The sequence below is a fragment of the Microbacterium galbinum genome, assembly GCF_023091225.1.
Lineage (GTDB): Bacteria > Actinomycetota > Actinomycetes > Actinomycetales > Microbacteriaceae > Microbacterium > Microbacterium galbinum.
Window position 1 is genome coordinate 1 of record NZ_JAHWXM010000002.1, and the last position, 226,936, is coordinate 226,936.

Genomic DNA, 226,936 nt, shown 5'->3' on the forward strand with positions numbered 1-226,936 from the left:
CCCGGCGCCCGCGGCACCCGCTCCGGCAGCGCCCGCCGCGCCTGCCCAGCCAGCCCCGGCCGCTCCCGCGCCTGCGGCCCCGGCCGCCCCCGCGGCGCCCGCAGCACCGGCCCCCGTTCAGTTCCGCGGCGACCCCGACGAGTACGTGCGCGAACTGCGAGGCGAGGCACGCACCCACCGCGAGGCGAAGGAAGCCGCGGAGACGCTCGCCGCCGAGCGCGCGCAGGAGAACACCACCCTCGCCGCTGAGCGCGACCAGCTCCGCCGCGAGAACACGGTCATCCTCCGCTCGCAGGAGCTCGGAGCGAAGGCCGCCGCTCTCCTGGACTCGAAGGAGTTCACCACAGCTTTCGCCGCCGTCGACCTCGCGGATGCCGCGGCCGTCGACAAGGCGATCACCGACGCGCTCGAGAGGAACTCGGCGTTCAAGGCAGGACCGACACTCCCCGGCGCAAGCGGCGGCGGGCATCAGGGCGGTTCCGCGACCACACCCACCCCGACCCTGGATAGCGCCATCGCGGCGCGCATGCAGGGCTAACTCCCCGGAAGGGAGATGAACCATGCCCGTTACCCTCGCTGAGAGCAAGAAGAACGCCACCGAGGACCTGGACGTCGCGGCGATCGACGAGTTCCGCAAGGAGACCGCGATCTTCGACAGCCTCGTCTTCGAGGACGTCGTCAACCCGGCTGGCGGCGGCGCGACGCTCGACTACGGCTACCGCCGCGTCGAGACGCAGCGCGGCGCCGCGTTCCGTGCCTACAACACGGAGTACACGCCCGAGCACGTCACGACCACGAAGCACTCCGTCACCCTGGCTCCCCTCGGTGGCTCGTTCGAGGTCGACCGTGTCCTCGCCAAGATCGGCCCCGCCGCATCGGGCAGCATCGCGCTGAACATGCAGCAGACCGTGAAGGCAACGACCACGAAGTTCCAGGACGCCGTGATTAACGGCGACACCGCTGTCGAGGCCAACGGCTTCGACGGCCTGGACAAGGCCCTCACCGGCACGTCGACCGAGGTCGGCACCGGCAAGGTCACCGACTGGCGTGACTTCGACTCGGACACCCGCGCCGAGCACAAGGCGCTCGACGCCATCGACGACTTCCTGTCGTACCTCGACGGCGTCCCGTCCGTCATCCTCGGCAACGCCCGCGCCCTCGCGCGCGTGCGCGCCGCGGCCCGCCGCGCCGGCATGTACACCCGGAACCCCGTCGAGGGCCTGTTCGCAGACCTCGAGCAGAAGGTCCCGGTCACGCGTGAGATGTACGGGAACATCGCGTTCCTCGACCCGGGCACGAAGCCCGGCTCGAACAACCCGATCATCCCGATCGTCACCCGCACCGTCGCGACCGTCTCCACCAGCGGCCTCACCGACCTCTACGCCTACCGCGTGGGGATCGACGGCTTCCACGGCCTCTCCACGGTCGGCGGCCAGATCATCCAGACCTGGCTCCCCGACTTCTCCACGGCCGGCGCCGTGAAGAAGGGCGAGGTCGAGATGGGCCCCGTCGCCGTCGCCCTCAAGAAGACCAAGGCCGCTGCGGTCCTCCGCAACGTCCGCGTCCAGTAAGGAGAGTCGGATCATGGCGAAGACCAGCGTGAAGACGATCAAGACCCCCGTCGATGGGTTCACGGGCCTCGTCGCAGGCGTGCACTTCGTGGAAGGCGTCGGCAAGACCGACGACGAGTCCGCGATCGCCTACTTCGAGCGCCAGGGGTACGGGGTCGGCGACGATCCGGCCGACGACCCCACCGATCCCGACCGGAAGTACCCGGCCGGAGACCCGTCCGACAAGTGGACCAAGGACGAGCTCCTCGCGTACGCCGCCGATCGCAAGATCGACATCGGCGAGGCGAAGAACAAGCCCGAGATCTGGGGAGCGATCAAGCCGGGTGGCACACCCTACAAGGGCGTCACCACTCCTGAGGGAAAGGGGCTCGTCAACGACAGCACCGACCCGAAGGACGACGAGATCAAGGACCAGGAAGACCTCCCGGTCAAGTGACGTCGCAGCTCCCCGCACGGCCACGGTCGTGCGGGGAGCACCACCGACACGTAGCTCAGCGGATAGAGCCACGGTGCGCAGGTTCGAGTCCTGCCGTGTCGACCAGTACCCATCGGACAGCCTGAGGAGGCCGCCATGCGCATCACCCACCCCCGCCCGCAGCTCGGCCGCCAGCGCGACCTCGGCATCGAGTTCCGCGACGGCGTCGCGACCGTCGAGTCGCTGCACCCCGAACGCGAACTCGCTCTCCGCCAGCACGACTACACGATCGAAGCCGACCCCGAGGTCGAGGCCCCGTTCCAGGAAGCGCTCGGCGAGCCGATCATCGACCTCGAGCAGCTGACCCGCGCGCAGCTGCGCCGCATGCTCCCGAAGGACACCGACGTCTCCTCGAAGGCAACGCACGGCGAACTCGTCGCGGCCGTGGCAGCACTCCCCGCCTCGCCGATTCCCGGCAGCGTCGACAACGGCGACGGCACGTCCGATCACCCCGGCTACGGGACCGTCGAGATGGCAGACGGCACGGCGATCGGCGACGGCGAGACCCTCACCACGATCCCGACCGAGGACTGAGCATGGCCTCTCGCACCTACGCCACGCCGCAGGACTACGCGCGGCTTGCAGAGGAGGACTGGGACGGCGAAGCGACCGTGCTCCCGAAGCGGCTCCGGTCCGCCTCGATCGAGGTCGAGAAGCTCACCCGCCGAGCCGTCTACGACGTGGACGACGACGGCTACGCGACCGACTCGGACATATCCGAGGCGCTCACCGAAGCGACGTGCGCGATCGCCGAGTACTGGGTGCTCACCGACGATCCGACCGGCGCCGATTCGAACGCGGGTGCCGTGAAGATCGGCTCAGTTTCGCTCGGCACGACGTCGTCGAACAACGACAACCTCACCGAACGCCAGAAGCTCGAGCGGCGCATCGGCACCCGCGGTATCGACATCCTGACGACGGCCGGGCTCATCGGCGCGGCCGTCGCGCACACGTAGGAGGTCGCCGTGGTCCGCCTCCGTGCGAAGCATCTCCCCCACCGTGTCGACGTCGTCCCGCACGAGGGCGACGGCGCGGAGGGCGACATCTGGGGCGATCTGCGCGAGGACCGTCCCGCGTACGTCGAGCAGAAGACTCGCCTTGTCGTTGACCGCCGTGCGACGTCGCCCACGCGCGGGCAGGAGATCGAGTCGACTGCGTTCGTCGTCCTGCTCCTCGAAGACGACACCCCGCCGACCTCTCGCGTCACCGTCTGGAAGGGCACACCGCGCGAGCGCACCTCGGCGGTGATCGACTCCCAACGATTCGAATACCCGGGCACCCCGTCGCACATCGAGATCTACCTCGAATAGGAGGCCGCCATGCCTGTCGAGCGGACGAACAACTTCGGCGCGATCACCCAGCAGATCCTCGCGAACGCACGCATGGGCGTCGGCCTCGCCGGCGAACGCCTCCTCGCGCTCTCCGCTGCCGAGGTCCCCCTCGACCAGGGAACGCTCATGGGGTCCGGTGCCGTGTCGACGCCGCTCGGCGGTGAGGGGATCGAGGCGCAGGTCACCTACGACACCCCGTACGCGGCGCGCCTGCACGAGCACCCCGAGTACAACTTCCAGGACGGCCGCAAGGGCAAGTACCTCGAAGACCCGGCGCTGGAGCACAAGGACGAGCTGCTCGCGATCATCGCGAAGGAGGCTGGCCGTGGCTGACGCACCCGAGATCGTGCTGAACCGGGCGCTCGCGCTGCTGCTCGACGAGCATGAGCTGGCCGTGTACCACCCGGAAGGCGCGATCCCCGAACGTGGCATCCGACTCGACGGCGTCATGCCGACGACGGTCGACGAGTTCACCCTCCTCACCCCGCTCCGCCCGATCCCGGACGGCCGCGCCGACATGACGTACCGGACCCAGATCTACACGCGCCGGAAGGGCTCGATCCTCGTCGCCCGCGCCTGGGCCTCTGACCTCCGCGCCGTGCTCGATCAGACCGAGTACACGCCCGCCGCGCTCGGCATCTCGTGGGCGTGGGAGTTCTCCGGCGACGACTACGAACCCGACTCGCAGGGCCGCTCTGCAGCGGTCGCGACCTACTACTTCCGCGGGCGCCGCCCGTAGAACCGCCAGGACCTCCCTGGCATCCACCCACCGAAGGAGACGGCATGTCCGATCACACCCTCTACGACACGACGGCCCCTTCGGCGGGGTCGCTCGCGCTCGCCCACCAGAAGATCCTCCGCGTCAAGCAGAACGGCGTCTTCATCAACATCACCGGCGACATCAACAACCTCGCCGGGAACCCGACGCCGATCACCGTCCAGCGCGAGGTGTACGGCACGAAGGGTCGCACCTCCGGCGACATCATCGGCTACAACTTCGCGCCGTCGTTCTCGGCCGAGGGCGTCCGCGACCCCGCGACCAAGCAGCTCGTCGCCTCGCAGGCCTGGCTCGTCGACCTCCTCGACGCCGCGTTCTCCGAGGGCGAGGACAACAAGCGCGAGTTCCAGTGGGGCGACGCGCTCGACGAGCGCCTTCCCTGGTTCCAGGGCAAGTTCTCCGTCGCCGTTGCCGACCTGAACACCGGCTTCGCCGACAAGGGCGGCTGGACGTTCACGCTCACCAACGATGGCGTGGTCGACCGCATCGAGTCCCCCATCGCGGGCGACGGATCCCCGACGATCGAGTCCGCGGCTCCCGCGGGCCAGGGCGTCGGCGACCTCATCGTCCTCCGCGGCTACGGCCTCGACACCGTCACGGCCGTCACCATCGACGGCGCCGCAGTGTCGAAGCTCATCCCGGTCGACAACGGCATCGCCGTGCTCATCCCGACCGGCGTCGCCGGCACCGCCGCGATCATCGCGACGAACCCCGCCGGAGCGTCCGAGCCGTTCGATTACACCGCCGCCTGACCGGCAGGAAGCAGGGTTCCTCGTGGTCACCGCATCTGAGGTCGGTCGCGACCTGCATCTGACCGTGGAGGGCGTCGCACCGTACGTGGTGCGGCCCCTCCCCGGTCGGATCGGCGAGCAGATCACCTCCACCTACCTCCAGATCTCCGTTGGTCTCGCCACCACCGAGGACATGACGGACGCGTTCCGCATGGCCCTCGACGGCGGCGTGCTCGACGGCGACCGCTACGTGCCGCTCCCCGTCGAGGAGCAGCACAACTACAACCGCCTCCAGGACGAGCTCCGCACCGCGGAGGCCGAGTCGATCCTCATGCCTGCGTTCCTCTGGCAGACCGTGCTCGGCCTGTCCGGCGTCACCGCGTTCATCGAGGGCGGTGAAGGCGTCGCCGGAGGGGTAAAAGCCCTCTGGGCGCTGACCGCGCGTTTGGGGATCTCTCCCTCGCGGACATCGCCCAGTTCGGCGTTGGACGACCTGATCCAGCTACAGGCCGTTTCCCCGAGTACGCCTTCCCCCCAGGGTGGCGTGAAGCCCGGGAAGCAGCCGCGCGACAGGCAGCCCAAGCAGAGCAGCAGCTGACCTCGGCGACGTCCCGCGACATCTGGAAGACCGCGCTCCCGCAGCTCTACGGCGAGGTCGAACTCGACCTCGCACAGCATCACCTGATCTCTGACCTCGACCGCGCCCTCGACACGAGGACGTGGCACTTCGTCCGCTCCGCCGTGACCCGGCTGATGGACATCGACGCCTCGTGGCTGCGAAGGACGGTGATCGCCGATGTTCGACGCCGGAGCGATCGTATTCCACATCAAGGCAGCGGGAGCGGCGCTGTTCCGCCAGGAGATGTCGGAGGCCGACAAGGCAGCTGAGCGCCTCGGCCGCACCTCGGAGACCGCGTCGTCGAAGACGGAGCAGCTCGGGTCGAAGCAGGAGACCGCGGCTCAGAAGGCTCGGCGTCTCGCTCAGGAGCAGGCCGCCGCCGAGAAGGCCGCGCGCGAGTACGCCGACGCGCAGGAGCACGTCGGGAAGATGCTCGTCGGCGCGGGCGCCGCGATCGTCGGCACCACCGGTCTCGTCGTGAAGTCCGCGATGGACTGGGAGTCCGCGTGGGCGGGCGTCACGAAGACCGTCGAGGGCACCCCGCAGGAACTCGACGCCGTCGAGCAGGGGCTCCGCGACCTCACGGGCGTCCTCCCGGCGTCGCACGACGAGATCGCGGCTGTCGCTGAGGCCGCCGGTCAGCTCGGCGTGAAAACGAAGGACGTCGTCGGCTTCACCCGCACAATGATCGACCTCGGCGAGACGACGAACCTCACCTCGGACCAGGCGGCGACCTCGCTCGCGCAGCTCATGAATATCATGGGCACCGCGGGCGAGGACGTCGACCGGCTCGGCTCCACGATCGTCGCGCTCGGCAACGACGGGGCCTCGACCGAGGCCGAGATCGTGTCCATGGCGCAGCGCATCGCTGGCTCCGGCAAGCTCGTCGGCGCGACCGAGGGTGAAGTGCTCGCCCTCGCGAACGCCCTCGCCTCGATGGGTGTCACCGCCGAGCTCGGCGGTGGCGTCGCGTCCCGCATCCTCCAGGACCTCTACTCCGCAGTGCAGACCGGCGGGCAGAAGCTCGAGGGCTTCGCTGCCGTCGCTGGCGTCTCCGCGAAGGACTTCGCCACCGCGTTCAAGAACGACCCCGTCCGCGCGATGGGCTCGTTCGCGACTGGCCTCAACGGTGTCGAGGCCGCCGGCGGGAACGTCGTGCAGACGCTCAACGACCTCGGATTCAAGTCGACTGAGGAGCAGCGCGTCCTCCTACAGCTCAAGTCCTCCGGCGACCTCCTCACGGACTCGCTCGAGCTCCAGAACACGGCGTGGCAGGAGAACTCTGCCCTCACGAACGAGGCCGCGAAGCGTTACGACACCGTCGAATCGCAGCTCGGCATCATGCGCAACCGCATCAACGACGCCGCGATCGACCTCGGCTCCGTGTTCCTGCCCGTCGTCTCCGACGTCGCGGCCGGCATCGGAGACTTCGCTGACGGCGTCGCATCGCTCCCCGCGCCACTGCAGGAAGCGATCGCTGTCGGCGGGCTGCTCGTCGGCGTCGTTGCGCTCGTCGGCGGCACCGCCATGATCGCGGTCCCGAAGGTCATCACGCTCTGGCAGCAGATCCAGATGCTCAGTGCCAGCGGTACCCGTGCGGGCTCCGCGCTTCGCGGCATGGCCGGATTCCTCGGCGGCCCCTGGGGTGTCGCCCTCGTCGCCGCGACCGCGCTGATGGTCGGCCTATCGAAGGCGAACGAGCAGGGTCGCGCGTCCGTCGAGGACCTGCAGAACTCCCTCGTCACAGGCGCATCGTCCGCGGACCTGTTCGCACAGTCCACCAGCGGCCGGAGCGTCGAGAAGTTCTTCTGGGGCGACTACGCCGAGAGTTTGAAGGACCTCCCGAACCTGCTCGATCGCGCCGCGAGCGCATCGAACGATTGGCTTGACCTCACCTTCCAGGAGCAGGGCGCGCTCGGAAGCATCGAGGAGATCGGCCAGGCCCTCGCGAAGCTCGCGACCACCGACCTCCCAGCGGCGTCGCGGTCGTTCCAGCAGCTCGTACAGGATCAGAACCTCACTGACGAGCAGGCGCAGGAGCTTCTCCGGCGGATGCCGGATCTCCGCAACGAGCTCGTGCGCCTCGCAACCGAGAACGAGGAGGCCGGCGACGACGTCGCGCTGCTGAACAAGCTCCTCAAGGAGAGCGCGAAGGAGTCGCAGACCGCATCCGAGGCGTACATGGAGCAGTCAGACTCCGTGCAGAGCCTGACTGACGAGCTGATCGAACTGATCGAGACGATCAACACGGCGAACGGCCTCAACCAGGACGCGATCAGCGCGAATGCCGACTACCAGGCGGCTCTCGAAGGCATCACGACCGAGGTCGAACGGCAGAAGGAAGCGTACAAGGGCGCGCACGACACGCTCGACGGCTTCAACCTCTCCCTCGATGAGAACACCGCTGCTGGCTCCGCCAACGCGGAGGCGCTCGCTGGTGTTGCGGATGCTGCGCAGAACGCTGCGAGTAAGCAGTTCGAGCTCGATCAGCAAACGATGTCCGGGAAGGACGCCGCCGAGAAGTACGCGTCGACACTCGCCAATCAGCGGCAGAAATTCATCGAGTCCGCGATCGCCGCCGGCTACAACGCCGATGAAGTGAAAGCACTCGCGGATCGCGTGTTCCAGCTGCCGACCGAGCGCGAAGTGAAGATCCTCGCCGATACCGCGAAGGCTCAGACCGACGTCGATTCGTACATCAGCCGGAACACCGGGCGCGAGATCATCCTCAAGATCGGCACGTCGCGGGTTGCGCAGGGTGAGGGCGGCGGCGGTGGCATCACCCAGGCGGACGGCGGAGTGGTCTCGTATCACGCCAACGGCTCGGTGTCTGAGAACCACGTCGCGCAGATCGCTCGCGCTGGCGAGTGGCGGGTGTGGGCTGAGGACGAGACCGGCGGCGAGACGTATGTCCCGCACGCGCCGTCGAAGCGTGCACGGTCAGAGGCGATCATGGCCGAGACCGCGCGCCTCTTCGGTGGCACTTACATCCCGGCCGGCGCACAGCGGCTCGCCGAGGGTAGCGCCCTCACCGGGGCGCGCACCGCACCCGTCGCGACGTTCCCGGAGCGACTGAAGCTCGTCGTCGGCGAGCGGGAGTTCGACGCGTACGTGCGCGAGCACGGCGACGCTGCGGCGGCAGCCCGCGGCGACAAGGTGACCCGCGCGATCAAGAGCAGGAAGTGGGATGACGCATGAGCACTCTGACGCCGTTCCCGGACATGGCGCCGGTCCCGCGGATCCTCGTCGACGTTCCTGTCGCCGAGTTCCCCGCGGGGTCGGTGACCGTGTCGCTCACTCGCACGAGCGAGGGGCGCACGATGCAGGTCCGCGGCGGTCAGCGACTTCCTGCGACTTCCCCGGCGATCGTGATCGATGCCGAGGCGGGCTTCGGCATCGAGTCCGCGTACACGGTACTCGGCCACGATGCTTCCGGTGCGATCATCGGCTCGTGGCCGATCGGCTCCGCCGTGCTGAGCTTTGACCAGGTCGTCATTCAGCAACCGCTCGACCCGCGTCTCGCGGTCGTCGTGGCGAAGCTCTCGGGCACCGGCGCGGAACTCGTGCGGGAGACGCCTGGTGAACCGGCCTGGCCCCAGGGCAGCGCTCTCCCCGGAGTGATCGCGCTTGGCCCCCGCCGTGGCCTCGACGGTGTCGAGCTCGAGCTGATGGTCGACTCCCATGAGGCAGCCGACATTCTCCAGGCGTCGCTCGGCACCTACGAGCGTCGCCAGCTTCCGATCTGGCTGATCCGCACCCCGCCGGGGCGCCGCCTGCCGGCCGTCTTCTTCTGCCACGTCCCACGCCTGCGCGAGAAGGACGAGCTGATCCAGCTCGGCCTGACTCGCGTCCTCTACTCGGCGGTCGTCACCGAGACCAAGCCCCCGGCCGCTGGCATCACCGCGGCCGTGCTCACCCACTCGGACATGAAGGTGTTCTTCGCCACACACACCCAGGTGAAGGCCCTCTACGCGACCCACTCCGACGTGAAGCGCGACATGTCCCTGATCGGAGCAGCCAGTGCGTAACGTGTCCCAGACGTGCCGGGAGGTCATCGCGAGCGGTGTCTTCCAGGCGCACTGGACCGCCGATCTGTTCTACGACGGCGTGCCGCGCGCACAGAACCTGCTACTGCTGGATCCACAGTTCGCCTGGGACGCCTCCGCGCAGATTCAGGGCTCGGGGAAGTGCGAAATCCTCTGGGACGACATGTTCGGGCAGTCGATCGTGCCGCGCGAGATCGGGGACCTGTTCTCGCCCTACGGTGCCGAGCTGCAGGCAGACATCATCATCTCGGCTGGCGACTTCGTCGAGCGGGTCCCGATGGGACGGTTCGTGCTGGACTCGGTCCCGGACAGCGTCGAGCAGGCGATCGAGAACGCGCATGGCGGGCTTCCCGTCGTCGTCGAGTCGCGGGTGTCGCTCGATCTCGCCGACTACTTCCTCCGCATCGCGCGCGACGAGTTCCCGTTCCCGACCTCGCCGCGGTCGACGTCGATGTGGGACGAGGCGCAACGCCTCACCAGCCTCGCGGTCGTGCGCTCGATCCCCGACCGTACCCTGCCCAGAAACATCACGTACGACGAAGACCGCCTCGAAGCGCTCGGCAAGGTGTTCGGCCCATCGAACGCCTGGCCGACACTCACCCCTGCCGGCGGCCTCACCGCACGCCCGAAGGACTGGCCCGCCCCCGTGGCCCGTCTCGAGAACGTCCTCGCCTCGCCCCTGGTCATGCGCTCGGAGAACGTCTACAACCGTGTCGTCGTCGAGGGGAAGAATCCGACCCCTGACGGCCCGGTACTACGAGCGGTCCGGGAGATACGCCAGGGCTGGCTGCGAACCCGCAACCCGAATGGCACCCGGTCCCCGTTCGGCGGCGCGACATACCGGTATAAGTCCGAGTTCCTCACGACGCAGGACCAGGTCGATCGCACGGCCGACAGTCTGCTCCCCCGCGTCTCCCGCATCCGCTCGGTGACCCGGCGCATCACTGAGCCGTTCAACCCGCTCCGCGAGCTCGGCGACGTTCTCACGTTCGTCGACACTCAGCGCGGCGGCGACGAATCCCTCGTGCGCATCCGGTCCATCGAGCACAGCGGCGCAGAAACCGTGCTCGACGTGGAGGTGAAGCAGCGGTGATCTCCGAAGCAGATGTCATTCTCGCGGGCCTCGATGGTCGGACGAAGGTCGCCTCCCGAAAGGCGACCTTCGTCGGGATCGATACCGGCATGGCGCTCGTCGACATGGGCGACTCCCGTTTCGTATGCGATTTCGGGAACGGGTACATCCCGGGGCCTGGCGAGACCGTGCGCATCCTCTCCATCGGAGATCAGCACCTCTTGTTCCCCGCAGCGGGCCGCCCCACGGTCGGAACCGTTCTCACTGTGTCGTCGACCTCCGCGAGCGTCGCGACGAGCACGGGCACGTTCTCGATGCCCTTCGCTGGCACCGCTCCGACGTCCGGGGACCGCGTTGGCGTCGTCTGGGCCGAGGGCGAGCCCTGGTGCACCTCCAAGCTGTCATCGTCGCCGCCTGCGCCTCTCCCGCCGCCGCCTGACCCTGGGACGGTCGAACCGTCCGTGCGGTCGGCAGAGTTCCGCGCGATTGATGCCGGCTCCACCGACCGCAACCAGGTCCGCTGGTGGACCGGGCAGCCCCGCGCCGGGAACTCCACCTACGGCGCGTGGTTCTACGGCGGCCAGATCAAGGACACCATCCCGGCCGGCGCTCAGTTCGTCTCGATGGAGTTCTACGCCGCCTGGTGGCAGCGCCGCTACGCCGCCCCGAACTTCGGGCTCCACTCCGACCCGTTCAAGGCCGGCGTCCCCGCAGTCGTCGGTGCCGCGCCGTGGGCGCCGAACGAGGGATGGAACGCCATGCCCTACGGAGCCGACTGGTTCCCGAACCTCATCGCCGGTGGACCGCACTACGGCATCGGCCTCAACCAAGGCGGCGACAACATCTTCGCCAACCTCGCCCAGAACGCCATGTCTGGTGCGCTTCGAATCACATGGAGGTCCTGATGGGCAACAGCAAGAACCCCACCACGGGGAAGCGCGTCTTCAACGACGTCTACTCGTTCCCGCAGGACTCGCAGGACCTCGCTGACGACATCCACGACGCATGGAACGTGCGCCGCGGACCAGCCTCGGCGCGCACGACGTTCCCCGAGGGGCAGCTGCGCGAGGGCCTGATCTGGGTAGAGACCGACACTCGCATCTCGTACCGATGGTTCAGCGCGACAGGGTGGCAGCCAACCGACGCGCTGGTGCTCCTCGCTCGGCAGTCCGTCACCGGGGCCGGGACGATGAACTTCGACAACGTGTTCTCGAGCCGGTTCGAGAACTACCTCGTGCGCGTGAACATCCGAAGCATGTCAGCTGGTGGTGTCCCGGCGATGCAGCTGCGCTCTGGCGGAAACCCCGCCGCAGGTGCGTCGGACTACCGGTCGGTGAGCCGCACGAACTCGTCGACCGCGATCGCTGGGGCGACGACCGGTGAGGATCGTGCACCGTTGACGAAGGCGAGCGTTGCCGCCCTCTATGCGGAGGTGCGCATCTTCGATCCGGGGATCGCGTCGCGCACCGTATTTCTCGTGAACTCGCACGGCGTGGGATCGACGACCGCGGCGGAGAACGGCGACCTCAGCGTGCAGCACAACCCGGCCGTGGCCTACGACGGCTTCCGCATGCTGACCTCCGGCCCGCTGATCACGGGCGCCGTGTCCGTCTTCGGGATCGGCTGATCATGGGCGGCGCACTCATGATCGTCGACCTCGGGCATGGTCGCGGTTGGCTCGAGGTCGAGGCGGCGAAGAGCCAGGCGCGCATCGACAGGGCTCTCGGGCATCCGCAGCAGATCACCGAGGCGGGGCGGTCGTGGGAGCAGCAGAACGCGCACTGGCTCACCTTCCAGAAGTACGGGAAGCCGATCGCGTTGCACCCCGACACCCCGAGCGTGCACCAGAAGGGGCGCGCGAAGGACACCGACGAGCGCCCCGTCGCGCTGCTGAACGATCACGGGTGGTTCCAGACCGTCTTCCGGTGGATCAACGGTGTGTGGACGCTCGTGGAGCCGTGGCACTTCGAGTACTTCCCCGAGCGCGACAACCACCGGCACGAGGTGGTCGAGCTCGTCAACGACAACGGAACGTGGCGCATCGCGCCGGAAAAGGAGTGGGACGAAATGGCTACGGAAGCCCAGATCCGCGCAGTCGTGGCGGATGAAGTGCAGAAGGCGCTGGTGACGAGCAAGGCGATCACCGAGAAGGCGGTGAAGCAGTACTCGCGCGCAGGGGCGTACAAGATCGTCGGAGTGCAGGGGACGAAGAACGCTCCCGGACCGCACATGTACCTCACCGGCCCGGGCGGAAGTGTGCATCTCCCGACGCAGCCCGACGTCGATCTGATGCGCCGCTACATCCAGGCAACAGCCCACGTGCTCGACGCGCCTTACAACCCGAAGAGCGCGTCGGTGAACGGTGAAGAGTTGCTCACGCCTGCGCAGTTCAAGACCGCGATGCTGTGGATCGCTCGCATGAAGCCCGAGCCGGAGCCGGTGAAGTCCGCGGCGGCGAGCAGCTAGTGCCAGAGCTGGGGGCGATCGGTGGATGGGCGGTCGCCATCCTGACGGTCGTCATCACGTCGATCGTCTCCCTCTTCCCGAAGAAGGGCTCGATCGAGAACGCTCGGATCGACCAGCTACAGGAAGACCTCGCCGCCGAGCGCGAAGAGCGCAAGTCGCTCGCCACAGAGGTCAAGGACATTCGCGCCGAGCAGGACCGTCTCGCCCGGCGGGATCTCGCCTGGATCCTGCACTACGACCTCGTGAAGCAGGGCGTCGAGGCCGGAACGATCCCGCCCTGGCCCGCACTGCCCGAGATTCTTGGAGGTCCTCATGTCTGAGCCCGACGATCTGCTCAACGCATCCATCCGCGAACGTCGCCGTCTGGTCATCGTCTTCACCGCCCTCATCGCGGTCGTCGCGATCGCGCTCGGCGTGGGATGGCTCAGCGCATGGGGTGGCCGCGAAGCATGGCACGAGCAGGCGATGACGTGGCAGGACCGCTACGTCGAGCTGTACGACGAGTTCACCGTCGCGACGGGCGAGGAGCCGGACGCCCCAGAGCCGGGAGTCGTCGCCGAGCAAGGGCCGCAGGGCGAGCCCGGATCGCCCGGCGCCCCTGGCCCTGTCGGCCCAGCGGGGCCCTCCGGCACTCCCGGCCCGCAGGGAGCGCGCGGAGTCCCCGGTGATCCCGGTGATGACGGCGAACCCGGCGAACCCGGAGCCGCCGGACAGCAGGGCCAGACCGGCCAGTCCGGCGGGCAGGGTCCCGCCGGCGCAACCGGGCCGCAGGGCCCGAAGGGTGACGCCGGGGCACCCGGCCCCGCCGGCCCGCAAGGCCCCGCAGGAACACCCGGGCCGACATGCCCTGACGGGTACGCCGCCGAGACGCGGTGGATATCCGTCTCCGATTCCGACATCGGAATCTTCTACCCACAGCAGGCGATCGTCTGCATCCCAACTCCCACCGGAGGTACACCATGAGCAAGATCTGGTTCCCGATGCAGCGTGCTATCCGCACCGCGGCACAGGTCCTCGTCGGCGGCGCAGCCGTCCTCGCGACGATCGTCCTCGTCGCCCCGCAGATCGTCGACGCGGTCGCCGACGTCGTCCCCGGCCCGGTGATCGCCTGGGCCACTGCGGCCCTCGCGACGCTCGCCGCGATCAGCGCCGCGCTCTCTCGCGTGATGGCGATCCCCGCCGTCGACGAGTGGCTCCGACACATCGGCGCAGGATCCGCGCCCGCGCAGTTCGTCGTCGCGCAGATCGAAGGCAACGCGACCCCGCTGACCCGCCGCCAGTACCGCGCCATGCTCGACGGCGCGGACACCGGCACCGACGACACGTCGAAGCTCCGCGCGGCGATCTCTGAACACAACGATCGCATCGGACTCTGAACGCAGAAGACCCCCACCTAGCCTCCGGGCCGGGTGGGGGTCTTTCGTCGTTCCGAGGGGACGCCTGCGCCTGATGACGGGTGCTCTAGTATCGCGGGCATGGACCGAACGGTGCTCTCGACCTTCCAGCGACAGGTGGCCGATCAAGCCGCGCTCGGGCTTCGCGGCCTGGCGATCATGCATGCGGGGCTCACGGAACTCGATGCCGCGTGGGACGGAATCCCTGATCGTTCGGCGCTCGAGGCTGCCGGCAACGAGGTATGGGCCGGGGTGCAGATCTTCGTGACCGCATCGGGCAACGTGAGCAAGGCACTCTGGGGCAGCGGGGGCGAACGGGCGGGTCGCCGCGCGGACCTGCGGTCATCGCTCGGAGTGCTCGACGAGTCACCGCTGAGGGGGTTCACCTTCCGCAACCACTTCGAGCACTTCGACGAGCGGATCGACAGGTGGGCGAGTGCGTCCGACCGGCGAGTGCTACTCGATCGGCACATCGGCCCGGCAGACTCGGTATCAGGACCTGAGGGTCGGGAGAGGCTCCGCGTCCTCGACCCAGAAGCCGGGATCCTCTACTTCTGGGGAGACCAGTTCGACATCGCTCCGATCGCCGACGAGCTCACGCGATTACTCGGTCGAGCGGGCGCAGCGGCGGACTAGCGAATCCAGGGCTCTGATGCCGGAATGCTCTGGGTTAGACGCTGCGGACGCTGAGCATCTGCCATCCCTCAGGGACCTGCGCGACAAGGGCATCCATGCCCTCGGCTTCGATCTCGCGCAGGCCGTCGCGGCGGTCGAACCGCGCCGTCGTCTCGATGCCCTGAGCGCCCTTTAGCATGCGCGCCGGCGCCGAGACGAGGTCGAACCCAGACGGGGCGTGCTCGGCGAGCTGCGCGTGCACGTCCTCGAGCGAGTCGCCCACGAGTTCGACGGTGTGGGATTCGACGGGGCGGATGAGAGCGACGAGCATCAGTCCAGCCTAGGCACTCTGGGGGCGTCCAAGAGCGTAGGGTCGGTGGTCACGTAGAGCGGCAGGTCCACCGCATTCCCGTGGCCGAGGATCTCGGGCGTGCTCGGATCAGGAAGCGAGCGTCGGAACTGGCCGAGCGCGATCCACGGGGCGACGTCGGGGAGCGTGCGCAGCGCGGTGCACAGCGTCGCCGTGTACTCGTCTTCAAAGAACCCGAGCCACGTTCCGACGGCCTCGGCGAGCACGTCGACGCGGTCGCCCGCAGTCGCGCGCAGCTCGTCGAGAACGGGCCCGGGGTCGGACGTGTATCGGTTGCGGGAGCAGATCGCGTCGAGCGTGACGCTGAGCTTCACGGTGGGGGAGAGCCCTGCGGAGGGCATGACCGGATGTCCTTCCTCCGGCCGAGAGGACTCGATTCTACGTCGCGGCTCCGACGCTTAGCTGGCGTGCTCGATCAGAACGGTTGCGCCGTCGTCCGGGTGATAGCGCCACTCGATCTCGTACCCAGGCCAGTCATCAGTCTGCGCGCCGTCAAGCGCACGCGTCGCTCCGATCTTCGACTCGAGAGCAGCTGGCGCCCCGAGCTCGCGAAGGATGCAGAGCATGTCGTCGTAGGCGGGGCCGTTGTACTTGCCGACTCGGTGGAGGCTGAGGGTCTCGTCGTCGTCGAGGATCTCGACGTTCACGCTGGGGCGGGTGTTGCACTCGCCGAGCGCGAGGCCGAATGCAGCGAGTCGGTCGCGCTCAGCCTTCGCCGCTGCTTGCTCTGCCGCGGCCTTCTCTGCAGCCTCGGCGTTCGCGATCGACACCGGGATCGCGATGGCCGCACCGACCACGATGACAGCGGCGACGGCGATTGAGATCCACAGCCCGCGTCGGCGCTTTGGTGCTTCAACGGAGGATGGCGCGTCGGTTTCATCGGGCCGTGCTGCATCGGGAACGTCGGTCATGGTCGAGAGCATAGCGACCGGGAGTACCGCGCTGAAAGTCTCGATGACAGCGCTGATGGCCCTGTGTGGGTCTAGTTATGGTGCGTGTTGACCGCCCACCCGCCGCGCACCACATCGGCGATCGCGACGTGCAGACGGGAGCCGTCGGGCAGCGAGGCGTCGACGAACGGTTGGCTGATGTCGACGCGACGACCGGTGGATTGCAGCATCCGCTCGACGAGGTCGCGCACGACCGTCTCGCCGAGCCGTAGATCGACGCGCTCGGCCACTCCGCCCCGGGCGATGTGCACCTGGTCTCCCCCATTCACCCAGATCTCCTCGATCCCCGGATCGTCGAGCAAGGGCTGCAACGCCCCGTACCCGCTGACCGCCGCGAGCACATCGCGGACCGAGCGCGCCTCGTCGTCGATGAGTTCCTGCCCTCGGGCGAGTGCCAGGTCGTTGTGCCTGCGGACCTCGGCCTCGGTGATCCGACGGACGGCATCGGGATCGATCGAGGGGTCGGTGCCGTCGCTGCGCAGACGAAGGCGCACACGATCGGCCACGGCGAGAGAGGGAGGATTCACGCCGAGCATCCTCGCAAGAATCGCGAGAACGGCGCGGAAGTTATCCACAGCGAAGACGGAACGACCTCGGAACGGCCCTCGTGCTGCACTGAAGACGTAGCCTCCGACCCCTCGGAGCCCCCGGTGCCCGGATCGCCGCGGGGATGGTCACGCGGCCGTCGATCGGACGGTCGAGTCACCCGACGGATCGAGCGATCCCCGCCCTCTCCTTGTACCGGATTCTCCCGGGAAAGCGGAGGCCTCCGCTCGGTAGACTGTGAGCACCGCGCGGGAGTGGTGGAATTGGCAGACACGCAGGATTTAGGTTCCTGTGCCCCAGGGCGTGTGGGTTCAAGTCCCACCTTCCGCACAGGACGAGCGCATTCGCGCGTTCGGCTGCTCGACCGCCGCACCATCGCACCACGACGGGACACTCATGCATCACGCCGCGCTCATCCCCTGGCTCGACCCGGCCACGATCATCGGCACGGCGGGTCCGTGGGCTCTGCTCGTGGTGTGCTTCATCGTCTTCGCCGAGACCGGACTGCTCGTCGGCTTCCTGCTCCCGGGTGACACGCTGCTCGTGATCGCCGGTCTGCTGTCGCACCCGATCGCGGGTTCCGAGCACGGCGTCTTCGGCATCAACGTGTGGTTCGTGGCGCTGTTGATCGGTCTATCGGCGTTCGTCGGCGGCGAGGTCGGCTACGTGATCGGCCACAAGGGCGGTCCGGCCGTCTTCGAGCGCAAGGAATCGGGCCTCTTCAGCAAGAAGAACGTCGAGCGCACGAACGCGTTCTTCGAGCGCTTCGGCGGCATCACCGTGATCCTCGCCCGCTTCGTGCCGATCGTGCGCACGTTCGCCCCGGTCGCCGCGGGCGTCGGACACATGCCGTGGCGCAAGTACACGCTCTACAACCTCATCGGTGCCATCCTCTGGGGCTTCGGTCTCACGATGTTCGGCTACGCCATCGGGTTCATCCCGCCCGTGGCGGACTTCGTCGAGAGCTACATCGACCTGATCCTGCTCGCCGCCGTCGGCGGCACTGCTCTGGTCACGCTCTGGCACTACCTCCGCGAGCGGTACAAGGCCAAGAAGGAAGCCGAGGCCGGCCACGACGTCGTCACCGACGCGGCCGAGGCGGAGGCCCTCACGCTCGATCCCGAGGTCTTCGACCGCGCGCCCGACCTGGACGGCGACGGCAAGCACTGACGACGCGGGCTGAAAGCGGGCGCGGCCGTCAGCCCGCTTTCTTCTTCGCCGGCGCCTTCTTCGCGGCGGGCTTCTTCGCGGCCGACTTCCCGGCGTCGGCATCCTTCCCGTCACCGCCGGACTTCTCCGCGGAGCCCTTCGCCCGCTGTTCCTTGGACTTCGCGACGCTGGCGCGCAGGGCCTCCATGAGGTCGATGACCTCGCCGCCCTTCTCCGCTCCCTCCGTCTCGCCGAAGGTGTCGGCGACGTCGAAGCCCTCGCCCGCGTCGATCTTGGCGTCGATGAGCGTGCGCAGCTCCTTCTGGTACTCGTCGACGAACTCCTCGGGGTCGAAGTCGCTCGAGTAACTCTCGACCAGCGATGCCGACAGTTCGAGTTCCTTCTTCGAGATCGACACGTCTTCGTGCAGCGAAGGGAAGTCGACCTCGCGCACCTCGTCGGCCCAGAGCAGCGTTTGCAGCACGAGCACGTCCCCGCGCACCCGCAGCGCGGCGAGACGGGTCTTCTGCCGGAGCGTGAAGCGCACGATCGCGGTGCGCTCGCTCTGCTCGAGCGTCTTGCGCAACAGCACGTAGGCCTTGGGGGATTTCGAATCCGGCTCGAGGTAGTACGGCTTGTCGAGGGTGAGCAGATCGACCTGGTCGCTGGGCACGAACTCCACGACATCGATCTCGCGGCTCTTCTCGGACGGGAGAGCGGCGAGATCGTCCTTGGTGAGCACGACGGTGTGCCCCTCGTCGACGTAGGCACGATCGATGTCGGAGTACGCGACCGTCTCACCACAGACCTCGCACGTGCGCTGGTAGCGGATGCGCCCCCCGTCCGCGTCGTGCACCTGGTGCAGCGGAACGTCGTGGTCCTCGGTGGCGGAGTACACCTTCACCGGCACGTTGACGAGCCCGAACGTGACCGCGCCCTTCCAGATCGTTCTCATGACCCCAGTGAACACCAGCGGCACCGGCCGAGACCAGCCCTTGACTACGCTGGCTCCATGGTCGTCGACGGTCGGATCGTGCAGGTCGAAGGACGCCGCCTGCGCGTGACCAACCTCGACAAGGTCGTGTATCCCGAAACCGGTACGACGAAGGGCGAGATCTTCGCCTACTACTCGGCCATCGCACCGCAGCTGCTGCCTCTGCTCGCCGGTCGCCCCGTGACCCGCAAGCGCTGGGTCGAGGGTGTGGGGACGGCGGATGCCCCGGCCGATGCCTTCTTCACGAAGCAGCTCGAACGCGGGGCGCCCGAGTGGATTCCCCGCCGGGCGATCGTGCACTCCGACGGCCCGAAGGAGTATCCGCTGGTCGACGAGGTGCCGACCCTGGTGTGGCTGGCCCAGGTCGCGGCGATCGAGCTGCACGTACCGCAGTGGCGGTTCGGATCCGACGGACTGCCCGGGCGACCCGACCGCCTGGTGCTCGACCTCGACCCGGGCCCCGGCGTGGGACTCGCGCAGTGCGCGGCCGTCGCCCGTCTCGCCCGCGGCATCCTGACCGGGATGGGGCTCGATCCGGTGCCGGTGACCAGCGGCAGCAAGGGCATCCACCTGTACGCGGCGCTCCCCGGCGAGCAGACGAGCGCCGAGATCTCGATGGTCGTGAAGGAACTCGCCCGCCTCATCGAGAACGAGCACCCCGACCTCGCGACCGCCACCATGTCGAAGGCCGTGCGGGGCGGCCGAGTGTTCCTCGACTGGAGTCAGAACAACGGCAAGAAGACGACGATCTCGCCCTACTCGCTGCGCGGCCGCGCCCGGCCATGGGTGGCGGCTCCCCGCACCTGGGACGAGCTCGACGACCCCGATCTCGCACAGCTCGACCTCGACGAGGTGCTGGAGCGCGCGGCAGCCGGCATCGACCCGATGGCGGCGCTGCATCCGTCGGATGCCCCGGCCCCGACTTCCCCGCCGGCCGCCCAGTCGAAGGCGGAGCGACACCGGCCGAGCAGCCGCGGCGCCTCGCCCGTCGCGCTCGATCCGGAGGCGACGCTCCCGACTTTCGAGCCGATGCTCGCCGAGCACGGCACCCCCGCACTCGCGCGCCGCCTGAGCGATCCCGCCTGGGCCGAAGTGAAATGGGACGGCATCCGCGCGATGGGCACCTGGTCGAACGGACGGATGCGTCTGCACGCCCGCCGAGGCACCGACATCACGGCGCGCTACCCGGAACTCACGAGCGACGGCGCCCCGTTCCTGCCGGCGGCGGACGCGGTCGTCGACGGAGAGATCGTCGCCTTCGACCATGACGGCCGCCCGAGCTTCTCGCGGCTGCAGAACCGCATGCACCTCACCCGCGCGCGCGAGATCGAACGGGAGGTCGTGCGCACGCCCATCGTGTACATGCTCTTCGACCTGCTGCGCCTCGACGGCCACGATCTCACCGGCCTCCCCCTGCACCAGCGGCGCACACTGCTCGATGACCTCATCGCCGACCTCGACGCGCCGGTGCAGGTGCCGCCCGTGTTCGACGACGTCGATGACGCTCTCGCCGCGAGCGACGACTCCGGTCTCGAAGGCGTCGTCGTCAAGGACCGCGACTCGCGTTACCGCCCCGGCACGCGCTCGCCCTCCTGGCTCAAGCTCAAGCACACCCGCATGCAGGAGACGGTCATCGTCGGCATCCGTCCGGGCAAGGGCGATCGCGAGCGCACGCTCGGTTCCCTCCTGCTCGCGGTGCACGACTCCCCCGGCTCGCCCCTGCGCTACGTCGGCCGGGTCGGAACCGGGTTCACCGAGCGCATCCTGCGCGATCTGCTCGACCTGCTCGAGCCGCTGCGCACGAAGACCGCACCCCTCGACGGGGTTCCCGCGCCCGACGCCTCCGACGCGCTCTGGGTGCGCCCGGAAGTGGTCGGCGAGGTGGAATTCGCGAACTGGACGCCGGACGGGGTGCTGCGGCACGCGCGCTGGCGGGGACTGCGCCCCGACAAATCGCCCGATGAGGTCGTACGCGAGAGCTGACCCTCAGGCGTGGTGCGGCTCGCAGTCCGACTGCTCCGCCGGTTCGATCTGGAACGTCGAGTGCTCGACGTCGAAGTGCTCGGCGAGACATCCCTGCATCTCCGAGAGGAGCCTGGTCGATCGTCCGTCGGCGAGGATCGCCGGGTCGACGAGCACGTGCGCGCTGAACACCGGCGCGCCACGGGTCAGTTGCCAGACGTGCACGTCGTGCACCCCGACCACACCGTCGTAGCCGAGCAGGTGCGAGCGGATGTCGGCCACCGCCATCCCCTTCGGCGCCGACTCGGAGAGCATCGAGAAGACCTCCCGCAGCAGAGAGATCGCCCGCGGGATGATGAGGATCGCGATGAACATCGAGGCGATGGCATCCGCCGGCATCCAGCCCGTCGCCACGATCACGATCGCCGCGACGATCACGGCCGCCGAGCCGATCAGGTCTCCCATCACCTCGAGGTACGCCCCGCGCACGTTGATGCTGGTGCGCTGCGCGCGGCTGAGCAACCACATCGAGACCGCGTTCGCCAGCAGACCGACCACCGCGACGGCGAGCATTAACGGACCCGCCACCTCGACCTCGCCCGGGTCGATCAGGCGGCCGACGGCCTCAAACCCCACCCACCCCGCGAGCAGGATCAAGATGATCGCGTTGATCAGCGCGCCGAAGACCTCGGCCCGCTGATATCCGAACGTGCGACGGTCGTCGGCGGGGCGCGCGGCCACCGCCGCGGCGATGAGCGCGATCACGAGTGCCGAGGCGTCCGTGAACATGTGCGCGGCATCGGCCAGGAGCGCCAACGAACCGGTCAGCAGAGCGCCGACCACCTGCACCACCATGATCGTCGCGGTGAGGCACAGCGAGATCGTCAGAAGACGCCGGTGACCGGCCGAGCGGATGCCGCCGGCAGCGGGAGCGTGATCGTGCATGCCTCCAGGCTAAGCGCGGAATCAGCCGTTCAGCCGCGATTTCGCTAGTCGGGAAGGGTAACGAGAACCAGTCTCATCACGCGCTGCGCCGGACGGTGGCTCAGAGGTCGGCGAGCAGCGGCGCCAACTCCTCGAACGCGCGGGCGCGATGGGACTGCGCCTGCTTCTCCTCGTCAGTGAAGTCCCCGACCGAGCGCTCCTCCCCCGCCGGCTGACCGTCGGGGATGAAGATGGGGTCGTACCCGAACCCGCCCCCGCCGGAGGCGGCGTGCGCGAGCCGCCCGGGCCAGATACCGGTGACGACCTTCTCGGCACCGTCGGGTGAGACGAGCGCGATCGTCGAGGTGAAGTGCGCGGCGCGATGCGGGTCGGCGATGTCGCGCAGCTGATCGAGCAGCAGCTCGAGGTTGGCGACGGCATCCTTCTTCTGCCCCGCCCAGTAGGCGGAGAACACGCCCGGCGAGCCGCCGAGCACGTCGACGCAGATTCCCGAATCGTCGGCGAGCGCCGGAAGTCCGGTGTGCGCAGCCGCGGCTCGAGCCTTGATCAGCGCGTTGTCGGCGAAGGTCACTCCGTCCTCGACCGGTTCGGGTCCGTCGTAGCCGACGACCTCGAGGTCGGGGCGCACCCGGGCGACGATCTGCTGGAACTCGGCGACCTTGTGCGGGTTGTGCGTGGCCAGGACGACCTTCATCGTCACTCGGCCGCCAGCGCGGCGATCTGCCGCTCGGTGAGGGTCGCGCAGCCGTCGACGCCGAGCTGCAGCAGCGCGTCGAGTTCGCGCTTGTCGAAGGGCGCACCCTCGGCGGTGCCCTGCACCTCGACGAACAGACCGCGGCCGGTGACGACGACGTTCATGTCGGTCTCCGCGCGCACGTCCTCGACGTATGCCAGATCGAGCATGGGCTCTCCATCGATGATCCCGACCGACACCGCGGCGACCGAGTCGAGCAGCGGGGTGGAATTGCGACCGATGAACTTCTTCTCACGGCCCCACTCGATCGCGTCGGCGAGGGCGACGTACGCGCCCGTGATCGCCGCAGTGCGCGTTCCGCCGTCGGCCTGCAGCACGTCGCAGTCGATCACGATCGTGTTCTCGCCGAGCGCCTTGGTGTCGACGACCGCACGCAGCGCGCGCCCGATCAGGCGGGAGATCTCGTGGGTGCGCCCGCCGATGCGGCCCTTCACGCTCTCGCGGTCGTTGCGGCTGTTCGTGGCGCGAGGGAGCATGGCGTACTCGGCGGTGACCCACCCCTTGCCCTTGCCGGTGAGCCAGCGCGGAACGCCGTTCGTGAAGGATGCCGTGCACAGCACCTTCGTCCCGCCGAAGCTGATCAGCGCGGACCCCTCGGCCTGAGAGCTCCATCCGCGCTCGATCGTGACCTCGCGGAGCTGGTCGGTGGAGCGGCCGTCGGCACGCACGATGTCAGACATGGGCTTCCTTCGTTTCGGGGAGAGGGGTACCGCTCAGCGCGGCTCGGAGAGGGAGTCGGGAAGGGGGATGACGCCGGTCTGGACGAGCTGCACGTCGCGCACCTCGCGACCCATCAGGCGGTTCGCGAGCGCGGTGAAGTCCGAGGCGGAGTCGCCCGTGGCCTCGTACACGTACCGCGCGGTCGCGTCGGGCGGGGCGAGCAGATCGCCGCGGACGAGCTGACGGTAGACGTCGCCGGCCGTCTCGTCATCGCTCGACACGAGCGTCACGCCCTCGCCCATCACGTAGCTGATGGCGCCGCGCAGGAACGGGTAGTGGGTGCAGCCGAGCACGAGCGTGTCGACCTCCGCTTCGCGCAGCGGCGCGAGGTACTCCTCGGCGACGGCGAGCACCTCCGGGGTGCCGGTGATGCCCGCCTCGACGAACTCGACGAAGCGCGGGCAGGCCGCGGTGAACACCTGCAGCCGCTCGTTGACCTCGAGCATGTCCTGGTACGCGCGCGAGCCGATCGTGCCGACCGTGCCGATCACGCCGATGCGTCCGTTGCGCGTCGTCGAGACGGCCCGCCGAACCGCGGGCCCGATGACCTCGACCACCGGCACGTCGTAGCGCTCGCGCGCATCGCGGAGCATGGCCGAGGATGCCGTGTTGCAGGCGATCACGAGCATCTTCACGCCCTGGTCGACGAGCGTGTCGAGCACCTCGAGCGAGTAGCGGCGCACATCGGCGATGGGCTTCGGCCCGTAGGGCGAGTGGGCGGTGTCGCCGATGTAGACGAACGACTCGCGGGGCAGCTGGGCGCGGATGGCCCGCGCCACCGTGAGCCCGCCGACACCGGAGTCGAAGATACCGATCGGCGCGTCGTTCATGACTACCCAGCCTAGTCGCGACGACACGGCCGCAGGTGAGCCGCGCTCACTAAACTGAGCGCATGACCTCGTCGACGGCGCTGCTCACCGACCGCTACGAACTCACGATGCTCGCCGCATCGCTGCGCGACGGGACCGCATCGCGCCCGAGCGTGTTCGAGCTCTTCTCACGCCGCCTCTCGGGCGGACGCCGGTTCGGGGTCGTCGCCGGCACCGGGCGCCTGCTCAGCCTGGTGCGCGACTTCCGCTTCGGTGACGACGAGCTTCGTTTCCTCCGCGACAACGACGTGGTCGATGCGGCATCCCTGCGCTACCTCGAGGACTACCGGTTCACCGGGTCCATTCGCGGATACCGCGAGGGCGAGCTGTACTTCCCCGGCTCCCCCATCCTCACCGTCGAGGGCAGCTTCGCCGACGCGGTCGTGCTCGAGACGCTGGCGCTGAGCGTGCTCAACCACGACTCGGCCGTCGCCACGGCCGCCTCGCGCATGAGCATCGCGGCGGGCGAGCGCCCCCTCGCGGAGATGGGATCGCGACGCGCCGCCGAGCGGTCGGCCGTCGCGGCCGCCCGTGCCGCCTACATCGCCGGGTTCCGGTCGACGAGCAATCTCGAGGCCGGCCGCACGTGGGGCATCCCGACGATGGGCACCGCCGCGCACTCCTGGACCCTGCTCCACGACAGCGAGGAAGAGGCCTTCCGGTCGCAGATCGAGAGCCTCGGAACCGACACCACGCTGCTCGTCGACACCTACGACATCCCGACGGGCGTGGAGACGGCGATCCGCGTCGCCGGCACGGGCCTCGGCGGGGTGCGCATCGACTCCGGAGACCTGCCCACCGTGGCGGCCGCCGTGCGCGAGCAGCTCGACGCCCTCGGGGCCACCGAGACCCGCATCACGGTCACGAGCGACCTCGACGAGTACGCCATCGCGGCCCTCGCCGCGTCGCCCGTCGACGCCTACGGCGTCGGTACGTCGGTGGTCACGGGATCGGGATATCCGACGGCCAGCATGGTCTACAAGCTCGTCGCCCGACAGGATGCCACGGGTTCGTGGATCGGCGTCGCCAAGGCTTCCGCGGACAAGGCGTCGCACGGCGGCCGCAAAGCCGCGTTCCGTCGCCTCGAGGACGGCGTCGCCACCGCGGAGGAGGTTCTCGTCGCCGACGGCTTCGAGAAGCTGGACGGGCCGGCATCCTCCGTCGGGGGGCGCCCGCTCCAGGTGACGTTCATCGACAACGGCGAGATCGACTCCGCGCACGAGGGCGCCGCGGGAACGGCATCCGCCCGCGAGCATCACCTCCGCGTCCGCGAGGAACTGCCGGTGCGCGCGCTCGCGCTGAGCAAGTCCGACCCGGCCATCCCCACCGTCTACATCGACGTGGAGTGAGATCGCGCCCGCGCGGTCAGCGCGTCATCGACTCGTAGATCTCCTTGCACGTCGGGCAGATCGGGAACTTCTCGGGGTCGCGCCCCGGCGTCCACTTCTTGCCGCAGAGTGCGCGGACCGGCTTGCCGGTGATCGCCGACTCGAGGATCTTGTCCTTCTTCACGTAATGCGAGAAACGCTCGTGGTCACCCGGCTCGAGATTCTCCTCTCGGAGGAGCTCTTCCAGTTCGCGATCAAGCGTTGCCACGCCGCCCTGATCGGGGCTGTCCAGCGGAGTACTCATCCCGTGAGTCTAGCCGCGTCCACGCGTGCGCGGGGCGGCGTCACGCGGTCTCGACGAACTCCATGAGGCGTTCTCCGCTGCGTTCGAAGATGAGGCCGCCGACGACCGCTCCGATGACGAAGACACCGACGCCGGTGCCGAGGCCGGCCCAGAACGTCGCCATCGCCTGCTGCTCCCCCGAGAGGAGGTTCGAGGCGAAGAGCCAGATGACCGGACCGCTGACGAGGATCGCCCCGAGGAACGCGACGGCCGGCCCGTAGGCGCCGCGCGACGTCGGACGCTGCGGTTGTTGGAACGGACTGTCGCCCGGGCGCGACACCGCGTACGGCGCGACGACCGACACGATGCTCGACAGACCGAGGGCCGAGAGCAGCAGGCTGGATCCGAGGCCGATCAGCGGCAGCAGCAGATGCCAGTCGTCGATGACGAGGAGCGTGAGCGGAACGGCGATCGCCAGGACCGGAATCGACACCAGGAGAACGGGGACCAGGCGCCCGAGCCGATCGGGCAGCCCGCGCACGCCGCTGGCGACGTGCGTCCACAGGGCCGTCGAGTCGTAGGCGACGTCGTTGTGCGGCAGCCATCCGAAGAAGAGCGCCATCACGGGAACCGGCACGAGGGCGGCGATCTCGAGCGGTACCCCGGCGACCAGGAGCGGGAGCACCGTGAGGACGCCCGCGACCGGGACGACGATCACGTTGACGATGTAGCGGCGGTCGCGCAGCCAGTACACGAGGCTGCGCGAGGCGATGGCTCCGAAGGCCGTCGACGGCAGGAGGGCGAACCACCCGAGACCGGTGCGTTCGCGCGCGGCCACGGGGCGCTCGGTCGTCGTGAGCAGGCGGCGGACCAGCCATTCCCACACCACCCAGAGCCCCGCGAGGGTCACGACGGCGATGAGGCCGATGAGCCACGCCGTCGAGCTCTCGGGCGCCTGGAACAGCGCGCCGGGTGCCGCTCCGAGCGGGGTGAGGGAGATCACTCCCGTCAGCGAGATCAGGGATGCCGGCACCTCCCCGTCCCACCGGAACGACGCGAGGAACACGGCGACCGGGAACGCGACGACGAGCAGCGCGAGCACGAACAGTGCCGTGAGCTCGCGCGAGCGCCGTTCGGGCAGCAGCAGCGCATTGACCGCCATGCCGATGCGCGCGACCAGGATGGTGCTGACGATGCCCACCACCGTCATCCCGACCGCGAGCGGCCACGCGACGCCGAGCTGCACCGCCACGATGCCGACGCTGAGGTACACGGCCAGGAGAGCCAGGCTCGGGACGCTGATCAGCGACGCGACGACGAGGATCCACGGCATCTGACGCTCGTCGACGCCGAAGACGGCGAAGCGGCGAGGATCGAGCTGGTCCACGGCTCCCACGAGGATCGGGCCGATGAGGAAGCCGAGGAGGATCGCGGCGCCGCCGAGGACGGTGACCGTGCGGGCGACCCCGAGCGGTGCGCCGGAGAGGCTGAGCACCGAGGTGCAGACGACGACCGTGATCGCCACGACGACGAGGAAGGACAGGATCGACCGCGTCCTGCGCTCGCCGCGCAGCGATCCGAGCAGAAGGGCGAGCCTCAGTCGGAGAACGTGTGCAGCCACTCGAGCCCCTCCACCTCTCCGATACCGCCGGAGAGCTCGACGAAGCGCGCTTCGAGCGTCTGGCCCGCCCGCACCTCGTCGATCGTCCCCTCGGCGAGCACTTCGCCGTCGACGATGATCGCGACGCGCGAGCACACCCGCTCCACGAGATCCATCCCGTGGCTCGACAGGATGACGGTGCCGCCGTGCGCGACGTACGCCCGCAGGATGTCGAGGATCACCGCCGAGGAGACGGGGTCGACCGATTCGAACGGCTCGTCGAGCACGAGCACGCGCGGCGAGTGGATCATCGCACCCGCGAGCATGACCTTCTTGGTCATACCCGCCGAGTAGTCCGAGACGACGCGACCGAGCGCATCCCCCAGATCGAAGGCGCGCGCGAGATCGGCGACGCGCTTCTCGATCACGTCGGAGGCCAGGCCCCGCAGGAGCCCGTAGTAGTAGAGGAGCTGACGGCCGGTCAGACGGTCGAACGTGCGCAGGCGATCGGGGAGGACGCCCATCACTCGCTTCGCCGCCTGGGAGTTCGTCGCCTGGTCGATGCCGCAGATCACGACGCTCCCGGCGTCGGCGCGCAGCAGCCCCGCGATGATCGACAGCGTCGTCGTCTTACCGGCTCCGTTGGGTCCGACGATGCCGTAGAAGGAGCCTGCCGGCACAGACAGGTCTATGCCGTGCACGGCACGATTGTCACCGAAATGCTTGACGAGCCCGCGGATGTGCAGAGCCTCGACGTCCGACGCAGCGGGGGCGGCCGATTCCGCGGCGACGGCGGATGCCTCGGACCCGACGTCCGTGGCCTCGGCATCGGGCCCGGCTTCGGTGGTCTCCGGCTCGACAACCTCCGCCTCAGCGATCTCGAGCTCGACGACCTCGGGCTCGACGACCTCCGTCTCAGCGATCTCCGCCTCAGCGATCTCAGGCTCGACGATCACCTCGTCGAGGCCGGCAGTCGCTCCGGCACCGGCCGTCCCGTCGACCTCGACCACCGCCTCAGGCGGGTCGATCCGGGTCGACTCGATCGTGACGGGAGCCTGCGGCTTCGGCTCGGCGACCTCCGCGGACTCAGCCGCAGCCGCATTCGCCGCGGCCGCCTTCGCCGCAGCGGTCTTCGCGGCGGCAGTCTTCGCCGCGGTCGTGCGAGTGGAAGCGGCGCGTGATGCGGCGGTGCGTGCCGTCGACTTCGCCGCCTGAGCCTTCGTCGCCGCGGTCTTCGCCGCAGCGGTCTTCGCCGCCGTCGACTTCGCCGCAGTAGTCTTCGCTGCAGCCGATTTCGCGGCCGCTGTCTTCGCTGCCGTGGTCTTCGCCGCAGCGGTCGTGCTCGCGGCGGTCGTCTTCTTCGCCGCCGCCGACTTGGCTGCGGCCGTTTTCGCCGCAGCGGACTTCGCGGGTGTACGCGTCGTCGTGGCACGCGCTCCGGCAGCCGGCCGCGCGGGAACCTTCTTCTCGATCGGGCCCGCCGCCGAGACGGGCTCGATGACGACGTCGGTGCCCGCAGCGGCCTTCTCCGCCGCAGCCTTCGCCGTGCTCGGGCGCTTCGCGGGCGTGCGGGCTGCGGGAGTCTTCTTCGCGGCGTTCGTGCGGGCCGCGGAGGCCTTCTTCGCCGTCGGGGAGGACGCTGATGCCCGCTTCGACGTCGCCGTCCGCTTCTCCGGGGTCGCCTTCGATTCGGTCGTGGGGTCTTCCGCCTTTTCGGGGCGGGCGTCGGGGGAAGCAGTCACGGGTTCTACGGTATCAACGCGAGCCGACTTCCCCGGGGTCGGTCGCAACATTCACCCTGACAATCACCCGGGCGCCTTCCCCGACGTCGACCCTGGGTATACGGTGTGGACTGGGTCACGAAACGGCAACGGGCGCCGTGAGACCCGGTGTTTCCCAGGGTCCATCGCTAGCATGAACGCGGCACGACGAAGTGTCCGGCTGGTTAACCGGCCATGAACACACCTTCCAAAGGAGCACTCGTGACTCTTCAGACCGTCATCCTCGCAGCCGGCATGGGCTCGCGCCTGGGCCGTTCGCTGCCCAAGCCGCTCACCGAACTCGGCGACGGCCGCACGATCATGCGCCAGCAGCATGACAACATCCGCGCCGCGTTCGGCACCGACGCGCGCATCACCACTGTGGTCGGCTACCGCGCCGAGACCATCATCGAGGCCTTCCCCTCCGCCAACTACGTGCACAACGAGCGCTACGACGAGACCAACACGTCGAAGAGCCTCCTGCGCGCCCTCGGCGCGACCGGACGCGGCGGCGTGCTGTGGATGAACGGCGACGTCGTCTTCGACCCGATGATCCTCGGCCGCGCGGCCGCCTTCATCGAGCGCGATCAGTCGTTCGTGACGGTCAACACCTCCAAGGTCAGCGACGAAGAGGTGAAGTACACGGTCACGGCCGAGGGCTTCATCAAGGAGCTGTCGAAGACCGTCACCGGCGGCCTCGGCGAGGCCGTGGGCATCAACTACATCTCGTCGGCGCAGAAGAAGGCGTTCATGCGCCAGCTGCAGCGCGTCGACGACCAGGACTACTTCGAGCGCGGCCTCGAGCTCGCGATCGCCGAGGACGGCCTGCTGCTCGAGCCGATGGACGTCTCCGACCTGTACGCGGTCGAGGTCGACTTCGCCGAAGACCTCGAGCGGGCGAATCTCTTCGTCTGAGTCGCTGTCGAAAGCCTCCAGCAAAAACGCCGGGAGCCGCACCCTCAGGGGTGCGGCTCCCGGCGTTTTCGCGGGCGGGGTTCCTAGGATCGTGACATGGCCCCGAAGGTGCACAAGATCCACTCCCTCCCGGACGACGCCCCGTGGGACAAGGGCATCCCTCCGACGGGATCGCCCGAGCATCCGTTCGTCGTCCGTGGCCTCGATCGCGTGCTCTCGATCCAGCGCCCGCTCGTGCTCGCGCACATCCGCAGCATCCGTCTGCGCAATCCCCATGCGTCACCCGCCGAGATCGTGCGGATCCTCGAACGTCGCTACCTCGCCGCCGTCACCACCGGTGGGGCAGCGGTCGGGGCCACAGCCGTCGTACCGGGGATCGGCACCGGTGTGACGCTCGCGCTCTCCGGCGTCGAGACGGTCGGCTTCGTCGAGTCGACCGCCCTGTTCGCGCAGTCGGTCGCCGAGGTGCACGGCATCGCGGTCGCCAATCCCGATCGCGCCCGGGCGCTGGTGATGACCCTGATGCTCGGTAAGGAGGGCGTCGACCTGGTCGGGCAGCTCGCCGGTCAGGTCGCCGGCCGCGGCGGCACCCGCAACGCCTACTGGGGCGAGCTCGTGACGAAATCCCTCCCCCGTGCCGCCGTCGGACCGCTCGTCGATCAGCTCAAGAGCATGTTCGTGAAGCAGTTCGCCGCGCGCGGCGGTGCCTCGTTCCTGGGCAAGGCGCTGCCGTTCGGAGTGGGCGCGGCGATCGGCGGCGCGGGCAACCACATCCTCGGCCGACGCGTGCTGACGACCTCGCACCGCGCGTTCGGCGCCGCTCCCCTCGACCTCCCGCCCGAGCTCGAACCCGTCGCCGGTGCCGAGAAGGTCGAACTCCGCGTGCTCCGCGGCGCGCGCTACGCGGGTTCAGCGGCCGCGGGCGCGGCCGGCACGGCGGTGCGCGGGGTGGGCTGGGCGGGTCGCAAGGTCGGGGAACTGACCACCCGTCGCGGACGCGGCGCGAGCGGAGAGCTGGAGTCCGATTCCGCCCCGCGCGGCGACCACGAACTCCCCGAGAATCCGGGCGCCGACGGTCCGCTGCGCTGATCGGACAGAGAGCACCTCACCAAAGGATCACGCCACCCGTTGTGGCGAGCATCCAACAGGCCGAGCCGCGGCGACGATAGTGTGGAATCCGTGACGGACAAGCCCGACCTCTTTACCACCGCCGGCAAGATCGCGGATCTGCGCGCTCGCTACACCGAAGCCGTCGTCGACGCAGAAGCGAAGGCGAAGGAGAAGCAGCACGCCAAGGGCAAGATGACCGCCCGCGAGCGCATCGAGCTGCTCGTCGATCCCGGGAGCTTCGTCGAGTTCGACGAGTACGTGCGCCACCGCACGACCGCGTTCGGCATGGATCGCTCCCGGCCCTACGGCGACTCGGTCGTCACCGGTGTCGGCACGATCAACGGGCGCACGGTCGCGGTCTACTCGCAGGACTTCTCGACGTTCGGCGGGTCGCTCGGCGAGGTCGCCGGCGAGAAGATCATCAAGGTCATGGAGTTCGCCCTCGCGGGCGGCATGCCCTGCATCGGCATCCTCGACTCGGGAGGGGCGCGCATCCAGGAGGGTGTCGTCGCGCTCGGCAAGTACGGCGAGATCTTCCGCCTGAACACCCGCGCCTCCGGTGTCATCCCGCAGATCTCGATCATCATGGGCCCGGCGGCCGGCGGCGCGGTGTACTCCCCCGCCCTCACCGACTTCGTGATCATGGTCGACAAGACGAGCCAGATGTTCGTCACCGGCCCCGACGTCATCAAGACGGTCACCGGCGAAGACGTCGGCATGGAGGAGCTGGGCGGTGCGTACACGCACAACACCCGCTCCGGTGTCGCCCACTACCTCGCGGAGGACGAGGACGACGCGCTCGACTACGCGCGCACTCTGCTCAGCTTCCTGCCGGACAACAACATGGCAGAACTCCCCTCGTACGAGGGTGTCTTCGAGTTCGAGACGACGGATGCCGACCGCACGCTGAACACGATCATCCCGGACTCGGCCAACCAGCCGTACGACATCCACACGGTGATCGAGCACGTCGTCGACGAGGGCGACTTCCTCGAGGTTCAGCCGCTCTTCGCGCCGAACATCGTCATCGGCTTCGGCCGCATCGAGGGCCGCTCGGTCGGCATCATCGCCAACCAGCCCTCGCAGATGGCGGGAACGCTGAACATCGAGGCCGGCGAGAAGGCGAGCCGCTTCGTCCGCTTCTGCGATGCGTTCTCTATCCCGATCGTGACGCTCGTCGACGTTCCGGGCTACCTGCCGGGAACCGACCAGGAGTGGACCGGCGTGATCCGACGCGGAGCCAAGCTGCTCTACGCGTACGCCGAGGCCACCGTGCCGCTGGTGACCGTCATCCTGCGCAAGGCCTACGGCGGCGCCTACATCGTGATGGGCTCGAAGCAGCTCGGTGCCGACGTCAACCTCGCGTGGCCGACCGCCGAGATCGCGGTCATGGGCGGCCAGGGCGCCGTGAACATCCTCTACCGCGGTGAGATCAAGAAGGCCGAGGAAGCCGGCGAAGACGTCGCCGCCGTGCGCACCCGCCTCGCGAACGAGTACACCTACAACGTCGCCTCGCCGTTCCTCGCCGCCGAGCGCGGCGAACTCGACGGCATCATCGAACCCGCGAACACGCGCGTCTCGATCGCCAAGGCACTCCGCGCCCTGCGCGGCAAGCGCGCTGAACTGCCGCCGAAGAAGCACGGGAACATCCCGCTGTGATCGACGAGAGGGACGAACGCCCGGCGCTCGAGATCACCCGCGGTACGGCGACCGAGGAAGAACTGGCCGCGCTCATCGCGGTGGTCAGCGATGCATACGCCGCCGAGGAATCGGATGCCGTCGCCGAGGAGCCGGTCGTCTCGGCGTGGACGCGCACGCAGCGCTCCCTGCGCAAGCCGCTGCGCAGGGACATCCCCTGGGGACGCTTCGCCCGCTGAGCACCGCAGGGCTCTCCCGGAACCGTGGATCAGCGCGCGAAGCGCAGCGTGACCAGCTGGAACGGCCGCAGCGACAGCTCGACGCCCGTCGCGACGCCGGTGACCGCCGCCCGCGGTGTCTCCCGCTCGAGGAGGTCGGTCTCCACGACCGACCCGAAGTCGAACGACGGCGTGACCTCCCCCACCGCCCGTCCGCCGTGCGCTTCGTACAGCCGGACGATCACATCTCCGCTGCGGTCCTCCGCGAGCTTGACCGCCTCGATCACGATCGCGTCCGACGACACCGCGAATAGCGGCGCGACGGGGCCAGAGCCGCGCAGCGAGCGTGCGGGCAGATTCAGGCGGTACCCCTCGCGCACGGCATCCGCGATCCCCGCATCCGGACGGATGCCGACGCGGAAGGCGTGTCGTCCTTGATCCGCCTCCGGATCGGGGAACAGCGGCGCCCGCAGGAGGGAGAGCCGCACCGTCGACGCCGTTCCGCCGCCCTCACGGGGCGCTCGCGTGATGTCGTGGCCGTAGGTCGAGTCGTTCGCGATCGCGACCCCGAAGCCCGGTTCTCCGAGGTGCACCCAGCGGTGTGCGACCGTCTCGAAACGGGCGACGTCCCACGACGTGTTGGTGTGGGTGGGCCGGTGCACGTGACCGAACTGGATCTCGGATGCCGCACGATCGCTGTGCACGTCGAGCGGGAAGCCGAGCTTGAGCAGCTTCTGGCGCTCGTGCCAGTCGACGATCGTCTCGATGTCGAGGCTCGGGGACCCCGCCGCGAGCGTGAGGACCTGAGTGATGCGGGACCCACCGAACTCCCGGTCGATCCGCACGACGGCGGCGGTCGGGTGCGCGACGACCTCGATCGCCACGGCATCCCTCAGCTCCACGGCGTGCCGGCGGTAGTGCTCGTCGATGTCCCAGGCATCCCACGCCGTGGGGGTGTCGCGGTGCAGCGTCAGCAGGTTCCCGCGCTCCCCCGTCGGGATCGTCTCGCGCCCGGTCGCACGCACGCTCAGCGAGGAGATGAGCCCATCGGCATCCACCACGACCCGCAGATGCTCGTTCTCGAGCACGATCTCCTCGCCATGCTTTCCGGCATGGGCCGCCGTATTCGCGGACTCCGCGACCCCGATCGCCAGGCCGGCCACACCACCCGCCGGGTAGGGGCTCGCGTTGGCGACCAGTTCCACCTCCCCGCGGCCTGCGACGACCTCGAGAGCGGTGTCGATGAGACCGTCGAGCGTCTCGAGGACCTCCGCGTAGCGGCGCTCGGCCTCGCGGTGCACCCAACCGATCGAACTGCCGGGCAGGATGTCGTGGAACTGCTGCAGGAGCACGGTCTCCCACGCCTCCTCCAGCGCGTCGTACGGGTACTCGGCACCCGCCAGCGCTGCGCTCGTCGCCCACAGCTCGGCCTCGCGCAGGGCGTGCTCGCTGCGCCGGTTGCCGCGTTTCGTGCGCGCCTGCGAGGTGTAGGTACCGCGGTGGAACTCGAGGTACATCTCCCCCGACCACACCGGCGGATCGGGGTACTCGGCCTCGGCCGTCTCGAAGAAGCGCCGCGGATCGGAGAGGGTCACGGTCGGTGATCCCTCCAGCGATCGCAGTCGTGCGGCGGCGGCGAGCATCTCGCGGGTCGGCCCGCCTCCGCCGTCGCCGTATCCGAAGGGCACGAGCGAGGCGGTCGCCGCGCCCTTCTCGGCGAACTGGCGCTCGGCACGGGCGAGATCCGCACCGGAGAGCTGCGAGTTGTACGTGTCTACCGGTGGGAAGTGCGTGAAGATGCGGGTGCCGTCCAGACCTTCCCATGTGAAGGTGTGATGGGGCATCGTGTTCGTCTCGTTCCACGACATCTTCTGCGTCAGCATCCACCGCGACCCGGCGGCCCGCGCGATCTGCGGGAGCGCAGCCGAGTATCCGAACGAATCGGGCAGCCAGACGTCGAGGGGCTCGACCCCGAACTCCTCGAGGAAGAAACGCTTTCCCCGCACGAACTGGCGCGCGAGGGCCTCGCCTCCCGGCATGTTCGTGTCGGACTCGACCCACATGCCGCCCGCGGGGTGGAACCGACCGGCCGCGACGGCGGCGCGCAACCGCTCGAAGAGCTCGGGCTGGAACCGCTTCATCCAGGAGTACTGCTGCGCCGACGACGCCGCGAACGAGAACTCGGAGTCCTCTCCGACCAGCGAGAGGACGTTCGAGAACGTGCGCGCCACCTTGCGCTGCGTCTCGCGCACCGGCCACAGCCACGCGGAGTCGATATGGGCGTGCCCGACCGCGTGGGCGGAGTGCGCGGACGCGGATGCCGGGCGGCCGAGAACCTCCGAGAGTGCGGCGCGCGCATCGGCGACGGTGCCGGCGACGTCGTCCGGGTCCGTCGCGTCGACCGCGTGCTCGAGGGCGCGCAGGATCTCGGCGCGGCGGGAGGAGCTCTCGGGGAGCTCGGCGCGCAGACCGTCGAGCACCGCGATGTCCTGCAGAAGCTCCCAGACCGTGAGGTCGAGCATGGCGACGTCGGCGCGACGCAGCTCGTACAGCGGTTCGTCGCCGGCGGAGTCCCACTCCCCGAGCGGCGTGGGGCCGAAGGTGCGGAACCCGTCGCCCACGTCCGGGTTCGCCGCCGCCTCGAGGTAGAGCTCGATCGCATCGCCCGGAGCACCGTCGAGCGGCACATAGGCGTTGCGCGGCTCGACCGCCTTCACGATGGATCCGTCCGGCCGGTACACCGTGCCCTCGGCCTGGAACCCCGGCTGCGCGACGTGGAAGCCGAGGTCGAAGACGAGTTCGGCCCGCTGCCCGGCATCCGTCGTCGGGATCGTCCCGGTCACCCGCAGCCACATCGTGCTCCAGGCACGCCCCCACGGCGAGCCGACGGCGAAGGGGGCGTACGTCTGCCCGGCCGCCTCGGCGAACGGCACGGGTTCACCCGGGACCTGCCAGGCCTCGAGAGTGAGCTCGTGCGAGTGTGCGTACAGCGCGGGCTCGAGGCGCTCCCGCACGAACCGGCGGATGCGTGCTTCGACCAGTGAGGAGTTGTCGTGCATGACGGGTTTCCGATCGACGATGACGGAGGAACACCCGAATACTACATCGATTGGATTTAAGGAGCCACAGGCACGTCCGAGCGCTCCGACAGCATCAGCGTCGAGCTCCGCGGGGTGAGCGCCCGATCGAGCACCACGCAGGCCGCCCCCACGGCTCCCACGTCGGCACCCACGACCGTGCCGTCGATCGGGATCTCCCGCAGCGCTCGCGTCGCGCTCAGCCGCTGCACGTGCTCCGAGATCTCGGCGAGGTAGACCTCCGAGACGTACCCCCAGAAGGGTCCCCCGAGCACGATGCGCTCCACGTCGAGGACGTCGGTGAGCACCACCAGGAGGGCGGCGGTGCAGCGCGCGGCACGGCCGAGGATTCCCGCGGCGGCCACCTCCCCCTGTTCCGCCCGCGCACATACGTGCGCGAATCGCGCCTCGAGCGCACCGGGCTCGTCATCGTCGCCCTCCGCAGACAGCACCCCCGCACGCACCGCTTCCGCCACGATCGACTGCGGCGTGCACGTGACGGCGACGCATCCCCGGGATCCACAGGCGCACGGCGGCCCCTCAGGATCGACCACGATGTGCCCGATCTCGCCGAGGTTGCCCGTGCGTCCGCGCGTGACATCGCCGTCGCGCGCGAGCGCCGCACCGAGGCCCGTGCCGAGGTAGAGGAAGACGAACGAGTCGTCCACGGGACCTCGGCGCGTCCAGAGCTCACCCACGGCCGCCGCAGCGGTGTCCTTCTCCAACGCCACCGCGAACCCGGTCGCCGCCGACAGCAGCTCACGCAGGGGCACCCGGCGCCATCCGCGCAGCATGGGCGGGTCGACCACGGTCCCGTTCGCCTCGTCGAGGGGTCCGGGAGCGGCGAGTCCGATACCGAAGATCCGCGAGCGATCGACACCGACCTCGGTGATGAGGGCATCGATCGCGCGAGCCATCTCGTCGATGATTCGCCCGGGTTCGGGTGATCCCACCGGGATCAGGCGCCGCGCGACCACCGCGCCGGCGAGGTCGAGGAGCACCACCGTCACCACGGCGGGATCGAGATGGACACCCACCGAGTACCGGCTCTCCGCGACCAGACGGAGCAGGACGCGGGGCTTTCCCGGGCCGTTGATGGCGCGCCCGGCCTCGGCGATCAGTCCCTCGTCGAGGAGGCGGCGGGTGATGTTCGTGAGCGTCTGCGCGGAGAGTCCGGTGGTCGCGGCGAGCTCCGTACGGCTCAGCGCATCACCCGCGCGGCGGATCGCCTCGATCACGACCGCCTGATTGAAGTCGCCCATTCGGGGCAGGTTCGTTCCGCGCCGCGTGCTCATCCGGCCATCCTCCCGCATCCGCGCACCTATGTCCCCCAAAATACCTACAGACACGGGGGTTGCGAGCCGCGAAACTAATGGAGACGCTTCGCGTTCGATCGGTCTCTCTGTCCCAGGGTAGACAGACGGTGATCGATCATCCGCGGCTGGTTTTCGGGTAACTGAGCCGCATGGCGAGGGGCTGGCGATATCGCCGCCCCTCGCCCATTCTCACTTCCTCTTCGACTCCGGCACCCTCCCCCAGCCGGAGCCGAAGAGAAGCGCCATCGCCGATGGTTCAGCCGCGGGCGGCACTGCGCGGGATCTCGTGCCACACGTCGACGGAGTCGTCGTCGCGCGATGATCCCGACCCCACACGCCCGACCACCGTCACCGCTGTGCGATCGTCCTTGGCGGAACGGATGATGAGGCGTCCCGCGTGGGCCCCCGCCAGGACGCCGGCGAGCTCGTCCCGGATCTCGATGCGACGCTCCTCGTCGACCCCCTCGAGACCGCCCTCGTCGAACACCGTGACGACCGCGCCGCGCCGACGCGCCGCTTCGATCGCATCGCGGACCGCATCGTTGAGCAGGTCGGCTCCGCGCAGCTCATCACGCAGGCGCCCCTCGGCGAGCCGGGCATCGAGACGCTCCTCCTCGGTCAGAGAGCCACGCGTCGCCACCGCGCGGCTGAGCACGGGGCCGGCGACCGCGAGCGCGAACTGTGTGCGCACGCGACGCTCCCGCTGACGCACGAGCTGCGTGGCGTGCCAGGCCGACACGGCCTGCTGGATCTCGGCGAGGCGCTCGGTGTCGCGCACCGCCCGGTCCCAGAACCACACCAGGAGATTCGCGACGACCACCCACATGATCGATCCGACCAGGCCGAAGTTGAGAAGGGACTCGAGGAAGCCCAGGAAGACCGACGACGTTGCCACCAGGAGAAGGAGGATCAGCCAGCCCGTCAGGAACCGCCGCCGGACGATGAGGATCACGCTGAGCAAGCCCACGCCGCCGATGTACCAGGTGGCGAAGGGGGCGGTCCGCCCTGCCTCGTTCAGCGAGAACGTCACCGCGATCGGGATGATCACGCTGACGATCACCGCCAGCGTCGCCGTCCACAACGGCAGCTTCACCGTTTCCGGAGAGCCGAGGATCGCGAGGTTGACGACCAGGAGGTAGAGCGCGATCGCGAGCACCATGAGCAGCGGTGCCGTGGGCTGCACGATCCACCACACGGCGCGCGCAGCGAAGTACAAGGCGAAGCCGACCGCGAGAGACGTCGCGACGCTGCGGACGGTCCGGTTCATGAGGCGCTCCAGCCCAGGGTCACGGTCGTGCCACGCACATCCGAATCGATCCGAGCCGTTCCGGCCACGCCGGCCATGCGCGCGAGGATCGACGCGCGGATCCCCAGGCGGTCCTCGCCGATCGCCGTGAGGTCGAACCCCGCTCCGGTATCGCTCACGATCACGCGGATGCCGACGTCACCCTGCGAGTCGGCGAGGATGTGGAGTCCCCGCCCGCCCGCGTGCGTGACCGCGTTGCCGATCGCCTGACGCGCGGCGAGCACGAGCGCGCGCGCCACGCGGCCGGGAATCGCCCCGGGTGTACCGGTCTCCTCGACGATCGCGTCCACGCCCATCTCCGACAGGGCCCGACGCAGCTCGGACACGATCTGGCCGACGGCGACCGGCTCGTCGCTGCCCTCCTGGGCGACCGCCGCCTCGGTGTTGGCGAGGCGGGTGAGCGCCTCACGCGCCATCGCCACCGCGAGTTCCTTCGCCCTCTCGCTCTCGGCCCGCTCGGCGGCGATCAGCGCCGCGAGCACGCTGTCGTGCATGAGCGCCGACATCGCGATGCGCTCCTCCTCCGCGGCCGCCGCCGCTGCTGCTGCCGCGTAGGAGGCGACTGCGTGCCCTCGCGCGTCGTCGACGCCCGCGGCGACCGAGCGGAACATCCATCCCAGCGAGATGATGACGATGCCGAGGATCAGCGTGAACGAGACATCGAACGCCGTCGTGGTCCAGAACTCGCGGGAGAACTCCCCCTGCACGAGCCGCACGTAGCCGTAGACGAACGGCACGGCCACCGCCCAGGCGTACTGCACGCGCACCGGGAAGGCGAGCATCGCGGCCACGACGCCGACGTTGACGAAGAAGAAGATCCACGGCTGTTTGGCCGCGAGCCCGTCGCCGATCGTCACGACGTTGGGCCAGGCGGCGAGCACGAGCACGTACGTGACGGCGAAGACGCCGGACGCGACACGGACTCCCCGGCCGATCAGGCAGCAGACCAGCATCACCGCGAACGGCACGTAGACGAGGAAGACGATGACGGCGTGGCCGACGTTCGCATCCGCGAGGGAAGGGATCGCGACGAACAGCGCCTGCACGCCGAGCGCCGTCGACCCGATCGCGACGACCGTGGCGAGGATGCGCTCCATGCGCTTGCCGGTGAACCGTTCGAATTCGGTCTCGGCCGCTCCGGGAGACGGGATCTGGTTCCACGCCTCGCGGATGCTGAGGGACTCAGCGGCCACTCGACGCCCCGTCTGGTTCGACGATGCCGTCTTCCATCGCGCGGCGGAGCAGGTCGACCTTCGTCGGCGCCGGGCGCCCGACCTCGACGTACTTCACGCGGATGCGGGTGATGTTCTCCTTGGCCGTCGAGTAGGCGACACCGAGACGCTCGGCGACCGCCTTGAGCGGCAGCCCGGCGGCGTACAGGCGGAGCACCTCGCGCTCGCGGGTCGAGAGCTGCGCGTCGGCGAAATCGCGGTCGCCGTCGACCGCGCTCGCCCACTCGACGTTGTTGAGCGCCTCGCCGTGGGCGACGGTGCGGATCGCATCGAGCACGTCGTCGAGCGCGGAGGACTTGCTCACCACGCCCGCGGCTCCGGCGGCGAGCGCCTCTCGGACCGCGGCCGGACGATCGGCGACGCTGTGGATGACGACGCTCGCGCCGTCGGTGACCAGCGAGGTCACGTTCTCGGTGACCGTCGTCCCGTCGCCGAGGGTGAGATCGAGCACCACGACCTCGGCGGGTGCCGCGCCGGATGCGGCGCGCCAGTCGAGGTACGACACGACCGTGCTGCCCGAGAAGACGATGGTCTGCCCGTCGCGTGCGCATGCCGCTTCGAGTCCCAGGCGGACGGACTCGTGATCATCGATGAGGGCGACCGTGCTCATCCCCACAGCCTAGTCAGCGGGTGAGCAGCGCGACGACCTCGAAGTGATGCGAGTGCGGGAACAGATCGAACCCGCGCAGCCGGTCGACATTCCAGCCGAGCCCCCGGAACGTGCCGAGGTCGCGTGCCAGGGCGACCGGATCGCAGGCGACGTAGGCGATCGCCTCCGGAGCGAGGGCGTGCACCGCCTCGACGACCTGGCGGCCGGCGCCCGCGCGCGGCGGGTCGAGGATGACGGCTCCGCTGCGTCCGCCCCCGGTGCGCGTGGCGAGGAACCGGTCGACCCGCGCCGTCACGGCGTTCACCGCGAGCGGGGCGAGGTTCTCGGCGGCATGCTGGGTCGCCCGGGCGCTCGATTCGACGGTCACGATGTCGGTGCCGCCGAGATCGGCGAGCGTCGCGGCGAACAGGCCGACCCCGCCGTAGAGGTCGAAGTGCGTCGCCCGCTCGTCGACGTGCCCGTCGAGAAGGCCGTAGACCGCCGCATCCAGAACGGATGCCGCACGCGGATGCACCTGCCAGAACCCGGTGGAGTCGACCGCGAACCGCCGGTCGTTCACGACCTCGTGGATCACCTCGGGAGCCGGGCGGCGTCGGAACCCGCGGGCGACCTTCGCCGGACGCTCGGTGGCGTCGCGGCGGATGACCCGCACCGTGCCGTCGGCCGGTTCGACGAGTTCGATGCGCCCCGGGGCCTCTCCGTGCAGGGAGAGTGCGGCCTCGGCGATCGCCGGCCGCGCGAGCGGGTGGGAGGTCACGGGGATCACGCGGTGGCTGCGGGCCGCGTACGGACCGACCCGCCCCGCGTCGTCGACGTGCAGCGTGACACGCGTGCGCCAGCCGCTCCCGTCGCCCGATTCGACGGCCTCGATCTCGGGGGCCTCGAGACCCGCGCCGGCGAAGCGGTCGAGCGCTTCGGTCAGCACCTGCCGCTTGAGGACGCGCTGGTGGTCGAGATCGATGTGCCCCAGATCGGCTCCACCCGGACGATCGGCGGGATCACGGGTCACGTCGGCCTCTGCCCAGAGGTGCGGACGACGGTGCTCGGACGCGTCGAGCACCTCGACGGTCTCGGCGCGCCAGAAGCTGCGGGTCGAGGCATCCGCTCCCTCGCCGGGTGCGATCAGCCGGGCACGGACGCGCTCGCCCGGGATGGCGTCGGAGACGAAGACGACGCGTCCTTCGTGGCGGGCGACGAAGGTGCCGCCGTGCGCGATCCCCGTGATGTCGAGGTCGAGCAGGTCCGCATCGGGGGAAGTCATCCTTCGAGGATACGGCGGTCCACGGATACGGTGGACCACATGCGCGTCTGCCTCGCCTCCACCTCTCCCGCCCGTCTGATGCTGCTGCGGCAGGCGGGGATCGAGCCGCTCACCCTCTCCCCCGACGTTGACGAGGACGCAGTGGCCGCGGCCGCCGCGGCCGAACGGGGCGCGGAGCTGCGACCCGCGGAGCTCGTGCTGCTGCTGGGACGGGCCAAGGCCGCCGATGTCGCCCGTCGCCTCTCGTCCGAGGACCCCTCCTTCGATGGCATCGTGATCGGGGGCGATTCGATGTTCGAGCTCGACGGACGCGTCTACGGCAAGCCCTACACGGCGGAGGAGGCGACGCGCCGCTGGCGCGAGATGCGCGGCGCCACCGGCGTGCTGCACTCCGGACATTCGGTGTTCCGCGTCTCGCCCGGCGCGGAACCGGTCGAGGCCACCGCGACGGCCGCGGCATCCGTCACCTTCGCCGACGACATCTCCGACGCGGAGATCGCGGCGTACGTCGCCTCGGGCGAGCCGTTGCTGGTCGCGGGCGCCTTCACCGTCGACAGCCTGGGCGGGGCGTTCATCACCCGGGTCGACGGCGATCCATCGACCGTGGTGGGGATGTCCCTCTCGACCGTGCGGCGCCTCGCCGCCGACCTCGGCGTCGTCTGGACGGACCTCTGGAACACCCCGACCCCGTCGTAGACTCCCCTCCACGTTCTCGGCTCTTTCTTGTGGGGAGTCGTCAAATGGATCCCCCTGCTTCTCGCTAGGCTGGCAACCATGCCTGCTATCGCCAAGGTGCTCATCGCCAACCGCGGCGAGATCGCCGTCCGCATCATCCGCGCCGCCCGGGATTCCGGAATCGCCTCGGTCGCCGTCTACGCCGACCAGGACCGTGACGCGCTGCACACGCGACTCGCCGACGAGGCCTACGCACTCGGAGGCGCGACGAGCGCCGAGACGTACCTCCAGATCGAGAAGATCCTCTCCGTCGCCCGGCGCGCCGGTGCCGACGCCGTGCACCCCGGCTACGGCTTCCTCGCCGAGAACGCCGAGTTCGCCCGCGCCGTGACCGGTGCCGGACTCATCTGGATCGGCCCGTCGCCCGAGGCCATCGAGGCCCTCGGAGACAAGGTCACCGCGCGCCACGTGGCGGAGAAGGTGGGCGCCCCGCTCGCCCCCGGCACGCCCGGTCCGGTCGAGACCGCCGACGAGGTCGTGGCCTTCGCGAAGGAGTTCGGCCTGCCGATCGCCATCAAGGCGGCCTACGGCGGCGGCGGGCGCGGCCTCAAGGTTGCCCGCGAGCTCGACGAGGTCGCCGAGCTGTTCGAGTCGGCCACGCGCGAGGCCGTCGCGGCCTTCGGTCGCGGCGAGTGCTTCGTCGAAAAGTACCTCGACAAGCCTCGCCACGTCGAGACCCAGTGCCTGGCGGACGCCGAGGGCAACGTGGTCGTCATCTCGACCCGCGACTGCTCGCTGCAGCGTCGCCACCAGAAGCTCGTCGAGGAGGCGCCCGCGCCGTTCCTGACCGACGAGCAGAACGCCCAGCTCTACGCCGCGTCGAAGGCCATCCTCAAGGAGGTCGGCTACGTGGGCGCCGGAACCTGCGAGTTCCTCATCGGCGCCGACGGCACGGTCTCGTTCCTCGAGGTCAACACGCGCCTCCAGGTCGAGCACCCGGTCTCCGAAGAGGTCACCGGCATCGACCTCGTGCGCGAGCAGTTCCGCATCGCCGCCGGCGGCACGATCGACTACGCCGACCCCGAGCCCCAGGGTCACTCCTTCGAGTTCCGCATCAACGGCGAGGACCCGGGTCGCGGCTTCCTCCCCCAGCCGGGCCCCGTCCACGTCTTCAAGACCTTCGGCGGTCCCGGCATCCGTCTCGACTCCGGTGTGACCGCCGGCGACGCGGTCTCGGGCGCCTTCGACTCGCTGCTGGCGAAGATCATCGTCACCGGCAAGGACCGCGAGGAGGCGCTGGAGCGCTCGCGCCGCGCGCTCGACGAGTTCGAGGTCGCGGGTCTCCCCACCGTGCTCCCCTTCCACCGCAAGGTCGTGCGCGACCCCGCCTTCACCGCCGAGAACGGCGATTTCGGCATCTTCACGCGCTGGATCGAGACCGAGTTCGTCAACGACATCCCCGCGTGGGACGGCGAGCTCGAGGCCCCGGCACCGGGTGCCGGTCGCCACACGGTGGTCGTCGAGGTCGCCGGCAAGCGCCTCGAGGTCAGCCTGCCCGACCGCGTGGCCGTCGCCGCCGGCAGCGCCGGGCGCCCCGCCGCCGTGCCGCCGGCGCGTCGCAGCCACGCCACGACCGCCAACGCGGGCGCCTCGGGCGATGCGGTCAAGTCGCCCATGCAGGCGACCGTCGTCAAGATCGCCGTCGAGGAGGGGCAGCAGGTCGTCAAGGGCGACCTCGTCGTCGTGCTCGAGGCCATGAAGATGGAACAGCCTCTGCAGGCCCACAAGGACGGCGTGGTCGGCAACATCAATGCGGATGCCGGTGCCACCGTCTCCGCCGGGCACCAGCTGCTCACGATCAGCTGACCATCCCCCGAACACGCGAAAGGCGCCCCACCGAGGTGGGGCGCCTTTCGCGTCGTCCGCTCAGGAGATGTTGAACAGGTGCATCGCCCGGCTCGCGTCCGTGATGCTGCTGGACAGCGAGGGGTACGCCGCGAAGACGCGCGAGACCTGATCGACCGTGAGGCGCCGCTCGACGGCGATCGCGATCGGGTAGATCAGCTCGGAGGCCTTCGGGGCGACGATCACGCCGCCGATGACGGTTCCCGACCCCTTGCGGGCGATGAGCTTCACGAAGCCGTCCTTGATGCCCATCATCTTCGCGCGCGGGTTCGCCGCCAGCGGGAGCTTGTAGACCATGCCGTCGGCCACGCCGTCCTCGACGTCCTTCTCGGAGTACCCGACGGTCGCGATCTCGGGCGCGGTGAAGATGTTCGAGGTGATCTTGATCTGCTCCAGCGGGATCACGATGTCGCCGAGAGCGTGGAACACGGCCGTACGGCCCTGCATCGACGCGACGGAGGCCAGCGGGAAGAAGTTGGTGCAGTCGCCCACCGCGTAGATGTTGGGGACCGAGGTGCGCGCCACGCGGTTCACACGGACGTGCCCCTGCTCGGTGAGCTCCACGCCCGCCTCGGCCAGACCGATGTCGGCGGTGTTGGGGATGGATCCGACCGCCATGAGGCAGTGGCTGCCGTCGACCGTGCGGCCGTCGGAGAGCGTGACGGTGACGCCGTCCTTCGTGGTCTCGACCTTATCGGCGCGGGCCTTCGAGAGCACGGTCATGCCACCGCGCTTGAAGACCTTCTCGAGCACGCGGGCGGCATCCTGGTCCTCACCGGGAAGCACCTGGTCGCGACTGGAGACGAGCGTCACCTTCGCACCGAGGTTCATGTACGCGGAGGCGAACTCGGCACCGGTGACACCCGAGCCGACCACGATCAGGTGCTCCGGGAGGGACTTCATGTCGTACAGCTGCGTCCACGTGAGGATGCGTCGGCCATCGGGCTTGGCGGATTCCAGTTCGCGGGGAGCCGCGCCGACCGCCACCACGATGGTGTCGGCCTCCACGCGGTCGAAGTCGGTGCCGCCCTGACCGGTCGAGACGACGATCGCGTCGGAACCCTCCAGCCGCCCGTGACCGGAGAGGATGCGCACACCCGCCTCGAGGAGGGTCGCCCGCATGTCCTCCGACTGCTGCCCGGCGAGCGCCATCAGGCGCTTGTTGACGGCAGCGAGGTTGATCGCGATCTCGGGCTTGAGCGGCTTGCCCTTCTCGCCCTTCGCGTAGAACTGCACACCGAGGTCGCTCGCCTCGGAGATCGCGACCGCGGCATCGGCCGTCGCGATCAGGCTCTTCGACGGCACGACGTCGGTGAGGACTGCCGCACCGCCCACGCCGACGCGCTCGACCAGGGTCACCTCGGCTCCGAGCTGAGCGGCAGCCAGGGCCGCCTCGTAACCGCCGGGACCGCCGCCGAGGACGGCGACGCGCTGAGTGCGCTCGAAAGGGGTGGAAGACATGAAAGCCATTCTTCCGCAATCTTGGCAGCCGAGCCGTCACCTTCCTAGAGTGGAGCCTATGTCCGAGACTCACAGCAACCCCCTGGACGACCCGAACGCCAACCCGTTCGAGGTCGCCGCCACCGCCGCCGCCGACATCGCCCGGCTGACCGGCGTCGAGAAGCACGACATCGCGCTCACGCTCGGCAGCGGTTGGGGCAAGGCCGCCGACATCATCGGCGAGACCGTCGCGACCATCCCCGCGACCGAGGTGACCGGCTTCTCGAAGCCCGCGCTCGAGGGCCACGTCGGCACCCTGCGCAGCATCCGCACCCCCGACGGCAAGAACGTCCTCGTCATCGGCGCGCGCACCCACTACTACGAGGACCACGGCGTCCGTCGTGTCGTGCACAGCGTGCGCACGGCGGCGGCGACCGGCGCGAAGATCATGGTGCTCACGAACGGCGCCGGCGGCATCCGCGAGACCTGGACGCCCGGCCAGCCGGTGCTCATCAGCGACCACATCAACCTCACCGCCGACTCCCCGCTCGAGGGCGCCACCTTCATCGACCTCACCGATCTGTACGCGAAGCGCCTGCGCGACATCGCCCGCAGCGTCGACCCGAGCCTCGACGAGGGCGTCTACACGCAGTTCCGCGGCCCGCACTACGAGACGCCGGCCGAGGTGCAGATGGCGAAGGTCATCGGCGGGCACATCGTCGGGATGTCGACCGCTCTCGAGGCGATCGCCGCTCGCGAGGCGGGCATGGAGGTGCTCGGCTTCTCGCTGATCACGAACCTCGCCGCCGGCATCCAGAAGACGCCCCTCAGCCACGCCGAGGTGATCGAAGCCGGCCGCGAGGCGGAGCCGGTGATCTCGGCCCTCCTCGCCCGAGTGGTCGAGGCGCTGTGAGCGAGGAGCGGCTCGCCCAGGCACGCGCCTGGATGCGCCAGGACCCCGACCACGAGACCCGCGACCAGCTCGCCGGGATCATCACGCGCGCGGCGAGCGGCGAGGAGGCCGCGCTGGCCGACCTCGACGACCGCTTCGGCGCCCGCCTGGCCTTCGGGACGGCGGGTCTGCGCGGCGAACTCGGGGCCGGGAGCAACCGCATGAACCGGGTGCTCGTGACGCAGGCCGCCGCGGGCTTCGCCGCGTATCTGCGCGAGCGCTCGGGAGGCGCGACCCCGACCGTGGTGATCGGCTACGACGGACGCCGCAACTCGCGGGTGTTCGCCACGGACTCCGCCGAGATCTTCGCCGGCGCGGGACTGCGTGCCGTGCTGCTCCCCCGTCTGCTGCCCACACCGGTGCTCGCGTTCGCGGTGCGCCACCTCGGTGCGGATGCCGGGGTCATGGTGACCGCGAGCCACAACCCGCCGAACGACAACGGCTACAAGGTCTACCTCGGCGGCGCCGACGAGGGCTCGCAGATCGTCGCTCCGGCGGACGCCGAGATCGCGGCATCCATCCAGCGCATCGCGGATGCCGGCAGCATCGCCGCTCTCCCCCGCTCGACCTCCTACGAGGTCGCGGGCGAAGACGTCGTCGATGCGTACGTGGCCGCCACCGCCGCGGTCGCCCCCGCTCCCGCGAGCGCATCGGGCCTGCGCTGGGTGTACACGGCGATGCATGGCGTCGGGTGGGAGACCTTCGCGCGCATCGTGACCGCCGCGGGGTACCCGCGGCCCGCCGTCGTCGGCGAACAGCTCGCGCCGGACGCGACCTTCCGCACGGTCTCCTTCCCGAATCCGGAGGAGCCGGGAGCGATGGACCTCGCGTTCGCGCGTGCCCGTCGTACGAACGCGGACTTCATCCTCGCCAACGACCCGGACGCCGACCGCCTCGCCGTCGCCATCCCCGACGACTCTGCCCCCGAGGGCTGGCGTCGCCTGACCGGCAACGAGGTCGGCCTGCTCCTGGGCGCCCGCGCCGCGCGCGCCGCCGCCGGTACGCCCGGCGCAGCGCTCGCGTGCTCACTGGTGTCGTCGCCGGGCCTCGGCGCGATCGCCGCGCACCACGGCCTCGACTTCCACGAGACGCTCACGGGGTTCAAATGGATCTCCCGTGCGCCCGGCATCGTCTTCGGTTTCGAGGAGGCCCTCGGCTATCTCGTGAACCCCGAGACGGTGCGCGACAAGGACGGCATCTCCGCAGCCGTCGCGATCCTCGGCCTCGCCGCCGAGGCCCGCGACCGCGGCGCATCGATCGCGGATCTGCTCGCGGAACTCGGCGACACCTACGGGCATTTCTCGAGCGGTCAGGTCTCGATCCGCGTCGACGATCTCTCGATCATCGGGCGCGTCATGCTGGCCCTGCGCACGCTGCCCCCGGTCCAGATCGCCGGCCGCCCGGTCGCCTCGGCCGAGGATCTTCTGCACGCAGCCGCGGGTCAGCCCTCGGGCGATGTGCTGCGCTACCGGCTCGACGACGGCTCACGGGTGATCGTGCGCCCGAGCGGTACCGAGCCCAAGCTCAAGGTGTACATCGACGCCGCGGGTGCCTCGGCCGACGAAGCCCGCGCAGCGGTCGCCGAGATCGAGACCGGTGTGCGGGAACTCCTCGACGAGCGCTCCTGATCCCTCACGACGGCGCGTGGCCCCTCGGGGCCGCGCGCCGTCGGCATACCCGGATACGATCGGATCATGCCGACCCGCCACGTCATCGTCAGCGCGCACAACGGAGTGCATGCCCGACCCGTCGCCGAGATCGTCCGTCTCGTGCAGGCGCACGGGGCACCGGTCACCCTGCGCACCTCGGACGGGACGACCGTCGATCTGCGCAGCGTGCTGGCCGTGATGGACCTCGCGCTCGGCACGGGCGATGCCGTCGAGCTGCAGACCGCGGCGGGTCCGGGTGCCGATGAGCTGCTCGACGAGCTGGCGGCCGTCCTCGCGCCGGCGAGCTGACCCCGCTCCGCTGTCTGCGGTGATGACGGCGAGGCCGTTCAGCCGTCGATGACGGCGACGAGCTCGTCGAGGAAGGCCTCGAAGGTCGTTCCGCGGCGCACGATCCGCTGCACGCTCTCGCGCTCGCTGAAGACCTCGACGAGCTGCTCGAACACGGTCTGGAACGCCGCGCGATCGCCCTCGCTGAAGGCGGCGAGCGCGACCACCTGCACACGCCCGTCCGCCCAGGCGGCCGATCCGTCGGCCACCCCGATCGCGATGGCCGTGCGCGTCGCGGTCATCTGCAGCGCATGCGGCACGGCGAGTGCATCGGTGAACGCGGTCGACGACATCCGCTCGCGCACGATGGTGTTCTCGACGTAGTCCTCCCCGATGACGCCGGTGTCCACGAGCAGTCCTCCGAGGCGTCGGATGATCGCCTCCTCGCCCTCGTCGGGCAGCGGGTGCACGAAGGCATCGGCATCGAAGTACTGGGCGAGCTCCTCGCGCAGGTGCGTGAGCCGGCGACCGCGGCGGATGCGACCGGCGGCCTGCTGCACGCGCTCGACGTCGGAGTCGGTGAAGAACGGATGGATGCGCACGAAGCGGTCGCCGGTGAGGGCGGGCTCGATCGTGCTGAGCACGAGGTCGGTGTCGAACGACGACCAGTCCGGGTCGACGCTGGTCACCACGCTCGTCACCTCGATCGCCGAACCGAGTGAGCGGTCGACGCTCGATCGCAGCAGCTCGTGCAGCTCGTAATACCCCGGGCAGACGATGGTGGCGGTGAGGATTGACGCGGCCTTGCGGCTGCGTTCGAGCCGTCCGCCGACGTGCATGGCGATGTAGGCGATCTCGTCGTCGTGGATCGGGGTGCCGAGGCGGTCGTGCAACCCCGAGGCGATCGACACCGCGACCTCGAAGATCATGGGGTACGAAGTCTTCAACGAGCGCGTGAGCGGGTTGCGGGCGAAGGCCTGGCCCTGCGCACGCCGGAGCAGGTTCTGCACGTGCAGCGAGAGGCGGAGCACGAACGAGTCCTCGACGAGGTCGACGTCGTACTCGGCCGCAGCCCGGGCGAGCTCGGCGCGCACCGCGTCTTCGACCCCGGCCTCCACGCCGCTGCGGGCGACCTCCCGCGTCGCCTCCTCGCCGGGAGCGACGACCCGGGTGAGCACGAGCGAGGCGAGGTGCCGGCTGTCGCCTTCCCCCAGCTCGACGCCGAAGTGCTCGGTCGCCAGGCGTGAGATCGTCTCCCCCACCCGCGGGATCTCGTCGTGCGCTCCGGTCGGGACGCCCGCGATCGCGTAGCCCGCGGCGACGCGGTCCGTCGCGATCGCGATGTGCAGGAGCACGTCCGAGATCGCGAGCTCGTTGACGAAGTAGCCGAGCCTTCCGAGTTCGCGCACGAGCGCCGACTTGAACGGGCCGACCGCCTCGGCCGACATGCCCGTGCCGGCGAGCGCACGACGGAACGTCTCGGGGTGGAACGACGCGGCATCCATCTCGTCGTGGGCGAGGCGCGAGATCAGCCGGCGCTGCTCCTCCTCGGTGCCCTGCAGGCGCACGATCTCGCGATCGCGCTCGAGCACGAGGTCCGTGCCGTCGAGGAGGCTGCGGACACGGGCGAGATCGGACTCGAGGGTCGCCTCGCTCACGTGCAACCGCTCGGCGGTCGCGTAGATGTCGATGCCGTCGGGCTCGTCGAGGAGCATCCGCACCACGGCGTGCAGGCGATCGCGAGGAGCGGACTCGCCACCCGACCGCGCGCGCAGCGCATCGCGCGCGGCGGGGCCCGCGCGATAACCCGCGGGACCGGACTCGACGGCGTCGCCGCCGACGCGGGCGTTGAGGGCGGCGACGTACGAGCGGATGCTGCGGGGCGTCACCCCGACCAGATCGGCGAGGCTGGCAGCGGTCGCCCACGATCCCCGACGCAGCAGAGCGGTGAGGATCTGGTCCTGGCGCTGGCGCGACATGATCCTCCCTCTGCTCGTCGTACGTGCGCGACTTCTCTGTGCGCCGCCCTCCCATGATGTCAGGCCGCGGCCGGAGCAGGGGCCGGAAGCGGGGTTCCGCAGGGGCGGAAAGGATCCTGTTGGCACGCCACCCCGGTCTTTCACAGACTGTTCTCAGGAAGGTGGAATCGATGAGGATCCTCATTGTGTGCGGCGCGGGTGCGTCGAGCACGTTCGTCGCACAGCGACTGCGGCGCGCCGCATCCGACGCGGGTCTCGAATGGGATGCCGTCGCCGGAGTGGAGTCCTCCGTCTTCCCCGGCGCACAGGATGCGCTCCTCGTCGGCCCGCACCTCGCGGACCGGGTGGACGCCCTGCGCGCGAGCGCCGGGGTTCCCGTCGCCCTCCTGCCCGCCGACATCTTCGCCGACCGCGACGGGGAACGGACGCTCGCCCTGGTGCGCGCGCTGCTCGCCGCGGAGACCACCCCGAAAGGAACACCATGACCGTTTCACGCACCGTTCGGATCGGCTCCTCCCACGGACTGCACGCGCGCCCCGCGAAGCTCTTCGCGCAGGCCGCCAAGGAGGCGGGCATCCCCGTCACGATCGCCAAGGACTCCGGCAAGGCCGTCAACGCGGCCAGCATCCTCGGGGTCATCGCCCTCGCGATCGAGCACGGCGACTACGTCACCCTCACGGCCGACGGCGACAGCGCGGAGGGTGTGCTCGACACGCTCACCGAACTGCTGACCACCGACCACGACCAGGAATCCTGATGAGCGAGCTGCGCGGAGTCGGCATCGGGCTCGGCGTCGCGCAGGGCCCGGTCGTGCGCATGACCGAGGCGCTGCCCGCGCCCGACCAGACGCCCAGCACCGTCGGCGCCGAGGCGGAGCGCACCCGCGTGCGCGAGGCCGTAGCGGTCGTCGCCCAGGAACTCACCGCCCGCGGCGAGGCGGCGGGCGGGTCGGCCCAGGAGGTGCTCGAAGCCCAGGCGATGATCGCCGAGGACCCGACGCTCCAGGACGAGGTCGACGAGCGCATCGACGCCGGCGCCACCGCCGAGTGGGCCGTGCACGACGCCTTCGCGGGATTCAAGGCCACGCTCGAGGCCGTCGGCGGCTATCTCGGCGAACGCGCCGCCGACCTCGACGACATCGCCCAGCGGGTGCTCGCTCGCCTGCGCGGTGTCGAGGCGCCCGGTGTACCGAACCCGGGGCATCCGTTCGTCCTCGTGGCGCGCGATCTCGCGCCCGCCGACACCGCCCTGCTCGATCTCGACCAGGTGCTCGCGCTCATCACGAGCGATGGCGGCCCCACCTCGCACACCGCGATCCTCGCGCGTGAGAAGGGCATCGTCGCGATCGTCGGAGCGACCGAGGCAGCGGCTCTCGCGACCGGCACGACGGTCATCGTCGACGCCGCGGCAGGGATCGTCACCGCTGACCCCGCACAGGACGCCCTCGACCGCGCCGCCCAGCGCGCCGCGGAGCGCGCCTCCGCCGACGCTGCACCCGCGACGCCGGGAGCGCTGGCCGACGGCACCGCGATCCCACTCCTGGCGAACCTCGGCAAGCCCGCGGATGCCGCGGACGCCGTCGAGCGCGGCGCCGAGGGCGTGGGGCTCTTCCGCACCGAGTTCCTGTTCCTCTCGGCCACGCAGGCGCCCACGATCGCTCAGCAGCGCGAGTCGTACCGCGAGCTGCTCGCCGCGTTCCCGGGCAAGAAGGTCGTCGTGCGCATGCTCGACGCGGGCGCCGACAAGCCCCTCGCCTTCCTCAACGACGCCCACGAGGAGAACCCGGCACTCGGGCTCCGGGGCCTGCGTTCCCTGCGCGCGAGCGAGGACATCCTGCGCGAGCAGCTCACGGCCCTCGCCGAGGCGGATGCCGCCACCTCCGCCGACCTGTGGGTCATGGCGCCGATGGTCACGACCGTCGAGGAGACCGCGTACTTCACCGGCCTCGCCCGCGAATACGGGCTGAAGACCGCCGGCGTCATGGTCGAGGTTCCGGCGAGCGCGCTGCTCGCCGACCGGGTGCTCGCGCACGCGGACTTCGCCTCGATCGGCACCAACGACCTGACGCAGTACACGATGGCGGCCGATCGCCTGCTCGGATCGGTCGCGAGCTTCCAGGACCCCTGGCACCCCGCGGTCCTGCGCCTCGTGCGCGAGGTCGGGGCCGCAGGTTCTCGTCTCGGCAAGCCCGTCGGCATCTGCGGCGAGGCCGCCGCCGATCCCCTCCTCGCCATCGTGCTCGTGGGCCTCGGCGCCACGAGCCTCTCGATGGCTCCCGCAGCGCTGGCGGACGTCCGCCACGCGCTCTCCGAACGCACGCTCGACGAGGCCCGTAACCTCGCCGAGCTCGCACTGGCGGCGGACGACGCCGCCGGTGCACGCCTGGCCGTGGTGGAAGCATCCACGGCCCTCCCTCCTCACCAGAAAGAGACGACATCATGACGACGACGTCACCAGCCCCCGCGAAGGCGAACGGGCTCCGAACGGGCGTGCAGCGTTTCGGCACGTTCCTCTCCGGCATGATCATGCCCAATATCGCGGCGTTCATCGCGTGGGGCTTCATCACCATGCTGTTCATCCCGGCCGGGTTCTTCGGCGCCAAGAGCCCCTTCGGCTGGCACTGGGCTCCGGTGGCCGAGATCATCGGCGGCGGCGGAGACTCCGCCGTCATCGGATGGCAGGGGGCCATGACGGCGGTCGCCGAGGGCGCCGACGGCAACATCTTCGCCTACGTCGGTCTGGTCGGACCGATGGTCACGTACCTTCTGCCGCTCCTCATCGCTAACACCGCGGGCCGCATGGTCTACGGCGAGCGCGGTGGCGTCGTGGCGACCATCGCCACCATGGGTGTCATCGTCGGAACCAACATCCCGATGTTCCTCGGCGCGATGATCATGGGCCCGATCGCGGCCTGGATCACGAAGCAGATGGACAAGCTGTGGGACGGCAAGATCCGCCCCGGCTTCGAGATGCTCGTCAACAACTTCTCGGCCGGAATCCTCGGCATGATCCTCGCGATCGTCGGCTTCTTCGCCTTCGGCCCGGTCATGCTCGGCATCAGCGCCGTGCTCGGCGCGGCGGTCGACTGGCTCGTCTCGCTCAACCTGCTGCCCCTGGTCTCGATCATCGTCGAGCCGGCGAAGGTGCTGTTCCTCAACAACGCCATCAACCACGGCGTCTTCACCCCGCTCGGCATCGAGCAGGCCGCCGAAACGGGCAAGTCGATCCTCTTCCTCATCGAGGCGAACCCCGGCCCCGGCCTCGGTCTGCTGCTCGCCTTCACCTTCTTCGGTGTCGGCGCGGCGAAGGCCTCGGCTCCGGGCGCGGCCGTCATCCAGTTCTTCGGTGGTATCCACGAGATCTACTTCCCGTACGCGCTCAGCAAGCCGACCACCATCCTCGCCCTCATCGCGGGTGGCGCGGCCGGTGTCACGACGAACATGCTCCTCGGCGGCGGTCTCGGCTTCCCGGCCGCACCGGGAAGCATCATCGCCGTCACCGCCGGAGCGATCGGCTCGGGCGTCGGCAACCTCGTCGTCGTCTACCTGTCGGTGCTCATCGCCGCGGCCGTGACCTTCCTCATCACGGCCGTCATCCTGCGGGCCTCCCGCAGGCGCGACCTCGAGGCAGAGGGCGACACCTTCGGCGCCGCGATCGCACAGACCGAGGCCAACAAGGGCAAGTCCTCCGCCGCGATGGACGCACTGCGCACCTCGAGCGGCGCAGCCGACGGTGGCACGGCCGTCGCGACCGATCGCCGCATCGAGAACGTCGTGTTCGCGTGCGACGCCGGTATGGGCTCCTCCGCCATGGGCGCGAGCGTCCTGCGCAACAAGTTCAAGAAGGCGGGCGTCGAGGGCGTCACGGTCACCAACCAGGCGATCGCGAACCTCGACGGAACGGCCGATCTCGTGATCACGCAGCAGCAGCTGACCGATCGCGCGAAGGCCCAGTCGCCGAACTCCCTGCACGTATCGGTCGACAACTTCATGAATTCCCCGAAGTATGAAGAGGTCGTCGAGATGGTGCGCGCCCAGCGCGACACCGACGCGTGACACACCCCGGTGGGCGGATGCTGCGGCATCCGCCCACCGGACCATTCTCAGAAAGGAAACATCATGAGCGTTCTCACCCTCGACCAGATCCGGATCCACCCGGGATCGGCGACGCAGGAGGAGGCCCTGCAGGAGGCGACCGACATCCTGGTCTCGGTGGGCGCCGTGACCCCGGCCTACGTCGACGCGATGCGTCAGCGCGAGGAGACGGTCTCGACCTTCATGGGCAACGGTCTCGCGATCCCGCACGGCACCAACGAGACCAAGGACGCGATCCTCGCCTCGGCCCTCTCCGTCGTGCGCTACGACGGCGGCGTGGACTGGGCGGGCGAGCCGGCGACGTTCGTGATCGGCATCGCCGGACGCGGGGACGAGCACCTCGAGATCCTCTCGCAGATCGCGATCCTGTTCTCCGACGAGGACGACGTCGCGAAGCTGACGGCGGCGCAGACCCCCGACGAGCTCTTCGCCCTGCTCTCGGCGGTGAACGAGGGATGAAGGCCGTCCAGTTCGGCGCCGGCAACATCGGCCGCGGGTTCGTGGGCCTCCTGCTCCACGAGGGCGGCTACGAGGTCGTCTTCTCCGATGTGGCGGATGCGCTCGTCGATGCGATCAACGCCGTCGACGCGTACACGGTGCACGAGGTCGGGCCGGGGGGCGTCGACCGCACCGTGACCGGGTTCCGGGCCGTCAACAGCAAGACCGATCCGGATGCCGCGGCCGACGAGGTCGCCACGGCCGACGTCGTGACCTGCGCGGTCGGCCCGACCGTCCTGCGCTTCATCGCGCCGACGATCGTCGCGGGTCTCACCCGCCGCTCCCCCGACGCCGCGCCGCTGGTGATCATGGCGTGCGAGAACGCGATCGGCGCGACCGATCTGCTCCGCGCCGAGATCGAGAGCGCCGCGGGCGCCGACGCGCGCGAGCTGCTCGCGAAGGCCGTGTTCGCGAACACGGCCGTCGACCGCATCGTGCCGGCCCAGCCCGAGGGTGCGGGAGTCGACGTCACGGTCGAGCCGTACTTCGAGTGGACGATCGAGCAGGGCCCGTTCGGCGGCTCGCTGCCGAGCATCCCCGGCGCGCACTTCGTCGACGACCTCGACCCATACATCGAGCGCAAGCTGTTCACCGTCAACACCGGTCACGCGGCCACCGCGTACTTCGGCGCCCGCGCCGGCATCGACCGGATCTCCGACGCCCTCGCCGATCCGCAGATCGCCGCGGCGGTCGGCGCGGCCCTCGAGGAGACCTCGGCGGTGCTCGCCGCGACCCACGGGCTCGACCCGGCCGATCTGGCCGAGTACCGCGCGACCATCCTCGAGCGCTTCCGCAATCCGGCGCTCGTCGACACCGTGCAGCGCGTCGGACGCCAGCCGCTGCGCAAGATCTCGCGGCACGAGCGGTTCATCGGACCTGCCGCCGCCGCCGCCGAGCACGGCCTGTCGACGGACGCGCTCGTGGCGGCCATCGCCGCGACCCTCGAGTTCGAGGATGCCGAGGACACCCAGGCCGTCGAGCTGCGCCAGCTGCTCGGCACGCTGGACGCGCAGACGTTCACGACGCGCACGACGGGGCTGGAGCCGCAGCATCCGCTCTTCGTCGCCGTCGAGGCGGTCGTGGCCGCCCGACAGGACGCTCTCCGCGCCGCCTGATCCATCGATCGCGGACGCCCCCGCACCCCGATACGATCGGGGTGCGGGGGCGTTTTCGGTACACGGACGTGCGGGGGCAACATGGACACCTATGCCGTGATCGGCGCGGGACCGTCGGGCCTGGCCGCCGTCCGCGCTCTGCGGAAGCGCGGCATCCCCGTCGTTGGCTACGAGGCCTCGCACGGCGTCGGCGGCCTCTGGGACATCTCCAATCCGCGCAGCACGATGTACGAGTCGGCGCACCTCATCTCGTCGCGCACGACGACCGAGTTCCGCGAGTTCCCGATGCGATCGACGATCGACTATCCGGGCCACGCGGCGCTGCTCGAGTACTTCCGGGAGTACGCCGATCACTTCGGTCTGACCGAGCTCTTCCGCTTCGACACGCGCGTCACCCGGCTCGACCCCCGCGACGACGGTGGTTGGGACCTGACGAGCGTCGGCCCGGACGGCGAGCACATGCACCGATACGCCGGCATCGTGCTCGCGAACGGCACGCTCGCCGAGCCGAACGTCCCCGCCTTCCCGGGCGACTTCACCGGCGAGATGCTGCACACGAGCGCCTACTCCTCCCCCGCGCAGCTCGCGGGACGCCGGGTGCTCATCATCGGCGCCGGCAATTCGGGCTGCGACATCGCAGTGGATGCCGTGCACCACGCCGACGCGATCGACATGAGCGTGCGTCGCGGCTACTACTTCGTTCCGCGCTACCTCTTCGGTCGCCCGAGCGACACCCTGAACCAGGGCCGTCCGCTGCCCGCCCGGCTCAAGCAGGCCCTCGACTCCCGCGTGCTGCGCGCCTTCACCGGCGACCCCGTGCGGTTCGGCTTCCCGAAGCCCGACCACCGCATCTACGAGTCGCATCCGATCGTGAACACCATGGTGCTCAATCACCTCGGCCAGGGCGATCTGCGCGTCCGGCCCGACGTCGACCGCTTCGACGGCTCGACCGTGCACTTCCGCGACGGATCGTCCGGCGAGTACGACCTGGTGCTCCTCGCGACCGGCTACCGACTCGATTATCCGTTCGTCGATCCCGCGCACCTGAACTGGCGCGGCGCCTCCCCCCGGCTCTTCCTGCACGTGTTCCCGTCGTCGTTCAACGGGCTGTTCGTGATGGGCATGATCGAGGCATCCGGGATCGGCTGGCAGGGCCGCTACGAGCAGGCGGAGCTCCTCGCCACGTATCTCGACGCGGCGGAGCGGGACCCGGCCCGCGCGGCGCGGTTCCGCGCGAGGGTGACCGATTCCGCCTGGCCCGACCTCACCGGCGGGTATCACTACCTGGGCCTCGACCGCATGGCCTACTACGTCAACAAGGACGCCTACCGCGGCGCTGTCCGGCGGGAGCAGCAGGCTCTCGCGCAACCCGCGTGAGCGGTGCTCTCCCAGGCATCGCGCGTACCCTGGAGAGGTGCAGAAGAAGCGTGGCCGGCGCGTCCTGAAGTGGACGCTGTGGAGCATCCTGATCCTCGTCCTCCTCGGCGCCGGCGGCATCGTCGCCTGGAGCCAGATCGGTGTGATGGGGGCGGAGAAGGCCCCCCTCGCCGCCGTGCGCGAGAACCCCGCGATCACGGTCGACGACGCGGAGCAGGGCATCGTCCTGGCGCCCGCCGACGGGGATTCCGAGATCGGTCTCGTCTTCGTGCCCGGCGCGAAGGTCGACCCCTGGGCGTACGCCGCGATCCTGCAGGGCGTCGCCGAGGAGGGGGTCACGGTCGTGATCACGCGCCCCTGGCTGAACCTCGCCTTCTTCGACCCGCGCCCCCTCGACTCCTTCACCTCCGCCGCGCCCGACGTCGACGTGTGGGCCGTGGGCGGCCACTCGCTGGGCGGCGTGCGCGCCTGCCAGCTCGCGGCGGATGCCGATGCGCTCGTGCTCTTCGGCTCGTACTGCGCCAACGATCTATCCGGCACCGATCTCGCGGTGCTCAGCCTCGCCGGCTCCGAGGACGGCCTCTCGACGCCGGCGAAGATCTCGGATGCGCGCGGAAACCTGCCCGCCGATGCCGACCTCGTCGAGATCGACGGCGCCTCGCACGCCTCGTTCGGGGACTACGGCCCGCAGGCCGGCGACGGCACGCCGTCGATCTCGGACGAAGAGATGCACGCCACGGTCACCGAACTCCTCGGTGCGTTCCTCTCCGAGGACGCGCTGGCGGCCGCGGGCTGAGCGCGGAGTTCAGCCGATCCGCGAGATCAGCGACTCGAGGCCCATGCCGTAGTCGATGCGCACGACCGGCAGCGCCAGCTTGTCGGTGCCGATCTCGACGTAACCCGGCTCGATGGTGCGCGCCATCTCGAAGCCGGCCTGCGTCACGCCCTGCTTCGCCGTGTCGTTGTAGTGCCCGAACGGGTAGGCGATGACCTCGCGCACGCCCAGCACGTCGCCGGAGGTGTTGAGGTCGGCGGCGATCTCGTCGGCGGTCCAGTTCTCCATCCGGCCCCGACCGTTGGCACCGGCCTGGTGCATGTCGTGCGTGTGCGAGCGGCGCAGCACGTACGGCGACGGCGGCGGGTCCTGCCGGTAGGCGGTGATCATGAACGACGTCGAGAGCAGCTTGTACTTGTCGACGACCGGCACGGCGAGGTCGAACCACGTCTGGTCGGCGTCGTCATCGGTGATGATGACGGAGCGCGCGGGTAGCGACAGCCGGCCATCGATGAACGCGCTCAGCTCGTCCCACGTGGGCAGGTAGAACCCGGTCGTCGCGATGTGGTTCATCTGCGCGTCGAAGTCGCCGATGTAGGCGTAGTTGCCGCGCAGCCACCCGGACTCCCCCTCGGGGTTCGGGGTGAACTGGTGGTACATGAGGATCGGCACCTGCACATCGGCCGCCGTGTTCGCCTCGGGCGTCGTCCACGCGCCGAACAGCTCGACCTCGGCATCCGTGCAGACGACCGCGTCCGCCCCGTTGACGCGCGCCGCGACGTTCTGGGCCGCCGCGTCGTCGGCCGTGGCGTACCACCCGGCGAACACGCGACCATCCTGCGCCGGGATCGGCAGGTACTGGTAGAGCGCGCCCTGCGACTGCACCTGCATGTCGAGCGCGATGCCCTCGCCCGTGAACGACACGGCGCACCCGTTCGGATCACCGGAGTCGGCGACGAGCTGCTGCGCCGCGGTCAACGGGCGCTCGATCGGCGTCGCCTCGACGCGCGGGACAGGCTCCGGCTCGCGATTCATCCACGTGAAGGCGGCAGCGGCGCCACCCGCCACGACCGCCACGGCGACGACCGCGCCGATCCAGATCCCCCGGCGTCTGCGCCGTGCCCGCGAACGGCTCCCCCGAGTCGTCATGGTCAGGCGTCGAAGCCTTCGGCGATCATCTCCACGAGCTCTTCGCGCTCCTCGACCGGGAGGAACGTCGCGGCCGCGGCGTTGAACTGGAAGGTCTCGAGATCGTCGAGGTCGTACTCGAACGCCTCGACGAGAAGGGCGAGCTCACGGGTGAGCGAGGTCGCGCTCATGGTGCGGTTGTCGACGTTCACGGTGACGGCGAAGCCGAGCTGGTAGAGCAGATCGAACGGGTGATCGGCGAGCTCCGAGCCCCAGGCGGCGACCGCCCCGGTCTGCAGGTTCGACGACGGCGACAGTTCGAGCGGGATCTCGCGGTCGCGCACCCAGCGCGCCACCTCGCCGAACTGCACCTGCACCTCATCGCCCTCGCGCGTGATGACCTCGAGATCCTCGGCGATGCGCACGCCGTGCCCGAGCCGCAGAGCACGTCCGTCGAGCAGGGCGGAGCGGATCGAGTCGAGTCCGGCCGCCTCGCCGGCGTGCACCGTCACGGGGAAGAAGTTGTCGGCGAGGTAGTCGAAGGCCTCGCGATAGTTCGACGACGGGAAGCCGTCCTCGGGGCCCGCGGTGTCGAAGCCCACGACGCCGCGGCCGCGGAAGTCGACCGCGAGTTCCGCGATCTCGCGGGCGCGATCGTGCTGGCGCATCGCCGACAGCAGCTGGCCGACGCGGATGCTGTGCCCCGCGGCGTCCGCGGCGTCCTCGCCCTCCTCGATCCCCTGCTGCACGGCCTCTACGACCTGCTCGAGGCTGAGGCCGCCCGCCAGGTGCTGCTCGGGCGCCCAGCGCACCTCGCCGTAGATCACGCCGTCCTTCGCCAGGTCCTGCACGAACTCCCGGGCCACCCGGGTCAACGCCTCCGGCGTCTGCATGACCGCGATCGTGAGGTCGAACGTCTTCAGGTACTCGACCAGCGAGCCCGAATCGCTCTGCTTCGCGAACCAGCGCCCGAGCGAGCGTGCATCGCTCTGCGGCAGCTCGATGCCCGCGGCATCCGCCAGCTCGACGATCGTCGCCGGACGCAGCGCGCCGTCGAGATGGTCGTGCAGCGACACCTTCGGCAGACTCCGCAGGGAGATCCCCTGGATCTTGACGTCGCCGTTCGCATCGATCGCCATGGGGATCCTCCAGTCGCAGAAAAGTGTGGCGGTGGTGACCGCCGTGTTCAGGGTAGCGGGCCGGAGGTCAGGCCGTGATGCGTTCGCGCACGATCGGTCCGCGCGCGGGCGCATCCGCTCCGATCTCCCACGCTCCCTCGAGCGCCTCGATCGCGCGCGGGAAGCGCGCCTCGTTGGCCGCCGAGAGCGTGAACAGCGGCTGTCCGGCGACGACGCGGTCGCCCGGCTTCGCGTGCAGGTCGATCCCCGCCTCGAAGATCACGGGGTCCTCGGCGCGCGCACGGCCGGCGCCGAGACGCCAGGCCGCGATGCCGAACGGCAGGGCGTCCATGCGGCTGATGACGCCGTCGGCGGGCGCCGTGACGACGTGGGTCTCGCGGGCGACCGGAAGCGCGGCATCCGGGTCGCCGTCCTGCGCGCGGATCATCGCCTTCCATTGATCCATCGCGCGCCCGTCGTCGAGAGCCGCCTCCACATCGGCATCCGGCTGACCTGCCAGCGCGAGCATCTCGCGGGCGAGCGCGATCGTGAGCTCGCGGACGTCGGCGGGACCTGCGCCGGCCAGGATCTCGACCGACTCGCGCACTTCGTTGGCATTGCCGATCGCGAAGCCGAGGGGCACGTTCATGTCGGTGAGCAGAGCCGTCGTCGCGACGCCCGAATCGGTGCCGAGCGCGACCATCGTGCGAGCGAGCTCGCGCGCACGATCGATGTCCTGCATGAAGGCGCCCGAGCCGAACTTGACGTCGAGCACGAGGGCGTCCGTGCCCTCCGCGATCTTCTTCGACATGATGCTCGACGCGATCAGCGGGATCGCCTCGACCGTGCCGGTCACGTCGCGCAGCGCGTAGAGCTTCTTGTCGGCGGGGGCGAGACCGGAACCCGCCGCGCAGATCACCGCACCGACGTCGCCCTGCATCTGGGCGAACATCTCCTCGTTGCTGAGCGCCGCGCGCCAGCCGGGGATCGACTCGAGCTTGTCGAGCGTGCCGCCCGTGTGGCCCAGGCCGCGGCCGCTGAGCTGCGGCACCGCCACCCCGAACGCCGCGACCAGCGGAGCGAGCGGCAGCGTGATCTTGTCGCCCACGCCGCCCGTGGAGTGCTTGTCGACCGTCTTCTTGCCGAGGGCGGCGAAGCTCATCCGCTCCCCCGACGCGATCATCGCGTCGGTGAGCACACGGATCTCGTCGCGCTCCATGCCGCGCTGGAAGATCGCCATCGCGAACGAGGCCATCTGCGCGTCCGAGACGTAGCCACGCGTGTACGCGTCGACCATCCATCGCAGGGCGGGTTCCGGAACGGCGCCGCCATCGCGCTTCGCGCGGATGACGTCGACCGCGTCGTAGGGCTCCACCGTGCTCATCGTGCGTCCTCCAGGTCGCGGGGGCCGAACGCGTCCGGCAGTACTTCGTCGATCGTGCGGATGCCGGAGACGGTCTCGAGCAGCATTCCGGGCATCGCGTGCTCGAACAGCAGTTGACGGCAGCGGCCGCACGGCATGATCGTCTGCCCGTCGTTGTTCACGCACACGAAGGCGACGAGCTGGCCGCCGCCGGACATGTGCAGATCGCCGACGAGAGCGCACTCGGCGCACAGGGTGACGCCGTACGACGCGTTCTCGACGTTGCAGCCGGCGACGATGCGCCCGTCTCCCACCAGTGCCGCAGCCCCCACGCGGTAGCGCGAGTAGGGGGCGTAGGCCTTCTCCATGGCGGACGTGGCGACCTGGCGCAGCTCGTCCCAGTCGATGTCTGTCATGTCTCTCCTAGGACTTGATGTACGGTTCGCCGTCAGCCGCGGGGGCCCGCGACTTCCCGACGAGGCCGGCGACCGCGAAGATCGTCACGACGTACGGCAGCATGAGCATGAACTGGCTCGGCACCGGGGATCCGATGACGCTGAGCACGCCCTGCAGGTTGGTGGCGAAGCCGAACAGCAGCGCCGCGAGGGTGGCCTTGATCGGGTCCCACTTACCGAAGATCACCGCGGCGAGGGCGATGAAGCCCGCCCCCGCCGTCATCTCCTGGTTGAAGCGCGGCACCGAGACGAGCGTGTAGAACGCGCCGCCCATGCCGGCGACGGCACCGGCGAGCAGGATCGCCCGGTAGCGGGTCGCCAGAACCTTGATGCCGACCGTGTCGGCCGCCTGCGGGTGCTCGCCGACCGCGCGCAGGCGCAGACCCCACCGGGTGCGGTACAGACCGAACCAGACGAGCGCGACCACGAAGAACATCAGGTAGACGATGAACGACTGGCGGAACAGGATCGGGCCGATGACCGGGATCTCGCTCAGCACGGGGATCGACACGGTGTCGAACGTGGCCGGGCTGTTGAGGGTCTCGGTGTTCGGGGCGAGCACCACGCGGAAGAGGAAGGTCGTCAGACCGATCACCAGCACGTTGAGCACGACACCGACGATGACCTGGTCGACGTAGTACGTGATCGTGAAGACGCCGAGCACGAGCGAGACGAGCATGCCCGCACCCATCGCGGCGACCAGACCCGCCCACGGCGAACCGGTGATCGACGAGGCGATCGCTGCCGAGAAGGCGCCCGCCAGCAGCTGCGCCTCGATCGCGATGTTCACGACACCGGCGCGCTCACCGATCACGCCGCCCAGGGCGCCGAAGATCAGGGGCGTGGCCAGGGCCAGCGCTCCCCCGAGCAGGCTGATCATGCGCAGCGTCTCACCGGCGGCGGCCCAGGCGAGGAAGCCCAGCAGGAGGGCTGCGACGTAGACGATCACCAACCAGAGCGGGATGCTGCGACGCGCGGATGCCCGCACGAACGCGAAGACGGTGACCGCGGCGAGCACCACGACGGCGACCCAGGCGGTCGCGTTCGCGGGCAGGATCACGTCCGGGATCGCGAAGAACGCGTCGGCCGAGGCCAGCCGGAAGGTCGTCTCCCCGTCGCGCGGGGCGAGCAACGGCAGGAGGGCGAACAGGACCGTGACGATCCCGAAGATGATCGGCGCCTTCCACGAGGCGACGGCGACGGCGCGCGGCTCCTCGATCGCGACGGCGGCATTCGTGACGGCGCTCATGCCGACACCTCCTGCTTCTGCGACTTCTTGGCCGCTCGGGTCTTCTTGCGTGAGGGACGCCCGGGCTGCGGGAGACCGAACATCGCGCGCACCAGCGGGGGCGCGGCGATGAAGAGCACGATCAGCGACTGCACGACGAGCACGATCTCGATCGGGATGCCCTGCGAGGACTGCATCGTGAAACCACCGGTCTTGAACGCCCCGAAGAGGAGTCCGGCGCCGAGGATGCCGATCGGCGAGGAGCGCCCGAGCAGAGCGACCGTGATGGCGTCGAAGCCGATGCCCGCGTCGATCGAACCGCCGAAACCGCTGGTCTCGGTGCCGAGGATCTGGCTGATGCCGGCGATACCCACCAGCGCACCGGCGATCAGCATGACGACGAAGTACATCTTGCCGACGTCGATACCCGCGACTCGGGCCGCCGCGGGGTTCTCCCCCACCGCGCGGAAGCGGAAACCGAGCGACGAACGCTCGAGCAGCCACCACGTGAAGGCGACGGCGGCCAGAGCCACCAGGAAGCCCCAGTGCAGTTTGTAGGTGTCACCGAGCAGCAGCGGGAGCACGGCCGAGTCGGGCATCGGAGCCGTCTTCGGGTTGCTCGATCCCGCCGCCTGCAGGATGCCCTGCGTCGCCAGCATCCAGGCCAGCAGGTAGAAGGCGATGTGGTTGAGCATGATCGTCGTGATCACCTCGTGCGCGCCCGTGCGCGCCTTGAGGATCCCGGCGATACCGGCCCACAGGGCTGCGGCGACCATACCGGCGATGACGGCGGCGATCAGGTGCAGCGGGAACGGCATGTCGATCTGCGTCGCGACGTATCCGCCGGCCGCGGCCGCCATGAGCATCTGCCCCTGACCACCGATGTTGAACAGCCCGGCGCGGAACGCGAGGCCGACACCGAGTCCGGCCGCGATCAGCGGCGTCGCGAACTTGAGCGTCTCGGTCAGCGGACGGATGCCGGTGGCGAAGTCGTCGGCGTTGAAGTTGTAGATCGCGCCGCGGAACAGCGCGGCGTACGCACCGCTGACGGCCTGCCAGACGGCGGCGATCATGTCACCGGGACGGGCGAAGAAGTACCCCGCCGTCTCCTGCACCTCTTCGTTCGTCGCCGCGATCATGATCGAGCCGACGACGACCGCGATCAGGACGGCGAGCACCGAGATGATCGCGTTGCCCGAGACGATCTGCTGGAACGCGACGCGCCACCGCGAGGGGGCCACGACGGTCTCCGGCTCGGCGAGCGGTCCCTTGGTCTCTACGACGCTCATGCGCTCTCTCCGTTCATGCCCGCCATCATCAGACCGAGCTGATCGCGGGGGGTGTTGCCGGGCACGATGCCGACGACGCGGCCGCGGTACATCACGAGGATCCGGTCGGCGAGGGCGGCGACCTCGTCGAGCTCGGTCGAGATCACGATCACCGGAACACCCGCATCGCGCGTGTCGATGATGCGCTTGTGGATGAACTCGATCGATCCGACATCGACTCCACGGGTCGGCTGCGCGGCGACGAACAGCGCGAGGTCGCGGCTGAGCTCGCGGGCGAGGACGACCTTCTGCTGGTTACCGCCCGACAGACGGCCGGCGGCCTGCGCCGGTCCCTGCGTACGGATGTCGAACTCGGCGATCTTGGCGCGGGCGAATTCGTCGAGAGCGCCACGGCGCACCGTTCCGGCGGAGACGAACTCCCCGCCGAACGACCGGTCGAGCATGAGGTTCTCCGAGATCGAGAACTCCTTGACGAGACCGTCGACGCTGCGGTCCTCGGGCACGAAGCCCACACCCGCGTCGAGGATCTGCCGCACGGTGCGTCCGACGAGTTCTTCGCCGTCGAGGCGGATGCTTCCGCGCACGTGGTCCTGCAGGCCGAGGATCGCCTCGGTGAGCTCGGTCTGACCGTTGCCCTGCACACCGGCGATCGCGAGGACCTCTCCCCCGTGCACCTCGAAGCTCGCGTCGTCGACGAGGACGATGCCGGAGCGGTCGGTGACGGTGAGGCCCTGCACGCTGAGACCGTTCTCGCGCAGCGTCGGTGCGTCCTTGTGGACGGTGAGCTCGACCGCGCGGCCGACCATGAGCGAGGCGAGTTCCTCGTTCGAGGCCGTGGGCGATGCCTCGCCGACGACCTTGCCGAGACGGATCACGGTGATGCGATCGGCGACCTCACGGACCTCGCGGAGCTTGTGGGTGATGAAGACGATCGACGTGCCCTGCGACTTGAGCTGGCGCATCGTCGCCATCAGCTCGTCGGTCTCCTGCGGGGTGAGCACGGCGGTCGGCTCGTCGAACACGAGCACCTTCGCCTCGCGCGACAGCGCCTTGATGATCTCGACGCGCTGCTGCACGCCGACCGGGAGGTCTTCGACGAGGGCGTCGGGGTCGACGGCGAATCCGAAGCGGTCCGAGATCTCGCGCACCTTCGCGCGAGCGGCCGCGAGGTCGAGACGACCTCCGAATCGGGTCTGCTCATGGCCGAGCATGACGTTCTCGGCGACGGTGAAGACGGGGATCAGCATGAAGTGCTGGTGCACCATGCCGATGCCGGCTGCCATGGCGTCGCCGGGTCCGTCGAAGTGCTGGACGACGTCGTCCAGCAGGATGTCTCCCTCGTCGGCCTGGTAGAGGCCGTAGAGAACGTTCATCAGCGTCGACTTGCCGGCGCCGTTCTCTCCGAGAAGACAGTGGATCTCACCCTCTTCGACGGTGAGATCGATGTGGTCGTTGGCTGTCAGCGCCCCGAATCTCTTCGTGATGCCGCGCAGTTCAAGCTTCATGTATTCGATCCTATTCAGCAGACCGGAGCGTCGGGAATGCCTCCCGACAGGACGGAACGGGGAGGCCGACGAGCGTCGGCCTCCCCGTTCTCAGTGAATCACTCGCTCAGGTAGGAGTTGACGGTGACGGTGCCGTCGATGATGTCCTGCTGCAGCTGGGTGACCTCGTCCTGCAGGCCGGCGTCGACCTTGTCGGCGAAGTTGTGGAGGTCGGCGATGCCGACGCCCTCGTTCTCCAGCGTGCCGATGTAGGTCTCCGGGTCGAACTCGCCCTTGCCGCTGGCGAGGACGGCCTCGTAGGTCGAGAGGTCCATGGCCTTGAGGACCGAGGTGAGCACGACGTCCTCCGTGCTCGGGTCGGTCTCGAACAGGTCGGCGTCGGCGCCGATCAGCGCGACATCCTTACCGGACTCCTTGATGGCCTGCTGCGCCGACTGGTAGATCGGGCCGCCGACGGGGAAGATGACGTCGACGTCCTGGTCGAGAACGTTGACGGCGACCTGCTTGGCGTCCTGGTTGGCCTCGAAGCCACCCGTGAACGAGCCGGTCTTGCCGTCCCAACCGACGACCTGGACGTCGGTGCCCTTGACCTCGTTGTAGTGGTCGACGCCCTGCTTGAAGCCGTCCATGAAGATGGTGACGGTCGGGAACTCCATGCCACCGAAGGTGCCGACCTTGCCGGTCTTCGAGTAGCCGGCCGACAGGTAGCCCGCGAGGAAGGCGGCCTGGGCGGTGTCGTAGAGGAGCGGCTTGATGTTGTCCGCGTCCTTGGTTCCGTCGAAGTCGTTGTCGGCGGCGTCGTCGACGAGGATGAAGTCGACGTCCTCGTTGGCGGTGGCGGCCTCGACCGTGGCGGCCGAGAGGGCGAAGCCCACGGCGACGATCGCGTTGCAGCCCTCGTCGACGAGGTTCGTGATGTTGGGACCGTACTCGGTCTCGGCGTTGGACTGGACGTCCTTCAGCTTGACGCCGAGCTCATCGGCGGCCTTCGTGGCGCCCTCGAACGAGAGCTGGTTGAACGACTTGTCGTCGAAGCCGCCCATGTCGGAGACGATGCAGGGCAGGAAGTCGGGGGTGTCGCCGCCCGCGTCGCCGCCCGATTCGGCCGGTGCCTGGCCACAGCCGGCGAGAGCGAAGATGACGCTCGCGGCGACGGTCGCGCCGAGAAGCTTCTTGGTGGTGGAGATGGTCAACTCAGTGCCTCCCTGAACGGAACCGCGTCCCTCGCGGATCGATCAAAGTTACCTACTGTTTCACCCTTTTCGTATACCGGCGGCCCTCGCTCCGGTGAATCTTTACAAACTCGAAACCTGGAGCGCCGATGAGCACGATGCGCTGCTCATCAGAGCACATCGCCCCGTCCCGTGAGTTTGAGCGACTCCACGACGCCCTTCACCCGCTGCGCGTGCTCGACCGTCGTGACCAGCAGCGCATCGGGCGTATCGACCACCACGATGTCCTGAACGCCCACCAGGCTGATCACCCGTGAGGTCTGACTCACGAGGATTCCGGTCGCGGCATCCGAGAGCACTCGGGCGTGCGGCCCGAGGACCGCGAGATCGTTCTTGCGTCCGTTCGTGATGAGCTTCGTGAGCGAGGCGAAGTCCCCCACGTCGTCCCAGTCGAAGTGGCCCGGGACCACGGCGAGGCGCCCGCGTCGCGCGGCCGGCTCGGCCACGGCGTAGTCGATGGCGATCTTCTTCAGACGCGGCCAGATCCGATCGACCGCGGGACCGCGGGCCTCGCGGTCGTCCCAGGCCTCGGCCAACTCCTGCAGTCCCGCGTGCAGCTCGGGCTCGTTCGCTGCGAGCTCGTCGAGCAGCACGCTCGCCTTCGCGATGAACATCCCCGCGTTCCACAGATAACCGCGGTCGGCGAGATATCCCTTCGCCGTCTCGAGGTCCGGCTTCTCGACGAAGGTGTCGACGAGCGCCGCTTCGCGCGCGCCGTCGACCACGAGCTCGGCGCCCATCTTGATGTAGCCGAAGCCGACGGCCGGCTCCGTGGGCGAGATGCCGATGGTGCAGATGTAGCCCTCGCGAGCGACCTCCACGGCATCCCGCACCGCGAACTCGAACACGCGCGTACCGCGGATGACGTGATCGGCGCTGAACGACCCGATGATCACGTCGGGGTCGCGGCGGTGGAGGATGGCGGCGGCGAGGCCGATCGCGGCAGCGGACTCGCGCGGCTCGGATTCGAGGAAGACGTTGAGATCGGCGATGCCGGGCAGCTGCTCCTCGACCGCGGCGCGGTGGGCGCGACCGGTGACGACGGCGATGCGATCGGGGCCCGCGAGGGGGACGAGCCGATCCCAGGTGTCGCGCAGCAGCGAGTGACCCGATCCGGTGAGGTCGTGCAGGAACTTCGGCGCATCCGCCCGAGACAGCGGCCACAACCGGCTGCCGATTCCGCCCGCGGGGATCACGGCGTAGAAGTCTTCGATCGGTTGCGTCATGCCGCCAGGGTATCCCGGGGCGATCGCAGACTCCCGGTGCTGCTCAAGAACGCCTCAAGACCGGCCGGAGTTAGGTTCCCCTTCGTCGCCCCCCGCTGGAAGACGGGAATAGGATGGACACCGATCGGGCGTGCCTGGCGGCATGCGACCGACGCACATCGATCCAGGGAGGACGACCGTGTCCACGAGCGCTCGCTTGACACCGTCGATTTCGGAAACCACGTCCAAGACCCCCCGCGGCACCCTCTACCGGGGTCGCGAAGGCATGTGGTCGTGGGTGCTTCACCGCATCACCGGAGTCGCCATCTTCTTCTTCCTGTTGGTGCACGTGCTCGACACGGCGCTGATCAGGGTCTCACCCGAGGCGTACAACGCCGTCATCGGCACCTACAAGAACCCGATCATGGCGATCGGCGAGGTCGTCCTGGTCGCGGGCATCGTGTTCCACGCGATGAACGGACTGCGCATCATCGCCGTCGACTTCTGGTCGAAGGGCGCGAAGTACCAGCGACAGCTCTTCTGGGGCGTGCTGCTGGTGTGGGGCATCATCATGGCCGGTTTCGTGCCGCGACACCTCATGCTCGCGTTCGCCGGATTCACGGGGGGTGGACACTGATGTCCTCGCAGACCATCGCACCGCCGGCCCGTCGCCGCCGCGGATTCAACCTCGAGAAGTGGGGCTGGATCTTCATGCGCGCCTCGGGCATCGTGCTCGTCGTGCTGATCTTCGGCCACCTCTTCATCAACCTCATGGTCGGCGAGGGCATCCACGCCCTGGACTTCGCGTTCATCGCCGGCAAGTTCGCGACCCCGTTCTGGCAGTGGTGGGACGTGCTGATGCTGTGGCTCGCGCTGATCCACGGCGCGAACGGCATGCGCACGATCGTGAACGACTACGTCACGAACAACACCGCCCGCAAGGCGCTCATCTGGGCACTCGGCCTCGCCGCCGGACTGCTGATCCTGCTCGGCACGCTCGTCGTGTTCACGTTCGACCCCTGCTTGGGCGTGACCGAGTCGAGCACGCTGTGGGATTCGTGCCAGTCGCTGGGCAACTAAAGAAGAAGGCATACGAGAAGTGACTACCGAGACGCAGGATTCCGTCGTCCGTGACGGCGTGCACTACCACCAGTTCGACATCGTCATCGTGGGCGCCGGCGGCGCCGGCATGCGCGCGGCGATCGAGGCGGGCCCCGGTGCGAAGACCGCGGTGATCTCGAAGCTGTACCCGACCCGCTCGCACACGGGCGCGGCGCAGGGCGGCATGGCCGCGGCGCTCGCCAACGTCGAGGAGGACTCCTGGGAGTGGCACACCTTCGACACGGTCAAGGGCGGCGACTACCTCGTCGACCAGGACGCGGCGGAGATCCTCGCGAAGGAGGCCATCGACGCGGTCATCGACCTCGAGAACATGGGCCTCCCCTTCAACCGCACGCCCGAGGGCAAGATCGACCAGCGGCGCTTCGGCGGTCACACGGCCGAGCACGGCAAGACGCCGGTGCGCCGCGCCTGCTACGCGGCCGACCGTACCGGCCACATGATCCTGCAGACGCTGTTCCAGAACTGCGTCAAGCTCGGCATCAACTTCTTCAACGAGTTCTACGTGCTCGACCTGCTGACGGTGAAGGATGCCGCCGGCAAGACGCAGGTCTCCGGCGTCGTCGCCTACGACCTCTCCACCGGTGAGCTCCACGTCTTCCAGGCGAAGGCCGTGATCTTCGCCACCGGCGGATTCGGCAAGATCTTCAAGACCACCTCCAACGCGCACACCCTCACGGGTGACGGCGTCGGGATCGTCTGGCGCAAGGGCCTCCCGCTCGAGGACCTCGAGTTCTTCCAGTTCCACCCGACCGGTCTCGCCGGCCTCGGCATCCTGCTCACCGAGGGTGCCCGCGGTGAGGGAGCGATCCTGCGCAACGCCTCGGGCGAGCGTTTCATGGAGCGCTACGCGCCGACCATCAAGGACCTCGCTCCCCGCGACATCGTCGCGCGCTGCATGGTGCAGGAGGTCGCGGAGGGCCGCGGCGCCGGTCCCCATAAGGACTACGTGCTGCTGGACTGCACGCACCTGGGTGCCGAGGTCCTCGAGACCAAGCTCCCCGACATCACCGAGTTCGCCCGCACGTACCTGGGTGTCGACCCGGTCGTCGAGCCGGTGCCCGTGATGCCGACCGCGCACTACGCGATGGGCGGCATCCCCACGAACAACAACGGCGAGGTGCTCGCCGACAACGACACGATCGTCCCGGGTCTCTACGCGGCCGGCGAGTGCGCGTGCGTCTCGGTGCACGGCGCCAACCGTCTCGGCACCAACTCGCTGCTCGACATCAACGTGTTCGGCAAGCGCTCCGGCCGCAACGCGGTCGAGTACGTCAAGACGGCCGAGTTCGTGCCGCTCCCGGAGAACCCGGCCGGATTCGTCTCCGACATGCTCGAGGGTCTGCGCAACAACCAGGGCACCGAGCGCATCGCCGTGCTGCGCAAGACGCTGCAGGACGAGATGGACAAGGGTGCACAGGTCTTCCGTACGCACGAGTCGCTCCAGCACGTGCTGGGCGTCATCGCCGAGCTGCGCGAGCGCTACAAGAACGTGCACGTCGACGACAAGGGCCACCGCTTCAACACCGACCTCCTCGAGGCCGTCGAATTGGGCTTCCTGCTCGACATCGCCGAGGTCGTCGTCTACGCCGCGCAGAACCGCGAGGAGAGCCGCGGCGGCCACATGCGCGACGACTTCCCCAAGCGCGACGACGAGAACTACATGCAGCACACGATGGCGTACCTCACCGGAGACGCGCACTCGTCCGACCCGGGCGACCACATCAAGCTCGACTGGAAGCCCGTCGTCTTCACCAAGAACGAGCAGGGCGAGTTGAACTACCCGCCGATGGAGAGGAAGTACTGAGCATGTCGAACGCCATCGCCGAGGCCCCCGCAGACACGACCGAAGAGACCGGGATCCAGTCCTTCATCGTCACCTTCAACATCCGCCGCTTCGACCCCGAGGTCGACTCAGAGCCGCACTGGGTCGACTACGACGTGGAGCTCTACTCCACCGACCGCGTGCTCGACGCGCTCCACAAGATCAAGTGGGAGGTCGACGGCTCGCTGACCTTCCGTCGCTCCTGCGCGCACGGCATCTGCGGATCGGATGCCATGCGCATCAACGGTCGCAACCGCCTCGCCTGCAAGACGCTGATCAAGGACCTCGACATCTCGAAGCCGATCTACGTCGAGGCCATCAAGGGACTTCCCCTCGAGAAGGACCTCGTGGTCGACATGGAGCCGTTCTTCGCCTCCTACCGCGAGGTGCAGCCGTTCCTCGTCGCGAGTTCCGTTCCCGAGAAGGGCAAGGAGCGCACCCAGTCGATCGCCGACCGCGAGATCTTCGACGACACCACCAAGTGCATCCTGTGCGCGGCGTGCACCTCGTCGTGCCCCGTCTTCTGGACCGACGGTCAGTACTTCGGCCCGGCGGCGATCGTCAACGCGCACCGCTTCATCTTCGACTCGCGCGACGACAACGCCGCCGTGCGTCTCGACATCCTCAACGACAAGGAGGGCGTCTGGCGCTGCCGCACGACCTTCAACTGCTCCGAGGCCTGCCCCCGTGGCATCGAGGTCACGAAGGCGATCGCCGAGGTCAAGCAGGCCGTTCTGCGCGGACGCCCCTGACCTGCATCCGGCATTCGTTCGAGAACGGGCGGCTCCCTCGGGAGCCGCCCGTTCCCGCGTTTCGGCCCGTTGTCACCGATCGATAATGTGGAGGGCATGTCCGCTCCCCGTCCCCTCCGCGCGCGGCTCGAGGCACCCATCGAGCGTGTGACGGAGCTGAAGGACCGCACCCTCGCCGCCTTCCCGGTGCGGGTCTGGCGCAACTTCGCGTTCAGCAACGGCTTCCTGCTGTCGGCGGGGATGAGCTACTACGTGCTCTTCGCCCTCTTCGCGCTGCTGTACGTCGGCTTCGCGGGCGCGGGTCTCTGGCTCGGAGCGAGCAGCCTCGCGATCGAAGCCCTCGTGCGCCTGGTCAACACGTACATCCCGGGGCTGATCGCCCCGGAGGGCGGCCTGTTCTCGGTCGAGGACGTCACCCAGATCGCTCAGGACTCCACGGGCATTCTGGGTGTCACCGGAGCGATCGCCGTCGGCGTGGCGCTGTGGACGGCGGTGAGCGCGGTGACCTTCACCCGGCGCGCGGTGCGCGACCTCTTCGGGCTGCCGTTCGATGCGCGCCCGTACTGGTTGCTCAAGGTGCGCGACTTCTTCGCGGCGATCGTCTTCGGCGGGGCCATGCTCGTCGGCGCGGTGCTCATCTCCCTGAGCGTCTGGGCGCTGGAGCAGATCTTCCTGCTCTTCGATTGGAGCACCGGCACCTGGTTCTTCTCGTTCGGCGCGCAGACCGTCTCGGTCGTCGTGGCCTTCGCGCTCGATGCGACCGCGCTGGCGATGCTGGTGCGCTTCCTGACGGGTACGCATCTGCACTGGCGATTCATCTGGCCCGGTGCGATGCTCGGCGGAGGCGCGATGGTCGTGCTGCAGCTCGGTGCCGGATTGCTGCTCTCGCACGTGCCCAGCAATCCACTGCTCGCCTCCTTCACCGTGATCATCGGTCTGCTGCTGTGGTGCCGCTGGCTGGCGATCGTGGTGCTGATGGCGGCCTCCTGGATCGCGGTGGCGGCCGAGGACAAGGATCAGCCGCTCGAGCGCGAGGACGAGGAGACGGCGCGTCGGGCCGAGAAGCAGGCTCTCCTGCTTGCCGCCCGCGTGCAGGTGCGCCGAGCGCAGGAGGCCGTCGACACGGCGCCCTGGTACCGGCGCCCGGCCGCACGACGCGCGCTGAAGGCCGCGCAGCAGAGGCTGACGGATGCGCGGGCGGACGCCGAGGCGGACGCCGTGACGACAGGCAATGTCCGACCCCGCCCGTAGGCTGGTTCACATGCCTCATCTGCGTATCGCCTCGGTCAATGTCAACGGGATCCGGGCGGCCGCCCGCAACGGCATGAGCGGATGGCTCGACGCCGCCGACGTCGACGTCCTGACGCTCCAGGAGGTCCGCGGTCAGGACGAGCATCTCGCAGCCGCCCTGCCCGGCTGGTCGTTCGTGCACGACGAGGCGACCGCCAAGGGTCGCGCGGGCGTCGCGATCGCCAGTCGCGTTCCGGCGCTCGCTTCCCGCACGGCGTTCGGCGCCGAGGACTTCGACTCGAAGGGCCGGTGGATCGAGGCCGACTTCCTGCTCGGCGACCGCCCCCTCACCGTGGTCAGCGCCTACGTGCACTCCGGCGAGGCAGACACCCCGAAGCAGGACGAGAAGTGGAAGTTCCTCGATGCCTTCGGCCCGCGCCTGAGCGAACTCGGCGCCGACGATGCGCTTGCCCTGGTGACCGGCGACCTCAACGTCGGACACCGTGAACTCGACATCAAGAACTGGCGCGGCAACCGCAAGAAGGCCGGGTTCCTCCCCCGTGAACGCGCCTACTTCGATCGCTTCCTCGGCGCAGCGGGCACCGAGGTGACGGGTGTCGACGGCACGGTCGGCACCGGGCTCGGCTGGGTCGATGTCGGCCGCCGCTTCCACGGAGAGGTTGAGGGGCCCTACACCTGGTGGTCGATGCGCGGACAGGCGTTCGACAACGACTCCGGGTGGCGCATCGACTACCACCTCGCGACGCCTGCACTCGCCGAGCGCGCCACCGGCTACCACGTCTCCCGCGCCGCCGCGTACGACCAGCGCTGGAGCGACCACGCTCCGGTCGTCGTCGACTACACCTACTGACCCGGCACCGGCGGCTTCCCCCGCCCCATAGGATTGAACGCGTGACCAAGCCTCGCCTCTACTCAGGAATGCAGCCCTCCGCCGACTCCCTCCAGATCGGCAACTACATCGGGGCGCTCCTCCAGTGGCGTGATCTGCAGAGTTCGTACGACGCATACTTCTCGGTCGTCGACCTGCATGCCCTCACCGTCGCTCAGGACCCCGCAGTGCTGCGCGAGAAGACGCGCCGCACCGCCGCGCAGTACATCGCCGCCGGCATCGAGCCCTCGCAGTCGACCCTGTATGTGCAGTCGCACGTGCGGGCGCACGCCGAACTCGCCTGGATCCTCAGCACCATCACCGGCTTCGGCGAGGCCGGGCGCATGACGCAGTTCAAGGACAAGTCGGCGCGGTACGGACAGGACGCCACGAGCGTCGGGCTGTTCACGTATCCGGTGCTGATGGCCGCCGACATCCTGCTGTACCAGACCGATGTGGTGCCCGTGGGCGACGACCAGAAGCAGCATGTCGAGCTCACCCGCGACCTCGCGGAGCGCTTCAACTCGCGCTTCGGCGAGACGTTCACGGTGCCGATGCCGGTGATCCAGAAGGACACCGCGCGCATCTACGACCTGCAGAACCCGACGTCGAAGATGTCGAAGTCGGCCGAGAGCGACGCCGGCGTGCTGTGGATGCTCGACGATCCGGCCAAGTCCGCGAAGAAGATCATGCGCGCGGTGACCGACAACGAGGGCTCCGTGCGCTTCGACCGTGAGAGCAAGCCCGGCGTCTCGAACCTGCTCACGATCTACGCGGCCCTCTCCGGCCGCCAGGTCGCGTCGATCGAAGACGAATACGCCGGACGCGGCTACGGCGACTTCAAGAAGGGTCTCGCGGAGGTCGTCGTGTCGGAGTTCGAACCGGTGCGCGCCCGCGCGCTCGAGCTCCTCGACGATCCGGCCGAGCTCGACCGCATCCTGGCGGACAACGCCGGACGCGCGGATGCCGTGGCCGACGCGACCCTCGCGCAGGTCTACGACCGCGTCGGCCTGCTCCGCCGGGTCTGACCCTTCACCCTAGGATGACCTCGTGACCGATCCCCAGCTTCCTCCGCCGTCCGGTTCCGTGCCCTCAGGCTTCGTTCCCCCGGCTCCGCCGGCCGCACCGCCCGTCGCACCCGCACCGCCCGCTGCCGCTCCGGCTCTCGCACCTGCGGCCTACGGGGCGTCCGTTCCGCCCGTTCCGCCGGCGCCCGGCTACGCTGCGCCTCCCGGGGCCTATCAGGTGCCGGTCGGCGGATACGCGGCTCCCACCGGGGCGTACACCGTCCCCGACCCGGCACCCCGGCCGTCGAAGTTGACCGGTACGCTGTCGCTGGTCTTCGCTCTCGTCGCCGCCGTCGTCACGCCGATCGTGGCGGCGTTCGCCTCGTACGAGATCGGCCGACGGGTGCCCGAGGCGATCGTGCGCCTCAACAGCGACGACCTCTCGTCGCTCGCCGTCCTCTCCCCCGCCCGCGACCAGGTGCTGTGGGCGGAGATCTCGTTCTGGGCCGGCACGATCCTCGGCATCGCCGCGATCGTGCTGGGCATCATGGCCATCGCACGCAAGCGCGGTCGCGGCCAGGGAATCGGCGCGCTCATCGTCGCGGTCGTCGGCCCCGCGATCTTCTTCCTCATCGCCGGGGTCGCGCTCGGCGCCGGAGCGGCAGCCGGAGGGATCGGCCTCTACAGCTGAGGCGCCCTCCGCAGCCCGACTCCGCACCCTGCGCAGCCCGACTCCGCACCCTGCGCAGTACGACGCCGCGCCCTGCGCCTCAGCGCGGTGCGTGGTGCTTCTGCTGAGCGGCGAGGAGTCCCTCGCCGATGAGGAGCTCGACGGCGTCCGCGGCATCCGAGACGAGGATCGGCAGGTTCGGCTTCTCGTCCTTGCCGAACGGCGAGAGCACCCAGTCCGCCGGATCCTGGCGTCCGACGGGGCGCCCGATCCCGACCCGTACACGCGGGAACTCGGGAGTGGTGATCGCGCGCGCGATGTCGCGCACGCCGTTGTGACCGCCATGCCCTCCCCCGGTCTTCAGCTTGACGGTGTCGAAGGGGATGTCGAGCTCGTCGTGCACGACGATGATCTGCTCCGCCGGCACCGAGTAGAAGCGCGCGAGCGCCGCCACGGGCGTGCCCGACACGTTCATGAAGGTGTTCGGCTTGGCGAGCACGAGCTTGTCGCCGCCGGGTCGGAGCCAGGTCTCGACGACGCGCGCTCCGCCCTTGTGCTCGCGGAAGATCTCGTTGCGGCGCGCGGCGAGCTCGTCGACCACCATCTGCCCGATGTTGTGACGGGTCGCTTCGTAGCGCGGACCCGGATTGCCGAGCCCCACCACCAGCCAGGGGGAAGTCATGTCCTCATCCTCTCGCACGGGCGCAGCGGCCGCCCGGTCGGGGTACGACAGAGGGGACGCGATCGGATCGCGCCCCCTCTGTCGGTGATTCAGCCGGAGATCACTCCGCGGCGGGCTCCTCGGCGGCAGCCTCTTCGCCCTCGGCGGGCGCCTCGTCCTCTTCGACCTCGAGGGCCGGGATGGAGATGGCGACGACGAGCACCTCGGCGTCGGTCAGCAGCGTCGAGCCCTTCGGGAGCTTCACGTCGGCAGCCGTGATGTGCGTGCCGTCCTCGAGGCCCTCGACCGAGACCTCGACGTTCTGCGGGATGTGCGTGGCCTCGGCCTCGATCGACAGCGTGGTCGCGTCGAGGTTGGCGATCGTGCCGGGAGCCGATTCGCCGGTGACGACGATCGGCACGTCGATGGCGACCTTCTCGCCCTTCTTCACGACCAGGAGGTCGATGTGCTCGATGATCTGGTGCACGGGGTCCTTCTGGACGTCCTTGACCAGGGCGAGCTGCGGCGTGCCCTCGATGTCGAGCTCGAGCAGCGCGTTGGCACGACGGATGATGAGCGAGACCTGGTGGCCGGGCAGTGCGACGTGCACGGGCTCGGTGCCGTGGCCGTAGATGACGGCCGGGATCTTGCCGGCGGCGCGCAGACGGCGGGCGAAGCCCTTGCCGAAGCTGTTGCGCAGCTCGGCCTGGACCTTGGTGTCTTCAGACATGAGGTTCTCCTTCGGGGCACGCAGCGATTGCGCCGCGCGGTGGTCTGTGTGTTGTCGTGTTCTCGACATGGACACGTGAGGAAAGCCACCGGGGACTCGCATCGCCGCGTCGATAACGGACGCTCGCGCACGCGCGCGATCATCCCTCGCCGAGGTACTCGATCAATGGTACCGGATCACCCGATAGGCTGGGGACACCGTTCGCCTTCTCGCAGATCACGGAGACCCCTCATGCTCGACGGAGCCTTCTTCTCGCACGTCATCCTCTGGGTCATCGGCGCGATGACCGTCGGCGCCACGATCGCCAGCTTCGCCGCACTGTTCTCGCTCGGCCGCTCCGGCTACCGCAAGGACTGACGCCTCAGGCGGCCGGGTCCCCGATCGCCGCCCGGATCAACGAGACGCTGCGTTCGACGTCCGCCGGTTCGACGCGGATGCCGTTCTCGTCGCTCTCGAGCGACTCGAGGGTGGCCAGTTGCGAGTCCAGCAGCGCCGCCGGCATGAAGTGATCGGTCCGAGCACGCATCCGCTCCTCCAGCGCCGCCCTGTCGACGGTCAGCTCCGCGAAGAACGCATCGGACGACTCCGCCCTGATCGCATCGCGGTAGATGCGACGCAGCGCCGAGCACGCGATGACGATCTGATCGTCGGCCTGGAGCGCCCGTCCCACGACGCCGAGCCACGGCATCCGATCGTCGTCGTCGAGCGGGATGCCGGCGGCCATCTTGTCGACGTTCGTGATCGGGTGCAGGTCGTCGGCGTCGATGAACCGGGCCCCGATGCTCTCGGCGAGCGCGAGGCCCACCGTCGACTTGCCGCAGCCACTCGGCCCCATCACGATGATTCGCACGGTCATCGAACTCCTCCTCCGTCGAACGCGCTCAAGAGAGTTCCGCTCAGTAGAACTCGACGGTGTCGACGACCGCACGCAGCGGTCGACCGTCGAGCAGCCGGGAGGCGTTGTCGGCGAAGCGGCGCGCGATGCGCTCCTCCTCGTTCGCGTTGATCGCCGCCGTGTGCGGGCTCACGAGGACCCGGGGATGACTCCACAGCGGTGACTGATCGGCGAGCGGCTCCTGCTCGAACACGTCGAGGCCGGCGAACGCCACGCGCCCGTCGTCGAGAGCCGTCAGGAGCGCGGCCTCGTCGACGACCGTGCCGCGACCGACGTTGGTGAGGATCAGTCCCGGCTTCACGGCGGCGAGCACGTCGGCGCCGATCAGGTGGTGGGTCTGCTCGGTGCCCGGCAGGGTCACGACGATCGCGTCGACCTGGGCCACGGCATCCGTGAGCTCGGAGAGCGGGATCAGACGGTCGACGCCATCCACCGGCTCGCCCGAACGGGTGGTGCCCCACACGGTCGCGCCGAGCGCGTGGAAGCGGCGCGCGCACTCCGTTCCGATGCCGCCGAGGCCGACGACCAGCACGGTCATCTCGTCGAGCTGACGCATCTGCCAGCGATCCGGCCAGGTGCGGCTGCGCTGGTCGGCGAGGAGCCGGGGAAGTCCCTTCGCCCCGGCGAGCACCGCGAAGACCGAGAACTCGGCGAGCGTGCCGCCGTGCACGCCCGCGCTCGTGGTGAAGACGACGCGATCGAGTTCGGCGCGGTCGAGACCCGCGGCCTTGACCGAAGCCCCTCCGCCCGCCGCCGTCGTCATCACCCAGCGCAGGGCGGGGTTCGCACGCACGGTGCGGGCGAGCGCCGCCGCGTCCACATCGGGGATGCCGAAGAGAACATCGGCGGAGTCGACCATCGCGTCGAACGCCGTCTGCTGCTCAGCGGTGCGGACGTGGTCGGGATCCCCCGACCAGTCGGCGGGCCAGCGCGCGGGATGCACGAGCGAGTGGTCGCGCACGACCTTCAGCCGGGGCTCGAGTTCTTCGATCAGTCGGCACTGCTCCTCGGGCAACGGCACCGTTACCACCGCTCGCAGTCTGGGTCCGCTGTTGACCACGCTGATTCCTCCTCGAAGACGCCGTCTGCATCCAGCGTAGAGGCCCCCGGAGCGGCGCCCTGCCGGTCGCTGACGCAAACCGAGACACACGCGCACGGGTCCCCGGTGACAGCGATACGCTGAGAACAACCCTTCTTCACGATCGAGGAGCCTTCTGTGCCCGAAGCATCAGCCAACATCGGAGTCGTCGGACTCGCCGTCATGGGGTCGAACCTCGCCCGCAACCTCGCCAGCCGCGAGGGCAACACGGTGGCGATCTTCAACCGCAGCTACGAGAAGACCCAGAGCCTTCTCGATGCGCACCCCGAGGCCGGTTTCATCCCGGCGCAGTCCTACCGGGAGTTCGCCGACTCGCTGCAGAAGCCGCGCACGGCGATCATCATGGTCAAGGCCGGCGGCCCGACGGATGCCGTGATCGACTCGCTCGTCGAGGTGTTCGAGCCCGGCGACATCATCGTCGACGGCGGCAACGCGTACTTCCCCGACACGATCCGCCGCGAGAAGGCCGTGCGCGAGACCGGTATCAACTTCGTCGGCGCCGGCATCTCCGGTGGCGAGGAGGGCGCCCTCACGGGCCCCTCGATCATGCCCGGCGGCTCGGACGAGTCGTGGGTCACCCTCGGCCCGATCCTGAAGTCCATCGCGGCGATCGCCGAGGGCGAGCCCTGCGTGACGCACGTCGGCCACGACGGTGCCGGTCACTTCGTGAAGATGGTGCACAACGGCATCGAGTACGCCGACATGCAGCTCATCGCCGAGGCCTACGACCTCATCCGTCGCGGCACGGGCAAGAGCCCCTCCGAGATCGCCGACATCTTCGCCGAGTGGAACAAGGGCGAGCTCGAGTCGTACCTGATCGAGATCACCGCCGAGGTGCTCCGCCAGGTCGACGCCGAGACCGGTAAGCCGCTCGTCGACGTCATCCTCGACCAGGCAGGCGCCAAGGGCACCGGGGCATGGACCGTGCAGACGGCCCTCTCGCTCGGCGTTCCCGTCTCGGGCATCGCCGAGGCGACCTTCGCCCGTTCGCTCTCGTCGCACCCCGAGCAGCGCGCGGTCGCCGGCGCCCTCCCGGGCCCCGACGAGGAGTTCACCGTCTCGGCCGAGAACACCGAGCAGTTCATCGAGGACGTGCGCCTCGCGCTGTACGCGTCGAAGATCGTCGCCTACTCGCAGGGCTTCGACGAGATCCGTGCCGGCGCCGCCGAGTACGACTGGAACATCGACCTCGGGGCGATCTCGAAGATCTGGCGCGGCGGCTGCATCATCCGCGCACAGTTCCTGAACCGCATCGCCGACGCCTACGCCGAGACCCCCGAGCTGCCGGTGCTCATGACCGCACCGTACTTCGCCGAGGCGCTCACGCGCGGCCAGTCCGCCTGGCGCCGCGTCGTCGTGACCGCCGCGCAGGCCGGCATCCCGGCTCCGGCGTTCTCGTCGTCGCTGTCGTACTACGACGGCATCCGCGCCGACCGCCTGCCCGCCGCCCTGGTGCAGGGTCAGCGCGACTTCTTCGGCGCCCACACCTACAAGCGCATCGACAAGGAAGGCACCTTCCACACGCAGTGGTCGGGCGACCGCACCGAGATCGAGGCCGAGGACACCCACTGACCTCGCGCTGACGCGCACGAAGGGCCCCGGCATCACGCCGGGGCCCTTCGTTCGTTCGCCTACTTCGTGCGTCCGCCTACTTCGTGATGTCCTGCACGGTCCCCTTCGAGAGCCGCAACCGGCGGGTGGCGCGGCGGGCGACGGCCGAGTCGTGCGTCACGACGATCATCGTGATGCCCTCGGCGCAGAGCCCTTCGAGAAGCGCGAGGATCTCATCGCGCATGCTCTCGTCGAGGTTTCCCGTCGGCTCATCGGCCAGCAGCACGCGCGGGCGCTTGACGATCGCCCGCGCGATCGCGACCCGCTGCTGCTGACCGCCCGAGAGCTCGGTGGGCAGGTGATCACCGCGGTCGGCGAGGCCCACGTGCGCGAGCGCCTCGGTCACGCGACGGCGCCGCTCGGCCCGGTCGAGAGAGGTCGGTTCGAGCGCCATGTCGACGTTCTCGGCGGCCGTGAGCGTGGGGATCAGGTTGAACCCCTGGAACACGAACCCGATCTCCTCGGCCCGGATGCGGCTGAGCTCCTTCGGCGAGGCCGAGGCGAGCTCGGTGCCTCCGAGGGTCAGGGAGCCGGACGACGGGCGGTCGAGCGCGCCGAGCAGCTGGAGCAGCGTGGACTTCCCTCCGCCGGTCGGCCCCTGGATCGTGACGAACTCGCCGGTGCCGATCTCGAGATCGACGCCGGTCAGCGCCTTCACCGTCCGCCCCTTCTGGGCGTAGGTGCGCGTGACGCCGGTGGCGCGGTACAGCGGCGCCGCGGCATCCGTCTCCGAAGCGGTGGCGGTGGTGTCGGTGATGGTCATCTTCTTCTCCTGGTCTGTCGTGGGTGTCGTGGACGGCGCGATCACGCGACCGACCGCAGAGCCTCGGCCGGGCTGAGGCGGGCGGCGCGCCAGCCGCCGAAGGCACCGGCGACGAGGCCGCCGAGCACCGCGAGACCGACCGCGGCGACGAGCACCCACGGGGTGAAGGGGGCCTGCAGCACGATGTCGGCCGCCTGCGTGGTCTGGAACATCCCTCCCCCGCCCGTCGGCCCGCCCATACCGCCGGGGCCGCCCTGCGCACCCTCGGTGGCCGCGGCGCCCGCCGCGACCGTCGGCCGGATGACGTTGATCACGATGATTCCGGCGATGCCGATCACGAGGCCGACCGCTCCCCCGATGAGGCCCTGCACCATGGATTCCCCGGCCACCTGGCGCACGACGCGCCCGTTCGACCATCCGATCGCCTTCAGGGTGCCGAACTCCCGGGTGCGGCGCCCGACGCCCGAGAGGGTCAGCAGGACCGACAGCAGCACGGCGACCGCCAGCACGATGATCGAGAGCCACGTGCCGAGGTTGGTGATGAGCGACGTCGCGCTCGACAACGAGCCCGAAATGCTCGACGCGAGCTCGGCCTGCGAGGTGACGGTCGCATCGGGCAGCTCGTCGGTGAGCGCCGCCTGCACCGCGTCGATCGACGACGCCGAGTCGGCCTGCACGTAGACGGTGGAGATCACGTCGCCGGCGCCCGAGAGCTCCTGCGCGGTGTCGAGGGGCAGGTAGACGTTCGCCGCGGTGTCGGCCGCATCCGACGTGGAGGTGAGGATGCCGACCACCTCGACGTCGGACCCCGCGACGTCGATCGTGTCGCCGACGGCGATGTCGTTCGTGGTCGCGTACGTGCTGTCGACGAGGGCGACGAGCGCGCCGCTGTCGTCGGCGTCGAGCGCGCGCCCGTCGCCGACCTCGACCGAGGCGAGCGGTCCGATCGCCGTCGCCGCCGGGTCGATGCCGAGGACGGTGAAGGAATCGACGCCGAACGCGCCGCCGCCCGCCCCATCGGTTCCACCCTGCGGAGGAGCCTGGCCCTCTGCGGGCATCTGTCCCTGCTCACCCTGCGTCGCGCCGTCCTGCTGCCCGAACCCGCCGCTCGGGAGTTCGCCCGAGAAGGTGGAGTTGGTGAGGCTCAGTGCGCCGGTCGCGGCCGAGACGCCCTCGGTCGAGGCGACGGTGTCGAGCACCGAGGCCTCCAGCGTGCCGCGCATGAAATCGGTGCTCAGCGTGGACTGGTTGAGGGTGGTCGTATCGCCCTCGGTCTCGCCGGAGTCGGCGTCGAACTCGAAGCGCGGGCCACCGCCCTCCCCGGGTTCCGCCGCAGCTCCGGTGACGGTCAGATCGGTGCCGACGCCGTACACGGACTCGAGGGCCTGCGCCTGCGCGTCGCGCACGCCCGCCGTGAGGGCGTTCACGATGATCACGAGGCCGATCGCGATCGCGAGGCCGATCGCGACGATCGTCGTCTGCTTCTTGCGGCCCGCGAGTTCGCGCCGCAGATATGTTCCGTACATCTCTCTCCTTCTGCCGCGGAGGTCGCGGTGCCAGAGACGACGTTAGGAACGCGGTCTATGCGGATTCGAAGGCACGGTGATGAAGAGGCTATGGATGACGGGGCCGGGGATGACGGCATCCGATCTTCACAGGCTATGCATAGCGTGCTCCATAGAAACCCCATAGGAGGTTCCGCAGAATGAGTGCATGACCAGTGATCTCCCCGACCTGCGCCGCCCCGACGGAACCCCGCTGCGCATCCTCGCGGTCGACGACGAGCAGATGCTCACCGACCTGCTCGCGATGGCCCTGCGCATGGAGGGCTGGGAGGTGCGCACCGCGTCATCCGGCATGGAGGCGCTCCAGGTCGCCCGCGAGTTCGAGCCGGACGCCCTCGTGCTCGACATCATGATGCCCGACCTCGACGGGATGGCCGTGCTGCGGCGCCTGCGCGAATCCGGGAGCCTGGTACCCGTGCTCTTCCTCACCGCGAAGGATGCCGTCGGCGACCGCGTCGCGGGCCTCACCGCCGGCGGTGACGACTACGTGACGAAGCCCTTCAGCCTCGAAGAGGTGATCGCCCGCCTGCGTGCGATCATCCGCCGCACCGGCCACGCGATGGCCGACGACGGACAGTCGATCCTGCGGGTCGCCGATCTCACCCTCAACGAGGACAGCCACGAGGTCGTGCGCGACGGCACCGAGATCGAGCTCACCGCGACCGAGTTCGAGCTGCTGCGGTACCTCATGCGGAACGAGCGTCGCGTGCTCTCGAAGGCCCAGATCCTCGACCGCGTGTGGAGTTACGACTTCGGCGGCAAGTCGTCGGTGGTCGAGCTCTACATCTCGTACCTGCGCAAGAAGATCGACGCCGGACGCACTCCCCTGCTGCACACCGTGCGCGGCGTCGGCTACATGATCAAGGCCCCGCAGTGACCCAGACGAGGATGACGCGTCGGCCGATGAGCCTGCAGACGCGGCTGATGACCGCCGTCATCGGGTTCGTCTCGCTCATCCTCGTGATCGTGGCCGTGATCACCAGTGCGACGCTGGGGAAGACGCTCGAAGACCAGCTGAGCGAGCGGATCTACGGCTATGCGGATTCGGTGTCGCGGATCATCAAGCAGGTCTCTCCCGACCTCGTCACCGCCCAGAACATCATCGGACGCGGTGGCGGCGAACCCGGGCTCCTGGTGGCGATCCAGAACCCGGCGACCGGAATCGACGGTGTCGTGGTGCCGAGCTCGACGGACGATTTCGAGGGCGGGACGGATGCCCTCACCTCGGCGCAGCTCGTGCAGATCGCCGATGCTCTCAACGGCCAGCACGTCGCCAACGTCACGATCGAGGGTCTCGGCTCGTACCGGGTGACCGCGTCGACGGCACCCTCCGGCGTCGTGGTCGTGACCGGCCTCCCCCGCGAGGCGATCCAGAATCAGCTCACCGCGCTGCTCACGGTGATCGCGCTCGCGACCATCGGCGGGCTCATCCTGCTCGCCCTCACCACGGCGATCACGATCCGGGTGGGACTGCGACCGCTCCGGGCGGTCGCCGCGACCGCCACCCGCGTGGCCAACCAGCCCCTCGATCGCGGGGAGGTGTCGATCACCGAGCGGATCCCCGCGTCTCAGGCCGATCCGCGCACCGAGGCGGGGCTCGTCGGCGCATCGCTGAACAAGCTGCTCGATCATGTCGACACGTCGCTCGCCGCTCGCCAGAAGAACGAGGAGCGGATGCGGCGCTTCGTCGCCGACGCCAGCCACGAGTTGCGGACGCCCCTCGCCTCGATCCGGGGCTACTCCGAGCTGTCGCTGCGCGCTCTCGGGCAGGCGCACGGACCGGAGGCGATCGAGGGCACGACCACGTCTCTGGAGCGCATCCAGGCCCAGTCGCTGCGGATGACGCGTCTGGTCGAGGACCTGCTGCTGCTGGCACGTCTCGACGAGGGGCGCGAGTTGGTCTACGGCACCGTGGACCTCACGCAGCTCGCACTCGAGAGTCTGGCCGATGCCCGGCCGACGGCCGTCGATCACCACTGGAACATCGAGGTGCCCGATGAGCCCGTCGTCGTCGTCGGCGACAGCGGGCGCATGCACCAGGTCGTCGCGAATCTGCTCGCCAACGCGCGGACGCACACCCCCGCCGGCACGACGATCACCCTGTCGGTCGCGCAGGAGGACGATGAGGCCGTGCTGCGCGTGCACGACGACGGTCCCGGCATCGATCCGGTCGTGCGCGACGAGCTCTTCGCCCGCTTCGCGCGGGGCGACAGCTCGCGGGCCCGCCAGACGGGAGGCACGGGTCTGGGGCTCGCGATCGCCAAGGCCATCGTCGAGGGGCACGGCGGCTTCATCTCCGTCGCCAGCGAGCCCGGAGACACGACGTTCACGGTGCGTCTGCCCCGGAGCCCCGCGGTTGCGGCGGCCGAGGGTGAGACGTCGGAGGCGAACGAGGCGTAGGGGCGGGCGGTGAGGTCGCTCGGCGTCGGGGCCGCACGGCGTCGGGGTCGCACGGCGTCGGGGTCGCACGTCTGCACGGAGAAGTCACGTCTGCACGGAACATCCGCCGTGTGCTCTGTGCAGACGTGCGTCGGCCGTGCAGATGAGCGAGGCCACTCAACGTCAGGACGCCCGGGTGAGTGCGGCGATGATCGCCGCCTCGACCACGGGCCAGTCGTGCACGACCTGGGCGTAGTCGAAACGAAGCGTCTCGAATCCTCGCGCGGATGCGGCGGCATCGCGCTGCAGATCGCGATGCCGCTGCGCGGGGTCGCCGTGATGCTCAGCCCCGTCGGCTTCGAGGATGAGTCGCCCGCCGACGACGAAGTCGACCCGCCCCACACCCTCGATCTTCACCTGGCAATCCAGGCGCATGCCGAGGTGGTGCAGCCGCAACCGGAGGAGCGACTCGAGGCCGCTGCCTGCGTCGTACCGAGCGAGGTCGATGAGCCATCGCGCGGACGCCGGCAGCCGCGCTCGCAACAGTCTGGCCGACCCGATCTTGCGCTGACGCATCGCCGATTCGAGAGCGACGAAGAACGCCTCCGCCCCGCGACAGGCGTAAACATGCACCAGCGCGTCTTCGAGCGGCGCCAGTCCAAGAACCGTCGCCCCCTCGAACCAATGGCTGACACAGTCGCATCCGGTGTGATGGACGCGTCCGTTCTCTCCGAGCCACACATGCAGGCCCGGATCATCATCGAGCACCCAGATCCCGTGCATCCGCAGCGCCGCCGTGCAGGTGAGCGCTCCTCCGTGAGCAGCAGCGGCGACGAGTTCCGGGGCGGTGCGATCAGTCGCGAACACCCCTCGCCGCACGCGCACGACAGTCCCGTCGCGAACGGCTCGCGCAACGTGGAACCGTGTCAGACCGAAACGATGCAGGAAGGTGCCGCGGGCGATTCCGCCGCTGTGGTTGATCACATGTGCAGGCGAGAGCATCCGACCATCGTCACCGATCTCGACGAGCAGCCAAGTGCTCTCCCGCCGCGTGCGCGAAGAACTCTCGTAGCTGCTCCGTAGTGCAGAAAGAGTGCACGCATCACACCTGCACGGAGTGCGCACGTCTGCACGGTGAAAACCGGCATCCGCCCGTGCGGACGTGTTTCCTCCGTGCAGGTGCGCACGTGCGGCGGGCTGCAGTCGGCTGAGACGGCGCGCACCGCGCGCGGGTCAGTACCCGGCGAAGGCGTCGGTGGTCAGGGCGCGGGCGCGCTGGAGGGCGGGCGCGAGGTCGGCGATCAGGCGAGGCGGACCCGAGATGAACGCATGACGATCGGCGATGTCGGGCACGAAGCGGTCGAGACCGTCGGCGTCGAGGCGGATGCCGTGCGCCCAGGTCCAGTGCGGCGGGAGGTCGTGCGGCTGGTCTCGGGTGAACACGACCACGTGCGCTCCGGTCGAGGCGAGCTCGTCGCGGAACGCGAGCTCGGCGGCCTCCGCCGCGACGTACACGAGCACGACGTCGCGCTCGACGCCCTGGGCCTGCAGCTGCCGGAGCTGCGAGACGAACGGCGTGACGCCGATGCCGGCGGCCACCATCAGCACGGGGCTCTCGCCGCGCGGGAGCAGGAAGTCGCCCCAGGTGCCGGTGACCGCGAGCGTCGTGCCCGGTTCGGCGGCGGCGAGGGCGCGCTTGTACGACGACGGATGCTGCTGGTCGCCGTTCTTGTACGCGATGCGCAGCGTCGGAAGGTCGGCCGGAGCGGAGACGATGCTGAACTCGCGGCGGGTTCCCCGTGCGTCCGGGCGGTGATGCGGCACGTCGAGTTCGAGGTACTGCCCGGGGAGGAACGACACCTTCCCCTTCGCGTGGAACGTCAGCTCCTGCGCGGTGGGTGTGACGAACCGGCGCTTCTCGAGCACCAGGCGCACCGAGCCGCGCACCGCGAACGCGAAGGCCACGAGGTTGCCGATGAGGAGCGCCCGTTCCTGGCCGAGCGTGAACAGGCCGGCGATCGAGATCGGCCAGCCGGCCAGCACGCCCACGACCGCGGCGACCGAGAACTGCTGCCAACGCCGCGGCGGCAGCGTCAGCGGCTCGGAGAGCATGAATGCCCCGAGGAAGAGGAACGGCGACTGCAGCAGTGCGAACGAGAACGCGGTGCCGAGATCGGCGTCGAGGCCGGCCTGCTGGGCCTGCACGAACTGGCGCAGCACCGACGTGGCGAGAGCGATCACGAGGAACAGCAGCACGATCCGCACCTTCTCGGTGCGCCACAGCACGGCGAGACCGAGCAGCACGACCGGGATCGTGAGCGACGGGGTGCCGACCCACCACGATGCCGAGGTGCCGAGCCACGAGAACGCCCCGAACGACCCCACGATCGAGACGACGGCGGCGCCGAACGCGGCGGGGTTGAGGATGTGGCGTCCGCGCCAGGCGATCAGGTACTTCGACAGGCTCGCCACGGCGCCCGCGATCGCGAGACCGAGGATCGCCTGCACCTCGACGCCCGGGCGCAGGACGAAGAGCAGGATCAGCGCGGTCACGAGCGACGACTCGATACGCCACGGCAGGCGGAGCAGACGCTGCACCAGCGCATCCACGCCCGAGATCACGACGGCGAGCACCAGGAACGACACCACGATCTCGATCGGCGTGGGCGAGACGATGACCCCGAGCGCCGACAGGCCGAGGGCGATGACGGCGAGGGCGATGAGCGCGAACAGCACCAGCCGGTACATCGACAGGGCCCCGAGGAGGGCGAGCACGCGCTGCCGTGCGGCGGTGAAGGAACGGTTCATGAGCTCGACTCTTCCCTATCGGGGCGAACGGGTGGGGGTGAAGACCTCGACGGGGCACCCGGGTGAGCGCTGCGCTCGGCCGTCGGTGCTCATGCGCACCCACTCGACGCCCCAGCGGGCGGCGAGTTCGGGGCCGCCGTCGAAGAAGAGCGCGGTGGCGACGGCATCCGCGGTCATGGCGTCGGGTGCGATCGCCCAGGTCGCCGCCCAGGTGCGCACCGGCAGTCCAGTACGGGCGTCGAGCACGTGGTGCAGTCCGTCGCCCCAGGCCCGGCGGTTGATGGCCGAGGCGCACAGGGCCTGGTCGCGGATCGTGGCGATGCCGATCGCCCGCGACGGATCGAACGGATGCTCCAGGCCGATGCGCACACCGGCGCCGTCGGCACCAGCGCCGCGCACGGCGAGGTCTCCGCCGGCATCGACGATCAGGTCACCCGCGACAGAGCTCAGCGCATCGCGCACGAGGTCGACGAGACGCCCCTTGCCGAGCGCACCGACGTCGATCAGTGCGGGATGCGCGACCGCCGCCGTGCCCGTCGTCCACCGCACCCGCTCGGTCCAATCGGCCGGCGCGATCACCGGATCTGCGGCGGTGAGCGAGTAGTCGGCGTCGTAACCGAGGGCTTCGAGGCTCTCCCCCACGAGCGGATTGACCGCCCCGGCGGTCGCATCCGACAGCTCGCGGTACGCGTCGAGCATCGCCCCCGCGTCGGGAGAGGCGAGCATGCCGCCCTCGCGCGCGAGGCGCGTGACATCGGAGTCGGGGCGGAACCGCGACCACTCCCGGTCGAAGCGCTCGATCACGGCATCGACGGCGCCGCGGGAGTCCGCCGGCAGCTCGTCGGCCGACTCGATCTCCCAGCGCGTGCCGATCGCCTCGAATCGCCAGATCACCATCGCCAGATCACCATCGCCGGATCACCACGACCACGTCACCACCGCCAGATCATCCGTCGGGGATCAGGCTGCGGCCTGCTCCTTGATGTCGTCGACGGCGGCGTTGAAACCACCGCTGGTCAGCGAGGATCCGGCCACGCGGCTGACGTTCAGGTCGTCGAGCGCCTTGCCCTCGACCTCTTCGGAGATGCCGTCGATGAACGCGCCCTGGTACTGCTCGGTCTCGCGCGCCTGCGGGTCACCGGCCACCTCGACGTCGGTGACGACGCCGTCGGCGAGGGTGAGGGTCACCGAGATCGTCTCGACCGATTCGGGGGTCTGGTACGAGCCCTCCGCCGTGTAGGTGCCGTCGGCGTACGACGACGACGCATCGGCGCCCGAGGAGGACTCCGAGCCGGTCGTGCTGTCGGTGCCGGAGGTGCTGTCGGTCGTCCCGCCGGCGTCGGTCGGCGTGGTCGCGCATCCGGCAAGGACGAGGAGTCCGGCGATGCCCACGAGGGCGGATCCCTTGCGGACGGAAGTCGGTACGGTCGTGCGGATCATGGTGGTCCTCCCGGCTCGGTGTCGTCGACGCGGTGTCGATGATCCGAGCGTAGGAAGGGTGGCTATGTGCCCGCTGTGCCGTGTCGAGGCGAAGGCTATGGGCCTACGCGTCGCCGCCGAACATGCTCGTGACCGAGCCGTCCTCGAAGACCTCGTGGATCGCGCGGGCGAGCAGCGGAGCGATCGGGAGGATCGTGAGCTTGTCCCAGCGACGCGACTCGGTGAGCGGGATCGTGTCGGTGATGACGACCTCGTCGATCGAGGAGTCCTGCAGACGATCGGATGCCGGGTCGCTGAAGATCGCGTGCGTCGCCGCGACGATGACGCGGTGCGCGCCGGCCGCCTTCAGCGCCTGCGCGGCCTTGACGATCGTGCCGCCGGTGTCGATCATGTCGTCGACGAGGAGGCAGGTGCGGCCCTCGACCGTCCCGACGATCTCGTGCACGGAGACCTGGTTCGCGACCTTCGGATCGCGGCGCTTGTGGATGATCGCGAGCGGGGCGCCGAGGCTGTCGGACCACGTGTCGGCGACGCGCACGCGCCCCATGTCGGGCGAGACGACCGTGAGGATCTCGCGGTCAGCGGCCGAGAGCGTGCGCTCGAAGTAGTCGAGCAGCACCGGCTTGGCGAAGAGGTGATCGACGGGACCGTCGAAGAAGCCCTGGATCTGGGCGGCGTGCAGGTCGACGCTCATCACGCGGTCGGCGCCGGCGGTCTTGAGCAGGTCGGCGACGAGACGGGCGCTGATCGGCTCGCGACCGCGGCCCTTCTTGTCCTGACGCGAGTACGGATAGTACGGGGCGACGACCGTGATGCGCTTGGCCGAGGCGCGCTTGGCGGCGTCGATCATGATGAGCGTCTCCATGAGCCACTCGTTGACCGGCTCGCCGAAGGTCTGCACGAGGAAGAGATCGACGCCGCGGATCGACACCTCGAAGCGCGCGTAGATCTCGCCGGAGGCGAAGGTGCGGTGCTCGACCGGAGCGATCTCCGTGCCGAGGGCCTCGGCGACGGCCGCCGTGAGCTCGGGGTGCGAGCGCCCACCCGCGACGACGAGCCGCTTCTTGGTCTTCGCGATGATGCCGGGGGCTACCCCGTTGTCGCGATCCAGATCGACCGTCTTCTTCTTCCGGGCCATGGCCTGCCTATTCCGCCGCTCGCTCTCGGGCCACGGCATCCGCCGCGCCCGTCCCTGCTCTGTTCTTCTCGACCCAGCCCTCGATGTTGCGCTGGGGTGCGACGGTCATGGCCAGTGCACCGGCCGGAACATCCTTGCGGACGACCGCGCCGGCGCCGGTCTTCGCGCCTGCTCCCAGCCTAACGGGCGCGACGAGCACCGTGTGCGACCCGGTGTGCACCTCGTCGCCGATCTCCGTTCGGTGCTTGTTCACGTCGTCGTAGTTCGCCGTGATCGTGCTCGCGCCGAGGTTCACGCCGCGGCCGATCGTGGCGTCTCCCACGTACGACAGATGCGGCACCTTGCTGCCCTCACCGATCTCGGCGTTCTTGGTCTCGACGTACGCGCCGATCTTTCCCTTCGCGCCCAGGATCGTGCCGGGGCGCAGGAAGGAGAACGGCCCGACCGTCGCCTCGGCTCCGATCACCGCGAACGTCGCGTCGGTACGGCGCACGGTCGCGCCCTCGCCGACCTCGCAGCCGACGAGCGACGTGTCGGGACCGATGATCGCGCCCTCCGCGATCGTCGTGGCGCGCAGGATGTGCGTGTTCGGGAGGATCGTGACGTCGGGGGCGAGCACGGCGTCGTCGTCGATCCACGTCGTGGCCGGGTCGACGACCGTGACGCCCTCGAGCTGCCAGCGGCGGACGATGCGCTCGTTGAGAAGGCGGCCGACGAGCGCGAGCTGCGCGCGGTCGTTGACCCCGTAGGTCACGGTGACGTCGGAGACGACGGATGCCGCGACACGGTCGCCGTCGCGACGGAGCAGGCCAGGAACGTCGGTGAGGTACATCTCACCCTGAGCGTTGTCGACGCCGATCTCCGGCAGGTACTGGCGCAGCGTCGCGGCGCGGAACACGTACATGCCCGCGTTGATCTCGCGGACGGCGGCCTCGTCGGCGCTCGCGTCCTTCTGCTCGACGATGCGGTCGACGCTCCCGTCCGCATCGCGGATGACGCGGCCGTACCCGGTCGGATCGTCGACGACGGCGGTCATGAGCGTCGCCGGCGTACCCGCGGCACGGTGGGCAGCGAGGAAGCCGTTCAGGGTGTCGGCATCCGCGAGCGGGCAATCACCCGACAGCACGAGCACGTCGCCCGTGAAGTCGTCGGGGAGGGCATCGATCGCGACCTGCACGGCGCGACCGGTGCCCGGCACGTCGTCCTGATCGATGAACACGGCGTCCGGGTAGTCCTCGGCGAGGGCCGCGACGACCTGGTCGCGCTCGTGCCGCACGACGACCTCGACGTGCGCGGCGCCGAGCCGGGCGGCGGTCGTGAGCACGTGTCCGACGAGCGGACGACCGCCGATCGGGTGCAGCACCTTCGGCAGCCGGGACTTCATGCGCGTGCCCTGCCCTGCGGCGAGGACGACGATCGCGAGGTTGTTCTCCGTCATGCTCCGCCGCCAGGACTCGAACCTAGACCTCACAGCTCCAAAGGCTGTCGTGCTGCCATTACACCACGGCGGACCGCGGCCTCCGCGAGGAAAGCCGCCCGCTCATTCTGCCACGCCGACATCGGCGCGAAACACGGCTCTGGGATGCTTCGACCATGAGCATCCTGATCGACCGCGTCGCGGGCCCGACCCCCGGCCTCGCCGCGTTCCTCCTCGCGCACCACGACGACATGGCCGGCACCGCGCCGCCCGAGAGCCAGCACGCGCTGTCGCTCGATCGGCTCCTCGCCCCGGGCGTGCGGCTGTTCGTGGCGCGCGACGGTGACGATCTCGTCGCCACGGGAGCACTCGCCCCTCTCGCCGAGGGTCACGAGGAGCTCAAGTCGATGCGCACCGAGCCCGCCCGCCGGGGACAGGGTCTGGGGCGGGCGATGCTCGACGCCCTGCTCGCCGACGCCCGCAGCCGCGGCATCCGCCGAATCTCGCTCGAGACCGGCAGCGCGGAGTTCTTCCGCCCGGCGCACGCGCTGTATGCGCGAGCCGGGTTCGTGGAGTGCGCCCCGTTCGGCTCCTACCTGCCCGACCCGCACAGCACGTTCATGACCGTCGAGCTCGGCGACGAAGCGCAGTCGGGGCCCTCGGGCGCGATAATGGAGGGATGAGCGCAACGGACGAGGTCGATCGGATCGTCGGCGCCTGGAACACCCAGCGCCCCGACCTCGACTTCTCGCCCCTCGAGGTGCTTTCCCGCATGGACCGGCTCTCGCGCCACCTCGACCGCGCGCGACGCGACGTCTTCCGCCGCAGCGACCTCGAACCCTGGGAGTGGGACGTGCTCTCGGCGCTGCGCCGCGCGGGGGCGCCGTTCCAGCTCTCCCCCAAGCAGCTGCTGCAGCAGACGCTCGTCTCGAGCGGCACGATGACCAATCGCATCGACCGCCTCGTCGGGCGTCGTCTGGTGCGACGCGAGGCCGATCCCGGCGACGGCCGGAGCATCCTGGTCACGCTGACCGACGACGGTCGCACGCGAGTGGATGCCGCGATCACCCGCCTCGTCGACGTCGAGGCCGACCTGCTGCAGGCACTGTCGCGGGGCGACCGCGATCGGCTGGCCGGGTTGTTGCGCAAGCTCAGCCTGAGCTTCGACGCGTGAGCGGGGTGCGCTGATGGGCATGCCCTCGCCCCTTCCCGTGCGCGACGGCGTCGGCGCGACGCGCCTGCACGTGCCGCTCACCGGGCCATGGCCGACGATCGCCGACTACATGGTGGAGCGCTTCTTCCACCTCGAGCCGGAACTGCTGCGGGTGCGCTTCGACCGCGGTGAGATCGTCGACATCGACGCCCGCGCAGTGCCGCGCGATGCGCCCCTGGGGAGCGTGGAGTTCGTCTGGTACTACCGCGAGCCCCCGGTCGAGAGCGTCATCCCCTTCGAGATCGAGGTCCTCCACCGCGACGACGACCTCGTCGTGGTCGACAAGCCGCACTTCCTCCCGACGACGCCGGGAGGCAAGTTCCTGCAGAACTCCGCCCTGGTGCGGCTGCGCAACCTCCTCGACAACCCCGACCTCGCTCCGATCCACCGCCTCGATCGAGCGACCGCCGGCCTGCTGATGTTCTCCGCGCGCCCCGCGACGCGCGGCGCCTACCAGCTTCTCTTCGAGACCCGCCGGGTGCAGAAGACCTACGAGGCGGTGTCGGCCCGACCCGAGGGCTGGGATCCCGAGCGTCCGGCCCTGGCGGGGCATCCGCTCCCCCTCGTGTACCGCACCCACATCGACAAGCATCGCGGCGAGCTGCGCGTGCGGGTCGACGACGAGCGCGAGCCGAACTCGGAGACGCTGATCGAGCTCATCCGTGCCGATGACCGGGTCGTGCACACGCTGCTGCGCCCGCACAGCGGCAAGATGCACCAGTTGCGCGTGCACCTCTCGGCTCTGGGCGTCGGCATCCTGAACGATCCGTTCTATCCCGAGCTGCGTCCGGAGGCGCCGGACGACTTCGCCCGGCCCATGCAGCTGCTCGCGCGCGAGCTGAGCTTCACCGACCCGCTGTCGGGCGAGGATCGCGTGTTCACGACGCGTCGTCGCCTGCAGGACGCTCCCGCCGGCGACGCGGCAGAAGCCCCCGCAGGCGACTGACGGGCGCGCTCAGCGGCGCATGATCTTGCGCGCCAGGCGCGTACCCAGCATCTGCACGAGATGCACGAACACGACGATGAGGGCGATCGCCGCCCACATCACGACCGGTTCGAACTGACGGAAACCGTAGATCTGCGCGAACGCTCCGAGGCCGCCGCCACCGATCAGACCGGCCATCGCGGTCATGTCGATGAGCGCGACCACGATGAACGTGTAGCCGAGGATGAGCGGGCCCAACGACTCGGGGATCGCGACGGTGAAGAGGATGCGGAGAGGGCCCGCGCCCATCGCGCGCGCCGCCTCGATGACACCGGGCGACACAGAGACGAGATGCTGCTCGACGATGCGTCCGATCGCGAAGGAGGCGGCGAGGGCGATGATGAAGGCTCCGGCCGTGGTGCCGATACCGACGCCCACCACGACGCGGGCGAACGGTTGCGCGACGGCCATGAAGATGACGAACGGGATCGGGCGGAAGATGTTCACCGCGAGGTTCGCGAGCATCGACACGGCGCGGTTCGGCAGCAGACCACCGGGGCGGGTCACGTAGAGGATGACGCCGATGAGAAGCCCGAGCACGCCGCCGAGGACGAGCGCGAACGACGTCATGTACAGCGTCTCGAGCGCGGCGGCCCAGAACTCGGGCATCAGTTCCTGCAGACGATCCATCAGCGGGCCTCCTCTCGTGCGATCTCGGTGACTTCGACGCGTTCGGCGATGGCCGCGAGGGTGCGGTCGATGGCGGCGCTCTCGCCGCGGATCGCCAGGGTCAGGTGGCCGAAGGCGCGCCCGCGGATGTCGTTGATGCCGCCGTAGACGAGTTCGAAGTCGAGGCCGGCCGCAGCGAGATCGAGGAAGACCTGCGCCTGCGAGGAATCGCCGTCGCGGAACGAGAACGTGACCAGGCGTCCGCGGTGGCGCTCACGCAGCACCGACAGCTCGGCCGGCGACGGAACGCCCTTGACCACCGTGCCGACGAAGCGCTGCGACGCCGGATTCTGCGGGGCGGAGAAGACGTCGAACACGTCGCCCTGCTCGATCACGCGGCCGTTCTCCATGACCGCGACCTTCGTGGCGATCGTCTGGATCACGTCCATCTCGTGGGTGATGACGACGATGGTGACGCCCTGCTCCTGGTTGACCCGCTTGAGCAGATCGAGCACCTCATGGGTCGTCTGCGGGTCGAGCGCGCTGGTCGCCTCGTCGGCGAGCAGGATCGCGGGGCCCGTGGCGAGGGCGCGGGCGATGCCCACGCGCTGCTTCTGACCTCCGGAGAGCTGCTCGGGGTAGGCCTTGGCCTTGTCGGACAGACCGACGAACGAGAGCAGCTCGGTCACGCGGGCCTCGATGTCGGCCTTCGACCAGCCCGCGAGCTTGAGCGGATAGGCGACGTTCGCACGCACCGTGCGCGAGGAGAACAGGTTGAACTGCTGGAAGATCATGCCGATGCCGCCGCGCACCTTGCGCAGCGCGCTCTCGGAGAGCGAGGTGATGTCGACGCCGTCCACCAGGATCGTGCCGCCGGTGGCGGGCTCGAGGGCGTTGATCAGGCGCACCAGTGTCGACTTGCCGGCCCCCGAGTATCCGATGATGCCGAACACGTCGCCCTTCTCGATCGACAGGGTGACGTCGTCGACGGCGATGATCTCGGTGTCTCCCGGTACGCGGGAGGGATAGGCCTTCGACACGTTGGTCAGGCTCACGATCGGCATGGAAGCTCCGGTGGGTGGGATGTCGGGAAACGACGAATCGGGTGACGCACGAGGCGCCACCCGATTCTCTCGCATCAGGCGGGGTGTCCCCGCCGTGATCACTTGTTCGCTGCGGTGTCCTTCTGGACCTTCTCGAGCGAGGCGACGAGGTCGGCGACCGGCGTCTGCAGCGGCACCGCGGTGTCACCCGACGACTCGAGGAGTCCGGCCTGGACGGCCTCGTCGGTCTGGAAGATCTCGACGAGCTTGAGGTAGGTCTCGTTGTCGGCGTCTTCGGCGCGAGCGGCGAAGATGTTCACGTACGGCAGCGCGTTGGGGTCTTCCGGGTCGTCCTGGGCGATCGCGTCGCTGAAGGTGAGACCGGCATCCTCGACGAAGTCGTTGTTGATGATCGCGGCTGCGACATCCGGCAGCGAGGTCGGGATGAGGGCGGCCTCGAGCGCGGTGACCTTGACCTTGCTCTTGTCGGTGTCGACGTCGGCGAGGTCGGAGAAGATGGTTCCGCCGCTCTTGAGCTCGACGAGGCCGGCCGACTGGAGCACGAGCAGGGCGCGCGCCTGGTTCGAGGCGTCGTCCGGAACGGCGACGGTCTCGCCCTCGGGGATGCTGTCGACGTCGTCGTACTTCTTCGAGTACAGGCCCAGCGGGTAGATCGCGGTGGAACCGATCGGCGCGAGATCCGAGCCCGAGTCCTCGTTGTAGCCGGCGAGGTACACGATGTGCTGGAACTGGTTGAGGTCGATCTCGCCCTCGGTCAGCGCGGGGTTCGGCTGCTCGTAGGAACCGAAGTCGACGAGCTCGACCGTGATGCCCTCTTCCGCAGCGGCCTCGACGAAGGCGGGCCACTGCGGGTCGCCCTTGCCGACGACGCCGACCTTGACGACCTCGTTCTCGGACGAACCCGAGTCGGAGCCGGCATCGGTGGACGTGGCGCACCCGGCGAGCGCGACGAAGAGCGGGACCGCGGCGAGCGCGGCGATGATGGACGTGGTACGACGGGACATGATGTGTGCGAGTTCCTCTCTCAGGGACTCCCATACGTTAGGCAGGTGCGGCCCCGGGCACGGAATCGACTGTCACACAGCGTCACCGGGCCCGACGGCCGCGCGTGTCGGGCCCGTACGGAGCGCGTCGTCTCCTTCGACGCCGGTCAGTCGAACTCCTCGATCCCCTGCAGGCGCACCTGCTCGAGGTCGAGGCGGGCGGCGATGCGCCGCACCACGATGTCATCGACGGTGCCGGAGCGGCGCAGGCCGATCAGCACCTCGCGCTTGCGGTCGAGGAGGGCGAGCTTGAGTCGGGTGTGCTCCTCGTGGCGCACGAGGGGCGAGCGCTGCAGCACGTCGACGTCGGTGGAGGTCGCGATCATCTGCAGGGTGGTGCCGTCGACGGCATCCGTCACTCCCCCGACGCCCAGTGCATCGTCGAGGGCATCGGATGCCGGGGCGCCGGGCACCGTCGTGTCGGGGGCGTCGAGCAGGGCGTCGAGTTCGCGCGCCTCGGCGTCGACGAGTGCCTGCTCGCGGGCGAGCGCCTTCGCGTTGGCGAGCTCGAGCATCTGGTATCCCTCGGAGCGCACGCGATCGCGCACCTCCTGACCGATGCCGTGCTCGGCGGCGAGGTCGTCGAGCGCCGAGAGCGCGGCCCCCGAGATCGCCCGTTCGGCGAGCTCGTACTCCTCCTGCTCGGCGTGGTCGACCGGCATCCGCGCCCAGCGCACGACCGCCGGCAGCAGCGGGCCCTGCACGAGCAGGCTGAGGAGGATGACGCCGGCGGTCACGAACACGACCTCGTCACGACCCGACGACCCCTCGGCGAGACTCGTCGGCACCGACAGCGCGATCGCCAGCGAGACCGCGCCGCGCATACCGGCGACGGTCGAGACCACGCGCGACCGGGCGCGCAGACCGCGCGGCGGTCGGGTGGCGGGCCGTTGGAAGAACCCGGTGAAGAACTGGAAGAGGTAGCGCACGACCACGAGCGTCGCCCAGACGGCGATCGAGGTGAGCACGAGCCAGCCGATCATCGCGGCCGAGATCTCGTGCACGACGTACTGCACCTCGAGACCGATGAGGATGAACAGCGCGCCGTTGAGCAGGAACACCCCGAACGGCCAGACCGCGTCGGACTGGCGGCGGGAGGATGCCGTCGTGACGCGCGGCGAGACGTACGAGGCGATGAGCCCCGCCACGACCACGGCGAGCACGCCCGAGGCGTGGATCAGCTCGGCGACGAGGAACGCGGAGAACGGGATGAGCAGCATCGTGACGTTGATGACCGCCGTACGATTCGACTGGCGCAGCACCAGCACGCCGAGCATCGCGATCACGACACCTGCGGCGATGCCGCCCACGTACGACACGAGCACCGTCCAGGTGACCGACCACGGGGTGACCTGGCCGCCGACGGCGAGCGAGACGGCGATGGCGTAGAGCACCAGCGCGGTGCCGTCGTTGGTGAGGCTCTCGGCCTTCAGCTTCATGAACATGCGCCGCGGCAGCAGGCGGCCGAGGGCCGCGACCGCGGTGGCGTCCGGCGGGGCGACCGCGGCACCGAGGATGAGGGCGATCTCCCACGGCATCCCGAACAGCACGCCGACGCCGGCGACCGCGAAGGCCGAGGCGACGACCAGGAGCGTGCTCATCGGGAGGATGTACCGGAAGTCGCGGCGGATCGACCGCAGCGACGTCGTCAGGCTCTCCCAGAACAGCATCACCGGCAGGAACAGCAGCAGCACGGTCTCGGGCGGCAGCTGCACCTCGCGCAACGCCGGCACGAAGCCGAGCAGAAGCCCGAAGACGACGAGCACCAGCGGCAGCGCCAGCCGCACCCGCGGTGCGATCAGAGTGCCGACGAGAATCGTGAGTCCGAGCAGGACCGTGACCTCGAGTCCTTCCATGTGTACCTCCCGGTGCCGCAGAATCGTGCTGTGCGACACCGGCCGGCGTCAGACCCCGCCCAGAGCACAGCGCGTCGCAAGGCAAAGGTATTCCCGCAGCACAGAGATCGCCAGGTACTGACTGTCCCTGGTTCGCACGCCCGGTTCCGATGCGGGTCGGGCGGGCGTCAGCCGATCTGCTCGGTGAGCTCGAACCAGCGCAGCTCGAGCTCTTCGATCTCGGCCTCCTGCGCGCTGATCTTCGACATCTTCTCGCCGAGACCCGCGTAGTCGGCCTGGTCGTGCTCCGCGAGTGCGTGCTTGGCGGCATCCACCTGCTGGGTCAGCTTCTGGATGCGGCGCTCGAGGGAGGAGACCTCCTTCTGCGCCGTGCGCAGGGCGGCACCGTCGAGAGCGGATGCCGTCGACGCGGCCGTGCTCGTCGCGGCCTTCACCGCCTGCCCCTTCTCGGCGTTCGAGGTCTGGAGGTGGCGCAGACGCAGGTACTCGTCGACGCCGCCGGGCAAATGACGCAGGTGCCCGTCGAGGATCGCGAACTGCTGGTCGGTGACGCGCTCGAGGAAGTAGCGGTCGTGGCTGACCACGAGGAGGGTGCCCGACCAGGAATCGAGGAGGTCTTCGATCGCGGCGAGCATGTCGGTGTCGAGGTCGTTGGTGGGCTCGTCGAGGATCAGCACGTTGGGCTGGTCGAGGAGCACGAGCAGGAGCTGCAGGCGGCGCTGCTGGCCACCCGAGAGGTCCTTGACCGGCGTCGAGAGCTGGGCGGACGAGAAGCCGAGGCGCTCGAGGAGCTGTCCGGGCGTGAGGTCCTGCGCCTTCGAGCCGGCACCCAGCGTGTACGAGGTGCGCAGGCCCGAGATGATCACGCGCACCGGGTCGTTCCAGTACTGGTCGAGCTCGTCGAGGCGCTGCGTCAGCGTCTGCACCTTCACGGTCGTGCCGCGCTTGACGCGGCCGACCGTCGGCTCGACGGTTCCCGAGATGAGGCCCAGCAGCGTGGACTTGCCCGCGCCGTTCACGCCCAGGATGCCGGTGCGCTCGCCCGGAGCGATGCGCCATTCGACATCGCGCAGCACCGTCTTCTCGCCGCCGTCGACGGTCGGGTACGTCACGCCCACGTCGAGGAGGTCGACGACGTCCTTGCCGAGCCGCGACACGGCGAGCGACTGCAGCGACACCTTGTCGCGGATCTCCGGCACGTCGGCGATGAGCTCGTTGGCCGCGTCGATGCGGAACTTGGGCTTGCTCGTGCGCGCGGGGGCGCCGCGGCGGAGCCACGCGAGCTCCTTGCGGGCGAGGTTCTGGCGCTTCGCCTCGGTGGCGGCGGCCATGCGGTCGCGCTCGACGCGCTGCAGGATGTACGCCGCGTACCCGCCCTCGAAAGGCTCGACGATGCGGTCATGCACCTCCCAGGTCTCGGTGCAGATCTCATCGAGGAACCACCGGTCGTGGGTCACGACCATCAGGGCGCCCGAGTTGGTGGCCCAGCGCTTCTTGAGGTGCCCGGCGAGCCACGTGATCGCCTCGACGTCGAGGTGGTTGGTCGGCTCGTCGAGGGCGATGACGTCCCAGTCGCCGGCGAGGAGGCGGGCGAGCGAGACGCGGCGGCGCTGACCACCGCTGAGGGAGCCGATCTCGGCATCCCACGGGAGGTCGGTCAGCAGCCCCTCGATCACGTCGCGGGTGCGAGCGTCGCCCGCCCACTCGTACTCGGGGGTGTCGCCCACCACGGCCTGACTGATCGTGAGGTCGTCGGGGAGCGTGTCCGCCTGATCGAGCACGCCGATCGTCGTTCCGCCGCGCACCGTGACGCGACCCGAGTTCGGTTCCTTGATGCCCGCGAGCATGCCGAGCAGGCTCGACTTGCCGTCGCCGTTGCGGCCAACGATGCCGATGCGATCCCCCTCCTCGATGCCGAGCGTCACGGAGTCGAAGACGACCCTCGTCGGATATTCGAGGTGCAGGGCCTCGGCCCCCAGAAGATGTGCCATGTCACTGTCCAGGGTAACCGGGTGCGCGGGGCTGGAAGACCTCGGGGAGCGCGGAGACGAACTCGTCGAGGTGGCCGTACCAGGGCGTGTGGGCGGCACCGCGGATCCGGCGGACATCGATGCCGGCCTCTTCCCATCGGCTCGCGGCATCATCGGAGACGAAGCGGCTGGGGTCGGCGACGACGGCGATCGATCCGGGTGGCGGCTGCTCGTCGACGTTCGCGCCGCACGAGATCGACGCCGACGTCGCGGGGTCGAAGAGCTGGGCGGCGCGTGCTTCCCGCTGCGCAGCGGCGACCGAGTACCCGGGGCGCTCACGTAGCGCCTCGACGGTGCGCGACGCGGCGTCCGCAGCGTACTGCGCCGTGAGGGCCGCGTGGTCGGCGCCCCCGGCGAAGCCGAGAGCGGCGTCGACGAACACGGCGAGACCGGACTCGAGCGCAGGAGCCGCAGCGGCGAGTACGGTGCCACCGTACGAGTGTCCGAGCGCCACGGCGGGTGGACGACGCAGGTGCGTCTGCACGGTGCGCACGACGGATGCCGCGGCGCGCGCGACCGTGAGACCCGGGTCGCGCGGCGAGCGGCCGTGGCCCGGGAGGTCGATCGCGACGACGCGCCAGCCGTTCGCGGCGAGGAGCGGAACGAGATCGTGCCAGCTCTCGGTCGATCCCATGAGTCCGTGCAGCAGGACGATGCTCCCGACATCGTGCTCGCGTGTGCTGTCAGCGGCCTGGTGCGTCGGCAGCGTGATCTCGGCGTGCAGAAGCATCCGTCGAGTCAATCACGGTGTCGGGTCGATCCCGCTGCGTCGCCGGCGGGCGAGCAGCGCGGCCCCTCCCCCGAGGAGCACTGCGGCGCTCGCGGCGAGGGCGATCGGGGCGATGGTCCCGGCGTCCGCTCCCGTGTCGGCCAGGCGGTCGCCCGGAGCGGTCGCCCCGCCGGACGGGGCCGCGACGATCTCGACCGGCACCCAACCGATGAGGGCGCCGTCGGTGGCGTAGACGGCGACGCGGTGCGCCCCGAGCGCGGCATCCGTCGGAACGATCGCCTGCACGATGCCGGCAGACGAGGCCGCGAGCGTGCCGAGGTGGGTGGGGTCGGAGAAGAGGTAGACGTCGACGGTTGCGCCGGCGAGGTCGGTCCCGAGCGAGAGATCGAAGGGCGCCCCCTGCGCGACGGTGGCCGGTGCGGTGACGGGGCCGCGGTTGTCGTCGGTGAGGTCGTCGGCCGACGGGGAGGCGGGCACCTCCGGGGCGACCGTCACGGTGAGCGTGGCGGGCTCGGTCGCGGACTCGCCCACGGCGTTGGTGAAGACCGCGCGATAGCGGGTGCCGGAGGCGGATGCCGGGACGGCGTCGATCGAGAGGGTGGGGGCGGCGGCATCCGGGATCGTCACCCAGTCACCGGCATCCGGCAGCTGCGTCTGCCAGATCACCGTGGGTTCGGGGGTTCCCGTCGCTGTGGCGGTGAAGGTCGCGGTCGCGCCCTCGGGGATCTCGGCATCCGACGGCTGCGTGACGATCTGCGGGGCGACGTCCTGCTGCTCCGGCAGGGAGGTTCCCGGAATGTCGGTGCCAGGCGCTGCGTAGATGAACCGCAGGCCGCGGCTGAACGCCGCTCCGATCACCGAGAGGTGGGTCTCGTCGTCGAAGATCGTGGCGCCCAGTTCGAGTCCGTCGTAAGCGCGGGCGGCGAGCGTGTGGGCGAAGCTCGTCATGTCGCTGGTCATCGGGAACCCGGAGGTCGTCTCCTCGAGCTCTCCGACCGAGAGGAAGACGCGCGCGTCGAGCGCGTCGTGCGTCTCGGCGTAGTCGGCCTCCATGTCGAGGATCGTGCGGTCGTCCCACCAGATCGAGGGGCTCGCGATGACGAACCGGTGGAAGAGTCCGTCGTTGTGGAGCAGCGCATAGGTGGCGAAGAGACCGCCGAAGGAATGGCCCATGAGTGCGCGGTCAGCGGGGTCGGCGCGGAACTCGCTCTCGATCTGCGGGACGAGTTCGGATCTCAGGAAGTCGAGGAACTCGGGAGCACCGCCGGTCGGCACGTCGGCCGTGATCTCGGTCGGGGTGAGATCGAGGGTGCGGCGCACTCCGGAGGCCGCGAAGCCCTGGCCGGGGTCGTCGTACCCGATGCCGACGACCATCGTGCCCGGCGCGTTCAATCGGGCGGTCTCGACCGCCATCCCGAACTCGGCGTTCGCATCGGTGACGTAAAGGACGCGGTGCGGATCGCCGTTCTCGTCGTAGTTCGCCGGGAGGGCGACCGAGATCTTGTAGTCGCGGCCGGCGGCGGAGGTGGTCGTCCACGTCTGGACGTCGCGGATGAAGTCGTCGGGGCTTTCGGCCGAGGCTGCGGCGGTGTAGGTGATGGGTGGGGAGGACGACGCGGGCGTGTCGGTCGCGGCGGCGAGCGCCAGGGTCGCGCCCGCCGTGAGTGCGATCGCGGTCGGGATGCCGAGCAGTCGGCGGAGGTCGAATCTCATGTCGTTTTCCCCTTCATCGGATGCCGCCGGATACCGCTGGATACCGCCGGTGGGAAGCCACGGTAGAGGTGGCTGCACTCGTCGGACATGTGAGGTCGGCCCAGAGCTGCGGTGCGGCGCTGTGGGGAACCTCCGGTCCGATTGGCGAAGATTCTTCGTCTATATGTTCGAATGTCGGTGGTCTGTGGTGGGCTGTTCGCATGACGGAACTGCTCGACGCAACGAACTCCCAGACGGCGATGATCGCCGATCTGGTGGGCTCGGTGCGGGCGGTCGAGGAGACGATCGCTCGGCTGTCAGCCGTGCGCGACGGGATGCTCGCCGTCGCCGCTCGCGTCGCGGTCGACATCGCACGGCAGGCGGCGCATCCCGATCACGGCGACATGGCCCTGCGGGCGGTGGCGGCGGAGATCGGGGCGGCAGTGCGGGCGAGCGACCGTACGATCGAGCGGCGGATGGACGAGGCATCGTGGGCGGTCGAGCGATTCGCCGAGGTGTGGGCGGCGCAGGGCGCGGGGCGGATCAGCGCCGCCCACGCCCGGGTCATCGTCGACGCGGGCGCACATCTGGACGACCCGGCCGATCGAGCGCGGTATGCGGCGCGAGCGGTGGAGGCGGCGGTGGTCGAGTCGCCGAACAGGCTGCGGCGGGTGGCGCGGCGGATCGCGGAGCAGTACCAGACCCGCACCGTCACCGAGCGTCACCGCGACGCGCGGGAGTTGCGGCGGGTGTGGGTGAAGGACCTCGACGACGGGATGGCCGAACTCGGGATGCTCGGGCCCGCCGTCCTCGTCCACGGAATCCACGACCGGCTGACGCGCATGGCGCGGACGATCACCGTGGAGAACGGGCGGGCACGGAAGGCGGCGAAGGGGACCGACACGGACCTCGGCTCCCCCACCGACACGGACCGCGACTCCGACACCCGCACGACCGATCAGCTGCGCGCCGACCTGCTCGCCGACATCGCACTCACCGGCGCTCCGACCGGGCACGACACGGAGGCGGGACTGCTCGGCGAGATCCGCGCGCGGGTCGAGGTCACCGTCCCCGTCTTCACCCTCATGGACGACGACACCGGCGGCCACAACGGCGGTAGCGCCTCCGGCGCACCCCCGGCAGAGCTCGACGGCCGCTCCCCCATCGACACCCGCACCGCACGCCTCCTCGCAGGCGACGCGACCGGATGGGAACGGGTGCTCACACACCCGATCACCGGCGCACTCCTCGCCGTCGACCGCTACCGCCCGTCGGATCAGCTCACCCGACACCTCCGGGCTCGCGATCAACGCTGCCGCTTCCCCGGCTGCAACATCGCCGCACGACGATGCGACATCGACCACACCCACGCCGCGTCCGACGGCGGTGAGACCTGCGCCACCAACCTCGCGCACCTCTGCCGACGACACCACACGCTCAAACACCACTCGCTCTGGCGCGTCCAACACCGACGCCCCAGGGAGGACGACGTCGGGCTCCATCTCGAAGGCGGACGAGCAGATCAGACCATCAGAACCACCGGCGATCTCGTCTGGACCAGCCCGACCGGAACGACCTACATCGACCGCCCGCCCGAGCAGAACACGGTCAGGTTCACCGACAGCCGGTGAATCGCCCTCCGGCGCGATGCCGTCAGATGCGCTGCCCTCCGGCGCGATGCCGTCAGCCACGACGCCGTCAGGCCCGATCCCGTCAGGCGCGACGCCATCAGGCACGACGCCGTCAGGCGCGACGCCATCAGGCGCGCTGCGCGACCTCGACGACGGTGTCGATTCCGCGGGCGGCGAGGGCGGCGGCATCCTGAGCGGTACGCGAGGTGACAACGGTCACGGGCTCGCCCTGCTCCCGCAGCTCGTGCCAGCGCTCGAACACCCGCCCGCCGGGGGCGAGGTCGGTGCGCGAGAGCGGAAGGTCATCGGCATCCACGTCGATCACGACGCCCACGGTGCGCGGCATGACCGGAGAGTCACCGGCACCCGCAGCATCCGCCCGCGCCTGAGCGACCAGCTCCGCGAACCGCCGACCCAGCGGCTTGACGACGTTCTCGGTGTCGAGCAGTCCGAGCGAGTACTCGAGATCCTTGTAGTCCCCGAGCGAGCGCGACACGTCATGCGAGCACCACCACGTGATGCCGTAGAGGCCCTCGGTGGTCAGCGCCGCCTCGACCGTGCGCGAGGCGAACTCGGGCATCTCGTCGTCGGCGAGATTCATCGACGGTGCACCCACCTCCTGCAGCCACACCTTGCGCTGCGGATCGGTCGCGAACGCCTTCGAGAGCTCGATCATCCACTCGGCGTGGCGAACCGACGGCGACGAGAGGCCGCCGTAGCGCGCCGCGGTGCCGTTGAAGATCCACGAATGCACCGTCGTGACATCACCGAGACGGGACGCGTGCTCGGGCAGGAACGGATGCCCGTCGCGGTACCAGAGGTGGTCGTTCTCGCTGTGCGCGATGAGGTGGCGCGGATCACGATCGCGCGGCGCCCCCAGCAGGCTCTCGAGCCAGTGCGTGATCTGCGCGCTCTCGGCGGGCATCGCGGCGGGGTTGGGCAGCTGGAACTGATTGAGCTCGTTGCCGAGCGTCAGACCGATGAGGTTCGGCTTGTCGCGCACTGCATCGTAGACCGCGGCGACGAGCGCCGCCTGCGCCTGGATCGCCTTCTCGTCGGTGAACATGTTGCCGTCGTGCCAGTTGACCAGCCACGCCGGCACGAAGTCGAAGCCCGACATGTGGCCCTGGATGACGTCGACAGCGATGTCGAGCTCGAACTCGGCCGCGATGTCGGCCACGAGAGCGATGTCGTCGAGCGCCTTGCGGCGGATGAGCGTCCGGTTCGGCTGCAGCACGGGCCACAGCGGGAACACCCGCACATGATCGAGCCCCAGCCCGGCGAGCGCCTCGAAGTCCGCGCGCACGACATCGGCGTCGATCCCCATCCACTGGAACATCCAGTCCTGGGAGGGCGTGTAGTTCGCCCCGAAACGCGGTGCATCGAAACGCGGAGCATCGGAGCGCGGAGTGTTGTCAGTCACTGATCTGTGGTCCTTCTCGATCGTGGGCAGGAAGTCTCGGGGATCGGGGATCATGCATCCGTCGGCGCGGGGCCGCTCGATTCGCGCACGATCAGGCGCCGCGCCGACACGCTCTGCGACACGACGTCCTCGCCGCTCACGAGCTGTGCGAGCAGCGCCACGGCGGTGCGAGCGCTCTCCTCGACCGGGGCGTCGAGCGCGGTGAGCCGCGGGCGCACCAGGCTCGAGACCCAGGAGTCCTCCCACGCGATCACCGACAGCTGCTCGGGCACGCGCACACCGATCTCGGGCGCATGCGCGACGATCTCGGCCGCGAGGGCCTCGCTGTCGACGAGCAGGGCCGTCGTCGCTTCGGCGCGCGCCAGCAGATCGGCCACCGGATCGGATGCCGCGCGCTCCCAGCGCAGCACGAGCGAGGTCATGCCGCGCTTCTCTGCGGCATCCACGAATCGACGATCACGATCGCGGGCGTGCACGAGACCGGGCGAATCGCTCACGCGCGCGACGGCGCGGTGGCCGAGACCGTGAAGGTGCTCGAGCACCTCCTCGTACGCGGCATCATCGTGCACGGTCACGGCCGGCACGGCGTCGTCGACCGGCGCTCCGAGCAGCACGGCGGGTGCGCCGAGCTCGCGAACGAAGCCGATGCGGGGGTCGTCGTCGCGGAGGTCGACGAGCAGGAACGCATCCACTCGCTGCTCGCTCCACCACTCGCGGTACACGCGCTCCTCGTCGTCGGCGCGCACGAGGGTGAGCGAGAGCGACCATCCGATCTCGGCGAGCGGTTCGGTCAGGCCCGCGATCAGCCGCATGAAGAAGGGATCGCGCTCGAACGTGTCGCCCGAGCGGGCGATCACGAGGCCGAGGCTGCGTCCACCCTGACCGCTGACCTTGCGGCTCGCGTAGTTCGGACGCCAGTGCAACTCGTCGGCCGCCTGACGGATGCGCGCGGCCGTCGCCGCAGACACGTTGGGCCGGCCGTTGAACACGTGCGACACGGCGGAGGGCGACACCCCGGCGCGCGCGGCGACCGCTGCGATCGTCGCGCGGGCGGGCTTCTTCTCGTTCGTCACCTTCTCGCTCACACCACCGAGATTAGGGTGTTGACCCTCCGTTGTAAAGCGGTATACATTAATCGCACGTTGACGTGTACCGCTTTACAAAGCGCGCCGCGACACATCCATCCGTAGCACTGCAGCTCTCAGGAGGGCTCATGACCGAAGGCATCAGCAGGCGCACCTTTCTCGGGGCGGTGATCGGAGGGGGCGTGATGATCCCCCTGCTCACCGGGTGCGGCCCCCTCATGCCGACGTCCAGCGCGGCCGGCTCGATCTCCGTGCACACCCAGCTCAGCGGCGCCGTCTCGGGCGCCCAGGTGTTCTCGGACGTCGTCGCCGCCTACTCGCGGGCGAACGATCGGCCCGTCGCCCTCCTCAAGAACGGCTCCGACCTGCCGATCGTCTTCGAGACCAGCTCGCTGGCCGGCAAGGAGGCCGACATCGCGATGGTCAACCTGCAGGGACGCACGCTCTCGTGGACCCGCCTCGGTGCCACCATCCCGGTGCAGGATCTGCTCGACGAGTGGGGCCTGCGCGACAAGATCATCCCTGAGGCGCTCGAGGAATGGACGGATGCCGAGGGCAACCTGCGGGCCTTCCCGTTCACTCGCACCAACTGGCCGGTCTCCTTCAACACGGGGCTCCTCGACGAGGCCGGCGTCGGCATGCCGACGAACTCGGACGAGCTGATCGCCGTGGCCGACGCGCTGCGCTCGAAGGGCATCGGCCCGGTGACCGTCGGGGGCTCCGACTGGAGCGGCCAGAAGATGTTCCTGCAGATCCTGCAGGGCTTCCTCACCCGCGACGAGGCGAAGAAGGCGTTCTCCTCCGGCAAGCTCTCGGAGTTCCCGGGCGCCGTGGCCGGCGTCGAGCACTTCGTCGAGCTGCGCGACGCGGGCGTGTTCGTCGACAACGTGCAGGGCTACACGTCCGACTCCGAACTCACCCAGTTCAACACCCGCAAAGCGGCGATCGTCCCGGCGATGTCGTCGGCGCTCGCCCTCGTGCCCGCCGAACGCGCGGCCGAGGTCACGGTCGGCGGCTGGCCCGCCCCGTCGCGCGGCGGCGTCGTCGCCCATCCCACCGTGATCCAGAGCTTCAACGGCCACGGCATCTGGATCAGCGCGAACGGCGCCGAGAAGCTCGACCTGCTGAAGCCTTTCATCCAGAACCTCTACACGCCCGAGGTCACGAGCGAGTTCATCCTCGGTTCCGGCCGCGACATGAGCCGGATCACCGATGTGGTCAGCCGCGACTTCCCCCTCGTCGCACAGGCCTCCCAGCTCACGACCGATCAGGTCACCCCGGTGATGCTGCCCGACCTGCTCATCCCCGACGCCGTCTTCGAGCCGATGATCCGCGCGACCGCGATGGCCTACGGCCGCGCCTCCGCCGACCAGATCATCGACACGTTCGAGAAGGCCTACGCCGCGGCCTGAGGGCCCGAGAGGACACCATGACCGCGCTCGCCCCCGCCCCCACGACCGAACAGCTCGTCACCGCCCTGCCCCCGAACCGACGCCCCCGTCGCTCGTCGTTGCGCGAGCGGTTCCCCGGCCTCGCCCTGCCGGCGCTCATCTGGTACGCCGTGTTCATGATCGGCCCCGTGGTCGCGATCTTCGTGATCTCGTTCCTGCGCTGGCCCGGCATGCTCGAGACACCGACCTTCGCGGGCTGGGACAACTTCCGCGCGGTGTTCGCCGATGCGACCTTCTGGGCCGCGCTCGGCAACTCCGCCATCCAGATCGTCGTCGGCCTGCCGATCATGATCATCCTCGCGTTCCTGCTCGCGTTCTACGTCGTGCAGAAGCCGCGCGGTCACCGCGTGCTCCGCTACCTGCTCTTCATCCCGGCCCTCATCTCCGCCCCGGCGACGGCGATGGTCTTCTACGCCATGCTCAACCCCGACGGCCTGATCAACGGCATCCTCGCTCCCCTGGGCCTGGGAGGGAACGCCTGGCTGGCCGACCCGAGCACGGCGCTCGGCGCGATCATCGCCGTCGAGCTCTGGAGCGGCATCGGCTACTCGGCGGTGCTGATCGCCGCGCGCCTCGACGGCGTCGACACCGAGATCGTGCAGGCCGCCCGTGTCGACGGCGCCGGAGACTGGCGGGTGGCGTGGCGCATGTACTGGCCGATCGCCCAGGACTTCATCGGCGTCGTGACGATGCTGCAGTTCCTGTCGCTGCTGTTCAACTCGGCCCAGACCGTGCTGCTGCTCACCCAGGGCGGCCCCGGTACCTCGACCATGACGCTGTCGTACCTCATCTACAGCAAGGCGTTCGTCGAGACGAACCTCGGCTACAGCCAGGCCGTCGGCGTCATCCTGTTCATCCTCGGACTGCTCGGCATGTGGCTGATCCGCCGCACGCTGCGCGCGACCCACTGACCGGACGAAGGAGCATCCCATGGCATCACGCACCGTCCTCCCCCTCCGCGACCGGGTCGGATCGATCACGAGCGGCACGCTGGCCTGGCTGTACGCGGCCATCCTGATCATCCCCTTCTACTACTTCATCGCGTCGTCGTTCAAGACGAACGAGGAGATCTTCGAGTCGCCCCTCGCGCTCCCCACGAGCTGGGACTTCTCGAACTTCACCACGGCGCTGCGCCAGGCCGATCTGGGCCTCGCGGTCGCCAACTCCGCCCTCACGACCGTGGCCGCGCTGATCCTGACGCTGCTCCTCGCGCTCCCCGCCGCGTTCGCGCTGGCCCGTGCCACCGGCAGGATCGGCCGCATCATCGAGACCGTCTTCAGCCTGGGCTTCCTGATCCCCTCGTTCGCCGCGCTGTTCCCGACCTTCCTGCTGGCGGCATCGCTCGGCCTGTTCCACACGCGCACCTTCGTGGTGCTGCTGCTCCCGGCGACCGCCCTGCCGCTGTCGATCGTCATCCTCACCGCCTTCATGCGCACCATCCCGCGCGAGCTCGAAGAGGCGGCGTCGATGGACGGCGCGACGACGCTGCAGGTGCTCCGCCAGGTCTACCTGCCGATCTGCATCCCCGGTATCGCGACCGTGCTGCTGCTGAACTTCCTCTCGTTCTGGAACGCGTACCTGTACCCGCTCATCCTCATCGGGCCCGACACCGCCCAGCGCACGATCCAGGTGGCGCTGCCGACCCTCAAGGTCGACGCGGGAACCGACTACGGTGTGCTGATGGCCGGAACCCTCCTGACCCTGCTCCCCGTCTACCTCGTCTACACCGTGCTGCAGAAGCAGATGCAGAAGGCGCTGGTCTCCGGGGCGATCAAGGGATGACGGGCTCTGCACATCTCCCCCTGCGCGAGCGCGTCGGGCAGATCAATCAGCGTCTCAAGGGCTGGGAAGCGGTGCGCTGGGTCGACGGCGCACCCCGCATCACCGACGTCCTGCGCCGCGAGGTCGACCGCTGGGGTGGGATCGGCGCGATCTACGGCGTGCTGCGCGCCGACCCGTGGTCACAGGTGCGGTGGAGCAACGGCATCCCGCCCGAGCGCAGCGCCGAGGCCTATCGGGCCGTGCAGGAGTACATCGTCACGCACGGCGCGGGCCTGCCGACGCTGTTCGTCGAGGAGGTGCCGCGCGGGCTCATGGCCCTCGGTGGCACGACCCTCCCCGTCAACCTGGCCCTGGGCGCGGGTATGGATCCCGCCCTCACCGAAGAGCTCGCGGCGCACGTCGCCGCCGAGACGCGCCTGCGCGGCACGCACGTCGCGCTGGTGTCGGGACTCGACGTGCTGCGCGACCCGCGCTGGGGCCGCGCCGAAGAGTGCTTCGGCGAGGATCCGGCGCTCGCCGCCCTGCTCGTCGAGGCGACGGTGCGCGGGATGCAGGGCACGGATGCCGCGGCTGCAGCATCAGCGATCGCCCCCGACCGCGTCGCCGTCGTCGCCAAGCACCTGGCGGCGCAGGGCGCGGGCATCGGAGGCCGCAACGGCTCCGGCGCACCGATCGGGCGCCGGGAGCTGGGCGAGATCCATCTGCGTCCGGCATACGCCGCCGCCCGGGCCGGGGTCGCCGGCTTCATGGCCGCGTACAACGACATCGACGGCATCCCCTGCAGTGCGAATCGTGAGCTCTTGACCGGCACGCTGCGCGAGGGGTGGGGCTGGGACGGCCTCGTGATGGCCGACGGCACCGCGATCGATCGTCTTCGCGACAGCGCCCCCGATCCGGCGACGGCCGCGGCGATCGCTCTCGCCGCGGGTGTCGACCTCAGCCTGTGGGACGAGGCCTTCACGCACGTCGAGGAGGCCGTCGATCGCGGCATCCTCGACGAAGGGGTCGTCACGCGGGCCGCCGACCGCGTGCTCGCACTCAAGCGCCGCCTCGGTCTGCTCGGGGAAGCCGACGTGCCGGCCGCGATTCCTGCCGACCCCGAGCGCGAGCGCGCGTTCCTCTCCCTCGCCGCGCGTGCCGCCGCCCAGTCCGTCGTCGTCGTGCACGACGCGGGGGCGCTCCCGCTTCCGGCTGCCGAAGATCGCGCGGATGCCGGCCCCGTGATCGCCCTCCTCGGACCGAACGCCTCGGACCTCGACGCCCAGCTCGGCGACTACACGCCCCCGCGTCCGGTCCCCGACCCGACCTCCTCCACCGTGCACTCCGCACTCGTCACCCGATACGGCGCGGAGCGGGTGCGCGTCGCGCAGGGCTCCACGCATCGCGGCGAACTCTCCGATCCCGCCGGCGCCCGGGATGCCGTGAGCGCAGCCCTCGACGGCGCCGACGTCGCCCTCGTGGTGCTCGGCGGTACGAGCCGCCGCAGCTACGACGACGAGTTCGCCGACAACGGCGCGATCGATGCGCCGGCACCCGACACCACCAACGGCGAGGGCGTGGATCTCGCGCACCTCGGGTTGCCGGACGCACAGCTCGCCCTGCTCCGCGCCGCACGCGCCTCGGGGGCACCTCGGGTGATCGCGGTCGTGATCGACGGGCGCCCGCGCCCGCTCGACGACGTCATCGCACTCTCGGATGCCGTGATCCTCGCGCCCTTCCCCGGTCCCGGCGGTGGAGAGGCGATCGTCACCGCCCTGACCACCGGTGTCGGCGGAGGCCTGCTGCCGGCGACGCTCCCCTCCGCCGACGGAGTGCTGCCGGTCGCGCACGACGAGCGCCGCGAGACGGCGCGCGGCTACCTCGATGCACGCCACCCCGCCGGAGTGCTCTTCGGCACCGGCACATCGTCGACGGTCGAGGTCCGTCTGCGCCCCGCTGCTCCCGGCGAGTCCCCCACCGTCTCGACCGCCGACCTGCGCAGGGGCGAGCGTGTCACGGTCCTGATCGACGTCGCGAACGCCTCGGCATCCGAGATCTCCCTCGCCGTTCCTCTCTACGGGCGGCGGCACGAGCGCGGCATCCGTCCCCGACGTCGGACGCTGCTGGCGGTGACCCGGGTGACCGTCGCAGCGGGCGGCCGCACCACGGCCCCGGTCGACCTCGGACTCGACGCGCTGGGCTCCTGGGCGAGCGGGCGGCCCGAGGCTCTGCCCGCTGAGATCCTCGCGTGGACGGCATCCGCGCACGATCCCACCCACGACGCGATCACGATCCGCATCACCGACGACGAGGGCCGCACCGGATGGACGAGCTGACGGCGTTCACGCCCGATGTCCGCACGCGGAATCTGATCGCGGACGCCGCCGACGGCGTGCGGCGCACCAGTGGTGAGCGCATCGGCGACCTCGTGGAGGCCGCCCTGCTGCGCACCCTCACCGAGACGGTGGGTATCGACCAGGAGGGGCGGGTGTTCATCATCACCGGCGACATCCCGGCGATGTGGCTGCGCGATTCCACGACGCAGCTCACCCCGTACCTGCGCTTCCTCGACCGGAGTCCGCAGCTCGCCGACCTGGTCGAGGGTGTGGTGCGTCGGCAGTTCGGATTCCTCGCGCACGACTCCTACGCCAACGCGTTCAACGACGGCCCCACCGGCGCCCACTACGACGCGGACGACGTCTGCGACGACCCCGAGGTCTGGGAGCAGAAGTACGAGGTCGACAGCGTCTGCTACCCGGTCTCGCTCGCCCACACGCTCTGGCGGCGCACCGGACGCACGTCGGTGTTCGACGACGGCACACATGCGGTCCTCCGTGTGATCGTCGATCAGCTCCGCGCCGAGCAGCACCACGAGGAGTCCGCGTACCGGTTCGAGCGCGACACCGCGATCCCCACCGAGACGCTCCCCCGCGGCGGTCGCGGCTCCGCCGTCGCGCACACGGGGATGACGTGGAGCGGATTCCGCCCCTCGGACGACGCGTGCACCTTCGGGTACAACGTCCCCGCGAACCTCTTCGCCGCCCAGGCGCTGCGCGCCCTCGCCGAGATCGCCCGCGAGGTGCTCCACGACGAGGTGCTCGCCGCCGACGCGCTCGCCCTCTCCGACGAGTTGCGAGCCGGTGTGAGTGCGCACGGCATCATCGACGGGCCCGACGGCGAGCCGATCTACGCGTACGAGGTCGACGGCCTGGGCGGCGCGCTCGTCATGGACGACGCGAACACCCCGTCGCTGCTGTCGCTCCCGCTGATCGCCCCCGAGGTGATCGACCGCGAGATCTGGGAGGCGACGCGTCACGTCGTACTGAGCCCCGCGAACCCGTACTGGTTCGCGGGCACCGCCCTCCGCGGCATCGGCAGCCCCCACACCCGCGAGAGGCGCGTCTGGCCGATCGCCCTCGCCGTCGAAGGGCTCGTCGGCACTGCCGACGACCGCACCCGCCTGCTGCGCATGATCGCCGAGACGGATGCCGGCACCGGGCACGTGCACGAGAGCATCGACGTCGACGATCCCGCCGTTTTCAGCCGCCCGTGGTTCTCGTGGGCGGAGTCGATGTTCTGCGAGCTCGCGCTGCAGGTCGCCGAGGACTGAGCACCCGACGCACTCGCACACCCGCGAACGCACGAACCGCCCGGGTCGGATGACCCGGGCGGTTGTGTACGTCTCGATAACGCTAATGTGTCATCGATGAATCATATGATCAGGCGGTGCAATTGGGGGCCCCCAGAGCAACCTTGGACAAGAAACCGGCCAGCGTGAATGGCCCAGCCCCCATGACAACGATGCCGAGCACCATTCCACCTGCAGTCTTTCCGAGCCAGATAACACACTGAACTTTATCTGCAGGCACGCTTGCCACCTCACCATTTCCGGAAAGGCTGATGCTATCTACCTGCTGTCCATTGATGTATTTCTGGAGGTAGGACCCCTTGCAATCGCTGAGCGGCGCCCCACTCGCCATGGAATACGACGACCCGTCAGTGCCGAGACAGATGTACTCGTATTCACCCGTTGACGCGGGCTGAACGGCAGCGGATGTAGGGGACTGAACAGCGGTCGGTTCACTCTGCGCGCTGGCGGCGCTCGGCGCGACCAAGGTCGACAATGCGACGACGACGGCGGCCCCCCAGCCAATCAATGATTTCTTCTTCATGATTCCTCCGATCTCACCTCTTTGTGCGGATCACCGTCTTCGCGGCGGTTCACCCTCGGTAGATTTCCAACCCGTACACCCTTTGTCAACCCATCGAATTTGTGGATAAATTCATCGGCGGAAAATATCACCTTGTACACCGACACCGCACCCACGCATGAGGACACAGCTCCTCCGGCGGTGAGTTTCCTCCATATTCGCAGCGCGGTCCTCACGCCAACGAGCCGCCCACCCGAGGGGTGGACGGCTCGTTGGCGAATTCGGAGAACGCTTACTGGTACGACTTCACGATCTCGAGCAGGCTCGGAACGTTGGCGTAGGCCTCGGCGGCGTTGTCCTTGGTGACGATCACCGGGTCAAGCAGGTACGAGTCGACGATCTTGGCGCCGTTGTCGTAGGACTCGGTGTCGTTGACGTCGACCTCCTCGCCCTTCTGGAGCTGCTCGACCATCTTGATGGCCTGCGCCACCAGGAGAGTCGTGTCCTTGTTGATCGTGGAGTACTGCACACCCTCCATGATCGACTTGACGGACTCGACCTCGGAGTCCTGACCCGTGACGACCGGAACCGGCTTGCCGGCCTGCTGCACCGAGGTGATGATGGCGCGTGCGAGCGTGTCGTTGGGCGAGAGGACGCCGTCGATGACGGTGTCACCGCTGTACGAACCGGTCAGGATCGTGTCCATGCGGTTCTGGGCGTTCTCCGGGAGCCATCCCTCCGTCGCCGTCTGGGCGATTTCCGTCTGACCGGAGACGACCTTCAGCGTGCCGTCGTCGATCTTCGGCTGAAGCACATCCATCGCGCCGTCGAAGAAGACGGACGAGTTGGCGTCCGTCGCCGCGCCGGAGAAGAGCTCGATGTTGTACGGAGCTTCGTGGCCCGCGTTCGCCTCGAGACCGTCCAGGAGCGCCTGCCCCTGCAGCTGGCCGACCTTGAAGTTGTCGAAAGCGACGTAGTAGTCGACAGCCTCGGTGTTCTCGATGAGACGGTCGTACGCGATCACGTACGCACCGGCATCCTTGGCCGCCTGCACCTGGGTGGCCAGCTGCTTGCCATCGTTCGCGCCGATGATGACGACCTTGGCACCGTTCTGCACCATGGCCTGGATCTGGTTCTGCTGTTCTGCGACCGTGTTGCTCGACGGCGCGTACTGCACGTCGGCCTTGAAACCCGCGGCTTCGAGTCCGTCGGTGAACAGCTTGCCGGCGAGCACCCAGTTCTCCGACGTCTTGTCGGGGAGTGCGACACCGATCGTCGAACCCGCTTCGAAGCCGCTGGTGGCCTCTTCGCCGCTGCCGGATCCGGTGTCACCGCCGCGCTCCGATGAGCAGCCGGTGAGGGCGAAGGCGCCCGCGACGACAAGCGCTGTCGCCGAAACAAGGATCTTCTTCATGTGATCTCTTTCTCTGGTGTGTGAAGGTCTGAACGCGCGTGGGCCACGCGATCGGACCCCTACTTTCCGCTCGTCTTGTCGACGGGTGGGGCTTGGTAGGTCTTGTTGGGCTCGAAGGTCTCTGTGGCGGGATCCACCTGACGGCCGAAGCGGCGCGTCATGAAACCGATGAGCGACGGGCGTCCCTGCTGCTTGTTCCAGACGTCGATGCCGACGGCGAGGAGCAGCACGATTCCCTTGACCATGGCGACGACGTCCGACCCCTGTCCGAGGAGGGCGAGGCCGTTGTTGAGGAACGCCATCACGAGTCCACCGATGATCGATCCGATCACGGTACCGATACCACCGGCGACGGCCGCGCCACCGATGAAGACCGAGGCGATCGCGTCGAGCTCCCAGCCGGTGCCGTCGTTCGGGCCGGAGGCCTGCGAACGGGCGACGAAGATCATTCCGGCGAGTGCCGCGAGCATCGACATGTTCATCATGACGAAGAAGTCGACCCAGCGGTCCTTGACGCCCGACAGGCGCGCGGCCTGGCGGTTGCCACCGACGGCGTAGATGTGACGACCGAAGACCGTCTTGCTCGTGATGAAGGTGTAGAGGATGACGAGGGCGAGGAGGATCAGACCCGGAACCGGGAAGCTCGTGCCCGGACGACCGGTCGCGAACATCCAGGCCGCGACGAGCACGACGAGCGAAAGGAGCACGACCTTGGTGATGCTCACCCAGAGGGGGGCGCTCTCCGATCCCATCTTGTGCTGCACGCGACGGGTGCGGATCTCGAAGAAGACCAGCCAGGCCACTGCCACGAGAGCGAGGAGCATCGTCGGGATGTTGAACGGCAGAGGCAATCCGATCTCCGGCAGATAGCCGGTACCGATGACCTGGAACCCCTTGGGGACGGGGATCGTCTGTGAGTCGCCGATGACCTGCTGCCAGCCGCGGAAGAGCAGCATGCCCGCGAGCGTCACGATGAACGCGGGAACTCCGACGTACGCCACCCACAAACCCTGCCAGGCGCCGACCGCGGCACCCACGGCCAGGCCGAGCAGGATCGCGAGCGGCCAGGGAAGGCTCCAGTCCTGCATGGCCTTCGCCACGATGATCCCGGTGAAGGCCGCCACGGATCCGACCGAGAGGTCGATGTGTCCCATGATGATGACCATCACCATGCCGATCGCCAGGATCAGGATGAACGAGTACTGGTTGATGACGTTGATCAGGTTGCCCGAGGTCAGCGTCGCGCCGTTGGGCCCGTTGCGGATGAGCGTCAGGATCTCGAACAGCACGATGATGACGATCAGGCTGCCGAGGATTCCGAACTGGCGCAGCGTCGAGGTGCCGCCGCCGCCGAACATCTTGGTGATGTCCTTGAAGTGGAACCCGCGCTTCGCGGTCGTGGTCTCGGTGGTCATGCGGATGCTTTCTGGGTAGCGGAGGTCATGCTGCGCATGAGGGCCTCGGGTGTCGCCTGGTCGGCCGGGATGCAGTCGGTGACCCGACCTTCGAAGACGGTGTAGATGCGGTCGGAGATGCCGAGCAGCTCGGGCAACTCGCTGGAGATCACGATCACGCCCTTGCCCTGCGCCGCGAGCTCGTTGATGATCGCGTAGATCTCGTACTTCGCGCCGACGTCGATGCCGCGGGTGGGCTCGTCGAGGATCAGCAGGTCGGGGTCGGTGAACATCCACTTCGCGAGGACGACCTTCTGCTGGTTGCCGCCCGACAGCTTGCCGACGCCCTCCTCGACCGAGGGGGTCTTGATGCGCAGCGCCTTGCGGTACTGGTCGGCGACCGCGAACTCCGCACGGTCGTCGACGACGCCGCGCTTGGTGATCTTCGAGAGCTTGGCGGCGACGACCGATCGCTTGATCGTGTCGAGCAGGTTGAGGCCCAGCACCTTGCGGTCCTCGCTCACGTAGGCGAGGCCGTGCTTGATCGCCGAGGCGACGTCGGGCAGGGAGATCTCCTGCCCGTCCTTGACCATGGTGCCGCCGAGGAACGTGCCGTAGGAGCGTCCGAACATGCTCATCGCGAACTCGGTGCGTCCGGCGCCCATGAGTCCGGCGATGCCGACGACCTCACCACGGCGCACGTTGAGGCTGGAACCCTTGACGACCATGCGCTCGGAGACGGTCGGATGCTGCACCCACCAGTCCTTGACCTCGAAGAACACCTCGCCGATCTCGGGGGTGCGGTCGGGGTAGCGGCTCTCGAGCGAGCGACCGACCATGCCGCGGATGATGCGATCCTCGTTGATCTCGCCGCGCGAGATGTCGAGGGTCTCGACCGTGCGGCCGTCGCGGATGATCGTGATCTCGTCGGCGATCTGCTCGATCTCGTTGAGCTTGTGGCTGATCATGATCGACGCGATGCCCTTGGCCTTGAGGCCGAGGATCAGGTCGAGCAGGTGCTGCGAGTCGTTCTCATTGAGCGCGGCGGTCGGCTCGTCGAGGATGAGCAGCTTGACGTCCTTGTTGAGCGCCTTGGCGATCTCGATGAGCTGCTGCTTGCCGACGCCGAGGGTCTTGATCTGCACGTCGGGGTCTTCATTGAGACCCACGCGGGCGAGCAGCTCGGTGGCGCGCTTCGTCTGCGCCTGCCAGTCGATCGTGCCGAAGCGGCGGATCTCGTTGCCGAGGAAGATGTTCTCGGTGACCGAGAGCTCGGGGATGAGCGCGAGCTCCTGGTGGATGATGGCGATGCCGGCGGCTTCGCTCGCCGCGATGTCCTTGTAGCGCTGCTCTTCGCCGTAGAGCAGGATCTCTCCGTCGTAGGTGCCGTACGGGTACACCCCCGACAGCACCTTCATGAGCGTCGACTTCCCGGCACCGTTCTCGCCGCAGATCGCATGGATCTCGCCGGCGCGGACAGTGATCGAGACGTCGGCGAGAGCCTTGACCCCCGGGAACTCCTTGGTGATGTTCTTCATCTCCAGGATCGGGCCAGACACGGTAGGCAACGTTGCTGTGGTGCTCACGGATCTTCCTCGCGACGTGCGGTCACCTTCGATGTGACCGTTCACATTGGTACATACAACTCCGGCGCACCGGGCCTGTCAAGTCCGGCGCGGATTTTCGTGTCGCTACCGTGACCTGCGCGGCGCGTGGGGCCCCGCGGACTCGCGATCGCGCACCGTGGTCTGGATCGGACCGAACTCCGGAGCCTGCTCCCCGCGGATCTGCGCGAGCAGGATCTTCACCGCGCGACGGCCCAGTTCGGGGAAGTCCTGGTGCACCGTGGTGAGGGTCGGTGCCACGTGCGCGGCCACCGGTACGTCGTCGAATCCGACGACGCTGATGTCGTCGGGTACGCGCACCCCGGCATCGCGGAACCCGTGCATGAGCCCGATCGCCATGAGGTCGTTCGCCGCGAACACCGCCGTGAAGTCGCGCCGGCGCGACAGTTCCTGCCCGGCGAAGTAGCCGAAGTCCGCGGTCCAGTCGCCGCGGATCGGCGGGAAGGTCGGCAGATCGGCCTCGCGCAGGCCGTCGAGGTATCCGCGCATACGCGACTCCGCCTCGATCCAGTCCTGCGGGCCGGCCAGATGCAGGATGTCGCTGTGCCCGAGGCGGATGAGATGCTCGGTCGCGGCTCGCGCCCCAGCGACCTGATCCGCCGACAGACTCACCCCGTCCGACCCCGACGCGGTCTGCAGCGTCACGAACGGGAAGTCGACCGCCATCCCCCGCAGCACGTGGAACACGCGCACCTGAGGAGCGAGCACCACGATTCCGTCGACCTGTTCGCGTGCGAGCTGGCGCACGGCGCTGCCGATCGCCTCCGGCGTGGTCGCCGCGAGGTTGAGCGTCGAGACCGAGTACCCCTCCTCGCGAGCGGCATCCTCGATGCTCGCGATCGACGAGGTCGGCCCGAACTCCCCGATCGTGGCCGAGAGCACGCCGAGCATGTTCGATCTGCTCGTGACGAGCGCACGGGCGGCGAGATTCGGGCGGTAGTCGAGCACCGAGATCGCGTCGAGCACCTTCGCCTTCGTCTCGGGGCGGATGCTCGGATGATCGTTGAGCACGCGGGAGACGGTCTGATGCGAGACCCCGGCGAGACGGGCGACATCGCGGATGCTGGGCATCCGGGCGCGCTCGGAGGCAGTGGACATCACGGCCTCCTTGCATGTGCACCCTTATGTGCACGGTCACATCGTACGTACATTATGACCCTGAGCGCACGAAAGCGCCTAGCGCGGGAACGGAGCGCGGGTCGGGAATCGGGTCAGACCAGGATGCGCGCGCCCGGCACGGGGCCGTGCACGTGGAGCGCTTCCCGACCCGCCTGCTGCAGCGCGGTCTGCACCGCCTGCGCGGACTCCGGATCACCGCACAGGAGGGCGACCGTGGGTCCGGAGCCCGACACGATGCCGTGGAGCGCACCCGCGCGGATGCCGCGCCGGATCGTCTCCTCGAGGTCGGGACGCCGGTGCACCGCGGCCGCCTGCAGATCGTTGTGCAGGCTCGCCGCCAGCTGCACCGCATCGCCCGACCGGAGCGCCTGCAGCACGGGGATCGGCACGTCGAGGCTCGACGGCGGATCGTCGGCGAGCGCCCCCTCCTCCTCGCGGAGCAGGTCGAGCTGCTCGTACACGGCGGGGGTCGAGAGGCCTTCGTCGCTGGTGACCAGCACCCAGTCGAACCGGCCGCGGGCGAGCGCGGGGTTGAGCTGATCGCCGCGCCCCGTGCCGACGGCGGTGCCCCCGTGCAGGGCGAAGGGCACGTCGGCCCCGAGCCGCGCAGCCAACTCGTGCAGCCGCGCGGGCGAGAACCCGGTGCCCCACAGTGCATCGCACGCCACGAGGGCGGCTGCGGCATCCGCCGATCCCCCGCCCATGCCGCCGGCGACGGGCACGCTCTTGCGGATCTCGAGCGCCACTCCCCCGTGGTAGTCGGCGGCGGCGGCGAGCAGCTTCGCCGCACGCATCGCGAGGTTGCGGTCGTCGAGCGGAACGGCATCCGCGTCCACCGCTCCTCGAACCGTCACCGAAAAGTCGTCCGCCGCCCGTGCGATCACGTCCTCGTACAGCGACACCGCCTGGAAGACGGTCGCGAGGGCGTGATACCCGTCGTCGTGGCGCCCGCCGACCCCGAGGAAGACGTTGATCTTCCCCGGGGCGCGGACGTGCACCCGATCGACGGACGCGGCAGAGCTCATCGGCTCACAGCTCCGAGGACTTCGCCCACAGGTTGACGTCGACCTTGCCCGAGAGGGAGTCGATGCGGGCGAGCTGCTCGGAGGTGAACTCCGGACCGTTCACCGCGGCGATGTTCTCGTCGAGCTGCGAGACGCGCGAGGCGCCGATCAGCGCCGAGGCGACGACCGGGTTGCGCAGCGTCCACTGCAGGGCGAGCTGGGCGAGCGACTGTCCGCGTTCCTTCGCCACCTCGTTCAGGTCGCGCAGGGTCTGCACGGCCTCGTCGCTCAGACGCCCCTCGGGCAGCGAGCCGCGCTTCTGCGCGCGATCGGCCGTGCCGTCGCCGAGGTACTTGTCGGTGAGCAGGCCCTGGGCGAGTGGGGTGAACGCGATCGCACCGAGGCCGTTCTGCGTGAGGGTGTCGTCGAGGCCGTCCTCGACCCAGCGGTTGAGGATCGAGTACGCGGGCTGGTGGATGACGAGCGGGGTGCCCAGTTCCTTCGCGACGGCGACGGCCTCGGCCGTGCGCTCGGCGCTGTACGAGGAGATGCCCACGTAGAGCGCCTTGCCCTGGCGGACAAGGGTGTCCAGCGCTGCGACGGTCTCGGTGATCGGGGTGACCGGGTCGACGCGGTGCGAGTAGAAGATGTCGACGTAGTCGAGGCCCATGCGCGTGAGCGACTGCTCGGCGCTCGCGAGGATGTACTTGCGGCTCGCGAAGTCTCCGTAGGGCCCGGGCCACATGTCCCACCCGGCCTTCGACGAGATGATGAGCTCGTCGCGGTACGGGCGGAAGTCCTCGGCGAAGATGCGACCGAAGTTCTTCTCGGCCGAGCCGTAGGGCGGGCCGTAGTTGTTGGCGAGGTCGAAGTGCGTGATGCCGCGGTCGAACGCGTGGCGCAGCAGTGCGCGCTGGTTGTCGAGCGGGATGTTGTCGCCGAAGTTCCACCACAGGCCGAGCGAGATCGGCGGAAGGTACAGGCCGGACGAGCCGACCTGGCGATAAGCGAACTCGCTGTAGCGGCCGTCGGCGGCGGCGTACGGGCGGTGCAGTTCGGGGACGTTCGGGCTGAAGCGGGGCGAGTCGGTCACGGTGCCAGATTAGTCGTTGCGGCCTGCGCGGCGATCCTCTGGTAGTCATCGACCGTAAGATCCTCGCCCCGGGCGGTCGGCGCGACACCGGCGGCGGTCAGGACCTCGGATGCCGCGGCCGAGCTGCCGAAGATCCCCGACAGCGCCTGGCGCAGCATCTTGCGGCGCTGGTTGAACGCGGCATCCACGATCTGGAACGTGCGGCGGCGCTCGTCCTCGCTCCCCCGCTCGCCCTCGGACCGGTCGAAGCCGACCAGCAGGCTGTCGACGTTGGGCACCGGCCAGAAGACCTGGCGCGAGACGTTTCCGCTGAGCTTCCACTCGCCGTACCAGGCGGCCTTCACGCTCGGAGAACCGTAGATCTTCGACCCCGGCTTCGCGGCGAGACGCTCGGCGACCTCGGCCTGCACCATCACGACGCCGCGCTGCAGGTAGGCGAAGTTCTCGAGGAAGTGCAGCAGCACCGGCACCGAGACGTTGTACGGGAGGTTGGCGACGAGCACCGTCGGCTCTCCCGGCAGCTCGGTGATGCGCAGGGCATCGGCATCCACGACGGTCAGCATGCCCTCGGGAACGCCGCGCTCCGCGGCGGTCTGCGGCAGGCGGGCGGCGAGCCGGTGATCGATCTCGACGGCGGTGACCTTCGCCCCCGCTTCGAGGATCGCGAGCGTCAACGACCCGAGGCCGGGTCCGACCTCGACGACCCGCTCCCCCGGCTGCACGCGCGCGGCGTGCACGATCTTGCGCACCGTGTTGGCGTCGACCACGAAGTTCTGGCCGAGCTTCTTGGTGGGGGTGACGTCGAGCTCGGCGGCGAGGCGGCGGATCTCGGTGGCGCCGAGCAGGGTGACGGTCATTGCTCCATTCTCCCCTACGGCGGACGATGTCCCCGGCTCCCAGTACTCTCGGGTGGTGCCCACCCTCGGAGAACTCATCGCCCCGCGCCGCATGGGGCGCGATTTCCGGTGGCTGCTGGCATCGTCGTGGACCAGCAACGTCGGCGACGGCGTCGCTCTCGCGGCCGCTCCCCTGCTGATCGCCTCGATGACCTCGTCGCCGATCCTCGTCGCGGCCGGCGCCATCCTGCAGTTCCTCCCGTGGCTGCTCTTCGGCCTGCACGCGGGAGCGATCGCCGACCGCTTCGACCGGCGGCGACTGGTGATGCTCGCCAACGCCGCCCGCGCCGTCGTCCTCGCCGCGTTGTGCGTCTTCCTCGTGACCGGTACCGCCAACATCTGGATCGTGCTGGCGGTGGCCTTCCTCTACGGCACGGCCGAGGTCTTCGTCGACACCGCGGGCAGCACGCTGCTGCCGATGCTGGTGCAGCCCGCCGATCTCGGCATCGGCAACGCACGGCTGCAGGCGGGCTATCTCGTGGCCAACCAGTTCGCCGGCCCGCCGCTCGGCGCCTTCCTCTTCGCGGCAGGCAGCGCCTGGCCGTTCCTCGTCGAGATCGTCTGCGTGCTCGCAGCCGTCGTGCTGATCTCGCGCCTGGCCCGAACCCCGGTGCCCCCGCGTGAGAGCGCCGACGGCGGCGGCTCCGCGCACCCTCCCGTGCACACCGACATTGCCGAGGGTCTGCGGTGGCTGTGGCGCAACCCTCCGGTGCGGATGCTGGTGCTCATCATCCTGCTCTTCAACGTCACCTGGGCCGCGCCCTGGGGTGTGCTCGTGCTCTACGCGACCGAGCACCTGCACATGGGAGCGGTGGGCTACGGAGCGCTCACCACGGCCTCGGCCGTCGGCGGCATTCTCGCGACGCTGAGCTTCGGGTGGCTGGAGCGGCACATCTCGTTCGCGAGCCTCATGCGCATCGTGCTGACCCTCGAGGTGCTCATGCACCTGGCCTTCGCACTCACCACCGTGGGGTGGGTGGCGCTCGTGATCATGTTCTTCTTCGGCGCCTACGCCTTCGTCTGGGGCACGATCTCGACCACCGTGCGCCAGCGGCTCGTGCCCGCCGAACTGCAGGGCCGCGTCGCCTCGGTGAACATGGTCGGCGTGTTCGGGGGCATGGTGATCGGCCAGGCCCTCGGCGGCGTGATCGCCGAGATCTGGGGCCTCACGGCTCCGTGGTGGTTCGCCTTCGCCGGAGCGGCGCTGACCCTGCTGTTCGTTTGGAAACCGATCAGCGCGATCGTTCAGGCAAGGCCAGTCTCACAGGACGACCCGGCTCAGCCCTCGAACGAGCCGTAGACCCGCTGCGTGTTCGCGGCGATCCGCGCACAGAGCTCGTCGACCTCGAGATCGAGTTCGGCGGCCATGAAGCGCACCGTGATCGGCACGAGGTACGGCGCGTTCGGCCGTCCGCGCAGCGGCACGGGAGTGAGGAAGGGGGCATCCGTCTCGACCAGGATGCGGTCGAGGGGCGTGACCTTCAACGCATCGCGCAGGTTCTGTGCGTTCTTGAACGTCACGTTGCCGGCGAACGACAGGTAGTACCCGGCGTCGGCGCAGACGCGGGCCATCGCGTCATCGCCCGAGAAGCAGTGGAACACCGTCGTCTCGGGCGCGCCGACCCGCGTCAGCGTCTCGAGCACCGCATCGTGCGCATCGCGATCGTGGATCTGCATCGCGATGCCGTGCTTCTTCGCGATCGCGATGTGCGCCTCGAACGAGGCGTGCTGCGGGCCCCGGCGTTCGGGCTCGGTGCGGAAGAAGTCGAGGCCGGTCTCGCCGACGGCCCGCGTGCGCGGGTGCGCGGCGAGCTCGTCGATCACCGCGATGGCCTCGTCGAGGCGCCCCTCGTCGGCGTAGGTGGGCGCGTCGTTCGGGTGGATCGCGACCGCGGCGAGCACACGGGGATCGGATGCCGCGGCATCGACCGCCCAGCGCGACGACTCGATATCTCCCGAGGACTGCACGACGCCGGCGATCCCGACCGCCTGCGCGCGATCGAGCTGCTCGCCGAGCGTCAGCGGCTCATCGCCGTCGACGATGTCGAGGTGCGCGTGGTTGTCGTACACGGGCACCGCGAGCGGCTCGGGAGCCGCCGGATACCGCAGATCCTTGCGCCCGTCGTTGCTTCGCTGCTGCACGTACGTCATGCTCGCGCGCCCCTCCTGTTCAGGCGGTCGTCGATTCTCAGGCGGTCGTCTCCACGCGCGGAAACAGCGGCGCGAGACCGTTGACGCTCGTGCCCGGCTTCAGCGCACCCCAGGCGCCCGCCTCGCGGATCGGCTGATCCTGCAGGCGGCCCAGGTCGTCTCCGGCGCCGAGCGCCTCCCAGAGCTTCTCGGTGGACTGCGGCATCACCGGCGACAGCAGCACGGCGAGCGCGCGCAGTCCCTCGGCGCACGTGTACAGCACGGTGCCGAGCCGCTCGCGCTGCGCCTCGTCACGGGCCAGCGCCCACGGCTCGCTCTCGGTGATGTAGCCGTTGAGCGCGTCGACGATCTTCCAGATCGACGAGATCGCCTCGTCGATGCGGAACTGCTCGATCGCGGCATCCGCCTTCGTCGCGGCATCCGCCACGATCTGCTGGATCGCGAGGTCCTTCTCGGTGTACTCGCCCGCGGGCGGCACGATCCCCTCGAAGTACTTCTCGATCATCGCGGTCGTGCGCGAGGCGAGGTTGCCGAAGCCGTTCGCGAGCTCGGCCTGGTAGCGCGCCGCGAGGTCCTCCCACGAGAACGAGCCGTCCTGACCGAAGGCGATCGCCGACAGGAAGTAGAAGCGGTACGCGTCGGAGCCGAAGACATCGGTGATCTCGGTCGGCGCGATGCCGGTGAGCTTCGACTTCGACATCTTCTCGCCGCCGACCAGCAGCCAGCCGTGCGCGAACACGCCCTTGGGCACATCGACGCCCGCGGCCATCAGCATCGCCGGCCAGATGACCGCGTGGAAGCGCAGGATGTCCTTGCCGACCACGTGGTAGGCCGGCCAGCGCCGATCGAAGTTCGCGTCGTCGTCGCCGTAGCCGACCGCGGTCGCGTAGTTGAGCAGTGCGTCGACCCACACGTAGATGACGTGCGCGTCGTCCCACGGCACCTCGATGCCCCAGTCGAACGCCGACCGCGAGATCGAGAGGTCCTTGAGACCCTGGCGCACGAACGAGACGACCTCGTTGCGCGCCGACTCTGGGCGGATGAAGTCGGTCTGCTCCTTGTAGAGCTCGAGCAGACGGTCCTGGAACTCGCTGAGCTTGAAGAAGTAGTTCTTCTCCTGCAGCAGCTCGAGGGGCTTGGAGTGGATCGCACAGACCTTCAGTCCCTCGAAGGGACCGGTGCCGTCGAGGATCTCGGACTCGGGCTTGAACTCCTCGCAGCCCACGCAGTAGAGCGCCTCGTACTCGCCGGCGTAGATGTAGCCGCGGTCGTAGATCGCCTGCACGAACTTCTTCACGCGCTCCTCATGACGCTCCTGCGTCGTGCGGATGAAGTCGTCGTTGGCGACATCGAGGGTCTTCAGCAACGGGAACCACGCCTCGGTGACGAGCTTGTCGACCCACTCCTGCGGGGTGACGTTGTTCGCCGCCGCCGCGCGCAGCATCTTCTGGCCGTGCTCATCGGTGCCCGTCAGCATCCAGGTGTCGTCGCCCGCCTGGCGGTGCCAGCGCGCGAGCGTGTCGACCGCCACCGAGGTGTACCCGTGGCCGATGTGGGGCACGTCGGAGGGGTAGTAGATGGGCGTGGTGATGTAGAACGATTCGCCTGCGGGCATGGAGCAATTCTAGGTGCCCGCAGGGCGACGTTACGCCGGTCCGACCGTCACGTCGATGCGGTGCCAGCCCTGGGCGCCGTCGGGTGCGGGGGCCGCGCGCTGCTCGGTCTGCGTGTCGCCGTCGGCACCGATCGCCCGGCACTCGATGCTGTGCTCACCGACCTGCGCCGACCATGGCATGCTCCACTGCACCCAGGTGTCGTCGGAGATCCCGGTCGCGAGGTCGGCAGCCTGCCACGACCCGCCGTCGACGCGCACCTCGACGCCCGCGACGCCCGTGTGCGGAAACCAGGCCATGCCCGCGATCATCGTCTCCCCCGCAACGACCGTCCGTCCGCCGCGCGGCACGTCGATGCGCGACTGCAGCTTGATCGGGCCGTGGTCGGACCATCCGCGCGGGGTCCAGTACCCCATCGCCCGGTCGAAGCGCGTGACCTCGAGCTCGGTGACCCACTTCGTCGCCGAGACGTATCCGTAGAGCCCCGGCACCACCATCCGCGCGGGGAAGCCGTGCTCCAGGGTCAAGGGGGCACCGTTCATCCCGATCGCCAGGAGCGCATCGCGATCGTCGGTGAGCGCCTCGATCGGGGACGAGGCGGTGAACCCGTCCGCCGAGGTCGAGAGCACCATGTCGGCGTCGGACTGCACCCCGGCGCGGGCGAGCAGTTCGCGCAACGGATAGCCGAGCCAGCGGGCGTTGCCGATCAACGAGCCGCCCACCTCGTTCGACACGCACGAGAGTGTGACGTAGGACTCGGTCATCGGCAGCGACAGCAACTCGTCCCAGGTGACCACCACCTCGCGATCGACCATGCCGTGGATGCGGAGCGACCAGTCGGCGGGGTCCACGCGCGGGACCACGAGGGCCGTGTCGATCCGGTAGAACTGCTCGGTCGGCGTGACGACGGGGGCGAGGCCCGGCAGATCGAGCTCGGCGCCGCTCGGCACCGCCCCCGCCGCGGTCGTCGGCTTCGGCAGCGTCAGCGCCTTCCGCACCGCCTCGAGAGATCGTGAGGCGCCGCGGGCCGCATTCCCGATGAGCAGGGAGATCACGCCTGCGGCCGCGACGCCGCCCGTCCACAGCAGGAAGCGGCGGCGATCGTCGGGGTCGGGCGCGACGCCCACGATCGGGCGGAGTCGGCGGATCAGCAGCCGCAGGACGAACGCCGAGATCCCGCCCGCGACGATCCCGGGCACCCACGCGTACGGGCCCGGGTTCGCCCGCGTCAACGCCACCAGCACCGCCACCGCGCCCAGAACACCGAACATCGTCGCCCCGAGGCCGGAGATGCGCCGTTCGACCACGCCGGCCAGAGCTGCGACCGCGGCGAGGACCACCCCGATGCCCACCAGCAGGGCGACCTTGTCGGCAGTTCCGAAGAGCGCGATCGCCGTGTCCTTCGCCCAGGCCGGTGCGAGATCGATGAGCCCGCCGCCGATGACCGCGAACGGACTCGCCTCCGGGGCGATGAGGGCGGCGACGAGTTCTGCGACGCCCACGCCGAGAGTGGCGGCGGCGAGCCCGGCGGCCGCCGCCCGGACGCGCTCCGCCGAGCCCCGATCGCTCGGAGCCCCGAGCGCCTGCGGCGGCGTCTGCGGCGTCTGCATCATCTCCTGATCGTACGCCGCCGCGCATGCCCGGCGACCGGACGGCCTCTCGTGCGCCGGCTCTCAGAGAGCGTTCCGCCGCGCGACCTCTCCGAGCCACGCGAGCGAGGGCTTCGGTGTGCGCGCGAACGTCTCGCGATCGAAGGCGATCAGCCCGAACGTCGGGGCGAAACCGCTCGCCCACTCGTAGTTGTCGAGCGCGCTCCAGTGCTGGTAGCCGCGCACCTCGATGCCGTCGGAGATCGCCCGGTGCAACCCTTCCAGCGCCCCCTGCGTGTAGGCGATGCGGCGGGTGTCGTCGGCGGTCGCGATGCCGTTCTCGGTCACGATCACCGGCACCCCACCGCTGCGCTCCCAGGCGCTGCGCACTCCCAACTCCAACGCCTCGGGGAAGAACTCCCATCCGGTGAGCGTCGTCTCGACATCGGCCGAGACCGGCAGCGGCCCCTCCGGACCGATGAAGGTGCGGGTGTACGCCTGCACGCCCACGAAGTCGTCGCCCGCGGACTGCTCGAGGTACCAGTGGTCACGCGGATCGCCGTACTGCGCGACCATCTCGTCGGCGCCCGGCTCGCCGGTCGAGTGGAACGCCTGGGTGGCGATGGTCCACCCCGCCTGCGCGCCCGACACCGAGTGCACGATCTCGGAGGCGCGGTGGTGGGCGTCGAGCAGGGTGTCGGCGACCGCGAGATCGGGGTTCGGCAGACCGTAGGCCACGAGGTTCGATGCGTCCTCGCCGCCCGCGAGCATGGCCGCGATGTTCGGCTCGTTGATCGTGCACACGTACCGCACCCCGTCGAGGATCGGCAGGACGGTCTCGACGTAGCGCGAGAAGAGGTCGACCGCGTCATCCGCGCGCCAGAAGCCGTCGCGCTGGAACCACTCGGGCACCGTGAAGTGCATCAGCGTGACCGTCGGATCGAGACCGTTCTCGCGAGCGGTGTCGATCATGCGCCGGTAGTGGTCGAGCATCGCCCGCGAGACGAACCCGCGCTCCGGCTCGATCCGCGCCCACTCCAGCGAGAAGCGGTACGAGTTGAGCCCCGCATCGGCGAGCAGCCGCATGTCCTCGGGATAGCGGTGCAGGTGGTCGGCGGCGTCTCCGGATGGCTCCACCATCGTCGATTCCGGCGCATGCTCCATGCGCCACCAGTTGCTGGTCGTGTTGTTGCCCTCGACCTGGTGGGCGGCGGTCGCGGCGCCCCAGAGGAAGCCGTCGGGGAATGCGAGCACGGATGCTCCTTTCATGAGGGGTCTTGTGGGGTCTCAGCGCGAACGCGCGGGGTTGGGGACGGCATCGAGCAGCTCGACCGTGTAGGGGTCCTCGGGGTGCTGCAGCACCTGCGAGGTCTCGCCGCGCTCTACGACGCGGCCGCGGTTGAGCACGAGGATGTTCTCGGTCACGAGGCGGGCGCTGAGCAGATCGTGCGTGATGTAGAGCATGCTGATGCCCCAGCGCTCGCGCAGATCCTCGAGCAGGGCGAGCACACCGGCCCGCAGCGAGACGTCGAGCATCGACACCGGCTCGTCGGCGATCAGCACCTGCGGGTCGCTCGCCAGAGCCCGCGCGATCACGACGCGCTGACGCTGACCGCCCGACAGCTGGTGCGGCAGCTTCGCCGCGAACTGCTCGACGGGGGTGAGTCCGACGGTGTCGAGCAGTTCGAGCACCCGGGCGCGCGCCTCCGCCCCGCGCAGCGGCGTGTAGTTGCGGATCGGCCGGCTGAGCGCGTACTCGACGGTGTGCAGCGGATTGAGCGCGGCGTACGGATCCTGGAAGACCATCTGCACGTCCTTGCGCAGATCGCGCAGACCCCGACGCTTCAGCGACGCGACGTCGGTCTCGCCGAAGCGCACCGTGCCCGCGGTCGGCTTCTCGATGCCGGTGAGCAGCTTCGCGATCGTGGATTTGCCCGACCCCGAGGCGCCGACGAGCGCCAGGGCCTCCCCCGGCTCCAGCCGGAACGACACGTCGTCGACCGCGGTGACGGCATCCTGTCCGCGACGCGGAGCGAGATAGCGCTTGCTCACGCCGTCGACGACGATCGCGGCGTCCGCCCGCCGCGTCTCGCGCTGCGACACCGTCGGCAGCGTCTCGGTCACATCGGTGCGCGAGCGCCCCTCGCGCCGGCGGGTGCCGGCATCCACGAACCCGGGGATCGAGAGGGTCTCGGCACGCGGATCGGCGTAGTGGCTGAGCAGCATGCGCGTGTACTCGTCCTGCGGGGAGTGCAGGATGTCGGCGCTCGCCGCATCTTCGACGATGCGGCCTTCGTGCATCACCATCACGCGGTCGGTGGCCTCGAGCACGATGCCGAGGTCGTGGCTGATGAGGATCGCGGTGAACCCCTCGGCGCGCTGCAGGTCTCGGATCGTGTCCATCACGGCGTGCTGCACGAGCACGTCGAGCGCGGTCGTCGGCTCGTCGAACACCATGAGCTGCGGCTCGAGCGACAGGGCGAGGGCGATCGAGGCGCGCTGGCGCATGCCGCCGGACAGCTCGCCCGGGTAGCGCGCGAGCACGGCCGGGTCGAGCCCCACCTTCGCGACGAGCTCGCGGGCGCGGGCGTCGCGGTCGTCGCGCGGCACGTGACCGTGAGCGGCGAAGATGTCGGCGAAATGGTGGCCGACCGTGCGCACCGGGTTCAGCGCATTCATGCCCGACTGCAGCACCATCGCGAACCCGCCCTGACGCTGGCGGCGCAGCCCCTCGGCGTCGAGGTCGCGGATGTCCTTGCCGTCGAACAGGATCCGTCCGCCGCTGATGCGCGCCGGGGGCTTCTGCAGCCGGGTCAGCGCGAAGCCGAGCGTCGACTTGCCCGACCCCGACTCGCCGACCAGTCCCACGAACTCGCCCTGCCGCAGCGTGAACGACACGTCGTGCACGGCCTGCACCGGTTCGGCGCCGGGAGAGGCATACTCCACCGACAATTGCTCGACCTCGAGAAGGATCGGGGTCTCGGTCGTCTCTGACACGGTCATGGCGGTCATCGCCCCTTCCCTTCCCGCAGGCGCGGATTGGAGATGCCGTCCACGCCGAAGTTGATGAGTGTGAGGCTCAGCGCCAGCAGCGCGATGCACAGACCGGGGGCGAACAGCAGCAGCCACTGGCCCGTGAGCAGGGAGTTGGAGTTCTGCGCCCAGTAGAGCATCGTGCCCCAGCTGACGATGCTCGAGTCGCCGAGGCCGAGGAATTCCAGGCCCGCCTCCGCGAGGATCGCCGCCGTGGCCGCCCCGAAGAGCGTGCCGGCGATGATCGACGTCATGTTCGGCAGGATCTCGCGGAACACGATGCGTGCCGGGCTGTCGCCAGAGAACTGCGCCGAGGCCACGAAGTCGTTGCCGCGCAGCGACTGCGTCTGGCTGCGCAGCACGCGCGCTCCCCACGCCCAGCCGGTGATGACGATCACCGCGATGATCATCAGGATGCCGCCGTTCTGCAAGTAGGCGGCGATCACGATCATGAGGGGCAGGCCGGGGATCACCAGGAACAGGTTGACGACGAAGCCGACGACCTCGCCCGAGAACCCGCGCATGTACCCCCAGCTGAGACCGATCAGCACGGCGACGATGGTCGAGAGGATGCCGGCGGCGAAGCCGACCAGCAGACTGACCTGTGCGCCGTAGATGAGCTGACTCAGCACGTCCTCTCCCGCCGCGGTGGTGCCCAGCCAGTGCGCGGCCGAGGCATCCGCGTTGCGTTCGAAGCCGTTCTCCTTCGCGCCGTAGGGAGCCAGGAGCGGGGCGAACACGGCCACCAGCACGAAGAAGGCGAGCAGGCACAGCCCGATGCGGGCCTTGCCGTTCGACCACAGCGTGCCGACCATGCGGCCGACCGAGCGCCAACGGCTCGGCTGGGCGATGCGATCGGAGGGGATCTTGACGTTCATGGTGGAAGTCATCGGCGGGTCCTTGGATCCAGCACGCCGTACAGGATGTCGACGAGGAAGTTGGCGATGAGCACGCTCACGGTGATCATCAGGAAGAGCGCCTGCATGAGCGGGTAGTCCTGCCCGATCACGGCGTTGAAGAGCAGGTACCCGATGCCGGGATAGCCGAACACCTGCTCGACGAGGATCGACCCACCCACCACGCCGCCGAGCGTGAGCCCGAAACCGGTGAGGTTGGGGAGGATCGCGTTCCGCGCCGCGTAGCGCACGGCGATCGTGCGCTCGTGGAGCCCGTTCGCCTCGGCGAAGGTGATGTAGTCCTCGCCGAGCGTGTTGATCATGGCGTTGCGCATGCCGATGATCCATCCGCCCAGCGATGTGAGCAGGATCGTCAGCGCGGGCAGCACCGCGTGCCGGGCGAGATCGCCGATGAACTCGAGGGTGAACCCCGGGGTCGTCGTCGCCGAGTAGGCGCCGGTCGTCGGGAACCAGTGCAGCACGTAGCCGAGGAAGAACAGCAGCAGCAGCGCCGTCCAGAAGTACGGGAACGTGCTGAGGAAGGAGCCCGTCAGCGTCGGCAGGGAGTCGAGCCAGGTGCCGCGGCGCCAAGCCGCCGCGACGCCGATGAGCGTGCCGATCACGAACGCGAGGATCGTGACGATCCCGACGAGTCCGATCGTGTACGGCAGTGCGGTCGAGACCATGCTCGCCACCGACTGCGGATAGAAGGTGTACGAGACGCCGAAGTCGAGTGTCGCGACCTGACCGAGGTAGGCCACGTACTGGTCCCACAGCGATCCGCCCGGCACACCGAGTTGGGCTTCGATGGCGGCCCGGGTCGCGTCGGACACCGGTCCGTTCTGCGAGAGCTTCGCGATCGCCGCGTCGGCGGGAGAGCCGGGCATGAGCCGCGGCAGGAAGAAGTTCAGGGTGATCGCGGCCCACAGCGTGAGCACGAACAGGCCGAGCTTCTGCAGGAGGTACTTCATCGGTCGCCCTCCTTCACGGGCTTCAGCTTCGTGAAGAGCTCCACCATCGGATGCATCATCGGTCGCCCTCCTTCACGGGCTTCAGCTTCGTGAAGATCATGAGGGGCGCCGAGTCGTAGTTCTGCGGGATCATGTACGGGTCGTCCGCGCTCGGCCAGCCGGTGAACTTCGCATCGCTGAACAGACCCCAGATGCCGCCGTAGTAGAGCCCGATCACGGGCATCTCGTCGTAGACGAGGTTCTGCAGCTCGCGCACGATCTCGGCCTGCCGGTCGGGATCGACCGTCTCGCGGTACTCGAGCAGCAGGGCATCCGCCTCGTCCGAGCGGTAGCGCTCGAAGTTGTTCGCGGTCGGCTCTCCGGAGGGCACGTAGAACTCGCTCGAGAGCAGGTTGTTGTAGGCCTGGTAGGCGTCACCGTTGCCCATGCCGCCGATCGCCATCTCGAAGTCGCCGTTGCTGATGGCGCTCTGGTACCCGGCCGGCTGCGGTAGCTTCAGCGTGACCTTCACGCCCACCGCGGCGAGCTGGCTCTGCACGCTCTGGGCCGCGCGGGTCCAGTCGGTGAAGCCGTTCGCGGTCGTGAGCGCGAACTCGAGCTGCGCGCCGTCGGGGCCGACGAGACGATCACCGTCGAGCGTGTACCCGGCCTGCTCGAACGCCGCGAGCGCGGCATCCGTGTCCTGCGTGATCATGCCGGAGTCGGGGATCGACGGGTCGAGGTACTTCTCCTGGTTGGGCAGGATGAGGCCGGTCTGGCCGGCGGGCTTCATGTACCCCTCGGATGCCGTCTCGGCGATCTCCTCGCGGTCGAGCGAGAGGGCGATGCCGCGCCGCACGTTCACGTCGCCGAACGGCGCGACCTCGAGGTTCGGCATGAGCCCGATCACCCCGCCCGGCGGGAACCACCAGGAGTTGTGCTCGCTCGCCGCGCCCCACGTGCCCTCCACGTCGGAGATGAAGGCGTACGCCCAGTCGTATCCGCGGCTGACGGTGTCGAGCTGGTTGTTCGTGGCGGGCAGGACGATGTGCTCGATCTCGATCGAGTCGGCCTGCCAGTAGTCGGGGTTGCGATCCATCGAGTACTGCTGGTCGTTGTAGTTGCCGAGCACGAAGGGCCCGGTGCCGACCGGCTCCTCGTTGCGATAGGTGCCCGGGTCCTCGACGTCGGCCCAGAGGTGCTCGGGCACGATCATCGTGAGGCCGATGATCGACAGCGACGGGGCGTCCTCGCTCAGCAGGTGGAAGACGACGTCGTTCCCCTGCGTCTCGACGCTCTCGATGTGCTGCCAGGCACCCTTGATGTCGAGCGTGGGCTCGTCCTTCAACAGCTGGAACGTGAACGCGACGTCATCCGGGGTGAGCGGCTCGCCGTCGCTCCACTCGACGCCGTCGCGGATCGTCATGACGATCGTCTTCGCGTCGGGCTGCGACCACTCGGTCGCCAGCCACGGGTTCAGTTCGCCGTCGAGCGGGTTCACCAGGATGAGCGGTTCGTAGATCCAGCGCGACGCCGTGCGCGTGTTCGTCAGGTACGGGTTGAAGTTCCGGGTGAAGAACGGGTTTCCGTGGTCGGCGTTGATGAGCATCGTGTCGTCGCCGATCGTGGGATCGGGCTGGGATGTGATCTGGATGCTGCATCCGCTCAGCGCCACGGCCGCCGCCGCGAGCGCGACCACCGCCGTCCTGCGCCAGCGTCGGAGCATGTGCGTCTTCGCCACGCGTCCACCTCATGTCGTCGTCGTCATGGAGGGACCCGGTGGCCCCTCGAGAAGCCACTGTAAGCGCATACATTTCGATCGCGCAAGGGGGGTGACGAATTCAGGACGGGCGCTGAGAGCTCTCCCGGAGCAGGATCTGCAGGGGCAGGCGCACGACGGCGGGCGGGGCATCCGGATGCTCCAACCGACGCGCGAGCACCTGCACCGCCGCGCGACCGAGGTCGATCATCGGCTGCCGGATCGTGGTCACCGCGGGCCGCGAGAGCGCCGCCGCCTCGATGCCGTCGAACCCGGTCACGAGCACGTCCTCCGGCACCCCCAACCCGGCGTCGCGGAGCACGTCGATCGCACCGAGCGCCATCTGGTCGTTGGCCGCGACGAGGGCGTCGGGGGCTCCCCCGACCAACAGGCCCTCCGTTGCTCGGCGCCCGGACTCTCGGGTGAAGTCGCCCCGTACCACGGTCACGGCATCCGTTCCGATTCCCGCGGCGCGCACGGCCTGCGAGAAGCCCTCCCACCGCTGCCCGCCGTCCGGCGAGTCCTCGGGGCCGGCGAGGAAGGCCACGCGTGCCCCCTCCGGCACCTGCGCGAGCACGTGCCGGGTGAGCTCGGCCATCGCCTCGCTGTTGCTCACCGTCACGTGGTCGTAGTCGTCTCCGCGGGGTGGCCCGGAGAGCACGACCACGGGGATGCGGCGCGACAGTCGGGCGAGCACGTCGTCGGGCACGCTCCGGGCGAGCACGACCAGGCCGTCGACACGCCCCGCCATGTCGCGCACCGTCGAGCGGTCGGGGTCGTCGCGGCCGACGCCGATCATGAGCACGAAACCGCGCTTCCACGCCTCGAGCTCGGCCCCGCGCAGCACCTCGTCGAGGAACAGCGACGTCGGATGCACCTCCCCGTCGTCGTGCGCCAGGGTGAACGGCGGGACGGATGCCGGGTCGTCCACGAAGACGTCGAGATGCGGGGCCTCCTCGGCCGCGTCGAACCCCGGGAAGTACAGCCCCAGCACTCCCGTGCGCCGCTCGGCGAGCCCGCGCGCGCTGCCGCTGGGCACGTAGCCGAGTTCGGCGACCGCCTCGCGCACCCGCTCGCGCGTGGCCGCACGGACGGCATCCGGCGAGCGCAGCACCCGCGAGACCGTGGCGATCGAGACTCCGGCGCGCGCGGCGACGTCGTAGACGGTCACGGACCTGCTCACGATGAATGCTCCGTCCTGGTGGTCGCGCCCCGGCGCCGGGACGTCAGGCCAGGGTACCCGGCGGATCACGCCGCACCGCGGTCAGCGCACCGTGCGGGCGCGAGCTCGCCTCGCCCGACCGACGATCGCGGCGCTCGGCCGACACCACCGTGACGCCCGCGTCGACGAGCAGCGCCCCGAGAGCCTCGGCCGACCAGAAGTACGCGGTCGTCACCCGGTGCCCGAACGCCTCGCGTGCGGTGCCGTCGAAGTAGCCGAGCAGCAGGCTCCCGCCGGGCCGGAGCACCCGCGCGAACTCCGCCAGCACCGCAGGCACCTCGGCGGGCGGGGTGTGGATCAGCGAGTACCAGGCGAGGATGCCGCCGAGCGAGGCATCCGCTGCGGGGATATCCCGGAACGATCCGACCGCGAAGGTCGTCTCCGGGAATCGCGCCCTGGCCGAGGCGACGAACGCCTCGGTGACGTCGAGGCCCCAGACGTCGCGCCCGCCTTCGTCGCGCGTGCCGCCGCCACCACCGCCGCCGCCGCCGAGGAACCGCGTCCACATGCCCGGCCCGCTGCCGGCGTCCAGCAGCGTCCCCGTCGTGGAGTCGCGCCAGGCCGCGATGGTTGCGCGGTCCGCGGCATCCATCTGCTCGATGTCGCCGAGCGCGCGCACGTACTCCTCGGCGCGGGCGGAGTACGCCGCGGCGATCACGCTGTCCGATGTGACCGCCTCCGACGCGACCGCGTCCGACATGCGCGTGGCTAGCCCTTCTTCGCGGCGAGCGCGGCCTGATAAAGATCCCGCGACGACAGCCCCGTGAGTCCGGCGACCTCCGAGGCGGCATCCTTCAGGCGGATGCCGTCGGCGACGAGCCGCTGCACCTGCGCGAGCGCGTCCTCGGGCGAGGCATCGCGACGCGGCGCCCCCTCGACGACCACGACGATCTCACCCTTCACGCCGCCCTCGGCCCAGGCGACGAGTTCGGCGGCCGTTCCCCGGCGCACCTCCTCGTAGAACTTGGTGAGTTCGCGGCAGACGGCGATGCGCCGGTCGTCGCCGAAGGCCGCCCCCATGTCGGCGAGCGCCGAGGCGAGGCGGGCCGGCGACTCGAAGAACACCATCGTGCGCGGCTCGGAGGCGAGCGCCCGCAGCGTCGTGCGGCGCTCGGCGGGCTTTCGGGGCAGGAACCCCTCGAAAGTGAAGCGGTCGGTGGGAAGGCCCGAGATCGCCAGGGCCATCAGCGGCGCGCTCGGCCCGGGGATCGCAGTGACCGTCACACCCTGGGCTATCGCCTCGGCGACGAGCCCGTAGCCGGGGTCGCTCACCGTCGGCATGCCCGCATCGCTCATCACGACGACGTCGGTCTCGATCGCGAGGGTCGCGAGCTCGGCGGCCTTCTGCTTCTCGTTGTGATCGTGCAGCGCGATCAGGCGCGGACGGTTGGCGATCTCGAGCGCCTTCAGCAGCTTCTGCGTGGTGCGGGTGTCCTCCGCCACGACGACCTCCGCGTTCTCGAGCACCTCGATGAGGCGGCGCGAGGCATCGCCGAGATTTCCGATCGGGGTCGCAGCGAGGATGATCACCCGCCCAGCCTAGGCTGTACCCGTGACGTCGCCCGATCCCGCTCCTGCGCTGCCTGTGCACCTGCCCGCACACGCGGAGCGCATGACCTGGTGGGGGCGCACCCGCGACCGTCTGCTGCTCGATCCGGAGTGGAACAGCATCCTGAACTGGCTCGCGCCGTTCGCGGTGACCCTGCTCGCGACCTTCCTGCGACTGGTGAACGTCGGGCACCCGCACGAGCTCGCCTTCGACGAGACGTACTACGTCAAGGACGCCTGGTCGCTGTGGACGCTCGGCTACGAGGGCACCTGGGGCGACGGTGCGAACGAGGCCTTCGTCGCGAACCAGGATCTCCCGCTGTCGGAAAAAGGCTCGTTCATCGTCCACCCGCCGCTCGGCAAGTGGCTGATCGCGCTGGGCATGGCCGCCGGCGGACCGGCCGACAGCCTCGGTTGGCGCCTCGCCACCGGCATCCTCGGCACCGCCTCCGTGCTGCTGGTCTACCTGATCGCACGCGTGCTGACGGGATCGACCGTCGTCGCGACCGTCGCCGGCTTCCTGCTCGCGATCGACGGACTGAGCATCGTGCTCAGTCGCATCGCCCTGCTCGACGGCCCGCTCACCTTCTTCGTGCTGCTCGGGGTGCTCTTCGTGCTGCTCGACCGGCGCCGCACGATCCCGCTCCTCGAACGGGGCGACCCCGACCGACCCGAGCCGCTGTGGGGTCCGATCCTGTGGCGGCGCCCCTGGCTGATCGCGGCGGGCGTCGCCCTCGGCGCTGCCTCCGCCGTGAAGTGGTCGGGCCTGTACGCGCTCGCGGGTTTCGGCCTGTACGTCGTGGTGACGGATGCCCTCGCGCGGCGCCGCGCGGGCGTCGTGGTCTGGCCGTCCGACGCGGTCTTCCGGCAGGGCCCGGTCTCGTTCGTGCTGCTGGTCTTCCCCGCGCTCGCGACCTACCTCGTCAGCTGGACAGGATGGCTGGTCACTGCGGGAGGGTACGACCGGCAGAGCGACCCGAATCCGCTGATCGCGCTGTGGAACTACCACCAGTCCATGCTCGGGTTCCACGTCGGGCTCACCCGCGGGCACCCCTACGCGAGTCCCGCCTGGGAGTGGCCGTTCCTCCTGCGCCCCACCGCGGTGTGGGTCGACAGCGATCCCGGGCCCTGCGGTACCGACCACTGCATCGCGGTGATCTCCTCGATCCCGAACCCGCTGATCTGGTACGCCGGCGTCGCGGCGTCCGTCTACCTGCTCTACCGGCTCGTGCGCGGCTGGGTGCTGCGGCAGCCGGTCGGCGCCGAGATCGGCATCCCGCTCGTCGGCCTCGCGGTGACGTACGTGCCCTGGCTGATGTTCCCCGAGCGCACGATCTTCCAGTTCTACACGGTCGTGATGATGCCGTTCCTCGTGATCGCGCTCGCCCTGACGCTGCGCACGATCGCCGGTCGGCGCGACGACCCCCTGCACCGACGGCAGTCCGGCGAGCGCACTGTGATCGTCTTCCTGGTCGTCGCCGTGCTGGTGTCGATCTTCTTCCTGCCCTCGTGGGTCGGCATGAGCGTGCCGTACCCGTTCTGGCTCGTGCACAACTGGCTGCCCGGCTGGGTGTGATCAGCGCCGGCGTGTGAGGCGTGCGACGACCCAGAGCGCGAGCGTCAGCCCGGCCGTGAGCAGCAGTTGCGTGCGAGCTGCGGCATCGAACGCCGCCAGCACGACGACGCCGGCGATCAGCGCGACGCACAGCCACGACAGCCAGGGGAAGCCCCACATGCGGATCGGCAGCTCCGTGCCCGTGCGCTCGGCGCGGCGGCGCAGGATGATCTGCGACACCGCGACGGCCGCCCACGTCACGAGCAGCGTCGAGCCGACGACGTTCAGCAGCACCGGGAGCACGACGTCGGGGAACGCCCAGTTCAGCCCCACGGCCACGAAGCCGAAGACGACCGAGGCCACGACGGCGATCCGCGGAACCCCCTTCACGGTGGTGCGCGTGAGCGCGCGGGGCGCGAGGCCGCGCTCCCCCAGCGAGAACACCATGCGCGAGGCGCCGTAGATGTTGGCGTTCATGGCCGACAGCAGCGCCACGACGACGATGATCGACATCACCAGATCGACGCCGGGAAGGCGCAGGGTGGCGAGCACCGCCGAAAACGGACCGTCGAGCACCGCCGGGGTGTTCCACGGCAGCACGGCGACGATCACGAAGATCGAGCCCAGGTAGAACACGAGGATGCGCACGAGCACCTGGCGCACGATCCGGCGGATGCTGCGGCCGGGGTCCGCCGATTCCGCCGCCGCGATCGCGACGAGTTCGGTGCCGCCGAACGCGAAGACGACGATGAGCAGGGCGGCGGCGATGCCGGCGGCGCCGTTCGGGGCGAAGCCGCCCTCGTCGAAGAGATGCGCGATGCCGGTCGCCGGCACCCCGGGGAACAGCCCGAGGATCGCGCAGACGCCGATCACGAGGAACACGATGATCGCGGTCACCTTGATCGCCGCGAACCAGAACTCGAACCGTCCGTAGCCGCTCACCGCGAAGAGGTTGATGGCGGTGAACGCGGCGACGAACAGCAGTACCCACACCCAGGCGGGCACGGCCGGCACCCGCCCCGCGACGATCCCCGCGGCGCCCGTCGCCTCGGCGGCGATCACGACCACGAGCTGGATCCAGTACATCCATCCGACCGCGCTGCCGGCGCTGCGCCCCATCGCATCCTGCGCGTAGGAGCTGAAGGCGCCGGAGCTGGGGCGCGCGGCCACCATCTCGGCGAGCATCGCCATCACCAGCACGACGATGGAACCCGCCACGAGGTACGAGATCAGCACCGCGGGACCGGCCAGACCGATCGCCTGCCCCGAGCCGACGAAGAGACCGGCACCGATCGCGCTGCCGAGTCCCATCATCGAGATCTGACGGCGCGTCAGCCCCGGCTTCAACGAGGTCGATGCGGTGCTCGACGCGGTGGCGGGTGCGGTGGGGGCGGAGTCGGTCACCGCGCCACCCTAGACGGCGACCCTCTCGCGCGACAATTCGTGAGGCTCGCTCACCGGGAGCAGGCACACGAAGCCGCGGCAGTCGTAGGCCAGACCCTCCGTGCCCGAGCGCCCGGCGAACAGCTCGAACCCGGCCGCGGCAAACTCCTCGGCCTGTACGGGCGACACGACGCCGACCACGTCGGCATCCGCACGTCGGGCGGCGACGGCGAGTGCGCCCGCCGGATCGTCGGTGACCACCACGATCTGCCGCGGCGGATCGACGAGCCCGGCCGCGACGCGCAGCAGACTGCCGTGCGCGAACGGTTGGGACAGCGCGGATGCCGCGTAGGCGTGCACCACGGAGGCGGCCGCCTCGCGATACCGCTCCCCCGCCCCGAGGCGCCACGCGGTCAGCGCCGCCTGAGCGAGTGCCGCGGGGCCGGACGGCAGATCGCCGTCGGTCTGATCGGGAGACGAGGCGATCCCCTGCGCGCTCAGGAGCGGATCGCCAGCGATGCCGTCGAGGGCGAGATCGACGATGCCCCGTGCGGCGATCGCCCACGTCGCCTCCCCCGTCGCGAGAGCCAGCGCGAAGAGGCCGTCGGCGAGGAGACCGAGATCGGAGGGGGCCGCGACGGCCGTCGATGACACACCGTCGAGCGACGCGCGCACGAGGGCACCGCTCGCGTCGCGGTTGGTGGTGAGCACGCCGTCCGCGGCCCGCCGGGCGGCGTCGACCCAGGATGCTTCGCCCAGAGCAGCGCCTGCGCGCGCGAGGGCACCGATCGCGAGGCCGTTCCAGCCCGTGATCACCTTGCCGTCGACGGCCGGCGGTTCGAGACCCCGACGGCCGGTGGCATCACGGAGGTAGTAGCCGCCCTCGCTGCGCTCGCCGTCGATCCACGACTCGGAATCCTGGGCGGCTCCGAACCCGCCGCCTTCGCGCTCGAGGACGTCGATGAGGAACCCGGCGATCCCTCGCACCGTGACTTCATCGCCGTCGTCCAGCGCGACATCCAGCAGTTGCGCGTTGTCGGTGAGCATCCGCTCGTAGTGGGGCACCGTCCAGTCGCGCTGCGTCGCGTAGCGGAAGAACCCGCCCTCGACGTCGTCGCGCAGATCACTCGCGGCCATCGCGGAGAGAGCGCGCCGCCCCGCCTCCGCCGCCGGCGCGTTCTCCCGGCGCACGAGCGGCGCCTGCAGGAACCGCAGCACCGTCGCGACGGGGAACTTCGGAGCACCCCCGAAACCGCCGTGCTGCGGGTCCTCGCGGTCGGCGATCGCCGATGCCGCGCCCGCGAGCGCCACGGGATCGGGCAGGTCCGAGGGCGTCGTCTCGGCGGCGCGCGCGAGCGCTTCGATCACGGCATCCGCCGACTCCTCGGCCTGCGCCCGGCGCTGCGTCCACCCCTCCTGCACCGCCGCGAGCACCTCGCGGAACGAGGGCATCGGCGGACGGGACTCCGGCGGCCAATAGGTGCCCGCGAAGAACGTGCGCCCGCGCGGGGTCGCGAAGACGGTGAGCGGCCAGCCGAGGTTCTGGGTGAAGGCGGATGCCGCGGCCATGTACGCCCCGTCTACCTCGGGATGCTCCTCGCGGTCGACCTTCACCGCCACGAAATCACGGTTCACGATCTCCGCGGTCTCGGGGTCGGAGAAGGACTCGCGCGCCATCACATGGCACCAGTGGCACGTCGAGTACCCGATCGAGATCATCAGCGGCACGTCGCGGCGCTGCGCCTCGGCGAACGCCTCCTCGCCCCACGGGTACCAGTCGACGGGGTTCTCGGCGTGCGCGCGGAGGTAGGGGCTGAGCGTGTCGGCGAGCCGGTTGGTCATGCCCTCACGCTACGCGCCCCGACCGACGTCGCGGCCGGAACGTCACTCAGATCGCGAGAGCGGCGAGGGGCTGCGAGGCCGCGTAGTTCACCAGCGGCAACGCGCGATCGGCGGCGAGGTCGATGCGCGAGCGCAGCACGTCCGAGTTGATCTCGTAGCCGTCGAAGTCGGTGTTGCTCGCGTACACGCCGATCGGCAGCGTGAGCGCCTGGAAGAACGCGAACAGCGGGCGCAGCTGGTGCTCGATGATGAGGGCATGGCGCTCGCCGCCTCCCGTGGCCGCCAGCAGCACCGGCTTGCCGACGAGCTCGTACTGCCCGACGAAGTCGAAGAGGTGCTTGAAGAGTCCCGTGAACGACGCACGGTAGACGGGGCTGCCGACGATCAGCAGATCGGCCTGCTCGATCGCGACGAGCTTCTCCTCGACCCGGGCCGGCAGCTGATCGCGGCTCAGAGCACCCGCGAGGTCCGGGCCGATGTCGGTGAGCTCGATGACCTCGACCTCGACCGCCGTGCGCTCGGCCACGGCGGCGGCGATCGCACGGATGAGGGCGGTCGTCTTGCTGGGCTCGTGGAGCGACCCGGACACGGCGACGACGCGGTAGGGAGCTGTCATGTCCTCGACGGTACCCACGAAGACGCCCCGTGTCGCGGGCTGGCGACACGGGGCGTCATCTGTGGATTCCTGTCGAATCCGCGACGGGATCAGTTCACGTCGTCGGGGTGCGCACCGACGCGGCCCGAGCCGTCGAGCGGGTCGAGGGCGTCGATCGCGGCGATCTCGGCATCCGTCAGCTCGAACCCGAAGACGTCGAGGTTCTCGCGCAGGCGCTCGGCGCGCACCGACTTCGGGAACACGATGACGCCCTTCTGCAGGTGCCAGCGCAGCACCGCCTGCGCGGGGGTGACGCCGTGGGCCGCCGCGGCCTCGGCGATCGCCGGAGTGCCGAACAGGTCGTACTTGCCCTGGCCGAGCGGACCCCAGGCCTCGATCTTGATGCCGTGCGCGTCGGCCCAGGCCACGACCTCTCGCTGCTGGTAGGCAGGGTGCAGCTCGATCTGGTTCACGGCGGGGGTGACGCCGGTCTCGGAGACGACGCGCTCGAGGTGCGGCACGAGGAAGTTGGAGACGCCGATGCTGCGGGTCAGGCCCGCCTCGCGCAGTTCGATGAGCTTCGCGAACGCGTGCACGTAGTCGTCCTTGGCGGGGGTCGGCCAGTGCACGAGGTACAGGTCGACCTTCTCGAGTCCGAGCTTGTCGAGGCTCTCGCCGATCGCCGCCCGCGGCTCGTCGTCGTGGTGGCGGTCGTTCCACAGCTTCGTGGTGATGTAGAGCTCGTCGCGAGCGATGCCCGAGGCCGCGATCGCCGCGCCCACGCCCTCTTCGTTGCCGTAGATAGCGGCGGTGTCGATGTGGCGGTAGCCGATCTCGAGCGCTTCGCTCACCGCGCGCTCGGTCTCGTCGGCCGGCACCTTGAAGACGCCGTAGCCGAGCTGGGGGATGGAGGAGCCGTCGTTCAGTTCGAGGGAGGGAATCGTCATGCATCCAGCCTAGGACGCGTGATGTCGGGCCGGGCCGGAACCTCCGCCATTCTGCGCGCGGCGAAACCGACCAGGCGCTCGAGCGGACCCCGCCCGACGAAGATCGACCACGCGGTGGTGACGAGCAGCATCCCGATCGCGAGCACGGCCCAGAACACGTTGCTCGTGTAGTACCCACCGGGCCCGGTGATCAGCGCGATCGCCAGCACGTGTCCGCTGTATGCCGACAGCGGCATGGACCCGAGCGCGCCGATCGGCAGCAGCGGCCAGCGCAGCGGACGGCTGAGCAGCAGGCACAGCGCGATCACCGCGAGGGCGAAACCACCCGAGCCCAGGATCTCGGCGGTGCCACCGCTGTGCGGCTCGACGGCGAAGATCGCGTGCAGCAGCGCCCCGAGCGGATCGGCCTGAGCGAGCGCATCGGCGTATCCGGGCCACCCCGACGCGGGCGGCTCCTCGAACGACGAACCCGACTCGAAGCCGCGCACGACGTCGCTCCCGGCGGCGCCGAGACCGTAGCCGACGATCGCCAGCACGACGCCGGTGACCAGGGCGATCACCGCGGTGCGCACGGTCGCGACGTGCAAGCGCCCGAGCGCCATGCCGCCGAGCACGAACGCCATCCACACCGTGATGGGGTAGCTGCCGTAGAGCACGAATCCGATGCCCGCCCCGAACGGGTTCAGCGTGACGGCGCCGAGGAGGGCCAGCAGCGCGGGCCCCGCGAGCGCGAGCACGCCGGCTCCGAGCAGCAGTTGCCACGGCTTCCACCGCAGGAACGGGATGACGGCGACGTAGAGCAGCCCGTAGAGGGTGAGGATCACCGCGATCGGGGTGTTGAGGAACTCGAGGGCGAGGCCGATGAGGAAGATCACGGCGCCGCGGCCGATGAGCCCGAGACGGATGCCGGGCAACCGGGCGGGGTCGGGCAGCGCGCTGCGACCGGTCATCAGGGCGATCGACACCCCCGCGAGCACGGCGAAGAGGATCGAGGAGCGCCCGTGCACGAGGTCGGTCCAGGTCGCCGGGTCGAGCCAGTCGAACGTCGACGTCTCGCCGATGTGCGCTCCGGCCATGCCGAGGATCGCGAGGCCGCGGGCCACGTCGAGGCCGAGGATGCGCGGCGGGCGGCCGAACTCGCGGAACCAGCGCACGGGAGCGCTGAGGGAAGGCGGAACGGTGGTCACCCGATGCATCGTAGGGGGTCGAGGTCGGCATACGATGAAGGGCTATGTCCTCTCCCGTGATCTCCTTCCCCCCGGAGCTGCCCGTCAGCGCGGCCCGGGCGGAGATCGCCGACGCCATCCGCGACCACCAGGTCGTGATCGTGGCCGGTGCCACGGGTTCGGGCAAGACCACGCAGCTCCCCAAGATCGCCCTCGAACTGGGGCGCGAGCGCATCGCGCACACGCAGCCGCGACGTCTCGCCGCCCGCACGATCGCGGAGCGCGTCGCCGAGGAGCTGCAGGTCGAGCTGGGCACCCTCGTCGGCTACAAGGTGCGCTTCACCGACAAGGTGTCCGACGACACCCGCATCGCGTTGATGACCGACGGCATCCTGCTCAACGAGATCCACCGCGATCGGTTGCTCACCCGCTACGACACGATCATCATCGACGAGGCGCACGAGCGCTCCCTCAACGTCGACTTCCTGCTCGGCTACCTCGCGCGCATCCTGCCCGAACGCCCCGACCTCAAGGTGATCATCACCTCGGCGACGATCGACCCCGAGAGCTTCGCGAAGCACTTCTCCGCTCCCGGCCCGGGCGACGACCGAGTGCCGGCGCCGATCATCGAGGTCTCCGGCCGCACCTATCCGGTCGAGATTCGCTACCGCCCGCTGGTCGCCGACGGCGACGACGGCGAGACGGATGCCCCATCATGGGTCCCTGAGCCTGTCGAAGGGCCCGAGGACGAGGTCTCGGCGATCGTCGCGGCGCTCCGCGAACTCGACCGCGAGGAGCCTGGCGACGTGCTGGTCTTCCTCCCCGGCGAAGCCGAGATCCGCGACGCCGCCGACGCCGTGCGGGGCGCGTATTCGAAGGACCGCTCCCCCACCGAGGTGCTCCCCCTGTACGGGCGCCTCTCCGCCGCGGAGCAGCACCGCGTGTTCGAGCGCAGCCGAGTGGCGGGTGTCCGCCGCCGCGTGATCCTCGCGACGAACGTCGCCGAGACGAGCCTCACGGTTCCCGGCATCCGCTATGTGATCGACACCGGCACCGCCCGCATCTCGCGCTACAGCAACCGATCGAAGGTGCAGCGTCTGCCGATCGAGGCGATCTCGCAGGCATCCGCGAACCAACGCTCCGGTCGCGCCGGTCGCACGAGCGATGGCATCGCGATCCGCCTGTACTCGGAGGACGACTTCGCCAAGCGGCCGGAGTTCACCGAGCCCGAGATCCTGCGCACCTCGCTCGCCTCCGTCATCCTGCAGATGCTGTCGCTCGGATTCGGCGACATCTCGGACTTCCCCTTCCTCACCCCGCCCGACTCGCGGGGTGTGAAGGCGGCGTTCGACCTGCTCACCGAACTCGGTGCGGTCGAACCGTCGCGGCGCGACGGGTCCCCGCACCTCACGCGCATCGGCCGCGACATCTCGCGCATGCCGATCGACCCGCGCTTCGCCCGCATGCTGATCGAGGCCGGGCGCCACGGCGTCACCCACGATCTGCTGCCGATCGTGTCGGGCATGACGATCCAAGACGTCCGCGAGCGACCGGAGGAGCGCCGCGAGGAGGCCGACCGGCTGCACGCGCGCTTCGTCGACCCGACCAGCGACTTCATCACCCTGCTCAACCTCTGGAACCACCTGCGCGAACAGCAGCGCGAGCTCGGATCCAGCGCGTTCCGCCGCCTCTGCCGCGCCGAGCACCTGAACTACGTGCGCGTGCGGGAGTGGTTCGACGTGCACCGTCAGCTCAAGACGCTGGTGAAGAGCGCCGAGCCGAAGGGCGACGGCAGCAGCGATCCCGATGCGATCCACCGGGCGATCCTCGCGGGACTCCTCTCGCAGATCGGTGTGCTCGACGAGCGCACCGCCCCCGCCGGCAAGACGCACGCACCCGCGAAGGACAAGGGGCGCCGCATCACCGAGTACCGGGGAGCGCGCGGCATCCGCTTCTCGATCTTCCCGGGGTCGGGTCTGCGCAAGAAGAGCCCGCGCGCGGTCATCGCGGCCGAGATCGTCGAGACCTCGCGCACCTTCGCCCGTACCGTCGCCGCGATCGATCCGGCGTGGGCCGAGCCGCTCGCCGGCGACCTCGCCAAGCGCCAGGTCACCGAGCCGCACTGGTCGAAGGATGCCGGCGCCGCCGTCGCCTACGAGAAGGTGACGCTGTTCGGCCTCGAGATCATTCCGCGCAGGCGCGTGCAGTTCGCGCGCATCGACCGCGCGGCCTCGCGCGAGCTGTTCGTACGGCACGCGCTCGTCGAGGGCGAGTGGGATCCGAGCCGCATCGACAAGCGCGTGAGCGCGTTCTGGCGCAGCAACGCCGAGCTGCGCAAGCGTCTCGAGAAGCTCGAGGAGCGCGAGCGCCGCCGCGACATCCTCGCCGGTGACGAGGCGGTGTTCCGTTTCTACGACGAGCGCATCCCGGCCGAGGTCTTCGACGTGCGGTCGTTCGAGACGTGGTGGCGGGAGGCGCTGACGACGACGCCGAAGCTCCTCGTCATGCGCGAGGCCGACCTGATCGACGACGACGGGCGGGCCTCGCAGAGCGAGTTCCCCACCCGCTGGACGCAGGGCGACCAGGTGCTCGGCCTCGCCTACCGGTTCGAGCCGGGCGCCGCCGATGACGGCGTGAGCGTCGTGGTGCCGCTCGCCCTGCTCGCCCAGATCGAGGACACCGGGTTCGACTGGCAGGTGCCGGGGCTGCGCGCCGAACTCATCACGGGCCTGCTGCGGGCGCTGCCGAAGGCGATCCGGCGTCACGTCGTGCCCGCCGCCGACTGGGCCGACAAGTTCGGCGCCGAGCTCGCGGGCCAGGGACCCGAAGACCACGACGGTCGCCCGAACAGGTCGTTGAAGGAGGCGCTCGCGCGCCTGATCCAGCCCCTCGCGAACCAGCTCGTCTCGGCCGCCGACTTCGAAGACGAGCGGGTGCCCGCTCATCTGCGCATGAACTTCCGTGCGGTCGACGAGCGCGGGCGCGTGGCCGGTTCCCACCGCGACCTCACGACCCTGCAGGCGGAACTCTCCGATCGCGCGCGCAGCAGCGTCGCGCGCTCGATCGCGAAGCCCGAACGCGGGCCGCGCGCACGGGGCGGTTCCGAGGCGGTGGCCGCGGCATCCGCTCGGGGTCCGATCGAGCAGGCGGGTCTCACCGCCTGGACGTTCGGCGACCTTCCCGAGGTGCTCGATACGCGCGTCGCCGGTGGCGTCGTGCGCGGCTACCCGGCGATCGTCGACGAGGGCAAGAGCGTCGCGGTGCGCGTGGAGTCATCGGCGGATGCCGCGGCCGACGCCACCCGTGACGGCGTGCTGCGTCTCGTGCTGCTGGCCGTGCCGTCGCCCTCGTCGTACGTGCAGCAGCACCTCACCAGCCAGGAGAAGCTCGCCCTCGCGGCCTCGCCGTACCCGTCGGCGGCCGCGCTCATCGAGGACTGCCGTGCGGCCGTGGCCCGCAAGGTGATCGACGCTTCGACAGGCTCAGCGACCGGGGGTGTCGGCGTCGTGCGCACCGAGGCAGACTTCGGGCGGGTGCGGGATGCCGTGTCGGCCGCGCTCGTCGACGAGCTGTTCGCATGCGTCTCGCTCGTCGCCCGCATCCTCACGCAGTCGCGCGAGGTCGAGCGCGGCATCAAGTCGCAGAACTCCCTCGCCCTCCTCGGGCCGTTGAACGACATCCGCACGCAGCTCTCGGGGCTTCTGCATCCGGGCTTCGTGTCGGCCGCCGGCGTCGACCGGATCGCGCACTTCCCCCGCTACCTCAGCGGCATGGTCGACCGGTTGAAGACCCTCTCGTCGGAACCCGGCAAGGACCGCACGCGCATGAGCGAGTACGAACGGATGGCGAAGGCCTTCGAGGATGCCGGGGGAACGATCCCGCTCCCCCGCGGTGCCGCTGCGTCGCTCGTCGAGACCCGCTGGCTACTGGAGGAGTACCGGGTGAGCGTGTTCGCCCAGCGCCTCGGCACCGCGCAGCCCGTGTCGCCGCAGCGCATCATGAAGGCCCTCGCGGGGAAGTAGCGCGGGTAGCCTGAGGGCATGGCTCGCGCGATCGTCTACACCGAAATCGGCTCCCCCGACGTCCTCCACCTCACGGAGGTGCCCGATCCCCTCGCCGGTCCCGGCGAGATCGTGGTGCGCATCGAGGCCGCGGGGGTCAACCCGATCGACGCGAAGATCCGCGGCGGACGCCGCCCCTCGCCGCCCATCACCGAACCCCGCCCGGTCGGCTTCGACGGTGCGGGTGTCGTCGATCAGGTCGGCGACGGTGTGGAAGGCTTCGCGGTCGGCGACCGGGTCGCGATCCGCGACGCCCACGGCACCTACGCGTCGGCCCTGCTCGTGCGCCCCGAGCACCTCGCCCTCCTGCCCGACGCGGTGACCGCCGCGGAGGGCGCCGGCATCGGCATCCCCGCCGGCACCGCCTACCAGGTGCTGCGCTCGCTCGCCGTGGGCCCCGACGACGTGCTGCTCGTGCACGCGGGTTCCGGCGCCGTCGGCCAGGCCGCCGTGCAGTTCGCCGTGGCGTGGGGCGCGACCGTGATCGCGACCGCCAGCCCCTCGCGCCACGCGCAGCTGCGCGAGCTCGGCGCGATCCCCGTGGCCTACGGCGACGGCCTGCTCGAACGCGTGCGCGACGCCGCACCGTCCGACGTCACCGTCGTGTTCGACGGCGCCGGCACCGACGAAGCCATCGAGGTGTCACTCGCGCTCGTCGCCGACCGCGACCGCATCGGCACGATCGTGCGCGGACCGGACGCCGCATCATTCGGTATCCGTGCCTTCTCGGGCGGCTCGCCGGTCCCGCTCACCGACGAGGAGCAGGCCTGGCGCGCCGAGGCGCTGCCGAAGACCATCGAACTCCTCGCGAGCGGCGACTTCGTGATCGAGCTCGGACCCGAGCTGCCCCTCGCCGAGGCCGCCCGGGCCCACGAACTCGTCGAGGCGCACGTCGCGGGCAAGATCGTGCTGGTGCCGTAGGGCGCGAGACCTCAGTCGCTCGGCGCGACCGCCCGGCCGATCGAGAGCATCAGGCGGTTCGCCCAGTTGAAGAACGCCGCACCGTGGATGACGTCGGCGATCTCGAGATCGTCGAGCCCCGCCGCGCGCAGCCGCTCCACTTCCGCCACCCCGAAAGCGCTGGGGGTGTCGGTCAGCGCGACGGATGCCGCGACGATCGCGTTCCACCGCTCTCCGAGATCCGCGCCCACGCCCTCATCGAGCAGGAGGTCGACGTCGTCGGGACGCTTGCCGTGGTGCGCCGCGAAGCGGGAATGCACCGAGGCGCAGAACACGCACCCGTTGCGGCGCGAGGCGGCCGTCGCCGCGAGCTCGCGATCCGCGCGCGGCAACCCCTCCGCCACGTTGTAGAAGATGTCGTTGTCGACGAGCGTGCGCGCCTTGAGCACTTCGGGATCACGCGCGAGCAGCCGGAAGTAGTCGTTCTTCGCACGCGCCGCATCGACCAGCCCCTCATAGTGGCGATCGGTCAGCTCCTCGACCGCGAGCGGCGCCAGGTGCGGCGTCCACCCGACGTTCGCGCGCGTGAACGCGTGCGGATGCGGCGAATCGGCGTGGCGCAGCGGGCTGGCCGTGCGGGCGTCGACGGCGGTGGGAGATGTCATGCGAGAACCTTCAATCCGGTGACGACGCGCTGCTGGAACGCGAGGAACGAGACGAGCTGCGAGAGGGTGATGATGCCGTCGGCCGACCACCCCGCCTCGACGAGACGCCCCAGGTCGTCTCCCGAGGCCTCACGCGGGCGCAGCACGAGCAGGTGCGCGTGGGCGAGGGCCGCGGCGAGGCGCTCCCCGAGAGCGGCGACCGCGGCATCCGACGGGGTGTAGCGCGATCCATCGGTGTTCTCGGACTGCAGACCCAGCTCGGTGTACGCGCCGAACGGTCCTGCGACCGCGGCGGACGCGGCCTCGGCGAGCGCGACCGCCGAGCGCTCGGCATCCGCCTCCTGCGCCCGTGCGGCGTAGAACGCCGCCGTCGGGTCGTCGGCGCCGGCGAGAGCCGTCGCGAACGCCGCGACGATCTCGCGCTCGGCCTGCGACACCTCCGCATCCGAGACGGGGGCGAACAGCGCATCGAAGCTCGCCTGCAGCTGATCGCGGGTGACGGGGCGACGGTGCCGCAGAGCGTTCAGCTCCGGCGTCACCCCCACGATCCGGTCGACGACGTCGTGAGTCATTTGTTCTCCTCGAGTGTGTGGGATGTGAGCGTCTGGGACACGGAGTAGCCGAGGGCCGGGGCTACCTCGCCCGCGAAGAGCTCGATCGAGCGCAGCACGTGCTCGTGCGGGGCATCGACGGAATGCACCTGGAAGGCGACCTCGGTCGCCCGGGCGAGGGTGGTGTCGGCGGCGAGCGACTCGGCCACCTGCTCGGGCGTGCCGAGGTGCGTGTCGAGCGCCACGATCAGCTCTTCGAGACTGTCGCCCGGGATCGTCTGCCCCTGCGCCCGGAACCCCTCGGCGGCGCGGCGCAGCCCGACCTCGGCGAAGCGCAGCGCCTCGGCCCGGTCGTCGGCGACGAACACCGTGCGCGACGCCGTGATGCGCGGGGCGACGCCTGTGGGCAGCGCGGCGAGGTAGGTGTCGATGATCGGATCCTGCAGCGCCGACAGCGGCGCGTGCGGCGCTTCCGCCGAGCGCGGCTGCGTGCGCGAGAGCAGCAGCCCGTGCCCGCGGATGCCGGCGCGATGACCGCCGGGAGCCGAGAAGGTCGCCTGCCAGACGCGTTCGGCGAGGGTCGAGGTATCCGGGTAGATGGCGTTGCCCGCACCGACGTCCCGCCCCTCCAGGGCGTCGACCAGAACCTGGAGCTTGCGGTCGTAGGTGGCGGCCTTCGCGCGCACGTCCTCCCCGAAGGGCACGAACGACGACGGGGTGCCGCCGCTGCCGAGCCCGAGATCGACCCGCCCGCCCGAGAGCAGATCGGCGACCGCGGCATCCTCGGCCACCCGCACCGGATCCTCCAGCGGCAGCGTCACCACTCCGGTTCCGAGGCGGATGCGGGCGGTCTGCGCGGCGACGTGCGCGAGGAACACGAGCGGCGAGGGCAGCCCGCCCTCCGCGGCGTGGAAGTGGTGCTGCGCGACCCAGGCGCGGCCGATCCCGTGCCGTTCCGCGTGCTGGATCTGCGCGCTCGCGAGCGCGTACCGCTCGGCCGGTGGCGCATCATCGAGCAGCCGGGTGAAGAAGGCGACGGTGGGAGCGGATGCCGTCATGCGGGCACCTCCGTTCTGCCGGGGACCGCGGCGAGCAGTTCCCGGGTGTAGTCGTGCTGGGGGTCGTGGAAGAGTTCTTCGGTCGCGCCCTCCTCGACGATGCGCCCGTGCCGCATCACCGAGACCGTGTGGCTGATGCGGCGGACCACCGCGAGGTCGTGCGAGATGAAGAGGTAGGTGAGTCCGAGTTCGCTCTGCAGCGAGGCGAGCAGCTCGAGGATGCGGGCCTGCACCGTGACGTCGAGAGCGGAGACCGCCTCATCGAGCACGACGATCTCGGGGTCGATCGCGAGCGCACGGGCGATCGCGACGCGCTGGCGCTGACCGCCCGACAGCTCGCTCGGTCGGCGCTGCGCGAGATCCTGCGGCAGCGACACCCGATCGAGCAGGGCGAGGGCTCGCTCCCGCCGCTCGACACTGCTGCCCACGCGGAAGCTCTGCAGCGGCTCGGCGACGATGTCGACCACCCGCTGCCGCGGATCGAGCGAGGCGAACGGGTTCTGATAGACGAGCTGGATGCGCCGGCGCAGCGCCCGCAGGCGCTCCCGTGATGCATCGGTCACATCCGCACCGTCGACCTCGATCGTGCCGGCGTCCGGTTGCAGGAACCGCGTGACCAGACGCGCGGTCGTGGTCTTGCCCGAGCCGGACTCCCCCACCAGCGCGTGCGTGGTGCCCTTGCGCACCCGGAAGGACACGTCGTCGACCGCGCAGAAGCGCTCGCGCCCCGCCACCCGGAACTCCTTGACCAGGTTCGACGCGACGATCGCATACGGCTTCTCGGCCGCGACCGCCGCCGCATCGCGCAGGAACGGCGGCGCCTCGGGGCGCCGGAAGCCCGTCGTGAACGCGGGGGCGTCGGCGAGGAGCTTGCGGGTGTAGGCATCCGTCGGCGCCTCCAGCACCCGTCCGCTCTCGCCTTGCTCGACGATGCGGCCGTCCTTGAGTACGACGATCCGCTGCGCGCGATCGGCCGCGACACCCAGGTCGTGGGTGACGAGCAGGATGCTGGTGCCCTCCTCCTCGCGCAGTTCGTCGAGCAGGTCGAGCACGCGGCGCTGCACCGTGGCGTCCAGCGCACTCGTCGGCTCATCGGCGATCAGCAGCCGGGGGCGCAGGGCGATCGCCGTCGCGATCAGCACGCGCTGGCGCATGCCGCCGGAGAGCTCGTGCGGGTACTGCTGGGCGCGCAGCGCCGGATCGTCGATGCCGACCCGGTCGAGCAGTTCGATCACCCGCGCGCGGCGGGCCCGGCGATCCCGGTGACCGTGCAGCCGCAGGATCTCCTCGACCTGCGCCCCGATCGGACGCACCGGATCGAGCGAGGTCACCGGATCCTGCGGCACGAGGCCGATCTCCGGACCGCGGAAGCCGCGCAGGGCTCGATCGCTCCAGCCGGCGATCTCGAGTTCGCCGAGGCGCACGTCGCCGCTGTCGACCCGTCCCCCGGCGGGGAGCAGGCCCAGGATCGCGTGCGCGGTCGTCGACTTGCCCGATCCGGACTCACCGACGAGAGCGAGGGTCTCGCCCTCGACGATCTCGAACGAGACGCCGTGGACGACCTCGCGGGCGCCGTAGGAGACCTTCAGATCCTGCACGCTCAACACGCTCATCGGACGTTCCTTCCCAGACGGTGGCTGATCCTGTTGGCGCTGAGCACGACGGCAACGACCACGAGGCCGGGCAGCGCGGTGAGCCACCAGGCGGTCGCGACGTAGTTTCGGCCCTCGGCGATCAGCAGACCCCACTCGGGGGTGGGCGGCGGGGCGCCGTAGCCGAGGAAGCCGAGGGTGGAGATCGCGAGGATCGCGGTGCCGAACTGCAACGCGGCGAGCGCGGCGATCGGGGTGAGCGAGTTGGGCAGCACGTGCCGCCGCAGCACGGTGACGAACGTGCCGCCGCTGCCGTAGGCGGCCTCGACGTACTCGGTGCGCCGCACCCGAGCGACCTCGGCGCGCATGAGCCGCGCGAACGCGGCGACGCTGCCGAGACCCACGGCGATCGCCGCGTTCACGGTGCCGAACCCGAGCAGGATGATCACCGACAGCGAGAGCAGCAGGCCCGGGATCGCGAGGAGCACGTCGACGACCCGCATGAGGATGTCGTCGATCACCCCGCCCAGCGCCCCCGCGACGGCACCGATGAGGGTGCCGAGGGCGAGGCCGACGGTCACCGCGATCAGGGCGCCGGAGAGCGAGTGGACGGCGCCGTGCACGACGCGGCCGAAGAGGTCGCGTCCGAGGGTGTCTGTGCCGAACCAGTGCGCTGCGCTCGGCGGCAGCAGCTTATCGGCGGGCACCGCATCGATCGGGCTGCCCGGCGCGAAGACCCCGGGCACCACGGCCCACAGCACGGCGAGCGCGACGACGAGGAAGGAGAGATACAGCCCCCACGGACGCGCGCGCGGCGACCACCGTCGGCGTCGCCGCGAGGACTCGTCGGCCGCGGCATCCGTCTTCTCGGCTACCTGCCCGATGACGGCGTTCTCTGTGACGGCGCTCTCTGTGCCGATTTTCTCTGTATCGGCGGGCGAGACGGAGACGGTCATGCGGGGACCTCCTGGGTGGTCGGGGAAGGCGCGGCGGGTGCCCGTCGCGCGCGGCCACGGCCCGTGCGTCGCTGCCGCGGATCGATGAGCGGCGTGACGAGGTCGACGGCGAAGCTGATGATGACGAACCCGAGCGCCGACAGCAGCACGACGCCCTGCAGCACCGGGATGTCCTGGTTGGCGACGGCCTGCTCGGTGAGCCGGCCGATGCCCGAGCGGCCGAACACCGTCTCGGTCACGACCGCTCCGCCGACCAGCTCGCCGAACAGCACGCCGGCGATCGTGAGCACCGGCAGAGCGGCGTTGCGGGCCACGGAGCGCGTGAGCACCCACACCGGCGGCGCCCCCTTGGCGCGCACCACCGTGATGAAGGGTTGCGCCTGCACCTGGTCGATCGCGCGCACGAGTACCTGCGCCAGCGGAGCCGAGATCGGCACCGCGAGCGTGAGCACGGGAAGGATCAGGCCGCTCACCGGATCCGCGCCCACGACCGGCACCCAGCCGAGCCCGAACGAGAAGACCTGGATGAGCAGGATGCCGAGCCAGAACACCGGCACCGCGACGAACAGCCCGGGCACCTGCCGCAGACCGTCGCGCAGCCACCCGAACGGTGACAGTGACGACAGTCCCGCGACGAGCACCGCGATCAGCAGCGCGACAACGAGGCCCAGCGAGGCGAGCAGCAGCGTCTGCGGCAGCGCCTCGGCGAGCATCGTCAGCACCGGGGTGCCGAACTGGGTCGAATAGCCGAAGTCCCCCGCGAGGAACCCGAGTCCCGCATGCAGGTACTGCTCCCACCAGGGCAGGTCCGCCCCGTAGGTGGCGCGGATGCTGTCGAGCTGTTCGGGAGAGAGCCCGAGGCTCGGGTCCGAGAACTTGATCAGGATCGCGTCACCCGGCAGCAGTTGCAGCAGGAAGAAGGTGGCCGTGAAGGCCGCGATCAGAACGATCGCGGCCTGCCCGGCTCGTCGGAGGACGAAGGTCATCAGTGCTCCTGCAGCCAGACGCCCGAGAACGTCGGACGTGCGACGGACTCGAAGTCCACGCCCTGCACGTAGGTGGCGGCGCCGTACACCTGCGGCTCCTCGAACAGCGGGATCACGTACGCCTGCTCGGCGATGTAGTCCTGCGCGGCCTCGGTGGCGGCGACGCGCTCGTCGGCGTCGGGCTCGGAGGCGATCGCGAGCAGCAGCGCGTCGAGCTCGGCGTCCTGCGAGATCAGCACGTCGCGGTTCTTCGTGAAGTACTGGCTCTTGATCACGTCGAGATCGGCCCGGCCGACCATCGAGTGGTAGAAGCCGGTCTTGAGCGGGTCGCGCGTGTCTTCGGCGTAGGTGCCGGCGTCGCCGGGCTTGACGGTCAGTTCGACGCCGATCTTCGCGAGCTGCTGGCCGACCAGTTCGAGCGACTGCTTCGACAGCGGCTGCGGCTTGGCTTCGTAGACGGTGATCGACAGGCGCTCGCCGTCCTTCTCGCGGATGCCGTCGGCTCCGGGCTCCCACCCGGCCTCGTCGAGCAGCTCCTCGGCCTTCTCGGGGTCGTACGCGTAGTGCTCCGACTCGTCCTTGTAGCCCAGTGCCTGCGACGAGAGCACCGACGTCGCCACCGGGTAGTTCTCGGTGAAGAGCGTGTCGACGACCTCCTGCGCGTCGACGCCGGCGATGATCGCCTGCCGCACGCGGATGTCTGCGAGCAGCGGATTCTCGGGGCGCAGCGCGATCGAGTTGTTCACGCCGCGGGTCTGCGGGGCGTAGAGCGTGAAACCCGCGGCCTCGACGCGGTCCTCGTCGAACGCCTGCACGTAGCGCACGTAGTCGGCCTGACCCGAGAGCAGCGAGCCGATGCGCACCGAGTCCTCGGGGGTGATGAGCACGTGCACCGCGTCGAGGTAGGGGCGGCCCTGGTTCTCGGCGCTCTCCGGCGCCCACGCGTAGTCCTCGCGCGCGGCGAGCGTGTACTCGGTGCCGAGCTTCTCGTCCGAGACGGTGAAGGGGCCGGCGCCGACGATGTCGGCGGCGTTGCCCGCCCCGAAGTCCTCGATCGTGCCGTCGAGCGTGTCGGACGACAGCAGCCCGGAGTTGATCGTCGAGGTCGCCTGCAGGAATCCGGGCGACGGCGCCGTGAAGCGGAACGTCACGGTGTCGTCGTCGACGACCTCGCTGCTGGCGTAGTTGTTGATCGCCTCGGAGATCGTGAGTCCGCGATCGGCATCGCCGAGGCCGTAGGTGTCGAAGTTCTTCGCCACGACCGCGGCGTCGACCGGGGTGCCGTCCGAGAACGTCACATCGGGCTTGAGGTCGAACGTGTACTCGGTCGCGTCGTCGTTCACGGTCCAGTCGGCCGCGATCCACGGCTCGATCTCGAGCGTTTCCGGGTTCTGCCACGTGAGCCGGGCGGCGATGTTGTTGACGATGCCGCCGTTGGGGTAGAAGCCGGCCTGCGGCGGGTAGAGGTTCGTGTAGGCCTGGTGCTCGAGGTAGGTGAGAGTGCCGCCCTCGACGGGGTCGCCCGCCTCGGTCGGCACGTCGGACGGAGCCTGCGACGAGGAGCAGGCGACGAGGCTCGCCGCGAGGGCGAACGGGAGTGCGAGGGCGGCGACGCGGGTGATGCGACGTGTCATGCGAGGGTCCTCCGGAGGGGTGTGCGGTGCGGGATGGGGTTCACGTTAGGCAGAGCGATCGGTGCCGTGCGGCCGTGCGGTCACGCGTCGACACCGCTCGACACGAGCCGACTCGACCCGACTCGCGGGGTAACACTCAGGCGCTCCCGGAGGGTCGATCCCTCGCGTCCGAGCAGACCGCGGCGGCGCAGTTCGGGGGCCGCGAGACGCGTGAACGCCTCGAACTGCGCCGGCTGGAAGGCCGAGAGCACGTTGAAGCCGTCGGCGGCGCCGGCATCGCGCCACGTCTCGAAGTGGTCGGCGACGGATGCCGCGCTCCCCACCACGAACGCACCGGGAACGGCGTGTGCGGCGACCAGGTGCCGCCAGGTGAGCGAGGTGCCGCGAGCGGACCCGGAGATCTCGAGTCCGGCGATGCGGGCGAGGCGCTCGATCAGCGCCGCTCCCTCCTCGCCCAGTCGCTCGGCCTCGGCGGCGGTCACCGGGGCGTCGAAGGCCGCGGAGCGGAGCGGGTCGTCGGCCGCGACGCCGAGCGCATCCGCGAGGGCGGTGACCGAGCGGTTCACGGGGAAAGCCGGACGAGATCGCTGATGCTCCTCGGCCAGCGGGACGAGCGAGAGCAGCCGCGCCACGATGGCCTGGGCCTCGGCATCCGTCTCCCCGACCACGGGCAGCACCGGGGCGATGACCCGCACGGCCTCCGGCGAACGCCCGGCCTCGGCCGCGAGCAGACGCAGGCCCGTGCGCGTCGCCACCGCATCGGCCAGTGAGGGCGCGGCGATGAGGGCGAGGTCGGCCTCGGTCGCGGCGAGCGCGCGCGAACGCGGCGAGGTGCCCGCGTGCACGATCGGCAGGCGTCCCTGCGGGGGCCGCGCGACATTCAGCGGGCCGGTCACGCGCACGTGCGCCCCCTCGACCCCGGCCTCGCGGAGCCCGTCGGGGTCGATGAGCACACCGCGATCGGCATCCGCGATCCAGGCGTCGGCGCTCCACGAGTCCCACAGCCGGTCGAGCGCCGTGACGAACTCCTCGGCGCGGTCGTAGCGGTTCTCGTTGTCGGCGTGCGCGTCGCGGCCGTGGTTGCCGGCCGCCCGCGGCTCGACGCCGGTGACGAGGTTCACCCCGGCGCGACCGCCGGTGAGCACGTCGAGCGAGGCGAGCGCCCTGGCCGTCGCGTAGGGGTCGGCGTAGGTCGTGTTGACCGTGGCGATCAGCCCGATCCGGGAGGTGACCCCGGCGAGGAAGAGCACCGCGCTCAGCGGGTCGATGCGCGCCAGCAGGTAGGGGTCGCGGAACTCCAGATCCGGACCGGTCGCGAGCCAGTCTCCGAAGAAGAGGTAGTCGAGACCCGCCTCCTCGCCCAGCTCGGCGATGCGTCGGAGCACCGCGGCGTCTCCGGCGGGATCGCGATGGGCGCCGGGGTGGCGCCAGCCGGAGGGATAGGCGCCGAGGGTGCGCACCATGGCGCCGATGATGAGTGGTTCGGTCATGCCCGCCACGGTAGGAGCGCGGATCGCCCCGTGCTCGGTCGGCGAAGCCGCGGGTCACGCGGCGCAACAGACCGACATACGCCCCGCACGTCCGCGGTGTCGCAGGCACCCTCTACGCTGGGGACATGACTGGTCTTCGATGGGGAATCCTCGCGACGGGCGGCATCGCCGGCTCGTTCGCTTCCGACCTGCGCGCCGCTGGTCTCGACCTGGTGGCCGTGGGGTCGCGTTCGCAGGAATCGGCGGATGCCTTCGCCGCCCGCTTCGACATCCCGCACGCCCACCCGTCCTACGAGGCTCTCGTCGCCGATCCCGACGTCGACATCATCTACGTCTCCACCCCGCACCCGATGCACCACGCCAACGCGCGCCTGGCGCTCGAGGCCGGCAAGCACGTGCTCGTCGAGAAGGCCTTCACGCTGAACCAGGCCGAGGCCGCCGACCTGCAGGCCCTCGCCACCGAGCGCGGTCTGCTCGCGACCGAGGCGATGTGGACCCGCTATCTGCCGCACATGATCCGCGCGCGTGAGATCGTCGCCTCCGGCATCCTCGGCGAGGTGCGCTCGGTGAGCGCCGACCACACGCAGCTGCTGCCCTCCGACCCCGAGCACCGTTTGAACGCGCTCGAGCTCGGCGGGGGCGCGCTCCTCGACCTGGCGATCTACCCGATCTCGTTCGTCTGGGACATCCTCGGTGCGCCCACCAGCATCCACAGCGTCGCGCGTCTGATCGAGACCGGTGCCGACGCCGAGGTCGCGACCGTCATGACCCACGAGGGCGGCGCCGTCTCGACCACGCTCTCCTCGTCGCGCACGGCCGGCCCGAACCGCGCGACGATCCTCGGCACGAAGGCCCGCATCGAGATCGATCGCTTCTTCTGGTCGCCGTCGGTGCTGCGCGTCATCGACCCCGAGGGCACGGTGCTCGAGGAGTTCGACGGGCGTCTCGACCCCGAGGCCGGCGGCCGCGGCATGCAGTTCGAGGCTCTCGCCGCCGAACGCCTCGTGCGCGAGGGGAACCTCGCCGGCGACATCCTGCCGCTCGCCGAGTCCGTCGCGATCATGGGCACGCTCGACGAGATCCGCCGTCAGATCGGCGTCCGCTATCCCGGCGAGTCGACCGGCGAGCAGGCCTGAGCATGGCCGAGCCCACCGACGTCCGCGTCGCGGTCTACCTCGACTTCGACAACATCGTCATCTCCTGGTACGACCGGGTGCACGGTCGCAACGCCTACGGCAAGGACCGTCAGCGCATCAGCGAGAACCCGAACGATCCCGAGGTCGCCGAGCGCCTGAGCCTCGCGATGATCGAGGTCGGCGCGATCATCGACTACGCCGCCTCCTTCGGCACGCTCGTGCTCACCCGCGCCTACGCGGACTGGTCCTCGCCCGTGAACGCGGTCTACCGCTCGCAGCTCGTCGCCCGCGCGGTCGACCTGGTGCAGCTGTTCCCGGCCGCCGCATACGCGAAGAACGGGGCAGACATCCGTCTCGCGGTGGATGCGGTCGAAGACATGTTCCGCCTGCCCGACCTCACTCACGTGGTGATCGTCGCTGGCGACAGCGACTACGTGCCGCTCGCCCAGCGCTGCAAGCGTCTCGGCCGGTACGTGATCGGCGTCGGCGTCGCCGGGTCCACGGCGAAGTCGCTGGCCGCGGCCTGCGACGAGTTCGAGGCCTACGACTCGCTCCCCGGCGTGCACCGTCCCGTCAAGGCCGCCCCGGTGGCCGAGGTCGCCGCCGCGCCCGCCGAGGCGGCCGAAGCGGAGGCCGAGCCGGCGGCTGAGGCTCCGACCGACACGGTCAAGAAGAGCACCCGCTCGCGTCGCGCCAAGTCGGCACCGGCCGCGCCGCCGCCCGAGCCCGTGATCGACCCGCAGAACGAGGCGACGCAGTTGCTCGAGCGCGCGCTGCGCTTGGGGCACGACAAGGCGGATGCCGACGAGTGGCTGCACAGCTCGGCGGTCAAGACGCACATGCGCCGCATGGATCCGTCGTTCAGCGAGAAGGGACTCGGCTACCGGTCGTTCTCGGACTTCCTGAAGTCCCGCGACGACATCGCCGAGCTCGAAGAGACCGGGCACGAGCGCTTGGTCAGGCTGCGCGACCGCTGACCTCGTCGCCGCCCGTGTCGTGACGCCCGAGGGCACGCCACGAGAGGGCGGCCACGACGACCGTGACCGCCCCGACGACGGCGTAGGCGAGGCGCGGGTCGGTGAGCTGCGCGAGCGCCCCCACGAGCACGCCGGTCACGACGGTCGATCCCGGCAGTGCCATGGCCCAGATGCCCATGACGCGGCCGCGGATCGGCGTCGGGGTCGAGAGCATGACGAGCGCGTTGGCGCGCGCGATGAACCACATCACGATCGCCCCGACCACCGCGAGGCCGAGGAACAGCAGCGGCAGCGTGGGTGCCGCCGCCGAGAGCAGCACCGCCAGGCCCATCAGCGCCGCCAGCATCCGCACCTCGCCGCCGCGCGGCGTCGTCGGCCCGGTGGCCGAGAAGAATGCGCCGGGCAGCGCGCCCAGACCGAAGGCGACGGCCAGCAGCCCGTAGGTTCCGCCGTCGGCGCGGAAGACGTTCGCGACGATCAAGGGGATCACGACCGCGATGTTGTACCCGGCCGCCGCGCACACGGCGAGCAGGAGCGTCTGCCGCACCGCAGGCGTGCGGGCCACGAACCGCCAGGCGCCCGTCGTCGGCGGGTCGGGCGCGGCCGATTCCTCGACCACCGGATCCGACGTCGGCCGCGACCGCGGCCGCAGCGTCAGCAGCACGATGATCGACGGCACGAACACCAGGGCGTTCACGACGAAGCACCACGCGGCATCCGCGAAGACGAGCAGCACTCCCGCCACCGCGGGGCCCAGCACCCGCGCGCCGTTGATGATGACCTCGTTCATGCTCACCGCGCTCGTCACGCGCTCGCGCCCGACGAGGTCGAGCACCAGCAGCTGCCGCGCCGGGTTGTCGGCGGCGAACGCGAGGCCGTGCGCGAGCGAGAGCGCCATCAGCATCCAGATCTCGAGCGCACCGCCGAAGGCGAGCGCGGCCAGCACGGCGGCCACCGCCATCTGTGCGACGGCCGTCACCAGCAGCACCGAGAGCCGCGAGTAGCGATCCACGAGCACGCCGATGAACGGGCCGAGGGCGAGCGTCGGCACCATCATGCAGGCCGTCACGGCACCGAGCGCGAGCCCATCGCCCCCGAGTTCGACCACGAGCCACGCGATCGCGATCTGCGAGGCGGCCCCGCCCGCCGCCGACAGCAGCTGCGTGATGCTCCACCGGCGGTAGTCGCGGATGCGGAGCGCGGCGAACGAGCGGGTCAGGGATTCGCGCGTGAAGCGATCGCGCCAGAAGCTCACTGGTTGCTGAATGCGGCGTCGAACGGGGCCGTCGGCTTCGGCCACAGCAGCGACCGCACGTACTCGACGGCCTGTGCTGCGCCGTGCAGGCGATCCATGCCGGCGTCCTCCCACTCGATCGAGATGGGGCCCGCGTATCCGATGGCGTCGAGCGCGCGGAACGAATCCTCCCAGGGCACGTCACCGTGCCCGGTCGAGACGAAGTCCCAGCCACGGCGCGGGTCGCCCCAGGGCAGGTGCGAACCGAGCACGCCCGCGCGTCCGTTGTGCGGGCGCAGCCGGGTGTCCTTGCAGTCGACGTGGTAGATGCGGTCGGCGAAGTCGACGATGAAACCCACCGGATCGATGTTCTGCCACATCATGTGCGAGGGGTCCCAGTTGAAGCCGAAGGCCTCCCGGTGGTCGATCGCTTCGAGGGCCCGCACCGACGACCAGTAGTCGTAGGCGATCTCGCTCGGGTGCACCTCGTGCGCGAACCGTACCCCCTCGGCGTCGAAGACATCGAGGATCGGGTTCCAGCGTGCCGCGAAGTCGTCGAATCCTCCGTCGATCACCGACTCGGGCACCGGCGGGAACATCGCCACGTAGGGCCAGATCGACGACCCGGTGAACCCGACCACGGTGTCGACGCCGAGCTTGCGGGCCACGCGCGCGGCGCGCTTCATGTCGTCGGCGGCACGCTGACGCACGCCTTCGGCCTCGCCGTCGCCCCACACGTAGTCGCGGAGGATCGCCTGGTGGCGGAAGTCGATCGGCGCATCGCACACCGCTTGACCGGCGAGGTGGTTCGAGATCGCGAAGACCTGCAGGCCGTGGCGGTCGAGGATCTCGAGGCGGGAGGCCGCGTAGGCGTCGTCCTCGTCCGCGCGCTGCAGGTCGAGGTGGTCTCCGGATGCCGCGATCTCCAACCCGTCGTAGCCCCACGAGGCGGCGAGCCGGGCCACCTCCTCGAACGGCAGATCGGCCCACTGGCCGGTGAACAGGGTGACGGGATGCGTGCTCATCGATGTGCCTCCGTTGGCGCTGCGGGGTAGTTCTCGGCGATCCACGCCCAGCTCGTCTTCGCGCTCTCGAACGGCTCCATGCTGGGCTTGTCGACCTCGATCAGAACCGTACCGCCGAAATCGTCCGGCAGCTCGGCGAGCGCCTCGCGGATCGGCACGTCGCCGAGCCCGGGCTCGAGGAAGAAGCGCTCGGCCATGACGTCGAAGTAGGGCGTCTTCTTCTCGCGCGCGGTCTTCGCGAGCGCGAGGTCCATGTCCTTCACGTGCAGGTCCGAGATGCGGTCGGCGTGCGCGGCGACCCAGGCCACGACATCCGTGCCCGTCCACGCCAGGTGACCGATGTCGGGCCCGGCGGCGAGCAGCGACGGCGAGATCGCGTCGAGCACGTGGTCGTACTCGGCCTCGGTCTCGATCCACGTGCCGACGTGGTTGTGCAGCGCGGGCGTCACGCCCTCGGCCGTCAGCACCTCTGCCGCCTCGCCGATGACGTTCACGACCCGATCGAGCCGCGCGGCGTCGAAGGCGTGGCCGGAGGCCGCCGCCTCGTCGATGCGCGGCCGCCCGGGGGCCATGTCGGCCGCGAGGAACACGCGGTCGAGACCGAGGTACAGCGACTCCTCGGCACGCCGACGGATGCCGTCGAACCAGCGGAAGTGCGCCTCGTCGTCACCCGTGTGATCGCGACCGAACTCCTCGGGGAGGCCGATGTGCACGTAGCCCGGTGTGACCGTCAGCCCCGAATCCGCGACGACGCGGGCGTACGCCTGCAGGGTCTGGGTCGGGAGCACCTCGAGCATGACCGACGAGAACCCGGCGTCGCGCACCTGACCGAGCACGATCGGCTGGCGGGCGAGGAAGCTCGGGCGGTCGAACTCCCATCCGACGCTGCCCGGGTCGCCCGTCGAGTCGCCGAGCGAGACGGTGATCCACTGGAGCGTGTTGAGCGAGAAGTGGTCCCTGGTGAGTGTCATCGTCGTTCCCTTCCTCGACCGTCAGGCCGTGATCTCTGCGACCCAGCGGGCCGTGTGGTGGGCACTGGCGACCGGGTCCATGCTGGCGCGATCGACCTCGATGATCACCCAGCCGTCCCAGCCCTCGGGCAGCTGCTCGAGCGTGCCCCGCAGGTCGACCTGACCGAGCCCGGGCTCGAGGTAGAGTCCGAGGTCGGTCGCCCGCTCGTAGCTCAGTCCCTCTTCGCGGCTGCGCCGCGCGAGCTCGAGATCGAGGTCCTTCAGGTGCAGATCCTGCACGCGGTCCGCCCAGCGCGCGATGGTGTCCTTGGCGCTGATGCCCGCCCACTCCAGGTGACCGATGTCGAAGGCCGCGCCGAGGCGCTGCGCGTCGATCGCGTTCAGCACGTGCTCGTACTCGTGCTGCGTCTCGATCCAGGTGCCGACGTGGTTGTGCAGCCCGGGCTTCACGCCCTCGGCGTTCAGCACGTCGACGGCCTCGTCGATCAGGTCGGTGAGCTCGTCGAGGCGATCCTGCGAGAAGTCCGCGCCGATGGCCGGCTTCTGCCAGCGGATCGCCGTCTGGTCGACCTCGGCGGCGAGGAAGATCGTGCCGATCCCGAAGTAGTTCGATTCCTCGGCCTTGCGACGCACCGCATCGAACCAGTGGATGCGCTCGAAGGTGCCGCGCTCGAGCCGTCCGCCGTGATCGCTCGCCAGCGGAACCTGCACGTACCCCGGGGCGAGGGCCAGACCCGACTCCCGCACCATCGCCGCGTAGTTCTTCAGGGTCTGCGTGTCGAGCACCTCCATCATCGTGGCCCCGAACCCGGCCTGTCGGATCTCGCGGAGCACATCGGGGTACTCGGCGACGAACGCGGGGTCGGCGAAGCGCCACAGACTCGCGCTCTCGAGGTCTTCCGGGTCCTCCTTCACGTTGATCCACTGGATCGCGTTGAGGGCGAACTTCAGGTCCTTCACGGCCATGGGAGGGGTCCTTTCGAGGGGGTCGCTGCAGGGGTCACGACGCGGCGGTCACTTCAGACCGGTGGCGGCGACGCCCTGGATGAAGTACTTCTGCAGGAAGAGGAACAGGATGAGGATCGGCAGCAGCACGACCATCGCACCGGCCAGCAGCAGACCGAAGGAGATGGTGTTGGATGCCTGCGACGCGACCGAGAGTCCGACCGGCGCGGTGTAGGTGTCCTGCGACTGGGCGACGACGAGCGGCCAGAGGAAGTTGTTCCACGAGGTGAGGAACGACAGGATCGCGACGGTCGCGAGGCCGGGACCGGTGAGCGGCAGGAAGACCCGGAAGAAGATCCGGCCCTCCCCCGCGCCGTCCAGACGCGCGGCCTCCATGAGCTCGAACGGCACGCCGTGCGCGAACTGGCGCATGATGAACACGCACAGCGGCAGCACGAGCACGGGCAGGATGATCGCGATGAGCGAGTTCACCAGGCCCATCTGCACGACGATCACGAACTGCGGCACGAAGAGCGCCACGTACGGCACGATCATCGATGCGATCACGAGCGGGAACACGAGGCCGCGTCCGCGGAAGCGCAGCTTCGCGAGCGCATACCCGGCCATCGCGCTGAAGAGCACGTTGCCCACGATCGCGACGCTCGAGACCACGATGCTGTTGAGCATGTAGGTGCCGAAGCCGCGGTCGGCGAACAGCTGGATGTAGTTCTGGATCTGGAACGACTCCGGGAACCACGCCCCCGGGTTGCCGAGGAACTCGGCCTGCGTCTTGAACGATCCGAAGAACACCCAGACGAAGGGCAGGAGCATGAAGACGGTGATGACGGTGAGCGCCGTGTAGTTCAGCGCTTGACGCGTCGGAGACAGAGTTTTCAATGTTTCGGCCTCAGGATTCTGAACTGGACGATCGCGACGATTCCGACGAGCACGAGCAGCAGCACCGATCCCGCCATCGAGGCGGAGACGTTGCCGAACCCGAACTGCTCGTACACCCAGACGGCGATCGACTTGGTGGATCCGAGCGGGCCGCCCTTGGTGAGCAGGTACGGCTCTTCGAAGATGTTGAGGAACGAGACCGTCTGCAGCACCGTGACGAGCAGGGTCGTCGGGCGCAGCAGCGGCAGCGTGATCGACCAGAGCCGGCGCCAGGCACCCGCCCCGTCGGTGGCCGCGGCCTCGTAGATCTCCTCCGGCACGGCCTGGAGGCCGGCGAGGAAGAGGATCATGCAGGTTCCGGTCGTGCGCCACACGCCCATCATCACGACGGTGGTGATGGCCCAGCCCGGCTCGCCGAGCCAGTTCGGCGCTCCGAGTCCCAGATCCGCGAGGGTCGTGTTCACCGGCCCGGTGATCGAGAACGCGTACTGCCAGATCACGGCGGCGGCGACGATGTTGGTGATCACCGGCACGTAGGCCGCGGCCCGGAAGAAGTTGCGCAGGCGACGGATGCCGTTGTTGAGCATGAGCGCCAGGGCGAGGCCCAGGGCCATGCTGATCGGCACGCAGATCACCACGAACATCACGGTGTTCAGGAACGCGCTCTGGAATCCGGGGTTGTTGATGATGTCGATGAAGCCCTGGAAGCCCGTGAAGTTCACGTTGAACGGATCGCGGATGTCGCGGGCGCTGATGTCGGTCAGGCTCGCCCCGATCGCGAGCACGGCGGGGATGCCGGTGAAGAGCAGGAAGATCGCGAGGAACGGGGCGAGGAACAGCCACGCGGTGGTGGCTTCGGCCCGCGATCCCTCGTGCACCTTCCTGATCCGTCGAGGACCGGTGCCCCGGGGGCGTCGCGAGGACGCCCCCGAGGTGACCATGGTGCGGGTCGCAGTGGTGGACATGATCGGGGTCAGTTACCCGTCCCGATGGACTCGGCCTGCGCCTGAGCCTCGTCGAGAGCGTCCTGCGCCGACACTCCGCCGCGGACGACCTTCTCCATCTGCTCACCGATCACGGTGCCGACCTGGCTCCAGGTCGAGACCTTCGGCAGGGTGACGCCGGTCTCGAGACCGGCCTCGACCGTCTGCAGCAGACGGTCCCCGGCGAGCGCCGGGTCCTCCCACGCCGACTTCACGGCCGGCATGTTCTTGAAGATCTCGAACCACTTGACCTGGCTCTCGGGCTCCGACATGAAGCGGGCGAACTTCCACGCCGCGTCCTTGTTCTCGGAGTCGGAGGGCACGAACCAGCTGCCGCCGCCGACCGTGGTCGCGGCGTCGCCGTCGGGGCCGACGGGCATCGTGGCGAGCGAGAGGTGCTCGTCCGCCCAGCCCTCGCCGTTGGCATCGTCGAACCAGCCGACGAACCAGGGGCCGCCGTCGATGATCGCGGCGTTCTTACCGGTGGTCGACCACGAGACCGTGTCGAGGAAGGCGGGGCCGTCGGGCGAGGCCAGGCCGTCGGCCATCAGGCCCGCCCAGTACTCGAGCGCCTCGACGTTCTCGGGCGAGTTGATCGTCCACGTCGAGAGGTCGTCGGAGATGAACCCGCCGCCGTTCTGCTTCGCGAAGGTCAGCAGCTGACGGGCGGTGTACGAGTCGTAGGCCGCGTAGAGCGCGAGCGGCCACTCGACACCGGAGGCCTTGAGGTCCTCACCGAAGGTGCGCAGACTGTCCCAGTCGGTGGGGGCCTCGGCACCCGCGGCCTCGGCCAGGTCGGTGCGGTAGATGACCATGTCGGCGTAGGCGTACCACGGCACGCCGTAGGCCACGTCGTCGTAGACCGAGTTGTCCCAGATGACCTCGAAGAAGTCGTCCGGGTCGACGAGGCCGTCGGGCACGGCGTCGAATCCTCCGGTCGAGATCAGCGACGACTGCGTCTCGGTGAACGCGTAGATCAGGTCGGGCACGGTGCCCGCGGTGATCGCCGCGGTCATCTTCGACGCGAACTCCGCTTCCGGGATCTGCGTCATGTTGATCTCGACGTCGGGGTTGTCCTTCGTGAACTCCTCGAACATCTGGGGCAGTTCGGCGCCGTCGGCGCCCTGCGTCCAGATCTCGAGGGTGCCGGTGGCCGGCTCGTCGTCGACCTTCGTGGAAGCGCCGGCGTCGCCGCCGCCGCTGTCGCCGCTGCGGCCGCAGCCGGTGAGCAGCAGGGCGCCGGACGTGACCAGCGCGATTCCGAGCATCGTCGCCCGGCGTCGCGAAGTGGTGTGGAAGTGCATCGCGATCATCTCCTTGGTGGGTAGGGGTACTGCAGGGTCAGAGGGAAGCGGCGACCGCGCGGGCGATGCGCACCGAGAGCGTGGCTCCGGTGAGCGTCGAGTTGCACGTCAGCGCGGTCGGGATCACGCCGTTGCCGGCGAGATACAGGTTGTCGAAGCCCCAGACACGACCATCCGTGTCCACGACGCTCGTGCCGTCGTCATCGGGGCCCATCCGGACGGTGCCGGTGTAGTGCAGGGATGCCCCGGGGGGCTGCACCTCGCGGTCCTCGGTCGGGAAGTCCCCGATCACGGCCGCTGCCGTCCGCTGCACCTCCTGGGTGCGGCGGATCTCCTCGAGGTCGGCGTCGGAGTACGAGAAGTGCACGGTCATGTGCGGCATGCCGAGGGCATCCGTCAGCTCGTCGGAGAACTCGATGCGGTTCTCGGCGCGGATCTCGGTGGCGCAGTACCATCCGACGCTGAGCTTGTGGCGTCCCTCGAACTCGCGCTCCATGAGCTGGCCGTGCGCGGGGCGGGCGGCGCCGATCGACGGGCTCCAGAACGAGCCGATGAACGGCTCCCCCGCGGGCGGCTGGATGATGTCGGCATCCGTCAGGCCGAAGCGGGAGGCGTCGATGTCGACCTCGCCGTCGATCGTCGCGTGCTCGTTGAGGTAGGCGCCGAGGGCGGTGGGGCGGATGCCGGAGGCCCAGAGCAGCTGCGGGGTGCGCAACGCGTCGCCCGCGATCAGCACCTGCGCGCCGTGGGCGGTCGCTTCCTCGCCGGTGACGAGGTCGCGGTAGGAGAGTCCGGTGACGCGCGTTCCGTCGTGCTCGATGCGGTGCACCAGCACGCCGCTGCGGAGCGTGACGTTCGCCTCGCTTCCGTCGAAGACGAACGGCGCGATGTCCCGCGGGCCGGTGCGGGCGAAGGGCTCGCCGACGCGCGGCACGCCGCCCATCGGCATGTACCCGAACTCGCGGGCGGGATCGGGGCTCGGCACGGCCTCGCGGAGAGCGGCGAACAGCGGCTGCTCGAACGGGTTCGGCACGCCCGCGACGAGGGGCCCGACGTAGGTGCGCAGCAGACCGCGCGCCGTCTCGAGGTCGGCGTCCCATTCGGCGCGCGGCAGGAAGGCGGGGATCTCCTCGGCATAGGGCCAGGGGGTCGCGGCGGTCCAGTGCACGCCCATCCCGCCGATGTTCCAGGCGACGGACGCCCCCGGGAAGGCGGCGAAGTTGTGCCCGAAGAACGCCGCCGGGAACACGCCGGACGACTCGGGATCCCACCCGTCGCCCTCGATCGCGCTCATCGAGACCGCATCCTTGACGTACTCGATCTGGCGCGCGCGGCGCATGAGGTCGTCGTACGAGGCGTTCATCGCGCTCTCATCGGCCTCGACGAGGTGCTCGCCCGGCACCGAGGTGATCTCGCGACCGGCCTCGAGCACCAGGATCGTCGCCTCGGGCACCCGCTGGTGCACCTGCTGCGCGATGATCGCGCCGTTCGGACCGGTGCCGACGATCACGAGGTCGAAGTTGTCAGTCATCTGTGTTCCTTCTGTTCTGCGTTGAATCAGGAGAGGTGCGTGCACCGGGGTCAGAGTGCGGGGGTGTCGACCCAGCGCTGCTCGTCGGCGGCGATCAGCACGGCCTCGGTGAGTCGAGCGGCGCGCACCCCGTCGTCGAAGGTGGGCAGGCCGTCGGGTGACTCACCGCGGATCGCCGCGTAGGCGTCGGCGACGAAGCCGTTGAAGGCGTCCTGATAGCCCTGCGCGTGACCGGCGGGAACGGTCGAGAACCGGGCGACTCCGGGGTGAGCGGTCTGCGGGTCGCGGAAGAGGTGCCTGCTGCCCTCGCGCTCGCCGATCCACAGCTCCTCCGGGCGCTCCTGGTCGAAGCGGATGCTCGCCTGCGTACCGTGGAGTTCGAGGGTGAGGGAGTTCTTGCGGCCGGCGGCCATCTGCGAGATCAGCAGCGTGCCGATCGCGCCCGACTCCATCTCGACGAGGATCGACACGGCGTCCTCGTTGGTGACGGCGCGCCCGGCGCGCTCGGCGTAGACGCGGCGCGTGCGGGCGGTGAGGCGCACGATCCGCTCCCCCGCGACGAACTCGAGCAGGTCGCACAGGTGCGAGCCGATGTCGGCGAAGGCGCGGGAGGGTCCGCCGTCGGCGGAGGTGACGCGCCAGTCGTCGTCGCCGGGCAGGAGCATCCAGTCCTGCAGGTATCCGCAGTCCACCGTGAGGAGATCTCCGATCTCACCGGCGGCGACGCGGGCGCGGGCCTCGCGCACCATCGGGTGGTACCGGTAGACGAAGGGCACCGCGGCGACCACACCGCGCTCGGCGGCTGCGGCGGCGAGCGCGCGGGCGTCGTCGACGTGCGTGGCGAGCGGCTTCTCGCAGATCACGTGCACGCCGGCCTCGATCACCGCGAGGGCGAAGGCGGCGTGGGTGGCGTTGGGGGTGCACACGTGCACCACGTCCACGTCCTGGGTGAGCAGTTCGGCGAGATCCTCGGCGGCGCGTTCGATCCCGAGGTCCTGAGCGGCGGTGAGGGCCCGCTCCCGCGAGGAGCTCGCGAGCACTGCGGTGGTGGCACCGGCGGCGCGTGCTGCGCGGCTGTGCACCTGGGCCATGAATCCTCCGCCGAGGAATCCGGATCGGATCGTCCCGACGCCGGTAGCTGTGACGTCCGTTGTCATGCCGATGATTCTGACACGAGTCCTCCTACTTTTGCTAGATCTTCGTCAAAAGATTTTTCTCAATCGTCAGATCTCCTCCGCTGAGCAGTGGAAGTCCTGTGATTTACTGACCCCTATGAGTGATGCGGAACGCCACCTCTCGAGCGCCTCCACGGGCGCGGGCGACATCTTCCAGCTCCTGCTGGACGGTCAGGCGCGCACCAAGGCCGACCTCGTGCACCTCACCGGCCTCGCCCGTTCCACCGTGTCGGCGCGCGTCGATGCCCTCCTCTCCGCCGGACTGCTCGTCGCCGCGGGCGAGGCCGCGTCCACCGGCGGGCGACCCCCGTCGCGCGTCGCCTTCAACCCGCGCGCGGGCCTCGTGCTGGCCGTCGACCTCGGCGCCTCACACGCCACGATCGCCATCGCCGATCTCGGCGGCAGGATCCTCGGCTCCACCACGCATCCGCTCGACATCGCCGGCGGGCCCGAGCCGGTGCTGGATCGGATGCTCGTCGAGGCCGAGGCCCTTCTCTCCGACCTCGAGACGCCCACGAGCGCGCTCGTCGGCGTCGGGATCGGCGTGCCCGGCCCGGTCGAGCACTCGACCGGCCGCCCCTACAACCCGCCGATCATGCCGGGATGGGACCGCTTCGACATCCCCGGCTACGTGCAGCGCACGTTCGACGTGCCGGTGCTCGTCGACAACGACGTGAACGTGCTCGCCCTCGGCGAGCAGACCACCAGCTTCCCCGACACCACCGATCTCATCTTCGTCAAGGTCGCCACCGGCATCGGTGCCGGCATCATCGCGGGCGGCCAGCTGCAGCGCGGCGCGCAGGGCTCGGCCGGCGACATGGGGCACGTCCGCGTGCCGCACTCCGCCGAGTCCACGCACGCCGCCGATGAGGAGCGCGACCTCGAGGACCTCGCCAGCGGCAGCGCGATCGCCGCGTCACTGCGCGCGCAGGGGATCGACGCCGAGACCAGCCGAGACGTGACCGAACTGGTGCGGGCGGGGAACACCGCGGCGATCGAAGCGTTGCGCCAGGCCGGGCGCGACGTCGGCGAGGTGCTCGCCACGGTCGTGAACCTGCTCAACCCCTCGATCGTCGTGCTCGGCGGCAGCATCGCACGAGCGGGCGAGCACCTGCTGGCCGGTGTCCGCGAGGTCGTCTACCGCCGATCGATCCCCCTCGCCACGCAGCATCTCGCCATCGTGCAGTCCCCGACCGGGGAGCGCGCCGCGGTGCTGGGCGCGGCGATCATGGTCGCCCGCGAGGTGCTCTCCCCCGCCAACGTCGAACGATACGTGTCGGTGAGAACCCGATGATTTCGCCCTATGAGCGCGCGCTCGGAGATCGCATCTCCGAGCTCCACCCGAAGACCGCCTGGTACTTCCGCACGATCCCCGATGGTCAGGTCGGCATCGGTACCGGGGTCTTCACCCGAGCCGGGTCCCCGCATCGCTGGCTGTGGCCGGTCTTCCGCATCGCCGAGTCCCTGGGCGTCGCGTTCGCCGGGTGGGAGCGCGACGTGCCCTTCCGCATCGAGAACCGCACCGTCGGCGGCACGGCCGTCGCGGTGCGGTACTTCGACCTCCCCGGCCGCACCTGGGTCATGCCCGACACGGTCGCCCTCGGCGAGAATCGCATCCTCCGCAACGAGATCGGCCCTCACCGCACCGTCGTGACGACCTTCGACCTCGACGTGCAGGACGGCGCGGTCGTGCTCACCATCCGACGGGTCGGGATGCGGTTCGGGCGGGTGCGCATCGCCGCTCCGCGCTTTCTGCGCCCGCGCATCGGCCTCGTCGAGCGCTGGGACGACGGCCGGCAGCAGCACCACGTGAACATGACCATCGACGCGCCACTCCTCGGTCGCGTCTACGAGTACACGGGCTACTTCGACTACGTGATCGAGAGCGAGACCCCGTGACCGATGCCACGCCCCTCCCCGCGGGCCCCGTCGTCATCGGCGGCTCCTCGGGATTCATGGGCAGGCACCTCGTCCCGCGCCTGCGGTCCGCCGGACGCGAGGTCATCACGATCTCGCGATCCGGGGCCGACATCTCCTGGGGCGACCAGCGCGCGATCGATCGCGCCGTCGACGGCGCGTCGCTCGTGATCGGTTTGGCCGGCAAGAGCGTGAACTGCCGATACACCCCCGAGAACCGCGCCCAGATCTTCCGGTCGCGGCTCGACACCACCGCGTCGCTGAGCTCGGCCATCGCCGACGCGACGGACCCGCCACCCCTGTGGATCAACTCCTCGACGGCGACGATCTACCGCCATGCCGAGGATCGACCGATGACCGAGTCGTCCGGGGATCTCGGCGCCGGTTTCTCCGTGGACGTGGCGAAGGCCTGGGAGCGCGCTCTGTTCGCCGACGATCTGCCGCACACCCGACGGGTCGCACTGCGCAGCGCCATCGTGCTCGGTCACGGCGGTGTGCTCGGTCCGCTCGAACGCCTGGCGAGACTCGGGCTGGGCGGCGCACAGCACGACGGACGCTGGCCCGTCAGCCGGGCGCGCCGCACCGCCGGAACCGGGCACTTCCCGGGAGCACTCCACGGCACGCAGAGGTTCAGCTGGGTGCACGTCGACGACGTGGCCCGGATCATCGACTTCCTCGAGGTCACCCCCTCGATCGAGGGCCCGGTGAACGCGGCCTCCCCGAACCCCTCCGACAACGCCGGGTTCATGGCCACCGTGCGCCGAGTGCTCGGCGTCGGCTTCGGGCCCCCGCTCCCCCGATGGATGCTCGAACTCGGCGCCATCGGCATCCGCACCGAGACCGAACTGGTCCTGAAGAGCCGCTGGGTCATCCCCGAGAAGCTCACGACCGCCGGGTTCGCCTTCGCCTATCCGGAGCTCGAGGGCGCGGTCCGTGAATCCTTCTCGCGCACGTCGCGCAGCGCCGGCTCCAGCTCGGGGAAGGCGAAGGCGTAGCCTGCGTCCTCGAGCACACCGGGAGCGATCCACCGACTGTTGAGCACCAGATCCGGCTCGGCGCGCAGCACCCACATCGCCGGCTCGAGCATGAACCGCCACGAGGGCAGCCCGATCGGCATCCCGACGACACGACGCAGCGCCCGCATCAGTCCGCGGTTGTCCACGACGCCCGGCGCCGACATGTTCACCGGACCCGAGATGCGCGCGTCGTCGCGGATGAACCGCACGGCTCCCACGAGGTCGTCGATGTGGATCCAGCTGAACCGCTGATGCCCGCGGGACCGCCGTCCCAGCGGCTTCCGCGGCTCGGTCGGGTGCGGGCCGATGCCGCGATAGCGCCGGTGCGGGAACCACCAGCCGTCGAACTGCGGCCCGCCGACGCCGAAGCGAGCGAGGCGGAAGAGCAGTGCCGGCGCGGGACCGTCGCCGACCACGAAGGTGATCCGCAGCGCCACGCGCCTCGTCGACGGCAGATCGCCCCGGAACAGCTCGGCTTCCCAGGCCCGGGTCACGTCCGGCAGGAAGCCGGTGTCGCGCTCGGTGTCGGCCTCGGTCTGAGCGCGGTCGAGCGCGTAGCGATAGACCGCCGCGCTGGATGCGTTCATCCAGACGGCGGGCGGATGCTCGGCTCCCGCGATGGCGTCGTGGAGCGCGCGGGTCGTGTCGATGCGCGACTGGAGGATCTCCTCGCGATTGCGATCGGTGAACCGCGCGTTGATGCTCTTGCCCGCGAGACCGATGACCAGGTCCGCGCCGTCGACGACGCGCCGGATCGAGGCGGGGTCGTCCCAGCGGGCGTCCGGGCCGTGGCGGCCGATCACGCTCACCGCGTATCCGTCGGCCTCGAGCGCCTGGGTCAGCGCCGTGCCGACGAACCCGCTGCCGCCGCCGATGACGGCCCGTTTCGCCATGTCAGAGGCCTTCCCCGCCGGATTCGCCGGCATCTCGCTTGCGCTTCTCGATCTCCTCGCGCAGGCGCCATTCCTCGATCTCGCGGTCGAGGTCGGCGATCTGCTGCTCGGTCGTGCGGATGTCGCGGGGCGGCGCCGGGGGTGCCTCGGTGCCCGTCGACGGGGCCGTGCGAGGAGCCCTCCGCAGACGTGGGATCGCGATCCCCGCGTCGCCGTAATCCCGGCCGAGGCCGAACCAGAGGAGCGCTCCGAGGAGCGGCAGCAGGATCACCACGATCAGCCAGACGAGGCGGGGCAGGAACCGCACCTGCGAGTCCTCGCGCCGCACGATGTCGACCACCGCGCCGATCGTCAGCGCGAGAGTGATGATCGTGAACAGGAACGGCATGAACTCAGAGTAGATCAGGGAAGCAGGTGCCCGGCAGCCCGGAACAGCTCGTACCACTCCTCACGGGTGAGTTCGACATCCGCCCCGGCCGCGGCATCCGTCACCCGCTCGGGCGTCGTGGTGCCGAGGACGACCTGCATGCGCGCCGGGTGACGGACGATCCACGCCGTCGCGATCGCGATCGGCGTCACGCCGTGCGCGGCGGCGAGCCGGTCGATGACCGCGTTCAGCTCGGCGTACTGCGGGTTGCCGAGGAAGACGCCGGTGAAGAAGCCGCCCTGGAACGGCGACCACGCCTGGATCGTGATGCCGTTGATGCGGCAGTACTCGACGATCCCGCCGCCGTCGCGCACGATGCTCTGGTCCTCGGCCGCCATGTTCATCGCGATCGGCTGGGCGATGATCGGGGCGTGCGTGATCGAGAGCTGCAGCTGGTTCGCGACGAGGGGCTGGCGCACCGCGGTGCGCAGCAGGTCGATCTGGCGCGGCGTGTGGTTCGACACCCCGAATGCGCGCACCTTGCCCGAGGCTTCGAGCTCGTCGAACGCCCGCGCGACCTCCTCGGGTTCGACCAGCGCGTCCGGGCGGTGCAGCAGCAGCACGTCGAGGCGGTCGGTTCGCAGCGAACGCAGAGATCCCTCGACCTGCGCGACGATGTGCTCGTACGAGAAGTCGAACATCCCCTTGTCGGGCACGATGCCGCACTTGGTCTGCAGCACGATCTCGTCGCGCTCGGCGGCGGTGAGACGCAGGGCAGCGGCGAACCGGGACTCGCAGTGGTGCATGCGTCCGCCGTAGATGTCGGCATGATCGAAGAAGTCGATCCCGGCGGCGCGCGCCGTGTCGTACAGGGCCCGGATGTGGGCGTCGTCCTTGTCGTCGATGCGCATCATCCCGGCGACGACGGCGGGTGCGGTGGTGGTTCCGAAAGGCACGGTCTTCATGGCGCCACGATATCGCGGCGGCGGGCACCCGCGTCAGTGGTCAGTGGTCAGTGGTCAGTGGTCAGCGACCCGAGCGCAGGTCAGGGAGGAGGGATGCCGGCGAACGATCCAGCGCCTCGGCGATGCGCGCGAGGTCGACGACGCTGATGTCGGCCTGCGCGTCGAGCTTGCGACGTAGGGTGGAGTAGGCGATTCCGGAGTGCTCCGCGAGCCATCTCTTCGAACGCTGACTCTCACGCAGGGCGGAGACGATCGCGGATGCCACCAATTGTCGATCATCTGCCGTCACACGTAGACAGTATCCTCCCGATTGGCGACACGCAACACCGCGTGTGTCCAATATGACGGCATACTGCATCCATCACGGTGCTATCGTGACTCGTGTGAAGACATCAGCGGAGCTGTTCAACGCGGCCGTCGGCCGTCAGCTGCGGGCCGAGATCGCCGCCGCAGGAAGCAGCATCGCCGCCATGGCGCGCGATGCGGGAGTCGCGCGGAGCGCGCTCGACAACTACGTCACCGGCAAACGCGCCATCCCCGTGCCGGTCGTCTACACGGTCTGCGCGATCATCAACGTCGCTCCGCACCTCGTGCTCGCGCGCGCCGAAGAGCGCCTGAGCGCCGACATCGCGAGCGCCCCGGCGACGATCACTCCCCTGCACCGCCGCCCCGATGTCGCACCCCTCGGCCAGGATGTCCCTGAAGTCGCCTTCGGCTCTCCCCTCCCGCACGATCGCGACACCGACGACCTCTACTCGTAGGAACGACATGGACCCGCAGCTCCTCCGCCTCGCCGAGGAGCGCGGGCTGCACATCGTCGAACGCGCCGGCCCCACGCGCGGCGGCTTCGACCCCGCGCACAGCATCATCCGCGTCGCCCCCGGCATGAGCGCCCGCACCACCCGCAGCGTCCTGGCCCACGAACTCGGGCACGCCACGCTCCGTCACGCGCCGACGACGCACGCGCGCCTGCGCGCTCGCCAGGAGCGCCAGGCCGATGCCTGGGCCGCACGCCTCCTGATCTCCCCGCAGGCCTACGCCGCCGCCGAGAACCTCCGTGGGCCGCACCCGGCGAGCCTCGCGTTCGAGCTCGACGTCACGGTCGAACTGGTGATCGCCTACCAGGCGCTCCTCGCCCACCCGAGTGAACGACAGCGCCGCGCTGGTTGAATGGCCGCATGGCTTTTCTCGTTCCCCCCGCGCCCGTCACGCTCACCGGCCGCCTCGTCGAACTGCGCCCGCTCGACGCGTCGTACCGCGACTCCCTCATCGAAGCCGTCGAAGAGGGCGACCTCTGGCAGACGGCCTGGTACACCTCGGTGCCCGCACCCGACGGGGTTGCCGCAGAGATCGATCGGCGGCTCGATCTCTGCGCGAAGGGCGAGATGATCCCCTTCGTCGCCGTCGATGCGACCGGTCGCGTGCTCGGCCTGACTTCGTACTACGACATCGCCGAGGACGTGCCCCGCCTGCACATCGGGTACACGTGGAACCGCCCCTCCGCCCACGGCACCGGCACGAACGCGGAGTCGAAGCTGCTGCTCCTGCGCCACGCCTTCGAGACGCTCGGCGTCTTCCGCGTCGGACTCACGACCCAGTGGGTCAACTTCCAGTCCCGTGCGGCGATCGAACGCCTCGGCGCCAAGCAGGACGGCGTGATGCGCGCGATGTCGCGCTACCGCAACGGCGCACTCCGCGACAGCGTCGAGTATTCGATCATCGAGCCGGAGTGGCCCGCCGTGCGCGCGAACCTCGAGATGCGGTTGTCGCGCAGGAGGTGAGGGCGCCGGCGCCGACCGTGATCAGTCGGTGGAGGGGCCCGACCAGTTCTTCGAGCGCCGCGTGGCCGAGCCGCGCTCGCGCATCATGAAGGCGAGCGACAGCATCGTGATCAGGAGGCCCGCGACGAAGATGATCGCCTGGTAGTCCTCGGCGGTCTGCGCGAAGGCCATGAGGTAGATCCCTCCGAGGAAGAGGATCAGGAAGAAGATGAAGCTGAGGATCACGGGATCTCCTGTCGTAGCGGCCGCCCCTCCAGCCTACCGCGCGTAGCGCAGGGCACCGATCCGCGGAAGCCCCTTCGCGCGCGCGGCATCCGCTGCTCTACTCGTCATCATGTACACCGCGCTCACCGCACTCGCCATCACCTGCACGCTCAAGCCCTCCCCCGCCGACTCGAGCTCCGACCTGCTCGCCACGCAGATCCTCGACGCTCTCGCCGACCACGGCGTCACCGGTGATCTGGTGCGCGCCGTCGACCTCGCCGTGAAGCCGGGCGTCGAGACCGACATGGGGGACGGCGACGAGTGGCCCGCCATCCGCGAGAAGGTGCTCGGCGCCGACATCCTCGTGCTCGTGACCCCGACGTGGATGGGGCAGCACTCGAGCGTCGCCCAACGGGTGCTCGAGCGCCTCGACGCCGAACTCGCCGAGACGGATGCCGAGGGGCGCCCGATCCTGTTCGACAAGGTCGCGATCGCCGGGATCGTGGGCAACGAGGACGGCGCGCACCACATCGCCGCGATCCTCTTCCAGTCGCTCAACGACGTCGGGTACACGATCCCCGCGCAGGCGTCGGTCTACTGGAACGGTGAAGCGATGCAGGGCGTCGACTACAAGGACCTCGACGAGACGCCGGAGAAGGTCGTGGAGACGATCACGACCGCGTCGCGGAACGCCGCGCATCTCGCCCGGGCGCTGAAGACGAGCGCGTATCCGGCCGACTGAACGTGACGACCTCGTCGCGACGCGATCGATCCACCGAGAGACCTGCGAGCTCCAGCCGCCGGAACACGCGCTTCGGCAGATCCGGCAGCCCGCGCTCCACACCGCGCGGAGGTGTGACGAGCCCCAGGAGGAGCGACAGGTCGACGCCTTCGGCGCGCACCTCGATACGCGCGTAGTCGCTGCGTGGCCTCCACAGCAGGTGGTTGAGGTCGCGATACGGGACGCGATGGTGCACCAGGCCGACCGTGAGGCGCAGCTCGTCGTTCCCGAACTCGATGACGGTGGGAACGGACCGACGCCGCGCACTGGCGGTGAACACGAAATACAGGGGCAACCCGACGAGCAGGCCCAGCGCGATGATCACGATGCGCGGGCCGAGCCTCATCGCGAGGTCGTCGAACACGACCATCAGCACGAACGCCACGAGCCCGGCCGGCAGGATCATCCCGACGATCGCCAGCGTGAGGGCGCGCATGCGCATCTCGACCGCGTCGACGCGCAGCTCCGAGCCGTCGCCGCTCGGCGCACGCTCCCAGGTGCGGAGAACCGGAGCCGGACGCTTCGCGGCATCTCGACGGCTCATCACCGAGGTCACGCGCGAGAGCAGCCCGAGCCAGATCCATCCCGCCGCCGGGATCGCGGCCATCTGCAGTACCACCACGACCGCGCGCACCGGCTCGGAGAGCGTCGCGAGCCAGGGCCCGGCGAACTCGACCACGACGATCATCAGCGCGGCCAGCACCACGGCGACCCCGATGTGAAGGGGAACGCCCGTGCGATTCGGCATCCGCAGCGTGAGGCCCACGAAGGCGAAGCCGAAGCACCACCCGCCCACCAGCATCAGGAGGAACGGCAAGAAGCTCAGGTCGTCGCCGGCCAGGGTCGCCGCGAGGGCGGCGGCGAGGAGGACGACTCCCCAGAAGAGCGGACGGCGCAGCACGGGACAAGCTTAGGATCAAGCCCGCCCCGTGCTGCGCCAGGTGTCAGTTGCGGATCAGCTGCGGCGCGCGCGGCGCACGGCCATCGTCGCCGCTCCGGCGAGCAGCAGCATCAGACCGAAGCCGGCGGCGTACCAGGGCAGGTCGCCTCCGGTGATGGCCAGGCCGGCGCCTGCCTGGCCGGCCGCGGGCGGGGTGGTGCCACCGGGGGCTGCGGGTGCGGTGACGGTCACGGCCGCGGATGCCGATCCGGTGAGGAGGTTCTCATCGGGGTCCATCGCGGAACCCGCGGCACCGTTGGTCAGCGTGCCGACGTCGGCGGCGCGCACCTCGTACGACACGGTGCAGGTGAGCACATCGCCGGGGGCGAGCGTCACGGGTGCGGTCGCGTCGCACTCGAGGTCACCCAGCGGAGCCGATCCCGAGAAGTCGGTGTCCGTCAGCGTGACATCGGAGAGGGTCACGGCGCCGGCGTTCGTCGCGGTGAGCGTGTAGAGAACGTCGTCGCCGACCGCGGCGGTCGATACGGATGCCGTCTTGGTCACGGCGAGGGCGGATTCACCCTCGACCGCGACGAGCGCGGTGGACGCAGCGGATGCCGACGACACCGTGGTGTCGGCGATCAGCGCCGTCGCGACGGCCTCGTTGCTCACACCACCGGCGTCGACATCGGCCTGCGTGATCTCGTAGGGCGCCTGGCACGTGGTGCTCTCGCCGACGGCGAGTTCGGTGACGGGGCACACGATCTCGCCGAGCTCGCCCGTACCCGAGAAGGCCGTCTCGTCGATCGCGAGACCGTCGACCGGCAGGTCGCCGTCGTTCGTGACGGCGAAGTCGTAGACGACCGTGTCGCCCGCGGCCGCGGTGGTCGGGCTCACGGTCTTCACGAGGCCGAGCGACGCCGCCTTCGCGGTGTTCGTGACCGTGCAGCTGACCGCGTCACCGGCGACGAGAGCGAGCTGCTGGCTCGCACCCGCGCCCTCCGGCAGCTCGGTGGTGCTGGTCGCATTCGCGTTGGTGCACGCCCAGTCGGCGTCGTAGTAGTCCACCGGGCTCGCAGAGCCCGCGGTCGACGCTTCGGAGAGCGTGAGCGGACCGCTCGGGATCACCGGCACGACGTCGGTCGATGCCGAGTCGGCGTCGCCCGTCGAGGCGGATGCCAGGAGCGGACCCTCGCTCGATGCGACACTCAGGTCGAACGAGTCGGTGGGGTCGACGCGGCTGGCGACCTGCTTGTCGACCGAGACGCTGGCGGTGCGGATGCCGAAGGCGAGGCCTTCGCGCTCACCGCGTGCGTACATGAAGAGCGATCCGGTGATCGAGGTCGCCGACGGGGCGGCGAGGATCGACCCGTAGGCCGACGGGCTACCCGCGACACCGGGGTTGCACTGCACCGCGGTCGTGCCGTTTCCGTTGAGCGGCATCGCGCACGCGCCCCCGCTGGTGATCGGGGCGTGGCTGTCGATCAGCGTGAGAGGAGTGTTGGAGGACCAGTAGACGAACTCTCCGAGGTTGCCGGTCACGGCATCCGTCGTCTCCGGCGCCGCAGTGACGAGGTCGTAGCCCGTCACGGGGGTGCCGTTCAGCGAAACCTGGAAGTTGGTGACGTTGATCTGCACCGCGCCGTACAGTGCTCCCGACGACGAGTAGAGGAACGGCTGACCCGGGATGCCGTTGTAGTACCCGGGAACACCCATCACGAATGGACCGGCGTTGGCCGGCTGCGCGGTGACCGCGCGGGTGCTCCACCCGGCTACCGGGCGCTCGGTCACGGTGTATGAGACGTCGTACGCGCCCAGCGACATCTCGAACTGCTGCCCCTCGGCGGTCAAACCGACAGTGGAGTCGTAACCGGCGAAGTCGAGCCAACAGATCGAGTCGGGGAACTTCCCGCCCCCGTCCGGGTTGGCGTACCCGCAACTGGACTCGATCGGAGCGGCGGATGCCGGAGCCGCCGCGACTCCCGTGAACAACATGGCCAACAGTGCTGCTGCGCCGGCGAACGCCGACAGTTTCTTGACGCTCACAAGCGCTCTCCCCTGGGTAAAAGGTGGGCAGCGTCCCATCAACGCCTCCCCTTCAAGAGACGCCGGAACGGCCCGATCATTACGCGCATCTGTCGGATACCGATGCGCGCACCACCGGCACATCGCGTTCTTTCGAATCCCCCGCGATATTTCGGTCAGCTCACCCTATTGGACAGGAAGTGTCGAATGAGCGAAGTGCGCCACACTTCATCCGCAATTTACTTTGAACGACTATTCAGTCTTGCCGCCCCGGCGCGATGCGGGTGTATGTTTCGGAAATGGAGCCGTTGCGTGTAGGGCTCGTCGCAGATCCGGCTTCGCCCACGGCCGTGGCTCGTCGGATGACCGACCTCGCGCCGCCGATCACCGCCGAGGCCGTCGGCTGGACGGTCGAAGTCGTCAGCGAACCGTTCACCCTCGGGTCCGAAGATGTCGACGTCGCCGTGGCTCGGCTCGGCGAGCACGCCGAGCGGAACGGGTGGGATCTCGTCGTCGGTGTCACCGAGCTCCCGCTGCGCGCCGACGACGGCCGCTATCTGCTGGCGGCGATCGACGCGCGGCGCCGGTCCGCGGTGCTGTCACTGCCCGCTCTGGGCGGCGTGCGGGTGCAGGCGCGAGCACGCCACGCCGTACGAGGGCTCATGGATGAGATGGCCGAACCCGCCACGCGCGAGGATCAGCGCCTGCCGCTCCCCCGGATCAGCGCCCGCGGGCGCCTGCTCATGGGCATGGTGCTGGCGAACCGCCCGTGGATGCTCGCCGCGGGACTCAAGTCGGCGTTGGTCGCGGCCCTGGCGACTGGCGCCGTGGCGACGATCGAACCGACGGTGTGGTCGCTCGCGATCTCCCTGTCGGGCTGGCGCCTGGCGGCGGCGATGGTCGCCTCCATCGCTATCCTCATCGCCTGGATCGTGATCGACGGCGAGCTCTGGGACCGCCCCGAGGACGACTCGCCCGCGTCGCGGGAGAGATCCCGGCTCTACAACACCTCGACGATTCTGACTCTGACCGTGGGGATCGTCATCTGCTATCTGGCCCTGTACGCCGTGAACCTCGCCTGGGCCCTCTTCGTCCTCGATACGGCGGTGATGAGCGACGCCCTCGGTCGCGCCGTCGCACTTCCCGACCTGTTCGTGCTCACCTGGTTCGTCGCGTCGGCCGCGACTCTCGGCGGGGCACTGGGCACCGGCTTGGAGTCGGACGATTCGATCCGCGCCGCCACCTACTCGAAACGCGAGGAGGAGCGGCGCGCTCGCCTTGCCGGCGAGCGCGCCTGAACCGATCACGAGCGCGCCGGAACCGATCACGCGAGATGATCGCCGAGCGGACCGCCCCGCTGACAGTGACTCAGAAGTCCCAGTCGTCGTCTTCCGTCGCCTCGGCCTTGCCGATGACGTAGGAGGAACCCGAGCCCGAGAAGAAGTCGTGGTTCTCGTCGGCGTTCGGCGACAGGGCCGACAGGATCGCCGGGTTCACGTTCGTGACCGTCGACGGGAACATCGCCTCGTAGCCGAGGTTCATGAGCGCCTTGTTGGCGTTGTAGTGCAGGAACTTCTTGACGTCCTCGGTCAGCCCGACGCCGTCGTAGAGGTCCTGCGTGTACTGCACCTCGTTGTCGTAGAGCTCGTAGAGGAGCGAGAAGGTGTAGTCCTTCAGCTCGTCGCGGCGCTCCTGGGTCTCGTTCTCGAGACCCTTCTGGAACTTGTAGCCGATGTAGTAGCCGTGCACGGCCTCGTCACGGATGATGAGGCGGATGAGGTCGGCCGTGTTCGTCAGCTTCGCCTTCGACGACCAGTAGATCGGCAGGTAGAAGCCCGAGTAGAACAGGAACGACTCGAGCAGGGTCGAGGCGATCTTGCGCTTGAGCGGGTCGTCGCCCTGGTAGTAGTCCATGATGATCTGAGCCTTCTTCTGAAGGTTCGGATTCTCGGTCGACCACCGGAACGCCTCGTCGATCTCCTTCGTCGACGCGAGCGTCGAGAAGATCGAGGAGTAGCTCTTCGCGTGCACCGACTCCATGAATGCGATGTTGGTGTACACCGCCTCTTCGTGCGGGGTGATCGAGTCGGGGATGAGCGACACGGCGCCCACGGTTCCCTGGATCGTGTCGAGCAGAGTGAGACCCGTGAAGACGCGCATCGTCAGCAGCTGCTCCTCGGGGGTGAGCGTGTTCCACGACTGGATGTCGTTCGACAGCGGCACCTTCTCGGGCAGCCAGAAGTTGTTCACCAGACGGTTCCAGACCTCGAGGTCCTTGTCGTCTTCGATGCGGTTCCAGTTGATCGCCTGCACGCTGTCGACCAGCTTGAGCGGAGGGTGAGGAGTCATGTTCGTCGTTTCTCGATAATCAGTGACGGGTCAGAGCATGCAGGAGACGCACTCGGTCATGTCGGTGCCCTCGAGCGCCATCTGACGCAGACGGATGTAGTAGATCGTCTTGATGCCCTTGCGCCATGCGTAGATCTGCGCCTTGTTGATGTCGCGCGTCGTGGCGGTGTCCTTGAAGAACAGCGTCAGCGACAGGCCCTGGTCGACGTGCTGCGTCGCCGCGGCGTACGTGTCGATGACCTTCTCGTAGCCGATCTCGTAGGCGTCCTGGTAGTACTCCAGGTTGTCGTTCGTCATGAACGCCGCCGGGTAGTAGACGCGACCGAGCTTGCCTTCCTTGCGGATCTCGATCTTCGACGCGATCGGGTGGATCGACGACGTCGAGTTGTTGATGTACGAGATCGATCCGGTCGGCGGCACCGCCTGCAGGTTCTGGTTGTAGATGCCGTGCTCCTGGATGGACGCCTTCAGCGCCACCCAGTCGGCCTGCGTCGGGATGTGCTTGCCCGCGAAGAGCTCCTTGACCTTCTCGGTCGCCGGCACCCACTCCTGGTCGATGTACTTGTCGAAGAACGCGCCCGAGGCGTACGTCGAGTCCTCGAAGCCGTCGAACGCCTGCTTGCGCTCGATCGCGAGGTTGTTCGAGGCGCGCAGCGCGTGGAACAGCACCGTGTAGAAGTAGATGTTCGTGAAGTCGATGCCCTCTTCGGAGCCGTAGTAGACGTGCTCGCGAGCGAGGTAGCCGTGCAGGTTCATCTGGCCGAGGCCGATGGCGTGCGAGCGGTCGTTGCCGTCTTCGATCGAACGGACCGAGCGGATGTGGCTCTGGTCGCTCACCGCGCTGAGCGCACGGATCGCCGTCTCGACGGTCTGACCGAGGTCGTCGGCATCCATCGAGAGCGCGATGTTCATCGAGCCGAGGTTGCAGGAGATGTCCTTGCCGATCTGGTCGTACGACAGGTCGTCGTTGTACGTGGTCGGCGTGTTCACCTGCAGGATCTCGCTGCAGAGGTTCGACATGTTGATGCGGCCCTTGATCGGGTTGGCCTTGTTCACCGTGTCCTCGAACATGATGTACGGGTAGCCCGACTCGAACTGGATCTCGGCGACGGTCTGGAAGAACTCGCGAGCGTTGATCTTGGTCTTCTTGATGCGCGAGTCGTCGACCATCTCGCGGTACTTCTCGGTGACCGAGATGTCACCGAAGGGCACGCCGTAGACCTTCTCGACGTCGTACGGCGAGAAGAGGTACATGTCCTCGCCGTTCTTGGCGAGCTCGAAGGTGATGTCGGGAACGACGACACCCAGCGAGAGGGTCTTGATGCGGATCTTCTCGTCGGCGTTCTCGCGCTTGGTGTCGAGGAACCGCATGATGTCGGGGTGGTGCGCGTTGAGGTACACCGCACCCGCGCCCTGACGGGCACCGAGCTGGTTGGCGTAGCTGAAGCTGTCTTCGAGCAGCTTCATCACGGGGATGATGCCCGAGGACTGGTTCTCGATCTGCTTGATCGGGGCGCCGGCCTCACGGATGTTCGAGAGTAGCAGCGCCACGCCGCCGCCGCGCTTGGAGAGCTGCAGCGCCGAGTTGATGCCGCGGGCGATCGACTCCATGTTGTCTTCGATGCGCAGGAGGAAGCAGCTGACGAGCTCGCCGCGCTGCGCCTTGCCCGCGTTGAGGAAGGTCGGCGTCGCCGGCTGGAACCGGCCGGAGATGATCTCCTCCACCAGGGCGACGGCGAGCTTCTCGTCACCGTCGGCGAGTCCGAGGGCGGTCATGACGACGCGGTCCTCGAAGCGCTCGAGGTAGCGCTTGCCGTCGAACGTCTTGAGCGTGTAGCTCGTGTAGTACTTGAAGGCGCCGAGGAACGTCTCGAAGCGGAACTTCTTGCCGTAAGCGAGGTCGTTGAGCTTCTGGATGAACTCGAGCGAGTACTGCTCGATCACGGCCGGCTCGTAGTACTCCTTCTCGACCAGGTAGTCGAGGCGCTCCTTGAGGGAGTGGAAGAAGACCGTGTTCTGGTTGACGTGCTGCAGGAAGTACTCCCGCGCCGCACGCTTGTCGGCGTCGAACTGGATCTTGCCGTTCGCGTCGTAGAGGTTCAGCATCGCGTTCAGGGCGTGGTAGTCCAGCCCCTCGTACGCCTGGTTCATCTTGAACGCCGCCTGCTGTGTCACGGTCTGCTCGTCAACTGCGCTGCCCACACTCGTTCCAATCCGTCGCTGACGCGATCCACGTCGTCCTGTGTGCCGAAGATTTCTAGCCGATACAAGTGAGGCACGTGGCACTTACGGCTGATGATGTCGCCGGCGAGGCAGAATGCCTCGCCGAAGTTGGTGTTGCCTGCGGAGATCACTCCGCGGATGTGACGACGGTTGCGCTCGTCGTTGAGGAACCGGATCACCTGCTTGGGCACGGCGCCCCGCTCGACGCCTCGCCCCTCGCCCCCGCCATAGGTCGGGGTGACCAGAACGTAGGGCTCGTCGATGACGAGCTCTCCGTCGTTCCGGTGGAGCGGGATACGTCGGGCGGGAAGGCCCAGTTTCTCGATGAAGCGCGCCGTGTTTCCGGACACGCTCGAGAAGTAGACGAGGAGCGGTGCTGCGGTCGCGATGGCGTTCATGCGTCGATTCGCTCTCTCACCCCGCTGCGCGGCTGCCCGATCAGGCCAGACGGGTCGCGAGCTCGTCGATCTTGTCGGGACGGAAGCCCGACCAGTGGTCCTCGTCGGTGACGACGACCGGCGCCTGCATGTAGCCCAGCGCCTTGACCTGCTCCAGGGCCGTCGGGTCCTCCGACAGGTCGTGGATCTCGTACTCGATGCCCTTGGCATCCAGGGCGCGGTAGGTCGCGTTGCACTGGACGCAGGAAGGCTTGGTGTAGACCGTGATCGACATCTGTTTCCCCTCAGAATCGTTGTGTGGCCGGCAGTCCTCCGCCGGGAGTTCAATACTACATATAGGGACGGACACTCGGAGTGACCACAAGGGGTAGTAGTTACATTCGTGTAGTTTTTCCACCGCTCTCCCCAGATACAACACAGGTTCTCCACCGTTTCTTCCACAGGCGGAGGGGCGGGCGCAGGGCTCCCGAACCGCGAGAAATCGCGGCTGGGAGGCACCTGTGAGAGATCCATCCACAGGTCGCACGCTACGCCGGGCATCCGACATTCGGATTCCTGTGGAAACTGCTCCTCGGCGTGTCGTCGGCGTGTCGCCGATGCCGGGGCATCCGACCGTTCCCGTAGCGTCCGCGGCTGCCGGTACCGTTGTCTGGTGGCGGGATATCAGGACCTTCTTCGCACGCCCGGAGTGGCGCGCATGATCGCGGCTCAGCTGACGGCGCGATTCCCCAACGGCATGTCCTCGCTCGCGATCCTGCTGCACGTCGAGCAGCAGACCGGGTCGTACGGCGCCGCGGGCCTCGTCCTCGCCGCGACGAGCGTCGGGCAGGCCGTCGCCGGCCCCGTGACCAGCCGCTGGATGGGCGCGTGGGGCATGCGTCGGGTGCTCACCCTCACCCTCTCGGTCTGCGTCGTCGCCGTGCTCTGCCTGGCCCTGCTCCCCCTGAGCCTGCCCGGGTACATGGCGCTCGGTCTGATCGCCGGGCTCTCGACACCGCCCGTGCAGTCGGCGGTGCGCACGATCTACCCCAAGCTCGTCAACGCCAAGCAGCTCACTCCCCTCTTCTCCCTCGACGCCTCGCTGCAGGAGATCATCTGGATCCTCGCCCCGGTGGTCATCACGCTGGTCTCGACCCAGGTCGGCACCACGCAGGGCCTGCTCCTCGTGGCGGTGTTCCTCGTCGGCGGCGGCTCGTGGTTCATCCTCTCCCCCGAGGTCGGGCGCGTGCGCATCCCGCGCAGCCGCAGCGCGCTCGGCAAGGTGGTGCTCAAGCCCCCGGTGCTGATGGCCACCATGATCGGCTTCCTCCTCATCGGCGCGTGCTCCGCGGTCGAGGTGGGCGTGGTCGCGACCTTCGAGCACGGCAGTCTCGAGGCGGGCCTGGTGCTCGCGGTCTTCGCGGTGGGAAGCCTCGCGGGTGGGCTGTCGTTCGGACACATCCCGATCGGGCCGTGGGCGATGGCGCGCCGCCTCACGATCGTGACGGTCGGCCTCGCGCTCACCATGGTCTCGCTCAACGTGTTCTGGCTCGGCGGCACGCTCATCCTCGCCGGTATCGGCATCGCGCCGGCCCTCGCGGTGCTGTTCGCGATCACGACGGCGAGCGTCAAGTTCAGCGAGACCGCCGAGGCCTTCGGCTGGGCGGGCACCGGTCAGCTCATCGGCGCCGCTGCCGGATCCGCGGTGGCCGGCTTCCTCGTCGATGCCACCGACGCCCGCGGAGCCTACTTCGCCGCCGTCCTCTTCGCCGCGCTCGGTCTGGTCGTGTCGATCGTCTTCGTCCGCGCCCTCCCCGACCTGCGTCATCGCGACGCGAGCCCCTACCCCGACACCGAACCCCTGGCGGTCACCCCCTCATGAGCACGCTCCCCTCTTCTCCGTCCGCGCCCGAGGTCGTCTGCATCGGCGAGTCCATGGGCCTCGTCACCGCACTGGGCGCTCCTCTGGCCGAGACCGAGACCGCCGCCCTCGGCATCGCGGGCGCCGAGGGCAACGTCGCGGTCGGCCTGGTCGCCGCGGGGCACCGGGCCGTGTGGGCGTCGCGCCTCGGCGACGATCCCATCGCTGAGCGCATCACCGGCGAGCTTGCTCGGCGCGGGGTCGAGCTCTGGGCCGAGAAGGACGCGGATGCTCCCACCGGCGTCATGTTCAAGGATCCGGGCGTCGAGTCCTCGTCGGTCTACTACTACCGCCGCGGATCGGCCGCCTCCCTGATGGATTCCGGCTTCCTCTCCGTCGACCGGCTGCGGGGCGTGCGCGTCGTGCACACGACGGGCATCACGCCCGCGCTCTCCGCCTCGTGCCGCGCCATGGTCGACGACCTGTACGTCGACGCCCGCGAGGCGGGGGCCCTCGTCTCGTTCGATGTGAACGACCGCCGAGCGCTGTGGTCGATGGACGACGCGCAGGCCACTCTGACCCGCCTCGCCGACGCCGCCGACATCGCCTTCGTGGGCCGTGACGAGGCCGAGCGGCTCTGGGGCACCGCGACCGCCGCCGATGTGCGCGCCCATCTGCCGAACTGCGCTCTCCTGATCGTCAAGGACGGCGACGTCGGCGCGACCGCCTTCGCCGCCGGCGAGGAGCCCGTGTTCGTCCCCGCTCCGCGCGTCGACGTCGTCGAGCCCGTCGGAGCCGGCGACGCCTTCGCCGCGGGTTTCCTCGCCGCGACCCTCGATGGCACGGCCCTCGCCGACCGGCTCTCCGCCGGGCACGCCGCCGCGGCGCGCGTGCTCCGCACCCACGGAGACCTGCCGCCGCTCGGATGACGGCGATCGACACCCGACGGAGACTCCCTCCCGTCGCGGTTCTAGGCTGAGGGCATGGCCGCACCGCTCATGCTCCCCCGCCTCTCCTGGGGCGATCCGACCGCCGACCGCCATGCGCTCCTCGTGCACGGGCTGGGGTCGTCCGGCGCGCTGATGTGGCGCCTCGGCGAGGCCCTCGCCGAGTCCGGGTGGCACGCGGTCGCCGTCGACCTGCGCGGTCACGGCGACGCACCGCGGGCGCTCGAATACACCGTCGCCGCGTACGCCGCGGATCTCGGGATCGCGCGACCGCAGCGCGGAGGCGCGTGGGATGCCGTCGTCGGCCACTCGCTCGGCGGCGCATCGAGCACGGTGGCCGCGGCCTCCGACCCGGACTGGACGCGCCGTCTGATCCTGCTCGACCCCGCGATCTTCGTCGAGGGCCGCGACGCGAAGATCGTGCGCAAGAGTCAGGAGCGCGCGTTCGCGGACCAGCGGATCGAGGTCGTGCAGCAGGAGCATCCGCACTGGCACCCGCAGGACTGGGAGCTCAAGGTCGACGCGGTCCGTCGGGCGAGCGCCTGGGCGGTCGAGCAGACCAGCGTGCAGAACACCCCCTGGGACGTGCGAGCGGATGCCGCACGCCTCGCCGTACCCACGCACGTGATCGCCTCGGATCCCGAGGTCTACAGCATCTTCACCGGCGATACCGCGACCGACGTGCTGAGCGCGAACCCGCTCGTGACGATGTCGATCGTCGACGGCGCCGGGCACTCGCTGCACCGCGACAAGCCGGAGGAGTCGATCCGTCAGCTCCGGGAGGCCCTGGCATGAGCGCCTTCGACCCGGCCGCCTTCCTGCCCGACGATCTGCTCGAGCGGATCCGCGAACGCGCACCGATCCACGACCGCGAGAACACGTTCCCCCAGCAGGATCTCGATGAGCTCCGCGCCGCCGGGTACCTCGCCATCCTCGTCCCGGCCGACCGGGGAGGTGCGGGACTCGGGCTCGCCGAGGCGGCGATCCTGCAGCAGCGCCTCGCCTCGGCCGCACCGGCGACCGCGCTGGCGATCAACATGCACCTCGTCTGGACGGGTGTCGCGAAGGTGTTCTCCGACCGCGGGGTCCCCGGCCTCGAGTTCGTGCAGGACGGCGCAGTCGCGGGCGAGGTCTTCGCCTTCGGCATCAGCGAGGGCGGCAACGACCTCGTGCTGTTCGGCAGCGACACGGATGCCGTGCCCACCGCCGACGGCGGCTACACGTTCACCGGCACGAAGATCTTCACCTCGCTCGCCCCGGTGTGGACGAAGCTCGGACTGCACGGCCTCGACACGACGAGCGCCGACGCTCCGAAGCTCGTGTTCGCGTTCGTGGAGCGCACGGATGCCGTCGTCACCGGCGACGACTGGGACACCCTCGGCATGCGCGCCACCCAGAGCCGCACCACTCGTCTGTCGGGCGCGGCGGCCGCCGCCGAGCACGTCGTGCGGCGCATCGATCCGGGACCGAACCCCGACCCGATCGTGTTCGGCATCTTCAGCGTCTTCGAGGTGCTGCTGGCCTCGGTCTACACCGGGCTCGCCCGCCGCGCGCTCGATCTCGCGGTCGAGACCGCTCACCGGCGCCGCTCGAAGAGCACCGGCGCCGCGTACAGCCAGGACCCCGACATCCGCTGGCGGATCGCCGACATGGGCCTCGCCTACGACGCGCTCCCGCCGCAGATCCGGGCCCTCGCGCGCGACGTCGACGAGCGCGTCGATCACGGCGCCCGCTGGTTCACGCTGCTGTCGGGGCTCAAGCACCGCGCGATCACGACGGCGAAGCAGGTCGTCGACGAGGCGATGCTCGTCGCCGGAGGCGGCTCGTACTTCTCGAGCAACGAGCTGTCCCGCCTCTACCGCGACGTGCTCGCCGGAGCCTTCCACCCCTCCGATCCCGAATCCGCGCACGCGACCGCGGCGAGCGCCTGGCTCGGCCCCCGCAAAACCTGACACTTCCTGCCGAATTCGCAGATTGAATGAATCGATCCTGCGAAATCGGTTGAAATGACCGGCTACGGGTGCGAGGATCGCACCATGGTCTCCTCGAAGAAGCAGTCCCCCCTCGATGCCGTCTCCAAGACGATCATCGAGCTGCTCCAGGACGACGGGCGTCGCTCGTACTCCGACATCGGCCGCGTCGTCGGCCTGAGCGAAGCAGCGGTCCGTCAGCGCGTGCAGCGGCTCACCGAATCCGGGGTGATGCAGATCGTGGCGGTCACCGACCCCATGCAGCTCGGCTTCCACCGGCAGGCGATGATCGGCATCCGCGTGTCCGGCGATGCGCGCCGCGTCGCCGAGGCCGTCGCCGAGATCGAGGCGATCGACTATGTCGTCATCACGGTCGGCGCCTTCGACGTGCTCGCCGAGGTCGTCTGCGAGGACGACGAAGACCTGCTGTCCCTGATCAACGACGTCATCCGACCGATCGACGGCGTGCTGTCGACCGAGACCTTCATCTACGCCAAGCTGCAGAAGCAGCTCTACAACTGGGGGACCCGATGAACACCGCTCTCTCACCCGAGGCCGAGGCCGCACTGCAGGCGAAGGCTCAGGACCACCTCTGGATGCACTTCACGCGCCAGTCGACCATGGCCACCTCCGGTGTGCCGATCATCGTCAAGGGCGAGGGCCACCGCATCTGGGACGCGAAGGGCAAGGAGTACTTCGACGGGCTCGCCGGCCTCTTCGTCGTCAACGCCGGCCACGGGCGGCAGCGTCTCGCCGAGGCCGCGGCGAAGCAGGCATCCGAGCTCGCGTTCTTCCCGCTGTGGTCGTACGCGCACCCGGCGGCGATCGAACTCGCCGACCGCCTCGCCGACGAGGCACCCGGCGACCTCAACCGCGTCTTCTTCTCGACCGGCGGCGGTGAAGCCGTCGAGACCGCGCTCAAACTCGCGAAGCACTACTGGAAGCTGCAGGGCAAGCCCACCAAGCACAAGGTGATCTCGCGCTCGGTCGCCTATCACGGCACCCCGCACGGCGCCCTGGCGATCACCGGCATCCCCGCGATGAAGGCGATGTTCGAGCCGGTCGCCCCGGGCGGATTCCGGGTGCCGAACACCAACTTCTACCGGGCGGCCGAGATGGGTGCCCCCGCCGACGACCTCGAGGCCTTCGGCCGCTGGGCCGCCGACCGCATCGAGGAGATGATCCTCTTCGAGGGCGCCGACACCGTCGCCGCGGTCTTCCTCGAGCCGGTGCAGAACTCCGGCGGATGCTTCCCGCCCCCTCCCGGCTACTTCCAGCGGGTGCGCGAGATCTGCGACCGGCACGACGTGCTGCTCGTCTCGGACGAGGTCATCTGCGCCTTCGGGCGCCTCGGCCACACCTTCGCGTGCACGGGTCTCGGCTACGAGCCCGACATGATCACCTGCGCGAAGGGCATGACGAGCGGGTACTCGCCGATCGGCGCGACGATCGTCAGCGACCGCATCTACGAGCCGTTCTCGAAGGGCGACCTGTCGTTCCCTCACGGCTACACGTTCGGCGGTCACCCGGTCTCGGCGGCGGTGGCGCTCGAGAACCTCGCGATCTTCGACGAGGAGGGACTCAACGCCCGCGTCCGCGAGAACTCGCCGCTGTTCCGCGCCGAGCTCGAGAAGCTGAGCGATCTGCCGATCGTGGGCGATGTGCGCGGCGACGGCTACTTCTTCGGCATCGAGCTGGTGAAGGACAAGGCGACGCGCGAGACCTTCGACGACGCCGAGTCCGAGCGACTCCTGCGCGGATTCCTCTCTCCCGCGCTGTTCGAGGCCGGCCTGTACTGCCGCGCCGACGACCGGGGCGACCCCGTGATCCAGCTCGCGCCGCCGCTGACCGTGGGTCCGGCCGAGTTCCGCGAGATCGAGCAGATCCTGCGCGACGTGCTCACCCGCGCGCAGGCCGTTCTCTGAGCAGCCCCTCTCCCCCTTCCCCTTCACACCCTCAGGAGCACTGTGGACGTCGTCCGTCATGTCATCAACGGTTCGGAGACCGCCGAGGCGGCCCGCACCGGTCAGATCTTCAACCCCGCGACCGGTGAGGTGACCCGCGAGGTCGCGTTCGCCTCGACCGCCGAGGTCGACGGCGCGATCGCCGCCGCCGCGGCCGCCGCACCCGCCTGGCGCGAGACGAGCCTGATCAAGCGCGCCGACGTGTTCTTCCGGCTGCGCCAGCTGCTCAAGGAGCGCACGCCCGAGCTCGCGGCGATCGTCACCTCCGAGCATGGCAAGGTGCTCTCGGATGCCGCGGGCGAGGTGTCGCGCGGCATCGAGAACGTCGAGTTCGCCGCCGGTCTCGTGCACCTGCTCAAGGGCGAGCGCAGCGAACAGGTCTCACGCGGCGTCGACGTGCACTCGGTCAAGCAGCCGGTGGGGGTGGTCGCCGCGATCACGCCGTTCAACTTCCCCGTGATGGTGCCGCTGTGGATGGTCGCCTCGGCGATCGCCTGCGGCAACACGGTCGTGCTCAAGCCCAGCGAGAAGGACCCGTCGGCCGCCGTGTGGCTGGCGAAGCTCTTCCGGGAGGCGGGCCTCCCCGACGGCGTGCTCAACGTCGTGCACGGCGACAAGGAGGCCGTCGACGCCCTGCTCGAGTCGCCCACCGTGTCGGCCGTCAGCTTCGTGGGCTCCACCCCGATCGCCCGCTCGATCTACCAGCGCGCCTCGGCCGCGGGCAAGCGCGTGCAGGCCCTCGGGGGCGCGAAGAACCACATGGTCGTGATGCCGGATGCCGACATCGACGCGGCGGCCGATGCCGCGGTCTCCGCCGCCTACGGCTCGGCCGGCGAGCGCTGCATGGCCGTGTCGGTGCTCGTCGCCGTCGGCGACGTCGCCGACGACCTGGTCTCGGCGATCGCCTCCCGCATCGACGGACTCACGATCGGCGACGGCACCGATCCCTCCAGCGAGATGGGCCCGCTCATCACCCGCGAGCACCGCGACCGGGTGGCCTCGTACGTCACGGGAGCGGCGGCCGAGGGCGCCACGGTCGTCGTCGACGGCACCGCGAAGGAGTTCGACTCGAACGGCTTCTTCTTGGGCGTCAGTCTGATCGACCACGTCACCCCGGGCACGAAGGTGTACGACGACGAGATCTTCGGCCCGGTGCTGTCGGTCGTGCGCGTCGACACCTACGCGGATGCCGTGGCGCTCGTGAACGCCAACGCCTACGGCAACGGCACCGCGATCTTCACCCGCGACGGCGGAACGGCCCGTCAGTACGAGTTCGACATCGAGGTCGGGATGGTCGGAGTCAACGTGCCGATCCCCGTGCCGATCGGTGCGTACTCCTTCGGCGGCTGGAAGGACTCGCTGTTCGGCGACTCCCACATCTACGGCCCCGAGTCCGTGCACTTCTACACGCGCTCCAAAGTGGTCACCACCCGCTGGCCCGACCACACGCCGTCGCAGATCGACCTCGGCTTCCCGAGCAACCACTGATCGAGGAGCACGACCGATGACGAACTTCACCGACCGCCACGGTGCGGCCCACGCGCTGCCTGCTCCGGATGCCGAGGCGCAGGTGCGCGCCGACGACCGGGGGCACGTCTTCCACTCGTGGAGCGCACAGGCTCTGATCGATCCTCTGCCCGTCGCCGCCGGCGAGGGATCGACGTTCTGGGACTACGCGGGCAACGCCTACCTCGACTTCTCGAGTCAGCTCGTGAACCTCAACCTCGGCCACCAGCATCCCGATCTGGTCGCCGCGATCCAGCAGCAGGCCGGCCGGCTCGCGACCATCCAGCCGTCGATGGCGAACGACGTGCGGGGCGAACTCGCCCGCCTGATCTCCGAAGTCGCGCCCGCGGGCATGCAGAAGGTGTTCTTCACCAACGGCGGCGCCGAGGCCAACGAGTACGCCGTGCGCATGGCTCGCCAGTTCACCGGGCGCCGCAAGGTGCTCTCGATGTACCGCAGCTACCACGGGTCGACCTCCACGGCGATCTCGCTCACCGGCGACCCGCGGCGCTGGGCGAACGACGGCGTCGACAACGGCACGGTGCGCTTCTTCGGCCCCTACCTGTACCGGTCGCCCTTCCACGCCGAGACGCCCGAGCAGGAGTCCGAGCGGGCGCTCGCACACCTCGAGCAGACGATCCAGCTCGAGGGTCCGGCCACGATCGCGGCGATCATCATCGAGACCGTCGTCGGCACCAACGGCGTGCTCGTGCCGCCGCCCGGGTACCTTCCCGGCGTGCGCGAGCTGTGCGACCGCTATGGCATCGTCTACATCGCCGACGAGGTGATGGTCGGGTTCGGCCGCCTCGGCGAGTGGTTCGGCATCGACGCGTTCGATGCGACACCCGACCTGATCAGCTTCGCGAAGGGCGTCAACTCCGGCTACGTGCCGTTGGGCGGCGTGGTGATCTCGGATCGCATCTCCGCGGCGTTCGACGAGATGCCGTTCGCCGGCGGACTCACCTACTCCGGGCATCCGCTCGCGTGCGCGGCGGGCGTCGCCACCTTCGAGGTGTTCCGTCGCGACGGTATCCTCGAGCGCGTGCGCGATCTGGGCGAGCGCATCGTCGAACCGACCCTGCGCCGCTGGACCGAGACGCATCCGAGCGTCGGCGAGGTGCGCGGACGCGGTCTCTTCTGGGCGATCGAGCTGGTGCGCGACCGCGCGACCCGCGAACCGCTCGTACCGTTCAATGCGTCCGGAGCGGATGCCGCGCCGATGGGTGCCTTCGCCGCCGCGGCGAAGAAGGGCGGCGTCTGGCCGTTCGTGCACTTCAACCGCGTGCACGTCGCGCCGCCGCTGATCATCTCGGAGGACGACCTGGTGCGCGGACTCGCCGTGATCGATGAGGCGCTGAACGTCGCCGACGAGGCGGCCGCGCGCTGACGGACTGCGCGGCTGCCCGGGATTCAGATCAGGAACCCGCGCAGCAGCGCCTCGGAACCGGCGAGGTGGTCGCGCATCGCGGCCTCGGCGACGTCGGGCCGACCCGCGAGGATCGCCGTGACGATGCGCTCGTGCTGCTCTCCCGAGTGCTGAATGTTGCGCGGCAGGAGGGGGAAGGTGTCGAGCCAGGCGTTGACGTCGGCCCGGTTCTCGGCGACGAGCGCCACGAGTGACGGGACGCCCGCGGCCTCCGCGATCGCCAGGTGCAGCAGCGTGTCGAGACGGCGGTACTCCTCGGGGCCGGCCGGAAGCGCCGATTCGTGCCGCGCCCACAGATCCGCCCGCGTCGCGGCATCCAGCGTGCGGCTCGCCGCCGCGCGCACGGCGCCGGTCTCGAGCACGCGCCGGAGGCCGAGCACGTCGTCGATCTCGGCCGCGGTCACCGCCCCGGCATCCGAGGGTTCCGGCAGCGGATCCGCGACGAACGTGCCGCCGTACCGCCCGCGCTTCGGCACCAGATAGCCGGTGTCGGCGAGCTCACGGATCGCGTCACGCACGGTGTCGCGGCTCACCCCGAAGGACGCCGCGAGCTCGCGCTCCGGGGGCAACGACTCCCCCGGAGCGACGACGCCGAGTCGGATGGTCTGCACGAGGCGAGCGACCGCATCCTCGAGAGCGTTCCCGCGGCGCAGCGGGCGGTAGACCGCCCGGCGCACCTCGACGAGATCGCCGTCGGAAGGGTGCTCGCTCATGCTTCTCAGCCTGTCACAGCGACATGATCCCGCTTCACAGCATCCGACATCACCGCATCCCGCTTCACAGTGGAGTGACGTAGGCGTTGGTGATGCCGCCGTCGACGACGAAGGCGCTGGCGGTGATGAACGACGAGTCGTCGGAGGCGAGGAAGGCGACAGCGGCGGCGAGTTCGGACGGCTCGGCGAAGCGCCCCATCGGCACATGCACGAGACGCCGCTGCGCGCGCTCGGGGTCCTTCGCGAACAGCTCCTGCAGCAGCGGGGTGTTCACCGGCCCCGGGCAGAGCGCGTTGACCCGTACGCCCTGCCGGGCGAACTGCACGCCCAGCTCGCGCGACATCGCGAGCACGCCGCCCTTCGACGCGGTGTAGCTGATCTGCGAGGTCGCCGATCCCAGCAGCGCGACGAACGAGGCGGTGTTGATGATCGATCCGCGGCCCGCCGGCACCATGTGACGCAGAGCCGCACGGCTGCAGAGGTACACGCTCTTGAGGTTCACGTCCTGCACGCGGTCCCAGGCGGGCAGCTCGGTCGTCTCGATCGAGTCGTCGTCGGCGGGCGAGATTCCGGCGTTGTTGAAGGCGATGTCGATGCGCCCGAACTCCGCTGCCACGCCGTCGAACAGCGCGTCGACCTTGGTCTGGTCGGCGACGTCGACCGGGCGGAACGCCCCGCCGACCTCGGCCGCCGCCTTCTCGCCCGAGGTGGGGTCGACGTCGGCGATGACGACGAACGCCCCCTCGGCGGCGAAGCGCTGGGCGGTGGCGAAGCCGATGCCGCTCGCTCCACCGGTGATGATGGCGACGCGGTCCTTCAGGCGCTGGGTCAGATCGATGCTCATGTGTGTTTCTCCGTTGCAGGTGGTCGAGGGGATCGGGGTCGCGCTCAGTCGGTCGCGAAGAAGACGTTCTTGGTCTCGGTGAAGTGCTCGGCGGCGTCCGGCCCCAGCTCGCGCCCGAGTCCGGAGGCCTTCATGCCGCCGAAGGGCGTCGCGTAGCGCACCGAGGAGTGCGAGTTCACCGACAGCACGCCGCTCTGCACGCCGCGCGAGACGCGGACGGCGCGGCCGAGGTTCTCGGTCCAGAGGGAGCCGGCGAGGCCGTAGGCGGTGTCGTTCGCGAGACGGATCGCGTCGGCTTCGTCGTCGAAGGGCATGACCGCGACGACCGGACCGAACACCTCCTGCTGGGCGATCCGATCGGCGGGGTCTGCCAGCACCACCGCGGGCGCGAACCAGAACCCATCGCCCTCCGGTGCACTCCCCCGGAATGCGATCGTCGCGTCGTCGAGGAACCCGGCGACCGTGTCGCGGTGACCGGCGGAGATGAGCGGACCCATGTCGGTGTCGGCACTCGACGGGTCACCGACCCGCCACGCCGCGACCGCCGGCTCCAACAGCTCGAGGAACCGGTCGTACACCGAACGCTGCACGAGGAGCCTGCTGCGCGCGCAGCAGTCCTGCCCCGCGTTGTCGAACACCGATCCCGGGACGGCCGCGGCGGCCTTCTCGAGATCGGCATCCGCGAAGACGATGTTGGCGCTCTTGCCACCGAGTTCGAGGGTGACGGGCTTGAGCGCCCGCGCGCAGCCGGCTGCGACCTCGATGCCGACCTCGGTCGACCCCGTGAAGACCACCTTGCGCACGTCCGGATGCTCGACGAGACGCTGCCCCACCACGGAGCCCGAACCGGTCACGACCTCGAAGAGTCCCGCGGGCAGCCCCGCTTCGAGCGCGAGCTCGCCCAGACGGATCGCGGTCAGCGGGGTCAGTTCGGCGGGTTTCAGCACCACCGCGTTGCCCGCGGCGAGCGCCGGAGCGAACGCCCACGCGGCGATCGTCATCGGGAAGTTCCACGGCACGATCACCCCGACCACGCCGTAGGGATCGTGGAAGGTGACGTCGAGCCCGCCCGCCACCGGGATCTGCCGGCCCGAGAGTCGTTCGGGGTCGGCGGAGTAGTAGTTGAGCACCTGGGCGACATGACCCGCCTCCCACCGGGCGGAGCCGATCGGATGCCCGGAGTTGAGCACCTCCAGTTGCGCCAGCTCCTCGGCGGCGCCCTCGACGGCGCGCGCGAACGCCCGCAGCTCATCGGCGCGCGCGACGGGGGCGAGCGCCGCCCACCGGCGCTGAGCGGACACGGCGCGCGCGATCGCGGCATCCGTCTCTCCGGCATCGGCGCGGGCGATCTCGCGGATCGCCGCGCCCGTCGACGGGTTGATGACCGTGAACGCGCTCATCGGGCGTCCTCCTTCCGCCGCGCGGCGAACGCGCGTGCCTGTGTGACGAGATCGGCGAAGAGTCGCCGGTCCTCGGCGTTCTCCTCGGGGTGCCATTGCACGCCGACGATGTGGGCGCCTGCCGTGTCGACGAAGGCCTGAACGAGGCCGTCATCGGAGTGCGCGGCGGCGACGAGCCCGTCGCCCAACCGGCCGACGCCCTGGTGGTGGTAGCTGTGCACGCGCATGTCGGTCTCTCCGAGGATCCCGGCGAGCGCCGTATCGACCTCGACCTCGACGTCGTTCTCGGCGAACACGCCGCCGCCGATCCGGTACCTCTCGGTCCCGAGCGATTCGGGCAGGTGCTGCTGCAGCGTGCCGCCGCGGGCGACGTTCACGAGCTGCAGCCCCCGGCAGATCGCGAGCACCGGGATGCCGCGACGCTCGGCCGCATGGAACAGCGCGAGCTCCCACGCGTCGCGATCGACCCGCGCGGGGTCGGTGAGCGGATGCCGTTGCTCGCCGTAGAGTTCGGGGGCGACGTCCGCGCCGCCGGAGAGCACGAGCCCGTCCATTCCCGCGATGGCCGCGTCGGCGGCATCCGGATCCTGCGGCGGCAGCAGCAGCGCGATGCCGCCGGACGACGTCACGCTCGTGAGGTACTGCTCGGGCAGGAAGGCCGCCCGCACGTCCCACACCCCCTGCTGCGCGCGCTCCAGGTAGGTCGTGATGCCGATCAGCGGCGCGGGGTCAGAGGCGCTCGAAACCACGGATGCGCTCCCAGTCGGTGACGGCCGCGTCGTAGGCCTCGACCTCGATGCGCGCCTGGTTCAGGTAGTGCTCGACCACGTCGTCGCCGAACGCCGCCCGAGCGATCGTCGACTCGCGGAAGAGCTGCGCGGCCTCGCGCAGGGTCGTGGGCAGGTGATCGACGCCCGCCTCGTAGGCGTTGCCGGTGAAGCGCTCGGGCAGCGGCAGCTCGTTCTCGATGCCGTGCAGACCGCCGGCGATGATCGCCGCGATGCCGAGGTAGGGATTCACGTCTCCGCCCGGCACCCGGTTCTCGACGCGCAGACCCGATCCGGATCCGACGACGCGCAGGGCGCAGGTGCGGTTGTCGATGCCCCACGCGACCCCCGTCGGGGCGAAGCTGCCCTTGGCGAATCGCTTGTAGGAGTTGATGTTCGGGGCGAACAGCAGGGTGAACTCGCGCAGCGTCGCGAGGATGCCGGCGATCCAGTGCTCCATGACGGGGCTGAATCCGTGCTCGCCGTCACCGGCCATCACCGGAGCGCCCGACCGATCTCGCAGGGACAGATGGATGTGACAGCTGTTGCCCTCGCGCTCGTTGAACTTGGCCATGAACGTGAGCGACTGACCGTGCTGTTCGGCGATCTCCTTCGCGCCGTTCTTGTAGATCGCGTGCTGGTCGGCGGTCTCGCGCACCTCGGCGTAGCGGAAGGCGATCTCCTGCTGACCGAAGTTGCACTCGCCCTTGACGCCCTCGCAGTAGAGACCTGCGCCGTCCATGCCGTTGCGGATGTCGCGCAGCAGCGGTTCCATGCGGGTCGATGCGAGCAGGTTGTAATCGACGTTGTAGTCGGTGGCGGGGGTGAGCCCCTCATACTTGCGCGCCCAGGCCTCGCGATAGGTGTCTTCGAACACGATGAACTCGAGCTCCGTGCCCGAGTACGCGGTCCAGCCGCGTTCGGCGAGCCGGTCGCGCTGACGGTCGAGGATGGCCCGGGGTGACGGTCCGACCGGCTCGCCGTTCTGCCAGACGAGGTCGGCCATCACGAGCGCCGTCCCCTCGAGCCACGGGATGTTGCGGAGCGTCTCTGCGTCGGGCCGCAGCACCATGTCACCGTAGCCGCGGTCCCATCCCGACATCGCGTAGCCGTCGACCGTGTTCATGTCGACGTCGACCGACAGCAGGTAGTCGCAGGCCTCGGCGCCGTGCGACAGGATGTCCTCCTGGAACAGGCGGGCCGAGACGCGTTTGCCGACCAGACGCCCCTGCGCATCGGCGAAGGCCACGATCACGGTGTCGATCTCGCCGGCGGCGATGCCGGCGTCCAGCTGCTCGATGCTCAGGTTTCCCGACATCTGACGCTCCGTTCTCCTGCGGTGAAGCGATCGGCCGACCGGCTTCGCCCTCAGAGTAGATCACCTCGACGTTTAAAGGTAGACGAAACCACCATTGACTGCCACAATCATCCGCAAGGTGCACCCGGCGCCTGCATGCGAGTGAGCGGAGAACGTATGTCTGGGCAGAGCAATGAATCCCGCAAGGTCGCTGGAGCGACCTATACACGTGCCGGGAGCGAGTACTTCGAGAAACGCACACTGAAGAGGTCGGCCGGCGTCTGGGGCCTGTGGGGACTCGCGGTCGCCGCTGTCATCTCGGGAGACTTCTCGGGATGGAACTTCGGTATCGACTTCGCGGGGTTCGGCGGGATGCTCATCGCCTTCGTCATCCTCGTGGCGATGTACTACGGCATGATCTTCGCCATCGGCGAGATGGCGGCTGCGATGCCGCACACCGGTGGCGCCTACTCCTTCGCCCGCTCGGCCATGGGGCCGTGGGGCGGCCTGGTCACCGGAGCCGCCGAGACGATCGAGTACGTCGCGACCACGGCGGTGATCGTCTACTTCTCGGCGTCGTATGCCAATGGGATCACGAGCGAACTGCTCGGTCTCGAACTCCCCGGATGGGTCTGGTACCTCATCCTCTACGTCGTCTTCATCGCGCTGAACTCCGCGGGAGCGGCCATCTCGTTCCGCTTCGCGATCGTCGTCTCCGTGATCTCGATCGGCATCATCCTCGTCTTCTCGCTCATTGCGCTGTTCTCCGGTGCGTTCTCGTGGGATGCCCTGTGGGACATCGTCCCCGACGAGGGCCAGTCGACCTTCCTCCCCCACGGCGTCCTGCCGATCCTGTTCGCCCTCCCGTTCGCGATGTGGTTCTTCCTCGGCATCGAAGAGCTGCCGCTCGCGGCCGAGGAATCGCACAACCCCACCCGCGACATCCCGAAGGCCGGGTTCTGGGCGCGCGGCACCCTCATCGTCACCGGACTCCTGGTGCTGTTCCTCAACACCGGCGTGATCGGTGCCGAGGCGACCGGAACCGCGGGAGAGCCCCTGCTCGACGGCTTCCGCGCGATCGTGGGAGACCAGCTCGCCGCCGTGCTCGCGCTGTTCGCCCTGATCGGCCTGCTCGCCTCGCTGCAGGGCATCATGTTCGCCTACGGCCGCAACATGTACTCGCTGTCGCGCGCCGGGTACTACCCGCGCTTCCTCTCACTGACGGGCAAGCGCCAGACACCGTGGGTCGCTCTCACGGTCGGCGCCGCGATCGGCTTCGTCGCCCTGATCGTGCTCGACGTGCTCACCGCGGTCGACTCCGAGGGTGCGGGAACGGTGGCCGGGGCGATCGTGCTGAACATCGCGGTCTGGGGCGCGGTCGTCGCCTACGGGCTGCAGCTCGTGTCGTTCATCATCCTGCGCAAGAAGTTCCCGAACGTCGATCGTCCGTACGTCAGCCCCTGGGGCATCCCCGGCGCCGTCATCGCGCTCGTCATCGCGGCGCTCATCTTCGTCGGCTTCCTGCTCAACCCGACGTTCGGCCCGGCCATCATCGCGATCGCGATCGTGTACGCGATCATCCTGCTCGGATTCGGGCTCTTCTTCCGCCACCGCCTCGTGCTCTCCCCCGAAGAGGAGTACGCGCTCTCGGGCGGCTCGCACGGAGACCCGCAGGCCGAGGGCTACGACGCGATGGAGGGCGAGGTCTTCGACGAGAAGGCGTGAGAGGCGAGGAGCGCTACTTCGAATCGAAGTCGAACGCCTTGAGCAGCTCGGCGACGGCCTGGTCGCGCTCCTCCCCGCCCGCCTCGAACATGTGCGTCACGTGGGTGCGCAGATGGTTCTCGAGCAGCAGCCGGTTGAGGGACTCGAGCGACTTCTGGATCGCGCGGGACTGCGTGATGATGTCCATGCAGTAGTCCTCGCTCTCGATCATCCGAGCGACCCCGCGGAGCTGCCCCTCGAGGATGGCGGTGCGGTGCAGGGCGCGCTTCTTGATGTCTTCGATCACGCATCGAGGTTACCCCGCTCATGAGTCACTCATCCGTCGAAGGGATCGACCACCGGGAGCCCGGGAACGTCGAAGTCCTTCACGTTGCGGGTCACCAGCGTGAGCCCGTGGTGAAGAGCGGTCGCGGCGATCAACGCATCACCGAGGGGACGACGATCGGGCACCTGGATCGCCGCCACCAGCTGCGCGACCGCACCGGTCACCTCGAGCGCGGGAATGGCGAGGCCCTGCAGCACGGATCGGAACCATCGGTCGAGTGATGCTGCGGCGACGGCATCACGACGCTGCACGAGAAGGATGCCGCGTCGGAGTTCGAGCTCGGTGACCACGCTGATCCGCAGGGATCGCCGCGGCGTCGCCTCGAACCAGCGCACGACACCGGCATCGGGCCGCGGTCGACGGGTCTCCGAGACCACGTTCGTGTCGAGCAGGAACCCCGTCACAGGTCGACCTCCCGCTCGAGGTCGCGCGCTCGTTCCGACGCGAGGTCGTCCATGATGCGGCCGAAGACGTCGTCGGGATCCGCGCTCGTCAGCACGGGCGCGATCACATCGAGCAGCGACCGATCGTCGCCTGCGGGCGACTCAGACCGCAGCCGCTCGTACTCGTCGATGTTCAGCAGCACGTAGGCCGGCTCGCCTCGGCGGGTCACGAGCACCGGCTCCTCGTCGGCGATGCGCTGCGCACGCGCGACGGATTGATTGAAATCTCGAGCGGACATACGGAACACGATGCACCTCGTTTCTGATGTAGTGAGGGTACTACACAGACACGGCGTGAAAGGATGCCTTCATGCCGCGCACACCGATGGCGATGCTCTCGCCCGCCGATCAGGTCCGTCTCCGCGCGCTGCGCCGTATGAAGGCGGTCGCCCTGGGGGCGCTGATCTTCATGGCCGTCGTGTTCGTGTTCGCCTTCGCGTTCCAGGAGCGGATGAGCTGGCTCGGGTACGTGCGCGCCGCGGCAGAGGGCGGAATGGTGGGTGCCCTCGCCGACTGGTTCGCGGTGACGGCGCTCTTCCGCCGCCCGCTGGCCCTACCCATCCCGCACACCGCGATCATCCCGAGCCGCAAGGACGAGATCGGCCGCAGCCTGGGCGAGTTCGTCGAGACGAACTTCCTCGAGGCGAGCGTCGTGCGCACGAAGCTGTCGTCCACCGCCATCGCGCAGCGTGCCGGCGAGTGGCTGCGCGAGACGCCGCACGCCGAGCGGGTCGGCGCCGAGGGCGCGACGATCGCCACCGCGATCCTCAACGGGCTCAGCGACGACGACGTGCGCGATCTCATCTCCGACCTCGCGCGCGAGCACCTCGTCTCCCCCGAGTGGGGCCCGCCCGCGGGCGCCTGGCTCGAGAAGATCGTCGAGGCCGACGCCCATCACGGCGCGGTCGACCTCGCCGCCGACAGCATCGGGCGCTGGCTCGAGGCGAACGCCGAGTCGTTCTCCGGCCTCGTCTCCCGGCGCCTGCCTTCATGGGTGCCGCGGCTCGCGCACCGCTTCGTCGACGACACCGTCTACAACGAGGCCGTGAAGTTCGTGCAGGCGGTGCAGGCCGATCCCCGGCATCCGGCCCGCCTGGCGATCGACGGCTACCTCGGCCGCCTCGCCGACAGTCTGCAGAACGACCCGACCACCCGCGCGAAGCTCGAGAACGCGAAGGCGTCGCTGTTCGACAGCCCCCGCGTCGGCGCCCTCGCCGCCGAGGCGTGGAACACCGCGAAGAACGGCCTGCTCACGGCCCTGGCCGACCCCGAGAGCGGGCTGCGCCGCCGGGCCGTGCAGGCGCTCGAGGAGGTGGGCGAGCGTCTGACGACGGATGCCGCGCTGCAGCGCCGCGTCGACACCTGGGTATCGGATGCGGCGGTCTTCCTCGTCGACCGCTACCGCCACGACATCGCCTCGATCATCACCGACACCGTCGAACGCTGGGACCCGGCCGAGACGACCGAGAAGATCGAGCTCATGGTCGGCCGCGACCTGCAGTACATCCGCCTGAACGGCACGTTCGTCGGTGCTCTCGCCGGCCTCGCCATCTTCTCGATCGCCCACGCCCTGATCCCCGGAGTCTGACATGGCCCTCTCGCACGATCCGCTCTGGCCGCGCGCCGGATCCTGGCCCTCTCCCGACGCCGTCGACGACGCGGAGGCCGTGCTGCTGGGTGTCCCGGCCTGGCGCACGTCGCTCTCACCCACGGGTGCCGGGGCGACTCCGGCCGCGATCCGCGACGCACTCCCCCGCTACGGCACCGCGCTGATGGGCCCGCCGGCGATCGACCTGAACGAGGTGCTGCGCATCGCGGATGCCGGCGACGTGCACGAGCCCGACGGCGACGAGGGCGAGGCATCCGTCATCGCGCGGGTGCGGGAACTCTCGGAGTCGTTCGTCATCGCGCTCGGCGGCGACAACTCCCTCACCTACCCCGTGGCGCTGGGCGCCCAGGCGACCGGTTTGATCACCTTCGACGCGCACTTCGACCTGCGCGACGGCGTCTCGAACGGAACCCCGGTGCGCCGGCTCGTCGAAGACGTCCCCGTGCTCTCGACGCTCGACACCGCCCGCATCGACCCGACGCGCATCGTGCAGATCGGCATCGCCGACTTCGCGAACTCGGTCGCCTACGCCCGCCGGGCGGCGGACTGGGGCATCCGGGTGATCACGCTCGATGAGGTGCGCCGCCGCGGTGTCGACGACGTCGTGAACGAAGCCCTCGAGATCGCCGGTGCCGGATCAGATGCCCGCGTCCACCTCGACATCGACGTCGACGTCTGCGACCGCTCGGTCGCCCCCGGTTGCCCCGCGAGCGTGCCCGGTGGCCTGCAGGCGTGGGAGCTGCGCGCCCTCACCCGCGCCGTCGCCGCCGACCCGCGCGTCGTCAGCGCCGACCTCGCCGAGGTCGACGCCACAGCGGATGCCGACGACGCCCGCACCGTGCGCCTCGCAGCCCTCTGCGTGCTGGAGCTGCTCGCCGGGCTCGCCTTGCGCTGAGTCCTTCAGCCACCCGTCGGGAAAGCAGAAACCCCCGGGCGGCTGCCCGGGGGTTTTCGTGGTGGTGGACCTAAGGGGATTCGAACCCCTGACCTCCTCGATGCGAACGAGGCGCGCTACCAACTGCGCCATAGGCCCTTACGGAGATCAACATTATCACGACGTCGACCCCACCTCGGACGCCGCGATCACCCTGCCGCGCGACGGGCGAGCATGTCGCGCACGTGCGCCTCGATCTCGGCGTCGTCGACGAAGCCCATCTTCGCGTAGGGCGAAGCCTCGGCAGCAGGAGCGGTACGCGGGGCGGGAATCCGCACGGGCGCCGGAGCCTGCTCGGCGGCGATCTGCTCGGCGCGGGCGCGGAGTTCCGCAAGCCGTGCGGCCTTGCGGAGCTGCTCCTGCGCGTCGATCTCGGCGCGGGCGGTCTGCGCGCGCGACCCGGCGACCGCGACAAGCGGCTCGGGCAGCGGACGCGGGGTCCACGTCGCACGACCCTGGTCGTGGATCTCGGGCGCGACGCGCTCTCGCGGCGCCTCGGCGACCACATGACTCGCACGGGCGACTCGACCAGCGACAGCGGCCATCCGCTGCAGCGCGATCGCGCCGAGCAGGGCCAGAGCCCCGCCGACCCACAGCAGGGTCGACGCTCCGGTCGCGAGCAGTTGCCACACGCCGAGTCCCGCGAGCACCACTCCGACGAGCGCGGCGACGGTCGACAGCATCCGCACCCGACGACGCGCACGCGCCTGACGGATCACCGGATCGGCCCGCGTCGCCGCGAGTTCGGCACGCAGCGCCTCGAGCTCCGCGGACTCGCGCTCGGACTGCACGCGTTTGGCGAGCTTCTGCTGCGCCAGCGCGGTGCGAGCGCTCAGCTCGACGCGCACCTCTTCGGGGGTCTCGCTCGTCTCGGCGAGGATGCGCAGCGCCTGGTTCAGGCGCACGGCGTTGCGCTCGGCGGCGTTGTACTGGAAACGGCCGCGCCACGAGGGCAGCAGATAGAGCATCCACAGGAGCACGGCGACGAGCACGATCACTCCCCCGCTCAGCACCGGCCCGTCCATATCGATAACGGTAAGGGTACGAAGGTCGCTCGGCCCCCAGCCGGGCGCGTGTCGCGACCAGACGGATGCTTCCGACGGCGTGTCGTCAGACGGAGAGCCGGTCCGACGGAGGGATCGTCGCGGCATCCGGAGGAACCTGACCGCTCAACCAGCGCGCCAGCACCCCCTGCGGCACGTCCTCCTTCGTCAGCGCGAACGCGTAGTGGTCGCGCCAATCGCCGTCGATGTGGATGTACCGACGACGCAGTCCCTCGTAACGGAAACCGAGCTTCTGCACCACCCGCAGGCTCGCCGCGTTCTCGGGGCGGATGCAGATCTCCATGCGGTGCAGGCCGTACTCGACGAAGCACGCATCCGTCGCGAGCGCGACCGCGGTGGGGGTGATGCCCTTGCCCGCGAACTTCTCGCTGACCCAGTACCCGATCGTCGCCGAGCAGAGCGACCCGCGTGAGACTCCCCACACGTTCAACTGACCGGCGACCTCGCCGTCGTACTCCATGACGAACGGGTATCCGGCGCCGTCGCGGTACTGCTGGAGCAGACGACGGATGCTCAGGCGCATGTCGAACGACACCGAGCCGTAGGGAACCGTGGCCTCCCACGGCTGCAACCAGGACCGGTTCGCGAGCAGCTCCTGCTGGAGCACGCGGGCATCCTTCGTGCGCACGAGGCGCAGCTCGATCGATCCGTGTCGCATGCCCGCCATGAGATCCATCATCTCGCGCTCGACCCGCCGGAGGCCTAGAGGCGCTCGGCGAACTCCTTCAACCACGGGCGCAGCTCGCCGCCGAGGTCGTCGCGGTCGGAGGCCAGCTGCACGATCGCCTTGATGTACTCGACCCGGTCACCGGTGTCGTACCGCCGACCGCCGAAGATCACGCCGACCACTCCGGGGCCCGACGGGTCGGCCGCCATCTCCTGCAGCGCATCGGTCAGCTGGATCTCCCCGCCCTTGCCGGGTTCGGTGTGCTCGAGGATGTCGAAGATCGACGCGGGCAGCACGTAGCGCCCGATGACGGCGAGGTTCGACGGGGCGTCCTCGCGCGCGGGCTTCTCGACGAGTCCGGTGACGCGCACGGCATCCGAACCCTCGATGTCCTCGACGGCCGCCGTGCCGTACATGTGGATGTTCGCGGGATCGACCTCCATGAGGGCGATCACGGCGGCGCCGGAGCGCTCGTGCTCGGCCAGCATCTCGGTGAGCAGCGGATCGCGCTCGTCGATGAGATCATCGCCCAGGAGCACGGCGAAGGAGCTGTCGCCGACGTGCGCGCGGGCACGCAGCACGGCATGGCCGAGTCCCTTCGGCTCGCCCTGGCGCACGAAGTGGATGTCGGCGAGGTCGCTCGAGCGCACGACGCGCTCCAGGCGACCGTGGTCGCCCTTCTCCATGAGCTTGACCTCGAGCTCGGGCACCGAGTCGAAGTGGTTGGAGATCGCGTTCTTGTTGCGTCCGATGATGACGAGGATGTCGTCGATCCCGGCATCCGCCGCCTCTTCGACCACGTACTGGATGGCCGGCTTGTCGACGACCGGCAGCATCTCCTTCGGCATCGCCTTCGTCGCCGGCAGGAAGCGCGTCCCCAGACCTGCCGCAGGAATGACCGCCTTGAACTTCTGTGTACCCATCCCGACAGCCTACCGGTGGGCGCCGCGTAGACTCTGAGCCATGTCGAACGAGGTCGAGCACGCCAAGCGCGCACTGCGCGCCGAGCTCCGCGAACGCCGGGCGCTCCTCTCCGATGCGCAACGCGACGCCGCCGCCTCCTCGATCGGCGCACGCCTCGACGAACTCGTCGAGAGCCTCGGCGCCCAGTCGATCTCCTGCTACCTCTCGGCGACCGCCGAGCCGGGCACCCGTGAGTTCGTCACGCGGGCGGTGCGCCGCGGCATCCGCGTATTGCTCCCCGTCACCCGCGCCGACGGACTGCTCGACTGGGCCGTCGCGAACGACGACGACGATGTCGCCGAGGGACTCTTCGGCCTGCCCGAACCGACCGGCGAGGTGCTCGGCCCCATCGCGGTGAACGACGTCGATCTGATGATCGTGCCCGCCGCCGCGGTCGACCGTTCGGGCATGCGCATGGGCTGGGGCCGCGGCTATTTCGACAAGACCATCGGGTCGATGGAGAAGTGCCCTCCCGTGTACGCGGTCATCTATGATTCCGAGATACTCGACTCCCTGCCTCGCGAGGTGCACGACCAGCCGGTCGACGGCATCGTGACGCCGACGCAGACCCTCTCCCTGTCGCAGACGCGACGCTGACCCTCCGAGGACACCATGCCCACCTACGCCTATGCCTGCACGTCGTGCGGCCACCGCTTCGACGCCGTGCAGAGCTTCGCCGACGCGTCGCTCACCGTCTGCCCCGAGTGCGGCGGCACCCTGCGCAAGCAGTACGGGTCGATCGGCGTGACCTTCAACGGCTCCGGCTTCTATCGCACGGACTCGCGGGCGAAGAGTGGCGGATCATCGGATGCTTCGACATCATCGAAGAAGGAGTCGACGACCACGAGCGCCCCCGCGCCGACGTCGAGCCCGACCTCATCCTGATTCCCCACCACTCGGAGGTTCGCATGCTCAAAGGATTCAAGGACTTCATCCTCCGCGGCAACGTCATCGACCTCGCGGTCGCCGTCGTCATCGGCACGGCGTTCACCGCGATCGTCAACGCCGTGGTCGCCAGTGTCATCAACCCGCTCGTCGCCCTCTTCTTCAAGGCCGACGCGATGGGCGGCTTCGGCCCGCAGGTCACCAACATCTACGGCGACACGGTCACGTTCCCGCTCGGCGACCTGATCTCGGCCGTCATCAGCTTCCTCGCGGTCGCCCTCGTCGTGTACTTCGTGTTCGTGCTGCCGATGAACACCTTCAAGGCCCACGTCGAGGCCCGCAAGGGAACGTCCGCCGAGCAGCCCGAAGAGGAGCCGGCCGCCGCGACCGAGGCCGAGCTGCTCGTCGAGATCCGCGACCTGCTCGCGAAGAGCAACGCCCGCGACTGACGGGCACACCCTCTCTGCGCAGGCAACCGCACCGGACGTCCCGTTCCGCTCCGCAGCGTCACCACGACGCTCAGTAGTGGGGCGGGACGTCCTGCATCATGCGGTCGTCGTTGGGACCCGCGGGGCCGTCCGGGCGCCGCTTCCGGTCTTTCGCGACCGATTCGGGACCGCTCTCGGGGTCGGGATCGCTTCCCTCCACCGGCGTCAGGCGTGCGCGGCGGGAACCCGGCACGCGCTCGACCCGCTGCCGCGGAGCATCCGATGCGGGCTCCCCCGGAGAGGCATCCTCAGGCATCCGCTCGGTCAGCCGTTCGCGCCGTCATCGAGGTCGAGCGGCTGCGTGTCGTTCTCGGCACGCGCGGTCGACGGCGAGATGCCGAGCACCGAGGCGATCCGCGTCGCCGCCGTGGCCGGGTCGCTGTAGAGGTCGAACGCGTGCACGCGCACGTAGTGCCAGCCGAGTCGGCGCAGCACGTGCGGGCGCAGACGCAGGGTCTCGCGCAGCGAGTCGCCGCGCGATTCCGGATCGCACTCGATCACGACGGCCTTGCCGCCGTGCTGCGCGACCAGCGGCAGCAGACCACGGTAGTCCACGTCGACGGATGCTCCGAGCCGGCGCAGCTCGCGGGCGAGCGCGAGGGTCAACGGGTCGGCGAGGTCTTCGAGACGCGCGTCGCGGGCACGGGCGGCCAGGCCGCCGAGGATCGACATGAGCGTCGCTGCACCGTGCTCGAGGCGTCCATCGTCGAAGGACGACGGACGGATCGACGACACGATCACCATGGAACGGCGCGCGCGGGTCATACCGACCGTGAGCAGCCGCTCGCCGTCGGGCGTCGAGAGATCGCCGAAGTCGCTGAGCACTCGGCCGTGCTTGGTCAGACCGAAGCCGAGCGAGAAGATCACCCGGTCGCGGCTCTCGGCGACGGACTGCTCGAGGGTGAGAACGGCGAAGGGTTCTGCGGTATCGCGCCCCACGAAGTCGGCGACGTCGGAGCGTCCGGCGAAGGCTGCCGTGACCGCGGCGCGCACGCGCTCGGCATGACGGGCGCTCGCGGTCACGACCATGAGCGACTCGGACGGGCGGTGCACGGCATGCTCGACCACGAGCGTCACCACGCGGGCGACCTCGGCGTCGGGGCTCTCGACCGCACCCGAGATCGGGTCGGGCGTGCCCGTGCCTCCCTCGACGTAGTCGACCGTGAGGCTTCCCCGGCCGAGATACGACCCGGCCCAGGGCAGCGACACGATCTCGCCGCCGTAGAAGGCGTCGTTGATGAGCTCGGCGAGGTCTTCTCCCCCGGCGCGGTAGCTGCGCGTGAGCGTCATCACCGGAAGCAGCTCCGAGAGACGTTCGAACACCGAGGTCTCGTCGAACTCGACCTCGGGCTCCCAGAGATCATCGGGGTCGACGGCGATCTGGAACGGCGACGGACGCTGGGTCACCGGGTCGCCGAACGCGACGACCTGCCGCGCACGACGGATCGCGGGCGCAGCCTCGGCGAGGTTGATCGCCGCGGCATCCACCAGGAGAACGGCGTCGAACTCGACGGAGTCCGGGATCTCGGGCACGAGGTAGGGCGAGGAGATCCAGACCGGCGCGAGCGTGGAGACGAGCGTCGGGGCGGCGCTCACCACCTCGGCGGACGTCGTCGTGCTCTGCGTCAGGGCACGACGCAGGTTCGCGGACTCCTGCGGCTCATCGACGATCGCGATCTTCCACTGGTTGGCGAGCTGCCAGGCCAGCAACGGGCCGGCCATCGCGGCGTGCGCCTCGTCGACGAGACGGAAGTCCCGCTCGAGCCGATCGACGACCGCGGTGTTCGCGCCGAGGAGGGCGCGGTTGTCCTGGAGGGCGCGCTCGAGGAGAGACTGCCACCACGCGAACTCGAGCTCGTCGCCCACGCGCGACTCGGAGACGTGACGCACCGAGAGGTCGGTGAGCAGGGGCTCGAGCCCGAGGAGGGCGAGTTCGTCGCGCAGCTCCGCGCGCTCGACGAGGTTCTCGAAGACGTCGGACTTCGCCGCGAGACCCGCGAGCGTGCGCACCAGGCGCGCCACGGGCAGCGTCGCCAGCGGTTCACGTCGGCCGAGGGCCGCGTCGAGTTCGGCGAGTTCGGCCTCGACGCGCTGCCACGCGGCCGCGACCTCGCCGAGACCCAGGGGGATCTCGGGGGCGACGCCCGCATCGACGCAGCGCTGCCACTGCGTGCGCTGGGTCTGGATACGCAGCAGCGCCTCGTGCATCTCGGTGACGTGCACACCGGGACGCACGTACTCCTTCGCCAGACGGCGCAACCGCCGACGGTTCGCCGACGACATCCCCGGTGCATCGCGGCGGGACCCGTGCGCCTGGATCAGCTCGCCCAGCGGGCGCTCGAACACGGTCGGGCTGAAGCGGTCGAGCGAGTCGCGGATGCCCTCGAGCAGTCGCAGGTAGTCGCCGAGCTCGTCGATGGTCGAGAACGGGCGCATGTGGGTCTGGGCGATGAGTTCGTAGCCCCGCTCGAGCAGCGCCGGAACGCTGTCGGAGTGCAGGCGGCCCGCCAGCTCGTGCGCGGCGCGTGCGGCCTCGGTCGTGGCGAAGGTGACGCCGTACCAGGGCGAATCGTCGGGGCCGAAGCGGAACTCGCCGAGACGCGCGGCCTGCGCGAGGGCGGCGGCGGCCGGCCCGCGATCGCCGGCGAGACGCCGCAGGGACTCGTTGCTGAGTCGCGCCGTGGTCGACGGCGGGGTGGGCAGTGAGGCGAGTCGGGTGAGGTGACGGGTCGCCTCGAGCACGGAGGCATCCATCCCGGGCACGGGAGACGTGAGCGCGTGACGGTAGTCGCGGAGCACGGTGCGCAGGCGCACCAGCGCGTCGTCGACCTCTCCGACCTTGGGAGCGCTCGCCTTCTCGTTGCGACCGATGGCGCGCACGAGATCACGACGCACGCTCACCGGCGAGATCGCGAGGCTGTCGAGACCGATCCCGGCCAGGCGGTGGCGGACTCCGTCGAGCGTGGAGCGGCGGGCCGAGACGACGAGCACGCGCTTCCCCGCCCGGACGAGCTCGCCCAGCGCGTTGATCACGGTCTGCGTGCCGCCGGTGCCGGGCAGCGTCGCGACGGTCAGCGAGTGGCCGGCGGCGATGCGCGAGAGCACGGCCTCCTGCTCGGCATCCGCATCGAGCAACAGGGTGTCGGATGCCGGCGCGCGGTCGTCCGGCCCGGTGAAGTGCGGCGTGGCCCGCGGGGCCCTGACCCGCTCGCGGTCGCCGACGTGACCGGCGAGGGCGTTGAGCACCTGGTGGTCGAGCGTGCGGGTGTCGCGCGACATGGAGCCCGCGACGTCGGCGAAGGTCGACACGACCAGGCGCGGTTCGACCGAGAAGGTGTCGATCGTCCGGGTGATCGCACGCAGGCTGTCGATGACCGGCTGAGGCTTGAAGATGCCGCCGTCGTAGGCGAGGGATGCCAGGGTCGACGCGTCGATCGAGATGCCGAAGTGCTCGCGGGCGATGCGGACGAGTTCGGGATTGACCTCGAACGCCCCCTGCAGCTTCAGCTCGTAGTCGGAGTGGTGGCGGCGGATCGCGAGCGGGCGCAGCAGCACGGGGGCGGCGAAGAACGCTCCCCCGATCCGCCAGCGGGCGACGCCGACGGCGAGGTGCACGGCCTCGATGCCGCGCACGGTGCGCAGCTCGGTGTTCTTCGCGGTGATCCGCTCGGCGGCGAGTCGCGCGGTGCGCAGACCGACCTCGTCGCGGAAGAGGTTCGACAGCAGCGTCGATTTTCCGGTGATGAACTGCGGGAGGCTGCCGGGATGCGCCTTGGAGATGTCGATACCGGACTCGGCCCCGTCGCGGAAGCTGGTCAGCGGCGAGGGGCCGCCCAGATCGGCGGCTTCACTACGCAGTCGCGAGCGCTCGCCCTCGGCGGCGTGGGTCACGATGACGCCGGTCGACGAGGACCGGAGGTCGCTGAGGGTCACGGCGAGCGCTGCTCCCGCGTCTTCTACCGTCTTGCCTTCCCGTCGCCACACAACTCACACACTAAGCGCGCCGGGCGCGAGGCCCGGTATCCCGGGCGGGTTTCGCGGAATTCCGGTCACGGATGCCGTGGCGAACTCCTTCTGCACCGCCACCCGTCGAGAGCGACTCTCCCCCGTCCGTGGGCCTCCCCTCACGGCAGGCGGTCGCCGGGCGTCAGGATGGACGCATGACCTTCCGCTACGACTTCGCCCCCACGCCCTTCGGCGATGCGCTCGCGGTGTTCTCCGACGAGGGCATCGTGCGCTTCGATCTGTCCGAGTCGGAAGACCCGTCGGTCCCGTGGCTCCTCGAGAACGTCGCCCAGGAGCTGCGGGCGGTGCCGGAGCCCGACCCGGGTGCGGCCGATGAGCTGGCCGACCTCCTCGACCGCTACTTCGACGGCGCTCCGATCCGGTTCAACGAGCACCTCTCTCTCGACTGGCGCCTCGTCGACGGCTTCCCTCGACGCGCCCTCGAGGCGATCGGAACGATCGAGTGGGGCGAGACCCTGAGCTACGGAGAGGTCGCCGTCCTCGCCGGCCGCCCGGGCGCGGCCCGCGCCGTGGGATCGGCCTGCCGCATCACCCCGTTCTCGATCATCGTGCCCGTGCACCGCGTCATCCGCTCCGACGGCTCTCCCGGTCACTACGGGGCGCACCCCGAGCGCAAGCGGTTCCTCCTCGACCTCGAATCGGGCGGGCGGAGCGTTTAGCGCCACAGGATCGGCGCGGGTCCTGCCGAGTAGGCCGTCGGGATCCGCGCCGGAGGGGCGCCGGTGGTAATCTCACCGCGTGACGGGAACGGCGCCGTCGCGCGGAAGGCAGGTGGCCGTGAGCACTCCGACCGGAACCGAATCCGACACCGAGCTCGTCGCCCGCGCCGTGCGGGAACTCGCCCGCCGCACGCGGTTCCCGGTCGCCTTCGGCGGCCTCCTCGATGACGGTGTCGTGCACGTGACGACGATCGTCGGCAACCGCACCCGCAGTCTCGACGGCCTGCGTGTTCGACCCGAGCGCGGACTCGGAGGGCGAGCGATGATGGAGCTCCGTCCGCGCATGACCAGCGACTACGGGTCCTCGCAGCAGATCACGCACGACTACGACGTCTTCGTGCTCGGCGAGGGGCTGCGCACACTCCTGGCGGTTCCGATCGTCGTCGCGGGACGATCCCGCGGCGTGCTCTACGCGGGCGCCTGGGACGACGAGCAGATCGGCGGGATCACCACCGCCCCGGCCATGCAGGTCGCGCAGTCGGTCGCCGACGAGTTGCGCATCCGCGAGGAGGTCGAACGCCGACTTCGCGCCGGCGCCCCGGCATCCACCCCCCTGCCGGCCGGTCAGCAGGAGCAGTTGCGTGAGACATTCGCCGATCTGCGCAGCATCGCCGCATCGATCGACGACGACGAGCTGCGCGCCCGGCTCGCTCGCGTCGAGGGGCGTCTGCTCGCCCTCTCGGGTGAGCAGACGATGACCGCGACCGGCCCGTCACCCGTGGTCCGCCTCTCGCCGCGCGAGACCGATGTCCTCTCGTGCGCCGCGCTCGGGGCGACGAATGCCGAGATCGCATCGCAGCTCGGCCTCCGCGAGGGAACCGTAAAGGCATACCTCGGCACCGCCATGTCGAAGCTCGACGCATCGACCCGGCATTCCGCTGTCGCTCGGGCCCGGCGGGCGGGGCTCCTGCCGTGATCGCCTAAATCACACCGGAATTCCATTTGCATTCACCCCTGTATGCAAAAGGAATCGCCGTCGAATCGATTGCCGCAATTCGATTCGGCGAGTAATGTTCACTGCATGGCGAGACGAATTGTGCATCAACTGGTCGACGATATCGACGGCAGCGTTCTGGAGATCGGCGAGGGAGAGACCGTTCATTTCTCCCTCAACGGCACCGCGTGGGAGATCGACCTGAACTCGGAGCACGCCGCGGAACTCCGCGCAGCCCTCGAGCCCTACATCTCCGCCGGGCGTCGTGCGGGTTCCGCGAGCTCCCCGCGCAGCTCTTCGGGTTCCGCCCGTAAGCGACCTGCGCGCAACCCCGAGGTCGCGGCCATCCGCGCCTGGGCGAATGACAACGGATACTCGCTCTCGGAGCGCGGACGAATTCCCGCGCCCGTCATCGAGGCGTACAACAAAGCGCACTGATCGCGCACGAATACCACGAACGAAGGCTCTCCTCCGGGGGAGCCTTCATTCGTCGTGCTCGGTGACCCAGGCCTCATCGGGCAGGGCGATCTCCTGCGTCATGTCCTCGAGGAAGCGAATGACGACCGCGCGCTCCTCGCGCGTGAGCCTGGCCGCGGCGTAGAACCGCTTCGCCTGCTGACGCCCCACGGTCTGCATCGCCGCGTGGCGGGTCTCCTCGGTGATCGTGATCGCGAGCGCCCGGCGGTCGGTCGGGTGCGGCGAGCGCACGATGTGACCGCCCTTCTCGAGGCGGTCGAGCAGCTTGGTGGTCGACGCGGTCGAGATCGCCAGGTGCTGCGCGATGCCGCCCGGGGTCGCGATCGCGTGCCGGTTGGCGCACACGATGAGGTAATGCAGGGCACGCATGTCGGTCTCGTTGAGCTGCATGTAGCGACGCGAGGCGCGCGACAGCTTCTGCTCGGCCTCGCGCAACTCGCCGAGTGCTCCCATCACGAGAGCGATCTGCTGCAGGTCCTCCGGCGCGACCCCCGAGCGATCGACGAGCGCACTGCGCGGGTCGCTCGCCTCGACGTCGTAGATCGCGGCGTGGCTGAGCCCGTCGGCCGCGGCATCCGCTCGCGTACCGTCGACCGGCGCCCCCGTCTTCGGGGTAGTGCCGGGTGCAGTGTCCATGCGATCATGTTACACAACGATCTATTTCATGCTAAGTTAATTACTCGCCAAGCTAGTGAAATGACCTGCAGAGGACGCCATGGACGACGTGACCCTTCTCGACGAGAACGGAACCGCGATCGGTTCCCTGCCGAAGAGCGACGTCCACACCACCGACACCCCTCTTCACCTGGCCTTCTCCTGCCACCTGCTGAACGCGCGCGGACAGGTTCTGCTCACCCGCCGTTCGCTCGCCAAGAAGACCTGGCCCGGCGTGTGGACGAACAGCTTCTGCGGGCATCCCCGCCCGGGTGAGGCCATCGCGGATGCCGTGCACCGCCGAGCACACGAAGAACTCGGTGCGCGCGTCGTCGATCTGCGGCCCGCGCTCCCCGATTACCGCTACCGCGCCGTCGACGCGAGCGGCATCGTCGAGAACGAGGTGTGCCCCGTCTACGTCGCCCGACTCGACGGCGACCTCTCCCCCCGACCGGACGAGGTCGCGGAATGGGCGTGGGCGGATGCCGCCGACATCGCCGCCGCCGTCGCCGGGACCCCCTTCGCCTTCAGCCCCTGGCTGGTCGAGCAGCTTCCGCTGCTCCGAGAGAGCGGAGCACTCTGATCATGGCTTCCGTCGCGACTCAGGACGAACTCGGCACCCGCGTCGAGGAGGCCCTCCGGCAACGCTTCGCCGAGCGCAGCTCCGCCGCCGAGAACTACGGAGAACCGTTCGCCGCGCTCTGGCGTGCCGCCGCGGCGCACGCGATGGGCGGCAAGATGATCCGTCCTCGCCTGCTCCTCGACGCGCACCGAGCGCTGTCGGCATCCGGTTCGGAGGTCGACCAGACAGCAGCCATCGAGATCGCCGCAGAGGTCGAGCTGCTCCACTACGCCTTCCTCCTGCACGACGATGTGATCGACGGCGACCTCGTGCGTCGTCGGCAGCCGAACCTCATCGGTACCCTCGCGGCGTCCACGGGCCGGGCGCGCGAGGACTCCGAGCTGCACTGGGCGCGCTCGAGCGCCATCCTCATGGGCGACCTGCTGCTGGCGACCTCGGTTCTCGGCTTCGCGCGCGCCCGCGTCTCGACCGCCGCACGTCTGCGCCTGCTCGACCTCATCGAGCACACCATCGTCGAGACCGTCGCCGGGGAGCACATCGACGTCGGCCTGGGCGACGGGATCATCGAACCGGACCTCCGCACGATCCTGGAGATGAGCACCTACAAGACCGCGACCTACTCGTTCTCGCTCCCTCTGCGGGCGGCGGCGATCCTCGCCGGGGCCTCGGCCGAGCTCGAAGACGACCTGGCGGCGATCGGCCGTCATCTCGGACTCGCCTTCCAGCTCCAGGACGACCTGCTCTGCGTGTTCGGCGATCACGAGGTGCACGGCAAGGATGCGTTCTCCGACCTGCGCGAGGGCAAGGAGACGGCCATCATCGCCTATGCGCGGATGACGACCGCCTGGCCCCACATCCGGCAGCACTTCGGCTCCACGATGCTCGATGAGCACGAGGCCGTGCGCATCCGCGAACACCTGCGCGACTGCGGGGCCGAGCGATTCGTGCAGGGCCTCGTCGCCGATGAGCTCGCCGCGGCATCCGCGGTCGCGGTCGACATCGAGTCCGCGCACATCGTCTCGGGCGACGTCATCGACAGCATCCGCACCCTGATCGCGCGCATCGAGGGGCGCGCATCGTGACCGCATCGCCCGCGACCGGCGGCGACGAATCCCTGCGCCGGTTCAGCAGGACCGCCGAGATCGCCACCGCCGGCGTGATCCGCGCCTATTCCACGTCGTTCGGCATGGCGACCAAGCTGCTCGGCCCCCGCCACCGCCAGCACATCCGCAACATCTACGCGATGGTGCGGATCGCCGACGAGATCGTCGACGGCGTGGCCGCCGAGGCGGGGCTCGACGCCGGAGCGCAGGCCGACGCGCTGACGTCGTACATCGCCGAGACCCACCGCTCTCTGCGCACGGGGTACAGCAGCGACCTCATCCTGCACGCCTTCGCGCAGACGGCGCGCGCGTGCGGCATCGGGGAGGACCTCACGCAGCCGTTCTTCGACTCGATGCGCGCCGACATTCCCTCGGCGGACGCGGCGGCGGCGTACGACGCCGACGCCCACGCACGGTACGTGTTCGGATCCGCAGAGGTGGTGGGCCTGATGTGCCTGCGCGTGTTCCTGCGGGACGCCGAGCGCACGACCGCGCAGCTCGAGACGCTCGAGCACGGCGCACGCCAGCTCGGCGCCGCGTTCCAGAACGTGAACTTCCTGCGCGACCTCGCCGACGACACCGATCGTCTGCGCCGCAGCTATCTCGGCACGGCCGAGCGCCTCACCGACGCCGACCGCGACACCTGGGTCGCGACCGTCGAGACCCAGCTCGACGACGCCCGCGCCTCGATCCCGCTCCTCCCGAAGGATGCGCGCGCCGCCGTGCGCAGCGCGCTCGCCCTGTTCGCCGCGCTCACCCGACGCGTCGCGAAGACCCCCGTCGACGACCTCTACCGACGGCGCGTGCGCGTGCCCGACCCGCTCAAGGCAGTGCTCGCCGCACGCTCCGTGCTCGTCACCGCGGTGGAGCCCCGATGAGCCGGGTGGTGGTGATCGGCGCCGGCGTCGCGGGCCTCGCGACCGCGGGCCTGCTCGCACGCGACGGCCACGAGGTGCTCGTTCTCGAGAAGAACGCACAGGTCGGCGGGCGCGCGGGCAGCATCGAGCGCGACGGCTTCCGCTTCGACACCGGCCCCTCCTGGTACCTGATGCCGGAGGTCTTCGACCACTGGTTCGCGATGATGGGCACGTCGGCCGCCGAACAGCTCGATCTCGTGCCGCTCGACCCCGGCTATCGCGTGTTCCGTCAGCCGCAGGGCGATGCGGCGACCTCGGAGGTGACGGTGCCGGCGGGGCGCGACGCCGTCTCCCGGCTGTTCGAGTCGCGCGAGCCGGGTGCGGCGAGCGCGCTGTCCGACTACCTCGACTCGGCCCACCACGCGACCTCGATGGCCGAGAAGTATTTCCTCTACAACCCGTTCACCCGGCTGACGACGCTGACGACCGGAGAAGTGCTGCGCGCTGCTCCGCGGCTGTTCTCCCTCCTGGGCACGCGCCTGCAGGCCTTCGCGGGCCGACGGTTCCGCGATCCGCTGCTCCGGCAGATCCTCGGCTATCCGGCGGTCTTCCTCGGCACCGATCCGCGCAGCGCCCCCGCGATGTACCACCTCATGAGCGCGCTCGACCTCGACGAGGGCGTCAGCTACCCCCAGGGCGGTTTCTGGGGCGTCGCCCTGCGCATCGAGGCGCTGGCCCGCGACGCGGGCGCGCGCATCGTGACCGAGGCGGAGGTCACCGGCATCCGCACCACCGGCCGCGGTCGGGCGACGCGCGCGACCGGCGTGGAATGGACGGATGCCGCCGGCGAACGCCACATCGAAGACGCCGATATCGTGGTCTCCGGCGCCGATCTGCACCACACCGAGACCGCGCTCCTGCCCGCCGAGCAGCGCAGCTATCCCGAATCCTGGTGGAGCCGACGCACGAGCGGCCCCGGCGCGGTGCTCGTCATGCTCGGCGTGCGCGGTGCGCTCCCCGAGCTGCCGCACCACTCCCTGTTCTTCACCGACGACTGGGACGCGAACTTCGACGCCATCTTCGGATCCGAGCAGCGCATCCCCTCCCCCGCCTCGACGTACGTCTGCCGCCCCAGCGCGACCGACGACGCCGTGGCCCCGGCCGGTCACGAGAACCTCTTCATCCTCGTGCCGGTCCCCGCCGACCCCGACCTCGGCCACGGCGGCTCCGACGGCACCGGATCGGCGACGATCGAGCGCGCGGCCGACGCCGCGATCGACCTCGTCTCGACCTGGGCGGGCATCCCCGACCTGCGAGAGCGGATCGTGGTGCGCGAGACCAAGGGACCGGCCGACTTCCGCGACGACTACCACTCGTGGAGCGGGGGGATGCTGGGGCCGGCGCACATCCTGTCGCAGAGCGCGATGTTCCGCGCGCAGAACGCCTCGAAGCGGGTGCGCGGCCTCTACTACGCGGGGGCGACGACGGCGCCGGGCGTCGGTGTGCCGATGTGCCTGATCAGCGCGGAGATCGTGCTCAAGCGCATCCGCGGCGATCACTCCGCCGGCCCCCTTCCGGAGCCCGCGCGCACTCCCCGCGGATCGACGGGGCGCTGATGGGCTTCGTGTACCTGGCCGCCCTGCTGGTCTCGACGGGCTGCATGCTGCTGCTCGACCGGCGCTTCCGACTGTTCTTCTGGCGGGATGCGATCGCGGCGACCGTCGTCACGATCGCGGGTCTGGCGTTCTTCCTGATCTGGGACGTCTTCGGCATCGCCACCGGCATCTTCTACCGGGGCGAGGGCGCGATCGCGACGGGCGTCGTGCTCGCGCCCGAGATGCCGCTCGAGGAGCCGGTCTTCCTCACGTTCCTGGTGATCTGCACGATGGTCGTCTACACGGGGGCGGTGCGCCTGCTCACCCGCGGCCGCGCTCGCCCGGTGCCGAGCGAGGAGGCGCGATGACCTACCTGCAGCTCGCCGCGTGGTTCCTCGGCGCCGCCGTGGTGATCGCGATCGGCCTGACGCTCCTCGCTCGCGGTCGAGGTCCGCATGCCGGTGCCGTCGCCCTGACCGTCCTGGTGATGCTCACGCTGACGGCAGTGTTCGACACGATCATGATCGCGAGCGAACTCTTCCACTACGCCGGGCCGCAGCTGCTCGGCGTGCACATCGGCCTCGCCCCGATCGAGGACTTCGCGTATCCGCTCGCCGGCGCTCTGCTGCTGCCGGCGCTGTGGGCTGCGCTCCGCTCGCGGCGTACCGCCCCGGAAGACGCTCCTTCCTCTGAGAGGACCTGCGCATGACCGCACCCGCTGCCCGCCCGTCGCTCGCCCGCGACCTGGGGCAGATCCTGCTCTCGTCGCGCCCCATCAGCTGGATCAACACCGCGTTCCCGTTCGCCGCCGGTTATCTGCTCACGACGCGCGAACTCGACCTCACCGTCGTGATCGGCTTCGTGTACTTCCTGATCCCCTACAACCTCGCCATGTACGGGATCAACGATGTGTTCGACTACGCCTCGGATCTCGCGAACCCGCGCAAGGGGGGCATCGAGGGTGCGCTCCTCGCTCCGCGGATGCACCGCCCGACACTGTGGGCTGCGGCGGTGTCGAACATCCCGTTCCTGGTCTACCTCGTCGTGGTGGGCAACGCCGCGTCGACCGCGTGGCTCGCGGTCAGCGTGTTCGCGGTGATCGCGTACTCCGCGCCTCGTCTGCGCTTCAAGGAGCGCGCGTTCCTCGATTCGGTGACCTCGAGCCTGCACTTCGTGACCCCGGCGATCGTCGGACTGGCCCTGGCGGGCTCGGGCGTCACGCGCGACACCGTGCTCGTGCTCGTGGCCTTCTTCCTCTGGGGCATGGCGGCGCACGCGTTCGGCGCGGTGCAGGACGTCGGCCCCGACCGCGAAGCCGGCATCGGCTCGGTGGCGACCGTGATCGGCGCAGCCGCGACCGTGCGCCTCTCGCTGGGCCTGTGGGCGCTCGCCGGCATCCTGATGCTGCTGACGGCCTGGCCGGGACCGCTCGGTGCGCTGCTCGCCCTCCCCTACCTGATCAACGCCGCGCCGTGGTGGCGCGTGAGCGATGAGGACTCCGGCGCGACCAACCGAGCCTGGCGCCGCTTCATCTTCCTGAACTACTTCGCCGGCTTCCTGGCGACGATGATCCTCATCCTCGCCTGGGTCTCCTGACCCCGCATCACCCGAAAGGCCCTCACCATGCCCCGATCCGACCGCGCCACGACGCCGACCATCCGCGAACGCTCACGCCGCCACTCCTGGGTGCGCGTGTTCCTGCCGGTCGCGCTGATCCTGGTCTGGCTCGTGGGCGCGTCGCTCGGCGGCCCGCTCTTCGGCAAGGTCGACGAGGTCTCCTCCAACGACCAGACCACCTACCTCCCCGAGTCGGCGGACGCCACCCAGGTGCAGGAGCTGCTGGGCGATTTCCGCGACAGCGACGAGATCCCCGCGATCGCCGTCTTCACCTCCGAGACGACGCTGACGGATGCCGAGATCTCCGCGATCACGGACGCCGTCGCCGACACCCCCTCGCTCGAGGGCATCGCCGACGACGTCTCGCCCGCGCTCGTCTCCGACGACGGATACGCGGTGCAGGCGTTCATCCCGATCAGTGGAGACGCCGAGCTGAAGGACGTCACGGCCGAGCTCGGCGACGAGCTGCGCGCCTCCGCCCCGGACGGCGTCAGCGTGTACATCACGGGCCCCGCCGGATTCACCGCCGATCTCGCCGCCGGGTTCGCGGGCATCGACGGGCTTCTCTTGGGCGTCGCGCTCCTCGCCGTTCTGGTGATCCTCGTGCTCGTCTACCGCTCGTTCCTGCTGCCGCTCGTGGTGCTCTCCACCAGCCTCTTCGCGCTCTGCGTCGCTCTGCTGGTGGTGTGGTGGCTCGCGAAGTTCGAGGTCCTGCTGCTGAGCGGGCAGACCCAGGGCATCCTCTTCATCCTCGTCATCGGCGCCGCGACCGACTACGCGCTGCTGTTCGTCGCGCGCTTCCGCGAGGAACTGCGCATCGCGGAAGACAAGGGCACGGCGGTCATGGCCGCGTGGAAGGGGTCGTTCGAGCCGATCGTCGCCTCCGGCGGGACGGTGATCGCGGGTCTGCTGTGCCTGCTGCTGAGCGATCTCAAGTCGAACAGCACCCTCGGTCCGGTCGCGGCGATCGGTATCGTCTTCGCGATGCTCGCGGCGCTCAGCCTGCTGCCCGCACTGCTGCTGCTCTTCGGTCGCGCGGTGTTCTGGCCGCGGCGGCCGCGGTTCGAGCCGGAGGTCGTCGCCGAAGAGCACGGCATGCGCACCACGGGCCTCTGGGCGCGCCTCGCGGGAGTCATCACCCGTCGACCGCGGGTGATCTGGATCGTCACGACGCTGGTGCTGCTCGCCGGCGCCGCGGGCATCACTCAGCTCAACGCGGTGGGCGTGCCGCAGTCCGATCTCGTGCTCGGCGCGTCCGAGGCGCGCGACGGCCAGGCGGCGCTCGGTGAGCACTTCCCGGGCGGTTCGGGCAGCCCGGCCTACGTGATCGTCGCCGAGGACTCCCTGCAGGATGCCGCAGATGTGCTGCTCGCGAACGACGGCGTCGACAGCGTCGCGGTCACGGCATCCGATTCCCCCAGCGGAACCGCGAGCGTGACGACCGATGGCATCGTCGCGGTCGGCCCTCCCGGAACCGCCGCACCCGATCCGACGGTCGTCGACGGTGAGGTGCTGCTGCAGGCGACGCTCACCGACGCCGCCGATTCGGATGCCGCGGCCGAGACCGTCCGCTCCCTGCGCACCGAGCTCGCGGGCGTCGACGCCCTGGTCGGCGGCGTGACGGCGACGGCGATCGACACGAACGACGCGTCGATCCACGATCGCAATCTGATCATCCCCGTGATCCTCGTCGTCATCATGCTGATCCTGATGCTGCTGCTGCGCTCGATCCTCGCGCCGGTGCTCCTGATCCTCACCACGGTGCTGTCGTTCGGCACCGCGATGGGCGTCTCGGCGCTGGTCTTCAACGGCATCTTCGACTTCCCCGGGGCGGACCCCGCCGTGCCGCTCTACGGTTTCGTCTTCCTCGTCGCCCTCGGTATCGACTACAACATCTTCCTGATGACGCGCGTGCGCGAGGAATCCC

The 226,936-nt window shown here is 69.6% G+C and carries 215 protein-coding genes, 4 tRNA genes and 1 pseudogene (1 of these 220 cut by a window edge); 103 read left to right on the forward strand and 117 right to left on the reverse strand.

The window, feature by feature from the left end; translation table 11 throughout:
• The 21 genes and pseudogenes from KZC52_RS14070 to KZC52_RS14170 all read left to right on the forward strand — a co-directional run.
• Window positions 1–538 (forward strand): annotated as a pseudogene (locus KZC52_RS14070) (hypothetical protein); the annotation flags it as partial.
• Window positions 539–560: 22 nt separating this feature from the next.
• Window positions 561–1,571 (forward strand): major capsid protein, encoded by a 1,011-nt coding sequence (locus tag KZC52_RS14075; RefSeq protein WP_247624770.1) that lies wholly within the window; start codon window positions 561–563, stop codon window positions 1,569–1,571.
• Window positions 1,572–1,584: 13 nt separating this feature from the next.
• Window positions 1,585–2,007, forward strand: coding sequence for a hypothetical protein (locus tag KZC52_RS14080; RefSeq protein ID WP_247624771.1), 423 nt, complete (start codon window positions 1,585–1,587; stop codon window positions 2,005–2,007).
• Window positions 2,008–2,051: 44 nt separating this feature from the next.
• Window positions 2,052–2,112: transfer RNA gene (locus tag KZC52_RS14085), tRNA-OTHER, on the forward strand.
• 30 nt (window positions 2,113–2,142) lie between these two features.
• Window positions 2,143–2,580, forward strand: coding sequence for a hypothetical protein (locus KZC52_RS14090; RefSeq protein WP_247624772.1), 438 nt, complete (start codon window positions 2,143–2,145; stop codon window positions 2,578–2,580).
• Between the two features lie 2 nt (window positions 2,581–2,582).
• Entirely contained in the window at window positions 2,583–3,002 is a 420-nt protein-coding gene (locus KZC52_RS14095) for a head-tail connector protein (protein WP_247624773.1), read from the forward strand.
• A 9-nt stretch (window positions 3,003–3,011) separates the two neighbouring features.
• Window positions 3,012–3,356 (forward strand): hypothetical protein, encoded by a 345-nt coding sequence (locus KZC52_RS14100; RefSeq protein ID WP_247624774.1) that lies wholly within the window; start codon window positions 3,012–3,014, stop codon window positions 3,354–3,356.
• A 9-nt stretch (window positions 3,357–3,365) separates the two neighbouring features.
• Complete coding sequence (locus KZC52_RS14105; protein WP_247624775.1) at window positions 3,366–3,710, forward strand: hypothetical protein; 345 nt, start codon at window positions 3,366–3,368, stop codon at window positions 3,708–3,710.
• Window positions 3,703–4,116: a hypothetical protein gene (locus KZC52_RS14110; protein WP_247624776.1), complete on the forward strand. Its 414-nt coding sequence runs from the start codon at window positions 3,703–3,705 to the stop codon at window positions 4,114–4,116. Before KZC52_RS14105 ends, KZC52_RS14110 begins: the two co-directional genes overlap by 8 nt.
• Window positions 4,117–4,160: 44 nt before the next feature.
• The gene (locus tag KZC52_RS14115) at window positions 4,161–4,907 is read left to right on the forward strand and encodes a hypothetical protein (protein ID WP_247624777.1); all 747 of its coding nucleotides are present in this window, start codon (window positions 4,161–4,163) and stop codon (window positions 4,905–4,907) included.
• A 22-nt stretch (window positions 4,908–4,929) separates the two neighbouring features.
• A complete protein-coding gene (locus KZC52_RS14120; protein WP_247624778.1) occupies window positions 4,930–5,484 on the forward strand; it encodes a hypothetical protein in 555 nt (184 codons plus the stop codon).
• Window positions 5,485–5,682: 198 nt separating this feature from the next.
• Window positions 5,683–8,703: a phage tail tape measure protein gene (locus KZC52_RS14125; RefSeq protein WP_247624779.1), complete on the forward strand. Its 3,021-nt coding sequence runs from the start codon at window positions 5,683–5,685 to the stop codon at window positions 8,701–8,703.
• Window positions 8,700–9,533 carry a hypothetical protein gene (locus KZC52_RS14130; RefSeq protein ID WP_247624780.1) on the forward strand — a complete coding sequence of 278 codons (834 nt, stop codon included), beginning with the start codon at window positions 8,700–8,702 and terminating at the stop codon, window positions 9,531–9,533. The genes KZC52_RS14125 and KZC52_RS14130 overlap by 4 nt, the downstream gene beginning before the upstream one ends.
• Entirely contained in the window at window positions 9,526–10,644 is a 1,119-nt protein-coding gene (locus KZC52_RS14135; RefSeq protein ID WP_247624781.1) for a hypothetical protein, read from the forward strand. Before KZC52_RS14130 ends, KZC52_RS14135 begins: the two co-directional genes overlap by 8 nt.
• Window positions 10,641–11,528 (forward strand): hypothetical protein, encoded by an 888-nt coding sequence (locus KZC52_RS14140; protein ID WP_247624782.1) that lies wholly within the window; start codon window positions 10,641–10,643, stop codon window positions 11,526–11,528. The genes KZC52_RS14135 and KZC52_RS14140 overlap by 4 nt, the downstream gene beginning before the upstream one ends.
• Window positions 11,528–12,250, forward strand: a complete 723-nt coding sequence (locus KZC52_RS14145; protein ID WP_247624783.1) for a hypothetical protein — start codon at window positions 11,528–11,530, stop codon at window positions 12,248–12,250. Before KZC52_RS14140 ends, KZC52_RS14145 begins: the two co-directional genes overlap by 1 nt.
• Window positions 12,251–12,252: 2 nt before the next feature.
• Window positions 12,253–13,089, forward strand: coding sequence for a M15 family metallopeptidase domain-containing protein (locus KZC52_RS14150; protein ID WP_247624784.1), 837 nt, complete (start codon window positions 12,253–12,255; stop codon window positions 13,087–13,089).
• Window positions 13,089–13,409, forward strand: a complete 321-nt coding sequence (locus tag KZC52_RS14155; RefSeq protein WP_247624785.1) for a septum formation initiator family protein — start codon at window positions 13,089–13,091, stop codon at window positions 13,407–13,409. Before KZC52_RS14150 ends, KZC52_RS14155 begins: the two co-directional genes overlap by 1 nt.
• Entirely contained in the window at window positions 13,402–14,052 is a 651-nt protein-coding gene (locus tag KZC52_RS17440) for a collagen-like domain-containing protein (RefSeq protein WP_281731605.1), read from the forward strand. Before KZC52_RS14155 ends, KZC52_RS17440 begins: the two co-directional genes overlap by 8 nt.
• Window positions 14,049–14,465 (forward strand): hypothetical protein, encoded by a 417-nt coding sequence (locus tag KZC52_RS14165; protein WP_247624786.1) that lies wholly within the window; start codon window positions 14,049–14,051, stop codon window positions 14,463–14,465. Before KZC52_RS17440 ends, KZC52_RS14165 begins: the two co-directional genes overlap by 4 nt.
• Before the next feature lie 99 nt (window positions 14,466–14,564).
• Entirely contained in the window at window positions 14,565–15,119 is a 555-nt protein-coding gene (locus tag KZC52_RS14170; protein WP_247624787.1) for a hypothetical protein, read from the forward strand.
• A gap of 34 nt (window positions 15,120–15,153) precedes the next feature.
• Here KZC52_RS14170 and KZC52_RS14175 read toward each other — a convergent pair whose 3' ends face one another.
• The 4 genes from KZC52_RS14175 to KZC52_RS14190 form a co-directional block, all read right to left on the reverse strand.
• Window positions 15,154–15,429 carry a hypothetical protein gene (locus KZC52_RS14175; RefSeq protein WP_247624788.1) on the reverse strand — a complete coding sequence of 92 codons (276 nt, stop codon included), beginning with the start codon at window positions 15,427–15,429 and terminating at the stop codon, window positions 15,154–15,156.
• Window positions 15,429–15,809, reverse strand: a complete 381-nt coding sequence (locus tag KZC52_RS14180; RefSeq protein ID WP_247624789.1) for a hypothetical protein — start codon at window positions 15,807–15,809, stop codon at window positions 15,429–15,431. The genes KZC52_RS14175 and KZC52_RS14180 overlap by 1 nt, the downstream gene beginning before the upstream one ends.
• Before the next feature lie 57 nt (window positions 15,810–15,866).
• Window positions 15,867–16,379, reverse strand: a complete 513-nt coding sequence (locus KZC52_RS14185) for a hypothetical protein (protein ID WP_247624790.1) — start codon at window positions 16,377–16,379, stop codon at window positions 15,867–15,869.
• 71 nt (window positions 16,380–16,450) lie between these two features.
• Window positions 16,451–16,945: an ATPase, T2SS/T4P/T4SS family gene (locus tag KZC52_RS14190; RefSeq protein ID WP_247624791.1), complete on the reverse strand. Its 495-nt coding sequence runs from the start codon at window positions 16,943–16,945 to the stop codon at window positions 16,451–16,453.
• Window positions 16,946–17,212: 267 nt separating this feature from the next.
• On the opposite strand from KZC52_RS14190, the gene KZC52_RS14195 reads away from it, so the two are divergent.
• Window positions 17,213–17,294: transfer RNA gene (locus KZC52_RS14195), tRNA-Leu, on the forward strand.
• 66 nt (window positions 17,295–17,360) lie between these two features.
• Entirely contained in the window at window positions 17,361–18,134 is a 774-nt protein-coding gene (locus KZC52_RS14200) for a DedA family protein (protein WP_247624792.1), read from the forward strand.
• 28 nt (window positions 18,135–18,162) lie between these two features.
• Here KZC52_RS14200 and ku read toward each other — a convergent pair whose 3' ends face one another.
• On the reverse strand, window positions 18,163–19,068 hold the full coding sequence (ku, locus tag KZC52_RS14205; RefSeq protein ID WP_247624793.1) for a non-homologous end joining protein Ku: 906 nt from the start codon (window positions 19,066–19,068) through the stop codon (window positions 18,163–18,165).
• A 57-nt stretch (window positions 19,069–19,125) separates the two neighbouring features.
• On the opposite strand from ku, the gene ligD reads away from it, so the two are divergent.
• Window positions 19,126–21,090, forward strand: coding sequence for a non-homologous end-joining DNA ligase (ligD, locus tag KZC52_RS14210; RefSeq protein WP_247624794.1), 1,965 nt, complete (start codon window positions 19,126–19,128; stop codon window positions 21,088–21,090).
• 3 nt (window positions 21,091–21,093) lie between these two features.
• On the opposite strand, the gene KZC52_RS14215 is transcribed toward ligD, so the two are convergent.
• The 4 genes from KZC52_RS14215 to murI all read right to left on the reverse strand — a co-directional run bounded on the left by KZC52_RS14215 (window position 21,094) and on the right by murI (window position 24,318).
• The gene (locus KZC52_RS14215) at window positions 21,094–22,014 is read right to left on the reverse strand and encodes a cation diffusion facilitator family transporter (RefSeq protein ID WP_247624795.1); all 921 of its coding nucleotides are present in this window, start codon (window positions 22,012–22,014) and stop codon (window positions 21,094–21,096) included.
• A 100-nt stretch (window positions 22,015–22,114) separates the two neighbouring features.
• Complete coding sequence (rdgB, locus tag KZC52_RS14220) at window positions 22,115–22,708, reverse strand: RdgB/HAM1 family non-canonical purine NTP pyrophosphatase (RefSeq protein ID WP_247624796.1); 594 nt, start codon at window positions 22,706–22,708, stop codon at window positions 22,115–22,117.
• A 2-nt stretch (window positions 22,709–22,710) separates the two neighbouring features.
• On the reverse strand, window positions 22,711–23,448 hold the full coding sequence (gene rph, locus KZC52_RS14225; protein ID WP_247624797.1) for a ribonuclease PH: 738 nt from the start codon (window positions 23,446–23,448) through the stop codon (window positions 22,711–22,713).
• 33 nt (window positions 23,449–23,481) lie between these two features.
• The gene (gene murI, locus KZC52_RS14230; protein WP_247624798.1) at window positions 23,482–24,318 is read right to left on the reverse strand and encodes a glutamate racemase; all 837 of its coding nucleotides are present in this window, start codon (window positions 24,316–24,318) and stop codon (window positions 23,482–23,484) included.
• A gap of 62 nt (window positions 24,319–24,380) precedes the next feature.
• On the opposite strand from murI, the gene KZC52_RS14235 reads away from it, so the two are divergent.
• A complete protein-coding gene (locus tag KZC52_RS14235) occupies window positions 24,381–25,706 on the forward strand; it encodes a nicotinate phosphoribosyltransferase (RefSeq protein ID WP_247624799.1) in 1,326 nt (441 codons plus the stop codon).
• Between the two features lie 16 nt (window positions 25,707–25,722).
• Here KZC52_RS14235 and KZC52_RS14240 read toward each other — a convergent pair whose 3' ends face one another.
• Genes KZC52_RS14240 through KZC52_RS14250 form a run of 3 tightly spaced genes read right to left on the reverse strand, consistent with a single transcriptional unit; the run spans window position 25,723 to window position 29,310 of the window.
• The gene (locus tag KZC52_RS14240; protein ID WP_247624800.1) at window positions 25,723–25,989 is read right to left on the reverse strand and encodes a DUF3039 domain-containing protein; all 267 of its coding nucleotides are present in this window, start codon (window positions 25,987–25,989) and stop codon (window positions 25,723–25,725) included.
• 40 nt (window positions 25,990–26,029) lie between these two features.
• Window positions 26,030–27,589 carry a hypothetical protein gene (locus tag KZC52_RS14245; protein WP_247624801.1) on the reverse strand — a complete coding sequence of 520 codons (1,560 nt, stop codon included), beginning with the start codon at window positions 27,587–27,589 and terminating at the stop codon, window positions 26,030–26,032.
• Window positions 27,565–29,310: an ABC transporter ATP-binding protein gene (locus KZC52_RS14250; protein ID WP_247624802.1), complete on the reverse strand. Its 1,746-nt coding sequence runs from the start codon at window positions 29,308–29,310 to the stop codon at window positions 27,565–27,567. The genes KZC52_RS14245 and KZC52_RS14250 overlap by 25 nt, the downstream gene beginning before the upstream one ends.
• A gap of 240 nt (window positions 29,311–29,550) precedes the next feature.
• On the opposite strand from KZC52_RS14250, the gene KZC52_RS14255 reads away from it, so the two are divergent.
• The 4 genes from KZC52_RS14255 (at window position 29,551) to KZC52_RS14270 (ending at window position 33,230) form a co-directional block, all read left to right on the forward strand.
• The gene (locus KZC52_RS14255; protein WP_247624803.1) at window positions 29,551–30,243 is read left to right on the forward strand and encodes a phosphocholine cytidylyltransferase family protein; all 693 of its coding nucleotides are present in this window, start codon (window positions 29,551–29,553) and stop codon (window positions 30,241–30,243) included.
• 96 nt (window positions 30,244–30,339) lie between these two features.
• Window positions 30,340–31,332 (forward strand): hypothetical protein, encoded by a 993-nt coding sequence (locus KZC52_RS14260; protein WP_247624804.1) that lies wholly within the window; start codon window positions 30,340–30,342, stop codon window positions 31,330–31,332.
• A 90-nt stretch (window positions 31,333–31,422) separates the two neighbouring features.
• The gene (locus KZC52_RS14265; protein ID WP_372491583.1) at window positions 31,423–33,012 is read left to right on the forward strand and encodes an acyl-CoA carboxylase subunit beta; all 1,590 of its coding nucleotides are present in this window, start codon (window positions 31,423–31,425) and stop codon (window positions 33,010–33,012) included.
• Entirely contained in the window at window positions 33,009–33,230 is a 222-nt protein-coding gene (locus tag KZC52_RS14270; RefSeq protein ID WP_247624806.1) for an acyl-CoA carboxylase subunit epsilon, read from the forward strand. The genes KZC52_RS14265 and KZC52_RS14270 overlap by 4 nt, the downstream gene beginning before the upstream one ends.
• 29 nt (window positions 33,231–33,259) lie before the next feature.
• On the opposite strand, the gene KZC52_RS14275 is transcribed toward KZC52_RS14270, so the two are convergent.
• The 6 genes from KZC52_RS14275 to KZC52_RS14300 all read right to left on the reverse strand — a co-directional run bounded on the left by KZC52_RS14275 (window position 33,260) and on the right by KZC52_RS14300 (window position 42,011).
• Window positions 33,260–36,268: an alpha-mannosidase gene (locus KZC52_RS14275; protein ID WP_247624807.1), complete on the reverse strand. Its 3,009-nt coding sequence runs from the start codon at window positions 36,266–36,268 to the stop codon at window positions 33,260–33,262.
• Between the two features lie 56 nt (window positions 36,269–36,324).
• Window positions 36,325–37,581, reverse strand: a complete 1,257-nt coding sequence (locus KZC52_RS14280) for an ROK family transcriptional regulator (RefSeq protein ID WP_247624808.1) — start codon at window positions 37,579–37,581, stop codon at window positions 36,325–36,327.
• Between the two features lie 277 nt (window positions 37,582–37,858).
• Complete coding sequence (locus KZC52_RS14285; RefSeq protein ID WP_247624809.1) at window positions 37,859–38,869, reverse strand: hypothetical protein; 1,011 nt, start codon at window positions 38,867–38,869, stop codon at window positions 37,859–37,861.
• Window positions 38,866–40,101, reverse strand: coding sequence for a sensor histidine kinase (locus KZC52_RS14290; RefSeq protein ID WP_247624810.1), 1,236 nt, complete (start codon window positions 40,099–40,101; stop codon window positions 38,866–38,868). The genes KZC52_RS14285 and KZC52_RS14290 overlap by 4 nt, the downstream gene beginning before the upstream one ends.
• Window positions 40,091–40,750 carry a response regulator transcription factor gene (locus KZC52_RS14295; protein WP_247624811.1) on the reverse strand — a complete coding sequence of 220 codons (660 nt, stop codon included), beginning with the start codon at window positions 40,748–40,750 and terminating at the stop codon, window positions 40,091–40,093. The genes KZC52_RS14290 and KZC52_RS14295 overlap by 11 nt, the downstream gene beginning before the upstream one ends.
• Window positions 40,751–40,763: 13 nt before the next feature.
• Window positions 40,764–42,011, reverse strand: coding sequence for a class I SAM-dependent RNA methyltransferase (locus tag KZC52_RS14300; RefSeq protein WP_247624812.1), 1,248 nt, complete (start codon window positions 42,009–42,011; stop codon window positions 40,764–40,766).
• 39 nt (window positions 42,012–42,050) lie between these two features.
• On the opposite strand from KZC52_RS14300, the gene KZC52_RS14305 reads away from it, so the two are divergent.
• Together KZC52_RS14305 and KZC52_RS14310 are read left to right on the forward strand one after the other, a co-directional pair.
• Window positions 42,051–42,707, forward strand: a complete 657-nt coding sequence (locus KZC52_RS14305) for a Maf family protein (protein ID WP_247624813.1) — start codon at window positions 42,051–42,053, stop codon at window positions 42,705–42,707.
• A 78-nt stretch (window positions 42,708–42,785) separates the two neighbouring features.
• The gene (locus KZC52_RS14310; RefSeq protein ID WP_247624814.1) at window positions 42,786–44,552 is read left to right on the forward strand and encodes an acetyl/propionyl/methylcrotonyl-CoA carboxylase subunit alpha; all 1,767 of its coding nucleotides are present in this window, start codon (window positions 42,786–42,788) and stop codon (window positions 44,550–44,552) included.
• Window positions 44,553–44,612: 60 nt separating this feature from the next.
• Here KZC52_RS14310 and KZC52_RS14315 read toward each other — a convergent pair whose 3' ends face one another.
• Complete coding sequence (locus KZC52_RS14315; protein ID WP_247624815.1) at window positions 44,613–46,061, reverse strand: NAD(P)H-quinone dehydrogenase; 1,449 nt, start codon at window positions 46,059–46,061, stop codon at window positions 44,613–44,615.
• A gap of 49 nt (window positions 46,062–46,110) precedes the next feature.
• Between KZC52_RS14315 and KZC52_RS14320 the strand changes: the two genes are divergently transcribed.
• The 3 genes from KZC52_RS14320 to KZC52_RS14330 all read left to right on the forward strand — a co-directional run bounded on the left by KZC52_RS14320 (window position 46,111) and on the right by KZC52_RS14330 (window position 48,941).
• Entirely contained in the window at window positions 46,111–46,944 is an 834-nt protein-coding gene (locus tag KZC52_RS14320; protein ID WP_247624816.1) for a purine-nucleoside phosphorylase, read from the forward strand.
• A complete protein-coding gene (locus tag KZC52_RS14325) occupies window positions 46,941–48,611 on the forward strand; it encodes a phospho-sugar mutase (protein ID WP_247624817.1) in 1,671 nt (556 codons plus the stop codon). The genes KZC52_RS14320 and KZC52_RS14325 overlap by 4 nt, the downstream gene beginning before the upstream one ends.
• 66 nt (window positions 48,612–48,677) lie before the next feature.
• A complete protein-coding gene (locus KZC52_RS14330) occupies window positions 48,678–48,941 on the forward strand; it encodes an HPr family phosphocarrier protein (RefSeq protein WP_247624818.1) in 264 nt (87 codons plus the stop codon).
• 38 nt (window positions 48,942–48,979) lie between these two features.
• On the opposite strand, the gene KZC52_RS14335 is transcribed toward KZC52_RS14330, so the two are convergent.
• Window positions 48,980–50,899, reverse strand: coding sequence for a BglG family transcription antiterminator (locus tag KZC52_RS14335; RefSeq protein ID WP_247624819.1), 1,920 nt, complete (start codon window positions 50,897–50,899; stop codon window positions 48,980–48,982).
• A gap of 170 nt (window positions 50,900–51,069) precedes the next feature.
• Here KZC52_RS14335 and KZC52_RS14340 point away from each other — a divergent pair, with 170 nt between their 5' ends.
• From KZC52_RS14340 to KZC52_RS14375, 8 genes are all read left to right on the forward strand, one after another.
• Entirely contained in the window at window positions 51,070–51,384 is a 315-nt protein-coding gene (locus KZC52_RS14340; protein WP_247624820.1) for a PTS sugar transporter subunit IIB, read from the forward strand.
• Entirely contained in the window at window positions 51,381–51,656 is a 276-nt protein-coding gene (locus KZC52_RS14345; RefSeq protein ID WP_247624821.1) for an HPr family phosphocarrier protein, read from the forward strand. Before KZC52_RS14340 ends, KZC52_RS14345 begins: the two co-directional genes overlap by 4 nt.
• A complete protein-coding gene (ptsP, locus tag KZC52_RS14350; protein ID WP_247624822.1) occupies window positions 51,656–53,341 on the forward strand; it encodes a phosphoenolpyruvate--protein phosphotransferase in 1,686 nt (561 codons plus the stop codon). Before KZC52_RS14345 ends, ptsP begins: the two co-directional genes overlap by 1 nt.
• A complete protein-coding gene (locus KZC52_RS14355; RefSeq protein ID WP_247624823.1) occupies window positions 53,338–54,954 on the forward strand; it encodes a PTS mannitol transporter subunit IIBC in 1,617 nt (538 codons plus the stop codon). The genes ptsP and KZC52_RS14355 overlap by 4 nt, the downstream gene beginning before the upstream one ends.
• Before the next feature lie 63 nt (window positions 54,955–55,017).
• Window positions 55,018–55,452, forward strand: coding sequence for a PTS mannitol transporter subunit IIA (locus KZC52_RS14360; RefSeq protein WP_247624824.1), 435 nt, complete (start codon window positions 55,018–55,020; stop codon window positions 55,450–55,452).
• Entirely contained in the window at window positions 55,449–56,606 is a 1,158-nt protein-coding gene (locus KZC52_RS14365; RefSeq protein WP_247624825.1) for a mannitol-1-phosphate 5-dehydrogenase, read from the forward strand. Before KZC52_RS14360 ends, KZC52_RS14365 begins: the two co-directional genes overlap by 4 nt.
• Window positions 56,607–56,687: 81 nt before the next feature.
• The gene (locus KZC52_RS14370; protein WP_247624826.1) at window positions 56,688–57,983 is read left to right on the forward strand and encodes a flavin-containing monooxygenase; all 1,296 of its coding nucleotides are present in this window, start codon (window positions 56,688–56,690) and stop codon (window positions 57,981–57,983) included.
• Window positions 57,984–58,020: 37 nt separating this feature from the next.
• A complete protein-coding gene (locus KZC52_RS14375; protein ID WP_247624827.1) occupies window positions 58,021–58,779 on the forward strand; it encodes an alpha/beta hydrolase in 759 nt (252 codons plus the stop codon).
• 9 nt (window positions 58,780–58,788) lie between these two features.
• Here the strand turns inward: KZC52_RS14375 and KZC52_RS14380 are convergent, their stop codons facing one another.
• The 9 genes from KZC52_RS14380 to KZC52_RS14420 form a co-directional block, all read right to left on the reverse strand.
• Window positions 58,789–59,907: a polysaccharide deacetylase family protein gene (locus KZC52_RS14380; RefSeq protein WP_247624828.1), complete on the reverse strand. Its 1,119-nt coding sequence runs from the start codon at window positions 59,905–59,907 to the stop codon at window positions 58,789–58,791.
• 2 nt (window positions 59,908–59,909) lie between these two features.
• On the reverse strand, window positions 59,910–61,025 hold the full coding sequence (locus tag KZC52_RS14385) for an adenosine deaminase (protein ID WP_247624829.1): 1,116 nt from the start codon (window positions 61,023–61,025) through the stop codon (window positions 59,910–59,912).
• Window positions 61,026–61,092: 67 nt separating this feature from the next.
• A complete protein-coding gene (locus tag KZC52_RS14390) occupies window positions 61,093–62,388 on the reverse strand; it encodes a thymidine phosphorylase (RefSeq protein WP_247624830.1) in 1,296 nt (431 codons plus the stop codon).
• Entirely contained in the window at window positions 62,385–62,783 is a 399-nt protein-coding gene (locus tag KZC52_RS14395) for a cytidine deaminase (RefSeq protein WP_247624831.1), read from the reverse strand. The genes KZC52_RS14390 and KZC52_RS14395 overlap by 4 nt, the downstream gene beginning before the upstream one ends.
• Window positions 62,784–62,790: 7 nt before the next feature.
• Window positions 62,791–64,071, reverse strand: coding sequence for an ABC transporter permease (locus KZC52_RS14400; RefSeq protein ID WP_247624832.1), 1,281 nt, complete (start codon window positions 64,069–64,071; stop codon window positions 62,791–62,793).
• The gene (locus KZC52_RS14405) at window positions 64,068–65,339 is read right to left on the reverse strand and encodes an ABC transporter permease (protein ID WP_247624833.1); all 1,272 of its coding nucleotides are present in this window, start codon (window positions 65,337–65,339) and stop codon (window positions 64,068–64,070) included. The genes KZC52_RS14400 and KZC52_RS14405 overlap by 4 nt, the downstream gene beginning before the upstream one ends.
• Window positions 65,336–66,844: an ABC transporter ATP-binding protein gene (locus tag KZC52_RS14410; RefSeq protein WP_247624834.1), complete on the reverse strand. Its 1,509-nt coding sequence runs from the start codon at window positions 66,842–66,844 to the stop codon at window positions 65,336–65,338. Before KZC52_RS14410 ends, KZC52_RS14405 begins: the two co-directional genes overlap by 4 nt.
• A 98-nt stretch (window positions 66,845–66,942) precedes the next feature.
• Window positions 66,943–68,037 (reverse strand): BMP family lipoprotein, encoded by a 1,095-nt coding sequence (locus KZC52_RS14415; RefSeq protein ID WP_247624835.1) that lies wholly within the window; start codon window positions 68,035–68,037, stop codon window positions 66,943–66,945.
• A gap of 149 nt (window positions 68,038–68,186) precedes the next feature.
• Window positions 68,187–69,302, reverse strand: coding sequence for a mannose-1-phosphate guanylyltransferase (locus KZC52_RS14420; RefSeq protein ID WP_247624836.1), 1,116 nt, complete (start codon window positions 69,300–69,302; stop codon window positions 68,187–68,189).
• 178 nt (window positions 69,303–69,480) lie between these two features.
• On the opposite strand from KZC52_RS14420, the gene sdhC reads away from it, so the two are divergent.
• From sdhC to KZC52_RS14460, 8 genes are all read left to right on the forward strand, one after another.
• On the forward strand, window positions 69,481–69,918 hold the full coding sequence (gene sdhC / locus KZC52_RS14425) for a succinate dehydrogenase, cytochrome b556 subunit (protein WP_247624837.1): 438 nt from the start codon (window positions 69,481–69,483) through the stop codon (window positions 69,916–69,918).
• Window positions 69,918–70,361: a succinate dehydrogenase hydrophobic membrane anchor subunit gene (locus tag KZC52_RS14430; protein WP_247624838.1), complete on the forward strand. Its 444-nt coding sequence runs from the start codon at window positions 69,918–69,920 to the stop codon at window positions 70,359–70,361. The genes sdhC and KZC52_RS14430 overlap by 1 nt, the downstream gene beginning before the upstream one ends.
• Before the next feature lie 19 nt (window positions 70,362–70,380).
• A complete protein-coding gene (sdhA, locus tag KZC52_RS14435; protein ID WP_247624839.1) occupies window positions 70,381–72,207 on the forward strand; it encodes a succinate dehydrogenase flavoprotein subunit in 1,827 nt (608 codons plus the stop codon).
• 2 nt (window positions 72,208–72,209) lie between these two features.
• Window positions 72,210–72,977 (forward strand): succinate dehydrogenase iron-sulfur subunit, encoded by a 768-nt coding sequence (locus KZC52_RS14440; RefSeq protein WP_247624840.1) that lies wholly within the window; start codon window positions 72,210–72,212, stop codon window positions 72,975–72,977.
• A gap of 96 nt (window positions 72,978–73,073) precedes the next feature.
• Window positions 73,074–74,228, forward strand: coding sequence for a YihY/virulence factor BrkB family protein (locus KZC52_RS14445; protein ID WP_247624841.1), 1,155 nt, complete (start codon window positions 73,074–73,076; stop codon window positions 74,226–74,228).
• 10 nt (window positions 74,229–74,238) lie between these two features.
• Window positions 74,239–75,078, forward strand: a complete 840-nt coding sequence (locus tag KZC52_RS14450; RefSeq protein ID WP_247624842.1) for an exodeoxyribonuclease III — start codon at window positions 74,239–74,241, stop codon at window positions 75,076–75,078.
• Between the two features lie 41 nt (window positions 75,079–75,119).
• Window positions 75,120–76,124 carry a tryptophan--tRNA ligase gene (gene trpS, locus KZC52_RS14455; RefSeq protein WP_282185361.1) on the forward strand — a complete coding sequence of 335 codons (1,005 nt, stop codon included), beginning with the start codon at window positions 75,120–75,122 and terminating at the stop codon, window positions 76,122–76,124.
• A gap of 22 nt (window positions 76,125–76,146) precedes the next feature.
• A complete protein-coding gene (locus KZC52_RS14460) occupies window positions 76,147–76,794 on the forward strand; it encodes a hypothetical protein (RefSeq protein ID WP_247624843.1) in 648 nt (215 codons plus the stop codon).
• A 79-nt stretch (window positions 76,795–76,873) separates the two neighbouring features.
• Here the strand turns inward: KZC52_RS14460 and pth are convergent, their stop codons facing one another.
• Window positions 76,874–77,455 carry an aminoacyl-tRNA hydrolase gene (pth, locus tag KZC52_RS14465; RefSeq protein WP_247624844.1) on the reverse strand — a complete coding sequence of 194 codons (582 nt, stop codon included), beginning with the start codon at window positions 77,453–77,455 and terminating at the stop codon, window positions 76,874–76,876.
• 100 nt (window positions 77,456–77,555) lie between these two features.
• On the reverse strand, window positions 77,556–78,164 hold the full coding sequence (locus KZC52_RS14470; RefSeq protein ID WP_247624845.1) for a 50S ribosomal protein L25/general stress protein Ctc: 609 nt from the start codon (window positions 78,162–78,164) through the stop codon (window positions 77,556–77,558).
• 231 nt (window positions 78,165–78,395) lie between these two features.
• Here KZC52_RS14470 and KZC52_RS17445 point away from each other — a divergent pair, with 231 nt between their 5' ends.
• Window positions 78,396–78,521, forward strand: coding sequence for a hypothetical protein (locus tag KZC52_RS17445; protein WP_281731609.1), 126 nt, complete (start codon window positions 78,396–78,398; stop codon window positions 78,519–78,521).
• A 4-nt stretch (window positions 78,522–78,525) separates the two neighbouring features.
• Here the strand turns inward: KZC52_RS17445 and KZC52_RS14475 are convergent, their stop codons facing one another.
• A complete protein-coding gene (locus tag KZC52_RS14475; protein ID WP_247624846.1) occupies window positions 78,526–79,020 on the reverse strand; it encodes a gluconokinase in 495 nt (164 codons plus the stop codon).
• A gap of 40 nt (window positions 79,021–79,060) precedes the next feature.
• Window positions 79,061–80,098 (reverse strand): D-2-hydroxyacid dehydrogenase, encoded by a 1,038-nt coding sequence (locus KZC52_RS14480; RefSeq protein ID WP_281731624.1) that lies wholly within the window; start codon window positions 80,096–80,098, stop codon window positions 79,061–79,063.
• A 177-nt stretch (window positions 80,099–80,275) separates the two neighbouring features.
• Between KZC52_RS14480 and gnd the strand changes: the two genes are divergently transcribed.
• Window positions 80,276–81,730: an NADP-dependent phosphogluconate dehydrogenase gene (gnd, locus tag KZC52_RS14485; RefSeq protein ID WP_308194263.1), complete on the forward strand. Its 1,455-nt coding sequence runs from the start codon at window positions 80,276–80,278 to the stop codon at window positions 81,728–81,730.
• Window positions 81,731–81,806: 76 nt separating this feature from the next.
• On the opposite strand, the gene KZC52_RS14490 is transcribed toward gnd, so the two are convergent.
• Window positions 81,807–82,532 carry an ABC transporter ATP-binding protein gene (locus KZC52_RS14490; protein WP_247624848.1) on the reverse strand — a complete coding sequence of 242 codons (726 nt, stop codon included), beginning with the start codon at window positions 82,530–82,532 and terminating at the stop codon, window positions 81,807–81,809.
• Window positions 82,533–82,573: 41 nt separating this feature from the next.
• On the reverse strand, window positions 82,574–84,058 hold the full coding sequence (locus KZC52_RS14495) for an ABC transporter permease (RefSeq protein ID WP_247624849.1): 1,485 nt from the start codon (window positions 84,056–84,058) through the stop codon (window positions 82,574–82,576).
• 187 nt (window positions 84,059–84,245) lie between these two features.
• Between KZC52_RS14495 and KZC52_RS14500 the strand changes: the two genes are divergently transcribed.
• Complete coding sequence (locus tag KZC52_RS14500; RefSeq protein WP_247624850.1) at window positions 84,246–84,974, forward strand: response regulator transcription factor; 729 nt, start codon at window positions 84,246–84,248, stop codon at window positions 84,972–84,974.
• A gap of 26 nt (window positions 84,975–85,000) precedes the next feature.
• Window positions 85,001–86,497, forward strand: coding sequence for a sensor histidine kinase (locus KZC52_RS14505; protein ID WP_247624851.1), 1,497 nt, complete (start codon window positions 85,001–85,003; stop codon window positions 86,495–86,497).
• Window positions 86,498–86,659: 162 nt separating this feature from the next.
• Here KZC52_RS14505 and KZC52_RS17610 read toward each other — a convergent pair whose 3' ends face one another.
• Window positions 86,660–87,109, reverse strand: a complete 450-nt coding sequence (locus KZC52_RS17610) for an endonuclease domain-containing protein (RefSeq protein ID WP_247624852.1) — start codon at window positions 87,107–87,109, stop codon at window positions 86,660–86,662.
• Here KZC52_RS17610 and KZC52_RS14515 point away from each other — a divergent pair.
• Window positions 87,104–87,559: a hypothetical protein gene (locus KZC52_RS14515; RefSeq protein ID WP_247624853.1), complete on the forward strand. Its 456-nt coding sequence runs from the start codon at window positions 87,104–87,106 to the stop codon at window positions 87,557–87,559. The genes KZC52_RS17610 and KZC52_RS14515 overlap by 6 nt on opposite strands.
• Window positions 87,560–87,709: 150 nt before the next feature.
• On the opposite strand, the gene KZC52_RS14520 is transcribed toward KZC52_RS14515, so the two are convergent.
• The 6 genes from KZC52_RS14520 to KZC52_RS14545 all read right to left on the reverse strand — a co-directional run bounded on the left by KZC52_RS14520 (window position 87,710) and on the right by KZC52_RS14545 (window position 93,373).
• Entirely contained in the window at window positions 87,710–89,284 is a 1,575-nt protein-coding gene (locus KZC52_RS14520; RefSeq protein WP_247624854.1) for a flavodoxin reductase, read from the reverse strand.
• Window positions 89,285–89,299: 15 nt separating this feature from the next.
• Window positions 89,300–90,181 carry an FAD:protein FMN transferase gene (locus KZC52_RS14525; RefSeq protein ID WP_247624855.1) on the reverse strand — a complete coding sequence of 294 codons (882 nt, stop codon included), beginning with the start codon at window positions 90,179–90,181 and terminating at the stop codon, window positions 89,300–89,302.
• Window positions 90,182–90,244: 63 nt separating this feature from the next.
• Window positions 90,245–90,724 (reverse strand): FMN-binding protein, encoded by a 480-nt coding sequence (locus KZC52_RS14530; RefSeq protein WP_247624856.1) that lies wholly within the window; start codon window positions 90,722–90,724, stop codon window positions 90,245–90,247.
• 103 nt (window positions 90,725–90,827) lie between these two features.
• Entirely contained in the window at window positions 90,828–91,862 is a 1,035-nt protein-coding gene (locus KZC52_RS14535; RefSeq protein WP_247624857.1) for a ribose-phosphate diphosphokinase, read from the reverse strand.
• A 7-nt stretch (window positions 91,863–91,869) separates the two neighbouring features.
• Window positions 91,870–93,300: a bifunctional UDP-N-acetylglucosamine diphosphorylase/glucosamine-1-phosphate N-acetyltransferase GlmU gene (glmU, locus tag KZC52_RS14540; protein ID WP_247624858.1), complete on the reverse strand. Its 1,431-nt coding sequence runs from the start codon at window positions 93,298–93,300 to the stop codon at window positions 91,870–91,872.
• A gap of 1 nt (window position 93,301) precedes the next feature.
• Window positions 93,302–93,373: transfer RNA gene (locus tag KZC52_RS14545), tRNA-Gln, on the reverse strand.
• 82 nt (window positions 93,374–93,455) lie between these two features.
• Between KZC52_RS14545 and KZC52_RS14550 the strand changes: the two genes are divergently transcribed.
• The 3 genes from KZC52_RS14550 to KZC52_RS14560 are packed head-to-tail and all read left to right on the forward strand — an operon-like array spanning window position 93,456 to window position 95,438.
• Complete coding sequence (locus KZC52_RS14550; RefSeq protein WP_247624859.1) at window positions 93,456–93,962, forward strand: GNAT family N-acetyltransferase; 507 nt, start codon at window positions 93,456–93,458, stop codon at window positions 93,960–93,962.
• Window positions 93,959–94,453 carry a MarR family winged helix-turn-helix transcriptional regulator gene (locus KZC52_RS14555; protein ID WP_247624860.1) on the forward strand — a complete coding sequence of 165 codons (495 nt, stop codon included), beginning with the start codon at window positions 93,959–93,961 and terminating at the stop codon, window positions 94,451–94,453. The genes KZC52_RS14550 and KZC52_RS14555 overlap by 4 nt, the downstream gene beginning before the upstream one ends.
• A gap of 13 nt (window positions 94,454–94,466) precedes the next feature.
• Window positions 94,467–95,438, forward strand: coding sequence for a pseudouridine synthase (locus tag KZC52_RS14560; protein ID WP_247624861.1), 972 nt, complete (start codon window positions 94,467–94,469; stop codon window positions 95,436–95,438).
• A gap of 9 nt (window positions 95,439–95,447) precedes the next feature.
• Here KZC52_RS14560 and KZC52_RS14565 read toward each other — a convergent pair whose 3' ends face one another.
• The 7 genes from KZC52_RS14565 to KZC52_RS14595 all read right to left on the reverse strand — a co-directional run bounded on the left by KZC52_RS14565 (window position 95,448) and on the right by KZC52_RS14595 (window position 104,522).
• Entirely contained in the window at window positions 95,448–96,107 is a 660-nt protein-coding gene (locus KZC52_RS14565) for a methionine ABC transporter permease (protein ID WP_247624862.1), read from the reverse strand.
• Window positions 96,107–97,150 (reverse strand): methionine ABC transporter ATP-binding protein, encoded by a 1,044-nt coding sequence (locus KZC52_RS14570; RefSeq protein ID WP_247624863.1) that lies wholly within the window; start codon window positions 97,148–97,150, stop codon window positions 96,107–96,109. Before KZC52_RS14570 ends, KZC52_RS14565 begins: the two co-directional genes overlap by 1 nt.
• A 98-nt stretch (window positions 97,151–97,248) precedes the next feature.
• Window positions 97,249–98,154: a MetQ/NlpA family ABC transporter substrate-binding protein gene (locus KZC52_RS14575; RefSeq protein WP_247624864.1), complete on the reverse strand. Its 906-nt coding sequence runs from the start codon at window positions 98,152–98,154 to the stop codon at window positions 97,249–97,251.
• Window positions 98,155–98,300: 146 nt separating this feature from the next.
• Window positions 98,301–100,049, reverse strand: a complete 1,749-nt coding sequence (locus tag KZC52_RS14580; protein ID WP_247624865.1) for a Na+/H+ antiporter — start codon at window positions 100,047–100,049, stop codon at window positions 98,301–98,303.
• A gap of 167 nt (window positions 100,050–100,216) precedes the next feature.
• Window positions 100,217–102,040, reverse strand: a complete 1,824-nt coding sequence (locus tag KZC52_RS14585; protein ID WP_247624866.1) for an ABC-F family ATP-binding cassette domain-containing protein — start codon at window positions 102,038–102,040, stop codon at window positions 100,217–100,219.
• A gap of 1 nt (window position 102,041) precedes the next feature.
• Window positions 102,042–102,809, reverse strand: coding sequence for an alpha/beta fold hydrolase (locus KZC52_RS14590; protein ID WP_247624867.1), 768 nt, complete (start codon window positions 102,807–102,809; stop codon window positions 102,042–102,044).
• Window positions 102,810–102,821: 12 nt separating this feature from the next.
• Entirely contained in the window at window positions 102,822–104,522 is a 1,701-nt protein-coding gene (locus tag KZC52_RS14595) for an alpha/beta hydrolase-fold protein (RefSeq protein ID WP_247624868.1), read from the reverse strand.
• A 200-nt stretch (window positions 104,523–104,722) separates the two neighbouring features.
• On the opposite strand from KZC52_RS14595, the gene KZC52_RS14600 reads away from it, so the two are divergent.
• The gene (locus KZC52_RS14600) at window positions 104,723–106,132 is read left to right on the forward strand and encodes an HNH endonuclease signature motif containing protein (protein WP_247624869.1); all 1,410 of its coding nucleotides are present in this window, start codon (window positions 104,723–104,725) and stop codon (window positions 106,130–106,132) included.
• Between the two features lie 127 nt (window positions 106,133–106,259).
• Here KZC52_RS14600 and KZC52_RS14605 read toward each other — a convergent pair whose 3' ends face one another.
• Window positions 106,260–107,555: a glycoside hydrolase 5 family protein gene (locus tag KZC52_RS14605; protein ID WP_247624870.1), complete on the reverse strand. Its 1,296-nt coding sequence runs from the start codon at window positions 107,553–107,555 to the stop codon at window positions 106,260–106,262.
• Window positions 107,556–107,605: 50 nt separating this feature from the next.
• On the reverse strand, window positions 107,606–108,640 hold the full coding sequence (locus tag KZC52_RS14610) for a LacI family DNA-binding transcriptional regulator (RefSeq protein WP_247624871.1): 1,035 nt from the start codon (window positions 108,638–108,640) through the stop codon (window positions 107,606–107,608).
• 128 nt (window positions 108,641–108,768) lie between these two features.
• Here KZC52_RS14610 and KZC52_RS14615 point away from each other — a divergent pair, with 128 nt between their 5' ends.
• From KZC52_RS14615 to KZC52_RS14635, 5 genes are read left to right on the forward strand one after another with little or no spacing between them, the layout of a single operon-like run.
• Window positions 108,769–110,052 (forward strand): ABC transporter substrate-binding protein, encoded by a 1,284-nt coding sequence (locus tag KZC52_RS14615; RefSeq protein ID WP_247624872.1) that lies wholly within the window; start codon window positions 108,769–108,771, stop codon window positions 110,050–110,052.
• A 17-nt stretch (window positions 110,053–110,069) separates the two neighbouring features.
• Window positions 110,070–111,002, forward strand: coding sequence for a carbohydrate ABC transporter permease (locus KZC52_RS14620; RefSeq protein ID WP_247624873.1), 933 nt, complete (start codon window positions 110,070–110,072; stop codon window positions 111,000–111,002).
• 19 nt (window positions 111,003–111,021) lie between these two features.
• Window positions 111,022–111,873: a carbohydrate ABC transporter permease gene (locus KZC52_RS14625; RefSeq protein ID WP_247624874.1), complete on the forward strand. Its 852-nt coding sequence runs from the start codon at window positions 111,022–111,024 to the stop codon at window positions 111,871–111,873.
• Entirely contained in the window at window positions 111,870–114,188 is a 2,319-nt protein-coding gene (locus tag KZC52_RS14630) for a glycoside hydrolase family 3 protein (RefSeq protein WP_247624875.1), read from the forward strand. Before KZC52_RS14625 ends, KZC52_RS14630 begins: the two co-directional genes overlap by 4 nt.
• On the forward strand, window positions 114,176–115,462 hold the full coding sequence (locus KZC52_RS14635) for a glycoside hydrolase family 125 protein (RefSeq protein WP_247624876.1): 1,287 nt from the start codon (window positions 114,176–114,178) through the stop codon (window positions 115,460–115,462). The genes KZC52_RS14630 and KZC52_RS14635 overlap by 13 nt, the downstream gene beginning before the upstream one ends.
• Window positions 115,463–115,571: 109 nt before the next feature.
• On the opposite strand, the gene KZC52_RS14640 is transcribed toward KZC52_RS14635, so the two are convergent.
• From KZC52_RS14640 to rsmA, 8 genes are all read right to left on the reverse strand, one after another.
• Window positions 115,572–116,024, reverse strand: a complete 453-nt coding sequence (locus KZC52_RS14640) for a hypothetical protein (RefSeq protein WP_247624877.1) — start codon at window positions 116,022–116,024, stop codon at window positions 115,572–115,574.
• Between the two features lie 271 nt (window positions 116,025–116,295).
• On the reverse strand, window positions 116,296–117,417 hold the full coding sequence (locus KZC52_RS14645) for a substrate-binding domain-containing protein (protein ID WP_247624878.1): 1,122 nt from the start codon (window positions 117,415–117,417) through the stop codon (window positions 116,296–116,298).
• Window positions 117,418–117,476: 59 nt separating this feature from the next.
• Window positions 117,477–118,832: a multiple monosaccharide ABC transporter permease gene (gene mmsB, locus KZC52_RS14650; RefSeq protein WP_247624879.1), complete on the reverse strand. Its 1,356-nt coding sequence runs from the start codon at window positions 118,830–118,832 to the stop codon at window positions 117,477–117,479.
• Complete coding sequence (gene mmsA, locus KZC52_RS14655) at window positions 118,829–120,442, reverse strand: multiple monosaccharide ABC transporter ATP-binding protein (RefSeq protein WP_443677134.1); 1,614 nt, start codon at window positions 120,440–120,442, stop codon at window positions 118,829–118,831. Before mmsA ends, mmsB begins: the two co-directional genes overlap by 4 nt.
• A gap of 60 nt (window positions 120,443–120,502) precedes the next feature.
• Window positions 120,503–121,534, reverse strand: coding sequence for a LacI family DNA-binding transcriptional regulator (locus tag KZC52_RS14660; protein ID WP_247624880.1), 1,032 nt, complete (start codon window positions 121,532–121,534; stop codon window positions 120,503–120,505).
• Between the two features lie 113 nt (window positions 121,535–121,647).
• Window positions 121,648–122,580 (reverse strand): 4-(cytidine 5'-diphospho)-2-C-methyl-D-erythritol kinase, encoded by a 933-nt coding sequence (locus KZC52_RS14665; protein WP_247624881.1) that lies wholly within the window; start codon window positions 122,578–122,580, stop codon window positions 121,648–121,650.
• A gap of 4 nt (window positions 122,581–122,584) precedes the next feature.
• Window positions 122,585–123,652: an L-glyceraldehyde 3-phosphate reductase gene (gene mgrA / locus KZC52_RS14670; RefSeq protein ID WP_308194264.1), complete on the reverse strand. Its 1,068-nt coding sequence runs from the start codon at window positions 123,650–123,652 to the stop codon at window positions 122,585–122,587.
• Window positions 123,649–124,509 (reverse strand): 16S rRNA (adenine(1518)-N(6)/adenine(1519)-N(6))-dimethyltransferase RsmA, encoded by an 861-nt coding sequence (gene rsmA / locus KZC52_RS14675; RefSeq protein WP_247624882.1) that lies wholly within the window; start codon window positions 124,507–124,509, stop codon window positions 123,649–123,651. Before rsmA ends, mgrA begins: the two co-directional genes overlap by 4 nt.
• Window positions 124,510–124,564: 55 nt before the next feature.
• On the opposite strand from rsmA, the gene KZC52_RS14680 reads away from it, so the two are divergent.
• Window positions 124,565–125,848, forward strand: coding sequence for an MFS transporter (locus KZC52_RS14680; RefSeq protein ID WP_247624883.1), 1,284 nt, complete (start codon window positions 124,565–124,567; stop codon window positions 125,846–125,848).
• On the opposite strand, the gene KZC52_RS14685 is transcribed toward KZC52_RS14680, so the two are convergent.
• From KZC52_RS14685 to rsmI, 11 genes are all read right to left on the reverse strand, one after another.
• A complete protein-coding gene (locus KZC52_RS14685; protein ID WP_247624884.1) occupies window positions 125,827–126,699 on the reverse strand; it encodes a TatD family hydrolase in 873 nt (290 codons plus the stop codon). The genes KZC52_RS14680 and KZC52_RS14685 overlap by 22 nt on opposite strands.
• Window positions 126,700–126,736: 37 nt before the next feature.
• Window positions 126,737–128,314 carry a methionine--tRNA ligase gene (metG, locus tag KZC52_RS14690; protein ID WP_247624885.1) on the reverse strand — a complete coding sequence of 526 codons (1,578 nt, stop codon included), beginning with the start codon at window positions 128,312–128,314 and terminating at the stop codon, window positions 126,737–126,739.
• A gap of 30 nt (window positions 128,315–128,344) precedes the next feature.
• Complete coding sequence (locus KZC52_RS14695; protein WP_372491591.1) at window positions 128,345–129,922, reverse strand: molybdopterin-dependent oxidoreductase; 1,578 nt, start codon at window positions 129,920–129,922, stop codon at window positions 128,345–128,347.
• A 63-nt stretch (window positions 129,923–129,985) separates the two neighbouring features.
• The gene (locus KZC52_RS14700; protein WP_247624887.1) at window positions 129,986–131,155 is read right to left on the reverse strand and encodes a glycoside hydrolase family 1 protein; all 1,170 of its coding nucleotides are present in this window, start codon (window positions 131,153–131,155) and stop codon (window positions 129,986–129,988) included.
• Window positions 131,156–131,188: 33 nt separating this feature from the next.
• Entirely contained in the window at window positions 131,189–132,904 is a 1,716-nt protein-coding gene (locus KZC52_RS14705; protein ID WP_247624888.1) for an ABC transporter ATP-binding protein, read from the reverse strand.
• A 5-nt stretch (window positions 132,905–132,909) separates the two neighbouring features.
• Window positions 132,910–133,824: an ABC transporter permease gene (locus KZC52_RS14710; protein ID WP_247624889.1), complete on the reverse strand. Its 915-nt coding sequence runs from the start codon at window positions 133,822–133,824 to the stop codon at window positions 132,910–132,912.
• The gene (locus tag KZC52_RS14715; RefSeq protein WP_247624890.1) at window positions 133,821–134,801 is read right to left on the reverse strand and encodes an ABC transporter permease; all 981 of its coding nucleotides are present in this window, start codon (window positions 134,799–134,801) and stop codon (window positions 133,821–133,823) included. Before KZC52_RS14715 ends, KZC52_RS14710 begins: the two co-directional genes overlap by 4 nt.
• Window positions 134,802–134,856: 55 nt before the next feature.
• Window positions 134,857–136,521 (reverse strand): ABC transporter substrate-binding protein, encoded by a 1,665-nt coding sequence (locus tag KZC52_RS14720; protein WP_247624891.1) that lies wholly within the window; start codon window positions 136,519–136,521, stop codon window positions 134,857–134,859.
• Window positions 136,522–136,621: 100 nt separating this feature from the next.
• Window positions 136,622–137,722, reverse strand: a complete 1,101-nt coding sequence (locus tag KZC52_RS17615) for a LacI family DNA-binding transcriptional regulator (RefSeq protein WP_247624892.1) — start codon at window positions 137,720–137,722, stop codon at window positions 136,622–136,624.
• A 43-nt stretch (window positions 137,723–137,765) separates the two neighbouring features.
• Window positions 137,766–138,461, reverse strand: a complete 696-nt coding sequence (locus KZC52_RS14730) for a class I SAM-dependent methyltransferase (protein ID WP_247624893.1) — start codon at window positions 138,459–138,461, stop codon at window positions 137,766–137,768.
• Window positions 138,462–138,469: 8 nt separating this feature from the next.
• The gene (gene rsmI, locus KZC52_RS14735; protein ID WP_247624894.1) at window positions 138,470–139,291 is read right to left on the reverse strand and encodes a 16S rRNA (cytidine(1402)-2'-O)-methyltransferase; all 822 of its coding nucleotides are present in this window, start codon (window positions 139,289–139,291) and stop codon (window positions 138,470–138,472) included.
• Between the two features lie 22 nt (window positions 139,292–139,313).
• Between rsmI and KZC52_RS14740 the strand changes: the two genes are divergently transcribed.
• The gene (locus tag KZC52_RS14740; protein WP_247624895.1) at window positions 139,314–140,885 is read left to right on the forward strand and encodes a dolichyl-phosphate-mannose--protein mannosyltransferase; all 1,572 of its coding nucleotides are present in this window, start codon (window positions 139,314–139,316) and stop codon (window positions 140,883–140,885) included.
• Here KZC52_RS14740 and KZC52_RS14745 read toward each other — a convergent pair whose 3' ends face one another.
• The 5 genes from KZC52_RS14745 to KZC52_RS14765 form a co-directional block, all read right to left on the reverse strand.
• Complete coding sequence (locus KZC52_RS14745) at window positions 140,886–142,268, reverse strand: amino acid permease (protein ID WP_247624896.1); 1,383 nt, start codon at window positions 142,266–142,268, stop codon at window positions 140,886–140,888.
• Between the two features lie 9 nt (window positions 142,269–142,277).
• Complete coding sequence (locus tag KZC52_RS14750) at window positions 142,278–144,089, reverse strand: thioredoxin domain-containing protein (RefSeq protein WP_247624897.1); 1,812 nt, start codon at window positions 144,087–144,089, stop codon at window positions 142,278–142,280.
• Between the two features lie 46 nt (window positions 144,090–144,135).
• Window positions 144,136–144,705: an FMN reductase gene (msuE, locus tag KZC52_RS14755; RefSeq protein ID WP_247624898.1), complete on the reverse strand. Its 570-nt coding sequence runs from the start codon at window positions 144,703–144,705 to the stop codon at window positions 144,136–144,138.
• Window positions 144,706–144,794: 89 nt separating this feature from the next.
• Window positions 144,795–145,631: an aldo/keto reductase gene (locus KZC52_RS14760; RefSeq protein ID WP_247624899.1), complete on the reverse strand. Its 837-nt coding sequence runs from the start codon at window positions 145,629–145,631 to the stop codon at window positions 144,795–144,797.
• Complete coding sequence (locus KZC52_RS14765; RefSeq protein ID WP_247624900.1) at window positions 145,628–146,818, reverse strand: heparan-alpha-glucosaminide N-acetyltransferase domain-containing protein; 1,191 nt, start codon at window positions 146,816–146,818, stop codon at window positions 145,628–145,630. The genes KZC52_RS14760 and KZC52_RS14765 overlap by 4 nt, the downstream gene beginning before the upstream one ends.
• Before the next feature lie 44 nt (window positions 146,819–146,862).
• Here KZC52_RS14765 and hrpA point away from each other — a divergent pair, with 44 nt between their 5' ends.
• Together hrpA and KZC52_RS14775 are read left to right on the forward strand one after the other, a co-directional pair.
• The gene (gene hrpA, locus KZC52_RS14770; protein WP_247624901.1) at window positions 146,863–150,819 is read left to right on the forward strand and encodes an ATP-dependent RNA helicase HrpA; all 3,957 of its coding nucleotides are present in this window, start codon (window positions 146,863–146,865) and stop codon (window positions 150,817–150,819) included.
• An 18-nt stretch (window positions 150,820–150,837) separates the two neighbouring features.
• Window positions 150,838–151,779 carry a quinone oxidoreductase family protein gene (locus tag KZC52_RS14775; protein WP_247624902.1) on the forward strand — a complete coding sequence of 314 codons (942 nt, stop codon included), beginning with the start codon at window positions 150,838–150,840 and terminating at the stop codon, window positions 151,777–151,779.
• Between the two features lie 11 nt (window positions 151,780–151,790).
• Here the strand turns inward: KZC52_RS14775 and KZC52_RS14780 are convergent, their stop codons facing one another.
• The 8 genes from KZC52_RS14780 to KZC52_RS14815 form a co-directional block, all read right to left on the reverse strand.
• Entirely contained in the window at window positions 151,791–152,423 is a 633-nt protein-coding gene (locus tag KZC52_RS14780) for an alkylhydroperoxidase domain protein (RefSeq protein ID WP_247624903.1), read from the reverse strand.
• The gene (locus tag KZC52_RS14785) at window positions 152,420–152,995 is read right to left on the reverse strand and encodes a CMD domain protein (protein WP_247624904.1); all 576 of its coding nucleotides are present in this window, start codon (window positions 152,993–152,995) and stop codon (window positions 152,420–152,422) included. Before KZC52_RS14785 ends, KZC52_RS14780 begins: the two co-directional genes overlap by 4 nt.
• Window positions 152,992–154,032 (reverse strand): putative FMN-dependent luciferase-like monooxygenase, encoded by a 1,041-nt coding sequence (locus KZC52_RS14790; RefSeq protein WP_247624905.1) that lies wholly within the window; start codon window positions 154,030–154,032, stop codon window positions 152,992–152,994. Before KZC52_RS14790 ends, KZC52_RS14785 begins: the two co-directional genes overlap by 4 nt.
• Window positions 154,029–155,645 (reverse strand): dipeptide ABC transporter ATP-binding protein, encoded by a 1,617-nt coding sequence (locus KZC52_RS14795; protein WP_247624906.1) that lies wholly within the window; start codon window positions 155,643–155,645, stop codon window positions 154,029–154,031. Before KZC52_RS14795 ends, KZC52_RS14790 begins: the two co-directional genes overlap by 4 nt.
• A complete protein-coding gene (locus KZC52_RS14800) occupies window positions 155,642–156,580 on the reverse strand; it encodes an ABC transporter permease (RefSeq protein ID WP_247624907.1) in 939 nt (312 codons plus the stop codon). Before KZC52_RS14800 ends, KZC52_RS14795 begins: the two co-directional genes overlap by 4 nt.
• Complete coding sequence (locus KZC52_RS14805; protein ID WP_247624908.1) at window positions 156,577–157,566, reverse strand: ABC transporter permease; 990 nt, start codon at window positions 157,564–157,566, stop codon at window positions 156,577–156,579. The genes KZC52_RS14800 and KZC52_RS14805 overlap by 4 nt, the downstream gene beginning before the upstream one ends.
• Complete coding sequence (locus KZC52_RS14810; RefSeq protein ID WP_247624909.1) at window positions 157,566–159,200, reverse strand: TIGR04028 family ABC transporter substrate-binding protein; 1,635 nt, start codon at window positions 159,198–159,200, stop codon at window positions 157,566–157,568. The genes KZC52_RS14805 and KZC52_RS14810 overlap by 1 nt, the downstream gene beginning before the upstream one ends.
• 80 nt (window positions 159,201–159,280) lie before the next feature.
• Window positions 159,281–160,690, reverse strand: a complete 1,410-nt coding sequence (locus tag KZC52_RS14815) for an NtaA/DmoA family FMN-dependent monooxygenase (protein ID WP_247624910.1) — start codon at window positions 160,688–160,690, stop codon at window positions 159,281–159,283.
• Window positions 160,691–160,815: 125 nt separating this feature from the next.
• Here KZC52_RS14815 and KZC52_RS14820 point away from each other — a divergent pair, with 125 nt between their 5' ends.
• Window positions 160,816–161,826 carry a Gfo/Idh/MocA family protein gene (locus tag KZC52_RS14820; RefSeq protein WP_247624911.1) on the forward strand — a complete coding sequence of 337 codons (1,011 nt, stop codon included), beginning with the start codon at window positions 160,816–160,818 and terminating at the stop codon, window positions 161,824–161,826.
• Window positions 161,827–161,828: 2 nt separating this feature from the next.
• On the forward strand, window positions 161,829–162,803 hold the full coding sequence (locus tag KZC52_RS14825) for an NYN domain-containing protein (RefSeq protein ID WP_247624912.1): 975 nt from the start codon (window positions 161,829–161,831) through the stop codon (window positions 162,801–162,803).
• Here the strand turns inward: KZC52_RS14825 and KZC52_RS14830 are convergent.
• The 9 genes from KZC52_RS14830 to KZC52_RS14870 form a co-directional block, all read right to left on the reverse strand.
• Window positions 162,784–164,058 carry an MFS transporter gene (locus KZC52_RS14830; RefSeq protein ID WP_247624913.1) on the reverse strand — a complete coding sequence of 425 codons (1,275 nt, stop codon included), beginning with the start codon at window positions 164,056–164,058 and terminating at the stop codon, window positions 162,784–162,786. The two genes, KZC52_RS14825 and KZC52_RS14830, sit on opposite strands and share 20 nt — an antisense overlap.
• Entirely contained in the window at window positions 164,055–165,062 is a 1,008-nt protein-coding gene (locus KZC52_RS14835; protein WP_247624914.1) for a sugar phosphate isomerase/epimerase family protein, read from the reverse strand. Before KZC52_RS14835 ends, KZC52_RS14830 begins: the two co-directional genes overlap by 4 nt.
• A complete protein-coding gene (locus KZC52_RS14840) occupies window positions 165,059–166,033 on the reverse strand; it encodes a sugar phosphate isomerase/epimerase family protein (protein ID WP_247624915.1) in 975 nt (324 codons plus the stop codon). Before KZC52_RS14840 ends, KZC52_RS14835 begins: the two co-directional genes overlap by 4 nt.
• Before the next feature lie 21 nt (window positions 166,034–166,054).
• Entirely contained in the window at window positions 166,055–166,999 is a 945-nt protein-coding gene (locus tag KZC52_RS14845; protein ID WP_247624916.1) for a sugar phosphate isomerase/epimerase family protein, read from the reverse strand.
• Window positions 167,000–167,047: 48 nt separating this feature from the next.
• Window positions 167,048–167,875: a carbohydrate ABC transporter permease gene (locus KZC52_RS14850; RefSeq protein ID WP_247624917.1), complete on the reverse strand. Its 828-nt coding sequence runs from the start codon at window positions 167,873–167,875 to the stop codon at window positions 167,048–167,050.
• On the reverse strand, window positions 167,872–168,753 hold the full coding sequence (locus tag KZC52_RS14855; protein WP_247624918.1) for a carbohydrate ABC transporter permease: 882 nt from the start codon (window positions 168,751–168,753) through the stop codon (window positions 167,872–167,874). Before KZC52_RS14855 ends, KZC52_RS14850 begins: the two co-directional genes overlap by 4 nt.
• A 95-nt stretch (window positions 168,754–168,848) precedes the next feature.
• Window positions 168,849–170,162: a sugar ABC transporter substrate-binding protein gene (locus KZC52_RS14860; protein ID WP_247624919.1), complete on the reverse strand. Its 1,314-nt coding sequence runs from the start codon at window positions 170,160–170,162 to the stop codon at window positions 168,849–168,851.
• Window positions 170,163–170,199: 37 nt separating this feature from the next.
• On the reverse strand, window positions 170,200–171,693 hold the full coding sequence (locus tag KZC52_RS14865; RefSeq protein WP_247624920.1) for a GMC oxidoreductase: 1,494 nt from the start codon (window positions 171,691–171,693) through the stop codon (window positions 170,200–170,202).
• A 50-nt stretch (window positions 171,694–171,743) separates the two neighbouring features.
• Window positions 171,744–172,850: a Gfo/Idh/MocA family protein gene (locus KZC52_RS14870; protein WP_247624921.1), complete on the reverse strand. Its 1,107-nt coding sequence runs from the start codon at window positions 172,848–172,850 to the stop codon at window positions 171,744–171,746.
• Window positions 172,851–172,965: 115 nt separating this feature from the next.
• Between KZC52_RS14870 and KZC52_RS14875 the strand changes: the two genes are divergently transcribed.
• The 3 genes from KZC52_RS14875 to KZC52_RS14885 are packed head-to-tail and all read left to right on the forward strand — an operon-like array spanning window position 172,966 to window position 175,780.
• On the forward strand, window positions 172,966–174,162 hold the full coding sequence (locus tag KZC52_RS14875; RefSeq protein ID WP_247624922.1) for an ROK family transcriptional regulator: 1,197 nt from the start codon (window positions 172,966–172,968) through the stop codon (window positions 174,160–174,162).
• The gene (locus KZC52_RS14880) at window positions 174,159–174,767 is read left to right on the forward strand and encodes a DUF4166 domain-containing protein (RefSeq protein ID WP_247624923.1); all 609 of its coding nucleotides are present in this window, start codon (window positions 174,159–174,161) and stop codon (window positions 174,765–174,767) included. The genes KZC52_RS14875 and KZC52_RS14880 overlap by 4 nt, the downstream gene beginning before the upstream one ends.
• Entirely contained in the window at window positions 174,764–175,780 is a 1,017-nt protein-coding gene (locus KZC52_RS14885; protein WP_308194265.1) for an epimerase, read from the forward strand. Before KZC52_RS14880 ends, KZC52_RS14885 begins: the two co-directional genes overlap by 4 nt.
• Here the strand turns inward: KZC52_RS14885 and KZC52_RS14890 are convergent.
• The 4 genes from KZC52_RS14890 to KZC52_RS14905 all read right to left on the reverse strand — a co-directional run bounded on the left by KZC52_RS14890 (window position 175,693) and on the right by KZC52_RS14905 (window position 178,315).
• A complete protein-coding gene (locus KZC52_RS14890; RefSeq protein ID WP_247624924.1) occupies window positions 175,693–176,694 on the reverse strand; it encodes an epimerase in 1,002 nt (333 codons plus the stop codon). The genes KZC52_RS14885 and KZC52_RS14890 overlap by 88 nt on opposite strands.
• Before the next feature lies 1 nt (window position 176,695).
• Window positions 176,696–177,082: a PLDc N-terminal domain-containing protein gene (locus tag KZC52_RS14895; RefSeq protein ID WP_247624925.1), complete on the reverse strand. Its 387-nt coding sequence runs from the start codon at window positions 177,080–177,082 to the stop codon at window positions 176,696–176,698.
• A 14-nt stretch (window positions 177,083–177,096) separates the two neighbouring features.
• The gene (locus KZC52_RS14900; protein WP_247624926.1) at window positions 177,097–178,026 is read right to left on the reverse strand and encodes an aldo/keto reductase; all 930 of its coding nucleotides are present in this window, start codon (window positions 178,024–178,026) and stop codon (window positions 177,097–177,099) included.
• 61 nt (window positions 178,027–178,087) lie between these two features.
• Window positions 178,088–178,315, reverse strand: coding sequence for an XRE family transcriptional regulator (locus KZC52_RS14905; RefSeq protein WP_247624927.1), 228 nt, complete (start codon window positions 178,313–178,315; stop codon window positions 178,088–178,090).
• Window positions 178,316–178,409: 94 nt separating this feature from the next.
• On the opposite strand from KZC52_RS14905, the gene KZC52_RS14910 reads away from it, so the two are divergent.
• From KZC52_RS14910 to KZC52_RS14920, 3 genes are read left to right on the forward strand one after another with little or no spacing between them, the layout of a single operon-like run.
• Window positions 178,410–178,787, forward strand: coding sequence for a helix-turn-helix domain-containing protein (locus KZC52_RS14910; protein ID WP_247624928.1), 378 nt, complete (start codon window positions 178,410–178,412; stop codon window positions 178,785–178,787).
• Window positions 178,788–178,794: 7 nt separating this feature from the next.
• Window positions 178,795–179,196 carry an ImmA/IrrE family metallo-endopeptidase gene (locus KZC52_RS14915; protein ID WP_247624929.1) on the forward strand — a complete coding sequence of 134 codons (402 nt, stop codon included), beginning with the start codon at window positions 178,795–178,797 and terminating at the stop codon, window positions 179,194–179,196.
• Window positions 179,197–179,204: 8 nt separating this feature from the next.
• Complete coding sequence (locus tag KZC52_RS14920) at window positions 179,205–179,807, forward strand: GNAT family N-acetyltransferase (protein WP_247624930.1); 603 nt, start codon at window positions 179,205–179,207, stop codon at window positions 179,805–179,807.
• 21 nt (window positions 179,808–179,828) lie between these two features.
• Here the strand turns inward: KZC52_RS14920 and KZC52_RS14925 are convergent, their stop codons facing one another.
• Entirely contained in the window at window positions 179,829–180,032 is a 204-nt protein-coding gene (locus tag KZC52_RS14925) for a hypothetical protein (protein ID WP_247624931.1), read from the reverse strand.
• Window positions 180,033–180,141: 109 nt separating this feature from the next.
• Between KZC52_RS14925 and KZC52_RS14930 the strand changes: the two genes are divergently transcribed.
• Window positions 180,142–180,753 carry a flavodoxin family protein gene (locus KZC52_RS14930; RefSeq protein ID WP_247624932.1) on the forward strand — a complete coding sequence of 204 codons (612 nt, stop codon included), beginning with the start codon at window positions 180,142–180,144 and terminating at the stop codon, window positions 180,751–180,753.
• Here KZC52_RS14930 and KZC52_RS14935 read toward each other — a convergent pair.
• A complete protein-coding gene (locus KZC52_RS14935) occupies window positions 180,683–181,693 on the reverse strand; it encodes a hypothetical protein (protein ID WP_247624933.1) in 1,011 nt (336 codons plus the stop codon). The genes KZC52_RS14930 and KZC52_RS14935 overlap by 71 nt on opposite strands.
• A gap of 54 nt (window positions 181,694–181,747) precedes the next feature.
• Window positions 181,748–183,718: a CLIPPER-2 domain-containing protein gene (locus tag KZC52_RS17620; RefSeq protein WP_247624934.1), complete on the reverse strand. Its 1,971-nt coding sequence runs from the start codon at window positions 183,716–183,718 to the stop codon at window positions 181,748–181,750.
• Window positions 183,719–184,059: 341 nt separating this feature from the next.
• Between KZC52_RS17620 and KZC52_RS14945 the strand changes: the two genes are divergently transcribed.
• Window positions 184,060–184,995 (forward strand): hypothetical protein, encoded by a 936-nt coding sequence (locus tag KZC52_RS14945; protein ID WP_247624935.1) that lies wholly within the window; start codon window positions 184,060–184,062, stop codon window positions 184,993–184,995.
• Window positions 184,996–185,065: 70 nt separating this feature from the next.
• On the opposite strand, the gene nrdF is transcribed toward KZC52_RS14945, so the two are convergent.
• From nrdF to nrdH, 4 genes are read right to left on the reverse strand one after another with little or no spacing between them, the layout of a single operon-like run.
• Window positions 185,066–186,046 (reverse strand): class 1b ribonucleoside-diphosphate reductase subunit beta, encoded by a 981-nt coding sequence (gene nrdF, locus KZC52_RS14950; RefSeq protein ID WP_247624936.1) that lies wholly within the window; start codon window positions 186,044–186,046, stop codon window positions 185,066–185,068.
• 30 nt (window positions 186,047–186,076) lie between these two features.
• Window positions 186,077–188,197 carry a class 1b ribonucleoside-diphosphate reductase subunit alpha gene (gene nrdE / locus KZC52_RS14955; RefSeq protein ID WP_247625269.1) on the reverse strand — a complete coding sequence of 707 codons (2,121 nt, stop codon included), beginning with the start codon at window positions 188,195–188,197 and terminating at the stop codon, window positions 186,077–186,079.
• 20 nt (window positions 188,198–188,217) lie between these two features.
• Complete coding sequence (gene nrdI / locus KZC52_RS14960) at window positions 188,218–188,667, reverse strand: class Ib ribonucleoside-diphosphate reductase assembly flavoprotein NrdI (RefSeq protein WP_247624937.1); 450 nt, start codon at window positions 188,665–188,667, stop codon at window positions 188,218–188,220.
• Between the two features lie 40 nt (window positions 188,668–188,707).
• Entirely contained in the window at window positions 188,708–188,941 is a 234-nt protein-coding gene (gene nrdH, locus KZC52_RS14965; RefSeq protein ID WP_247624938.1) for a glutaredoxin-like protein NrdH, read from the reverse strand.
• A 378-nt stretch (window positions 188,942–189,319) separates the two neighbouring features.
• Here nrdH and KZC52_RS14970 point away from each other — a divergent pair, with 378 nt between their 5' ends.
• From KZC52_RS14970 to KZC52_RS15005, 8 genes are all read left to right on the forward strand, one after another.
• On the forward strand, window positions 189,320–190,528 hold the full coding sequence (locus tag KZC52_RS14970) for an MFS transporter (protein ID WP_247624939.1): 1,209 nt from the start codon (window positions 189,320–189,322) through the stop codon (window positions 190,526–190,528).
• A complete protein-coding gene (locus KZC52_RS14975) occupies window positions 190,525–191,436 on the forward strand; it encodes a sugar kinase (RefSeq protein WP_247624940.1) in 912 nt (303 codons plus the stop codon). The genes KZC52_RS14970 and KZC52_RS14975 overlap by 4 nt, the downstream gene beginning before the upstream one ends.
• Window positions 191,437–191,490: 54 nt before the next feature.
• Window positions 191,491–192,249 (forward strand): alpha/beta fold hydrolase, encoded by a 759-nt coding sequence (locus KZC52_RS14980; protein WP_247624941.1) that lies wholly within the window; start codon window positions 191,491–191,493, stop codon window positions 192,247–192,249.
• Complete coding sequence (locus KZC52_RS14985) at window positions 192,246–193,406, forward strand: acyl-CoA dehydrogenase family protein (RefSeq protein ID WP_247624942.1); 1,161 nt, start codon at window positions 192,246–192,248, stop codon at window positions 193,404–193,406. Before KZC52_RS14980 ends, KZC52_RS14985 begins: the two co-directional genes overlap by 4 nt.
• An 84-nt stretch (window positions 193,407–193,490) precedes the next feature.
• Complete coding sequence (locus tag KZC52_RS14990) at window positions 193,491–193,958, forward strand: Lrp/AsnC family transcriptional regulator (RefSeq protein WP_247624943.1); 468 nt, start codon at window positions 193,491–193,493, stop codon at window positions 193,956–193,958.
• Window positions 193,955–195,349, forward strand: a complete 1,395-nt coding sequence (locus KZC52_RS14995; RefSeq protein ID WP_247624944.1) for an aspartate aminotransferase family protein — start codon at window positions 193,955–193,957, stop codon at window positions 195,347–195,349. The genes KZC52_RS14990 and KZC52_RS14995 overlap by 4 nt, the downstream gene beginning before the upstream one ends.
• Window positions 195,350–195,391: 42 nt before the next feature.
• Entirely contained in the window at window positions 195,392–196,876 is a 1,485-nt protein-coding gene (locus KZC52_RS15000; protein ID WP_247624945.1) for a CoA-acylating methylmalonate-semialdehyde dehydrogenase, read from the forward strand.
• Between the two features lie 16 nt (window positions 196,877–196,892).
• Window positions 196,893–198,281: an aspartate aminotransferase family protein gene (locus tag KZC52_RS15005; protein ID WP_247624946.1), complete on the forward strand. Its 1,389-nt coding sequence runs from the start codon at window positions 196,893–196,895 to the stop codon at window positions 198,279–198,281.
• A gap of 23 nt (window positions 198,282–198,304) precedes the next feature.
• On the opposite strand, the gene KZC52_RS15010 is transcribed toward KZC52_RS15005, so the two are convergent.
• The 5 genes from KZC52_RS15010 to KZC52_RS15030 form a co-directional block, all read right to left on the reverse strand.
• A complete protein-coding gene (locus tag KZC52_RS15010; RefSeq protein WP_247624947.1) occupies window positions 198,305–199,033 on the reverse strand; it encodes a FadR/GntR family transcriptional regulator in 729 nt (242 codons plus the stop codon).
• Between the two features lie 64 nt (window positions 199,034–199,097).
• Window positions 199,098–199,877, reverse strand: a complete 780-nt coding sequence (locus KZC52_RS15015) for a 3-oxoacyl-ACP reductase (protein ID WP_247624948.1) — start codon at window positions 199,875–199,877, stop codon at window positions 199,098–199,100.
• Between the two features lie 44 nt (window positions 199,878–199,921).
• Entirely contained in the window at window positions 199,922–201,277 is a 1,356-nt protein-coding gene (locus KZC52_RS15020) for an aldehyde dehydrogenase family protein (protein WP_247624949.1), read from the reverse strand.
• Window positions 201,274–202,026 carry a gamma-glutamyl-gamma-aminobutyrate hydrolase family protein gene (locus KZC52_RS15025; protein ID WP_247624950.1) on the reverse strand — a complete coding sequence of 251 codons (753 nt, stop codon included), beginning with the start codon at window positions 202,024–202,026 and terminating at the stop codon, window positions 201,274–201,276. Before KZC52_RS15025 ends, KZC52_RS15020 begins: the two co-directional genes overlap by 4 nt.
• Window positions 202,007–203,362: a glutamine synthetase family protein gene (locus KZC52_RS15030; protein WP_247624951.1), complete on the reverse strand. Its 1,356-nt coding sequence runs from the start codon at window positions 203,360–203,362 to the stop codon at window positions 202,007–202,009. Before KZC52_RS15030 ends, KZC52_RS15025 begins: the two co-directional genes overlap by 20 nt.
• A 156-nt stretch (window positions 203,363–203,518) precedes the next feature.
• Between KZC52_RS15030 and KZC52_RS15035 the strand changes: the two genes are divergently transcribed.
• On the forward strand, window positions 203,519–205,066 hold the full coding sequence (locus KZC52_RS15035) for an amino acid permease (RefSeq protein WP_247624952.1): 1,548 nt from the start codon (window positions 203,519–203,521) through the stop codon (window positions 205,064–205,066).
• Window positions 205,067–205,079: 13 nt separating this feature from the next.
• On the opposite strand, the gene KZC52_RS15040 is transcribed toward KZC52_RS15035, so the two are convergent.
• Genes KZC52_RS15040 through KZC52_RS15050 form a run of 3 tightly spaced genes read right to left on the reverse strand, consistent with a single transcriptional unit; the run spans window position 205,080 to window position 206,073 of the window.
• On the reverse strand, window positions 205,080–205,352 hold the full coding sequence (locus KZC52_RS15040; protein ID WP_247624953.1) for a metal-sensitive transcriptional regulator: 273 nt from the start codon (window positions 205,350–205,352) through the stop codon (window positions 205,080–205,082).
• 29 nt (window positions 205,353–205,381) lie between these two features.
• Window positions 205,382–205,795 carry a type II toxin-antitoxin system VapC family toxin gene (locus tag KZC52_RS15045; RefSeq protein ID WP_247624954.1) on the reverse strand — a complete coding sequence of 138 codons (414 nt, stop codon included), beginning with the start codon at window positions 205,793–205,795 and terminating at the stop codon, window positions 205,382–205,384.
• Window positions 205,792–206,073 carry a type II toxin-antitoxin system prevent-host-death family antitoxin gene (locus tag KZC52_RS15050; RefSeq protein WP_247624955.1) on the reverse strand — a complete coding sequence of 94 codons (282 nt, stop codon included), beginning with the start codon at window positions 206,071–206,073 and terminating at the stop codon, window positions 205,792–205,794. Before KZC52_RS15050 ends, KZC52_RS15045 begins: the two co-directional genes overlap by 4 nt.
• A 71-nt stretch (window positions 206,074–206,144) precedes the next feature.
• On the opposite strand from KZC52_RS15050, the gene KZC52_RS15055 reads away from it, so the two are divergent.
• Window positions 206,145–207,422, forward strand: a complete 1,278-nt coding sequence (locus KZC52_RS15055) for a DUF445 domain-containing protein (protein ID WP_247624956.1) — start codon at window positions 206,145–206,147, stop codon at window positions 207,420–207,422.
• A gap of 1 nt (window position 207,423) precedes the next feature.
• On the forward strand, window positions 207,424–208,338 hold the full coding sequence (locus KZC52_RS15060) for an arginase family protein (RefSeq protein ID WP_247624957.1): 915 nt from the start codon (window positions 207,424–207,426) through the stop codon (window positions 208,336–208,338).
• Window positions 208,339–208,400: 62 nt separating this feature from the next.
• Here the strand turns inward: KZC52_RS15060 and KZC52_RS15065 are convergent.
• The 4 genes from KZC52_RS15065 to galU all read right to left on the reverse strand — a co-directional run bounded on the left by KZC52_RS15065 (window position 208,401) and on the right by galU (window position 211,031).
• Window positions 208,401–208,476: transfer RNA gene (locus tag KZC52_RS15065), tRNA-Ala, on the reverse strand.
• A gap of 50 nt (window positions 208,477–208,526) precedes the next feature.
• The gene (locus KZC52_RS15070) at window positions 208,527–209,402 is read right to left on the reverse strand and encodes a hypothetical protein (protein ID WP_247624958.1); all 876 of its coding nucleotides are present in this window, start codon (window positions 209,400–209,402) and stop codon (window positions 208,527–208,529) included.
• Window positions 209,403–209,487: 85 nt separating this feature from the next.
• Window positions 209,488–210,099: a GNAT family N-acetyltransferase gene (locus KZC52_RS15075; protein ID WP_247625270.1), complete on the reverse strand. Its 612-nt coding sequence runs from the start codon at window positions 210,097–210,099 to the stop codon at window positions 209,488–209,490.
• Between the two features lie 44 nt (window positions 210,100–210,143).
• A complete protein-coding gene (gene galU, locus KZC52_RS15080) occupies window positions 210,144–211,031 on the reverse strand; it encodes a UTP--glucose-1-phosphate uridylyltransferase GalU (RefSeq protein WP_247624959.1) in 888 nt (295 codons plus the stop codon).
• A gap of 40 nt (window positions 211,032–211,071) precedes the next feature.
• On the opposite strand from galU, the gene KZC52_RS15085 reads away from it, so the two are divergent.
• Genes KZC52_RS15085 through mscL form a run of 3 tightly spaced genes read left to right on the forward strand, consistent with a single transcriptional unit; the run spans window position 211,072 to window position 212,405 of the window.
• Window positions 211,072–211,668 (forward strand): 5-formyltetrahydrofolate cyclo-ligase, encoded by a 597-nt coding sequence (locus KZC52_RS15085; RefSeq protein WP_247624960.1) that lies wholly within the window; start codon window positions 211,072–211,074, stop codon window positions 211,666–211,668.
• A 15-nt stretch (window positions 211,669–211,683) separates the two neighbouring features.
• Window positions 211,684–211,956: an FmdB family zinc ribbon protein gene (locus tag KZC52_RS15090; protein WP_247624961.1), complete on the forward strand. Its 273-nt coding sequence runs from the start codon at window positions 211,684–211,686 to the stop codon at window positions 211,954–211,956.
• A gap of 23 nt (window positions 211,957–211,979) precedes the next feature.
• Complete coding sequence (mscL, locus tag KZC52_RS15095) at window positions 211,980–212,405, forward strand: large conductance mechanosensitive channel protein MscL (protein ID WP_247624962.1); 426 nt, start codon at window positions 211,980–211,982, stop codon at window positions 212,403–212,405.
• Window positions 212,406–212,708: 303 nt separating this feature from the next.
• Here mscL and KZC52_RS15100 read toward each other — a convergent pair whose 3' ends face one another.
• A complete protein-coding gene (locus KZC52_RS15100; RefSeq protein ID WP_247624963.1) occupies window positions 212,709–216,377 on the reverse strand; it encodes an AAA family ATPase in 3,669 nt (1,222 codons plus the stop codon).
• A 227-nt stretch (window positions 216,378–216,604) separates the two neighbouring features.
• On the opposite strand from KZC52_RS15100, the gene KZC52_RS15105 reads away from it, so the two are divergent.
• From KZC52_RS15105 to KZC52_RS15115, 3 genes are all read left to right on the forward strand, one after another.
• Window positions 216,605–217,129 carry a methylated-DNA--[protein]-cysteine S-methyltransferase gene (locus KZC52_RS15105; protein ID WP_247624964.1) on the forward strand — a complete coding sequence of 175 codons (525 nt, stop codon included), beginning with the start codon at window positions 216,605–216,607 and terminating at the stop codon, window positions 217,127–217,129.
• 118 nt (window positions 217,130–217,247) lie between these two features.
• A complete protein-coding gene (locus tag KZC52_RS15110) occupies window positions 217,248–218,105 on the forward strand; it encodes a LuxR C-terminal-related transcriptional regulator (protein WP_247624965.1) in 858 nt (285 codons plus the stop codon).
• Window positions 218,106–218,210: 105 nt separating this feature from the next.
• Window positions 218,211–218,561, forward strand: a complete 351-nt coding sequence (locus KZC52_RS15115; protein ID WP_247624966.1) for a histone-like nucleoid-structuring protein Lsr2 — start codon at window positions 218,211–218,213, stop codon at window positions 218,559–218,561.
• Window positions 218,562–218,606: 45 nt separating this feature from the next.
• Here KZC52_RS15115 and KZC52_RS15120 read toward each other — a convergent pair whose 3' ends face one another.
• The gene (locus KZC52_RS15120) at window positions 218,607–219,236 is read right to left on the reverse strand and encodes a MarR family winged helix-turn-helix transcriptional regulator (protein ID WP_247624967.1); all 630 of its coding nucleotides are present in this window, start codon (window positions 219,234–219,236) and stop codon (window positions 218,607–218,609) included.
• Window positions 219,237–219,315: 79 nt separating this feature from the next.
• On the opposite strand from KZC52_RS15120, the gene idi reads away from it, so the two are divergent.
• The 8 genes in view from idi to KZC52_RS15160 are tightly spaced (at most 27 nt apart) and all read left to right on the forward strand, a layout consistent with a single transcriptional unit that may run on beyond the window.
• Entirely contained in the window at window positions 219,316–219,837 is a 522-nt protein-coding gene (gene idi / locus KZC52_RS15125; RefSeq protein WP_247624968.1) for an isopentenyl-diphosphate Delta-isomerase, read from the forward strand.
• Between the two features lie 2 nt (window positions 219,838–219,839).
• The gene (locus tag KZC52_RS15130; RefSeq protein ID WP_247624969.1) at window positions 219,840–220,919 is read left to right on the forward strand and encodes a polyprenyl synthetase family protein; all 1,080 of its coding nucleotides are present in this window, start codon (window positions 219,840–219,842) and stop codon (window positions 220,917–220,919) included.
• A complete protein-coding gene (locus KZC52_RS15135; protein WP_247624970.1) occupies window positions 220,916–221,818 on the forward strand; it encodes a phytoene/squalene synthase family protein in 903 nt (300 codons plus the stop codon). The genes KZC52_RS15130 and KZC52_RS15135 overlap by 4 nt, the downstream gene beginning before the upstream one ends.
• Entirely contained in the window at window positions 221,815–223,413 is a 1,599-nt protein-coding gene (crtI, locus tag KZC52_RS15140) for a phytoene desaturase family protein (protein ID WP_247624971.1), read from the forward strand. Before KZC52_RS15135 ends, crtI begins: the two co-directional genes overlap by 4 nt.
• A complete protein-coding gene (locus KZC52_RS15145; protein WP_247624972.1) occupies window positions 223,413–223,760 on the forward strand; it encodes a lycopene cyclase domain-containing protein in 348 nt (115 codons plus the stop codon). The genes crtI and KZC52_RS15145 overlap by 1 nt, the downstream gene beginning before the upstream one ends.
• Entirely contained in the window at window positions 223,757–224,101 is a 345-nt protein-coding gene (locus tag KZC52_RS15150; RefSeq protein WP_247624973.1) for a lycopene cyclase domain-containing protein, read from the forward strand. Before KZC52_RS15145 ends, KZC52_RS15150 begins: the two co-directional genes overlap by 4 nt.
• Window positions 224,098–224,988: a prenyltransferase gene (locus tag KZC52_RS15155; RefSeq protein ID WP_247624974.1), complete on the forward strand. Its 891-nt coding sequence runs from the start codon at window positions 224,098–224,100 to the stop codon at window positions 224,986–224,988. Before KZC52_RS15150 ends, KZC52_RS15155 begins: the two co-directional genes overlap by 4 nt.
• Before the next feature lie 27 nt (window positions 224,989–225,015).
• Window positions 225,016–226,936 carry the 5' portion of an MMPL family transporter gene (locus tag KZC52_RS15160; protein WP_247624975.1) on the forward strand. It continues 266 nt past the right edge of the window, so the window shows 1,921 of its 2,187 coding nt (coding positions 1–1,921); the start codon lies at window positions 225,016–225,018; its stop codon lies off the right edge, out of view.

Excerpts from the sequence above, each read along its gene's own strand:
- KZC52_RS14330 (WP_247624818.1), top strand. The coding sequence starts at position 48,678 with ATGCCGACCCGCCACGTCATCGTCAGCGCGCACAACGGAGTGCATGCC.
- KZC52_RS14475 (WP_247624846.1), bottom strand. The coding sequence starts at position 79,020 with ATGACCGTGCGAATCATCGTGATGGGGCCGAGTGGCTGCGGCAAGTCG.
- KZC52_RS14285 (WP_247624809.1), bottom strand. The coding sequence starts at position 38,869 with ATGAACCGGACCGTCCGCAGCGTCGCGACGTCTCTCGCGGTCGGCTTC.
- KZC52_RS14370 (WP_247624826.1), top strand. The coding sequence starts at position 56,688 with ATGGACACCTATGCCGTGATCGGCGCGGGACCGTCGGGCCTGGCCGCC.
- KZC52_RS14665 (WP_247624881.1), bottom strand. The coding sequence starts at position 122,580 with ATGAGCTCTGCCGCGTCCGTCGATCGGGTGCACGTCCGCGCCCCGGGG.
- KZC52_RS15120 (WP_247624967.1), bottom strand. The coding sequence starts at position 219,236 with ATGGACACTGCACCCGGCACTACCCCGAAGACGGGGGCGCCGGTCGAC.
- KZC52_RS14625 (WP_247624874.1), top strand. The coding sequence starts at position 111,022 with ATGGCATCACGCACCGTCCTCCCCCTCCGCGACCGGGTCGGATCGATC.
- KZC52_RS14890 (WP_247624924.1), bottom strand. The coding sequence starts at position 176,694 with ATGGCGAAACGGGCCGTCATCGGCGGCGGCAGCGGGTTCGTCGGCACG.
- KZC52_RS14300 (WP_247624812.1), bottom strand. The coding sequence starts at position 42,011 with ATGACTTCCCCCGATGCGGACCTGCTCGACCTCGACATCACGGGGATC.
- KZC52_RS15055 (WP_247624956.1), top strand. The coding sequence starts at position 206,145 with ATGCCGCGCACACCGATGGCGATGCTCTCGCCCGCCGATCAGGTCCGT.
- KZC52_RS14640 (WP_247624877.1), bottom strand. The coding sequence starts at position 116,024 with ATGAAGAAGAAATCATTGATTGGCTGGGGGGCCGCCGTCGTCGTCGCA.
- KZC52_RS14430 (WP_247624838.1), top strand. The coding sequence starts at position 69,918 with ATGTCCTCGCAGACCATCGCACCGCCGGCCCGTCGCCGCCGCGGATTC.
- KZC52_RS14570 (WP_247624863.1), bottom strand. The coding sequence starts at position 97,150 with ATGCCGATCGTGAGCCTGACCAACGTGTCGAAGGCCTATCCCTCCCGC.
- KZC52_RS14130 (WP_247624780.1), top strand. The coding sequence starts at position 8,700 with ATGAGCACTCTGACGCCGTTCCCGGACATGGCGCCGGTCCCGCGGATC.
- KZC52_RS14260 (WP_247624804.1), top strand. The coding sequence starts at position 30,340 with ATGGCCCCGAAGGTGCACAAGATCCACTCCCTCCCGGACGACGCCCCG.
- KZC52_RS14780 (WP_247624903.1), bottom strand. The coding sequence starts at position 152,423 with ATGACATCTCCCACCGCCGTCGACGCCCGCACGGCCAGCCCGCTGCGC.
- KZC52_RS14900 (WP_247624926.1), bottom strand. The coding sequence starts at position 178,026 with ATGAAGACCGTGCCTTTCGGAACCACCACCGCACCCGCCGTCGTCGCC.
- mmsB (WP_247624879.1), bottom strand. The coding sequence starts at position 118,832 with ATGACCACCGAGACCACGACCGCGAAGCGCGGGTTCCACTTCAAGGAC.
- KZC52_RS14345 (WP_247624821.1), top strand. The coding sequence starts at position 51,381 with ATGACCGTTTCACGCACCGTTCGGATCGGCTCCTCCCACGGACTGCAC.
- KZC52_RS14335 (WP_247624819.1), bottom strand. The coding sequence starts at position 50,899 with ATGTCGCGCCAGCGCCAGGACCAGATCCTCACCGCTCTGCTGCGTCGG.
- KZC52_RS14400 (WP_247624832.1), bottom strand. The coding sequence starts at position 64,071 with ATGAGCGCCGTCACGAATGCCGCCGTCGCGATCGAGGAGCCGCGCGCC.
- KZC52_RS15035 (WP_247624952.1), top strand. The coding sequence starts at position 203,519 with ATGTCTGGGCAGAGCAATGAATCCCGCAAGGTCGCTGGAGCGACCTAT.
- KZC52_RS14685 (WP_247624884.1), bottom strand. The coding sequence starts at position 126,699 with ATGACGTACGTGCAGCAGCGAAGCAACGACGGGCGCAAGGATCTGCGG.
- KZC52_RS15050 (WP_247624955.1), bottom strand. The coding sequence starts at position 206,073 with ATGTCCGCTCGAGATTTCAATCAATCCGTCGCGCGTGCGCAGCGCATC.
- KZC52_RS14945 (WP_247624935.1), top strand. The coding sequence starts at position 184,060 with ATGACCGACCTCGCGCCGCCGATCACCGCCGAGGCCGTCGGCTGGACG.
- KZC52_RS14515 (WP_247624853.1), top strand. The coding sequence starts at position 87,104 with ATGCACCAGCGCGTCTTCGAGCGGCGCCAGTCCAAGAACCGTCGCCCC.
- KZC52_RS14695 (WP_372491591.1), bottom strand. The coding sequence starts at position 129,922 with ATGCAGACGCCGCAGACGCCGCCGCAGGCGCTCGGGGCTCCGAGCGAT.
- KZC52_RS14310 (WP_247624814.1), top strand. The coding sequence starts at position 42,786 with ATGCCTGCTATCGCCAAGGTGCTCATCGCCAACCGCGGCGAGATCGCC.
- KZC52_RS14115 (WP_247624777.1), top strand. The coding sequence starts at position 4,161 with ATGTCCGATCACACCCTCTACGACACGACGGCCCCTTCGGCGGGGTCG.
- KZC52_RS14420 (WP_247624836.1), bottom strand. The coding sequence starts at position 69,302 with ATGACGCAACCGATCGAAGACTTCTACGCCGTGATCCCCGCGGGCGGA.
- KZC52_RS14575 (WP_247624864.1), bottom strand. The coding sequence starts at position 98,154 with ATGTCCCGTCGTACCACGTCCATCATCGCCGCGCTCGCCGCGGTCCCG.
- KZC52_RS14920 (WP_247624930.1), top strand. The coding sequence starts at position 179,205 with ATGGCTTTTCTCGTTCCCCCCGCGCCCGTCACGCTCACCGGCCGCCTC.
- KZC52_RS14795 (WP_247624906.1), bottom strand. The coding sequence starts at position 155,645 with ATGAGCGTGTTGAGCGTGCAGGATCTGAAGGTCTCCTACGGCGCCCGC.
- KZC52_RS14870 (WP_247624921.1), bottom strand. The coding sequence starts at position 172,850 with ATGACAACGGACGTCACAGCTACCGGCGTCGGGACGATCCGATCCGGA.
- KZC52_RS14075 (WP_247624770.1), top strand. The coding sequence starts at position 561 with ATGCCCGTTACCCTCGCTGAGAGCAAGAAGAACGCCACCGAGGACCTG.
- KZC52_RS15090 (WP_247624961.1), top strand. The coding sequence starts at position 211,684 with ATGCCCACCTACGCCTATGCCTGCACGTCGTGCGGCCACCGCTTCGAC.
- ligD (WP_247624794.1), top strand. The coding sequence starts at position 19,126 with ATGGTCGTCGACGGTCGGATCGTGCAGGTCGAAGGACGCCGCCTGCGC.
- KZC52_RS14450 (WP_247624842.1), top strand. The coding sequence starts at position 74,239 with ATGCCTCATCTGCGTATCGCCTCGGTCAATGTCAACGGGATCCGGGCG.
- KZC52_RS14145 (WP_247624783.1), top strand. The coding sequence starts at position 11,528 with ATGGGCAACAGCAAGAACCCCACCACGGGGAAGCGCGTCTTCAACGAC.
- KZC52_RS14800 (WP_247624907.1), bottom strand. The coding sequence starts at position 156,580 with ATGACCGTCTCCGTCTCGCCCGCCGATACAGAGAAAATCGGCACAGAG.
- murI (WP_247624798.1), bottom strand. The coding sequence starts at position 24,318 with ATGAACGACGCGCCGATCGGTATCTTCGACTCCGGTGTCGGCGGGCTC.
- KZC52_RS14860 (WP_247624919.1), bottom strand. The coding sequence starts at position 170,162 with ATGCACTTCCACACCACTTCGCGACGCCGGGCGACGATGCTCGGAATC.
- KZC52_RS15030 (WP_247624951.1), bottom strand. The coding sequence starts at position 203,362 with ATGTCGGGAAACCTGAGCATCGAGCAGCTGGACGCCGGCATCGCCGCC.
- KZC52_RS14990 (WP_247624943.1), top strand. The coding sequence starts at position 193,491 with ATGGTCTCCTCGAAGAAGCAGTCCCCCCTCGATGCCGTCTCCAAGACG.
- KZC52_RS15015 (WP_247624948.1), bottom strand. The coding sequence starts at position 199,877 with ATGAGCATCGATCTGACCCAGCGCCTGAAGGACCGCGTCGCCATCATC.
- KZC52_RS14865 (WP_247624920.1), bottom strand. The coding sequence starts at position 171,693 with ATGACTGACAACTTCGACCTCGTGATCGTCGGCACCGGTCCGAACGGC.
- KZC52_RS14240 (WP_247624800.1), bottom strand. The coding sequence starts at position 25,989 with ATGAGTACTCCGCTGGACAGCCCCGATCAGGGCGGCGTGGCAACGCTT.
- KZC52_RS14985 (WP_247624942.1), top strand. The coding sequence starts at position 192,246 with ATGAGCGCCTTCGACCCGGCCGCCTTCCTGCCCGACGATCTGCTCGAG.
- idi (WP_247624968.1), top strand. The coding sequence starts at position 219,316 with ATGGACGACGTGACCCTTCTCGACGAGAACGGAACCGCGATCGGTTCC.
- KZC52_RS14150 (WP_247624784.1), top strand. The coding sequence starts at position 12,253 with ATGGGCGGCGCACTCATGATCGTCGACCTCGGGCATGGTCGCGGTTGG.
- KZC52_RS15085 (WP_247624960.1), top strand. The coding sequence starts at position 211,072 with ATGTCGAACGAGGTCGAGCACGCCAAGCGCGCACTGCGCGCCGAGCTC.
- KZC52_RS14620 (WP_247624873.1), top strand. The coding sequence starts at position 110,070 with ATGACCGCGCTCGCCCCCGCCCCCACGACCGAACAGCTCGTCACCGCC.
- KZC52_RS14340 (WP_247624820.1), top strand. The coding sequence starts at position 51,070 with ATGAGGATCCTCATTGTGTGCGGCGCGGGTGCGTCGAGCACGTTCGTC.
- rdgB (WP_247624796.1), bottom strand. The coding sequence starts at position 22,708 with ATGAAGGTCGTCCTGGCCACGCACAACCCGCACAAGGTCGCCGAGTTC.
- KZC52_RS14995 (WP_247624944.1), top strand. The coding sequence starts at position 193,955 with ATGAACACCGCTCTCTCACCCGAGGCCGAGGCCGCACTGCAGGCGAAG.
- KZC52_RS14875 (WP_247624922.1), top strand. The coding sequence starts at position 172,966 with ATGAGTGATGCGGAACGCCACCTCTCGAGCGCCTCCACGGGCGCGGGC.
- KZC52_RS14825 (WP_247624912.1), top strand. The coding sequence starts at position 161,829 with ATGGCCGAGCCCACCGACGTCCGCGTCGCGGTCTACCTCGACTTCGAC.
- KZC52_RS15060 (WP_247624957.1), top strand. The coding sequence starts at position 207,424 with ATGGCCCTCTCGCACGATCCGCTCTGGCCGCGCGCCGGATCCTGGCCC.
- KZC52_RS14845 (WP_247624916.1), bottom strand. The coding sequence starts at position 166,999 with ATGGCCGTGAAGGACCTGAAGTTCGCCCTCAACGCGATCCAGTGGATC.
- rsmA (WP_247624882.1), bottom strand. The coding sequence starts at position 124,509 with ATGACCGTCACCCTGCTCGGCGCCACCGAGATCCGCCGCCTCGCCGCC.
- KZC52_RS14280 (WP_247624808.1), bottom strand. The coding sequence starts at position 37,581 with ATGAGCACGCGGCGCGGAACGAACCTGCCCCGAATGGGCGACTTCAAT.
- KZC52_RS14730 (WP_247624893.1), bottom strand. The coding sequence starts at position 138,461 with ATGTCGGACGCGGTCGCGTCGGAGGCGGTCACATCGGACAGCGTGATC.
- KZC52_RS14500 (WP_247624850.1), top strand. The coding sequence starts at position 84,246 with ATGACCAGTGATCTCCCCGACCTGCGCCGCCCCGACGGAACCCCGCTG.
- KZC52_RS14275 (WP_247624807.1), bottom strand. The coding sequence starts at position 36,268 with ATGCACGACAACTCCTCACTGGTCGAAGCACGCATCCGCCGGTTCGTG.
- KZC52_RS14440 (WP_247624840.1), top strand. The coding sequence starts at position 72,210 with ATGTCGAACGCCATCGCCGAGGCCCCCGCAGACACGACCGAAGAGACC.
- KZC52_RS14495 (WP_247624849.1), bottom strand. The coding sequence starts at position 84,058 with ATGTACGGAACATATCTGCGGCGCGAACTCGCGGGCCGCAAGAAGCAG.
- KZC52_RS14530 (WP_247624856.1), bottom strand. The coding sequence starts at position 90,724 with ATGATCCGCACGACCGTACCGACTTCCGTCCGCAAGGGATCCGCCCTC.
- KZC52_RS14595 (WP_247624868.1), bottom strand. The coding sequence starts at position 104,522 with ATGAGATTCGACCTCCGCCGACTGCTCGGCATCCCGACCGCGATCGCA.
- KZC52_RS17445 (WP_281731609.1), top strand. The coding sequence starts at position 78,396 with ATGCTCGACGGAGCCTTCTTCTCGCACGTCATCCTCTGGGTCATCGGC.
- KZC52_RS14785 (WP_247624904.1), bottom strand. The coding sequence starts at position 152,995 with ATGACTCACGACGTCGTCGACCGGATCGTGGGGGTGACGCCGGAGCTG.
- KZC52_RS14710 (WP_247624889.1), bottom strand. The coding sequence starts at position 133,824 with ATGACTTCCACCATGAACGTCAAGATCCCCTCCGATCGCATCGCCCAG.
- KZC52_RS14615 (WP_247624872.1), top strand. The coding sequence starts at position 108,769 with ATGACCGAAGGCATCAGCAGGCGCACCTTTCTCGGGGCGGTGATCGGA.
- rph (WP_247624797.1), bottom strand. The coding sequence starts at position 23,448 with ATGTCTGACATCGTGCGTGCCGACGGCCGCTCCACCGACCAGCTCCGC.
- KZC52_RS14560 (WP_247624861.1), top strand. The coding sequence starts at position 94,467 with ATGGGCATGCCCTCGCCCCTTCCCGTGCGCGACGGCGTCGGCGCGACG.
- KZC52_RS14600 (WP_247624869.1), top strand. The coding sequence starts at position 104,723 with ATGACGGAACTGCTCGACGCAACGAACTCCCAGACGGCGATGATCGCC.
- KZC52_RS14790 (WP_247624905.1), bottom strand. The coding sequence starts at position 154,032 with ATGACGGCATCCGCTCCCACCGTCGCCTTCTTCACCCGGCTGCTCGAT.
- KZC52_RS14215 (WP_247624795.1), bottom strand. The coding sequence starts at position 22,014 with ATGCACGATCACGCTCCCGCTGCCGGCGGCATCCGCTCGGCCGGTCAC.
- KZC52_RS15070 (WP_247624958.1), bottom strand. The coding sequence starts at position 209,402 with ATGGACGGGCCGGTGCTGAGCGGGGGAGTGATCGTGCTCGTCGCCGTG.
- KZC52_RS14705 (WP_247624888.1), bottom strand. The coding sequence starts at position 132,904 with ATGACCGTGTCAGAGACGACCGAGACCCCGATCCTTCTCGAGGTCGAG.
- KZC52_RS15115 (WP_247624966.1), top strand. The coding sequence starts at position 218,211 with ATGGCGAGACGAATTGTGCATCAACTGGTCGACGATATCGACGGCAGC.
- galU (WP_247624959.1), bottom strand. The coding sequence starts at position 211,031 with ATGGGTACACAGAAGTTCAAGGCGGTCATTCCTGCGGCAGGTCTGGGG.
- KZC52_RS14445 (WP_247624841.1), top strand. The coding sequence starts at position 73,074 with ATGTCCGCTCCCCGTCCCCTCCGCGCGCGGCTCGAGGCACCCATCGAG.
- KZC52_RS14980 (WP_247624941.1), top strand. The coding sequence starts at position 191,491 with ATGGCCGCACCGCTCATGCTCCCCCGCCTCTCCTGGGGCGATCCGACC.
- mscL (WP_247624962.1), top strand. The coding sequence starts at position 211,980 with ATGCTCAAAGGATTCAAGGACTTCATCCTCCGCGGCAACGTCATCGAC.
- KZC52_RS14805 (WP_247624908.1), bottom strand. The coding sequence starts at position 157,566 with ATGACCTTCGTCCTCCGACGAGCCGGGCAGGCCGCGATCGTTCTGATC.
- KZC52_RS14525 (WP_247624855.1), bottom strand. The coding sequence starts at position 90,181 with ATGGTGATCTGGCGATTCGAGGCGATCGGCACGCGCTGGGAGATCGAG.
- KZC52_RS15155 (WP_247624974.1), top strand. The coding sequence starts at position 224,098 with ATGACCGCACCCGCTGCCCGCCCGTCGCTCGCCCGCGACCTGGGGCAG.
- KZC52_RS14295 (WP_247624811.1), bottom strand. The coding sequence starts at position 40,750 with ATGAGCACGGTCGCCCTCATCGATGATCACGAGTCCGTCCGCCTGGGA.
- KZC52_RS15105 (WP_247624964.1), top strand. The coding sequence starts at position 216,605 with ATGACCTTCCGCTACGACTTCGCCCCCACGCCCTTCGGCGATGCGCTC.
- KZC52_RS14580 (WP_247624865.1), bottom strand. The coding sequence starts at position 100,049 with ATGGAAGGACTCGAGGTCACGGTCCTGCTCGGACTCACGATTCTCGTC.
- KZC52_RS14840 (WP_247624915.1), bottom strand. The coding sequence starts at position 166,033 with ATGACACTCACCAGGGACCACTTCTCGCTCAACACGCTCCAGTGGATC.
- KZC52_RS14095 (WP_247624773.1), top strand. The coding sequence starts at position 2,583 with ATGGCCTCTCGCACCTACGCCACGCCGCAGGACTACGCGCGGCTTGCA.
- KZC52_RS14360 (WP_247624824.1), top strand. The coding sequence starts at position 55,018 with ATGAGCGTTCTCACCCTCGACCAGATCCGGATCCACCCGGGATCGGCG.
- KZC52_RS14380 (WP_247624828.1), bottom strand. The coding sequence starts at position 59,907 with ATGACGACTCGGGGGAGCCGTTCGCGGGCACGGCGCAGACGCCGGGGG.
- nrdF (WP_247624936.1), bottom strand. The coding sequence starts at position 186,046 with ATGACTCCTCACCCTCCGCTCAAGCTGGTCGACAGCGTGCAGGCGATC.
- KZC52_RS14315 (WP_247624815.1), bottom strand. The coding sequence starts at position 46,061 with ATGGCTTTCATGTCTTCCACCCCTTTCGAGCGCACTCAGCGCGTCGCC.
- KZC52_RS14365 (WP_247624825.1), top strand. The coding sequence starts at position 55,449 with ATGAAGGCCGTCCAGTTCGGCGCCGGCAACATCGGCCGCGGGTTCGTG.
- pth (WP_247624844.1), bottom strand. The coding sequence starts at position 77,455 with ATGACTTCCCCCTGGCTGGTGGTGGGGCTCGGCAATCCGGGTCCGCGC.
- KZC52_RS14750 (WP_247624897.1), bottom strand. The coding sequence starts at position 144,089 with ATGACCAACCGGCTCGCCGACACGCTCAGCCCCTACCTCCGCGCGCAC.
- KZC52_RS14835 (WP_247624914.1), bottom strand. The coding sequence starts at position 165,062 with ATGAGCACGCATCCCGTCACCCTGTTCACCGGCCAGTGGGCCGATCTG.
- KZC52_RS14820 (WP_247624911.1), top strand. The coding sequence starts at position 160,816 with ATGACTGGTCTTCGATGGGGAATCCTCGCGACGGGCGGCATCGCCGGC.
- KZC52_RS14200 (WP_247624792.1), top strand. The coding sequence starts at position 17,361 with ATGCATCACGCCGCGCTCATCCCCTGGCTCGACCCGGCCACGATCATC.
- KZC52_RS17440 (WP_281731605.1), top strand. The coding sequence starts at position 13,402 with ATGTCTGAGCCCGACGATCTGCTCAACGCATCCATCCGCGAACGTCGC.
- KZC52_RS14535 (WP_247624857.1), bottom strand. The coding sequence starts at position 91,862 with ATGGCCCGGAAGAAGAAGACGGTCGATCTGGATCGCGACAACGGGGTA.
- KZC52_RS14775 (WP_247624902.1), top strand. The coding sequence starts at position 150,838 with ATGGCTCGCGCGATCGTCTACACCGAAATCGGCTCCCCCGACGTCCTC.
- KZC52_RS14165 (WP_247624786.1), top strand. The coding sequence starts at position 14,049 with ATGAGCAAGATCTGGTTCCCGATGCAGCGTGCTATCCGCACCGCGGCA.
- KZC52_RS14520 (WP_247624854.1), bottom strand. The coding sequence starts at position 89,284 with ATGAACCGTTCCTTCACCGCCGCACGGCAGCGCGTGCTCGCCCTCCTC.
- ku (WP_247624793.1), bottom strand. The coding sequence starts at position 19,068 with ATGAGAACGATCTGGAAGGGCGCGGTCACGTTCGGGCTCGTCAACGTG.
- KZC52_RS14880 (WP_247624923.1), top strand. The coding sequence starts at position 174,159 with ATGATTTCGCCCTATGAGCGCGCGCTCGGAGATCGCATCTCCGAGCTC.
- KZC52_RS14105 (WP_247624775.1), top strand. The coding sequence starts at position 3,366 with ATGCCTGTCGAGCGGACGAACAACTTCGGCGCGATCACCCAGCAGATC.
- KZC52_RS14555 (WP_247624860.1), top strand. The coding sequence starts at position 93,959 with ATGAGCGCAACGGACGAGGTCGATCGGATCGTCGGCGCCTGGAACACC.
- KZC52_RS15010 (WP_247624947.1), bottom strand. The coding sequence starts at position 199,033 with ATGAGCGAGCACCCTTCCGACGGCGATCTCGTCGAGGTGCGCCGGGCG.
- KZC52_RS14645 (WP_247624878.1), bottom strand. The coding sequence starts at position 117,417 with ATGAAGAAGATCCTTGTTTCGGCGACAGCGCTTGTCGTCGCGGGCGCC.
- KZC52_RS14355 (WP_247624823.1), top strand. The coding sequence starts at position 53,338 with ATGACGACGACGTCACCAGCCCCCGCGAAGGCGAACGGGCTCCGAACG.
- KZC52_RS14660 (WP_247624880.1), bottom strand. The coding sequence starts at position 121,534 with ATGTCCACTGCCTCCGAGCGCGCCCGGATGCCCAGCATCCGCGATGTC.
- KZC52_RS14815 (WP_247624910.1), bottom strand. The coding sequence starts at position 160,690 with ATGACCGAACCACTCATCATCGGCGCCATGGTGCGCACCCTCGGCGCC.
- KZC52_RS14930 (WP_247624932.1), top strand. The coding sequence starts at position 180,142 with ATGTACACCGCGCTCACCGCACTCGCCATCACCTGCACGCTCAAGCCC.
- KZC52_RS14715 (WP_247624890.1), bottom strand. The coding sequence starts at position 134,801 with ATGAAGTACCTCCTGCAGAAGCTCGGCCTGTTCGTGCTCACGCTGTGG.
- ptsP (WP_247624822.1), top strand. The coding sequence starts at position 51,656 with ATGAGCGAGCTGCGCGGAGTCGGCATCGGGCTCGGCGTCGCGCAGGGC.
- msuE (WP_247624898.1), bottom strand. The coding sequence starts at position 144,705 with ATGACAGCTCCCTACCGCGTCGTCGCCGTGTCCGGGTCGCTCCACGAG.
- KZC52_RS14975 (WP_247624940.1), top strand. The coding sequence starts at position 190,525 with ATGAGCACGCTCCCCTCTTCTCCGTCCGCGCCCGAGGTCGTCTGCATC.
- KZC52_RS14385 (WP_247624829.1), bottom strand. The coding sequence starts at position 61,025 with ATGGCGATCGATGCGAACGGCGACGTCAAGATCCAGGGGATCTCCCTG.
- KZC52_RS15020 (WP_247624949.1), bottom strand. The coding sequence starts at position 201,277 with ATGAGCGCGTTCACGGTCATCAACCCGTCGACGGGCGCGGCGATCCGC.
- KZC52_RS14470 (WP_247624845.1), bottom strand. The coding sequence starts at position 78,164 with ATGTCTGAAGACACCAAGGTCCAGGCCGAGCTGCGCAACAGCTTCGGC.
- KZC52_RS14585 (WP_247624866.1), bottom strand. The coding sequence starts at position 102,040 with ATGGCACATCTTCTGGGGGCCGAGGCCCTGCACCTCGAATATCCGACG.
- KZC52_RS15130 (WP_247624969.1), top strand. The coding sequence starts at position 219,840 with ATGGCTTCCGTCGCGACTCAGGACGAACTCGGCACCCGCGTCGAGGAG.
- KZC52_RS14235 (WP_247624799.1), top strand. The coding sequence starts at position 24,381 with ATGACCTCGTCGACGGCGCTGCTCACCGACCGCTACGAACTCACGATG.
- KZC52_RS14505 (WP_247624851.1), top strand. The coding sequence starts at position 85,001 with ATGAGCCTGCAGACGCGGCTGATGACCGCCGTCATCGGGTTCGTCTCG.
- hrpA (WP_247624901.1), top strand. The coding sequence starts at position 146,863 with ATGTCCTCTCCCGTGATCTCCTTCCCCCCGGAGCTGCCCGTCAGCGCG.
- KZC52_RS14915 (WP_247624929.1), top strand. The coding sequence starts at position 178,795 with ATGGACCCGCAGCTCCTCCGCCTCGCCGAGGAGCGCGGGCTGCACATC.
- KZC52_RS14590 (WP_247624867.1), bottom strand. The coding sequence starts at position 102,809 with ATGCTTCTGCACGCCGAGATCACGCTGCCGACGCACCAGGCCGCTGAC.
- KZC52_RS14490 (WP_247624848.1), bottom strand. The coding sequence starts at position 82,532 with ATGACCATCACCGACACCACCGCCACCGCTTCGGAGACGGATGCCGCG.
- KZC52_RS14760 (WP_247624899.1), bottom strand. The coding sequence starts at position 145,631 with ATGACGATTCCCTCCCTCGAACTGAACGACGGCTCCTCCATCCCCCAG.
- KZC52_RS14080 (WP_247624771.1), top strand. The coding sequence starts at position 1,585 with ATGGCGAAGACCAGCGTGAAGACGATCAAGACCCCCGTCGATGGGTTC.
- nrdI (WP_247624937.1), bottom strand. The coding sequence starts at position 188,667 with ATGAACGCCATCGCGACCGCAGCACCGCTCCTCGTCTACTTCTCGAGC.
- KZC52_RS14125 (WP_247624779.1), top strand. The coding sequence starts at position 5,683 with ATGTTCGACGCCGGAGCGATCGTATTCCACATCAAGGCAGCGGGAGCG.
- glmU (WP_247624858.1), bottom strand. The coding sequence starts at position 93,300 with ATGACGGAGAACAACCTCGCGATCGTCGTCCTCGCCGCAGGGCAGGGC.
- KZC52_RS14185 (WP_247624790.1), bottom strand. The coding sequence starts at position 16,379 with ATGACCGACGTTCCCGATGCAGCACGGCCCGATGAAACCGACGCGCCA.
- crtI (WP_247624971.1), top strand. The coding sequence starts at position 221,815 with ATGAGCCGGGTGGTGGTGATCGGCGCCGGCGTCGCGGGCCTCGCGACC.
- KZC52_RS15145 (WP_247624972.1), top strand. The coding sequence starts at position 223,413 with ATGGGCTTCGTGTACCTGGCCGCCCTGCTGGTCTCGACGGGCTGCATG.
- KZC52_RS14305 (WP_247624813.1), top strand. The coding sequence starts at position 42,051 with ATGCGCGTCTGCCTCGCCTCCACCTCTCCCGCCCGTCTGATGCTGCTG.
- nrdH (WP_247624938.1), bottom strand. The coding sequence starts at position 188,941 with ATGTCGATCACGGTCTACACCAAGCCTTCCTGCGTCCAGTGCAACGCG.
- KZC52_RS15150 (WP_247624973.1), top strand. The coding sequence starts at position 223,757 with ATGACCTACCTGCAGCTCGCCGCGTGGTTCCTCGGCGCCGCCGTGGTG.
- KZC52_RS14810 (WP_247624909.1), bottom strand. The coding sequence starts at position 159,200 with ATGACACGTCGCATCACCCGCGTCGCCGCCCTCGCACTCCCGTTCGCC.
- KZC52_RS14175 (WP_247624788.1), bottom strand. The coding sequence starts at position 15,429 with ATGCTCGTCGCTCTCATCCGCCCCGTCGAATCCCACACCGTCGAACTC.
- KZC52_RS14410 (WP_247624834.1), bottom strand. The coding sequence starts at position 66,844 with ATGAAGCTTGAACTGCGCGGCATCACGAAGAGATTCGGGGCGCTGACA.
- nrdE (WP_247625269.1), bottom strand. The coding sequence starts at position 188,197 with ATGAACCAGGCGTACGAGGGGCTGGACTACCACGCCCTGAACGCGATG.
- KZC52_RS14090 (WP_247624772.1), top strand. The coding sequence starts at position 2,143 with ATGCGCATCACCCACCCCCGCCCGCAGCTCGGCCGCCAGCGCGACCTC.
- metG (WP_247624885.1), bottom strand. The coding sequence starts at position 128,314 with ATGCCCGCAGGCGAATCGTTCTACATCACCACGCCCATCTACTACCCC.
- KZC52_RS14390 (WP_247624830.1), bottom strand. The coding sequence starts at position 62,388 with ATGAGCACGGTGGAGCCCTACGACGCGGTCGACGTCATCCGCGCGAAG.
- KZC52_RS14630 (WP_247624875.1), top strand. The coding sequence starts at position 111,870 with ATGACGGGCTCTGCACATCTCCCCCTGCGCGAGCGCGTCGGGCAGATC.
- KZC52_RS14395 (WP_247624831.1), bottom strand. The coding sequence starts at position 62,783 with ATGACAGACATCGACTGGGACGAGCTGCGCCAGGTCGCCACGTCCGCC.
- KZC52_RS14170 (WP_247624787.1), top strand. The coding sequence starts at position 14,565 with ATGGACCGAACGGTGCTCTCGACCTTCCAGCGACAGGTGGCCGATCAA.
- KZC52_RS14320 (WP_247624816.1), top strand. The coding sequence starts at position 46,111 with ATGTCCGAGACTCACAGCAACCCCCTGGACGACCCGAACGCCAACCCG.
- KZC52_RS14550 (WP_247624859.1), top strand. The coding sequence starts at position 93,456 with ATGAGCATCCTGATCGACCGCGTCGCGGGCCCGACCCCCGGCCTCGCC.
- KZC52_RS14895 (WP_247624925.1), bottom strand. The coding sequence starts at position 177,082 with ATGCCGTTCCTGTTCACGATCATCACTCTCGCGCTGACGATCGGCGCG.
- KZC52_RS14565 (WP_247624862.1), bottom strand. The coding sequence starts at position 96,107 with ATGGATCGTCTGCAGGAACTGATGCCCGAGTTCTGGGCCGCCGCGCTC.
- KZC52_RS15005 (WP_247624946.1), top strand. The coding sequence starts at position 196,893 with ATGACGAACTTCACCGACCGCCACGGTGCGGCCCACGCGCTGCCTGCT.
- KZC52_RS15075 (WP_247625270.1), bottom strand. The coding sequence starts at position 210,099 with ATGCGACACGGATCGATCGAGCTGCGCCTCGTGCGCACGAAGGATGCC.
- KZC52_RS14635 (WP_247624876.1), top strand. The coding sequence starts at position 114,176 with ATGGACGAGCTGACGGCGTTCACGCCCGATGTCCGCACGCGGAATCTG.
- KZC52_RS14180 (WP_247624789.1), bottom strand. The coding sequence starts at position 15,809 with ATGCCCTCCGCAGGGCTCTCCCCCACCGTGAAGCTCAGCGTCACGCTC.
- KZC52_RS14405 (WP_247624833.1), bottom strand. The coding sequence starts at position 65,339 with ATGAGCGTCGTAGAGACCAAGGGACCGCTCGCCGAGCCGGAGACCGTC.